We start from the raw sequence: 230,686 nt of genomic DNA on the forward strand, positions 1-230,686 counted from the left end.
CGCTTTATGCGGCGGCATCCTGCGGCGATGCCGGCGGCCTCGTGTTTGACGCTCCCGGGATCGCCCATTTGCTGGACGCGCAGCAGGGCAATTATCCGGGCATCCGCAACATCCTGGCCGCCCATAGTGTGATCTCCGCTTTAGGTACTCACGGAGAAACCGTGCTGTTCGCCAAATCCGCCGGCGAACCGGAGGCGGAAACGGCGCTGCTCGAGCCAGCCGGCCTGCACCTGTACGAGACCGATGCGGCGGGCCGGATTATACTCGGCGAACCGGACGACACGTACGGGCTGCTGTCCAAGCTGAATGTTCTGCTGGAGGATGGGCCGGTTGTGGACGACGTTTCGGGCGCGTTCATCCGGGCGGCCGGGCTGCAGGATACCGGCGCGAAGGATCTGATTCATGCGCTGCTACCGTTGAGCGAACGGACCGGCGCCCAGGGCATCCGCGAGGTGCTGCTGGACATCGCCGCCAGATATGACTGTCATGTGCAGCGGATTTGGCTAGAGTGGAAGCAGGACATGGCCGAAAGCGCGAAAAGGCTTGGCCCGGGCGGACTTTCGGAAGCTTTTGAAGACAGAAGCGAATTCGCCATGCGGGAAGCATCCGCGTTGCTGGAAGAGATGTACCGCGTGACGGAAGCGTTCCTGGTCGTCCTGATCCTGTTCGGTCCGGATCACAGCCGGGTTGCGGATCGGCTTGACGAGCTGCTAGAGACGGTCGCGGGCGGGATGACGGCCCGGCTCAAGCTGCTGTCCAGACAAATGCCGAATGAGCTTGAGGCCTTGATGGACATATCCATGAGCAAAATGTTCGTATGGCCGGACCTTCAGTTCACGTTCAAAGAGGAGGGCCCTTAGAAGACCAATCAGACTGACCTTAAGGAGAGTGGGCGGGCTTGAACAAAACGATGAAAAGGGCGGTGTTTATTCCAATGGCTTTCTTGACGCTACTCAGCCTGTTCGGCTGCCGCGAATCGCGGGATGAAAAGGCTTCGAAACGCATTCTGGAATCCCTGCAGCAAAAATACGGCGAGGAGTTCGTGCTGGACGGCATCGGCGGCGGTTGGGGGACGATGAACAACAATACACTGAAGGCAATCGCCCGGCCGAAAGACGATGCGACGCTGAAAGTTCCGGTGGAGATTACGAAGGACTTTAGCAAAATGTACGACAAGTACCTTAATCAGCGGGTTGCCCGCAATGAGGAGCCTAAGATTGAAGAGCTCGCGAGAACGTACTGGCCGGATGCAAAGGTCGTCATCGCCAACGATACCCGGCTTACCTACCCGAAGGAAAATGATACCTCGATGTCCTACGCGGAGTTTCAGAAGCGGTATCCGATGAACATCCAGCTTGTTTCCATCTATCTTAATGGCGGCGATTATATCGATGCGCAGGGGAATATGGACCAAAATGGCGAAGCAAGCAAATACATGGAATTTGCCAAGGTGCTGACCGAACATCAATATGTCAGCAGTATGGTGACATGGACGTTCCTTACCAAGGACGCCTACGATCGGTTGGACGAAGCTAAAGCATCCGATGATTCCGTCGATAAGTATTTCACCGACGAGGAAGAGGAAAAAGGTAAGGTTAATATCATGACCATGGTCGGATACTCCCTGAACACGGAAGGTCAGGTTGAAGAATCCCGAGGAGAGATCGAATCTTATTTTGACACCTGGAGGGAAAAAAGGCTCAAAAGCCTTAAGCAGCGAGGTGAGTCCTGATGGGCGACCAGCTCACCGAAGTGGAACTGAAGAAGATCTCCCAATTGGTGTACTTGGATATTCTCGATAGCCAAGGCGTCAATACGAAGATCCAGCAGAAATACATTCGTCAAGGCAATAAAATCACCGTCAGCCAGGTAATCGATTATTACACGTCAGGCGAGGGGTTAAAAGAGCTTGAAGAGCGTTACCCGAGCATGTTGAACGGAACCAAAGAATCCGATCAGTGGGTCAAGCTGCTTGAATCGATGGACACTCCCCAGTATCAGAATTGGGAAATCAGTAATGTAGTATCGAAAAATAAACAGAATGAATCCGGGTTCGTGGCTTTTACCATAGATACGAAGAATGGGGCAAGAGTAGCCGCTTTCCGCGGCAGTGAGCCCATTGATGATCCGTACTACCGGAATGACTGGAAGAACAACGGGACGACCGCCTACGAGCTTGAATCGGTACAGCAGCAAGACGTCACGGAATACATGAGGCGTTTCGGTCAAGGCGACTACGATCTGTACCTGACCGGTCACTCTCTCGGCGGGAACCTGGCGCTGTATTCCTCATTCGTTCTTACCAACGAGCAGAGAAGCAGGCTCGTCTCCGCGTCCACCTTCAACGCGCCCGGCTTCAATAAAAGCGTGCTGGACAAATACCGGACGCAGATTGACGAGATGAATGAGAACGGACAGCTCAAAGAGTTCCGCAATAAGCATGACATCGTGCCGGCCCTGTTCATGAATCCTTCGGACGGCATTTATATCGACACCACCTCGAAGGAACTGACGGGGTTCTCGCATCATTCCCTGTTCTCCCTTGCGCAGGAAGATGGGGAGACCTTTCGGCGGTCGGACTCCCAGATGCGCGCCGTTATTCCGAACATTGTGCACCATGTGACGGTCGGGCTTGAGATCGTACCGAATTTCCTTAAGGAAGCGCTGGTTCGCGAAGTATTCAAAATCTGGGATGGCGACATTGAGATTCAGCATATTCTGTTTGCGGCTGCGGCTGTTGCCGCGATTTTCATCGCCGGCCCGGTTACCGTGCTGGTCGGTGCGTTAAAGGTCGTGCTGGCGCTGTATGTCATCGGCTTTATTATCGACAAGGTGATTCCGTGGATCAAGGAAGGGATCGCCAACATCGCCGAGATGGTGGAAACGTTCTTCGACGAAAGCGTTGAATTCATCACCAATCTCGTGTTCCAGGCGGTCGATGCAGCCAAGCTGATCGGCAGTAAGGTGGCCGAGTTCACGCAGCAGGTCAAGGGGGCCGTGACGAAGTTCTTCCAGGATCTGAAGGAAGGCTTCAAGCGTTTTGTCGCCGATACCATCCAGTTCGTCCAGGCGCAGAAGGAACGCTTCCTCCGGATGAAGGACCAGGCCGTCAAGAAGCTCGGAGACATCTTCGATTCCATGAAATCGGCCAACACCCGTAAGAAGGATGAAGTCGTGAACAGTGTCCGCTCGTTAACGGACAGGCTGATCGGCATCAAGTCAAAGATCAAGACCGTGGCCAAAATTGCGGTTTCGGCCGCGGGCGCGGTCCGAGCCGCCCAGATTCAGGCCAATCTGAACCGCATTGAAGCCCTGCACAAGCTGCTGAGGCAGAAGGAAGAGCGGATCTCGGAGCTGGTCAGCCGAATTCTCAGCGTGGCGTCCGGGGTGTCCTCCAGCGTCAGCGGTTCATATCCGGAATCCTACGTCCGCTCGCAAGTCAGAGAGCTTCAAAGAGCGAGCGAGGAGGTCAAGGCCAAGGAACGCCGTGTCTCCGAAACGCTGAAGCAGCAGTCGGACACGGTCAAATATTCCGTGAACACCTACCGCAGCACCGAAGCGAGATTGTCCTCCCTGGCGAGAGCCTAAAACGAGGCATTCAAATACAAGCATACACATGACGAGAGGAGCAATATTTAATGAAGCGATTTAACACCCTACTTGCCGTATTTCTGATCATTACCCTGTTCTCCGCGCCTTTCACGGCGTCGGCGGCAACCCTGCCACTTCGGGTCGTAGTCGACGGCAAGAAGGTATATTTCCCCGACGCCCAGCCGTTCATCGATGCCCAACAGCGCGTTCAGCTGCCTGTCCGGTTCGTCACCGAAGCGCTAGGCGCGAAGGTGCTGTGGGACGGCCCAGCGAAAAAGGCGACGATTATCCTGAACGGCAAGACGATGGTCGTCTATATCGGCAAAACCAGCTATACGGTGGACGGAAAAACGAAGCAGATGGACACCGCCGCTCTGTTCAAGGAGTCCAGAACATTTGTGCCGCTGCGCTTTTTGTATGAAGGTCTCTGCGTGAACGTGAACTGGGACGATTCCGTGAAGACGGTATATATCACCACTGGCGGAAGCGGCGGAACTACAACTGCGCCTTCCACGGGAACAAAGACGGCAGACGTTTACGGATTCAAGGTCAATTATGTCGAGATGGGGCCGAACCTTGAACCGGCTTATGTCAGCGCATCAAGGATGACCGTATACAAGAATGATGAACCGGAGCCCGGCAAGGTTCTCTTCCAGCTTACCATCGTGTTCAGTGATGCCGGTTCAGATCCTGTACAAGGGGCGAAGGAAGCGGAATCTATTTTACGCCAGAAAATTGAAGACAACGTAGTTGATTCGATAATGAAATATGCAAGAACGAAAACGAAAATTAGCGATATTCTGCCTCTTAAGGAGTTTACTTCGAAAAATTATAATTTTATGGTCCTCTCTAGTGAATATGACGATATAGCTATTATGGTTATACCAAAATAATGACACAGACAAAGGGAATGAAAACGATAGTGAGAAGAAAGCTGATCAACTGTTCGCTGCGGTTCGCACTGCCGGCAGTGGCGGCGGGGATGCTGCTGTCGGGTCTGTTCCTTTCGGTAAATGCGGAGGACGGCAGTGCTCCGGACGATTTTCCGCAAACGCCGGCCGAAGCCCGGGAATACATCAACAGAGACATGAGCGAGCTCTACAATAAGCCGAATTATTATCCGCCGGAAACGGGCAAGGGCAAGCTGCGGGAGGATCTGCTGCAGAAGCGGATTGACAGCAGGGAATATACATTTGAAATGGTGTATGGGGCGAGTCATGGAGAGCCGCTGGTTCACAAAGGCAATATGTATCCTTATTCCGGCTATAATCTCAACGGCGATTCTGTATCGGCCGAAGGGGTCCCCTGGTATGCGGGATGGAGCGGCACTAAAATCCAGGACTTTGACATGGTTAAGAAACCTTGGGGCGACCCCAGCGTCATTCGAGCTTATAATCCCAAAAGAAGCAATTTCAATGCCTATTCCGATCCCTCGAACAAATACCTCGCCAGCTCGGGAGGCACTTTTGAACAGGCGATCATTACCGGCCTGAATTTGGAATACGGAGGCAAAACTTACAGCGAGTTCATCTATAACAACATGAACAGCCAGTATAAAGACCGCGTCGTCTATGATTTCAACGCTACGCCGACAAAAGGCGGAAGCTGGGTGGACTATGTGCAGATCATCCAGCCGCCCACCTTCCTCTCCTGGGGCTCCGGGCGGATTTATATCGACAATCCGGGAGGCAACATCACATACCTGGGCATTCCGATCGCGCCGTTCATGCTGCAAGTGGACGACCTGTCCACGGCATTCGAGAACTTTCCTTCCGGCGCGGTCGCAGGAGATTCCGTTACGGTCGGCGTCCGGGTGAACTCCACCTTTGACGGGGAGCGGACGACCGATTTCGCCTGGCAGATCAAGGACAGCAGCGGCAAAACGGTGCCCGCCAACTACAAGGGGCATGCTGAGACGGCTTCGGGCGACCTTACGATCCCGGGCAACAACGAGCGCATGCTGTACGCGTCCTTTATTATGCCGGAGGGCAACGTCAGCGTGAAATTGACCGTGAACACGAAAAAATTCCCCGAAGAGGACATTTACACGAACAACACGGTGAGCCTGACACTGAAAGAGGTTCAGCCGATGCCTGCCGCCAAGGGCGAATACGATCTCGACTACAATGTGCTGTCTAGAAAAATCAGCTTTCCCCTGGCGAAGGAGGCGGCGATCCAGGCTAATCTGATTCTACCGGGCAGCTCACGCTGGAACGGCAATGCGACCGGAGCGCTCGATGTGGATAACGACTCCCCGAATCTGCTGCGAAGCTTCACGGTGCTGAACAATCCGCCGGTCAATGAGGCGGGTTCGACCATTACGCGCAAGCCGACCATCAAGGCCAAGCTCCTGCGTACCGATTTTGGCGACAATCCGCTGGGCGGCGGCTGGCTGAACCTGAGCAACGCCTATATGCCGCGGACGAAGTTGGGTGCCGTCAGCTACAGCGGCGAGGTCAGCAGGGACTATATCCGGACCTACCGGACATGCAAAACGGTAACCGACTCCAACGGTAACCGGGATAGGGAATGCGAGACCCATGAAGAGAACGGCACGACCACGGCTCCGTTCTCTCCGGGTAAGGACACCATTACGGTTAACGCGTTCGTCTACAACGGACGGAAAGACGTGCCCGCTAAGGAATTTGAGGACAGGATCGAAAACAATACGAAGGATGATCTAAGCAAGAAGCTGCTGTGGACCAGTGAGCCGTACAAGATCAAGACGATCCGCTGGATGGCCCATGAGGACGAGAGCGGCAGTCTGTTAGACTGGACCGACGTGAACGGCCAGTACGAGCGCGAGTTCACACAGCAGGCCTCGGGCAAGCTGGTCTGGAAGAGCGAGCAGACGATGGCGAATGCCTACAGCCAGGGCAGAGAGGCCGCAAGACGGATGACCAACAACAAATCCGATTACGACAAGGCCGTGTTCGCCACTGACCGCGAGCTTCAGGGGTATGACTATCCGATCAAGTCGGGCTATTATTTCAATCCGGCCGGGGTCTATACCTTTACGCTGGAGACGGTGACGTTCAAGCCTACCGACGACGATACGAAGGATCACAAGGATCTGGTGGACGCGGTGATAGATTCGTTCCGGTACGAGAGCAACCTGGTCTATATTAACAACAACAAGGAATCGGTTAATCTCCTGAACGAGCCGCTTGGACGGTCGGGGAATACAATTGTCCCCAAACCGGCAGCCCTAAGCGTGAAGAACTCCAAGGGCGTGAATGCCCTGCCGCTTATAGCTGTGGAAGACCGGTCGACGGACAGCTCTCGCTACACGAAAGAAGTGGAGGAAATCTACCACTCGCAGAACCGGAATAATATAGACGAAACGCACGCTTTCTGGAAAAATATCCTGGAAGGGTACTCGCAGTCCAGCACCAAGGGCAGCTTCGACAGCTTCAAGTACCGGGAGTTTGTCAAGGACGGTCAGCATATGTATAAAATTACGGAGACCACGACCGTCAGCATCATCGTAAATCCGAACAACACGCCGCTGTACACCGATGCCCGCATGGCGGACGGCAATTACTATGTCAAAGCCTGGCTCACCGATGTGGAGCTGTCTTCAAGCTCCAACGCCTACCGTAAACTCGGCAAGCTGGTCGGCGTGAAGCCGCTGGATGAAATCCGGGTAACGGTAAAGGGCTCGATGTATGACGATTTGAACAACTGATGCCTTCTCGGTCTTGGACAGTCTGGACACGGCCGCTTCGGCGTTGGCTGCTCCTGAAGCTGTACCGGGGCCGGATTACCGATCGACCGTATGACGTCCATGTTACACCGGAGAAAGTCCATAATTCCGTTCCGTATTTGTCGAGTCAGGATCGCCTATTGGCTTTGAGGTGGAAGCGGCAGCGCTGGGTTCGGGTTATTTGACGACGCCTAGTTGCCGAGGTTTACAGAAGCGAAAGATTTTTGTCATGATTGCTCACCAAAGATTTCATCCCAAGGTTTGTTTCCCAAATGAAAGTTTACCTGCAAGGACGTGTCACTGCATGATCCCATCGGGACCGATAAAGAGGGCAACGAAATCACCCTGATCGATATCCTCGGTTCGGAAACGGACGATGTCATTAAAGAGGTGGATCTCAAGATTGAGAAGAGCAAGATCTACCGCAATCTCGATATCCTGGATGATCGGGAAAAAGAGGTGGTGGTCGGCCGATTCGGCCTCGACACTGGTGGCGAGGAGCGGACACAGCGGGAGATCGCCAAGGAATTGGGCATCTCGCGCAGCTATGTATCTCGGATTGAGAAGCGGGCGCTGATGAAGCTGTATCATGAGTTTTATAAGGCGAAGCGATAACTCATACAAGAAGCAACTTGTCTAATGACAGGCTGCTTCTTTATTTGATCATTGATTTCCTGGCGTTTTCCGGTTGTGTTTTTCATGAATTGTTATTAATGACGCCGTACTTTCCGTGCCAGCCAGTTTCCGAAGGATTGAATGCCCTGAACAAAAATAATTAAAACAATTACCGTAAAGATCATAATCACGGTGTAGAAGCGTTGATAGCCGTATGAGATCGCCAAGTCTCCAATGCCTCCTCCTCCGACCGTCCCGGCCATGGCCGTAGCGCCGATCAGCCCGATTGTAGCCGTCGTCAGCGACAAAATTAACGAACCAAACGCCTCCGGCAGCAGGAAATGCCATATAACCTGAAACGGTGTAGCGCCCATCGCTTCGGCCGCTTCCAATATTCCGGGATTGACTTCGAGCAGCGAATTCTCAACTAATCGTCCGATATAAGGAGCAATGAAAATGATCAATGGGACGATCGCTGCATTTGTTCCGATGGAAGTGTGTACCAAGAAGCGCGTAAACGGTATAATGGCGACCAGTAAAATAATAAACGGCAGAGAGCGGATGGTGTTAATCACCGGATTTAATAGGGAATAGACCGCTTTGTTATCCAGTACGCCGCCGGACCGGGTCACGACCAGTAATATCCCGAGCGGAATTCCGATCAGGGAACCGATCAGCAGGGAAGCGCCTACCATATAAATCGTTTCATATATCGCCTGTAAAAACTGGTCCAGTGTAATCGTTGTAGATATCATAACTCTTCCGATGCCTCCTTCACTGTAACACCGCATTCTTCCAGATAAGAAATCGCCTTATCAATTGCTGACGATTCTCCATTTAACTGAATAATCATACTGCCGAGTGTCGTTCCCTGAATTTCCGACATATTGGCGGATAAAATATTCACATCCACCGGATATTGGCGAATCAAACCATTCAGAATGGGCTGTGAGGCGGCGTGTCCGATAAACTCCAGCTTGAACAGCTGCCGGCCCTCTGCTTCCTGAAGCGTCTCTTTGACACTGTCCGGAACCCTGTTATGAAGGACTGTCCGCACAAAATTGCGTGTTGTCGGGTGTTGGGGATTTCCGAACACTTCCAGCACGGTCCCCTGCTCAATGATCTCGCCTTTCTCCATGACTGCTACACGATTGCAAACCTCCTGGATGACGGCCATTTCGTGCGTAATAATTCGAGGCCAATGCCCGCGCAATGCCGACGCGCTGCTTCTGTCCACCCGACAATTCATTTGGATAGCTGCCGGCTTTATCGCTAAGGCCCACGAAATCAAGCAGTTCGGATACCCGCTGCTGAATTTCTTGCTTGGACTTTTTCAGTAATACTAGCTGTATTGCAACATTATCGAAGACGGTTTTGGACTCAAGCAAATTGAAAAGTTGAAAGATCATGCCGATTTGCTTCTTGACCGCCCGCAATTGATTGATGTTAAGCTCGTCCAGAGACTGGCCGTCAATAATCACCCGGCCTTTCGTAGGCTTTTCCAAATAATTGACCATGCGGATCAGGGTGCTTTTCCCTGCTCCGCTGTATCCGATTACGCCGAAGATGTCGCTTTTCTCCACCTTTAAGCGGACCCCTTTTAGCGCATCAATGCTAATTCCTTTTCGCTGAAAGGTTTTATACATATCTCTCAACTCGATCATAGCTTGTTATTCCTCTCGTTTTCTGTCCTCGAAATGTGTCTTAGGTTCAAAGAAGTTTAACCAGCGCCGCTTCCGCGAGTAAAGAGAAATAGCGGGCCGCGGGAAATAAAGCCGCTTAATTCTCTGTCGTTTTAATTTCCTCATTGGATAATTCCGGCTCTTTGTACAGGGTGCGGCGTACTTCTTTTAAACAAACTTTTCCGATGTTAATGATGCTGTTGGAATGTTAACCTGATTTCCTTCTTATTGTCAACAGGCTTTTTGAAATGAAGTCAAAGGCTCATTATCAGCTGCAAAATGTATTGACGTTGTCCTTTTATGTATGTTACTATCCGAATAATTAATCCAATTAAACATATTGGTATTATTTTTTTTCCAAATGGAAAGGGTCGTGATTTAAAAAGGGAGGCTGGCACAAGAAAGAGAGGTTTGAAGCCCTGCTGTCGGGGGAACTGGCTGATCGCCCTGCTGTTAGCGGGTGGCGGCATATTTTGGACAAGGAACAGAATGCCGATGATATGGCCGAAACGACAGTAGCTTTTACGAAAGAATTTGATTGGGATTGGGTCAAGTGATTCTATTTTTTTAAAAGGGGACAAAACAATGAGAAAATTATTAACGGTAGTATTGGTAGGATTAATTTTGGTGCTGAGCGCTTGCGGAAAGCAAAGTTCGTCCGGCGAAGATAAAAAAGAGATTACCGTCGGTTTTGGCGTAGGTACTTATGAAGAGCAATTCCGCCAGGGCATTCTGCCGATTCTGGAGGAAAAAGGCTACAAGGTGGACATCAAAACGTTCTCGCAGAACATGCAGGTTAATCCGGCTATGAAGGAAGGCTCTATTGACGCCAGCATTTTCCAAAGCACAGCTTATATGGAAGCTATTAATAAGGAACTAAGTGCGGAGATGACAAGACTCGCATTCTCACCCGGTGCGCCGCAAGGTCTGTACTCCGAAAAGCTCAAGTCGCTGGATGAAGTGAAAGACGGTTCGACGGTAGCGGTCCCACAGGACCCGGTTAACCAGGAACGCGCGATTCGGATTTTGGAAGAACTCGGTTGGGTAAAAGTAAAAGCCGATGCGGGTACAACGGATTTCAACCTGAACAGCGTTGAGCCAGGCAGTGTTAATCTTAAAATTGAGGTGCTGGATCCGGCTCAAATACTGGTTTCGTTAAAAGACGTAGATTATGGAGTGGTAAACGGGAACTACATTGCCAACGCCAAAAGAAAAATTACGGAAGCGTTGAAGATTGAAAATACACCGGAACAGCATCGCATTATTGTTTCTATTAATAAAAAAGACGAAAACACCCAATGGGCCAAGGACTTGAAAGCAGCTTACGAATCCAAGGAATTTGAGGATTATATTAATTCCCAAGATAAATATGACGGCTTTATTCTGCCGGAGGCCTGGAAAAACAACTAAAGAGTGGTTGAAATGGCGGGGCAGCGCATTCATTTCATCGGCGGCGGTCAAATGGCCGAAGCGATCATCCGTGCGATTATCAGCAATCAGACCACAGCTGCCGAGCATATCAGCGTGGCCGCTGTATGAACTGAACAACAGCGACTTTGCGGCGGTCTGCAGCGTAGCGTGTTGGCCGCCGTCAAGCGGACTGGCTGCATTCCAGGGCGGTTCACACAAGCTTTGGGGCACACCATCGTAACTCATACAAAGAAGCAGCTTGTCCAATGACAGGCTGCTTCTTTAATGGATTCCATAGGAAATACACCCGTTCCCCGGTCAAGTTCCGGGAAACGGCCGTTTTTAGCTGTCTACTTTACAGGAAATGATCATGCCCAATAACCTTCTCGTATACTTTTAAGTAACGTTCAGCCATCTTTTCTTTCGTAAATCGATCAGCGACATACTGACGAAGCTGTTCAGGATGGACAGATGCATCCCCCATAATCATCTTCGCCATATCCTCCGCGCTTTCACACAAGAATTGCGGAAACCCGGACAGAACTTCTGGAACAGCCCCTCTTGGGAATGCGGCTACAGGCGTTCCGCAGGCCATCGCTTCAATCATCACAAGTCCAAATTGCTCTTCGCAAGCAGTCGGAAATATGAGCCATTTGGCATGCCGCAGTAAATCTTGTTTTGCTTTTCCATGAACTTCACTGACATATTCGATGTTAGGACTGTTATTCATTCGTGGAAGGATCTGATTAAACAGATCTCCGTCCCAGGCGGGGCCTGCTATTATCGTTCTTATACCTGTCATTTCGGCTACATCAATCGCAGTATGCACGCCTTTTTCCCAATCAATCCGTCCTAGAAACAGCACATAATCTTCTTTATGCTTACTATATTTATACTCGTTTAGGTCGATTCCATTGTGTACATAATATCCTTTATGCCGGTTAGGAGACTGTTTAAGCTTCGTACGGCTCACATATACTGGATGCTTTACCGGGACATGAAGCGACCATTCCGTGTGAATCGTTGAGACTATTGGAATGCTTAGGTCTTCCTGTCCAATCAGGAGATCATGCGTATGGTCGTGTATGATATCGGTATTGTCCGGTATCGTATCAAGAACGAAATCCTTGATGCTGTCTGTTTCATACCGGTGTCCATACGGAATAACGACAGCACGGCTTCGGCTCCCTGCGAGAGCATACACATATACCTCATGTCCCATATCCACAAGCGCATCCGATAAATTGTAAACGACCCTTTCGAGACCTCCGCTGCCGGGAAGAGGAATGATGTTCGGAGCCACCTGAACAATGATCACCGTAAATCACCTCTGCTTTAAAATCGTATATGGAAGCTTAAGATTCCCACGGGTCAACCCAAATCAACCCCTCATTCACGATAAATGGCATCAGTTGTTCGATTACAAACATTTGGCTTTTATAGTGCTGCAATAATTGGAGCTTCAATTGCAATATATGAAATGGAAGCGGATCATCCTCTGTTTCGAATACATATAAATGATCCAATTTCATACTATGCAAAATACGGGATAACGACCGGTGCTGTCCATGGCCGTATTCTCCTTGCAGATTATGAGTGACAACTTTATGGAATTGTCCGGAATCCAGCAGGCCTCTTAAAGCGTCTTTTACTTGGTCTTCATCAAACTCTCCATCGTATTCGTCCGGGAAATCCCATATTTCGAACTCGGCACCAACGAAATTCATTGCTTGTTGGAATTCCTGGGAACGGATCTCGTTGCTTTCGTTGGTTAAGCAAACTACTTTCCAGCCTGACTCCTGGAGTAGGGTTCCACCTCCAAATATGCTTTCATCGTCAGGATGAGCGACTACCATTAGCTTATCTGCTGCCGAATCGGATGACATCACTCCACCTCATAGGGGGCATAATGGTCTTTTAAAATGTTTGCATATACGTTCACTAACATGTCTGTAGTACGGGTGAAGTTGAATTGCTCCTTCACCAGATTCCGGTTTACCCAGCCCGTTTCCATCTTCTCTTGAACCGGCATATCCAGCGCCCGCTTTATATCTGCTTTTAACTTCTCTACTGACCAGGGTTCATCGGCATGATGGTCACCGAACCATGTCTCCCATGCGTACCGGTAATTTCCTGGATTAACGAGTCCAACAAAACCCTTCACACCAACAGCGACCACAGGACGACAGCAGGCCAGAGCCTCAAGAGCGGCTCTCCCGGTGCCGATAAAGACATCGCAGATGGAATAATAGGAAGACATATTGAAAGTATTCCCCAGCAAATGTATGAATTTTCCTTTCGCTTCTTTGTGAATTACATCAACCAGCGATTTTATCCCCTCACTATGCCGCCCTTCGCCGGTCACGAGGATGTTTAGGTTAGGGTAGTTTTCGGCCTTTAACTGTCTGCATGCTTCTATGATGTCTCTGCAAATATCCGCTTTTTCCCAAGACAATCTGCCGGCGTACATAATAATGGGCGCGCCCTTAGGAATTCCCAGTTCTTCGCGCAAGTCACTCTGTATAAGGGAGCGGGAATTGAACTGTACGGTATCAATTCCGTTAGGAATCAATTGGACAGGCATTCCTTTGACAGGCAGTTGTTTCACTATGGAAGGGCTCACGCAGACGACCGCCGCGCTGCTTCTGATCAGCTCGATCTCAGCGATTGTAAAAGGAAGCAACATGTGGAGCGTCCATAAACGGGGGATGCACAATTGATCCGCGGCTTTTGCAGCAAAAAAACCGGAAGGGATTTGATGAATATGAACGGCTGTAATTCCTTCCGTATTCATAATTTGTTTTAATTGGGAGATGATTTTCTGCTCATCGGCATCATTGATTATATATTCGTTCGTGACGAAGTTAATCTCATATACGGGACAGCCTAATGCGGCGAATGCATCACACATTTCTCCGCGTTTCCCGGCTACAACGACGTGAATACCGTTTCTAAGCAATTCCCGTACGCATGTCAGAACGTGCGTTTCGGTTCCGCCGATATTAAATTGGTCCAGCACCATTAAAATGCGCAGGTCACTATCTGAATATCGCGGCTGCATGCTGTAATTCGGTTCTTCTTTATTTAACCAGACCACTTGCTTGGGCGGTTGGGCGTTCACGACGTATTGTACAATCGGCTTTTGGGTGTATATGCGTTTCTTAACCGGGCGTTTTTTGCTGCGAATCTCTGCCTTTTTTCTCAATCTGATTCAACTCCTTATTCCGAATAAAATTCACGGGAACGCTGGGACGGATGGGAGCGGTAATAATACAGGGTCTCCCGCAGGTTTTCGATCCGGATGCCATTAGAAACGCACTTGGCAATAAACTCATAATCCTCGGCTCCATTCATGTTCCGGGAAAGTCCTCCCAAGCGATCGAATACACTGCCTCGCAACAAAATGGTCGGATGTGACACGCAATGCTCGCCTATCGCATATCTTCTCGGAATATCCTCACCATAACTTAGCCAATTCGACGGGGTTTGTTTTTGAATGTCGCTTTCTTCAAAAGCCATATAGTTCGTGCCGACCAATCCGGTCTCCGGGTGGTTCATCAGAAACTGGACCTGCTTACGAATCCTTTCGGGATGGGAGTAGTCATCCGCATCGTGAATGGCGATATATTCTCCGCTTGCCATAAACAGCCCCGTTGTCAGAGAACCGGAGAATCCTACATTTCGAGGCAGCTGAAGCAGTGTGAAGCGGGGGAAACGCCGGCGAGACTGCCACAACAAGGTACGATCGGCAGATCCATCCGTCGATGCATCATCCACAATAATGATTTCTATGTTTGGGTAGGTTTGCTCGTATAAATGATCCAGACAGTCCTCAATGTAAGATTCTGCGTTGAAGCACGGGATCACGATGCTTACAAGCTGGTCAATTCGTGCAAGCGACACAGGTCAACCCCTCCATTCCAATAATCATGTCTTTTCACCATATGATCTGAAGAAAACAATGGAAAGGGATAAGCGTATATTTTCTAAAAATTGTATGCGGAAATACGTATCTACCCAATCAAAACTCGGGATTATCAATACAATAACAGCGGCACAACATTAAGGAAGGTGATTTAAAGTGACAGAAAGCAGTGACTACACTGATTATACGGAATATTCATCGTATTCTGAGTACACAGACCACTCGCGCAACAAAATCTGTTTTGCCATATTGGCGCATAATCGCAGAGAAGTTGTCTTCGATTTATTAGACAATATCCGCTGTTACTGTCCTAACAGTTCTGTCGTCTTATATAACGGTGGAGATGACCCGGAATTATGTAAAGGTCTGGGTTATCCGGTATGCCCGACCAGCAGAAAATTAGATTACGGGGTAACCGCAATATATATGCTTGAAGTGATGGAGTGGCTCGAGGACATTGATTATTCTTACGATATACTGATCAATCTGGATTCTGATGTTTTGTTTGCCAGAGAAGGCTTTGAGCAATACATTCTTAATGAAATGAATGACAAGGATTACATGGGCGTCTGTACGAAAATACCGGATGATGATTTTTATTGCTTAGTACAACTTAGGCAGGAAATCGACCAATGGATCCCCCTGTTCGGAAACGAACCTTATAGGGAGTCATTCAACGTAGGGCAGGTATACAGCAGGAAATTAGTCCTTCGTTTTTTACATGATGACCAGTATGAATTGTTAAAAAGTAACCTCCATGGTACAAGGTCCTTCGGAGTAGATGAGATTGTCTATGTTACGATGGTTGAACGGATGGGCTATCCATTGCATGCTTACAAGGAGAATGTTGGCTCAGTCGTTCGTTACCGGCCGTACTTTCCGCTCGATGAGGTGGTCAGTCTTGTGAATTTTCAACCGGAAAGCTCCCTCATTCATCCGGTCCATCGGAAACTTAAGGATGAAGCAAGAAGCTTTATCCGGGAGGCCATGAAACGGAAAATCCAGCTCAGTCCCGATTATCAAGAACGATTTATGGAAGAGTACCTAGGTGAGATGCCTTATCTCATCCGCAGAAGCAGATATAACGGCGGAAAGATAGAGTGGCTGGCCGCCTCGGAAGATGAAGGGCTGCTGTACTGGAGGGAAAACCAAACAGGCAGAACAAAAGATGTCTTGTTTGGACCCTATGCATTCGGAAGCGGAAAGATTGAGGGATTAACAGCGATTGAGGGTAAATTCGGCAATCTTGAAGCGGTATGCCGAAGCGGTAACAAACTCATCCATTATTGGAGAGATGAACATAGCGGTGAATGGTTCAAATCCGAACAGTTTGCGGATGGCGTTAAGGGAATGCCGGCTTTTCTGGAAAGCAGCCATGGTAATTTCGAAGTCGTTGCCCCGCTGAAGAAGGGAGGCCTTGGTCATTGGTGGAGAAACAACGACGATCCCATGCTTCCTTGGTTTGGCCCCAAAGTATTCGGTTCAGAACAGTATGATGAAGTAATCCTGGTTGAGAACAATGAGAAGCAATTGACAGCCATTGCTTGTAAAGATGGCAAGTATCAATACTACGTCAGGGACGACCACAACAGTTGGGAGTGGAATGGACCTTACGAATAAGAGGTTGAGGACCGATGAGCATCCTGGCTGTGCAATACGTTAGACCAATGGATGATGGATGGACACTCCCGCATCTGTTCAAATGCGAGGACGGTCAAACCTATGTTGTCAAATTCATTAATAATCGTTCCGGTGCTGGTATATTGGCCAACGAGCTGATTGCTTATCGTCTCGGGAATTGGCTTGGATTGCCGATTGCACCCTATCGCATTATCCAGATAACACGGGATCTTGTGGATATGTTCCCTGTTTTGAAAAGCATGGATATCCCTGCAGGCCTGCACCTGGGCAGTTTATATTTTGAACAAGGGACGACCTTGCTGGGGGAAGTCAATTTGGCATTATGCAAAAATCTGCATCAAGCAGCCGGGATGATGGTATTTGATCATTGGATCAATAACTGGGACCGGCATGTTGCCGGATCGAATCTATTATATTTACCGGACCAGCGCAAAATTCAAATGATAGACCACTCCGATGCTTTCTTCGGCCCGTATTGGGACCAAGAAGAATTTATGGATGACAGTGATAGAATGGATGTATTCTGGGGTCCTTTATATGAAATGTTTGTTCCCTATATAGACAGCCAAGACCCGTTTGGTCATTATACCTCGTTAGTCGAAAAGGTCAGCGAGAAAGTCGTTATTCAAGCGGTAAAAGGGCTTCCTAAACAGTGGAATATCTCCCGGGAAGATATGACTGGGTTGATTGATTTTTTACTGTGTAGGAGGAGCCTTGTTCGAGGAGCTTTGGAGGAATTAAGGGAATACTTTCCGATCTGGAGGCAGGAAGACGACAGTTAATTCTGGAGGAAACAGGGATGAATCGTTAATAAAATATGATTATATAAAAGGCTTGAAAATATGGTAATTCACTAGAGTTTCAGCCCTTACATTTTCTTGGTCCGAGCATTTAATAGTATCAGGATGATTAAGACATCCTAATATATTATTAAAGGAGTGCTTCTAAAAGATGCAAACGGATCACAGAGCTCAGAAACACGTCACTATAACTACAGGTCCTATTTATGTGCCGCCCATTAACATTATTGTTCCCAACGACAAGCTTATTGTGACTCTTAAAAATCCGACGAACAAAAAGCTTCAAGCGACAGTAAAACTCGGCCTTTGTCCTTCTCCTAACAGCAGTCCTTGTGTACCATGTGCGGGAGGTGGAGGTGGCTGTACCAGTAATTCGGTGCAAACATTCGAGGTAAATGAAACGGATATTCATCTCGGTACGTTCAAGGTTGATCCGATGACATGCCTGCGCATTGAAAAAACGTTCAATAACTATGAATTGTTTGATTCGGTTATCCGGATAACGGCTACCGGCGATTTTGAAATCTGTAAAGACAGCTGCCAGCCCATCTGCGGCCTGCTGGAAATTTCCAGCGTAGTCGGTTTTTCAGGCAGCGCCGGCGGTCCGTTCGTAACAGCGATTCCTGCAGAGATGACTGCCTTGTATCAAGCATATTACGTAAACTCCGGTGTAGTGGGTACAGATGAACAAACCCATGTACGCTACGCCGAGTATGTATTGTGCGATACTCACTGCCCTTGTGATTCAGATTCCGACTCCAGCTCCAGCTCTTCTTCTAGCGACGACGACCACTAATTTAGGTAGCCGGCCTCTTCCGACCCGGAAGAGGCCGTTTCTTCTTGTAAGGACTATTAATGATTTCATATATGTTAATTAACTAGAATATCAGCCGTTGCATTTCCTTGCTCAGAGCATTTGATAGTAGCAGGATGAATTAACACATCCAATATATGATAAAAGGAGTGCTTATAATAATGACAATGGATCATAAGGATCACAAACAAGTCACTATTACTACAGGTCCTGTTTATGTAGCGCCATTTAACGCTCCCTCTTCTTCTGCTATAAACGACAGAATTGTCGTTACTCTGAAAAATCCGACTCACAAAAAGCTGCAAGCGCAAGTGACCCTTGCCCTATGTCCTTCGCCTAACCCACCTGTAGCAGTAGCAGGTGGAACCTGTACTAGTAATTCTGTACAAACATTTGAAGTTCTGGAATCTGAAACTAATCTCGGTTTCTTCAAGGTTGATCCGATGACTTGCCTGCGTATTGAAAAAACGTTTGATAACGATCAACTATTTGATACGGTTATCCGGTTGACGGCAACCGGCGATTTTAAAATCTGTGAAGACAGCTGTGAGCCCATCTGCGGATTGCTGGAAATTTCTAGCGTAGTTGGTTCTTCGGGCACCGGGGATGGCCGAGTCCAATCAGCAATACCTGCAGAGAAAACTGCCTTTTATCAAGGATATGGAGGAGCCCCGGGTGTGGTCCTTACAGATCCGCAAGCAAGTGTACCCTATGCTGAGTGGGTATTGTGCGATACTCACTGCCCTTGTGATTCCGACTCCGATTCGGATTCAAGCTCTTCATCTAGCGACGACGACCACTAATTTAGGTAGCCGGCCACTTCCGACCCGAAAGAGGCTGTTTCTTCTTGTAAGTAAGGCCCTCTGGAGTAACGGACTTCCATTTTAGCATGACGAGGTGATTCTTTATGTTTCACCAGCTGCTGCAAGCCGCTTCAGAACAATATGGGATTGCATTCTGCGAATTTGAAATCCTTCATAAAACGGGCCGGACGCTGGTCCTCGCCTTGAAGTCGCCACAGGGGGATTATGTTCTGAAAAGTATTTTTACCAGCGAACAACGTCTTCAGTTTATTTTGGAAGCCGAACACTTCCTGAGGCAGCAGGGAATTCATATACCGGAGATCTATCCTACTCTCACAGGCACGCCTTATTTTCTATGGGAGGGGGATCGTTATGTCCTGCAAGAAAAATTGCGGGGGGCTCCGTTTCCTCCAACAACAATAGAAGCCGTGACCCGCAGGGCAGCCCTTCTTGGCAAAATGCATTCCTCTTCGCTAGGCTTCCTTTCGGAATATGGACCATACGTTCCTCAGGAAAGGTTGTGGCTTAGTACTTTTCTAAGGGAACTCTCTGCTTTGAAGCATTGGGCAAGCTGGTATCACAACACTAGAGCCTCCAAAAAAAAGATGATCCTGTCTCATATCGATTTTTTTCAGCAAGCAGGTCGGGAGTTGGTTGAACGGCTTGAGCGGCATGCCTTTTTTAAAAGCTGGATCGATGCTCCTCTTCAAAAGCATTTTTTGTGCCACGGCGACTTTCACAGCGACAATGTCCTGACGGTAGGAGCAAGTCTCTATGTTATCGACTTTGAATTCATCCGTTATGACTATCCCTCCAAAGATATAGCCCGTTTTATGCAAGGAATAATGAACCGGCGAAAAGGTTGGGACCCTGTCTGGTTCGATCATCTTCTGAATTCTTATCTCCGGGAAAATCCGCTGAACGATGACCAATTGGACCTAATGTATTTCGACTTAGCTTTTCCTCATAGCTTTTACCGCTTTGTAGATAAAGGCGGATACAGGAATATGTCCTTGGATGATGTGACAGCTTATTTAGAAAGAGAGCATGACAAAACCGTTTATTTCCTGCAGCAAACCAAACGTTAGTCTGAGCAGCAGCTTCCTTCGTATCACGAATGGAGAAGCGGGCGCTGATGAAGCTGTATCATGAGTTCTAAAGGCGAAGCGGAGGGAGAGGAAAGTGCAGCTTGTCATTGGCAGGCTGTTTTTTTCCAGGTATAAGGAATGAAAGGAAACATATCCAGGCTAATGTTAAATTTAATGACATTCTAACAAAAAAACATTGCAAGTACTTGATTGTGAATGTATTATGAATATATAAAAGTTATCGAAAACGTTTTAGATATGTGGGGTGCGTTATTATAGTTAACATAAGAGATATCGCCAAGGCGGCTGGAGTTTCAGTATCGACCGTCTCCAAAGCATTGAACGGATATTCGGATGTAAAGAGCAAGACAAGGGAAATGATCCTCGATGTTGCCAAGGAAATGGATTATTTGCCTAATGTAATGGCCAGGGGGCTTATTACGAAGAAATCGAATACCATTGGAATCTTTTTCGGAGACAGGCAAAACTCGGGGTTCGACAATCCGTTCTTCAGTGAGCTGATCCGTTCGATTAAGGATGTGGCTGGTGCGGAGGGTTACGATATTCTCATCTTCGCCAATCAGAAGCGAACTACATCCAGTTATAAGACCATATGCTACGAGAAAGGTGTCGATGGTGTCATCCTGATTCTCACTGGTGACCAGCGTACGGATGAAAACATCCGGGAGCTGCATGAGAGTCTGCCGACCGTTTATATAGACAGCGTATCCTATCAATTCAACAATGTTAATTTCGTTGAAACGGAAAATGTGAATGCCTCATTCCAGGCGGTGGAACATCTGATTGAACTGGGTCATACGCGAATTTTGAAGATGGCTGGAGACCAGGTCGCCAAGGCGTCGTACGACCGGATTGAAGGTTACAAGCAGGCGCTGAACAAGCATGGGCTTGAAGTCAATAATGATTTGATCCTATATGGGGAGTTCTCCAGGGAAAAAGCCTATCAGTTAACGAAGCGTTTCTTCTCAAAGCCTAGCGGAGTCACAGCCGTATTCTCATCCAGCGATATGATGGCTTTCGGAATCATTGATGCTTTGAAGGATTTGGGGTTCAGGGTTCCTGAAGATATTTCTGTCATAGGCTTTGACGATATAGATGAATCCAAAGACTATCAGCCTCCATTGACAACCGTTCACCAACAGCGTTTTACAATGGGGGAAACTGCCGCAAAAATGCTTCTTCAGCTGATTGATAGCCAAGACGGAATTACCCGGCATGCTACCATTCCAGCCAGACTGGTGATCAGAGAAAGCAGCGGCACGAAACGAGAGGGCTAATGCCTTCCTTTCAAATTTTATCTAAAACGTTTTAGGAAATGGTTGGACCGAATAAGGAGCTTTCTCGCCGAGTTCTCCGCTTTTTATTCGTTTAAATACAAGAGACCAGATGGAGCAGCCAACTAATTTGAGAATCAAAGGGAGTGATGCGGTAAAGAAACCCGATAGCTTTGCCTTTTTTCGGAAAACGTTTTAGAAAAATACACCGGCAAATATGAGGAGGAGAGAATACCATGCAAAAAATGAAAGTATTGGTGCTGGTTTTCGTAATGGCAGTCATGACGATCTTGGCGGGATGTGGAGGCAATAGCTCCGGTTCCGGCGCTTCCCAGAATACGCAGGGGGGAAATAGCGCAGCGGCATCTTCCGCTGAACCGACTTCCACTGAACCGACTGAATTAACCGTCATTAACCAGGACCGCTGGGCTCCTTATGTGGAAAAGGCGGTGAAAATCTGGAACGAACAACATCCTGATAAGCAAGTGAAACTCAATCAGCTTGTCCTCGGCTACCCGCAATTGCGTCAAAAGATTACAACCGCAGCTGCAGCCGGACAAGCTCCCGACTTCTCCCTGATCGACTCGGTATGGGTGGCGGAGTTTGCGGACGCCGGGTACCTTAAACCGCTCAATTCGGTAGATCCCGAATGGGTTGAGAATGATTTTAAGAAAGACTTCTATCCGGTATTCGTCAACGGTGATTCCTATGAAGGAAAGCCTTATGCAATCCGTTCGCAAACGGATATGGCTTTAATCTGGTTCCGCAAGGATTGGTTCAGCCAGGAGGGCATTCAGCCGCCGAAGTCTTTTGAAGAATTGATGTCAGCATCCAAGCATTTTTCCCAGAAGGAAGTTCAGGCCAAATACGGGAACTCTCAAGGCATCGCGTTTCCAGGCGGTCTGAAAGCCGGAGAAACGACGACAAGTCTGTTGATGCCCTTCTTCTGGTCCAGCGGCGCGGATGTGTTCAAGGATGGGAAGGTCGTATTGAACAGCCCGGAGTCGAAGGCAGCGGTTCAATTCCTGGCTGATCTTGTGAGTGAAAAGGCATCGACCAAGGAAGTGATCGCCTATGAATGGGATCGGGCCACGAAATTGCTGGCAACAGGCAAAGTAGCTTTGTCCGTAGGAGGCAGCTATGAATATGCGATGATCAAGAACACGACCGGGTGGAGCGATGCCGAAATGAAAGAAAAGCTTGGTTTCGTGCCTATTCCGGCCGGGGGCAGCGGGAAAGTCGCCACATCTGCCGGCGGGATGGACTATGTCATTTATGAACAGGCCAAGCAGCCGGAACTCGCTATGGAAATTTTGAAAATTGTAACCGGCCCTGAACTGATGAAGGAGTTCGTAGTGGACACGGCACAGAATTCTCCGCGTATTTCGGTAACCGAAGGTCTGGACAAAGAAAAGGACTGGTTCCTCGCTGAAACGGGCAACTTCCTGTATGACGCCAATGTCCGTCCGGTCATTCCGGAATACGCAAAGGTATCGGAACAAATCCAGAAGATGATCGAGAGCACGGTATCCGGCAAAACGCCTGTTGATCAGGCGGTAACGGAAGCGGCAAAGGCGATCAGCGATGTTACAGGGCTTCCTCAGCAATAACTTACAGTAAGGGGATGCTTCCATCCCCTATCCTTTTATAAAGGTGGTGGCATATGTGGGACAATCGCTGATCACAGCGATCCGGGATAACACCGGTTCATCCAGATCCAGATTCAGCAAGAAATGGGCCAAAACTATCCCCTTCTTGCTGATGCTTCCCGCGCTTGCGGTGATGGGACTTTTCGCTCTGTTTCCGGTCATCAACGCTTTTCGGCTCAGTTTATACGACAAGCAGCTTCTGAATCCGGGGGAAACGTTTGTCGGGCTGGATCACTATTCGCAGCTGTTCTCAAACGGAGAATTTATCAATGCCTTGAAAGTCTCCGTCATCTATGTAGCCGGTTCGGTCGCGCTGCAATTTCTCGTGGGGCTTGCGCTGGCTGCCCTGCTCTCTGCCCAAGGCGTCAAGGGTAAGAGGTTTTTCCGGACGGCGTTTATTATTCCTTACACGCTTTCCGAATTGGTTGTTTCGCTAATCTGGCTGCAGATGCTGGATACCGAGTTCGGGATTATCAATTATTTCGCCACTTTGCTTGGCGCAGATCCGCAGAATTGGCTCTTTGACTTCGCGCTTCCCGCCGTTATTGTAGCGAATGTCTGGTGGGGAAGCACCTTCTCTCTGCTGATGCTGGAATCGGCCATGCAGGGTATTCCCAAAGAACTTTATGAAGCGGCGGAAGTGGACGGCTGCACATCCTGGGGCAAATTTGTTCACATCACGCTTCCTTCCATACGCTATGTGTCGCTTTTGAACATGATCATGATTACCTTGTACACTATCAACTCCTTCGGCATTATCTTTGTCCTTACGGCGGGTGGACCGCTCGGAAGTACGGATGTGATCGGAATGTTTATGTGGCGCAGTGCATTCCAATTCATGGACCTCGGGCTCGGCGCAACCATTTCTACCTTGATCTTTGTTGTCAATATTCTGATCACTTTGGTGTATATCCGGTTGTTCGGCTTGAACACGCTGAAGGAAGGAGCGTAAACAGATGACTAACCGAAAGAAATCACTCGGAATCCATATCTTGATGAGCGCCGCGGCTGTCGCCATTGCCTTTCCTGTTCTTTGGATGTTCATCATGTCCGTCAAGCCGGCCGATGAGCTGTACCGGTTTCCTCCCACGATATGGCCGGACAAATGGGAATTCGGGAACTATACCAAAGCGTTTTTTGAAGCGGGTATCGATAATGGATTGATCAACAGCCTGATTCTGGCCGCAGGTACACTGGCCCTAAGCGTCACATTGAGCTTTCCGGCTGCTTACGCACTCGCGAAATACGAATTTAAAGGGAAGACCATTCTTTTGCTGGCCATCCTGGCGACCCAGCTGATCCCCGGTATGGCGGCGATTGTCCCTTTATTCGATATTTTGCAGCGAATGCATCTGGTGAACACTTACAGCGGTTTGATTCTTATTTATACCGCAAGAACGCTGCCGCTGAACATTTGGATTTTGAAAGGCTTTTTCCAGTCCATTCCGAACGAATTAATCGAATCGTCGATGGTGGACGGCAGCTCGAAAATCGCTTCCCTTTATCGCGTCGCACTGCCGCTGGCTCTGCCTGGCATCGGGGCGGCCGCAATGTTTACGTTTATGCAGACCTGGATCGATTTTATCCTGCCGTTAACGATGCTGTTTAATGAGGACAAGTTCCCTTTCAGCGTCATGTTGTATAAATTTGTCGGCGATCCCATTATGGGGACCAATTACGGCGTCCTGTTCGCCGCTGCCGCTCTCGGCACCATACCGACCTTACTGATCTTTGCTCTGCTCCAGCGCTTCTTCGTTCAGGGGCTTACAGCCGGAGGCGTTAAAGGCTAATCATGTGAAATTGTGAAAATGACGGAGGAATGAATATGACGGAGCTGACAATCGCGATTGCACAGATGGACAGCAAAATTATGGACAAGGAATATAATTTGCAAAAAGCGGAAGCCTTATTGGATCAGACGGGAGGCAAAGCGGACGTCATTTGTTACCCGGAGCTTTTTACGACCGGCTACAATTTCGATTTGATCGGAGATGCCTTTTATGAGTTGGCGGAAACGATCCCAGGTCCGACCGTCGAACGGTTGGCGAACAAAGCCCGCACCTATGGAACAGCCATTATCGGAACGATCGTGGAAAAGGACGGGAACCAGGAAGGCGTGCTTTATGATACAACTTTTGTCATCAATGAAAAGGGCGAATATATCGGGAAGTATCGAAAAGCGCATCTGTATCCGACAGAACATCAATATTTCCGCAGCGGTTTGGATTTTCCCATATTTGAGATTTGCGGGGTAAAAACGGGCATTGCTATCTGCTATGATCATGCATTCGGAGAAATGTTCCGGGTGTTGGCCTTGAAAGGAGCCCAGGTTATCTTTATCCCTTCGGTCATCCCGAAAGATTTCGAATACCTGCTGGATTTGCGGACGAGAGCCCGTGCCCAGGACAATCAAATCTTCACGGTAGCCGTTAACCGGGTAGGTTCGGAAGCAGGTATTGTCTATTGCGGAAACAGCAAGATCGTCAATCCCAGGGGCGACGTGATTTGTGAAGCAGGAGATGAGGAAGAAGTAGTGACAGCCACGATCGATCTTTGCGAAATCGCAAGAGAACGGAAGCAGGAGATGAGCTTGCGCAGCAGAAGACCGGAGCTGTACGGAATATTGGCACAGCAAGCATAATTGAATGCGGTAAAATGGAGGAATTCCTTTGTCTATTTCATCCCTTGAGTTCATGCGTTTACCTGACACACAAAACCGCAAGCCTCTGGATGTGGGATGCGGGCAGCTGTCCGCGAGCATCGGAGAGGACGGTTGCATCCGTTCGGTGAATCACGTCCATCCGCGACATGGATTTATCACACTGGAACCGGCAGAACCATTTCCAAACGATAAATGGTATGACAGTGAATATGTTCGTCTATATCGCAGACGTTTAATAGATCAACCGCGCATTTCAGAAGGCACAACCGGATTCGGAATTCTGCCGAAGAGTTCAGATTGGAAGCAAGAGTTTTTTTTGGCCATGAATCATTTCCCGCTGATCCGGTTCCAAAGGAAAACCATTGAAATCAATGCTGTATATATCCCTTTTCATCATAATGGGATGAGCGGCATGATTGAGCAGCTTACAATCACCAATTGCGGCGGCAAACCGGAGTCCGTTCCTTTGGCGATTGGCGGCACATTCAGCCTTCACCGGTGCAGCTACGGACAGTTGACGGAAGGCGGACCGATCCCGATTCCGCCAACGGATCTTGCTTTTGTGGCCGCTAACAACAGCCTGACAATTACCAATCTGAATCTGCCAGCTGAGGCGAGCCTGTATTTCTTTAACGGGGCAGACCCGCTGGAATTGCAGCCGATGGAGAAATTAGCGAACCGCCCGGTAACTTATATACACGAGACAGAATTGATTTTAAACAACGGGGAAAGCCGCGAGCTTACGATGCTTTGCCTGATTTCAGAGGAAGCAGGAGAACCGGCAGTTTTCAGCTTTGACGAAATTCAGGCTTGGAAAAATAGGGCATGGGAAGAGACGCCGAGGCTGACAACGGATGGCCGTTTGGGTGCGGAGAAGCTCATCATTCACAGGAATATCGGCTACATCCTGTCCTGCTGCTCCGTCCCGGTCGATGATGAGTCTGTGTGCATCATTACCGATCATCAGCTTCTGCCTTTGTCGTGGAATCGGGATTCCTATTATATGATGCGGCTGCTGCTTGATTCGGAGCAGCACGCACGCTATCTGTATGAGGGTTCCTACGTTCCCGTATTCAAAAATCAGGTACAGCGAACCGTCAAGGGCCATCTATTGTGGATGTTCGAAAAAGCCGTTCGTCCGAACCGTTATTGGGGCCGCGCCTACCTGACTAACGGATTTTGCAAGGATGATGTATTTCAACTGGATCAGCAGTGCTATCCCCTGCTTCAGCTGTGCGATTATTACGACAGGTTCCGGGATCGCCAAACGATTGTAAGACTAATGCCCAAGATTCACGAAATACTGGATATGATCATGGAATACAAGGATACGGAACGATGGCTATTTCAAACCGGGGAAACGCCGGCGGATGATGAAGTTACATACCCGTATCATTTTTCAAGCCAGGTGTTGGTATGGCATACGCTGAAGTCGCTGGCAAAGCTGAATGAAACCTTTTCTTTTACAAACCTCGAGCTGTTGGAAATTGCCCAGTTGGTTAAACGCGATACCCTGGATTGTTTTGTTGCGCCGCATGGTGGCAGGGAACTGTTTGCTTATCTTTCCGATTTGAAGGGAAGCTTTCAGCTTTACCATGATGCGAACGATCTTCCGACGGTTTATGCTCCTATCTGGGGATTCTGTCATTCGAATGACCCGAGATGGATGAATACGATGGAGTTTGCTTTTTCGAAGGAGAATAAGAGAGGCTTTTACGACGGGGAATATGGCGGACTCGGTTCCGTCCACACCCCTCACCCTTGGCCATTGGGAGACGGGCAGGAGCTTCTGTACAGCTTGCTGATCGGAGACGTCAGGCGTAAGCAACAGGTTCAGCGCAAATTGGCGAGGATCGTCCAGTGGGACGGACTTTTTCCTGAAGCAGTAAACGAGCATACGGGGGATGTTGAATCAAGGCATTGGTTTTCATGGCCGGGTGCATTTATATCTTCCGTATTTGTTCATTCCCTTTGCGAGTGAAGATCCGCTGACAAGGGGACCCGAGTGGCTGCGTTTGCTAGCCCGCTGCATATAGAGCGAAATTCTCATACGCCTGCGCCCGCTCATAAAAGCGCGCAAGGAGTGGATCTCAAGATTGAGAAGCAGCAAGATCTACCGCAATTAAATATGAGAGTACACATACTTCAAGAAACGAACTTACTCTTTTTTCGGTAAGTTCGTTTTTATAAGCTGATTTGAGAACTCTTCTGGAGCAATCGGTTAAAAGGGATAATAAAGTAAATTTGATAAAACTTTCATCTTGTTATTAGTTATAAAACCATGGTATATTACTAATCCGGTCGCAAACAGCGTTGCGGTGAGCAAGCTGGAAGAAACTTTCACTTGCAAGAAGTGATTCAATCATGATATATTCTTATTCCGGGCACAAAACAGTGTCACGGTGAGCAAGCTGGAAGAAACTTTCACTTGCAAGATATGATTTGAATGTGGTATATTATTATTCCGGTCGCTTTTTTACTGAGTAGATCGATATGAATAGTTTGATCTTTGAAAACTGAACAACGAGTGAGTGGGAATTCGCTTCTGGCGAGTTCCAAAAAAGATGGATTTCACAGCGTGCTTCACGCTTTTGAAATGCCATCGTGAGAATGCAAATTCTCGTCAGATGTTTCAAAATGAGCTTATCGCTCTATCGATAAACTTTTCGGATGGTTATTTTCTCGGAGTGATCCGGGTGGTAACCTCGCGAAAAAACCTTATTGGAGAGTTTGATCCTGGCTCAGGACGAACGCTGGCGGCGTGCCTAATACATGCAAGTCGAGCGGAGTCCTTTTGAGAGCTTGCTCTCAAAAGGACTTAGCGGCGGACGGGTGAGTAACACGTAGGCAACCTGCCCCTTGGACTGGGATAACTACCGGAAACGGTAGCTAATACCGGATAAGACCTTCTGGTGCATACCGGAAGGCGGAAAGGCGGAGCAATCTGCTACCAGGGGATGGGCCTGCGGCGCATTAGCTAGTTGGTGGGGTAACGGCTCACCAAGGCGACGATGCGTAGCCGACCTGAGAGGGTGAACGGCCACACTGGGACTGAGACACGGCCCAGACTCCTACGGGAGGCAGCAGTAGGGAATCTTCCGCAATGGGCGAAAGCCTGACGGAGCAACGCCGCGTGAGTGATGAAGGTTTTCGGATCGTAAAGCTCTGTTGCCAGGGAAGAACGTCTTGTAGAGTAACTGCTACAAGAGTGACGGTACCTGAGAAGAAAGCCCCGGCTAACTACGTGCCAGCAGCCGCGGTAATACGTAGGGGGCAAGCGTTGTCCGGAATTATTGGGCGTAAAGCGCGCGCAGGCGGCTGTTTAAGTCTGGTGTTTAAACCATGGGCTCAACCTGTGGTCGCACTGGAAACTGGGCAGCTTGAGTGCAGAAGAGGAAAGTGGAATTCCACGTGTAGCGGTGAAATGCGTAGAGATGTGGAGGAACACCAGTGGCGAAGGCGACTTTCTGGGCTGTAACTGACGCTGAGGCGCGAAAGCGTGGGGAGCAAACAGGATTAGATACCCTGGTAGTCCACGCCGTAAACGATGAGTGCTAGGTGTTAGGGGTTTCGATACCCTTGGTGCCGAAGTTAACACAGTAAGCACTCCGCCTGGGGAGTACGGTCGCAAGACTGAAACTCAAAGGAATTGACGGGGACCCGCACAAGCAGTGGAGTATGTGGTTTAATTCGAAGCAACGCGAAGAACCTTACCAGGTCTTGACATCCCTCTGAATCGTCTAGAGATAGGCGCGGCCTTCGGGACAGAGGAGACAGGTGGTGCATGGTTGTCGTCAGCTCGTGTCGTGAGATGTTGGGTTAAGTCCCGCAACGAGCGCAACCCTTGACTTTAGTTGCCAGCAGGTGAAGCTGGGCACTCTAGAGTGACTGCCGGTGACAAACCGGAGGAAGGTGGGGATGACGTCAAATCATCATGCCCCTTATGACCTGGGCTACACACGTACTACAATGGCCGGTACAACGGGAAGCGAAACCGCGAGGTGGAGCCAATCTTATAAAGCCGGTCTCAGTTCGGATTGCAGGCTGCAACTCGCCTGCATGAAGTCGGAATTGCTAGTAATCGCGGATCAGCATGCCGCGGTGAATACGTTCCCGGGTCTTGTACACACCGCCCGTCACACCACGAGAGTTTACAACACCCGAAGTCGGTGGGGTAACCCGCAAGGGAGCCAGCCGCCGAAGGTGGGGTAGATGATTGGGGTGAAGTCGTAACAAGGTAGCCGTATCGGAAGGTGCGGCTGGATCACCTCCTTTCTATGGAGAATCGTTTCCCGAGCGGAAACATTCAAATCGGAAGCTAAGCTTCCAAAACTCAGGTTTAGGCCTGTTGCTCACTCGTTGCTCAGTTTTGAGAGCTCAAACTCTCAATCTTGATCCTTGAAAACTGGATACCGAAACGAAAATTGCGTTTTAGAACATCTTTTAGCTGAACTTGTGTCAAGCGATTGATCAAGTGAAGTGAATAGTGGTTCATGATTTTCCCTAACGGGAAAACATGTGGTTAAGCTACTAAGAGCACACGGAGGATGCCTAGGCGCCAGGAGCCGATGAAGGACGTGGCGAACAACGAAAATGCCTCGGGGAGCTGTAAGCAAGCGTTGATCCGGGGGTGTCCGAATGGGGAAACCCGGCTGTGGTAATGCACAGTCACTCCTACCTGAATTCATAGGGTAGGTGGAGGCAGACCAGGGGAACTGAAACATCTAAGTACCCTGAGGAAGAGAAAACAAGAGTGATTCCGTCAGTAGCGGCGAGCGAACGCGGAACAGCCTAAACCAGGGAGCTTGCTCCCTGGGGTTGTGGGACGTCTCACATGGAGTTACAAAGGAACAAGATAGGTGAAGAGGTCTGGAAAGGCCCGCGATAGAGGTAAAAGCCCTGTAGCCCAAATTTGGTTCCCTCCGAGACGGATCCCGAGTAGTGCGGGGCACGTGAAACCCCGTATGAATCCGGCAGGACCATCTGCCAAGGCTAAATACTCCCTGGCGACCGATAGTGAAACAGTACCGTGAGGGAAAGGTGAAAAGCACCCCGGAAGGGGAGTGAAATAGTACCTGAAACCGTGTGCTTACAAGAAGTCAGAGCCCGTTATAGGGGTGATGGCGTGCCTTTTGTAGAATGAACCGGCGAGTTACGTTTAACGTGCAAGGTTAAGGCGAGAAGCCGGAGCCGCAGCGAAAGCGAGTCTGAATAGGGCGACTTAAGTACGTGGGCGTAGACCCGAAACCGTGTGATCTACCCCTGTCCAGGGTGAAGGTGCGGTAACACGCACTGGAGGCCCGAACCCACGCACGTTGAAAAGTGCGGGGATGAGGTGGGGGTAGCGGAGAAATTCCAATCGAACTCGGAGATAGCTGGTTCTCCCCGAAATAGCTTTAGGGCTAGCCTCGGTGATTAACAGTACTGGAGGTAGAGCACTGATTGGGTGCGGGGCCCGCAAGGGTTACCAAGCTCAGTCAAACTCCGAATGCCAGCTACTGATGCACCGGGAGTCAGACAGTGAGTGCTAAGATCCATTGTCAAAAGGGAAACAGCCCAGACCATCAGCTAAGGTCCCCAAGTGTGTGTTAAGTGGGAAAGGATGTGGAGTTGCACAGACAACCAGGATGTTGGCTTAGAAGCAGCCACCATTGAAAGAGTGCGTAATAGCTCACTGGTCGAGTGACTCTGCGCCGAAAATGTAACGGGGCTAAACACACCACCGAAGCTATGGCTTGATGCGTATGCATCAGGGGTAGGGGAGCGTTGTATGTGGGTTGAAGGTTGACTGTAAGGACAGCTGGACAGCATACAAGTGAGAATGCCGGTATGAGTAACGAAAAGATCAGTGAGAATCTGATCCGCCGAAAGCCCAAGGTTTCCTGAGGAAGGCTCGTCCGCTCAGGGTAAGTCGGGACCTAAGGCGAGGCCGACAGGCGTAGTCGAAGGACAACAGGTTGATATTCCTGTACCACCGTAATCCGCTATGAGCGATGGGGGGACGCAGGAGGGTAGTGACGCGGACTGATGGATGTCCGTCCAAGCAGCGAGGCTGGTGTATAGGCAAATCCGTACACCATTAAGGCTGGGCTGTGATGGGGAGCGAAAATTACAGTAGCGAAGGTCATGATCTCACACTGCCAAGAAAAGCCTCTAGCCAGGAGAAGGTGCCCGTACCGCAAACCGACACAGGTAGGCGAGAAGAGAATTCTAAGGCGCGCGGAAGAACTCTCGTTAAGGAACTCGGCAAAATGACCCCGTAACTTCGGGAGAAGGGGTGCCTCGGTAGGGTGAATAGCCCGAGGGGGCCGCAGTGAAAAGGCCCAAGCGACTGTTTAGCAAAAACACAGGTCTGTGCGAAGCCGCAAGGCGAAGTATACGGGCTGACGCCTGCCCGGTGCTGGAAGGTTAAGGGGAGCGGTTAGGGGTTAAACCCGAAGCTGTGAACCGAAGCCCCAGTAAACGGCGGCCGTAACTATAACGGTCCTAAGGTAGCGAAATTCCTTGTCAGGTAAATTCTGACCCGCACGAATGGCGTAACGACTTGGGCGCTGTCTCAACGAGAGATCCGGTGAAATTTTAATACCTGTGAAGATGCAGGTTACCCGCGACAAGACGGAAAGACCCCATGGAGCTTTACTGCAGCTTGATATTGAACTTGGGTACGATCTGTACAGGATAGGTGGGAGCCTTAGAAGCCGGAGCGCCAGCTTCGGTGGAGGCGCCGTTGGGATACCACCCTGATCGTATCTAGGTTCTAACCTGGCACCCTAAACGGGTGCGGGGACCGTGTCAGGCGGGCAGTTTGACTGGGGCGGTCGCCTCCTAAAGCGTAACGGAGGCGTCCCAAGGTTCCCTCAGAATGGTTGGAAATCATTCGAAGAGTGCAAAGGCAGAAGGGAGCTTGACTGCGAGACCAACAAGTCGAGCAGGGACGAAAGTCGGGCTTAGTGATCCGGTGGTACCGCATGGAAGGGCCATCGCTCAACGGATAAAAGCTACCCTGGGGATAACAGGCTTATCTCCCCCAAGAGTCCACATCGACGGGGAGGTTTGGCACCTCGATGTCGGCTCATCGCATCCTGGGGCTGAAGTAGGTCCCAAGGGTTGGGCTGTTCGCCCATTAAAGCGGTACGCGAGCTGGGTTCAGAACGTCGTGAGACAGTTCGGTCCCTATCTGTCGTGGGCGTAGGAAATTTGAGAGGAGCTGTCCTTAGTACGAGAGGACCGGGATGGACGTACCGCTGGTGCACCAGTTGTTCCGCCAGGAGCATGGCTGGGTAGCTACGTACGGACGGGATAAGCGCTGAAAGCATCTAAGCGTGAAGCCCCCCTCAAGATGAGATTTCCCAATTAGTAAGACCCCTTGAAGACGACGAGGTAGATAGGTTGGAGGTGGAAGTGCAGCAATGCATGGAGCTGACCAATACTAATCGGTCGAGGGCTTATCCAAATTAAACGCAAGATTCGTTTCGGTTCCAGTTTTCAGGGAGCAAGGCTTCTGTTGAGTGCAGCTCTAGCAGTTGCGGTAAACAGAAGTTGCTATCAGCATTTGGCGATGCTGAAAACCTGATGTATGCATTTGTTCAAGCAAATGCCCGTTTGGTGGCGATGGCGGAGGGGTTCCACGCGTACCCATCCCGAACACGACCGTTAAGCCCTCCAGCGCCGATGGTACTTGGACCGAAGGGTCCTGGGAGAGTAGGAAGCCGCCAAGCACATGAACCACTGCTGAATTTCAGCAGTGGTTTTTTGTGCTTACAGGAGATTTTTGATTTGATTATTTATACTTGCCCAAGCCGTTTTTTGAATTACTGATGCGGCAAGCTCAGTCTCCGCCCCCACCGCCGCCGCAGTCTCCTCCGCCTCCGGCATCTCCGCCAAAGCCGTGTCCTCCGTGGGAATGGCCGCCGAAATCATGCGAGCCTCCGTGATGTCCATGATGCTGGCCTCCGCGATCGCAATCGCCGTGATGGTGATGATTTCGTCCATGGGAATGGGAATCACTGTGGGAGCTGCCGGTCAGGTCGGGGGTTGGATAGCATAAAGAGGGAAGGATCATATTCGGTGTCGTTCCGGGTTTTGCCGGGAGGCTTGCCATGTCCGTCTCTTCGGATAATGCCGCTTACCAGCACAAAAGCCAAAACTACAATAAATATAAGGCCAATGCTCATGAAAGACATTCTCTCCTAACCGTATTGAAATAACTAAATTATACCAGTGATGAAGGGAGATAGAAAGCCTTTGGTAAAAGAACGCGTCCAGCCAATTAAGACGATGCAAGTTCTATGCCGATTTCTGGGGCGGCCGCGTCGACAAGTTCGAATTCTCCAGCGATACCACTGATAGAAGCCCGGAAGAATCGTTGGTTGACGATCGCCTCCGGGCTTTTTGTTATTGGCCTGTATCAAGTGCTGTGGAAGGCAAATAGTGTCGACGGGAAGCGAAGAGGTTTAGGTAGACTGCTACCTTTTTAGTTTATTAATAAATAAAAAAATTCATAAAATGAAAAAATAAAATTGACAAACTCCATAAACCATTATTAAAATGAAACCGATAACTGAAATCTTCTGAATTAACTTTAGTTTTTTATAAAATAAACACGTTAGTTTTCAGAGGATTTTGTTTTTTCAAGTAAATGTAAGCGTTTTATTTATTGTTGAAAGGAGGAAGGATCCGGCATTCATCGTTCATTCATCCCGTCATCATCTTAACCAAGTTAAATTTTAAAGGTTGGAGGGTTATAACTGTGAAGAAAAGAAATAGAAAGTTTATGTCTTCGCTTCTTGCCCTGACGCTGCTGCTGCCTGCGCCAATGATATCGGCTTCGGGAAGAACGGGGAGTCCGGCGGTCACGCTCAAACAAGCCCCACAGACAAGGATGCCGGATTATACGGCGCATTGGGCGAAGCGGGATTTTCAGACTTGGGTAGATAAAGGGTTGATCTCCGGGTACGGAGACGGAACATACAAGCCCGAACAAAAGATAACGAGGGCTGAATGGATGTCCCTGATTAACCGAGCGTTTAACCTGCAACGCGAAGCGGATGCGGAATTCAAGGACGTGTCTGCGGATGACGCTTATTATCACGATATTAGGAAGGCGGTTGCAGCCGGCTATATCTCAGGTTACGACGACCGCACTTTGCGTCCGGGACAGACGGTAAGCCGTCAGGAAGCGGCGGTCATGCTGTTCCGTTTATTCGGGCTTGAATCCGGGGCTTCGGGCGAGATGCCGAAAGATATTGCGGATGTTCCCGCCTGGTGCCGGGATGCCGTGCTTGCTTTGTTAAGCGAAAAGTATTTAAGCGGATATGGGGATGGCAGCTTCAAGGGTAATCGGCAGATTACGAGAGCGGAGGCGCTGCGGATGATCGACGGCCTTGCCGGAGAAATTATCGGCCAAAGCGGAACCCTTGCGGGAATCAATACCCGGAATGCGGTTGTGAGTGCGGCCGGCGTGACTCTTAAGGATAGTGTCATTACAGGAAATCTGTACCTGACCGAAGGCATCGTTGACGGCAATGTTTTGCTGGAGAACGTGAAGGTCGGAGGCAAAATATTCGTAAACGGCGGAGGCGAGCACAGCATTGTGCTGAATGATTCGTCCACCGCCGGGATGATCATCGGCAAAGCGGATGGAAAGCTGCGCATCGCAGCCGCCGGAACGACGTCACTTGGAAATGTGCGCGTCCGCTCGGGAGTCAAGCTGGAAGAAGCCGAAGGGTTGACTGGTGAGGGCTTTACCCAAGTCATCGTGGAGGGAAGTCTCCCTCAAAGCTCGGTCGTTCAGCTCGCGGGCAGCTTTGGTTCGCTTCAGATGAACGCGCTGGGTGAACCGCTATTGCATCTATCAAGCGGCAGCATCGCCAATATGACGCTAGGCGCCAAAGCGACGCTGCGCGTTGATGCGGGCGCGGAAATCGACAATCTGACAGTGGGCTTCAATGGGAAGATCAGTATTCAAGGAAGTGGAAAAGTGACCTTTGACGATAAATACAAACCCTTGGTTCAGTTTGAAAATGCGGCGGCAACCCCTGCAGCCTCGCCGAATCCCGTTTCCGGTTCAGCGGGAACGGCCAGCTCGACGCCTACGGGGGAGGCAACGGCAAGCCCGATGGCAAGCCCGGCTCAAGCTCCGACGCCAACCCCGGCGGAAACTCCCACGGCAACCTCGGCGGAAACTCCCACGGCAACTCCTGATGCCGCACCGGAGACCGATGCGCCGGAGTTCACGAATGTTTCAGTGCATGATCCGTCGATTGTGAAGGATAAAGGCACCTATTATGTGTTCGGCTCCCATATCGAGGCGGCGAAATCGACGGACCTGATAAATTGGACCCGTTTCACGAACGGCTACACGACTCCGGGCAATGTGCTGTTTGACGATTTTCCGGAAACATTGGCAGGTTCCTTTGCTTGGGCAGGGAAGAACGACGCCGACAGCCTGGGCGGTTATTCCGTATGGGCCCCTGACGTCTTCTGGAATAAGGACTATGTGAATGCGGATGGAACGAAGGGAGCTTACATGATGTACTACTGTACCTCTTCCACTTACATCCGTTCCGCAATCGGATTCGCCGTCTCGCAGAATATCGAGGGGCCCTATTCCTATGGCGATACGATCGTCTATTCCGGCTTCACTCTGAACAGCGGCATGGATGCGAACAGCACGGTCGACAAGAAATGGACGAATACGAACATTCCGGCGCTGATTGAAAATGGCACATTTAGCGGCATGAACTCCGGCTGGTTCAACAAGGACGGGTCTTATTTGAACAAGACTTATCCAAATGCAATTGATCCGGCCATATTCTACGACAAGGAAGGCAAGCTGTGGATGGCCTATGGTTCATGGTCCGGCGGCATTTATATTCTGGAAATCGACCCGGCTACGGGTACGCCGAAGTATCCCGGCACAGACAGAACGACTTCCGACGGCCGGCTAGTTGACCGTTATTTTGGAACAAAAATTTCCGGCGGCTACGGCAAGTCGGGCGAAGGCCCGTATATCGTCTACGACGCGAAGACCGGCTACTATTATTTGAATGTTTCCTACGGCTGGCTCGGAGCGGATGGAGGATACGACATCCGATTGTTCCGTTCAGGCAGTCCGGATGGCCCCTATGTGGACGCACTGGGACAAAATGCGGTGTTGGCCGGCAATAACGATCATTCACCGATCGGAATTAAGATGTTCGGCAATTTTCTCTTCAGCAATCTGAATGCGGAAGCCGACTTTCCAATTTACGGATACGTATCGTCCGGGCACAACTCGGTATATTACGATAACGAGACCGGCAAAATGTTCAACGTATTTCATACGCGCTTCCCGTTCCGGGGAGAAGCCCATGAGCTTCGCGTGCATCAAATGTTCATGAACGAAGACGGCTGGCCGGTGGTTGCTCCGCACCGCTATGCCGATGAAAGCATCGCCAAGGTATCCAGGGAAGCTATCATTGGATCTTACCAGTTCGTCAATCATGCCAAGGATATTTCAGGGGATATCAAATCCACGGTGTCTGTAAATCTGCAGCAGGACGGGACAATTACAGGCTCTGTCACCGGAACATGGGAACTGTCCGGCGATTATTATGCGCATCTCCTCATTGATGAGACGATTGACGTCGGCAGCGTACAGACGCTGTATAAGGGCGTTTTCGTCAAGCAGTGGGATTCCACCAGAAAGTCCTTCGTGATGGCGTTCAGCGCCCTGTCCGAACAGGGGGATGTCGTGTGGGGCAGCCGGATCGAGACGCTGGGCGAAGAAGAGATCGCTCTCAATATCGCGAACACAATAACGCTCGGCGATACGAGCAGGGTATACAGGAACCTCAGTCTTCCCACTTCGGGAATACGGGACGCGATTATCACCTGGACTTCCTCCGAACAAGCGGTTGTATCCGCAACAGGGATCGTAATCCGTCCCAAAGCGGGCAGCGGCGATGCCGCCGTTGAACTGACCGCGACTGTGAAGCTGGGCGCCGCGGAGGCGACGAGGAAGTTCAACGTTGTCGTACTGCAAAATAGCGGGAATCCGCTGGAAGACGGACTGAAGGCGGCATACGATTTCGAGAGTAACCTGAGTGAGCAGTCGGAGCGGACCGCCGCCGGAACCGTCACCGGCAGCCTAATTAACACTACGAACGGCAGTATTTCCTATGCCGAGGGCGTAAGCGGCAAATCGGCGGTGTTTGACGGTGAATCCGGCGTTCGTCTTCCGGACGGATTGATTGAAGGCAGCGCCTATACAGTCAGTTTGTGGCTGAACCCGGATCGGCTGAGCCCGCATACGACCGCCTTTTTCGGAGCCAAAACCAATACCAACTGGATCAGCCTGATACCGTACGGAACAAGCTCGCTCGCCAAATCGATGCTCTGGTTTGGCAGCGAAGCATGGCTTAACGCGGACACCGGCATGCAGATCCCGCCTGGCGTTTGGAGCAACTTGACCTTTACGTACGATGCAGGTACGGTGACGCTTTATGTGAACGGCGTTCAGAAATTCACTGGCACCGGCTTTACGAATGTGTTCACCGACGCCAACGGCGTGTTCGGATTGGGGGTTAACTACTGGGATACGCCTTTCAAAGGAAAAATGGACTCTCTGCGGGTCTACGAACGCGCATTGACTGCAGAAGAAGTGGGCTGGCTCGTTAACGGTCTGCCCGATTCAAGCGTAAAGCTAAGCAGCATTAATCTCGGCGTCGCCGAGAAGAAGCTCGCGGTCGGCATCAGCTATTCTCCATCGGCGGCGGTGCTGCCTTCCAATGCCGGGAATACAGAATTGGTGTGGAGTTCCAGTGATTCCGCTGTTGCCTCCGTGGACGAAGCGACGGGCAAAGCGACCGGAATCTCGACGGGTACGGCGAAAATTACGGCAACGGCAGCCGACGGGGGCGGTGCGACGGCAAGCTATATTGTTACCGTTGACAGCGGCGAAATCGCATACTATTCGTTCGACGGAAATTTGAAGGATTCCCTGCTGCAAGCCGGAGACGGGAAGCCGGTCGGCAGCAGCCTGAACGGCACGACAGTAGGAAGCATTACTTACAGTGACGGCATTAAAGGCCAGGCGGCAGTATTCAATGGAAGCTCCGGCATCCGGCTGCCGGACGGCCTGATTGAAGGCAATACCTACTCCGTTTCCATGTGGCTGAATCCATCCGCGCTGACGCAGTATACCACCGCCTTCTTTGGGGCTCAAACATCAAGCAGTTGGATCAGTATGGTGCCGCTCGGCAACGCGAACAAAACCAAGCTGTGGTCCGGCAGCAGTTGGTATGATGCCGAAACGGGGGTAACCGTTCCGATCAACCAGTGGTCCCATGTCGTCTTCACCGTCGATAACGGCAGCGTGAAGGTGTATATCAACGGTGCGGAGAAGTTCTCGGGCAGCGGCTTCCCCGATGTGTTCAAGGACGAAACTGCGGCGTTCGGGCTTGGCGTTAATTACTGGGATACCCCATACAGCGGTAAAATCGATGAACTGAAAATATACAAGAAGGCTCTTTCCGCACAGGAAGTTAGGATCGAATTCAATGCCGGTCAGGCGGATTTAAAATAAGAGCGAGGCTGATCGACAGTTGCGGAAAAATTCAGGACGGCTCCCGGCCATCGCGGCCGGGGCCGTTTTTTTTAATGCTGCTGCTCACCGCAAAAGTGTATCGTTTAGTTTAGACGAAGACTAAGAAAAGGGATGGCTGCCACCGGCCAGCCGATCAAGACAACTGGAGTACGGTTCTCGGCGGTTAGCGATCAGCATCGGAGGCGGTACCGATGGCGGCGGCGGTTTGGCGGCTTTTCGGGAAAATATGGTATGCTTGTACTAAGTCCATACGAAGCCCGGAGGGATGTGTATGATAGAACTGGTCAAAGACGCTCTGGATTACATGAACAATCAACTGGAGAGTATCGAAAAAAGCCTGCTGCTCCTGTCGGATGAGCAAATTTGGACAAAAATTAAGCCCGGTATGAACAGCATCGGCAACTACTGCCTGCATCTTGCGGGCAACGAATATCAGAATTTCGGAACGGCAGTTGGCGGCAGGCCACTGATTCGGGAGCGCTCCAACGAATTTTCCGCGGAGGGCGGTTTTTCCCGGGATGAGCTTGTCGAGAAGCTGAAAGAAGTGAGAAGCCAATCGGAAGCGATTCTCTCTTCTTTGTCGGAAGCGGATTTGAACAGTGAGGTTACCGTTCCTTATGATGTTGGAGACTGGAACCGGATGAAACGCGGGCAGGCTTCCGAAGAAGACGCTAAGGAGGTAAAAAGCATTCGCACTCTGCTCGTGAGGATACCGGCGCATTATGGCTATCATACCGGACAAATCGTTCTGTTGGCCAAAATTTTATCCGGAACGGAGCAGCATATATCGGGAAACTATCATTGAGGAGAGAGGAGCATACCGATGAACAACTTCGTCAATGAAGCGAGCAAAGCCGAAATCAAAAAGGCCAATACCCGCAGCCGGATTGCGCTGCCGGATGGAGCCGCCGTGCCCCGAATTGGTCAGGGAACCTGGAATATCGGCGAAGATGCTTCCCGCCGAGAAGAAGAGGTAGAGGCGCTCAGGTTGGGCGTTGAACTCGGGATGAATCTGATCGACACTGCGGAGATGTATGGGGAAGGGCGCTCCGAAACGGTTGTGGGTGAAGCGATGCAGGGGATACGGGACAAGGTTTTTCTTGTATCCAAGGTATACCCGCATAACGCTGGGCTAAAGCGGATCGCCAAAAGCTGCGAGGATAGCCTCAAGCGTCTGAGGACCGATTGTCTGGATTTGTATCTGCTGCATTGGCGAGGCAGCGTTCCGCTGGAAGAAACGGTCGAGGGCATGGAGCGGCTGGTGGAGCAGGGCAAAATTTCCAGATGGGGCGTATCCAATTTCGATACGGACGATATGGAAGAATTGTTCCGGCTTGCCCGGGGAACGCACTGTGCAACGAATCAGGTGCTGTACCATTTGGGATCACGCGGAATTGAGTTCGAACTGCTCCCCTGGCAGCGTGAACGACAAATGCCGATCATGGCCTATTCGCCACTCGCGCAGGCGGGATCGCTGCGGAAGGGCCTCGTCCAGAATGAAGCGGTCAGAGAAATTGCCGTGGCACACGGCGCTTCTCCCCTGCAGATTCTCCTTGCCTGGTGCATCCGGGAAGGGGACGAGATTGCGATTCCGAAAGCTTCATCCCGGGAACATGTGCTTCAGAACGCAGCGGCGGCATTAATCAGCCTAAGCGCTGAGGAGTTGTGGCTGCTTGATAAGGCGTTTCCCGCACCGGAACGAAAAATGCAGCTGGATATGATTTGATACGGAGGAATGGATAGATGAAACCAAAAGTGCTTGTATACAGCAAACTACCCGAAGAAGTATTGGAATACGTACAGGAGCACTGCGAAACGTCCAGTTTCAATGCCCCGGACAACACGGACGGCTCCCCTTTTACGGAAGCGCTGAAGGAAGCGGAGGGACTGCTCGGGGCGGGACTGAAGGTCGATGCGGCATTTCTGGACCGCGCGCCCCATCTGAAAATCGTGAGCAATATTTCCGTCGGATATGATAATTTGAATATTCCCGAAATCAGCCAACGCGGAATAATGGCGACCAATACACCGGGAGTTCTGAACGATACGGTGGCCGATACCATTTTCGGTCTGCTGGTGGCTACGGCGCGCCGGATGCCGGTTCTGGACCGGTATGTCCGAAACGGACAGTGGAAAGATTCGAGAGAGGATGCCTTATTCGGCATCGATGTTCATCATAAGACGCTCGGCATTATCGGACTTGGCGGTATCGGAGAAAAAATCGTTCAGCGCGCCCGGTTCGGATTCGATATGGATATTATTTACCATAACCGTTCCCGCAACCCCAAGCTGGAGGAACAGTACGGCGCGGTTTACCGCACACTGGACGAGCTGCTGGCCGAGGCGGATTTTGTGTGCCTAATGACGCCGCTGACGCCGGAGACCCGGGGGATGATCGGCGAACGCGAATTTAAGCTCATGAAGAAGACCGCTGTTTTCGTCAACGGATCAAGAGGAGCGACTGTCGATGAAGAAGCGTTGATTGAGGCGCTGCGTAGCGGAACAATCTGGGCGGCAGGTCTTGATGTATACGTGCAGGAGCCGCTTCCAGACAATCATCCGCTTATGTCGCTGGACAATGCCGTTCTGCTGCCGCACATCGGTTCGGCTACACATGAGACCCGGCTGGAAATGGCCTGGACTGCGGCGAGAAACTTGGTGGCTGGGCTTGAAGGCAAGACGCCGCCGAACTTGATTCAGGCATAAATAGTAAAAGAACAGACAAAAAGTGTCCCTATAGTCATTTTGGATGACTGCAGGAACACCCCCTTTTTAGAACAATTATTCGGGAATAAAAAACTGTGGCTAACGAAGACACGGGCTAGACGCGTCCGCGATGCTTGAGGTAATTGACGCCGGTTCGTCTTGATGCCGACTGGACCATCCGGAGAGCCGCGGTCCCCGCGGCTTCCGCAATCCTCTCTTCCTCAACACGCACGAGACGTCCGTCTTTCACGACAATTCGGCCGCCAACGACCGTCATGTCCACGTTCTGGCTGATGCCTGTGACGACCGGCAGGGCCGTATCGTTAAACAAAGCGCCGGCATATTCCAGTCTGCGCGAGTCGATCATGAACAGGTCACCCGCTTTGCCGACCTCCAAAGAGCCGATCGCATCCTCCCACCCAAGCACTCTCGACGATCCGACTGTACCTAGCCATAAGCTTTCTTCAGCCGTGGGACCCGCGCTTCCGGCGGTCAGCTTGTGCAGCAGGTAGGCCTGACGCGCTTCTCCAAGAAGATTGGACGCATCGTTGGACGCCGAACCGTCCACGCCAAGTCCAACGTGAACCCCCGCCTGCAACATGCTTCGCACGGGGAATACTCCCGACGACAGCTTCATGTTGCTGCTCGGACAATGGGCGACGCCGCAGCCGCAAGCGCCCATCCTGTGTATTTCGTCGCCGTTAAAATGGATGCCGTGCGCATACCACACATCGCGGCCGATCCACCCCGTCTTCTCCATGTATTCCAGCGGACGGAGCCCGAGCTTTGCGAGACAAAAGTCTTCCTCATCCTTCGTTTCCGCCAGATGGGTATGCATCCGGACGCCGTAGCTGCGCGCCAAACGGGCGGATTCCCGCAGAAGATCCTCGGATACCGAAAAAGGCGAGCAAGGGGCGACGCCGACGCGAACCATGGCAAATTTGGAGGCGTCATGATAGGTTTCAATGACCCGGCGGGTGTCCCCCAGAATGACGTCCGCCGTCTGCGTCACCTCGTCCGGTGGAAGCCCCCCTTGCGATCTGCCCAGGTTCATGGAGCCCCGCGTCGGGTAAAACCGGATGCCGAGCTCCCCGGCGGCGCGGATTTCTTCATCAATCAACTCACCGCTGACGGCGTCCGGAAAACAATAAAAGTGATCGGAAGCGGTCGTACAGCCGGTCTTGAGCAGTTCGCCCAAACCTACCATGGCACTCAGATATACATCCTCCGGCCGCATATGGCGCCAAATCTCGTACAGCGTCAGCAGCCAGTCGAACAGCTCGCAGTCCTGGGCCCACGGGATGTTCCTCGTGAATGTCTGATATAAATGGTGATGGGTGTTGATCAACCCGGGATAAACGATTTTTCCCGCCGCGTCAATGACGGTGTCGGCATCCTCATAGGGAATATCTGTCCCGATGGCTTTGATTTCCTGGCCTTCGATGAACAGGCTCCCTCCCGGGTGGCAGCGGCGCTGCGCGTCCATGGTGATAATGTTGCGGGCATTCTTGATCAGCAGTGTGCTCATGCTAAACCTCCCCTGTTAATTTGAAATGCAAAAATCCCAACTGCGAGCGCAATATATGAAATATTGCGTTCGTAGTTAGGATTTTACGGACCCCAGTAGAGCCCCCGAACCGATTATCGGGGTTATACGAACTACCTTTGAAGTTGATATTAGTATAAGTAGGCCTCAAATGGATGTCAACTGTCTTTTTGACCGCGGCCCGCCTGCTTTTAAATGTTGTCAACAACGTTCATGCCGAAACCGCATTTTCAATTTGGTGACAAAGAAAGCGCTTAGATTTAAGATATATTCATAGGAAATGAGTTTCCTTCAAGCTTGTTGAAAGGCTTTACATTCTATTAATTCAAGGGGGCAATATACATGGCCACATTGGCAACAAAGCAAGCAGCATCCGCTGGTGTGCGGGTGAGGGTGCAGCAATTCGGCCGCCTCTTAAGCGGTATGGTTATGCCGAACATCGGCGCATTTATTGCTTGGGGCTTGATTACGGCTTTATTCATTCCGACAGGCTGGGCGCCTAACGCGCACCTCGCCAAACTGGTTGGCCCGATCATCACCTACCTGCTGCCGCTTCTGATCGGTTACACGGGCGGGACGATGGTTCACGGCAAGCGCGGCGGCGTTATCGGCGCTGTGGTCACGATGGGCGTTATCATCGGCTCGGACATCCCAATGTTTCTGGGAGCCATGCTTGTGGGTCCGCTGGCCGGCTGGGTGCTGAAATTATTCGACCGCTCGGTCGACGGCAAGATCAAAGCGGGCTTCGAAATGCTCGTCAACAACTTCTCGCTCGGCATCATCGGCGGAGTCCTTTCGCTGGGCGCGTATACCGGGATTGGACCGGTTATTCAAGGCTTAACGAACATCCTGTCCAGCGGCGTTCAATTTCTGGTGAACCACCACCTGCTCCCGCTCGTCAACCTTATCATCGAGCCGGCCAAAGTGCTGTTTCTGAACAATGCGATCAATCACGGCATCCTCAGTCCGATTGCCGTTGAGCAGGCCACCAAGGCGGGTAAATCCATCCTGTTCATGCTCGAATCCAATCCGGGCCCCGGTCTTGGCATTCTGCTGGCGTACTGGCTGGCAGGCAAAGGCTCGGCGAAATCTTCGGCTCCCGGCGCGATTATCATTCATTTCCTTGGCGGTATTCAAGAGATTTACTTCCCATACATTCTGATGAATCCGCGCCTGATTCTGGCGGTTATCGGCGGCGGTGTAACAGGCACCTTCACATTCCAGCTGCTGGGCGCGGGCTTGTCTGCTCCTGCATCCCCGGGCAGTATCTTCGCTTACATCGCAATGACTCCTAAAGGCGGTTACCTGCCGGTGTTCGCAGGGGTCATCGCGGCGGCAGCCGTTTCCTTTGTTCTCGCTACACTGCTCTTGAAAACGGTTAAGCAGAGCGAAGAGGAAATAGACCTTGAAGAAGCATCGGCAAAAATGAGAGACATGAAAACGGCTGGCACAGCCGCTCAAACAGCAGCTGCTTCCACTATAGCAGTTAATGCCCGCAGCAAGAGCGAAGTGCGGAAAATTGTCTTCGCTTGCGACGCAGGCATGGGCTCCAGCGCCATGGGTGCCTCCGTTCTGAGAAAAAAATTGCAAAATGCCGGAGTAAATATAACGGTAGTCAACTCTCCGGTCAGTGAAATTCCGGCCGATGCCGACATTGTCGTCACCCAGAAGACATTGACGGACCGGGCCATCGCAAGCAATCCGAAAGCCGAGCATGTTTCGATCGACAACTTCCTGAAGAGTCCGCGATATGACGAACTGGTTGAACGTTTGAAATAAGGCTTGCCCACTACTAATACCAATTGCGGGAGACGTTGGCTGGCGAAAGCCGGCGTTGTCTCCGTATAAGGCGAGGGTCCCCATGAAAAGTAAGATGACCGCCAGACAGCGCCAGATGATTATGCTTCTTCTGGATAGCAGCGAGGAAATAACGGCTGCGGAAATAGCCGGAAACATTGGTGTCAGCGTGCGAACCGTTCACCGGGAAATGGAGGATACCGAGCATATCCTCCATGATTTCGGACTGGCCCTAAGCCGGAAATCCGGAAAAGGCATTCAGGTGAACGGAGCGGAAAAGGGACTTGAGCAGCTCCGAGTCTTTCTGGAAGAAGAAAAACCGGCGGAGTATTCCGGTGAAGAACGCCAAATATTCGAGCTGTGCTCGCTGCTAGAGACGAATGAGCCTTTGAAGCTGTTCGCCCTGGCGCATACCTTGAAAGTGACAGTAGCCACCGTCAGCAACGATCTGGATGAACTGGAGCCGTGGGTCCGCAAATTCGGACTTCAGCTTGTGCGAAGGAGAGGCTACGGCGTCGAGATCGCCGGCGGCGAAGCCGACAAACGGCGTGCGCTCAGCAGGCTGGCTGCCGAACATCTGGATCAATCGGATCTGGTCAGCCGGGTGCCCCGGACGGGAGGAAGTATTGTCTTCCGGAAGCTGCTCGCCGCCGTTGGCCAGGGCAGATTGCTGACCGTGGAGAGTCTCCTGTGGGATATGGAGTGGAGCTGGACATCCGAACTGACGGAAAATGTCTACATGGAGCTGCTGCTCGGCCTGTCCGTCAGCGTAAGGCGCGGGGAAATCGGTATGGTTATCCGCAGCGCCGAGGATGCGGTCTATTCCCGAAAGTCCGAGCTCCGGAACATTTCCGGCTCGGAGGAGTTCGTTAAACGGCTGGAGGAAGAACTGGGACTGAAGCTCCCGAAAGCGGAGATTGTATATATCTCAGGCTTGCTGGACCGGGCGCAGGAATCTATTTCATCCGCGGAGTTCGTTTACGGGGATATCGGGCTGATGGATACCGTGTACCGTCTGACGGAACAGGTTGTCAAACAGACGGGGATTCCGTTCCAGGGCGACCGCATCTTGAGGGAAGGACTGTTGGAGCATATCGAGTTGGCCATCAGGCGAATCCGTGAAGGAACCCGCATCCGCAATCCGCTGCTGGGACCAATCCGCAAGGACTACCATTATTTGTTCCGGATTATCCGCGAAGCGGTTGAAGAGCTGGGGCTCGAATATGCCGTCCCCGATGAGGAGATCGCCTTTCTGGTCATGCATTTCGGCGCCTCGGCGGAGCGGCTGAATCAATTGAACCTCAAGGTTCGGGCCATTCTCGTCTGCGCAAGCGGCCTCAGTTCTTCCCGGCTGCTGGGGGAGCGCCTGAGAAAGGAAATGCCTCAGCTTGAAATTCGGGGCAATGTTTCCTGGTACGAAGCGGCCCGAATGCCCGGGGAAGATTACGAGCTGATTATTTCGACTATCGATCTTCCACTGGAGAAGGACAAATATATCAAAATAAGCCCGCTCCTGACGGCGGAAGAAATCGACAAGCTGTTACGCTACATCCAGAACACGGCCCAGATGGAAAACAACAGCTCAGCTCTTCCCGAACAGGATCAACCGTCTGACGTAGAAGAAGCCGCGGACCGGATCAAAAGCTACAAAGGGCTGCTTGATGAGATCGAAGGATTGATCGATCGCTTTCGGTGCTGCCCGCTTGAAAATGAAGGGGCGAATCTGCCTGGTACCATCCGGAAAATGCTGGATAAGCTGCACGGCAGGGGCGTGACCGATGCTCCGGAAATCCTTCTGGAGAAACTGCTGGAGCGGGAGCGGATGGCCAGTCAGGTCATACCGGATACCGGCCTTGCGCTGTTCCATACCCGCAGCAGCCATGTGCATCTGTCTTCATTGACCGCGTACCGGCTAAAGCAACCGCTTGTTTTGGATGACAATATCGAGGTCGGAACAGTTCTTCTGATGCTTGCCCCGCGCAAGCTGTCGAAGGAAAGCCTGGAAGTGCTTAGCGAGATAAGCGCCATGCTGCTCGATTCGGAGCTGGTGGGTCTGCTGGAGGAGAGGACGGAGCAGGAAATCAGGACCTATCTGTCCGCCGGGCTTCTGCGTTTTTTCGAAAATAAAATGTGAAAGTGGGAGAAGAAACCTTATGAGCATACTGTCGGAAGATAAAATTGTGATGAACGCTGCCGCCAAAGACAAATACGAAGCGATTGCGATCGCTGGCCATCTGCTGGTTCTAGGGGATCATGTGACGGAGGAATATGTTCCAAAGATGCTGGAACGGGAAGAAGTCGTGTCCACTTACATGGGAGGCGGACTCGCCATCCCCCACGGCACAAAGGATGCGAAGCCGTATATCAAATCCGCGGGATTGTCCGTCGCCCGCTTTCAGGAAGGGGTCGATTTCGGGGGCGACGAGCCGGCGTTTGTTGTAATCGGCATTGCGGCAGCGGGGGACGAACATATGGAGATCCTCACTAACGTGGCTATGATCTTTACCGAAGACGACGCGATTGAACGGGTTATGAATGCCGTAAGTCCAGCCGACATTATCGGGATTTTTGAAGGAGGTGTCACTCAACAATGAAAGCTGTTCATTTTGGAGCGGGCAATATCGGAAGAGGCTTTATCGGGCTGCTGCTGTCGCAATCGGGCTATGAAGTGACCTTTGTGGATGTAAATGAAGAGGTGGTGCGTGAGCTGCAGGAACGCGGCGAATACACCGTTACCCTGGCCAGCGAAGGCCGGGAGACGGTAACGGTAAGCAACGTGAATGCGCTCAGCGGCGCCTTCCAGAGAGAGGAGGTGGCGGCTGCCGTCGCCAATTCGCATCTTATAACAACGGCAGTTGGTGTTTCTGTTCTGAAGCATATTGCGGATGTCATTGCGAAAGGGGTGTCGCAGCGGTTATCGGGCGGTTCATCCGAGCCGCTCCATATCATTGCCTGCGAGAATGCGATCGGCGGCAGCGCGCGGCTTAAAGAGCTGGTCTACGCCAAGCTTGACGAAGAGACCCGGAGCAAGGCCGATACAATGATCGCTTTTCCGAACGCCGCGGTGGACCGGATCGTTCCGCTTCAACAGCATGAGGATATCCTGAAGGTTGTTGTGGAACCTTTTTATGAATGGGTAGTCGATTCTTCGCAAATGATTCCGGGGTACAAAAAAGTGGAAGGTGTTCACTATGTCGATAATCTGGAGCCTTATATCGAGCGCAAGCTGTTCACGGTGAACACCGGACACTGCTCGGCCGCCTATCTTGGCTATCTTCAGGGCTACGAAACGATTCAGCAGGCGATGGAGGACGAAGAACTCACCGCTTTGGTTCGCGAAGTGCTGGAAGAAACCGGAGCCGTATTGGTGCAAAAGCACGGCCTGGACCCGAAGGAGCACAGCAAGTATATCGATAAAAATCTCGAGCGCTTCCGAAATCCGGCGCTGACGGATGAGGTGTCTCGGGTCGGACGTTCTCCGGTCCGCAAGCTTTCCCCAGCCGACCGCCTCGTTTCTCCGGCTATGCAGGCTTATGACCGGAATCTAAGCTTCTCGGCGCTGGCAAGGTCGATGGCGGGGGCTCTGCTCTTCGATGTGGCTGAAGATCCCGAAGCCGCCGAGCTTCAGGCTTCCATAGCCGATGCCGGGCTGGAAGCGACGGTTACCATGTATACGGGCATCCCGGCAGGCCATGAGATTCACGAAGCGGTCCTGAAGCATTACCACGAATTAAGTCCGGCTAACGCATTGAAGCGGCTGGACGAATTAAAACAGGCGTAGCACCGAAAGAAACGGCGGGGTACCCATACGGGTAAAGACGGGCAATTTCACGGTCTTATATATGATAAAATCATTATATGAAAAATTCATAATAAGTTCATATCAACCTGTCACACTACTTTATCACGCTACTTTTCTTACGCCGAATTCCACATGATGCAAGCGGTCGAAAAAAGCCCGCGCAAGACTGCAAAGGTCCGGCGCGGGCTTTCAGTGCTCCGGCATATTTTACGCTGCCGGAAATACCATGCCTTTAGCTCCGTTCAATAATGGTCTGCAGGGTGGTATGGTCCAGTCCCTCCACCAGCTTGATCAGCAGCTCTTTGGCCGCGTCGATATCGTCGGTATGGACGATGGAAGCCGGTGTATGGATATAACGGGAGCAGATGCCAATTACGGCGGAGGGAACGCCGATTCCGCTCAAATGGACCTGACCCGCATCCGTCCCTCCCTGGGAGACAAAATACTGATACTTGATCCGGTGCGTATCCGCCGTGTCCTGCACGTATTCAAGCAGCCCCCGATGGGTGATCATCGTCGGATCGAGGATGCGCAGCAGCGCGCCGTCGCCAATCCGTCCGAACGCCTGACGGTCTCCCGTCATATCCGCGGCTGCGCTTGCATCAAGCCCGAAGAAAATATCCGGCTGAAGCAGGTTGGCCGCCGTCCCAGCCCCCCGGAGGCCTACTTCTTCCTGCACGGTTGCGCCGGCAAAGACGGTGTTCGGCAGCTTCTTGCCGCTGAGCTCCTTAACCAGCTCGATGGCGAGTCCTACGCCGTAACGGTTGTCCCAGGCTTTGGCCAATATTTTTTTCGGATTGGCGAGAGGGGTGAAGGGACAGATCGGAACGATTTGCTGTCCGGGAGCGACGCCGAATTCCATGGCTTCCTCGCGGCTTTCCGCGCCGATATCTATGAACATTTTTTTGATATCACCGGCTTTCGTACGCTCTTCCTGGCTGAGGAGATGAATGGGCGTACTGCCGACAATTCCTGTAATCGTCCCTTTGGGCGTAATGATCTGCAGCCGCTGCGAGGATACGGCGGAAGCCAGCCAGCCGCCGAGCGGCTGGAACCGGATCATTCCGTTATCGGTTATGCCGGTAACCATAAATCCGACTTCGTCAAAATGGCCGGCTACCATTATTTTCGGTCCATTTTCATCGCCGCGAAGAACGCCGAACAGGCTGCCCAGCCGGTCATGGACGAATTCGTCCGTATAAGGCGCCATGGCTTCCTTTACAAGCTTACGCAGCTCGCGTTCGAAGCCGGGAGCGGAAGGGAATTCGGTGAGAACTTTGAACATATCAAGGGTTTCCTGGTTCATCTGGATATCTCTCCTTTTTTATCGTACGTATAGTATGAACTTTCAGCGCCGGGTTGTCCATTGGAAGGAGACATTGTGAAATACGCATTTGATAACGCCTGAAAAGGACACCTGGCGGAAAGACGGGGAATATAATGCTCTCGGGAGTACAGAAGGCGGAAGCCCTGAAAGGAAGCGAAAGAGGGAATGATGAAATCCAGAGCGGAGCGCGAAGCCATCCTCATTTTGGTGTTGTTTGTATTGCTTGTTGTGTTCCTGCTGTATTTTTCCTGAGCCTTGCGTGTCATAAGGAGAAGCCGGACGGCGAACAATAAAGGAAAATCTTCGATGCGAAGACGGATTGTGGTCCAGACTGCCGTATGCAAGCGGACCAGCCTTCGCAATACTACAGGAGGTGCCTTCATTGCCGGCAAAAACCAAACGTTCGGGGGTCAAGCTGCAGCTTGATTCCCTGACACCGCAGGCTTATAAGCAAATGGCTAAAAAGCACGAGCCGTCCAGGCCCGTACTGAAAAACTGCTTTCGCGCTTTCCTGTCAGGCGGGCTTATATGCGTGATCGGACAGGCCATACAGGAAATGTTTATGGCCAACTTCAACATGAATCCCCGGGAGGCGGCCAGCCCGACAGTAGCCGTGCTGATTCTGATCTCCGTCATTCTTACCTGCTTCGGCGTATATGACAAGCTGGCACAGTGGTGCGGCGCCGGAACGGCCGTCCCCGTTACCGGGTTTGCCAACAGCATGTGCTCGGCGGCGCTGGAGTACCGGTCCGAAGGGATTGTGCTGGGCATGGCGACCAACATGTTCAAGCTCGCGGGCTCAGTCATTGTCTTCGGAGTCGTGGCCGCCTTCATTATCGGCATCGTCTACATCTTCTTGGGCCATGGAGGAGGACATATATGAAGCAGCTCGGCAAGCAGACGTGGCAGTTCACATCCCGGCCCGCCATAATCGGCGCTTCGGCGGTGGTGGGACCCGAAGAAGGAGAAGGCCCGCTCGCCTCGGATTTCGACTTCGTATACGACAGCCTGAAGATGGACGAAAGCACCTGGGAAAAGGCGGAACGGCGGCTGTTCGAAAAGGCGGCACGATTGGCGCTGATTAATGCGGGGATCAAGCAGGAGCAATTGGAATTTTTCGTTGGCGGCGATCTGATGAACCAGATTATCAGCGCTTCCTTCGCCGCAAAAAAGCTCGGCACTCCGTACCTCGGCGTGTTCGGCGCCTGTTCCACCTCCATGGAAAGTCTGGCGATCGCGTCAATGATCGTGGACTCCGGTGGAGCGAAATATGCGCTTGCCGGAACTGCCAGCCACAACTGCACGGTGGAGAAGCAATTCCGATATCCTACCGAATACGGTTCGCAGAAACCGCCAACAGCGCAGTATACGGTTACTGGCTCAGGCTGCGCGATTATTGGCCTAAACGACGGAACGCAAACCGGGCCGTTCGTCGCTTCCGCAACCATCGGCAAAGTCATGGATTTTGATATAAAGGACCCTTTTAATATGGGCTCCGCGATGGCGCCCGCGGCCGCGGATACGATCACGGCGCATTTTCGCGATACAGGGCTGTCTCCGGGTTATTACGATTTAATCGTGACCGGCGACCTTGCTTCGGTCGGCTTGCCCATCGCCAAGGAACTGCTCGCCAAGGAAGGCATTCCAATGGAGCAGACCGAATTTTCCGACTGCGGCCTGATGATTTACGACCGGGAAACACAGAAATATGTCATTGCGGGGGGGAGCGGCTGCGGCTGTTCGGCTACTGTCACCTACGGACATATCCTGAAGCGCATGAAAAAAGGACAACTGAAGCGGGTCCTTGTCGTTGCGACAGGAGCGCTTCTCTCCCCGCTGACTTTCCAGCAGGGCGAGAGCATCCCTTGCATAGCGCATGCCGTTGCACTGGAGAGCGGAGGTGAACAAGCATGATTTTTGTTTGGGCGTTTATAGTCGGAGGCCTGATCTGCGTGGTCGGTCAGCTGATGTACGATGTGGTCAAGCTGACTCCGGCGCATACGATGAGCACGCTCGTGGTCGCCGGGGCGATAGCGGACGCGGTCGGAATATACGATCCGCTCGTGAAATTCGCCGGCGCGGGCGCATCGGTGCCGATTACCAGCTTCGGCAACTCGCTGGTGCACGGCGCGCTTATTGAGTTAGAACAGGTTGGCTGGATCGGTGTAGTCACTGGGATATTCAACATTACGAGCGCGGGTATATCCTCGGCGATCGTATTTTCTTTCCTGGCCGCGCTGCTCGTGCGGCCAAAAGGCTGAATGGAACAACCCGCCGGGACATGGCTTCCGGCGGGTTCTTTTTGTAAATATAAGAACGTATAAGCTGTGCGCTTATCATTTGGTCTTATATTTCTACGAGAAACGGTACCTAAAAGCGATACTCGTATCGCTACTTCGGAAGCTTAAGCTCCTAAAGGACGGCGAAGCCGTTTCTTCTTGCCGAAGAAGGATATCTCTCCAGCGTTCCTGGCCGGTTACCGGCGCCGCTGCAGCTTGCTTTTGATCCGCAGCGCTTTGTTAAGATGAACGAAGTTATGCCGTGTCGCAGGCATCAGCATCAAGCCGCCTATCGTTTTGCCGCTCCAGTATTCGGCCAGCCAGTCCGATCTTTCCGTAACCGCGCCTTGCTCCCGAATAGCCATGATCCGCCCCGCATCTACTTTATGTCTGAACTGTCCCGGCTCAAGCGAAGCTATGATCTCTTGCGTTCTCCGCCCGACGGCCCGCCGGTAAGCAAGCAGACCTTCGATTGAAATTTCCGCGCTCAGCTTGGCCATCTCCGCTTCGGTCATTTCGTTGCCGGAATGGGAGAACGGGATATTCAGACTCTGAAGCATCCCGCTCTTATCCAGGACCTGTCCCGTGCCGGCAACAAGCATGTTCATGGTGATATCCTCCACCCTGGCGCTGTGCCACAGATGCCAAATGATGGAATTCCGCGTGTCGGGGGATTTTACCGGATAATGCCTCAGTTCTTCTTCCCGGGTCCCCTTAAGAATCAGTTCTCCATAATCCGCAGAACCGTCCGCATCCCCGTAGCCCTCATACAGCAGGGCATGCTGCCTCAGCAGCAGTACGACCGCTTCCTTATGCTCCCGGGGGATAAGAATCATGGCTGTCAACCGTTTGTGATCCTCATTCCATGTCTTGCGCTGTTCCGCGTTCATACCGGACCCCCAACCTTGAATGAAATATTGTCAATGGAATGATTCTTTGAATTTTTTGGGAATCCTGCTTAATAGAGCGAAATATTTGCGGTGGGGCAGGCTTATTACTGTGCAAATAAAAAATACGTATATATGTACGCGTTTTCTTCGTTTCGGGAGCCCTGTCGAATGTACTTTGCCCCTCTTAATCATGTAAAATAGTAAGCATACCGTTTATCCTGACATAGGAGGTTTACTATATATGCCCGTACGCCAAGAATCGATGCATACCGTAAATGCTGTCCGCGCCAATTTGGAATCCTGTATTCTCGGAAAAACGTTTGAAATAGAGCTGCTGCTGACGGCACTGCTAGCAGGCGGCCATGTCCTGATCGAGGATGTGCCGGGAACGGGCAAAACCCAGCTGATCCGCGCGCTTGCAAGATCCATTTCCGGCGACTACCGGCGGATTCAGTGCAATCCCGACATTCTGCCGAGCGATATTACCGGGGTCTCGGTGTATCATCCCAGGGACGAGATGTTCCACTTCCGTCCGGGGCCGGTAATGACCAATATTTTGCTCGCCGACGAAATTAACCGGGCTACCACGAAGACGCAGTCCGCGCTGCTTGAGGTTATGGAGGAGCGCAATGTGACGGTGGACGGCGAGACCTACGAGCTTCCGCATCCGTTCATGCTGTGCGCCACGCAGAACCCGATTGATTTCGAAGGCACCTACACGCTGCCGGAAGCGCAGCTCGACCGCTTCATGCTGCGGATCAGCCTTGGCTACCCCGATGCGGCCACGGAGAGAAACCTGCTTCTGACCCACCAGGAGGGCCAGCCCGTGGACAGGCTCCAGCCGGTTGCGGGAATGGAGCAGATCGCCTCGATCCAACAGGAAATCCGCGAAGTCTATATCAGCGAGCCGGTTCTCGGCTATCTGCTCGACATCGTCCGCGGAACGAGAGGGCATCCGCTGGTTATGCTCGGGGCAAGCCCCCGCGCCGCGCTGTCTTTTATGATGGCATGCAAAGCCTATGCCTTTCTGCAGCAGCGCGATTATGTGCTGCCGGATGATGTGAAGTCGCTGACGCCTTATACGCTCGGCCACCGCATTCTGCTCCGTCCCGAATCCCGATTGGATAGCGTCAGCTCGGATACTCTGCTCGCCAATCTTCTGCAGAGCATTCAGGTGCCTGTTACGATGAGGCAATAGTATGAGACGCTATTTGTCCGCAGCCGCCGTGAGGCTCCCGGCGAAGCTGGCCGGCATCTTCGCGGTTTGGTGTGTTACTCTGTTGTATGTGCTGTTTCAAGGCGGCAAAACGTCGTTTATGCTGTTCACTATGGTTTCGGTGCTGCTGGCGTATTTGCTCGCCGGCGGTTTTGCCGGAGTGCGCAGAGCGCGGGGCGCCCGTACCCTGTCCGGAGATGGAGACAAGCTGGATGTGCTGCATGCGGGCGGGCATCTGCGGGTCAAGCTTGAAATCGCGCTTCCGGGCTTTTTGCCCCTGCCCTTTATCATTGTCCGCGAAATGCTCAAAAGGCATAACGGAGAGTCGTGGGTCTTCGAGGAGAGCGTTGTTCCGAACTTCAGGGGGCGGGGAGAGCTCAAATTCCAGACGCCTCCTTTGGAACGGGGCCGTTATACTTTTTCCGATACGGAGGTTGCCAGCGAGGATATTTTCGGGCTGGTCGAGCACAGAGGAACCTTTCTGGCTCAGGGACAGTTCAGGGTGCTTCCGCGCATCGTCCATATCCCCAGATGGATGCTGTATGAGCGGAATTCCCGTCTTTCCGGACCCCAGGCTTCGCTGTCCCCGTCCCGCCGGGAGACGACGCAAATCAACGGCGTCCGCGATTACGTCTACGGCGACCGCATGAGCCGGATTCACTGGAATGCGACAGCCAAGACGGGAGCATGGAAATCCAAAGAGTTTGAACATGAATCCTTGCCCAAAACGATGCTTATTCTCGACGGAACCTCATCCGCTTATTCCTCATCCGCGCAATTTGAGCTTGCCGTGTCTACGGTGGCTTCGCTTCTCGGCTACGGGATCCGGGAACGGATCGGCATCGGAATGTGCTGCCTCGACAGGAACACCAAAGTGTTCGCTCCCGCCGAAAGCGGGACGGAGAGGCAGAAGATGGTTCAATACCTCATCGATATCAACGGCGAGGGGAAAGGGCCGCTTGTTCCGAGACTGGAAAAGAGCAGCCGGATGTTTCCCAAAGGCGCCTATTTCGTATTGATCAGCCCGCAGACCGGCGAGAATGTGCTGAGAACGCTGCGCTGGGCCGAGGGCATGGGAATGACTCCCTGCCATATTCAAGTCCAGAATCCGCCCGGTATGCGCCGCGGCGACTGGCAGGATGAGCTGCAATCCCACGGCGTCATCGGGTACAAGGTGAGCGCGCTTCATGAGCTGCCGGGCGCGCTGGGAGGGAACTGAGGATGAAGAACTGGTGGAACCTTCTGAAATCGTCATGGCATCATTCCTTAAGTCTGCTTTGGATATTAATCATAGCGCTTCAGTGGCTTTCCTTTACTGATCCGATCTGGCTGCAGCAGACCAGCGCCGCAGTGCTGATCTCGCTAACGATAGCGGCGGGTATTGAAATTCTGCTTCCGTTTTCCGTCTTCTACCGGATTTTGCTTGAAGCGGCCGCTGTTCTGTACACCGTATACCGGACCGTTCAATATTACGGCCTTTTCATCCCTTATCCTTCGGATTCGCTCGGCGAACGGCTGCCCGGAATATTTTCGCAGATGACGCCGTATCTCTGGTTCGCGCTGGTTGCCTGGGCCCTTATGCTGTCGGCCTCTCTCCTGGTGACGACCAAGAGCCGCATTCTGCTGTTTATCGGGATGAACATCGCCGCTTTCGCTGCGCTGGATTCGTTCACGCCTTCGGTGCTGTGGCAGGAAGTTGCATGGACGGTGTTCGCCGGGCTGGGCTGGCTTGTCAGCAATCATTTGAAGAGCTTTCAGCGGCGCTATCCAAGAAGCTGGAAGTATCTGCTCGATTATCCGCTGAAAATAGCGGTCAATATCGCCGTTATTTTTGCGCTGGTCATTCTTACCGGCGTCAATGCGCCGACGGTTAAGCCTACGCTGACAGATCCTTATACAGCCTGGAGGGAGTGGAACGGCTCCGGTCCGCCGCAAAACAAAAGCGCCGCAAAGGCCGGAACCGGAACAAGCGGCACGGGGGCGGCAGGAACGGCTTCCGGCTACAGTCTCAATGATTCCAATCTCGGAGGCGGCTTCGCCTTCGATTACTCTCCGGTGATGTCGGTCACTTCGGATTCGCGCATTTATATGCGCGGAGAGACAAGAAGCGTCTACTCCGGCAGAGGCTGGAGCGACAATATCCGCAGCAGGCAAAACGGCCTGGAGCCGGCGGAGGCGGGACAGACCCTGGAGAACGATTATGCCGCTGCCACCGAGACCCAGGAGCTGCAATATACCGTCCGAATGCTGGGCAACAACCGGTATCCGGTGCTGTTCGGCGCCTATTCCATTTCCAAGATCGAATCGATTGACGGGGAAAAAGAGGCGCAGGGCATATTGTGGCGAAGCCGGGACGGAGAACTGGTCATCAACGGGTCAAGCTCTTCCGCGTACCCCAAAACGTATGTACTGACTTCCGAGCTGCCCGTCGTTCCGGTCGAAGAGCTGAGCTCCAAGACGTTCTCAGAGCTTTACGGCGGAAAGGATATTTCGAACCAGTTTCTGCAGCTTCCGGACAATTTCCCTGAAAATGTGCGGAGGCTGGCTGAGGAAGTTACGGCAACTGCGCAGACTCCGTATGAAAAGACGCTGCTTCTGCAACAATACTTACAACAAACGTTTCCTTATACGAATGAACCCGACCTTTCCCGCAAAAAAAGCAGGGATTTTGTGGAAAGCTTTCTGTTTGAAATCAAAGAGGGCTACTGCGATTATTATTCCACCGCTCTCGTGACCATGGCCCGTTCGCTGAATATTCCGGCCCGCTGGGTCAAAGGCTATGCGCCCGGCGAGCAGGCCCAGCTTCCCGATAGCCTTGCGCTGCGGAATGGGCAGACTGTTAACAATAACTACACGATCACCAATGCAGACGCCCATTCTTGGGCCGAGGTATACTTCGGGGACTACGGGTGGATTCCGGTGGAGGCGACACCCGGCTTCAATGCTCCAATGCTGACGCAAAGCGAGTCCGATCCGGAGCCGGAGGCTTCCGAGCCTCCCGGCGGGAACACGCAGGATCCAGAGCAGGCTGCCGGTCAGGACGCTAATGAGAACAGCTTGTCCGCAAGAACGTGGACTGTTGCCGCAGCAGCTGTCATCGTTGCGGGTTGGACGGCGTACCTGATGTGGAATCACCGGTTCAATCTTCGCTTCCTGCTGCAGCGAATGCGCAGCGGACGGCCGCTGACTCCGGCCGAGAAGATCGTGGCCGAGACGGAGCGCTGGGTTGCGTTTATGCGCCGAAAAGGCTTTGCCAGAGAGAAGCATGAGACGTTGAGGGAATCGGTCTTCCGCTGGAGCGGCGAGCGTCCCGGAGCTTCGGCTGCGCTTGTGGCACTGCTCGGCTGGTTCGAGAAGGCGAAGTACAGCCCGGAAGTAATTGAAGACAAAGATTGGCAGTCGGTGTATACTGAAGCTTTGCGGCTGCGTAAAAATCTGATGCGGGCGAATTGAGTGCAGGCGGTGTGGATTTCCCCGTCCAACAGTCATTTCCGAAGCGTAAAGATTATGATATAGTTTGTCGTATGAAATCGAGGTGAACGTATGTTTGAAATGCTTGTCCCCAGACTGCGGGTGAATACGGTGTTCGATATTGATCTCGAGGATCTGTATTCGAAGGGTTACCGGGGCATCATTACCGATCTGGACAACACGCTGGTGGGCGCCAAGGCGCCACTGGCCACGCCGGAGCTGCTGAAGTGGTTCGAGAAGGTGAAGCAGCTCGGCTTTAAGCTGGTGATCGTATCCAACAATAATATGGACCGCGTTTCGCGGTTTGCGACGCCGCTGAACATCGAATTCGTCCATGGAGCGCGCAAGCCGACCAACGCGCCCTTCCGCAAGGCTATGAAGCTGATGGACCTTGCGCCGGAAAGCACGATCGTGGTCGGCGACCAAATGCTGACGGATGTATATGGAGGCAACCGACTGGGGCTGTATACCGTCCTGGTTCTGCCGATTTCTCCGGAGGACGAGGGAATTGGCACACGCATCAACCGCCGTGTGGAACGGATCGCGCTGACCAGATTGCGCAAACAAGGATTGTGGCATGAGGAGGAACAACACGAATGAACGAACAGATCGAACCGCAGCGTCCCGTCAGCTGCAGCGGCTGCGGTGTTAAACTGCAGACGGACAACCGGGACCGGCCCGGATACCTGCCGGAGGCGGCTTATGACCGGGAGCCCGTCGTTTGCCAGCGGTGCTTCCGCATCAAAAATTATAACGAGGTCTCCTCAGTTTCAGTGGATCAGGACGAATTTCTTCGCCTGCTCTCCGGCATCGGAGAGAAGAACGCGCTTGTCGTCCACATCGTCGATCTGTTCGACTTTGAGGGCAGTCTGATTTCGGGACTGCAGCGGTTCGTCGGCAGCAATCCGGTCATTCTGGCCGTGAACAAATGCGATTTGCTGCCAAAGGTGACCAACTGGAACAAGCTGCGCAACTGGGTCCAGCAGCGCAGCAAGGAGCTTGGACTGAAGACGGAGGAAATCGTGCTATGCAGCGCCAAGCGCGGACAAGGCTTCGACCGGCTGCTGGCTTCGGTGTCTTCGCTGCGCGGCCGCCGCGACGTATTTGTTGTGGGCGCGACCAACGTAGGCAAGTCCACGCTGATCAACCGGCTCATCTCAGACTATAGCGATCTGGAGCAGGAGTTGACGACGTCCCGGTATCCCGGAACGACGCTTGACAGCGTCAAGATTCCTCTTGACGACGGTCATCACATCATCGACACACCGGGGATCGTCTATCCTTGGCGCTATAGCGAGCTGGTTGAGCGGCGGGATTTGGATGCGGTTATGCCCGCGAAGCCGCTAAAACCGGCGGTGTACCAATTAAACGCGGGACAGACGCTCTTTTTCGGCGGGTTGGGCCGGTTTGATTTCGTGCAGGGCGAGCATCAATCGTTCACCTGCTTCATCAGCGGCAGCTTGAATATTCACCGCACCAAGCTGGAGCGGGCTGACGATCTGTACCGGGATCACCGCGGCGAAATGCTGTCCCCCCCGGCAAAAGACGATGTCGATAAACTTCCCTCCTGGCAGCGGCATGAATTCAGAATTGCCAGAGGAAGCCGCAGCGATGTATTTATTTCCGGTCTTGGCTGGATAAAAATGAACGGAACCGAAGGCGCGGTTGTGGCTGTCCATGTCCCGCGGGGCGTGAAAGTGCTGGTTCGCCCTTCGCTGATTTAATTGAAGGAGGACGCTCATGACAGTTACAGCTGCCGCCTGGCCTTCGCCAAGCGGAAATATTCTATTAGGGGTTATAGGCTCGCCCATTTCACATTCCAAATCGCCGGTTATGCATACGGCAGGCTTGAACGCGCTTGGAATTCAAGGGGCCTATGTGCCTTTACATGTAGCTCAAGGTAAAGTGGGAGAGACGATCCAGGCGATCCGTACGCTGAATTTCCGGGGCATAAACGTGACTCTTCCGCACAAATTGGCGGTCATCGAACACCTCGACAGAGTGGACCGAGCTGCGGAAGCCATCGGCGCCGTAAATACCATTGTTAACGACAACGGCATTTTGACCGGTTACAATACGGATGGAATAGGGTATGTGCGTTCTCTGAAATCGGAGGCGGTCTCCGAGCTTTCCGGAAAGAGAATTATGATTATCGGCGCGGGCGGCGCGTCAAGAGGCATTGTCGACGCGCTGCTTCAGGAAAGCCCTTCAGCGGTGATTATAGTGAACCGCGACGAGGAGAAGGCCAAAAGGCTTGCGGAAGACTGGAAGAGCCGCGGCGATATCAAAGGCATTGGATTGGACCAGATCGGGCGATACATCGGCGGTACGGACATATTGATTAACACGACTTCGGTAGGGATGCATCCCCATACCGGCGATATGCCGATAGATCCGGATATCATTCCGGAGGGAATCGTCGTCAGCGATCTGATCTACAACCCGCTTCATACCCGTCTGCTGCTGGAAAGCCGCAGCAGACGGGGCTGCACCATTCACGGAGGCGTGGGCATGTTCATCTATCAGGGAGCTTACGCTCTGGAATATTGGACGGGAATGCCCGCTCCGGTCGATGTGATGCGCGAGGCGCTGATGAACAGTCTCGGTGTCTGACAAAGCGACATGAAGCAAATAAAATAATGGATTTTCGGGTAATAATAGTTGATAAATAAGGAGTATGCATACATGATGTTAACCGGCAAACAAAAGCGCTATCTTCGCTCGCTTGCCCATCACCTCGATCCAGTGTTTCAGGTCGGGAAGGGCGGCGTTAACGAGCATCTGATCCGTCATATCGAGGAGGCGATTGAAAAGCGCGAGCTGATGAAAATCAGCGTGCTGAACAACTGCGCCGAGGATCCGAAGGAGATAGGCACCGAGCTTGCGGAGCAGTCCGGCTCCGAGCTTGTACAGGTCATTGGAAAGACGATCATTCTGTACAAGGAATCGCGTGACAACAAAACGATCGAACTGCCTCGCTGAAGTCGGGCGTCTGAATAAGCGGGTGTGACGCAACCGCATTCTTTGAAATATCAGAAAGTATAAGCTTCGCGCTTATCCTTAACCTGATATTTTTACGAGAAACGGATGCCTTCCTCTTCCAGAGGACGGCGAAGCCGTTTCTTCTTGGCTGGCAGTCTTGTTGAGAAGGCCGCCGCAAGGAGCTATTTTGCAGGGAGGTGGGGGCGTGAAGGTCGGCATTATGGGCGGAACCTTCGATCCCATTCATATCGGCCATATGCTGGCTGCGGAGACGGCCAGGGATGCCTTCGGGCTGGAACAGGTATGGTTTATGCCTTCGCATATCCCGCCGCATAAGCATGCTGCAGGCGTTTCCGGCCGAGAAAGGCTAGAACTAGTGCGCGAGGCGATCAAGAACGACGAATCTTTCCGCATCCTCGATTGGGAGATTGTGCGCGGAGGAGTATCGTATACGATCGAAACGGTGCGGCAGCTGCAGGAGCGTTATCCGTCCGAGGATTTTTACTTTATTATCGGCGCGGATATGGTGCGGTATTTGCCTAAATGGAGGGAAATCGACGAACTGGCCCGCCGGCTTTTCTTCATCGGAGTGGGCAGGCCGGGGGTTCCCCTTGACCTTGAGCTGCTCCCCGTTCATATCGCCGAGAGGGTGCTGCTGGCGGACATGCCGATGGTCGATATCTCTTCCACGATGATCCGGGAGCGGGCCTCAGGCGGGAAATCGATCCGGTATATGGTGCCGGAAGCGGTATACGACTACGTGCAAAGGGGGAATTTGTATGGAGTACAGCCGCGAAGCGTTGATTAAATCGGTATCCACGCAGATGCCGGAGAAACGTTGGAAGCATACGCTGGGCGTTATGGAAACGGCGGTAAAGCTGGCCAAAAAGTATGGCGGAGATCCGGAGCGCGCCGAGCTGGCGGCGACTTTGCATGATGTGGCGAAATATTGGCCGGTCGAACGGCAGCGCGGGATTATTGAGCAAAACCATCTTTCGCCGGAACTGCTGTCCTATGACAAGCAGCTGTGGCATGCGGAGGTGGGGGCCTTCGTCGCGGAGACGGAGTATGGCATCAAGGATGCGGAAGTGCTTGACGCCATCCGCTATCATACCTCAGGCCGGGAAGGCATGACCCTGATGGACAAAATCGTCTGTCTGGCCGATTACATTGAGCCCGGCCGCGATTTTCCCGGTGTTGACCGTATCCGCAAGCTGGCGAAATCCAGTCTGGAGGCGGGGCTTGTCGCTGGATTCGATTCCACGATCAGTCTGCTGCTGGAGAAACGGAAGATTGTGTTTCCGCTTACGGTAATGGCAAGAAACGATCTAGTAAGAGTATTGGAGGAAAATGAATGACCATACAATCCCAAGAACTGCTGCGGCTCGCGCTGAACGCAGTCGAAGATAAAAAAGCGATGAACGTCGTTGCCCTCGATTTGCGGGGCATTTCGCTGATCAGCGATTTTTTCATTATTTGTCACGGTAATTCTGACACCCAGGTTCAAGCTATCGCTACCGAGGTTCGCAAGGTTGCCCAGGAAGCTGGAGCCTTGATCCGGGGAATCGAAGGAATGGATTCCGCGCGCTGGGTGCTGATGGATTTGGGCGATGTAGTCGTCCATATCTTCCACCGGGACGAGCGCGAATATTATAATATCGAGCGTTTGTGGTCCGACGCGAAGGTAGTGGAACACGTATGAGCCTGATCGCCGGAACGATCATGACGCTGGAAGTGGCGCGGGAAGTTTCTCCCTACGGTTATTTTTTGAACGCGGGCGACCAGGATGTGCTGCTGCATTACACGGAGCTTACGGAGAAAATTAAGCCGGGCGACCACATCGAAGTATTCCTGTTCTTCGATACTGAAGACCGCCTCGCGGCGACGATGAAGAAACCGTATCTTACGCTTGGAGAGCTGGCCTTGCTGGAAGTGGCGGACGTTCACCCCCGGCTGGGATGCTTCTTGGAAATGGGGCTTGGCCGCCAACTGCTTCTGCCCATCCGCGAGCTCCCTGAACTGAAGGAGCTGCATCCCCAGGTAGGCGACCGTGTATTCGTCATTATGGAGCATGACAAGCAGGGGCGGCTGCGGGCCAAGCTTGCGGGCGAACAGGAGCTTGCTCCGCTGACATTCCCGGCGCCTACGAGCTGGAAGGGCCAGTGGATGAAGGCCCGGGTGTACAAGCCGCTTCAAATGGGCACTTTCGTCATTGTGGACGGAGGCGTTCTGGGCTTTGGCGCCATCGGTATGATCCATTCCTCCGAACGGCCTAGGCTGCTTCGCTTAGGTGAGGAGTTTGAAGCCCGGGTGGCGCACATCCGGGAGGACGGGCGAATCAATCTGTCCATGGCCCAGCGCAAGGAAGTGGGAATGGATATCGACTCCGAGAAGATTCTGGAGTTCCTGAAGAACCGCCCGGGCGGAGGAATGCCCTATTCGGATGCGACGCCGCCGGATATCATCAAACAGCGTTTCGGAATCAGCAAGGCGGCGTTCAAGCGCGCGCTCGGCAAGCTGATGAAGGAAGGTCTCATCACCCAGAAGGAGAGCTGGACGTATCTGGTACAGGCAGAGAAGGCCGATCCGGCTTCCGGTAAACAGGGCGGCGAAAGCCGCGGAAACTCTGCCGAATAAGACGGCAATGGAAAGAGCGGTGTGGTGAGTGTCCTCCTATGGAAAATTTGCTTATGTCTACGATGAACTGATGGCCGATATGCCGTATCCGCAGTGGCTAGCTTTTGCCGAGACCGCCTGGGAGCGGCTCGGAAAGCCGAAGACCGTGGCCGAGCTGGGCTGCGGCACCGGCAGCCTCACGATTCCGCTGGCCGAGGCGGGATATCATATGACGGGAATTGACCTTTCATCGGATATGCTTGCCGTGGCGCGGCAGAAGATGGAGGAACTCCCCCGCGGCCGCCGGTTTATACGGGAGGGAAGCGTGCAGTGGATCAGACAGGACATGAGGGAATGGGAGCTTCCGGAACCGGTGGACTCCGTGATTTCCTTTTGCGATAGTCTGAATTATGTATTGGAAGAGAACGGGATCGCGTCGGTCTTCAAACGCACTTACGATGGATTGAAGCCGGGCGGCAGCTTTCTGTTCGATGTGCATCATCCAAACACGCTGATCAGCTATGCGGAGGAGCAGCCTTTTGTGATGGAGGAGTCTTCCGTAGCGTACATTTGGACCTGTGAGCTGGATGCGCCGAGGCGGGAGATTGAGCATCATTTATCCATCTTCGTGAGCGAAGAGCCGGGGAGCGACCGGTATCGCCGGTTTGAGGAAGTGCATATTCAGCGGGCGTATGATCCGGAGTGGATGGCGGAAGAGCTGCGGAGAGCCGGCTTCAGCCAGGTGCGGATGTATGCCGATTTTAAATGGATTTCTGCCGGAAATGATGCGCAGCGGCTGTTCTATGTGGCTGTGAAGTGAACGTTCCGGACAATTTCACAGTAGTTATCAATAGCGGTTCTTTTCCCGTTCGGGAGAGGAGCCGCTTTTTGTCGTTGGTTAAGGAATCGGCCTCACCGTCCTGGAAGGAGCAATCGGAGTCTGCCGAGGATATAGCGAATCTCAAAAATCAAACCTTCGCGCATTTGAAACACTCCTTCTCGTTGGGTTTGGCAGACGAAGTTAGTGTGCGCTCGCAGCGGCAAAACTATGCGAATATATGAAAACCCGCGAAGCTAGGCTTGGTTTGGCTAAGAGAATTTTATCTCAAATAAAATATAAAAGATTTTACTATAAATAAATTTTAATATCATGTCGAAGATATAATTAACATACCTTGAGGAGCAGCGTTATGAGTATATTAATTGTCGATGATTCCAATTTTAATCTCCTTTATATCAGGAATGTGTTAGTTGGAGCAGGCTACAACAATATTCAGACTGTAAGCTCTGCTCATGAAGCTTTTAAGATACTTGGAATTGCAGATGGAAACGTCCCTCGCCGGCCGGCGCCTGTGGCCCTCATACTGCTGGATATTGAGATGCCCGAAATGGATGGGATTGCGGCATGCAAAATCATTAAAGAACATCCTATTTACTCGGATTTACCCGTTATTTTTTTGACAGGCAAGCGCGGTCACTTAAAGGAAGCCTTCAATGCTGGCGGGACAGACTTTATTGAAAGAGGTCGACCCGAGTACGAGCTTCTGGCAAGGGTGAAATCCGCCCTTCATTTAAAAAGGGAAACCGACATTCGTAAGAATAGAGAGAACCGGCTGCGCAAGGAACTTCAATTGGCTAAGCATTTGCAAAAAAGCGTCCTGAGCTCTCCGATTGATGACCGGAATCTTCAGATTAACGCAAAATATATCCAGTCTGAAGAAGTATCGGGCGATATGTTCTTTTGGACGCGGATCGATGATCAGAAATATGGCGTGCTATTGATGGATGTGTCCGGTCACGGCCTATCCTCGGCGCTGATCAGCATGTCCGTACGCTCGCTGCTGGAAGAAGTTATTGTACGTCTGGTAGAACCGAGTTTGGTTTGCGAAGAATTGAACAAGCTGCTGCTCAATTTGTTCAAAAACAGCAAGCATACGGTATACTTCACCGCTATTTACCTATTAATCGATTACCACGCCAACCTCATTGAGTACTTTAATGCAGGTCATCCTCCGGGGGTGATATTCACGAACGAGGGAGAACCCTTTCATCTTGAGGTTACTACAATCCCGATTGGCATTAAAAAGGAAATAAACAGTGCAAAAAAGTCTTGGCTGATTCAAAAGCCGTCCAAGGTCCTGCTGTATACGGACGGATTGGTCGAAATCCCCGGCTCGTCCATCAAACAAGGAATTCTGCAGCTGGAGGAGCATGCAATGGCTGTACAAAATCTGCCGAATGCACGATTTTTGGATGAGATTGAGGGCTTTGTGACCCATAACAGGGATGATGTCTGCATCATTTCCGTTCATTTGAAATCAAGGGAACCATAACAGCTCATGTCATTGGCTTTGTACAATTAACTGAAAAAGGCAAACCCATTCGAAAGATGGGGACGCAAAGCCACGGGCCTAAAGTGAACAAGATGGCAGCCGGGTTCCCGAAAGGATAATTTACAAGATAAGACTATCCTTTTCGGATAGTCTTTTTTCTTTCGTTGGCACGGTTTGCGGGATAGCAGGCATGCGCAGAAAGGTGGGGGCAATATGGAGCGGAGTATCCTTTCAAAAGGAAGAACGGTCTCGGAAGCGGTCAAGCTTGCCTTGGATTTGCTCGGCGCTTCCAAAGAACAAGTGAATTTAGAAATTATCGAGCAAGGGTCCAAAGGATTGCTGGGAATCAAGTCCAAGCCTGCTGTCGTACGGGCCGTCCTTGCATCGCCATCGCCTCCCGCGAGAGAACCGGAAGATATCATTAACGGGCTGCTTCTAAGCATCGGGGTGGATGAGCAGCCAATCCGTCTTGGTCAGGCTTCACCTGTTCAGGATAAACCCGGCCCTGCTTCAAATATCGGAAAGGTCTGGGTGGAAGACGGACAGATCAAGGCGCTTGCGGCGCCTGATAATTATCCGCTGATCAGTCCCCTCAAGCACGTGAAAATAATGAAAAATGGAATTCCGGTTGAAAAAACCGTGCTTGTAACGGAACACGATCATATTACCGCCGAACTGATAGACGAGCTGATCGAACCCGTCTTCAAGATTACAGCAGATGATCCGTTTATGGAGGTGACCATTCAGGTCCAACCCGGCTACCGGTTGCTTCGGAGCTTGCGGGATTCCGAGCCCAGCAGCCATGCTATTCTGGAGTTGGAAGAATTAGCAATCCCCCATCCCATTGAGACTGGCGAGGTGCTGAAGCTGTTGAGGGAGATGGGAGTAGTTCAAGGAATTAATCATGAAAAAATAATGGATGCATGCAATACGTCAATTCCCGGCTCATACCTCATTGCGGAAGGGCAGTGGCCCATAGAAGGAAAAGATGGAAGCTTTGAAATGACGTTTGATACCAGCGCCAGATTCGTTAAGCCGAAGCGGCGGAAGGATGGGACTGTCGACTACCGGGAGATTAAAGAGTTTCCGACAGTTAACGAGGGGCAAGTGCTCGGTTATGTCATGCCGCCGGTTCCCGGTGTGCCGGGGATCAATGTCAAAGGTGAACCGGTACCGCCTTCTCCGATCCATGAAGTAATACCGGTTGAGGGTCGGGGTACCGTTTGGACCGACAATGGTTCGCAGGTGGTCGCCATAATGTCCGGCATGCCCCAGGTTCACCAGCAGGGCACCCGAATCCGCGTGTCGATCCTCCCTTTATTGATGCATGCGGGGGATGTGAACATGGAGACCGGAAATATTCATTTCCAGGGAAATGTCGAAATTACCGGTTCGGTTCAGGACAATATGAAGGTCGAAACCAGCGGCAGTGTTGTTGTCCATGGCAACGTGAATATGGCGAATATTAACGCATCGCAATCGCTTATTGTGCATGCGAACCTGATTTCCGGCAAGATCACGATTGGAAAGGGAAACCTGCTGAACGCGGAAATGGAGCCGCTGCTGAAGGAGATTGCTGATAAAATCGGTTTTTTGAAGGTTGCTGTCGATCAAATCAGCCATGCGGCTGCATTTAAAATGACGGATTTCAAGACTTCCGGCTTCCGTCATTTATTGAATGTTCTGTTAAAGGGAAAGTTCAAAGTGCTGAATAACGTGCTGGTCCAATTAGCTGAGAAGATTGACTCGAACAAGGCGCATCTGGAGGAGGACTGGATCAATTATTCCCAAGAGCTCAAGAGCGGTTTTTTGAATCCATTAAGCAGCCAATTCCGGGGACTTGAGGATCTGGAGCGATTTAGGCAAAAAACGGAGTACCTGCATTCCGTCGTGGAAGCTCCTTCGGAGAACAATGTATTTGCCAAATTCAATTACTCCCACAGCAGCCACATCTACTGCGGCGGAGATCTCAGCGTAAGTAAAGGCTGTTATAACAGTATGGTTTATTGCCAGGGCTTTATGGAGATTTTCGGGTTTCTCAGGGGTGGCGTTTACTTTGCCAACAAAGGATTGATCGTTAACGAAGCCGGAACACCGGGAAGCATCGGAACCAAGCTTCACGTCCCTGAAGGCTCGTCCATCAAAATCCGCAAAGCCTTCGAAGGAACCGTAGTCCAAATCGGCAAGAGGTCTATTCAACTCACCGAAGAAAGCGAGCATCTCCATGCAAGACTTGATCATGATGGGAATTTGATTCTGAAATAGGGGTGATTACATGTTCTCATATCAAATGATAACGGACAAAGAAAAAGCTCTCGTAATATGTAAGGGAGATATCGACATTGATGCGAGTGAAATTATTGAGGAGGATATTCAGCCGGCCGTATCGGGACATGAATCGGTGATCTTCGATTTTGAGAAAATCTACTTTGTGGATTCGTCCGGCATCGGACTGATGATCAAGCTTGTAAACGATCTGCAAAAGGAAGGGCGGAAAGTTCGGATCGAACGGATCAGACCGGAAGTAATGGAGGTATTCGAACTCCTTCAAATGGACGAAATCCTGGGTAAGGAAACTTTTGAGTAAACGAGGTTGAAGCTGCATCCCGGTTTTTCGGGAAATTAATATAAAGGTATATTTTCAATGGATATGCCAAACGGCTTAGTGGGAGGGGTTACGGCATGAAAAAACGTGTTCTTCGCATCATGTACGGTGCGGCTGTCATTGCGGCATTGGCTTTGGCGGCTGTCTTTTAAATATTACGGCTCTGTCTTTTAATGGGGGAAAGATGCCCGTATCGTCAACGGCTCTGCGGCTGGCGGGACTGGATCATCTGGGTGATTACAGCTTGTCTTCCCGTCACCGGAGTATGGATGAAAGCCATTTGCAATGGATTGGAGACTGGATACCGTTTATTACACCAGTGGGCACGAATTATGTGCTGAGTCCGGGGGATGTGATCGTAGGCATCGGTCTGATCGCATTGTTGATTGGTATTTCTAAATGGAGAGAACACCTAAAATGAGAGAGAAAAACGGATTTACACTGCTGCTCTATACCGCAGGCCTGCTGGGCTTCATCTATATCATTCTGAATACGGACCATATTCATATAGCTGATTCCATTCCTGTTGTTCTGCTCATCATCTTAATGGATTTATTTCCGGTCAAGATGCTGAGCGGGGATGACTTCAGCGGGGGGATTATAGGCTTCATGATCCTGCTGCTCGGATTCGGAGTGGAAACAGCGTTAATGGGGATTTATTTAAGCACTGCAATTTACTTCTTGAAGTCCTCGCGGTGGAAGGCGAGCAATATTCCATTTTTCCGTTTTATTTCTACCGTAGGCATGTACGCGTTGTGCATGACGATTACATATATTTCAATCCGTTATCTTGGAAATGCTTCAGTGTATATTAAATCCGCTTTGGGAGCCTTGATTTTTGAAACTTTGAATATCCTGTTAATTGCCGGCATTTACAAGACGGTGTCGGGTACGAACTTTCTGGAGAATGTGCATTTTAAGATAAAAGAAACGGTAACTCCCGTATTGCTCTGTACGGTTATCGTTCCGTACTTTTTGATCCATATCTCTGAGAACCAGATTGTTTACGAGACGGTCTATACGTCATTTTTCCTCATTTTCATTATTCTTTTCTCCCGCGGCTTTCTGCGGGAAGCCAAGCTGAGGAAGAGTTCGTCGGAGGAGTTTATCCGTCTTTGTGAGTTCAGGCAATCCAGGCCTTCGCATGGGCACGGTTCAAGGCTGGGGATCATTGCGGAGTATGTACTCAGCAAAAAAGGCTATACCGGGAGAAATAAAAGCGAACTGCTGATGTCGGCGATTCTTCATGATATCGGTAAAGTTCTTGTCTCTTCCCATGTATTGAACAAGCGAGGTGCGCTGTCTTTATCCGAGGAGAAGGAATACCAGTCCCATAGCGAAAAAGGCGCCGAAATCATTCTCAATATTACCGGAAACAAAGAGGTCGCGGACTGGATCAGGTATCATCATGAACGCTATGACGGCAAGGGCTATCCAAGCGGCTTGAAGGGCGGCGAAATCCCCCTCGGCTCAAGAATAATCGCGCTGTGCAATGAGCTTGATCATTTAATGCTGCAATACACGAATGATGAACATGTGTTTCAGAAAGTTCGGGAATTATCCGGAAAGGCGCTTGATCCGATACTGGTCAACGTTCTTGACGCAGCCGCGATCAGAAGCATCCGCAGTCAGTTCGTTTATCATGAAGTACATGAGGAATCCGGGAATGAAGCGGAGTACAGCGGCAGCGCCGGGGAAGCGTTTATCGGGAACACGAATTTGTTCAAGTATTTTGCCGAGGAACAACGGCTCAGCGGCGCGCCGACAATGGATTTGGCCCATCAAATTGCACACCTTGCAGAGCATTCGCTTCAAACCGGCCATACCTTTCATGAAGTCCTTCAAGAGAACGGCAAAACATACGAGACTCATTTCTATCCCGAGCAGAGCCAGGTTTCAATCGTGATGACCGATATTACGGCTGCCATACGGTACCGGGATATGCTACATGAGAATATGATGCGGTCGTATAAAGACGTCATCGAAACCCTCTCGAATAACAAAGTGAATATTTGCTTAACCAAAGAGGAAGTCAACGACCAATTGGGGACCTTTATTGCTTCTATGGATGTGAACAATAAAGCGGATGTGGGATTAAGCCGCTCCTTTGTTGCCGGTTACTATACGGACCAGCAGGATGCCAAAAGATTAATGCATATTAAGCTGGCGGTTTCCGAGGGAGTTACCAATCTCATCAAGCATGCCGTCGGCGGGGAAATATCTTTGTACGATAAGCAGGGGACTTTACAAATTTTCATTACGGACCGGGGATCGGGGATTCCTTTGCACGAGCTGCCGAAAACGGTGCTAATACCGGGCTACAGCAGCAAGCGTTCACTTGGCAAAGGCTTTGCGCTTATCCATGCTTCCACAGATCATATATCCCTTCATACGAACGGCAAGGGCACCTCACTGCTGCTTGAATTCAACCGGATTTTCAGCGGAAGCGGAGCTGCAGCAAGCGGGCAGGATAACCAGTTAACCATATCTTCCCCCAACCAGGCGGCATTCAACTTATAATGTAGGCCTTTCCCCGAATCGGCATCCGAGCCCAATCCAGCCGCTTCCTCCCAAAACCAACGCTCCTAGACGGACGAATATCCCGTTTTCAGGAGCGTTGCCCCTATAAAAAGAGTTCGAAGTTGACGTTATTCCGTTGCAGCTTCGCTAGTACCGCGTTTAATCTCTTTGACCTCGTGGACATCGTACAGCACGCGGGCGAGAAGATCCTGACTGTAATTGCCAAAATGCTTGCCGTATATTGTCAGCCCGCGCTTATTGGCCGGCTTGTCGGTAACGGCGATGCGGAAGGTCAGCTCGCTTTTGTAATCGAGCTTGATGTCGTCCAGAGTGACATCCGAAATGCGGCAGCCGTCGATAAAGCTTCCTTCATTGTTGATGCGGATCAGCTTCAGCATCCCGTATTGATTCAAATGAGGAGGCCACCAATCGGGGTTGAATGTGCCCCGCATATCGCCGAAATCGCCCGGACTGGTCCAGAAGCCGAGTTCGACGCCGTTGAGGTAAAAATAAATGTCCGAAGGATAATTATCGGAATAGCCGGGGGCTTCCGATCCAAGCTCGAGCGAGAATTGAATCTCGCGGAAGCTCTGGTTGGCTTTCAAATAGTTCGGAATCCGGTATTCCAGAAAGCCATCGGCTATCCAGACGATCTCCGAATGAATCCGCTGCGGATCGGCGAAATAACGGGGCTCGTCAAAATCTCCGATAATACTGTCTTTGGTCGCCAGACCGCAGGTTGGAACGGCCGCATAGTTGCTATAGTGCCCCACCTGAATCTCCACCTCATACAGATTGTCGACATCCTTGCTACGGAGATCGACCATCAGCCGGTCCTTGTTCAAATAACAAACCTTTTGGATGCCATGCTTGCCGACCGAGGTATTGATTTCAATTAAACCGCTTTCTTCCAGCTTTTTAATGTGCATGGTGATTGCGCCGTTGCTCAGATTCAGCCGTTTGGCGATTTCATTTAGGTTCAGTTCCTGATTGGAGGCAAGCATCCCTATAATTTGGATTCGTATTTCGGAGCTCAGCGCTTTGAAGATATCAATGCCGCTCATTAAATCTTTAATGTAGATCATATTAGCTACCTTCTTCCAGTGGCTTTGTACCAATTTTAAATAATTATAAACTAATTTGAGATTGAAGGAAATATTATATTCATATTGAATTAAAGCAAAATTTGCAATAACCTAAAAAAAATATTGAATTTGGACCTATCCCGCCGTTTTTTTATTTACTTTTAGGTAAATATAAAACGTTTTATATTTATTTGTTTACACTCAATCTTATATGTGTTATTTTATAACTGTAAGCGAATACATTCAAATGTTTTTTAACCAATTCATAATAATACAAAATGGAAGGTGATCATTTTGTCGTCGGACGTACCAAAAGCTGCGCTAATCGTGGATAAGTCATTTGTCATTGCCGAGGTCGACAAGCGTATTTACGGATCGTTTATAGAGCATTTAGGCCGTGCGGTGTATGGCGGGATTTACGAGCCGGGTCATGCCTCTGCGGATGAACGTGGCTTTAGAAATGACGTTAAGTCTCTGGTTGAAGTACTTGATGTGCCGATAATCCGTTATCCGGGCGGAAATTTCGTATCCGGTTACAATTGGGAGGATGGCGTAGGACCTGTCGAACAGCGGCCGAAACGTCTGGAGCTGGCCTGGAGAACGATTGAGCTTAACGAGGTCGGTACAAATGAATTCATGGACTGGGCGAGGGAAGTAGGCTCGGAAGTCATGATGGCTGTCAATCTCGGGACGCGCGGAGTCGATGCTGCGCGCAATCTGCTGGAATACTGCAATCACCCTGGGGGAACATACTGGAGCGATCTCCGCCGCAAGCACGGTTACGAGAAGCCACATAAAATCAAGACCTGGTGTCTCGGCAACGAGATGGACGGTCCTTGGCAAATTGGGCAAAAGACGGCGGCCGAATACGGCAGATTGGCCTACGAGACGGCAAAAGCGATGCGGCTGGTCGATCCGGACATCGAATTGGTCTCCTGCGGAAGCTCAAGCTCGGCGATGCAGACCTTCCCGGAATGGGAAGCGGTTTCGCTGGAACATACGTACGATGTCGCCGATTATGTATCGCTGCACCAATACTACGGCAACCGGGACAATGACTCGGCGAATTTCCTCGCCCGCACGATGGATCTGGAACATTTTATCCATACCGTAACTTCGACCTGTGATTACATAAAAGCCAAGAAGCGGAGCAAGAAGACCATGTACCTCAGTGTGGACGAATGGAACGTCTGGTACCATTCCAATGATTCGGACGCCAAGCTTGAGCCTTGGACAATCGGACCGCCGCAGCTTGAGGACATTTACAACTTCGAGGATGCCCTGCTTGTCGGCGGAATGCTGATCACCTTCCTGAAGCACGCGGATCGGGTGAAAATGGCTTGTCTTGCCCAGCTTGTCAACGTTATCGCCCCGATTATGACCGAAAAAGGCGGCGTTTCTTGGAAACAGACGATTTTCTATCCGTATCTGCACGCTTCCAAGTACGGCCGCGGCGTATCGCTCCAGCCGATTGTGAAATCGCCGAAATACGACGCGCAGGATTATACCGATGTTCCTTATCTGGACAGTGCCATTGTATATAACGAGGAAGCCGAAGAATTGACGATATTCGCGATCAACCGGCATTTGGAAGACGAGCTTGATTTAACCTGCGATATCCGGGGATTTGAGGGCTACTCCCTTACAGAGCATATCGTGCTTCATCACGATGATTTGAAAGCGGTTAACAGTGCGGCTGGCGAGCGGGTCTTACCCAGAAGAGCCAAAGGAACGGAGTACCGGGACGGGTTCGTGACAACGCGGCTGCAAAAGGCATCTTGGAATGTTATCCGGCTTCGGAAGTCGTAAAACGGCAGCTTTGATCGGTAGTCAGAACTGTATAACGGAGCGGAATCCGATACGTTGCGGTTCTTTCTATAAATGCATTAATCGATATTCCTTGGGAGGGGTTAAAGTGTCAAAGAAAAAGGGTTGGGTTACACTGGTTTCTCTTATGCTGCTGCTATCCACAATTCTTACGGCATGCGGCGGCAATTCCGCCGACTCGGGAAGCTCCGGAAATACCGGCTCTGCGGATTCCGCGTCATCGACGGATTCCGGGGGCAGCAAAGAAAAGATTGAGATTTCCATATCCACCTGGGGTGCTTCCGATGAAGTAGCCGTATTCAAAGAAGTGTTGAAAGGCTTTGAGGCTGCTAATCCTAATGTCAAGGTAAAGCTGCTCCATATCCCCAATGATTACTCCACCAAGATGAATACGATGATTTCCGGCGGCACGGCACCCGATGTCCTGTTCGTATCCGACGGCGATTTTCCCCGCTGGGTCAAGCAGGGGGCATTTCTTAACATTAATGACAGAGTTACGGGCAGTGAAAAAATCAAATTGGATGATATGTGGGAAACTGGGCTGAACCGCTATAAATTCGATGGAACCAAAACCGGTTCGGGAGACTTCTACGCTCTCCCCAAAGACGTCGGTCCGACCGTTATGTTCTATAACAAAGATCTTTTCGATAAATACGGCGTTCCGTACCCCAGCGCAGACAAGCCGATGAACTGGAATGAATCGCTTGCGCTGTGGCAGAAGCTGACCATCGATACTAATAATGACGGCAAGACGGATATTTACGGTTCCGGCCCGATTTGGTGGGAAGGCTACGTCTGGTCCAACGGAGGCAAAATTCTGAGCGACGACCGCAAGGAATTTGTACTGAACCAGCCGGAAGGCGCCGAAGCTTTGCAGTTTATTTACGATCTGACGAATAAATACAAAGTCGTACCTGATGCCCGTGTGCTGCAATCGATGAACGACGGCCAAATGTTCGAAGCCGGCAAGCTTGCGACCATTACGGCTGGACGCTGGATGGTTCCGACCTACCGCAAGCTCAAATTCAATTGGGACGTAGCTCCGATTCCGGCCAGCAAGGAGCAATATCAATGGAATACCGGCTGGTCGGGCTCGGTCGGATTCGGCATCAACGCCAAGACGAAGCATCCGGACGAAGCGTTTAAACTGATTGAGTGGTTCTCCGGCATCGACGGACAAACCAAAATGACGGAGCTCGGCTTTCAAATTCCAAACTTCAAATCGATGTCCAACACCGACGTATTCCTGCAAAAGGGACAGAAACCGGAACATGCCGAAGTGTTTATCAATGCGGCTAAGGGTGAAGGTCCCGGAATTTGGACCTATCTCCCGAACGGCAAATGGAGCGACACGATGAATCAAGCACTCGGAACGTTCTGGAAAGGAAAAGAGACCGCACAGGAATTTCTTGATAAATTGAAACCTCAGGTCGATGCCGCCTTGAAACAGGGGAACCCGGAGCTGTTCAAGTAATCAAGTCATCGGAGTATTGCGGCTGATCCAGGAAAAGTGAATACTACAGAACCGCACTGCGCGATACCCATGCAGTGCGGATTCTCGGAGGGATCTCGAAATGAGCAACTTTACATCCACTAACCCGGCAAAAGCGATACAGCTTCGGCCGGCCAAAAATAAATTCAAAAAACAAATGCTATGGGGATATCTCTTTATCGCCCCGCCCTTTATCGGTTTAGCCATTTTTTTACTATATCCGCTGCTTTCTTCGTTCTATATAAGCTTCACCAGCTATAATTTCAGCAGCTCGCCGGAGTTTATCGGACTGGATAATTACAAGCGGATGCTTTTTAACGACGAACTGGTTTGGAAAACGCTGGGGAATACATTCTATGCGGCGCTGGGCGTTCCAATCGGCATGGCGGTTTCCCTGCTTATCGCTATTTTGCTGAATCAAAAAATTAAAGGCAGAAACTTTTTCCGCCTGATGTTCTTTCTTCCCACCATTTGTTCCGTCGTTGCCATCACCTTGATGTGGCAGTGGATTTTCAACTCCGATTACGGCCTTCTGAACTATTTCCTGAGCCTGTTTCATATTCAGGGCCCCGCCTGGCTGACGGATGAACACTGGTCCATGCCCGCAATGATCATTCAAGGGGTATGGGGCGGTCTCGGCGTTAACATCATTCTGTATCTATCGGCGCTGGGCAACGTTCCGACGTAGCTGTATGAAGCCGCCACGGTGGACGGGGCGGGCAGTTGGATCAAGTTCCGCCATATTACGCTGCCGGGCATATCGCCGATCACCTTTTTCATATTGGTCACTTCGCTGATCGGGGCTCTCCAGGACTTCACTCGGTTCATTATTATGACCGCCGGCGGACCGAACTATTCTACGACCACGATTGTCTATTACCTGTATACGACCGCATTCCAATACAACGATATGGGCTTCGCTTCTGCAATTGCCTGGTTTGTAGGCTTCATCATTATGATAATTACCTTGATCAACTTTTTGGCTTCCAAGAAATGGGTTCATTACAACTAGGGTGAAAGGAGGATAACCATGAGCAGTCTTAGTGCAGGCAATCAAAATTATTCAACCGGCCGGAGATTCACTCTGAAAAGCGTGCTCGGAAAAGCGGCTTCCTATATTTTGCTGACTATCGGCGGACTTATTATGGCTCTGCCGTTCTTATGGATGCTGTCCACTTCCTTGAAGGATGAAGGCTCGATTTTCTCGATTCCGCCGCAATGGATTCCGAGTCCGGTAATGTGGGAGAACTATCGTCTTCTGTTTGAAAAAGTGAATATGGGCCGCGGCTTCCTTAATACGATGATGATCATCGTTCCAACAATAGCCATCGGGTTATTCGTGTCGGCTCTGTCCGCCTACGGTTTTGCCAAACTGAAATTTTTGGGCCGTGATAAGTTGTTTACTGTTCTGCTTGCGACTGTAGTCATCCCGGGGACGGTAACGATGATTCCCGCTTTTATCATGTTCAAGAACTTCGGCTGGGTGGACAGCTGGAAGCCGCTGATGATTCCGGGCATGTTCGGCGCTCCAATAGTCATCTTCTTTCTGCGGCAATTTTTTATGACCATTCCGGATGAACTGGAAGAAGCCGCGCGTATCGATGGAATGAATCCGTTCGGCATTTTTCTCAAAATCATGGTCCCCCTGGGTAAACCTGCCATTATGACTCAGGCCGTACTCTCGTTCAATGGATCCTATAACGATTATCTCGGACCTTTGATTTATTTGAATTCCCCGGAGAAATGGACGCTCCAACTGGAATTGGCTTCGCTTACTTCTTATTATGCCTCGGAATGGACCTATATTATGGCCGGCTCGGTTCTGGCGCTGCTGCCCACCCTGCTGATGTTTGCCTTCCTGCAAAGATATTTTATCGAGGGGATCGCGCTGACGGGCATTAAGGGCTGAGTGATCAAAAATAAAAAAACGAATGAGGAGAGAAACTGCGATGAAATCAAATGTAATAATCAACGCCGATATTTCCAAAGGGAAAATCAATAAAAATATATACGGCCAGTTCGCGGAACATCTGGGCCGCTGTATCTACGAAGGGCTGTGGGTCGGACAGGACTCGCCCATCGAGAATACGGAAGGCATACGCAATGATGTGATCGCGGCGCTGAAAAAGTTGAGTATACCGGTGCTCCGCTGGCCGGGAGGCTGCTTTGCGGATGAATACCACTGGAAAGACGGTATCGGTCCGAAGGAAACGAGAAAAAGAATGGTCAATACGCACTGGGGCGGTGTGGTGGAGAATAACCACTTCGGGACGCATGAATTTTTCAAGCTGTGCGAAATGCTGGATGCAGAACCGTATATTTGCGGGAACGTGGGCAGCGGAACCGTTCAGGAAATGTCGGAGTGGGTTGAGTACATGACATTTGGCGGCGAATCGCCGATGGCCAATTTACGCCAGGCGAATGGAAAAGAGGAGCCCTGGAAGCTGAAATACTTTGGAGTGGGCAATGAGAACTGGGGCTGCGGAGGCAATATGAGGCCGGAGTATTACGCCGATCTTTACCGCCGTTACCAGACTTATGTCCGAAACTATGGGGATAACCGGATCTTCAGAATCGCCGGCGGCGCAAATGTGGATGATTACCGCTGGACAGAGGCGCTGATGCGGGAGGCGGGCCATCTGATGGACGGACTGAGCCTGCATTATTATACTATTCCCGGCAAATGGGAAGACAAACGGCACGCGCTTGGCTTCGACGAAGCGGAATGGTTTGAGACGATGCAGAAATCGCTTTATATGGACGTACTGATTACCCGCCATTCCGCCATTATGGACCGCTATGATCCGGACAAGCGCGTAGGTTTGATTATAGATGAATGGGGCACCTGGTTCCTGGCCGAGCCTGGAACTAATCCCGGCTTCCTGTATCAGCAGAATACGATCCGCGACGCGCTTGTGGCTGCGCTTCATCTTCACATCTTCCACAGCCATAACGACCGGGTCCAAATGACTAATATCGCCCAAATGGTCAACGTGCTTCAGGCGATGATCCTGACGGAAGGCTCGAAAATGGTCCTGACCCCGACGTACCACGTATTTGAGATGTTCAAAATCCATCAGGATGCCGAGGCGCTTTCCGTTGAAACGGCCAGCGGCAGCTATGAGTGGGATGGCGTGTCCATTCCGCAGGTTAGCGTATCCGCCTCTAAGGCGCCAAGCGGAGATATCCATATTAGTCTCTGCAATACGGATCCGAATAATGAAGCGAAGATCACAACGCAGATTAGAGGAATCGAAAGCAGGGGCGAGGCCGAAGGCGTTATTCTTGCCGCTGCAAATATGCAGGCGCATAACACGTTCGAAGATCCCGAACGGGTCAAGCCGGAAGCCTTTCACGGCTTCAAGAAAGAAGGCGGAGTTCTGGAAATTACACTGCCCCCGATGTCTGTAGCCGTCATCAAACTGTAACCGGCATCGCTTTCCGGCTTGCCCCTCATGCTTCGGCTGGGCCCGTCTTCAGTCTGAAGCACGGCTCATTCCACGGGAAGATGCGTTAATTAGTGATACAAAGGAGATACCCTATATGACAAATACAGAATTTAGCAATCCGCTGATCGAACAGCGCGCCGATCCTTGGATCTACAAACACAGCGACGGCTATTATTACTTTACCGCTTCGGTTCCGGAGTACGACCGGATCGAAATCCGCCGGGCGCGCACCATCGAAGGACTGGCGTCGGCGAAGCCGGCAGTCGCATGGCGCAAGTACAAGGACGGGCCGTGTAGCGCAAATATCTGGGCCCCGGAAATTCATTATACGGACGGCAAATGGTATATTTACTTCGCCGCCGCCCGTACTACGGAGACCACTGATGGATTGTTCGATCACAGGATGTATGTGCTGGAGAACGATTTCGCGAATCCGCTGGAAGGAAACTGGACCGAAAAGGGCCAGATCAAGACGGCCTGGGAATCCTTCGCGCTCGATGCGACAACGTTCGAGCATGCCGGCAAGCTGTACTATGTGTGGGCGCAAAAGGACCCGGACATTCCCGGAAACTCCAACCTGTACATCTCGGAAATGGCCGATCCATGGACGCTAAGAGGCAGGCAGACCATGATCGCTAAGCCGGAGCATGCTTGGGAAATGATCGGCTTCAGCGTAAACGAGGGCCCGGCGGTCTTGAAACGGGGGGGCCGCATCTTCATCAGCTTTTCTGCCAGTGCGACCGATTTCAATTACTGCATGGGGCTAATATGGGCGGACGAGAACGCCGATCTGTTGGACGCTTCGTCATGGACGAAGCTGCCGCAGCCCGTCTTTCAGACGAACGAGGAAACGGCGCTGTACGGACCGGGGCATAACAGCTTTACTGTAGGTGAGAGCGGAGAGGATGTGCTGATCTACCATGCGCGGAGCTACAAGGAAATTCAGGGAGATCCGCTGTACGATCCGAACCGGCATACCCGTGCGCAGGTATTCGGCTGGAACGAAGACGGTATGCCTAATTTTGGGGTGCAGATCCCGGAGGGCGGCATCAAGCGGTAAGTCCACGTTCTCTCAAGGGCTTTAAGAGGCGGCCGTTTGACTTGCCGGATGGCTTAAGGGGAACAACAAAAGAGGCTGTCCCGAGTGTCATCATGGATGACTGGGGGACAGCCTCGTGGTTATTTCTAAGATTCGGCTTTCGCCGCCAAATGCATCAATTAATCTTGAAGGGAGGGATGCAGGCTCTCCTGCTTGCTGCTATGCTTGTTCTCCCACATCGCTTCGATTTCTTCGAGTGATTTGCCTTTCGTCTCCGGAATGACGCCCCAAGTGAAGAGGAAGGTAAACAGGGAGGTTGCACCGAAAATCCAGAACGTTGCACCAGGTCCCGCGGAAGCAAGCAGCGGCGGGAAGGACTGAGACACCGCGAAGTCGGCTCCCCAAAGTGCCATCGTGGCGACCGCTGTGGCCAGGCCGCGTATCCGGCTTGGGAATATTTCGGAAAGAATCACCCAAACCACCGCTCCGAGCGAAATGGCGAAGGAGGCGACATAAACGAGAATGCAGATCAGTACGATCGGACCGTCCGTTTGACCGGTATGGAAGGCGAAGCCAATGATCGTCAAACTGATTGTCATAAAGAACGAACCGGCCAGCAGCAGCACCTTGCGTCCGAGCTTATCTACAAGCCACAGGGACAGTGCGGTAAAGATCAGATTGACAAGCCCGACCATAATGGTCTGGGTGAGGGAGCCGCTCGTTCCAGCTCCGGTCTGGCGGAATATTTCCGGCGCGTAATACATAACCGCGTTGATTCCCGTAACTTGCTGGAGCATAGCGACGACAATGCCTACAATAAGAACGGTGCGCAAAGCCGGAGTGAATCTCCGTCCAGACGAGGCAATCGACGCTTCCTCATCCTGTTTGAAGGTCTGCTTGATGTCCAGAACTTCTTTCTTAGCCAGCTCTTCCCCGTGAATCTTCAGCAGAATGGGCAGAGCCTCTGCGGCTCGGCCTTTCTTGATCAGCCATCTTGGGCTTTCCGGAACAAGAAACAGCAGAACCAGGAACAGCAGTCCCGGCACAATGCCGGCTCCGAACATAATGCGCCAGCCGGTGGAAACGTCCCATGCATCGTTGCCGAGGCTAGATACGCCAAAAGCCAGGAAAGAACCGATGAGGATGCCCGATACCACCGCCATTTGGGTCATGGCGACCAGTCGTCCACGGTATTTGGCGGGCGCGATTTCCGCATTATAGAGCGGGCAGAGCGTTGATGTAATCCCGATGCCAACGCCCTCGATCATGCGGGCCAGGATGAAAATCTCCAGGTTCGGCGAAATAGCGGAAACGAAAATTCCGGCGGTATACAATACCGCAGCCGCAAGCAGCACCTTTTTTCGGCCGAACCGTTCACCCAACATTCCGGAGACTGCCGCTCCGGCCATACAGCCGATAATCAGGCAGGATACCGTCCAGCCGAGCATGAAGTCGCCCAGCCCAAACCGGGCGCGCAGGAACCCGTTTGCTCCCGACATGACCGCCGTATCGAATCCGAACAAAAATCCGCCAAGAGCTGCTACCATGGATACAAGCAGAACAAATTTAATGCTGCTCTCCGCTTCTTTTGCCGGATTGTTCAATAGAGTACTCATATATTTACCCCTCTCCAAGCCATTTCGTAATTATTGAATCACAAGACGTTATAAGACTAATTGCTTAACCTCTGTTTCATTGCGGTATGAAAGCGGATGCCTCTTTATGGAGGGCGGCGCTGTTCATAATTGAATTATAGCATTGCCCAAAACTGCGCGGCTGATCAATCCCCTGCACGATTTTGTCCTCTTTTGCGCATTTCTTTAAGGTGGAGCGGGAAAGGCCGAAGAGAATGTCGAACCTAGCATTATGTTGTCATCTGCACACAAAAAAGTCCACACCTGACGGCATGGACTTGAGCTTAATGGTTCTGGTCGCGGTATTCGCTTGGAGTGATTCCGGTTACCTTTTTGAATACCCGGCTGAAGTAGTTCGGATCTTTGTAGCCTGCGAGAAAGCAGATTTCTTTAAGGCTGAAATCTCCGGCCGCAATCAGTTCCTTGGCTTTGCCGATTCTGAGGCCGGTTAAATAATCGATAAAGGTCTCGCCCGTGAGCTGCTTAAAGATTTTGCTGAAATAAAAAGAATTCAGATGGACGTGATCGGCAACCTCTTCCAGCGAGAGTTCCTCCGTGAACCTTGCGCCGATGTAGCCTTTCGCCTTGTCCAGCACGCTCATCGTCTGCTGCTCCCGCTCCTCCCTTATACGCTGGAGAGCCGCAACGACATAGGAGCGCTGGCCTGCCCGGTCAATTGCCGCCGGGTTCCCGCCGTTATGATCGAGCTGCTCTTTCTTCAAATCGCCGAAGCGGCATACCCCGCCGCTGCGCTCGACGAGAGTGGAAGCGAACACGGCTTCAAAATAGGATTCATGAAGGCCTTCGGCGCCTTCGCGGATCGTGCCGATCCCGACCGCTGCGGAAAGTCCGAGATGCTGCTCTGCGTGGGAGCGCAGCTTCTCTCCGTATTGAAGCGCCTCCTCACCGAATTCCGCTTCCTGCATGCCCGGAGGTATTCGCAGGAATATCGCGATATGGCTGTCGATGAGGGAACTCGAAATGGAGCTGCCAAAGGTTCTGACAAGACTGTGGATGATGCTGTACGCCCGCTGCCTGCCGATATTCGCATCGTCGTTGAATGCGACGACAAGCCCAAATCCCCGGTCAAGGGGGAATTCCAGCCATTCGGAGAGCTGCAGGCTGTCTTCATCAGCGGCTTTGTTCATCATCAGGAGAAGAGCGAGCTCATTCTCGGCAAGCGGCATAAGCTGCGACATCCGGTCGCGTATTTCCAGCTCTTCCTCGCGTTTGGCCTTTTCCTGATCCAGTTCTTCCACCAGTCTTCGCAGCAGGGATACCAGTTCCTCCCGCTTAGCCGGCTTTACGATATATTCCTTGACCCCCAGCGATATGGCTTCCTTGGCATAGGCAAAATAATCATAGGCGGTCACCAGCACCAGCTTGGCGTCCGGCATCCTCGTTTTGATCTCCCTGAGGGCCTCCAGACCCTGAATGCCGGGCATATTGACATCCATAAAAATAATATGGGGCCGCTGTTCCTCGGCAAGTCCGATGGCCGTCCTTCCGTTCTCGGCGTGAATGATCCGGAACGTTCCCGGCATCGCCCGCCGGATAATCCACTCCAGCCCCTCGCGCTCAAGCGCCTCGTCATCTGTTATCATCAGCCGATACACTGTTTATCCCGCTCCTTCTCGCCGGAATTGTTAGCATTACGGTGGTTCCTTTTCCCGGCTGGCTGGAGATTTGCACTAAATCTTCCCGCTCATAGACGAGCTCCAGCCTTCTGAACACATTTCGGATGCCGAGACCGGTGGAGCGTGCCCCGGGCTTCGCCTGTGCCACCGTCTCCGGCCCGAGAGCCCCGGGCGCATGTGCCGCAGGTGAACGGCTCAGCAGGGCTGTCCGTATATCCTCGGTCATTCCCTTGCCGTTATCAGATATAATAATTTTCGTTTCCGCCGGATCTTCGCGAACGATAAGAGAGATCACGGCTCCGCTCTCCATATGAGCGATACCGTGGACGAACGCATTCTCGATTATAGGCTGAATAGTCAGGGAGGGCACCCGGACATCAAGGGCCTTGTCTTCTATATCGAGGCGGAATTCCACTCGGTCGCGGAACCGGGCCTGCTGCAGCCTGATATATTCCTTCACATGTTCCAGCTCGCTGCGCAGCGGCACTTGACGATCCAGATTCTGCAGATTGTAGCGCAGAAAGCTCGACATCGAGACAATCAGATCACTGGTCTGTTCCGCCTCCTCCAGCAGAGCAAGCTTCGAAAGAGCGTTAAGCGTATTGTATAAAAAGTGAGGATTGATCTGACTCTGCAGCGCCCGCAGCTCCAGAGTCTTCACCAGTTGCTCCTTCTCGGCAATCTGCCTGTCCTTTTCAATCGACTCCTTGAGACCCGCCAGCATTTTGACGAAGGCGGTGGAAAGGGCCGCAAGCTCATCCTTGCTTTCTGAAGGAAGAACGGTATCCAGGTTCCCCTTGGATACCGATTCTGCCGAACGGACCAGAGCGCTGACAGGAACCGTAATGCTGCGGGAAATCCAGAGCGCAACCACGATGCTGAGCGTCGTGATCAGAGCGAATACGGCAATGCCCAGCTTGTAAAGATGCGCATTGTCCGCCTGAATGCTCCGATACACGGGCCGGTAATAGTCCAGTTCGTCTTCAACGAGCCGCTGGCCTTCGCTCCGGATAAAGGAGGCGGTCTTTTCGGCTTCAAGGTAGTGCGCGAACGCTTCCGACGCCTTGCCGTTCTCGGCTGCGGCGAGCGACTGCTGCTCAAGCGACAGCAAAGTTTGAATCATATTCCCGTACCCGGTCAATAAAGAGGCCAGAGGAGGGGCGGCGCCCGTATCCATCAGGGAGGAATGAAGCTCCGATATGAGGGTGAGCTTCCCGGCCGCCGCCGTTTTCGTGTCCTCTTCGGGGTGAAGCAGATATGCATACACCGCCTTCAGGCTGTCCTCGGATGCAGCGGCGGTCTCTTTGTATTTGAGAACCCTGCCCATAATCAGGTCGTAGCTTTCCTGAACGATCGTTCCGCTCTGAAACAAGAAATAAGTCACCAGATTCATCAGCAGAACGAGCAGGGGGATAAAGATCAGCAGCTTGCTGCGTATACTCATGGCGCACTCTCCCCTGAGGATTCAGTTATGCCGCTGCCGCCCAGCGGAGAAATGGATGTAAAGCGGACATCCGGCACGGTTTTCTCGCGGAAATAATCATTCAGCAGGGTCACGGCCTGGGCTCCCATTTCCAGCGGCTGCTGGACAAGGGTCATCTCGATCAGTCCTTTGCGCACGGCTTCCCTGGTTTCCGCCAGATCGTCGAAAGCGAACAGCAGCAGCCCTTTTTTCCCCAGCCGCTGAGCCGCGTCCATGGCGCCGAGCCCGTCCAGGGAACTGAATCCCACGACAGCCTTCATCTCGGGATGGGCCGAAAGGAGGCTTCGGGTCTGCTCCGAGGCCTGAAGCCGCGAAATATCGGAAGACCGGACATCCGCAATCTTCAGTTCCGGATATTCCTGGACAACGCTGCGCAGACCCTCCAAGCGGAGCCGCTGGCTGTCGGCCCGGGCCGTTCCGACAAGTACGCCGATCGTACCTTTGCCGCCTGTGGCTTCGCCCACCAGCCGGCCCATCTCTTTACCGGCCGCCAAGTTATCCGTACCGACGTAGAACAGCCTGTGGCTTCCCGGTTCATCGGCGTCGACAGTAACGACGGGAATGCCGAAGGACTCCGCCCGGTCGATCAGATTCCGAGAAGCGCTCTCTCCGCTGCCCTGCACGATAATGGCATCGGGCCGCGCAGCAATCGCCCGCTCCAACAGCGACAGCTGCTCCTCCGGATTAATCCGGACGGGCCCGGTGTATTCGAGATTCATATCGAATTTTCCAGCCGCCTGCCGCGCCCCCTGCTCGATGGAGCGCCAGAAAGGGTTGTCGAGCTCCTGGGAAATAAAGATGACCCGCCGCGAAGAGGCCGACTGGGCCTGCCCCGGCAGCAGCGAGTCTACCTGCCGCTGCAGCCGGTTCGTCGAAAGAATGAATTGGGCGAGCGTATATAAAAATCCGCATAGTAATATCAACAGGGCGATACTCCACTTCCGTTTAAGCATCCAAGATCTCCTTATACACAAGTTGTAATCCCATTCAGGTTAACCCTTATTATACCGAAGACTATGCCGGCTCCCAAATGAAAAATTACGCAGGCGATCCGGATTCAAATGCAGAACGGCCCGCAGCAGAGACCTCTTATATCTAAGAGTCCCGCTGCGGGCCGTTATTTCAATCTATATAAGAACTTTGGATCAAGGAATATATTGCTGAACGATAGAAGTCACTTTGCCGTCCTCAACCGTGATGTGGTAAGGGAACTGGCTCAAGTCGACCACATCTGCGTTGCCGAATTTCTTCAGAAATGTATCCCGGTCGACGGCTTCATTCCAGTGGATATCCAAATCTTCGGGATTTCCGGTATGGTCGAAAATTTGCATCTTAATGCTAACATTGTCCGCCAGCGGATACCCGGTCAGCGTATCGCTGTCATTCACAATATAATAACCATCCGGCGCTCCGCCCAGTTCCGCGGCGGCTTCCGGTTCCCGCTCCGCAAAGAGGCGGTCGGCGTCGGCTCCTTCGTACCAGTTAATTTCATCCGCTGTCAGGATCACCTGATTTCCATCCTGCTCAAGCGAATGAATATACACAGTCAATTGCTGCGCCGGTCCGCTGCTTTCGGCAACTGCCCGGGTTCCGGCTGTGCTTGACGTATGGATGAGGGAAAAAAACAGCAGTACGATAAAAGGCACTACAGCAGTCTTTTTCAATAACATGATAAATCTCCCCCCTTGACTCTATAAAGCACAGTATAAGGCTATTTACCCACTGTGTTCTTTCTCAAACGATTCTATTTATACAATTAACGGATTAGACGAAAAAAGGTTGCAGAAACCCTGCGGCAACTTCGGCGTTTTGGAAAAAGAGAATATTATTCCTTGTTGAAGCGCTGATGATCTTTCCTTTTGTGCGGCACCGCCCCACACGCGTCGGGATCTTCTTCTGAATGGCTTCATCGGTGGATTGATGCTCAATTCGGTCGTTCTCTGGTGCCTGCTGTGCGCCGAATCACCGGCCGTTTTTCCGAAAAAAATCTTTGCCCTTTGGGGCTGCGCTGCCTTATCATCAATATCGGAGCAAATTAAACGTAAAGGTACGGGAGACGGCATGAAACTATATCTGGAAATTCCGGAGCTCGACAAGCATTTTCCTTTCCGCAGCTTTGTGACCAAGGGGGACCGGCTGTGCTACCCGCACTGGCACAAAGAAATTGAAATCATTTATGTGGTTAAAGGGAGTGTGGATCTTGGCATCAACGATGTTCCGATCCATCTGAGTCAGGGAGAAATCCAGTTCGTGGACAGCGGGGACGTTCATTACTTTCTGGCTTCCCCGGACAGCGAGCGGGTGGTCATCCAGTTTGATTTAAGCTTTTTTCAGGAAGTTTCGGTTCATGACGCCAAGGAACATTCGCTGCGCGACGCCTTTGACACCATGGAGCATTCAGGTCGGAAGTGGCCAGGGGAGGTGGCGGACAAAATGCGGGTGCTTATCGAGAGCATTCACGAGGAGAACAAGGGAAGGGCGGACGGGTACGCATACCTGATCAAAGCCCGGCTGTTTGAGATACTGACCTTGATCTTCCGCGAGGTTCCAAAGAGCGGCAAGCACCGCCAACCGAAAATATCGGAGGAATCGGCCACTAAATCCAGGGAAACGCTGGAGAAGCTGGAGCGGATTTTTAACTATGTCGAGAATCATTACCGCGAAGCGATCAGTTTAAAGGAAGTCGCACAGTATATGGGCTTCAGCCCTTATTATTTTACCAAGCTGTTTAAACGAAATACGGGCATGACCTTTGTGTCCTTTCTGAATGAATACCGGCTGAACAAGGCCAAATGGATGCTGCTGAACGGAGACGCGCCGATTACGGAGGTTGCCGAGGCTTCGGGCTTCGGGAGCGTGAAGACATTCCACCATTTTTTCAAGGAAGCAACGGGCATTTCTCCGCTGAAATTCCGCAGGACAATATACGGGAATAATTCGGCTAGAATGTAGGAAGAAAGGGCCTTCCCCAAGTTGTATGATAGGTGATGTAAACGATTAACTCGTACGCGTTCAACGTTGAAAGTATGATTCACAGCACTCGCTGCCGATAAAAACACCGCTGTTAATACATAGTTAAAGAGTTGCAGGCGTACTTGAGGACAGGAGAGAGAAAAGGCATGGTCAAAGTAACCGTATGGAATGAATACCGCCATGAGCGGAACGATAGCAAAATCGCCGCCGTATACCCGGAGGGCATTCACAACCAGATCGCAGGCTTTCTGAAAAAAGAGGGCATGGACGTTGCAACGGCAACCCTGGATGAACCGGAGCACGGGCTTACGGAGGAAGTGTTGAATAATACCGATGTTCTCGTCTGGTGGGGCCATATCGCCCATAAAGAAGTAAGCGACGAGATCGTGAACCGAGTCCATCGGCGGGTTCTTCAGGGCATGGGGCTTGTCGTACTGCACTCCGGACATATGTCGAAGATTTTCATGAAGCTGATGGGTACCAGCTGCGATCTGAAATGGCGGGATGTCGGGGAGAAGGAACGCCTGTGGGTCATGAACCCGAGCCATCCGATCGCGGAAGGCATCGGTGAATATATCGAGCTTGAGCAAGAGGAAATGTACGGGACTCACTTTGATGTGCCTGCGCCGGAGGAATTGATCTTTGTCGGCTGGTTTGAAGGCGGAAACGTATTTCCTAGCGGCTGCACCTACCGGCGCGGGAACGGCAAAATCTTCTACTTTCAGCCGGGACATGAAGCGTATCCGACCTACTACCATCCGGAAATCCAGAGGGTCATCGTCAATGGCGTGCAGTGGGCCGAGCCGACAAAGCGAGCTTATCCGGTCTACGGCAATTCCAAGGAATTGGAGACGATTAAACGGGAAGTGCTGCTTTAGAGCTAGAGGAATGGAAGGAGCCGGCCGGGGATATTCCCTTGGACCGGCTTTTTTGTGCGCTGTGTGGGCAGCGTGCGCTCCATGCGGCTCTGTCCATTCCATATGCTCTGTGCGCTCCATGCGGCTCTGTCCATTCCATATGCTCTGTGCGCTCCATGCGGCTCTGTCTGTTCCATACGCTCTGTACGCTCCATGCGACTCTGTCCGTTTCCATATGCTCTGTGCGCTCCATGCGACTCTGTCTGTTCCATACGCTCTGTGCGCTCCATGCGACTCTGTCTGTTCCATACGCTCTGTGCGCTCCGTCCCCTCCTTGCGATTATGGCGCATGAACCGCTTTAGGGCGGTGCAGGAATAAGGCGGAAGATGGTATACTTACTTAAGCATTGAATTGAATCTACTATTTTGAAGAAAACAGGCAGGTGTGTTTCATTGACTCTTAAAGCTTCAAACTCCAAATGGCGTGCGGACAAGCTGTCTAGTCTCGGCTCCTCGATCTTTCAGGAAGTTGCAGGCTGGAAAAACGAAGCGGCCGCAGCGGGCATTGATATAATGGATCTCGGCATCGGCAGCCCGGACCGCGGACCGACAATTGAAATCCGGCGGGCGCTCAGCGAAGCCGTCTTGAAGGAGGACGGCTACTCGTACCCTTCCTCGGAGGGCGGGCTTGCCTTCCGCCGGAAAGCCTCGGACTGGATGCGTTACCGGTTCGGAGTCGAAGTCGACCCCGAGACCGAGATGCTGACGCTGATGGGCTCCCAGGACGGGCTGGCGCATCTGGCGCTGGCGGTATGCAATCCCGGCGATTTGGCGATTGTGCCGGACCCGGGATATCCTATTTATTCCGGAGCGCTGGCCATCGCCGGAGTAACGCCGTGGCCGCTTCCGCTGAAGGCGAAGAACGGCTTTCTGCCCGATCTCGGAGCAATCCCGGAAGACGTGCTGGAGCGCGCGTCTTTTATTCTGCTTAACTTTCCCGGCAATCCGGTTTCGGTTCGGGCGGATGAGGCTTTTTTCGAGAAGCTGGTCGCATTGGCCCGAAAATGGAACCTGCTTGTCGTGCACGATCTCGCCTATTCCGAAATGGGCTTTGACGGTTACCGGCCGATCAGCATTCTGCAGGTGCCCGGCGCGCGGGAGACAGCAGTCGAATTTCATTCCTTCTCCAAAAGCTTCAACATGGCCGGCTGCCGCATCGGCTTTCTAGCCGGGAACTCCGAAGCCGTAGGCGCTTTGCGGAGCCTAAAGGGCAACATCGACTACGGCGTCTTCGAGCCCGTGCAGGAAGCGGCCATCGCCGCGCTGGAGCAGGCGATGGGCTCAGACGCCGGCGAGGGCGTCGGGCCGCTGTACGAGCGGCGGCGCGATGCCTTCATCGGTGCGCTGCGCGATGAAGGCTGGCACGTGCCGAAGCCTGCGGCGACGATGTTCGTCTGGGCGCCGCTGCCCGGTAGGGCGGCTGCGGCCGGCTTCGACTCGCGCCGCTTCGCCCGCGAGCTGCTGCTGGAGACGGGCGTCGCCGTCATCCCTGGCGACGCCTTCGGCGCGGAAGGGCGGGGCTTCGTCCGCATCGCGCTTGTGCAGGAGGCGGAGCGCCTCGCCGAGGCGGCCCGGCGGATCGGGCGGTTTCTCCGCGCCAAAGGGCTGGCGGAGTAGGGGCTGTGCACGCCACGGGTCGGTCGGCGCGAGTCTGGGAGCGGATTGGATGGAGGCAGGCGCTGACCGATCTGGTTAGCGCCCCGACGCGTGGGAGGGGCGATAGCGCTGACTCAGCCGGCTCCCGAAATGACCAGGTGGAATCTCTATAGAAGCTAGAAACTATGAACGGGAATTTCTCCCTCATATTTTCCCAATAAGGCTTGAATCAGATGGATGAACCGGAAACCTTCCATCTTATTCGGCCTGTTTCTGGGAAAATGATCTTAATCGATCTAATGTGGGGGAGAAATTCCCGCTTATTTATGTATTGGGTCCCTTATTAGCAAATAAAGGGGAGAAATTCCGGTTTAGCGGCAACGAGCGCCGCGCCGGGGCTCGGGCTCCCCGGGCTCCAGCCCCGCCGCCGCGTCCGTAGGCCGCAGGGGCTGAGCGCCCCGCTGCCGCTCCCGCCCGCTCCCGCCCGCTCCCGCCCGCTCCCGCTTCTGCACCGCGCCGCTCACCGCCTCGCCTCTACGCTGCCCCGCGCCCCGCTGGCCGTCGCGCTCTGCTCGAACGCTAACGCTGCGCGCTCTCTCGCTGCCCCGCTGGCCGTCGCGCCCTGCTCGAACGCTGCGCGCTCTCACTGTCGCACCGGCCCACACTCGGCTTCCTACCGCCTCGCCTCGCTTCCCCGCGTCTCGCGTTCTTGCGTGCCCACGCTCTTGCGCGCCCCGCTGGCGGTCGCGCCCTGCTCGAACGCTGCGCTGTCGCACCAGCCCACACTTGGCTTTCTACCGCCTCGCCTCGCTTCCCCGCGTCTCGCGCTCCTGCGCGCCCCGTGGGCCGTCGCGCCCTGCTCAAACGCTGCGCGCTCTCGCTGTCGCACCGGCCCACACTCGGCTTCCTACCGCCTCGCCTCGCTGCGCCTCGCCTCGCTGCGCCTCGCCTCGCTGCGCCTCGCCTCGCTGCGCCTCGCCTCGCTGCGCCTCGCCTCGCTGCGCCTCGCCTCGCTGCGCCTCGCCTCGCTGCGCCTCGCCTCGCTGCCGCGCTCTTGCGCGCCCACGCTCTCCCGCGCCGCCCCTGCCGCTCCTTACAGCGGCAGATCGCGCCGCTTGAACAGAACAATGCCCAGGCCGAATGAGAGAAGGCCGACGGCCAGCAGCACAAGGGAGATTCGGCCCCATTCCGCTTGACCCGCGACGATCTCGCTGGGGCGGTACAGGGTGAAGAGCGTCAGGGACTTCATCCAGCTCAGCTTGTCGCTGATTTTGGCGACCAGGTCGATGGTGAAGAAGCCGAAAGCGATAAGGCCGGAAATGCCGAGCGCCTTTTTCTCGTCATTGGACAGGCAGGACACCAGAAAGGTCAGGCCACCGATCGCGAAAAACAGCATGAAGGCGACGAGGTTCAGTTGCAGAAACCGTTCGCCGTTAAAAGGGTAGGAGTCGCCAAGAAACCAGGCTTCTCCTAAAAAGCCCGCCAGCGTTGTTACGCCCACAATGACGATCAGGGACATAATCAACACAAGCGCCTGGGTCGTTGACACTTTGGCGCGGGTGGTTGGAGTGGACAGCAGGTAGGCCATCGAGCCTTGGTCAACCATGCCGGCCATCAGCCGGGTCGACATCTGCACGCAGACAATGGACAGGATCAGCACCAGTATGAGGCCGTAATATTCGCCCGATATGAACGCTTCCGCACTGGCGAAGCCGCTGTTCAGGCCGAACGCGTTGTTCACGCCCTCCGGCATGGACTTTACAATATCGTTCAGCGCCTGCGTGTTTTTCGCGATGCCCGGGTACAGCCAGATGATCAACAGGATATAAAAAGCGGAGCCGAAGGCGTAGTTCATCATGCCTTTGGCATTCACTTTAATCATTTGTTTAAATAATGGGAAATTCATGGCTGTTGTTCCTCCCGGTCATAATAATCCATAAAAATATCCTCCAGGTTCTGGGTGAATACATCCATGCTGCGGATTCGGTATTTCGCCGCTTCCTCAATGAATGAATTATAATTGCCCCGGATGGCGACCCGAACGCGGAAATCGTCATAGTTCTCGACGGGCAGACCGGAGGTGCGGAACCGGAGCGCGTCCTCCTTGTTCTCGAAGACGACGTCGAACAGCTTCCGCTGCATCGACTGCAATTCGTGAATATTTTTCACGGCGACGAGGTTGCCGTCCTTAATGATAGCAGCCCGGTCGCAGGTCCGCTCGATTTCGGGAAAGCTGTGCGACGACATCAGGAAGGTTGTGCCCCGCTGCTTTTCTTCCAGCACCAATTCAATGAATACCTTCTGCATCAGCGGGTCCAGACCGGATGTGGGCTCATCGAGAATAATCACCTTCGGGCTGTGCATGAACGCGGCGACAATGCCGACCTTCTGCTTCATCCCCTTTGACATTTTGCGGATCGGCGTTAGCGCGTCAAACTGAAGGCGCCGGATCAGCTCACCGCGCTTTCCTTTGTCCTTCAAGCCCTGCATATCCGCCATAAAATCAAGGAAGGCGATTCCCGTCATCCCGTCGACGAAGGCGATTTCCCCCGGCAGATAGCCAACATGCTTTTGCACCGTTCCCTGCGCTTTCCACACATCAAGCCCGCATATGGCCGCGTGTCCCCGGTCGGGCTTCATAAAGCCCATAAGATGCCGGATGGTCGTCGATTTGCCGGCTCCGTTCGGTCCGAGAAAGCCGAACACCTCTCCTTTGTTTACCGTAAAAGAAATATCGCGTATCCCTTTTCCGTTTGAAAATGTTTTGGTCAACCCTTGGACAGTAAGCATACTGCCACCTCCGACGTAAAATGATGAAATATTTTTAGTGATATATTTCATGTGTTATAATAGTCCCGACAGACGCTGACGTCAATAGATTTATGAAATTATTTATATAATATATTTCATTAATTACATTTCTATATCCGATATTGCCAGGTTAGGGTGGAAAGACAGATGACTAAAATCAACGGTTTTGAGAAAAGAGCGGCCAAGATCAGGCGGAAAATCATGAAGACGACGATGGAAATGCTGAAAACGTGGGAGCCCAAGCGGATGCGGATCGCGGATATCGCCAAAGCGGCGGGCGTCTCGCAGGTCACGATCTATAATTATTTTGGCAGCAAGGAGAAATTGCTGGAACAATCCTTTAAAGACTATATCGATCAGTCAATCGACGGCTTCGAAAAATTCATGCAGGAAAAGCCTTCGGTCAAGGATTTCGTGAAATATTCGATTGACCAGGAAAAGGCGCAGTATTCCGTTTTGTCACCGTCACAGATCAAAGAACTTATGGTCGACGATCAGGAAATGTTCGGCTACATTCAGGAGCGTTACGAGAAGACGGTGCTTCCACTGATCGTCAGACTGGTGGAGGAGGGGAAATCAAGGAATGAAATATCGCCGAAGATTTCGTCAAATTCCGTCCTGATATTCATGAATATGTATATGCAGAGCGTCGGAGATTTGCTGGAAGTCGCGCGCAAGCAGGATAATATGGATGTTTTTATTGAGGAAATGACACATTTGTTCTTTTACGGTCTCTGCGGCCGGGAGGATTGAAGCCGGAGACGGGGCGTGGTTTGTCCAGCGGCTGCGGCCCATTGTAAAATAAGCTCAGCACTATGCAAACGGCTTCAGACTAAATCCGGCAAAAAAGGACGGGATGAAGGATGGAATTTCGCATAGAAAAAGACACGTTCGGCGAGCTGCGGGTGCCTGAGGACAAGTATTGGGGCGCCCAGACTCAGCGCAGTCTGCAAAATTTCAGAATCGGCGGCGAGAAAATGCCACTTGAAGTGATTTACGCTCTGGCGCTCATTAAAAAGGCGGCGGCGAAGGTGAACGCAGGACTCAGCCTGTTGCCGGAAGCCAAGGCGGATGCCATTGTCCGCGCGGCCGATGAAATCATGCAGGGGACGTATGATGAGCATTTTCCGCTTGTCGTTTGGCAGACGGGAAGCGGAACGCAGACCAATATGAATGTCAATGAAGTGATATCCTACAGAGGCAGCGAGCTTCTGCGGTCTGACGGATCGGAAGCGGTCATCCATCCGAATGATGATGTGAACAAAGGACAGAGCTCCAACGACACCTTTCCTTCAGCGATGCATATCGCCGCCTTTTTGGCGGTAGAACATAAAGTGCTTCCGGCGCTGAACCGGCTCAAGATCACGCTGGAACAGAAAGCAGACGAATACCATTCGTTGATCAAAATCGGACGCACGCACCTTCAGGATGCGACGCCGCTGACACTGGGGCAGGAAATAAGCGCCTGGGCCGCGATGCTGGAAAAAGGCGAACGATTTATTTCGGACAGCGCCCGGTCTCTGTTCGAGCTGGCGATCGGAGGGACGGCTGTCGGAACCGGCCTTAACGCCCACCCTGAATTTGGGGCCAGGGTCGCCAGGGAAATTGCCGAGGAGCTTTCCTTCCCCTTTGTTTCGGCTGATAATAAATTTCACGCCCTGACGAGCCATGACCAGATTGTTCATGTTCACGGAGCGCTGAAGGCGCTGGCCGCCGATCTCATGAAGATTGCGAATGATGTCCGCTTTCTCGCCAGCGGTCCCCGCAGCGGCATCGGCGAGCTGCTTATCCCGGAGAACGAGCCGGGTAGCTCGATTATGCCGGGCAAGGTGAACCCGACGCAGAGCGAGGCGATGACTATGGTCGTCTGCCAGGTGCTGGGCAATGACGTGACGATCGGGATGGCGGCCAGCCAGGGCAATTTTCAGCTTAATGTATTCAAGCCGGTCATTATTCACAGCTTCTTGCAGTCCTGCCGCCTGCTGGCGGACGCCATACAGTCATTTGAGGAGAATTGCGCCCGGGGCATTAAGGCGAACGAGCCGGTCATTCAGCGCAATTTGCATAACTCTCTGATGCTGGTGACGGCTCTAAATCCGCATATCGGCTACGAGAAGGCGGCGCAAATCGCCAAGCTAGCGCATAAGGAAGGCCTTACGCTGAAGGAGGCCGCGCTGAAGCTGAAGCTGCTGACGGAAGAGGAATTTGACCGGATGGTGAAACCGGAGAACATGGTCTGACTTAAAGCGTAAATCATGCAAAATAGTTCATGAACACAAAGCCGGTCCACTTTGAGGTAAAAGGGGGCCGGCTTTTCCATTGCGGTTCGAGATGCTATGCGGGGCAAGCCGAATCCGGCGTGGCTTGGCTGTATTCTGAATTAGGTTGTTTGCCGCACGCTATATTGAGATAGTTACTCTTGTTTACTAAACAAACTATGAGACTTTAGTTATATTGGATATCTGGTTTAGGCATTTTAGAGCATGTTACATATATTTATGGGAATATTCGAAAAAAGTATTGCAATGAAAGCGTTATCTTGTTAAGATGAAGTGCTGATATTAGTAAACATTAACTAAACAAACGGTTCGCTACGGGAGGATGAACAATGACGACGATTCGCGATATTGCGCGCAGCGCCAATGTATCCATTGCGACGGTATCCAGAGTACTGAACGACGATTTGTCGCTATCCGTTACGGAAGAGACGCGGCGGAGAGTCTTCTGCACAGCCCGGCAGATGAACTACGATTTTTCCAAGCGCAGAAAAAAACCGGCTTCAGATGTACTGGAACCGCAGCAAGCCAAAGTCGGGCTTCTCGTTTGGTATCCGCCGGAGATTGAGAACGAAGACCCTTTTTACCTGTATATCCGGCAAGGAGCCGAAAAGCAGCTGACAGAGCTCGGCATTAAAGTGATCCGGAGTTTCCGCTTAAACGGTCAGTCTCCAAAGCAGGCGATGGACGATCTGGACGGAATGATTGTCATCGGCAGTATCCTGCCGGAGGTCATCGAGCGCATGTATCCCCGGAAGGATCGGACCGTCTATATCAACTATTCGCCGGATGAAGAACAGTACGACTCGGTCGTATTCGATTTTCAGCGGGCGACGGAAAAGGCGATGGATCATTTTTTACGAAAGGGTTATGAGCGGATCGGCTTTATCGGCGCCAAGGATTATGTTCACGGCCTGAACAAGGAGAAATTCAACAAGCCCGAGCTGCGGCTCCTGAACTACGAGCGGATATGCAGGGAGCACGGGATATACAATCCGGACGACGTCTACTTGGGAGATTGGACGATGGCCGAGGGCTACAAGATGATGCAGACCGCCATCGCAAAGGGCGACTTGCCCCGGGCGTTCTTCATCGCCAGCGATCCGCTTGCCATCGGTGCAATGAAAGCGCTGTTAGAATCCGGAATCTCCATCCCCGGCGAGGTGGCGCTGATCGGCTTTGACGATATTGAAATGGCTTCTTACGTCAATGTCCCGCTGACTACGGTCAAGATCCACACCGAGCAGATGGGGCGGACGGGAGTCAGCCTGCTGATGGAAAGGCTCAGTGGAAGAAGCATCCCGGTCAAGACGGTGGTCCCCGCGCGGTTTGTGGTAAGGCAGAGCTGCGGAGGACCTGAAGCAAGCCAGACTTAACAGTCTGGAATATGAAAGGGGTGATGCCGAAATAGACTCGTTAATACGCGGCGTTAGTGCAAGCGGGGCAGGATAACAGAAAGATAAATCACGTAAAAACGGAAAACGCAAAAAAAGAAAAGCACAAAAAAAGAAAAACACAAAAAGAGACTCCGATAAAGGAGTCCAAAAGAAAAAGTCACAATCGAAGTATACTGGACGGCGAATCACCCGTCAAACTGTCGCAAAGCTCTTACATTCATTAGAACAAGGAGGCTTACATTCATTATGAGAAAAGTGAGAGCGATTTCAATAACCTTGGTGCTGATGTTGATGATTTTAGCCGGCTGTTCCTCCAGCGGAAACGGCGGGAATGCATCCGGCAATTCCAGAGGCTCTTCAGGCGGCGATGTGACGCTGACGATCTACACGACAACCAACGATACGGCGGCTCAGGATACGATGAAGTCCATTACGGACGCCTATACCGCCGAGCATCCGAACGTGAAGTTCGAGTGGCAGTTCCCCGCCAACGATTACGAGAATATTCTCAAAATGAAAATGGCGGGCAACGACATGCCGGATATTTTTGATACCCACGGCTGGTCGAAGGTGCGCTACAACAACTTTGTGGCAGACCTAAGGGATCAGGAATGGGTTCCCAATCTGTCTGAATCGATGAAGCCGATCGTTACCGACGATCAAGGCAAGGTCTACGCGCTCCCGCTGAACGCGGCGAAAGACGGCATTACGTATAACAAAGGAATTCTCGATCAATACGGCATTGAGGTGCCGCAGACGCTGGATGAACTGATTGCGGCCGGTGAAAAAATCAAAAAAGAGAGCAATGGTGAAGTCACTCCATTCTTCTTCTCATCCACGGACCCCGCCTCGCTCGCCCAATACTTCGATATGATGGCAACGCCGCTGCTGGTCAGCGCGGAGAAGAACCATGCGCAGGAACTGCTGGACGGCACCTTTGACTGGAATAACTGGACGCTGCTTCCGGCCAAATTCAAGGAAATGTACGACAAGGGCCTGATGAACGAGGATGTATTCACCATCCGCACGAGCGACCGTCCGCAGCTGTTCGCCGAAGGCAAAGTCGCGTTCAGCTTCAGCGCTCCTACCTTTATTCCCGATGCGCTGGCGATCAATCCCGACCTGAAGGTGGGCATTATGCCGCTCCCATCGATCGTGCCGGGCGACACGCCGACCTTCTCCGGCGGCGAACGGTATACGATGGCGGCCTGGAAGGACGGCAAGAATCTGGATATCGCCAAGGATGTCATCAATTTCTTCGGCAAGCCCGAGAACCTGAAGAAAATTGCGGAAGTGACCGGCACCCCGTCGGCGATGAGCAACATTACCCCGGATCTTGGCATCTACACCGAATACTATGAAAAATATAAAGACACCCGGGTATTCCCGTATTTCGACCGCGTGTACCTGCCGAGCGGCATGTGGGACGTCATGCAGACGACTTCCGCCGAAATTCTCAGCGAAACGATGACGCCGGAAGAATCCTCCCAGTTCTACAAGCAAGAAGTGGAGCGTCTCAAGAGCCAGCAGAAGTAGGCGTTAATGCTTAAACGTTAATCCCTTTTATTAACTTCGGCACATTTGGGCGCCGCGAGGCGCCCTTCAATCGATAGGGAAAGGGTGATGAATGATGGGTATGAGCCGCAAGTCTCTGGACGGGCCGAATCCGGCCGCGACGGCGCAGGGACAGACCGAGGTTTCCCGCAATCTCTACCGGAAGGGAGCAGGGTTTATGCGCATGAGCCGCAATTCTCCCGGATGGCTGAATCTCATGTATGTCCCCGTGCTGCTGCTGTTCTCTCTGTTTATCTACTATCCGTTTATCCAGGGCATCCGCGTATCCTTCACGAACTGGGACGGCTTCAACGCCAACTACAGCTGGATCGGGCTGGACAATTACGTCCGGATGCTTCATGACAAAAATATCGGAACGGTCATCCGCAATACGCTGATCTACGGCGCCGGCAGTACCTTTTTCCAGAATGCCATCGGTCTGATGTACGCTCTTCTGCTGAATCAGAGCATCCGTACCCGGGGACTTACCCGGACGATCGTTTATCTTCCCGCGATTGTCAGCCCCCTGATCATGGGCTATATCTGGTACTTCTTCTTCCAATACCGCGGCGGCGCCCTGAACGACATCGTTCTGCTGTTCGCCGACAAGCCGATCAACCTGCTGGCCAACCCGAATGCCAATGTCTGGATCATCATGGCGGTCAACACGTTCCAGTTCGTCGGCGTGGCGATGATTATTTTTCTGGCTGGCCTTCAATCGATCTCCAAGGATTATTATGAAGCCTCCTCCATCGATGGGGCGGGACCCGTCAGCAAGTTCTTCAATGTGACGCTTCCGCTGCTCGCTCCATCCATCACGATCAACATCGTGCTCAATCTGATCGGCGGGCTGAAGCTGTTCGACGTCATTATCGCGTTGACGAAGGGCGGACCTGGATATGCGTCCCAATCACTGTCGACTCTCATGTACAAAACGTACTTTGGCGCGCAGGATGCGGGATACGCGGCTGCGCTGGGCAACCTGATGTTCCTGATGATCGCCATCATCAGCGTTGCGGCTCTGCTGTTCCTTCGCCGAAAGGAGATTCAGTCATGAAGACCAAAAAAGGAATTACCTATGCGGTATCCATCGCCATTACGCTGCTGCACATTCTGCCATTCTATCTGCTGCTGACCACCTCGTTAAAGCCGATTACCGACCTCAGCTCCAAATGGCGCCTGCCGACGAAGATCGACTGGAGCAACTTCACGAAAGCGTGGGAAGGAGCCGATCTGGGAAGGGCTTTTATCAACAACTTCGTTATCACCGCTTTCGCGCTGCTGATCGTCATCCTGCTGGGTTCCTGCGCGGCCTATCCGCTGTCCCGCTTTCAGACGAAGCTGAACAAATCGGTTTATACGGTCATTATCGCGACACTGATCGTGCCTCCGCTGACCATTTTGGTGCCGCTGTATCAGTTCTATATCGATATTAACGGCATGAACACCTATTGGGGCGTTATTCTGCTGCATGTGACGTTCAGTCTGCCGATGGCGGTCTTTCTGTACACCGGCTTTATCGGGACCATCCCGAGAGAGCTTGATGAAGCGGCGATGATCGACGGGCTCAGCCGGTTCAGACTCTTTTTCACCATTATTCTGCCGCTGCTTAAGCCGATTATGGCCACTGTGCTGATCATGACGGGCATACATGTGTGGAACGACTATCAGTTCTCGGTGTTTTTCCTGCAAAAAGTGGATATGCGCACCATCACCGTCGCGCTGGCTTCGTTCTTTGGCCCGAACACCAACCGCATAAACTGGGTTGCCGCAGGCTCGCTGCTGGCCGCACTGCCCGCGACGCTTCTGTATCTGTTCATGCAGCGCTGGTTCATTTCCGGTCTCGCTTCGGGAGCGGTGAAGGGATAGGGGAGATCACAAGGAAAAATGATGCCCGAAGTGACCCCAAAGAACCCCCACAAAGTGGAGCGTAAGCTTCGAAGCGTACTCAGGTACTTTGCGGGGACCCCGAAGAACCCCCCACAAAGTGGAGCATGGAGCATAGGCTTCGAGGTGACTCAGGTACTTTGCGGGGACCCCGAAGAACCCCCACAAAGTGGAGCATAGGCTCCGAGGTTACTCAGGTACTTTGCGGGGACCCCGAAAATTAAACGGTAAATATTTAGAGGGAGGCTGTACTGTGTCCATTTATTATGACGAAACGCTGAGAGTCTTTCATTTGCAGACCCCTGGGTCAAGCTATGTACTGCAAATTATTCAGGACGGCCATCTGTCGCACAGGTACTGGGGTGCGAGGGTGGAAGCGTTTGGCGACAGCAATCCGGCGGTCTATATGGACCGCCCGCTGTCGGCCAATCCGTATCCGCACAGCAAAGGGAGCGGATTCTCCCTGGATACGCAGCCCCGGGAATATCCGGGCTACGGCACCTCGGATTTCCGGGAGCCGGCCTTTCAATTCGAATGCGAGGACGGTTCGACCGTCGTTGATCTGAGATATTATGGTCACCGGATATTTCCGGGCAAGCCAGTGCTCGAAGGACTGCCGGCGACCTATGCCGAGAGTGATGACGAAGCGGAGACGCTGGAACTGGAGCTGAGGGATGGTCTTACCGGTCTGCGGGCGCTGCTCCACTATACGGTTTTCGGGCAGCATGACGCCATCGCGCGCTCGGCCCGGTTCATCAACGAGGGCGGGGGCAGGCTGAAGCTGCTGCGGGCCATAAGCGCGAGCGTGGACTTTGGTGACGCGGATTTCCGCATGCTTCAGCTGTCGGGCGGCTGGTCCAATGAGCGAAATGTGCTTGTAAGACCGCTGTGCAAAGGCTTGCAGTCCGTTGAAAGCAAACGGGGGGCCAGCAGCGCGCAGCATAATCCGTTCCTGGCGCTCCTTCGGGACGGAGCGGGAGAGCATTCAGGCGAAGTGTACGGATTCAGCCTTGTATACAGTGGCAATTTTTTCGCCGGAGCGGAGGTCGATCAGTACGACACGACCCGGGTCGTGATCGGAATCAACCCGTTCGAGTTCTCCTGGCTGCTGGAGCCAGGAGAGAGTTTCCAGACCCCGGAAGCGGTCATGGTCTATTCGAACACCGGCCTTGACGGAATGTCCGGCGCCTACCACCGGCTGTACCGGTCGCGCCTTGCCAGAGGCAAGTTCAGGGACAAGGAACGGCCGGTGCTGATCAACAACTGGGAAGCGACTTATTTCGATTTCAACGCGGATAAAATTGAACAGATCGCCGTCAAGGCGGCGGAGCTGGGGATAGAGCTGCTCGTGCTGGACGACGGCTGGTTCGGCCACCGGGACGATGATACAAGCTCGCTCGGTGACTGGTTCATTCACGAAGAAAAGCTGCCGAAGGGTCTGGGGGATTTGGCTGAAAGGGTAAAGGCGCAAGGGCTGGAGTTCGGCCTCTGGTTCGAGCCGGAAATGGTCAATCCCGACAGCGAGCTGTACCGGAACCATCCCGATTGGGCGATCCACAGCGCCGGACGCCCTTCCTCCACAAGCCGTAACCAGCTCGTCCTGGATTTCTCGCGCGAGGAAGTCTGCGCCGCAATTGTGGAAATGTTGTCAAGCGTGCTGCGCAGCGCCCCCATTTCCTATGTGAAATGGGATATGAACCGCAACATGACCGAGATTGGCTCCGCCGCGCTGCCGCCGGAGCGCCAGCGGGAAACGGCGCACCGCTACATGCTCGGCCTGTACCGGATGCTGGAGGAGCTGACGAAGGCGTTCCCGGATGTGCTGTTCGAGAGCTGCTCGAGCGGAGGCGGCCGCTTCGATCCCGGCATGCTCCATTACATGCCGCAGACCTGGACTAGCGACAATACCGACGCGGTCAGCCGGCTTAAGATCCAGTACGGCACGAGCCTCGTCTATCCGGCAAGCAGCATGGGAGCACATGTATCCTCCGTGCCCAATCATCAGACGGCACGGATCACGCCGCTTGAAATAAGGGGCCATGCCGCTCTCTCCGGCGTCTTCGGATATGAGCTGGACCTGACGGCTCTTTCGCCGGAAGAGGAGGCGCTCATGAAAGAGCAGGTCGCGCTGTACAAGCAGATTCGGCGGACCGTTCAGTTCGGAGAGTTTCACCGCCTGCTCAGTCCATTTGAAGGAAACGAAGCCGCATGGATCTTCGTCTCCGAAGACGGCGCGGAAGCGGCGGCCTTCTACTACAAAGTTCTGGCCCGTCCGAATTCCGGCCTTCGCACACTGCGGCTTCGCGGATTGGACCCTTCCGTCCGCTACCGGGTGTACGGCGCGGAGCCGGCGGCTTCCGGAGCCATGGCGGATTGGACCTGCGGAACGGCAGACAGCGGCGGGTCAGGAGAGGCAAGCGGCAGTGAAGAAGGTGAGTCCGGCGGGGCCGCCGGTCGCGGAGAAGGCGGGACCGCACGGCATGGCGGTGAGGCGGCCGCGGGAAAAGACGCTGCAAGAATATTCGGCGGCGACGAGCTGATGAACATCGGGCTGCGGGTTCCCGCAAAGCTGCTGAAAGGCGATTTCCAGAGCCATATTTGGCGGCTGGAGAGAGTGGAATAAGCTTGAGCATTCATCTGCGGACCGTTTATCGGCCCAGGCTCCATATCTAGGATGTGGAAAGAGTCGTGTAACTTAGTTCCATTGTTGACCGGCTCCATATCTAGCTGGAGGAAAGAGTGGAATAGCGTACGCGGTACGGATCACTGCGGCAAGGGGGGAGTCCCACAGACGCTGTGGCAAAAGCGGTTTAACCTGATTGCGCAATTCTGCCCAGCGGCGGCCTAGGGAGGATAAACACTTAGCCAAGCGCCTGTGCAAGATTGTTCATGTGGGGCAGCGGTTAGGAGTAGAGTAGTCCCGGTAAGCGCTCGTATCCCTAATTGAGCCCGCCAATCTCAAGCGGCACATGTCTGAACGGGAAAATGTCCCTGTTATTTTCGGGAAAAAGGACATTCGAGGCCAATAAGCGGGAAAAGCTCCAGCTTATTGGCCGCTTCGTATTGATTTAAGGCTAAAACTCAAAATTATGAGGGAGAAATTCCCTCTCAGACTCCATATTGACCGTTTTTTAAGAAATAAGAGGGAGGAATTCCGTTTTAATCCTTCTGTGGCCCAGAGTCTTGCCTACAACCAGCCGAAGTATGAATCGAAATAAAGCCAGCCCGTCTTCATTAACCCGGAGATGGGCTGGCTTTTTAGCTGTTTTCTGCCTTGAAATGTAAAAAGAGCTGCACCGCGCAGAGGTCCTCTTTTACATTAACGGGAGATGATAGAGAATCTGTCATAGAACGCTGCTGTGAAGCTAGAATAAAGACAATTGCCGATAGTTTTATAGACTTTTATTTACGAATGGGTTAAATAACTATGAATTTTTTATTAAATTTACTCGAAACAAGAGGGATTTTACCCTTTTGTGTGAGAAATTTTACATAAATTATACACAGGCTTGATATTTCTGATCTGGATTTGGTTAATTTTGTGTGATACAATATCGCCGGAAGTAGACCAATTAATAGGAGGATTAATAGATTATGGGGAAGAAACGATGGAACAAGCCTCTCGTTTCCGTACTGGCGACTGCCGTACTCTCTGCGCAGGTGCTTGGCGGAATATTCACGGGTTCGCTGTGGGGTGCTAACAAGGCAGAGGCTGCCGCTTCCGGGGGCTCTTTGCTGCCTAAAATTGACCTGCGGTTAATGAGCACGACGGACGTACACACGAATGTATACGGCTGGGATTATTTCAAGAATGCCCCATCTACTTCGGTCGGACTCGCGCGGACGGCTACCTTGATCAAGGCGGCGAAACTTGAGCAACCGAACAACCTGCTGCTAGACAACGGGGACCTGATCCAGGGAACGCCGCTCGGTACATATGAGGCGAAGATTGAGCCGGTGACTCAGGCGGTCTACGATTCCAAGCCCCACCCGATGATTGCGGCGCTGAATGCCCTGGAATACGATGCGGCGACCTTCGGCAATCATGAGTTCAACTATGGTCTGGAATTCCTGGATCGGACGATAAACGGCAGTTCCACCGATAGTGTAAAAACAAAAGCTAATTTTCCTTATATCAATGCGAATATTTATGTAGACGATCATGATAATGATCCGAGCAATGACGTTAACAAGTTTACCCCATATATTATCATTCCTAAAACAGTGACAGACAGCGACGGAAATCCTCACACCATTAATGTGGGTCTCCTTGGTCTCGTAACTCCGCAAATCATGGACTGGGACAAAGCCAATCTGGAAGGGAAAGTCATTACCAAGGACATTGCCGAAACCGCGACGAAATTCATCCCTGAAATGAGATCGACAAGCAATCGTCAAGGTATTGCCGCTGACGTCGTCGTTGTCATGGCTCATACCGGTTTCGATGCTACCGCTGCAGGCGCGGGCGCCGAGAACGACATCAGCGAGCTGAGTCAGGTTAAAGGCATTGATGCCATCACCTTCTCACATACCCATAAAGTATTCCCGACGAACGGTAATAACACTTCGCTGGACGCTTCCTTCAAAGATCCGGCAACCAAGCAGCCTTACAGTTATATTGACAATGTGAACGGCCATATTCACGACGTTCCGGCTGTGCAGGCTGGTTACGGCGGCGGCTTCCTCGGCATTATCGATCTCTCGATCACTCAAGAGAACGGGAAGTGGGTGGTGGACAAGGCGGCTTCCAAAGCTTTGACCCGTTCGGCAGATAAAATTGCCGAGGATCCCGCCATTTTGGCTACGGTTGGGGCCGATCATCAGGCTACTATCGCTTACACCAATACAACGCTCGGCACGACAACGGCTCCGATGAACAGCTATTTTGCCCTGGTACAGGATGATCCGACCGTTCAAATCGTGACCTATGCCCAAAAACAGTATGTGGAAAAAGAAATCGCCACCAATCCAGCCCTGGTCCAATATAAAGACCTGCCGATTCTCAGCGTGGGCGCTCCTTTCAAGGCGGGACGCAACGGCCCTGGCGAATATACGAGCATCGACGCCGGTCCGCTGACGATCCGCAGCGCGAGCGATCTGTATCTGTACGACAACACGCTGAAAGCGATCAAGGTCAAAGGCTCGGTCGTCAAAGAATGGCTGGAAATGAGCGCAGGCGCGTTCAACCGGATCAAACCGGGCATTTCCACACCGCAGTCCCTGCTGAATCCGGCGTTTGCCGTGTACAACTTCGACGTGATTGACGGAATCAAGTACAAAATCGACGTAACCAAGAATGCAAAATACAAACCGGACGGCACGATTAATGACCTATCTTCGAGCCGTGTAACGGAAGTGACTTACAACAATGCGCCGCTTGATCCGAATATGGATTTCATCGTGGTTACGAACAACTACCGCGCAAGCGGAGGAGGCAACTTCCCGGGTGTCAAAGGTTCCACGATGATCATGGACACTCAAACCGAGAACCGTCAGGTCCTGATGGATTCTATCAAAGATGCGGGTACGATTGACCCGACAGCTGATAACAACTGGTCTCTGGCACCGATCAAGGGCAATGTCAATGTGACCTTCACTTCCTCGCCTGACGCGAAGAATGTTCTTCCTGGAAACATCAAGGATACAGGGGTATCCGATGCCAAGGGATTTGAGGTCTACAACCTGAGCATTAAAGAAACGGTTCCCGCTCCTACCCAGGACGTTGAAGTTCACTTGATCGGCATCAACGATTTCCACGGTCAGCTTGACACTACATCCGTGGTCAGCGGAAAGAATGTAGGGACGGCAGCGGTCCTCGCGACTTACCTGAACCAGACCCGAGCAAAATATGTGAATTCTCTGCTCTTCCATAACGGGGACTCCGTCGGCGCGTCGGCTCCGGTATCCTCGCTTGAGCGCGACGAACCGACCCACGAATGGATGAATCTGATGAAATTCGATGTCGGCACCCTGGGCAACCATGAGTTTGACCAAGGCGTCGCGGCACTGAAGTCGCAAATCTTTGGCGGCGTTGATCCGAAGAATAATAAAGTCGTTCATGCCGGTGCGGATTTCGACTATATCAATGCCAATGCAGTAGACAGCAAGACGAACACACCGATTATCAATCCTTACGTCATCAAAGAAATCGGCGGCGTAAAGATCGGCTTTATCGGTGTGGTGACCAAGGCAACTCCAAGCAAGGTTTCTCCTGAAGGCACAGCGGGCGTCCGCTTCCTGTCTCCAGAAGAAGAAGTCCAGGCTATCGGGAAGTACGCAGCCGAGATTCAAAGCCAAGGCGTCCAAACGATCGTTGTGCTGGCGCATGACCCTGCTTCCACCAAGGGCGATGTCACAACGGGCGAAGCCGCCGATCTGGCTAACGCTCTTCCAGCCAACTCGCCGGTTGACGTTATCGTTGCCGGAGACAACCATGCACTGGCTAACGGGGTTGTCAACGGCAAACTGATTGTCCAGGCTTATTCTTACGGTACGGCGTTTGAGGACATCAAGCTTGTAATCGACCATACCTCAGGCGATGTCAAGACGAAGTCGGCCGTTGTGACCACCACCTTCCAAGATGGTGTAACCCCTGATCCGGCAACCGCTACTCTTGTTAACAAGTACCTTAATCTGCATCCGGAGCTGACCAAGCCGGTAGGCACGACGGACGGCACGATTACCCGCACCGACGCTTACAATAATGAGTCTGCTCTTGGCAACCTGATTGCAGACGCTATGATTAGCGCAGATTTCGGCGACGGCAAAGGACCGGCGGACTTCGCGTTCATGAATCCGGGCGGTATCCGGGCGGATCTTCCGAAAGGCAACGTCTCGTTCGGCGATCTGGCCAAAATCCAGCCGTTCGGCAACACGCTAGTGAAGCTGACGCTCACCGGTGCGCAAATCAAGACTCTGCTGCAGCAGCAATGGGGCGTGAAAGCCGACGGAACGGCCGACACCAAAACGCTGCAAATTTCCGGCCTGAAGTATACGGCAAATATGTATCTGCCGGTAGCCAACCGCGTTGCCAGTCTCACCAAGGCTGACGGCACATCGATTAAACCGGATCAAACGTATACTGCGGTTGTGAATAACTTTATGGCGGCAGGCGGAGACAACTACAAAGTTCTGACCCAAGCCAGCGCCTCCGTCGCCGGGCCGATCGACCTCGACGTGTTCTATGATTACATCGTGAAGACCTTCAAGGGCGGAATGATCACATCCAAAATTGAAGGACGCATCACCAACAAACTGAGCCCGGCAGTGGTTTCTTTACCAGGGTCATTGCCAACAGCTGCGCCTAGCCCGTCTGCATCTCCAAGCGGGGCGCCTTCGGCTACGCCGGCACCGAGCGCTACACCGGCTCCTGCCGCATCTTCGGCACCTGTGTTCAAGGATGTGGAGAAAGTCGCATGGGCGAAGGAAGCCATCAGCTCCCTGGCGGCCAAAGGCATCATTAAAGGCGTGGACGGAAGCAATTTTGCACCGGCCAAAAATGTTACCCGCGCGGAATTTGTCACGATGCTTGTGCGCGCTCTGAATCTGGATAATACCGGAGCGAGCAGTGCATTCAAGGACGTCAAGCAGGGCGTCTGGTATTCGGATTCCATCGCCGCAGCGGTTCAGGCGGGCATTGTGAAAGGTTCCGGAAGCGGCAAATTCGAACCGGGACGTGAAATTACCCGTGAAGAAATGGCGATTATGATCGTTAACGCTCTTAAAGGACAGCTTCAGCCGGTGGACAAGAATGCGGCGCTGCAGAAGTTTGCCGACAAGTCCAAAATTGCGCCTTACGCGCAGGAAGCCGTCGCGCAGCTGACTGAGCTTGGAATTGTGAACGGTGTGAATGCCGAGAAATTCGCACCGAAGGGCATAGCCAACCGCGCTCAGGCGGCGGTTATTATCTACCGTATGCTGGAGAAGAAAGCCTCCTAATCTTCCGGCAGCCAAAAAAGGCGTTCCGTCAACCGTCTTCGGACGGCTGCGGAGCGCCTTTTTGATAACATGTTGGAGTCATTCGTGATAATCCTTGCTGGCGGACCAAAATGACGACGCTCTGGCTGCATGACAAAACCTCCTTTTCCACGTTTGAAATGGAAAAGGAGGTTTTTGTCATTGGATGGATCAAAATGATACAGCAGGGATTCGCCGCTTAGATTGGTCGGCCCGGCTTCGCCGCGGTCGTTGCGCCATGGACGAAACCGCCCGAGGCGGACAGCCGGCGATGCGCTTCGGCGGCGCTTACGCCGGCCAGCAGCATGACGATGGCGGTTTTGACCTGGCCTTCCGATTCCCGGTAGGCTTCTTCGATTTCGGCGGCGGACGCTTCCGTGGCAAGGGCGATTATCCGTTTGGCGCGATGGACAAGCTTCTTATTGGAAGGATTCAAATCAACCATCAGATTGCGGTACACCTTCCCGATCCGGATCATGGCGGTGGTGGTCAGCATATTGAGGATCAGCTTCTGCGCAGTCCCGGATTTCATCCGGGTAGAGCCCATGACGACCTCGGGTCCGACGACGGCTTCGATCACCGGGAAGCCCGTTTGCGACATGGGCGTTCCGTGGTTGTTGCAAATGCCGAACACGGCGGCGCCAAGTTCCCCGGCCCGCTTCATTGCTCCGAGAACGTAAGGCGTGCGGCCGCTGGCTGCAATGCCGATGACAACGTCCCCGGCGTTGACGCCGGCGGCTTCCAGATCGGCGGCGCCAAGCTCCTCGCTGTCCTCCGCGCCTTCGACGGGGTCTTTGACGGCTTGGAAGCCGCCGGCAATCAACCCCTGAACCATATCCGGGTCCGTCCCGTAGGTCGGCGGACATTCGGAGGCGTCGAGAATGCCGATTCGCCCGCTGGTTCCCGCGCCGACGTAGAACAAGCGTCCGCCGGAGCGGAAGGCTTCTACGATTCGGTCAGCCGCCGCGGCGATTTGCGGGATCAGCTCCGTGATCACTCCGGCGACCAGCCGGTCTTCATCATTAATCAATGCCATAATTTCAGCTGAATTCAACTGATCGATGGCGCTTGTCTTGTCGTTGGGCTGTTCTGTAATTAAGCCATCAAGAATGGAATCCATCAGGGTTATTTCCTCCTGTCATTGTTGTTCTCTGTATCCGGACCGCCGAACCATTTGCGGGCGAGAAGCGCCGCGCCGACCGAGGGCGGCGGCGCCGAAGTTCCGTCCACAAAATCAAGCGATGGAAATCGGTCCAGAAGCTTGCCGCGGAGCGTTCGCCCAAACAAGGGCGAATGGCCGAAGATGGAGCCGGTCAGTACGACCCGGCTCCCGAGCTTCGCTGGAAGCCGCTTCAGCAGCGCGGCGGCCGTATCCGTTAGCGCTTCGGCTTCCTCTGTGACGATCTGAATAGCGCATGCGTCTCCGCCGGAAGAGGCTTTCAGACATGCCTTGGCAAAGCCGGCGATATCCGCTTTACCCCGCTCTGGTTGATAAATGTAGCTCTTCAAATCGGTAATGCGGGCGAAGCCGTATTCTTCAAGGATGATATCGGTTATTAAGGTCGGCGGCTGAACGCCGTCGAAGCTGCGCATCACCGCTTTGAGCGCGCGCAGGCCGATACTGTAGCCGCTGCCTTCGTCGCCCAAATGATGTCCCCAGCCGCCTGTGCGCCAGTGTGAGCCGTCTGGGGCACAGGCGTAGCAGATCGAGCCGGTGCCGGATATGATTTGAACACCGAACTCCTGCCCCAACGCGGCCATGAGCGAAATTTGCCCTTCGGAAGCGACCGCGACCGGAATATCGCCGGACTCATCGGCTAAGGTCCGGCTAACAGCCGAGCTTATGAGGAAACGTTCCTCAGATGTATCGATACCTGACATTCCGAGGCAGATACCTTCGAGCTGAATATCCTTATGCGGCAGAGAAGACAGCAGTCCGCGAATGGTCTTGTCCAATTCCATCACCGCTTTGTCAAAGGTTGCGCCATGTGGATTGGAGGGACCGCCGGCAAAACGCACGAGGACGGAACCTTGCGAATCTACCGCGGCGGCATCGGTTTTGGTTCCTCCTCCATCAAGACCGAGGTATACCTTCATCGCCAGATCACCACTTTGATTTTTGTCATTATTATAGGTGAACTTGAACAGGATGTAAAACAAAATTTCACGAATAAAAAATATATTGAAATTTTGTTTTACTACACATATAATAGTCTCAATCCAGAATCACGGAGATATGTTAACTCAATTCGTCATGTAATATGACATGTATCACTGAGGGGTCATCACATCTTAAAAGAAATTCAGTGCGAAAGGGAGGTGTTTATGAGTGATGAATGGCGGTCTGATTCGTTTACGGGAAATGCTGGAGTCGCTTAATCCGTCGGAAAGCAAAATTGCTTCTTACATCCTTCAGCATCCCGATGAAATCATTCATCTTTCGGTTGCCGAGCTGGCGCTGAAGAGCGGCTCCAGTCAGGCGGCGATCGTCCGGCTGTGCAAGAGCATCGGCTTCAAAGGCTACCAGGAGCTCAAGATCAAAGTCGCCGGCGATCTCCATACACGGGACCCTGTCATTGCCGGCTATCAGGAGATCCGTCCGAATGACACAGTGTCCGCTATTATGCAGAACGTATCGAATAACAATATTCAGTCGATACGGGATACGCTGACGATTTTGGACCCCGCCATGGTGGAGCTTGCGGTTGAGGCGCTGGACAGGGCGAGACGGATTTACTTTTTTGGCGTGGGAGCGTCGAATTTGATCGCCATGGACGCCCAGCAGAAATTTTTGCGGATTAACAAGACGAGCCTTTCCTTTGCCGATCCCCACGTCCAGCTGACAAGCGCGATAACGGCTGATTCCGGCGATACGGCGGTATGCATTTCGTACTCGGGAGAGACGAAGGAGGTCATCCGGGCCGCGTCCCTGTTCAAGGAACAGGGAGGGACGGTGATCAGCATCGCCAAATACGGCAATTCCACGCTGAGCCGCCAAGCCGACATCCCGCTCTGCACCTCTTCCACGGAAAATGAAATCCGCAGCGGCGCGATGGCTTCCCGGATTACGCAGCTTAATCTGATCGACATCCTGTATCTCGCGGTCGCCAGCCGTAATTATGAGCAGTCCGTTATTTATTTGGAGAAGAGCCGTCAGAGCATCAAGCGGCTTTAACCCGAATCAAGAGCTATGCCTGATTGCAGGTCCACAAAAAAATGTTCTATTATAAATGCTTTATAAAAAGGAGATGGAGATTGATGAAAAAGAGTCTCATGCTGTGTATGATTTTGGTCCTTGTTCTAATGACCGCCTGCGGAAATTCGGACAAAGGAGCCACTTCCGCCAATTCTCCGGAAGCCAAGGATACCGTAACAGTCTGGACATATCCGGTTCACGGCACCTATGAAGATGAACTGAAGGGCTTGGTGTCGGCTTTTGAAACGGAGCATCCGAACATTACGGTCAAGACCGAAATGCTGTCCTGGGCCGAAGGCCCGCAGAAGTTCGACGTGGCGCTGAACGCGGGCAGCCCGCCGGACTTGTACTTCCACAGCGTGGACGGAACGTATGTGAACACAGGCCTGGCGCTTGATCTCGATCCCTACATGACGGATGACATCAAGAATGATTATTTGCCGGGCACGCTGGAGCTTGCCCAAATTGGCGGCAAACAGTACGGGCTTCCGCTGTATCAGTTTGAGTGGGGCTGGGGCGGCAACAAGCGCATTCTCGAAGAAGCGGGGGTAGACTGGAAGAGCATTCAGCAAAACGGCTGGACCTGGTCCCAGTTTACCGAAACGGCCGCAAAGCTGACCAAGAAGCTGGCTAACGGCTCCACACAGTACGGACTGGTGACGGACGGCACATCCCTTGATTTCATTGAAATGCTGACCCGTAACAACGGCATGCCGGACGTTCTGAATGAGAAGGGCGAATTCCAGTGGGGCGACGACCGGATCAAGGATACGCTTAGCTTTATCAAAAATCTGATCGACAAGGGATACATGCCGAAGGAAACCGCGGCGATTGCCCCGGCGAAGCGCTCGGACATGTTCTATGCCGGCCAGGCCGCCATTATTTCCAAGGCGATTCCTTACTATGATGTGATGATCAAGAACCGCAACAAAGATATTGACGCAGGCAAAGTGACCGGTGAAAAAATCGATTTTGTTCTGCTGCCCGTACCGCATGGTGACAATGCGCCGGCCAAAACGACCATGGGCGCCGAAGGCTACATCGCCTTCAAACAGAAGAATGACAAGGGCGAGCAGCACGCCAAGAACACATTTACGGTGATGGAATACCTCAGCAACGCCAAGGCCGGCAATGCCTCCAACGAATTGGTGCTTCCTTTCGTACGCAAATCCCAGGCGGATATGTACGCGGGCAAGGAACTGGGCACGGCTGACACGATTGCGGCTTCGAAAAAAATGGCGGAGAACATTCAGATTCCCGTTACCCTCAGCCTCGATACCGCTAAAGCGGCTAAAATGAAGCAGTTCAAGGAGCAGGTCGTGACGCCGAATATTCAAGCTCTGTACTCGGGAGAAAAGACTCCGGAGGCGATCACGGAAGACTTTAAAGGCAAAGCGGGCCAAATGCTAGGGCAGTAAATTATGTGCAAAGGGGACGGCATCGTCCCCTTTGCGTTCAGCTTAAGCGTTAGGAGGACATTTCATGCAGACGACAATTGCTCCCAAACGGCGGAGCGCCGCCGGGAGGTTTTGGCGGGAATACGGATGGGCTTATCTGTTCATCCTTGCGCCGGTGCTGCTATTTCTCATTTTTACGCTCTATCCGGTCATTTCGGCCCTGGTCATGAGCTTTCAGCAATACAATATTATGCAATCGACCTGGGTTGGCCTGGATAACTACGAGCGTCTGTTCAAGGATGATACGTTCTGGAAGTCCATATGGAATACGGTGGTGTTTACGGTCTGCACGGTTCCGGTCAACATCGTCATCACGTTCGTGCTTGCTCATTTCATCTATCAGATGAAGACGAAATGGCAGACGTTTTTTAAGGCCACCATGTATTTGCCTGCCGTTGCCTCCGGTGTGACCATTTCCATTGTGTGGCTCGCCATTTTTGATCCGACGGATGTGGGGCTGCTGAACCGATTTCTCGGTTTGTTCGGACTTGACCCGGTCATTTGGCTCGGCCAATCGAAGACAGCCCTGTTCTCGCTGATTCTGATGAACTGGCTCGGCTCTCACGGCGCGGGCATTATTCTCTACCTCGCCTCGATGGGCGGGATTCCAAAATCGCTGTACGAGGCGGCGGATATCGATCATGCCAGCGGCTGGACCCAGTTCAAGGCGATCACCTGGCCGCTGCTCAAGCCGACAACCCTGTATCTGCTCGTAACGGGAGTGATCACTTCCTTTCAGGTATTTATCTCGGTCTACATGATGACGCAGGGCGGCCCCAACTTTGCGACGACGACCATCGCTTATCTGATCTACCAGACGGCGTTCAAATTCTACGAATTCGGACTGGCTTCGGCGCAATCGTTCGTGCTGGCGTTTCTGATTATCCTGGTCTCTGTCATTCAGTTCAAATATTTCTCGAGTGACGTCGAGTATTAGGATGAAAGGAGCGGAAGAGAATTGAAATCGAAATCAAAACTGTTTCTGGCCGTGGCCGCCGCCTGTCTGGTAGCCTGGGCATTTGTCACCATTATTCCTCTATATTGGATGATTGTCGGTTCGGTGCAGGATTCGGCATCGTCGGCCAGCTTTCGGCCGGAAATGATTCCCGGAGCCTTATCGATTGCGCCGTACGAGCGCTTCTTTGCCAAAACAGCCGCCTGGCGCTGGCTGGCGAACTCGCTCCTTATCTCCACCGTCTTGACCATAACGAATGTGTTCTTCGCTTCATTGGCGGGATACGCGTTCTCGAAATTGAAATTTCCGGGCAGCAAGGCGGTCTTCTGGCTTTTGCTCAGCACGATGATGATACCGGCACAGGTGACGCTGATTCCGCTGTATGTCCTGGTGGTCAATGTCTTCAATCTCGGCGACAGCTATACGGCGATCATACTGCCGACCGCAGTTACCGCAGGCAACATCTTTCTGATGAAGCAGTACATGTCGTCGCTTCCGACCTCGCTCATTCACGCGGCGCGGATCGACGCCTGCTCCGAATTCGGGATTTTCTGGAAGGTTATTCTTCCTCTCGCGAAGCCGGGACTTGCGGTGCTGGCGATCTTTACCTTTGTCGCTTCCTGGAACGAGTTCTTCTGGCCGTTCCTGATCACCAACTCGGCCGAGATGCGGACGATTCAGGTGGGGCTGGCGTCCTTTGTATTTGCGGAATCGACCGACTTCGGCGCTATTATGGCCGGGGCGACGGTCGGCGCGCTGCCGATGCTGATTCTGTTCTTCTCATTGCAGCGGTATTTCCTGCAGGGCATTACGATCGGCGCCGTGAAAGGCTGAGGCAGCCAAGAAAGCCATAAGCGACTGACAACAGTGTGCCCAAAAGAGCCGATGAACGCCGGGGAGGCGCCTTGGCATCGCGGCACAAACTTTGCTTAAGTGAGGCTATAAAAGGGGGAAGAAGCATGGCACTCGTCGAATTTCGCCAGGTGCGCAAGCAGTTTATCGACCAGAACAAGAAGTCCTTCACAGCGGTAGAGGGATCGGATTTTGTAATTCAGGATAAGGAGTTTGTCGTCTTCGTCGGTCCTTCGGGCTGCGGTAAAACGACTTCGCTGCGGATGATCGCGGGTCTTGAGAAGCAGACAAGCGGCGATATCATCATCGGCGACCGCATCGTCAACGACCTGCATCCGAAGGACCGCGACATCGCGATGGTGTTTCAGGATTATGCGCTGTATCCGCATATGACGATCCGCGAAAATCTGTCCTTCGGGCTGCGCAATCTCAAGAAGCCGAAAGAGTATATTGAACAAAAGGTGCGTGAAGCTTCAAACATACTCGGGCTGGATCATATGCTGGACCGCAAGCCGCGGGAGCTTTCCGGCGGGCAGCGCCAGCGCGTGGCCGTGGGCCGCGCCATCGTACGCGATCCGCAGGTGTTTCTGTTCGACGAGCCGCTGTCCAATCTGGACGCGAAGCTGCGCGTACAAATGCGGGTGGAGCTTAGCGAGCTGCATAAGCGTCTTGGAGCGACAATTGTGTACGTCACACATGACCAGGTTGAAGCCATGACGCTGGGTGAGCGCATCGTCGTCATGAACCAGGGAGTCATTCAGCAGATCGCTTCGCCGGCGGAATTGTATGCCAATCCGAAGAATATGTTCGTCGCCGGCTTTATCGGCTCTCCGGCCATGAACTTTATCGATGCCCGCGTCGAGCGGGACCGCATAATCGTGGACGGCGGATCGTTTGGACTGCCGGAAGATGTCGCGGCGCGCTTGTCGGCTTATTCGGGCAAAGAGATTGTGCTTGGCATCCGTCCGGAGGATATTTACGGGGATGATTTCGCGCCGGGGGTTTCCACGGAGCATCGGCTTCAGGCCCGTATTCAGGTCGTCGAGCATCTGGGCTCGGAGAACCTCGTCTATTTTCATGTGGGCAACCGGCTGGTGACGGCGAAGGTGCATCCCGAAACCCAGGGCTATAACGGACTTAGCAAAGAATTTATTCTCGATCTGAGAAAATGCCATTATTTCGATCCGGCGACACAGGAACGGATAACCGGCAAATAAGCGGTAGCGTCAATTCTGTCTTAAGCAAAGGGGTGCACGCGCAATGAAAAAACTGAACGAGGTACTGATCGGCACCGGAACGGAAATCTACAGAGAGATCATCCCACTTACGCTGCTTGGTCTGACGGGATCGGCCGTACTGGTTCCGGCGATTCTGTTTCTTCCGGCAACGCTGACGCTTCTGCTGCTTCCTCTCATCTACATGCCTTTGATATTCGGCTCGTTCTATGCCTATCACCGCAAAACGGAAGGGAAAAAGCTATCTGTCCGCTCGATGCTGGGCGGCGCAGCGAAGGGCTTCGCGCCTTCTTTCCTGCTCGGCCTGCTGCTTGCCCTGCTGGGCCTGATTTTGTGGTCGACCTGGTGGTATTACGGTGGACGCGGCAGTTTGGCGGGCCGGGCGGTTGCCATTTTTCAGACTTATTTCGTGGCGATGGCACTCATTTCCCAGTTCTATACGCTGCAATTGGTTATTCAGCGGGAAATGGGTATCTTCAAGGCGATGGGCGAGAGCGTGAAGCTGTTCTTCCGGCATCCTGCATATACGATCGGGGCGTTCTTTCAAGCGGTGTGCGTCGGCGTAATGCTGGCCGTAACCGTCGTAGGCTTTTTCGCTCTCTTCAACGGCATGCTGGCGGTCTATTCCCATAAGGCCGTCCACAATGTTCTTAACCCGGAGGAGGCGGACGAAGCGGAGGAAGGGCAAGCGACCGGAAATGCCGTCTATGCGGGTAGGGAACGGTTATGAATAAAGCCGAAGGGGGAATGATCATGAACCTTGGCGGCGAAAAGATAGCTGTGGAACCGGGCCGCGAAGGGAGCGCTCCGCTTCTGACGGAGGCCGCTCCTCGCGGGAGAGCCTGGGGACGAAAGGATGAGCCCCGCCCCTGCGTTCGCACCGGCGCCGACCGGCTTGCCACCGGTCTCGGCCATCCGCTGCTGGATGGACGGCGTCTCGGCCTTGTCACGAATCCGACGGGAATCACGGCGGATTTCCGCTCTACCGCGAGCGTCTGCGCGGAACTGCCGTCTTCCCGGTTGACGGCGCTGTTCGCCTGCGAGCATGGCATACGCGGCCAGCATCAGGCGGGCATACGGTTTGAGGACGAATGGGACGAACGATTCGGCGTTCCGGTGTACAGTCTGTACGGCAGGCACACCCGGCCGCAGAGCTACATGCTGGACAATGTCGATACGGTGGTGTTCGACGTTCAGGATGTTGGGATACGGTTCTACACCTACCTGTCCACTCTGCTGTATGTCATGGAAGCTTGCGCGGCGAACGGCAAAAGTCTGCTCGTGCTGGACCGGCCAAACCCGCTCGGCGGTCTCGTCTGCGAAGGCGGACTGCTGAAGCGAGGATACGAGTCGATGGTGGGCGCCTGGACCCTGCCGATTCGTACGGGCATGACAATTGGAGAACTGGCGCTGATGGCTAGCGACAAGAAAGGGCTTGGCTGCGACCTCGCGGTCATCCCGATGGAGCGCTGGGAACGCCGCATGGAATATGGCGGCACCGGCCTGCCGTGGATGCTTCCATCGCCAAATATGCCGGACGTCGATACCGTCAGGGTATACGGGGGAACGTGCTTTTTCGAAGGGACGAATCTGTCCGAAGGGCGGGGAACGACGCGGCCGTTCGAGTGGATCGGGGCGCCTTGGCTGGACGGTGAAGGTTTCGCGGAAGCGGTGAACCGCCATGAACTGCCGGGCGTTTATGCCCATCCGGTGTATATGACGCCGTCTTTTTCCAAGCATCAAGGAAATCTGTGCGGCGGCGTGCGTCTGTTCGTAACGGACCCGGACCGCTTTCAATCCGCTCTGACCGGACTTGTTCTGCTGCATGAAGCGAAATCGCTGTACCCGGAGCATTTTGAATGGCTAGCGCCGCCGAAGGCGGGCTCGCGGCATTTTATCGATTTATTGACCGGCGGGGACGAAGTCCGGAACGCCATCGGGCGAAGGGACGGCCTTGTCCGGATTACGGAAACCTGGCTTAAAGAAAGCGAGGAATGGAAGGAGATGCGTCGGCCCTATCTTTTATATTCGTAAAAGGGCGACCCCCGCAAGTTTCAGTTACGAAAGGAGAAGTGACAGCATGGAGCGGCAGAATGAGGAAATGCTCATAACAGCGAAAGGAGCGGTGGACAAGGGCATCGCCTCCGGTGCGCCCGGTAACGGAGCGCCGGGGAACCCGCTGCCTTGCGGAGCGAACGCACCGGACGGCGAAACAGCGGAGATCGTGGAAGACCAGCTCGCCGGAATGAGCCTCAGAGATAAAATCGGCCAGATGTTAATCTGCGGCTTCTACGGGACCTCCATGGATGGAGATCTTCGGCGTCTGATCGCCGATTATAAAATCGGCGGCGTCATTTATTTCGCCCGCAATGTGGAATCGCCGGCTCAGATCGCCCGGCTTACCGAAGAATTGCAGGACGCCGCTGCGAAGAGCGGCACGCCGCCGCTCTGGATTTCCATCGACCAGGAAGGCGGAATGGTCGCGAGGATTACCGAAGGCGTCGCGCTGATGCCGGGCGGAATGGCCATTGCCGCCGCCGGGTCGGAGGAGGACGCCTATTTGGCCGCTTACGCCAGCGGCCAAGAGCTTGCCGCGATGGGGATTAACTTGAATTACGCCCCGGTGCTGGACGTGAACAACAATCCGGGCAATCCGGTAATCGGCGTGCGATCCTTCGGCGAATCGCCGGAGAAGGTCGCGCGGTTCGGCGCGCAGACGCTCCGCGGCTTTCAGGATGCCGGTGTCGCGGCGACGGCCAAGCATTTTCCCGGGCATGGCGACACCGATGTGGATTCCCATCTCGACCTGCCCACCGTGCCGCATGACCGGAAGCGCATGGAAGCAGTGGAGCTGAAGCCATTCAGGGAAGCGGTACAGGCGGGCGTGGACGCTATTATGTCTGCGCATATTTATTTTCCCGCGCTGGAGAGCGGGAAGTTGCCAGTGACCCTCTCGAAGGCGGCGCTTACCGGGCTGCTTCGCGAGGAGCTAGGGTTCGAAGGCATCATTACGACCGACTGCATGGAAATGAACGCCATTGCCGAGCATTTCGGCACGGCCCCGGCTTCCGTCATGGCGGTCGAGGCCGGCGCGGACCTTGTTCTGGTCAGCCATCGCCTCGACCGCCAACTCGGCGCCATTGGAGCCATCGAGCTGGCGGTGAACGAAGGGAGACTGAGCACGGAGCGCATCGACGAATCGGTGCGCCGTCTGCTTGCTATGAAGCTGCGGCGCGGCGTGCTTGGCGTTCGGCTGTCATCAGAGGACGCCCTGAATGCCGGGCTGCCGCCAGTGAGCGATCCTGACAAATCCGCTGCCGTCACGCTGCCGGTTAAAAATGATTCCGACCTGGGTTTTCCCGACATGACCGATCCGGCAGCGGACGTCCCGCATACGGCGGATTTGACTCTCCTGAACAGTGCGGAGCACCGGGAGATTGCCCGGCGAATCAGCGAAGCGAGTGTGACGCTCGTGCGGCACAGCTTACCAATGCTTCCGCTCGGCGGGGAGCGCACGCTCGTCGTCACCATCGCGCCGGGGGCGGTTACCCAGGCCGACGAATCGGTGGCGGTAGGCCCTGGGCTGGGTTCCGCTCTGAAGCGGCACGGCCTGGATTGCCGCGAGATTGTCGTCCCTCCAGCCGAAATCGCCGGGCGCCTCGATTCGCTGGTCCGCGAAGCGGCGTCCGGGGGATATGGGCATCTCGTTGTCGGCACGTACAACGCGCAGTTCGACGCTGCTCAAATCTCGCTGGTGAAATCCCTGCTCGCGCTGGGGAAACCGCTGGCTGTGGCCGCGCTGCGCAATCCCTATGATCTGCTGGCATTTCCGGAAGTGCAGGTGTACGCGGCAGCCTACGAGTCCCGTCCGCTTGCGCTGGACAGCATGGCGAAGGCGCTTCTGGGCCTCACTCCGTTCCGGGGACGCCTGCCCGTATCGCTTGGAGAGCTGCATCCGGCCGGGTGGGGACTTGTGTTATGATCGGGCCTCTGTGGAACAAGCAGAGGGCAACTGTCCTCGGACTGATGTCCGGTACTTCGCTTGACGGCATCGACGCGGCCATTGTGTCCATCGAAGGCGCCGGGCTTGAGGCCAAAGCGAAGCTGCTGCATTACTACAGCGTCCCATATGACGAAGCGCTGCGCGAGCGGATGAAGGAGCTGTGCACAACCGAGCGCTCCTCGGTGGACCTCGTATGCGGCATGAACGTCTACCTTGCCGAGAAATTCGCCGAGGCATCCATAGCGGCTGTTCGCAATGCGGGGATGGACATGGAAGACATCGATCTGATCAGCTCGCACGGCCAGACGGTCTGGCATATACCCGAAGGAGACAGCGTTGATCCTTATAAGGTCCGCTCCACACTGCAATTGGGCGACTTATCCGTGCTCGCCAAGCGGACCGGCCGCCCGGTCGTCGGCGATTTCCGCCCGGCGGACATGGCGGTCGGCGGCCAGGGCGCGCCGCTCGCCCCGTACGGGGACCTGATCCTGTTCCGTCATCCGTCAAAGGGGCGGCTGCTGCAAAATATCGGGGGCATCGGTAACTGCACCGCCCTGCCGGCCTTCGCCGGACCCGAAGACGTATTCGCGTTCGACACGGGTCCCGGCAATATGGTGATTGACCAGGCCGTGTATCTGTTGTCGAACGGCAAATTGACCTATGACGAAGGCGGCTCCTGGGCCGCGCAGGGCCATGCCGACGAAGCGCTGATTGCCGAGATGCTGGAGCATCCGTATTTCGCTGCGGAGCCGCCGAAATCGACGGGCCGAGAGCTGTTCGGCAAGGCGTATGCCGCCGAATTCGTCTCCCGGGCCGCGGCGCGGGGGCTGGACGGAAGCGATATTGTCGCGACGGCGACCGCCTTCACAGCCCGGACGATTGCGGAAGGCTGCAAGCGCTTTGTCTTTCCCCGCTGTTCCATAGCCGAGATCATCGTCAGCGGCGGCGGTGCGCACAACCGTACGCTGCTGAATATGCTGCGGCAGCTGCTGCCAGGGCAGGACGTTCTTACTTCGGGCGAACTGGGCGTCAGCGACGATGCGAAGGAAGCGGTCATTTTCGCGCTGCTGGGCAATGATTTCATGCACGGCATCAGCAACCATCTGCCTTCCGCCACAGGCGCGAGCCGCTCAACGGTGCTGGGCAAGCTGGCTTTTCCTTGAAGAAGATGATGGATCGTCTGCATTTGTAAATACAACAAATTGCAAAATGAAAGTTGACAAATTAAGATTCAGAGGGTAATATACAAAACATCATGATAACCGAGTAAACATATTGGAATTAAATAACCTGTCGCTTAATGTTGACCGGAACTCCGGAGACGTCTTTCCATAAATCTATGGAAAACGTCTCTTTTTTTGTCCAAAGATACGAGACAAGGAGGAGTCAATTGAATGAACAGACCCAACATTTTGATGATTACGACAGATCACCAGCTGAGAATGCGGTTGAATGAAAGGAGGTGAGATGATGGGAACAGTCACGAAAATGGAGCTTCCCAAAGAACGCTACGGCCTCCGTATGAACCACCGCACGCGCAAGCAGTTGTGGTGCTGGGCCTTTATCGCTCCGCAGCTGACGCTGCTGCTGCTGTTTACGGCCTATCCGATCGTAATGAGTTATATTTATGCTTTTTTCGATTGGAACGGATATGGGTCACCTAAAGATTATGTGGGATTGGGCAATTTCGTTGAGACGCTGACAGACCCCATTTTCTGGAACGCATTTCGGAACAGCCTGTTATTTATGGTCAGCGTAGTTGTTATTCAGGTTCCGCTGGCGCTTCTGGCAGCGCTGCTGCTGAACGCGGGCTGGCTGAAAGGAAAGGTGCTCTACCGTACGATTTACTTCCTGCCGGTCGTGACCACGACAGCTGTCGTCGGCCTGGTCATGCGTTTCATATTCGGCGCGTACAAAGGAGTCGTAAATGAGGTGCTGATCAAGCTGGGTCTGCTGTCCGCACCGGTGGACTGGCTTGGCTCGATTGATACGGCGTTCATGGTTGTCGTTCTGGTCGGCATTTGGAAAAGCTTTGGCATGAAGCTCGTGTACTGGCTCGCCGGCATTCAATCGCTGCCCAAAGAGGTGATCGAATCGGCCAAAATCGATGGGGCTTCAGCGTTTCAATTGCTGCGGCATATTACGGTTCCTTTAATCATGCCGGTGGGCAGCGTCATCCTGCTTATGTCTGCGGTGAACGCGCTGCATGTCTTCGATTTGGTCAAGTCGATGACGGACGGGGGACCAGCCTTCAGAACGGATATGGTCGACGTGTACATTTACCGTTATGCCTTTTCGGGGAACGGCGAGGCGCGCGTCGGATTTGCATCAGCCGCAGGGGTACTGTACGGCCTTGTTGTAATGCTTATCTCGCTCGCGTTTGGGCTGCTGGTCAAATGGACCGGCGGCAGGAGCAAGACCAGGTTGTAAGGAGGCGGCAGAAATGAGTTTCGGCAAAAAAAGAAAGTCCGCAGGGATTACGGTTGTTCATATTTTGCTGATCACGCTCGGCATCGTCTGGATTTATCCGTTTATCTGGATGATCATGTCTTCGTTTAAAACAAACAGCGAATATATCGTTTCCGGGATAAACCTGCTCCCTGAGAAATTCCAATTTGAAAACTATGCAAGAGCGTGGAAAACGGCGCAATTTTCCGTCTATTTCTGGAATACCGTCACCATCACGGTTTCGGTCGTGGCAATAGTTCTGGCCGTCTGCTCTCTCACGGGGTACGCCATCGGGCGCTATCGTTTCACAGGACGAATCGCATTAATATCCGTTATTACTGCGTTGATGTTCATGCCCAAAGGCTACACGATCATTCCTGTCTATACGCTCGTGAATAAGCTTGGGCTGAACAACTCGCTGCTTGGAGTAATCCTGGCGGAAGTTGGAGGGGCTCACACGCTGTTCATTCTACTGTTTGCGGCATATTTCAGGGGCCTTCCGAAGGAGTTGTCGGAGTCGGCGGAGGTGGACGGCAGCGGGTTTGTCCGGACTTTCGTGCAAATTATGCTTCCCCTGTCCAAACCGATCCTCGCGACGACGGCGATTATGCAGTTCATGTGGACGTGGAACGCGTTTCTCATGCCGCTCATCTTCACGCTTAACAAACCGGAGCTGCGCACGCTTGGTGTCGGAATGTATCAATTCGTCGGCGAGAATACGATGGATTGGACCGGGATGGCGGCAGCGGCCAGCATCTCGCTGGTGCCAATTCTGGCGGTATTTATTGTGCTGCAGAGATATTTCATTGAAGGTGTATCCGGAGCAATCAAAGGATAGGCCGATTATACTTGGAGGTTTTGAGATGAGAAGATCAATATTTCGCATGGCTATTCTGGCCTTAACAACGGCGGCGCTGCTCGCAGGCTGCTCAGGCAAAACGTCTTCGGGGGCAAATAACGCCACCCAAGACCAGCCCCAAGAAACGGTTGTCACTTTATGGGGGGCAAGCGACTTTCTGAAGGGCCCGAAAAGTCCGGGACAGCAAATGATTGCAGAGTTCAATGAGACAAACAAAGGAAAGATCAAGGTAGAAGCCCGGTATATGCCTTGGGCAGAGTACAATACGGCCATTCAAGCGGCAGCCACATCCAACAGCTTGCCGGATATATTCCAAACGCCGCAAAACACGGATATTCGCACCCTGGTCGCCAACGGATGGGCGGGGCCTTTTGACGGATTGGTATCCGAAGCTTGGAAGAAGCAGTTTACAGCGGGCGCTTTTGTAGAAGGCGTGAATGTAATCGAAGGCAAAACGTACAGTTGGCCGCTAACCGGCCCGCAGCTGGGTTCCATTCTGTATTACAACAAGGATGTGCTCAAAAATGCGGGACTTGATCCCGAATCCCCGCCTAAGACGTGGGATGAGCTGCGCACGATGGCCAAAACGGTAACGGCCAGTGGTAAAGGCGACGTATTCGGCATCGTGTTCGGGGGCGGAGAAACAGGCGCAGCTTCGGGCGCAGCCAAAATAGTCGACGCTCTGGCCGCGGGAATATCTCCGCAAGCTGTAGGCGGCTTTAATTACAGCACCGGAAAATACGATTATGAATCGAAGGCGACGATAGATTCGTTCAATTTCCTAAACGGGCTTAAGACAGACGGCAGCATTCTGCCTTCCTCTTACACGATGAAGGCGACGGAAGCGAGCGCACTGTTCGGGGAAGGGAAAGCGGCATTCCTGATCGATGGCCGGGCGCGGATGTGGATTGTGAAGCGTGATACACCGAAAGCTAATTTCGGATTGGCGCAGGTGCCGACTCCAAGCGGACAGAAACCGGTTTATTACTACGTTGCAGCCGATCCGTCGGGATTTATGATTTCAGCGAAATCGCAGCATGCCAAGGAGGCCGGGGAATTTATCGAGAAAGCCTTTGCGGCGCCTTTATTTTATGAAAAATATTTGAAGAGCGGCGTGGCGCTTAGTCCGATTGCGAGCATCAACAACAACCAATCGCTGTACCCTTATCCGGAATTCAATACGTTTATTCAGCTACATAAAGATTTGTTGAAGCTAAGACCGGATTATGCAATCCGCAATCCGCAGACGGCAAAGGTGATCGTGGAGCTGGGCTCCTTGCAGCAGCCAAAAGTCAAGCCGGGCTACAGCGATATTTTGCAATCGGTGCTGACGGGTGCGGAGAAGGATTTGCAGCCGCTGCTAAAGGATTATGATGAAAAATTGAACAAGGGGCTGGACGACGCGGTGGACAAAGTGAAGGCATCAGGCGTGCAGGTGAGCCGGGAGGACTTTAGCTTCCCTAATTGGCAGCCGGATCAAGATTACACCCCGGATGATTATCAGCAGTTGAAAAAATAAACACAAGAAATGGAGATGCGCAAATTGTGAGCCGCAAGCCCAATATTCTGCTTATTACGAGTGATCAACAGCACTGGAACACGATAGGAGCATTCAATCCCGAAATTTCAACGCCCAATCTGGACCGATTGGCCGAAGAGGGAACGGTGTTTACCCGGACGTACTGTCCGAACCCGACCTGCACGCCGACGCGAAGCTCTCTAATTACCGGGCAGTACCCGAGCCAGCACGGGGCATGGACCCTCGGAACCAAGCTTTCCGAGAACGCGCATACGGTTGGCGAGGATTTCCTTGAGGCGGGCTATGAAACCGCGCTGGTCGGGAAGGCGCATTTCCAGCCTCTCGCATCGACGGAGCAATATCCGTCCATTGAAGCGTATCCGATTTTGCAGGATCTGGAGTATTGGAGACAGTTCGATGAGACGTACTACGGATTCCGGCATGTCGAGCTCGCGCGGAATCATGTGAACGAAGCCCATGCCGGGCAGCATTATGCCATTTGGCTCGAAGAGAAAGGCTGCACCAACTGGCGCGATTACTTTGTGCCGCCGACCGGCACCATGGACGTAGAGCATAAGCACAACTGGCCGATTCCGGAGGAATATCATTACGACGCCTGGATCGCCGAGCGTACGAATGCCCTGCTTGAGCAGTACCGGCAGGAGGAGAAGCCGTTCTTCCTCTGGGCGAGCTTCTTCGATCCGCATCCGCCGTATCTGGCGCCGGCGCCCTGGGATACGCTGTACGATCCGGAGAAGCTTACGCTTCCGGCGATTCAGGCAGGAGAGCATGAGGCGAATCCGCCTCATTTCCGGTTGACTCAGGAGGAGAAGCCGAACTTCTCCGCTTACAAGGAATCAGGTTTCGGGGTTCACGGCTTTCATTCCCACCGGCATGAGGGAGAGGAGCTGCGCAAGGATATCGCCGTTTATTACGGGATGATCAGCCTGATGGATAAATACATCGGGACTATCCTTGATAAACTGGACGAGCTCGGTTTGGCGGAAGATACGCTGGTCGTGTTCACCTCCGATCACGGGCATTTATTCGGACAGCACGGTCTAATCGCCAAGGGCGCGTTTCATTATGAAGATTTGCTGCGGGTGCCGATGATCGTCCGTTATCCGGGGCGGGTGCCTGCCGGGAAGGTGTCCGGCTCCCTGCAATCGCTCGTCGATTATGCGCCCACGCTGCTAAGCTTGGCGGGACTTCCGATTCCGTCATCGATGACGGGAGTGGATCAAAGCGAGGTATGGAATGGGACAAGAGAGTCAGTAAGGGATCATATCTTGTGCGAGAACCATCACGAACCGACAACCGTTCATTTGAAATCGTACGTGAATGAACGTTACAAGCTTACCGTCTACTACAATCATACATACGGCGAGCTGTTTGACCTAAAGGACGATCCGCAGGAGTTGAGGAACCTGTGGGACGATCCGGCGTATGCGGCCCTGAAAGCCGAGCTGCTTCTCCGGTATGCCTGGGCCGAGCTCGGTAAAGAGCCGATACCGATGCCGAGAATAGCGGGAGCATAAGGGGTGAAATGATGAATGTTAACCATACGGAAGAGACACCGGGAGAGAACACGCTGCTGCGGTTGACACCCCGTCCTCCCCTGGGCTGGAACAGCTTTGATTGCTACGGCTGCGCCGCGCCCGAGGACGCGCTGCTGGAGAATGCCGAGGCCATGGCCAGGCTTTTGAAACCAGGGGGCTATGAGTATTTTGTGGTAGATAACGGTTGGTTTGCCGAGTATGAGATTCCCGCGGGCAAACGGTATCCGGCTGTAAAGCATGCGGATGATGTCAATCTCGACGCGTACGGGAGACTTCAGCCGTCGAAATGTTATTTCCCCCATGGAATCAAAGGGCTGATCGACCGCGTTCACGGCCTGGGCCTGAAATTCGGCATTCATATCATGCGGGGCATTCCGCGCAAAGCGGTCGCTAATGACCTTCCCGTTCTCGGCACGCCTTACCGGGCTTCCGACATCGCGGAGATTAGCGATACTTGCGAGTGGTGCCATTACAATTACGGAGTGAACATGGATCATCCGGGAGCTCAGGCTTTCTATGATTCGTTCATTCAAATGTTGGCCAAGTGGGAAGTCGATTTCATCAAAGCCGATGACATCACCGGGCACCCCCGGGAAATCGAAGCGATCGTCAAGGCGATCCGCTCCTCGGGAAGGGACATTGTTCTCAGCTTATCTCCCGGAGGGCAGACAACGCCGGAATTTATGGATGTCTACCAGCAGGCCAATATGCTGCGGACTACTCGGGACATATGGGATAACCGGGACGACCTGGATAAAGCTTTTGACGTCTGGCATGCGTACAGCGAGTTTCGCAAAGAGGGCTTTTGGCTCGATCTCGACATGATTCCGTTCGGGCATCTGCAGCTGTGGAATCCAAGAACCGAAGCGAAGGCGTATGCAGAAACCCGGACCAGCCAAGAGCTGAGCGGCAAAGGGCATGAGCGAATGAGCGGACTGTCCGTGAATCAGAAATACACCTTTATTACAATCAGGGCGCTGGCGGCGTCCCCGCTGTTTATGGGCGGCGACCTGCCAAGCTCGGACGAGTTCTCCATTGATTTGATAACGAATGAAGGCATGCTCGAGTGCAACCAAAACGGGATCTCGGGGTCCAGAGTCTATGCCGAAAGTGGAATCGAGGTTTGGAAAACCCCTCACCGTACGGCCGCGGGCGAAGGCTGGATCGGTGTTTTTAACCGGAATAGGGAGACCAAGCGGGTACAGTTAACATTCGGACAGCTTTCCCTAGACGATTCGGTTCCGGCTGAGCTTCAATCGATTTGGCCCGAACCCGCATATGAACATTTCGAAGGCGGCCTGACCTCGGAAATTGAAGGTGATGGTGTGTTGTTTCTTCATTATAAAAGCAGGAGCTGATTCTTATGGCAAAAAGATCGTCACAGCCGAACGTCATCGTTTTTTTCACCGACCAGCAGCGCTGGGATACGACCGGGGTTCACGGAAATCCGCTTGGTCTAACGCCAAATTTTGACCGGATGGCCACTCGCGGAACGCATTTATATCATTCGTTTACGTGCCAGCCGGTATGCGGCCCGGCACGTTCGGTGTTCCAGTCGGGCTTATATCCGACGACAACCGGGTGCTACCGCAACAAAATTCCGCTCCCCGAGGACACCCGGACGCTTGCGCATTATTTCCGCGAAGCGGGCTACAAGACCGGATATATCGGCAAATGGCATCTTGCCGATGAGAATCCGGTGACGGAGCCGAAACGTGGCGGCTATGAGTATTGGCTGGCGGCCAACGCCTTGGAAATGACGTCCGACGCCTATGATGCGGTTGTCTTCAATAACGACAACGAACGGGTGAAACTGCCCGGCTACCGTGTCGACGCCCTGACGGATGCGGCGATCCGTTTCATCGATGAGGAGCAGGATCGTCCGTTCTTTCTGTTCCTGTCTTTCCTGGAGCCGCATCATCAAAATCACCGGGATGACTATCCATCACCTGATGTGTATCAGGAATCCTACACCGGAAGGTGGACGCCGCCGGATTTGGCTGCGCTCGGCGGGACTGCCGCACAGCATTTGGGCGGTTATTATGGAATGGTGAAGCGGCTCGACGAAGCGCTCGGCAGGGTGTTTGACACGGTTAAAAGCCTGGGGCTTGAGGATGACACCATCATTTTGTTCACCTCTGATCACGCCTGTCATTTCAAAACCCGTAACAGCGAGTATAAACGTTCATGCCATGAAAGCTCGATTCGTGTGCCGACCGCGGTGATTGGTCCGGGCTTCGACAGCCGGGGGCAAATCCGCGAGCTTGTCAGTCTGATTGATCTTCCGTCCACATTGCTGGATGCGGCGGGTATTCCTGTCCCCGATTCGATGCAGGGGCGGTCCATACTGCCTTTGCTGCGCCGGGAAACCGCCGACTGGCCGGACGATGTCTATGTTCAGATCAGCGAAGCGCAGGTCGGACGTGCAATCCGGACGTCACGTTGGAAATACTCCGTTTCTTCACCGGATTCGGTGCTTGATGCTGCGTCCTCCGATACGTATATTGAGGAATACTTGTACGACCTTCAGGCGGACCCGTATGAGCTGACTAATCTCATTGGCTCCGAATCGCATCAGCGTGTCGCTTCCGCTCTAAGGGAACGGCTGCTTCGGCGGATGGTTCAAGCGGGTGAACCTCCGGCGCATATTGTAACGGCGGAGAGCAAGCCAAGCGGGCAGCGGCGGGTATCGGAAGCCGAAATTCATTCGTAGGCAAAAGGAGCGGAAGCATGAACAATTCAATCCTTCTTATTTCAGATGAACATAACCCGTTTTACTCTTCCGTGTACGGACATCCGGTTATTCATACGCCGAATATGGAGCGGCTGGCGGATAGAGGTACGGTTTACGAGAGCGCGTATTGCCCATCGCCCCTCTGCAGCCCGAGCCGCAGCGCCTTCTTCTCAGGCAAAAGGGTACATGAGTTACAGAACTATAGTAATTGTAATCTCGGCGTACCCGCAGGCGCTCCCGCTTACGGCGATGTGCTAAGGCAGCAGGGCGTATACAGCGCCTACTTCGGCAAAACGGATGTGTACGACCGGGGAGATCGGCTGGGTTTCTCGGAAATTCATTACAGCAAGGACCGTAATCAGCCGGGGGATGTGAATTTCCGGCGGCGGCCGCTCTCGATTCGAGAAGGTGCGGCTGAACGGGCGAGCGGCTTCGGAGTGCGAGAGAACGCTTTTGACGATGATCTGAAGGTGATGGATGCGGCATTGCGCTGGTTGAAGGAAGTAGCGCCTTCCATTCCTGAGCCATGGAGCCTTACGATCAATTTGCTGAACCCGCATTTCCCGCAGTGGAACACACAAGCCTATTGGGATCTGTACCCGGAGGCTGCTGACCTTCCCCTTTACGGAAAGGAAGAGGAAAGGGCCAACCATCCCTATGCGAGAGATTTGCGTAATCATTTCGAGGCGGATTTATTTACGGAAGAGCAAATACGCGGACTCAGACGGGGATATGCCGGAAACGTAGCTTTTGTGGATGATCAGCTTGGCCGGCTCCTTGATACGGTAGAAGACGGCGGTCTCACGAACACTACCCAAATCGTTTACACATCGGATCATGGAGAAATGCTGGGCAAGTTCGGCATGTGGTGGAAATGCTCGTTGTACGAGGATTCGGTTCGGATTCCTTGTATAGCGGCAGGACCCGGTTATGAGAAAGGCCGCCGGGTACAAACGCCTGTGGATTTGCATGATGTGCAGGCGTCTTTGTTTCACGCTGCCGGCGTAAAGCGGCCGGAGAGCTGGGTAGGGGAGCCTCTGCAAACGATAGCCGAGTATAATGAGGAACGTGTCGTATTCTCTGAATACCATGGTCATGGCACCCGTTCGGGCGCCTATATGATTCGTAAAGGGGATTGGAAGCTCATTTTCTATACAGAGGCACCGCATCAATTGTTCGATTTGAGCGCTGACCCGGACGAACGGCATAATGTATATGCTAACCATCCGGAAAAGGCTGAGGAGCTGGAAGCTGAACTGCGGCGCATTTGCTCACCGGAGGCTGAGGACGATAAGGCGCACGGATTTCAAGCGAAACAGTTGGAGCTGCTGGCGGTCATGAACGGAAAGAGTTAGTTCCTTGGCAAAGATGGGGGATTTATGAAAGAATACGGACACGAGTTTGCCGAATACCTGTACCACACACCGTCTGAATATGAAAAGAACGGGGGATTGTGGGTCATTCGGACGGGAAAAAATAAAGCGAAACCTAACTACCAGGTCGGACCCAAAGTGATTGAGTGTTACTCCGTGCATGCCGTAATCAAGGGGTGTGTTGCATTTACACATGGGGATGAGACCGTTTATTTACGAAAAGGCGCGCTCTTTTGTCTGTACCCCGGCCTCCGTTACAGCTACCGGCTTGGTGAGGATGAGGAGAACCTGCGCATGTATTGGCTGGCTTTTCAAGGGAATCAGGCGGAGCCTTTGCTTGAACGTATCGGGTTCAGCAGGGAGAAGCCCTATGTGACCGAACGCTGGATGCCGGAACATGAGCAGGCAATGACTCACATTCAAGATTTGGTCAGAGATCATGCTGGTTATGACGAAATACTGCTGCAGTCGAAACTTTATCAGCTGTTTGAATCGTTATCCCGCAAGGCGGGTGAGCGTGTGTTTCATCACGGGACTACCGATTGGCTGGAAAAATGCATTCAATATATGGACACCCATTACATGGAAGGTGTTACGGTAACCGATGTCGTCGAGGTTGCGGGTGTACACCGCTCTCATGTTTATCAGGAGTGCAGCAATGTGCTTGGCCTCAGCCCGATGCAATATTTAATCCGACTGCGGATGAAGAAAAGTGCCGAATTGCTGAAAGACCGCGGACTGAATATAACGGATATTGCGTTATCCGTCGGCTATCCGGATTTATATTCTTTTTCCCGCGCATTCAGCAAGTATTATGGGATGTCGCCCACGCAATATCAAAAGAGGTCGACAAATTGATATCCTGTCGCTCTGCCGGAAACTTGCAAATTTCCACTCCAAAGAGATTTTAAAAGAGGCGCAGCGGGGAAACACTAGCTCAACAAAATGCGAAATGAACGTTGACAAATCAGGATTCAGGGGGTAACATTCAAAACATCATGATAACCTAGTAAACATATTGGAATATTTTACGGAAATCAGTTGTATGTTGACCGGAACTCCGGAGACGTTTTTCCATGTATCCATGGATAACGCCTCTTTTTTATCTCAGCAGACAGGTACGGGGATTAGCACGGTTTAAGCCGGAGCTTGAAGGGAAGAAACAGGGAGGGCCCATGAAAAATTACGGAAACGAATATGCCGAATTTCTATACCATACACCTTCCGAATATGAAAAAAACGGAGGACTGTGGATCATCCGGACCGGCAAGAATGAAGCAAAGCCTAACTACCAGGTCGGGCCTAAAGTGATTGAATGTTACTCGGTGCATGCCGTCATCAGCGGCTGCGTGGCGTTCACGCACGGAAATGAAACCGTATATTTGCAAAAAGGCGCTCTCTTCTGCCTGTATCCCGGGCTCCGGTACAGCTACCAGATTGCTGAAGCCGAGGATAACCTGCGCATGTACTGGCTGGCTGTTCAAGGAAATCAGGCTGAGATATTGATTGAACGGATCGGATTCAGCCGGGAGAAGCCTTATGTAACCAACCGCTGGACGCCGGATCATGAGCAGGTGATCAACCGGATTCAAAGCATGGTCAGGGATAAGAAAAATTATGACGAAGTGCTGCTGCAGTCGAGGCTGTATCAGCTGTTCGAATCTTTATCGCATAAGGCGGGCGCCCGCGTCGTGCATCACGGGACCGAACATTGGCTGGAGAGATGTATTCAATACATGGATACCCACTACATGGAAGGGATCACGGTGACCGATGTCGTGGATGTGGCGGGAGTGCACCGCTCCTATGTGTATCAGGAGTGCATCAGCCTGCTTGGACTGAGCCCGATGCGGTATCTGATCAAGCTCCGGATGAAGAGAAGCGCCGAGCTGCTGCAAAATCAAGGGCTTGCGATTACAGACATCGCCTTGTCCGTCGGATACCCGGATTTATTCTCGTTCTCCCGGGCGTTTAGCAAATATTACGGGAAGTCGCCGACCCAATACCAGAGGGGATTCGTTGGCAGCACATCGACAAAACGCCATATTTCATCTACAAAATGATAAATGAAACCGATCTGCATTGCAGGGGACGGAGATTGAATCGAGAGACTTTTTCCAGGGGGATTTCCTTGGAGGGTCTCTTTTTTTGCTTTCGTTTGATCAAACTTTACCAATATGTGCAATTCATCGGGGATCTGGTGCTTCTTCTGTATTCTGATCGACAATATGCCAAATGATAGTCGACAAATTGATATTCAATAGTGACAGGATAGCAGGTATAATTTCCATATTAATTAAATCCTATTGGACTAATAGGGATTAAGGTCAACGATAGTTTTTTCTAGAACCGAAGGGGGACAAACGGATTGAAAAGCATACTCTTGACCAAATCGGGATTAACCCGAAACAAGGCGGGCCCGTTCCTTTCCTCGAAGCTGCGTCCAGTGAGCCATTCCAGAATATGGCGGCGGATTGTGAAGCACAAGTACTATTACCTGCTGCTTTTTCCCGGAATCCTGTACTTTCTGGTCTTCAGCTATATTCCCATGGGAGGCGTGCTGATTGCATTTCAGGATTATAAGCTGGCCAAGGGTATAACCGGGAGCGCCTGGGCAGGGTTGAAATGGTTCGACATGCTCTTTTCTTCTCCGGATTTCTGGACCGCGCTGGGCAATACGCTGCTGATCAGCTTTTACAAGCTTGTCTTTAATTTTCCCGCGCCGATTATACTCGCGCTCATGATCAATGAGATCGTGAACTCCAAATTCAAACGAACAATACAGACGATCATTTATTTTCCCCATTTCATATCATGGGTTGTGCTTGGGGGCATTATGTTCACGGTTCTATCCCCTTCCACCGGAGTCCTTAACGCGTTGGGCGTGACGACATCGCCTCTGATGGACCCCCGTTCTTTTCGCGGCCTGCTCGTCTTATCGGAAATCTGGAAGAACATCGGCTGGGGAACGATCATATACCTCGCGGCCATTTCCGGCATTAACCCGGAGCTGTACGATGCGGCCAAAGTGGACGGGGCGTCACGGTACCGTTTGATCCGGCACATTACGATCCCTTCCATTTCGGGTACGATCGTCATTCTGTTGATTTTGCGCACCGGGCATATTTTATCCGCGGGCTTCGACCAGGTCTTCGTCCTGTATCACCCGCTCGTGTACGAGGTGGCGGACATTCTCGATACGTACGTATACCGTGTCGGGTTGACCAGCGGGAGATTTTCCTTGGCCACAGCGGCCGGGCTGTTCCAGTCCGTTGTCGGTTTGGTGCTGCTGCTAATCACGAATGCCGCGGCCAAGCGGATTGGAGGGCGGGGGATATGGTAGAAAGGAGGGGAAACGCATGAAGAAAAGAAAATTCGATCTTTTTGCGGGGATTAACGGAACGTTCCTCATCCTGCTTGCGCTGCTGACCTTTTACCCGCTCTGGCATGAAATCTCCTTGTCCCTGAGTTCCTCGGAGCAGGCTTCCCGGGGAGGGCTGTTCCTCTGGCCCCGGAATCTGACGTTCGGCGCTTACGGGATCGTGCTTCGGTCCGAACAATTATGGTTGGCCTACAGGAACAGTGCTGTCATTACTTTGGCCAGTACAATCCTGAGCGTCTTCTTTACGGCAACAACCGCGTATCCATTGGTCAAGAGCAATCTGCCGGGCAGACGGTTATTCACCGGTCTTATCCTGTTTACCATGCTGTTCAGCGGCGGGATCATTCCCCATTATCTGCTCGTGAAGCAGCTCGGGTTGATCAATACCTTGTGGGCCATGATTATTCCCGGCATGATTTCCGCTTTTAATGTAATCATTATGCTGAACTTCTTCCGCAGTCTTCCGGAGGAAATCGAGGAGTCGGCGACGATGGACGGAGCGAATCCGATCCGGATTCTGTTCACGATTATTTTCCCCTTATCGGCGCCCGTGCTGGCAACCGTTGCCTTATGGGAGGCCGTAGGCCAATGGAATAATTTCTTTCAGGCCTTTCTCTACTTGAATGATAAGTCGCTCTATACGCTGCCGGTGCTGCTTCGGGAAATTATCGACGGGCAGCAGGCGGAATCGCTGACGGGCAAGCTGGTGGAAACCTCGCAGGAATCCGTAATCGGCTCAACTATTGTCGTGTCGCTGATTCCCATTTTGCTGGTGTATCCGTTCTTGCAGAAATACTTTACCAAGGGCGTCCTGCTGGGATCGGTCAAATCTTAAATAAAAGGAGATCACTATGATGAAAAAGATTTGGAAAAAAGGAGCGGCTTCTGCCGCAGCGGCAAGCCTTATTTTGGGGGTGCTGGGATGCTCGCAGCAGCCGGCCGCGCAACCGGCCGCAGCAGCGGCTAGTCAGCAAGCCGACACTCCGGTAACCTATAACTTCTTTATGAATGTGGGAGCGCCGGAATATCCCCAGGACGGGGGAGAGGCCCGCAAGCTGATCACCGAAGCCGCAGCCAAGGCCGGCATCAAGGGCTTTGATTATAATGTATCGCTGAACAGCGGCAAAGACTTTTTTACCAAGCTGAACTTGGAGGCCGCTTCAGGCGAGCTGCCGGATTACTTCGATGTGGACATTCCGACGCTGACGAAATTCGTTGACGAGGGCCTGGTTCTGCCCCTGGACGACTATATCAAGAACTCCCCGAGCATTACGAGCCTGGTTCCCAAGGAGGCTTGGGATGCCGTCACCTTCAACGGAAAAATCTACGGAATTCCTTCGGGAAGCCGTCCCGAACCCTTTAACCAGCCGAGCTCGACAGGGGTGCTCTACCGCGCCGATTGGCTGAAAAACCTGGGCCTGAAGGTTCCAACTACCCTTGAGGAATATCACCAGGTGCTGACGGCCTTTACGAAAAACGATCCGGACAAGAACGGGAAAAACGACACGTACGGCCTGGGAGGCAAGAAGGACAGCATCTTTGAGGGAGTGTTCGGCGCCTTCGGCGTTTTTCCGGAATTCTGGTATGAACGGGACGGCCAGCTGAAACAGGGCTATGTGCTCCCGGAGACCAAGCAGGCTTTGGCTGTTCTGCAGCAGTGGTATAAGGAAGGGCTGATTGATCCGGAGTTTGCGGTGGCTGACCCCAAACAGCTTGATTCCAAGGTCATCAACGGGAAGGTCGGTGTGTACGAGGGCCCGGCATTCGCTATTTTCGCAAAAAATAAAATAACCAAGTCCCTGAAAGAAGTCACTCCTGGTGGTTCCTTCGGCTTTACGGCGCCCCCTGTAGGTCCTAACGGAGATTCGGGATTGCCCGAAACGCCTCCGGCGAGCAGCATCGCCGCCGTCTCCGCCAAAGTGGAGCAGCCGGACAAGCTGTTCGCTTATCTGAACTGGTCCGTAACGGACGGAGATAACGGCGGTTACCTGCTCCGGGAGGGCGTAGAAGGCAAACATTACACCTTTGATAAAGAGAAGAACGACCTTCAGGATCTTGTGGGAGCGGCGGAGAAGTACAAGGACGGGTTCTCCAATCCGATTAAATTCATTGCCGTGACCGACCGACGCTGGGCCCCTGATTATGTACGGAAGGCGTTGGAAGATTCCGCTAAATTTGCTCGTCCCAACGCTCTGTGGAAGAGCGTTCAGGCGGAACTGGACTATCCGGATTTGAAGGATAAGCTGTGGCCGGAATATTACACGAAGATCGTAACCGGAGTTTGGCCGGTGGACAAATGGGATGAATTCGTGAAGAAGTATTATGAGCAGGGCGGCAAGGAGATTGAAGAACAGGGGAATGAAGCCTGGAAAACGTTGAAAAAGTAAGATTGTTGCAGAAATCCGGACAGCAAATTTTCACTCGGAAGATATAGATGGGAAAGCCAGAGGAGACTTCTATGGATTTGGATCAAGAGTTATATAAAGACAGCGCAGCTCTTCTGGATGGGGGCGTCCTGCTCTCTCCGGAAGAGCAAGCTGACGGCAAAGGGATGCTTCTTACGCAGTGGTGGTTCAAACCCGCAGACCGGGAGGAGGAATGGTCGCCGATCAAGGTGCCCTCCTTCTGGGATCTTCCCGAGCAGTACGACCATTCCCGAAACTGGAAGCAGGTGCATGAGGCATGGTACGCAGCCGCCTTTACGTTGGCGGATCGGGACAACGTAAAGAGATATGAACTGCATTTTCGGGGGGTATCGCAGCTTTGCCGTGTTTATGTGAACGGACGGTTTGTCGGTGAGCACGGGGGCCGTTACACCCCGTTCTTCTTTGATATTACGGATGTCTTGGAGGATGAAGGACGGCAGATCGTGCATGTCTTCGTTCAGGACGGCACCGCCGCTTACGATCCGGAAACGGATGCGCTCTTGTATCAGGTCGGCGTAATGCCGGTCAAAGACAAAATTCCCGACCCGATGCTGCCCGATCATCCGTATTTTGGCGGGATCTGGCAGCTGGTTTATATCCGGGCGAAGCATCCGGCGCATATAACCGCCTGCAAGGTCGAAACGTCCTGGCGAAAGCGCGAGGTCACCGTCCGGCTTCACACGAGTCAGGCCTTGACAGAGACATCAAGATTGGAGATCCTCATCCGCCATTATAATGGAAACCCTGAGCGCCGCACTGAAGAAGAAGCCGTGAAGAGGCTGGTTGTGGACCTTTCCGTGGTCAGCACCGAACCGGGGGCGGAGCTTATTGTGAGATCGCCGTGGGAGGATGCGGAGTACTGGAGTCCGGGGCATCCCCATCTCTATGTGCTGGAGGTGCTGCTGTATGAGGGCGATCTGCTGGCGGACCGGCACCGGGAACGGTTTGGGTTTCGCGAGTTTTGGATCGACGGCGGCGATTTCTATCTGAACGGTGTGAAAACGCGGCTGTTCGGGGATTCCTTCAACATGGGGATTCAAATGCTCGGCAGCTTCTCCAGGCGGGATTATTTAGAGCTGTTCTACAGTACAATCAAGCAGGAATTGAACGTCAACTGCATTCGGGTTCATGGATTAATCGGCCCGGAAATCATGTTCGAGGTTGCCGATGAAATCGGGCTGCTGATGATTGACCAATCGGGCATTTGGAGTGCGGGCGGCGCTCATTACAACAGGGGCGGCGAACGATTGCTTGGTCATCTGGAGACGGAATTCGAGGAATGGGTAAAGCGCGACTGGAATCACCCCAGCGTCATTATATGGGATGTGGAGAACGAACAGGTTCGCAGCCAGCATCAATTCATGCCGTGGGTCCGAAAGCTGGACGACCTCGTATTGCGGCATGATGCCACCCGGCCGGTTCAGCACAGCGGGGCGGGTTCGATGGCGGGTCACAGCGACATCTATCATATTCACCATCATGAAACCTATACGGCTTTGTGCGAAGCCTGGAGCAAAGTCAGGGACAAGCCGCTCGTGCTGGGCGAATGGTGGAGCGGGGGGAAGGCCGGGCTGCTGCGGAGCATGACGGGGGTGGACTCTCTTGATTATTCCGAGTATTCCGAGAGAATGGGGAAGTTTTATCACGAGCGGATTATGGAATGGCGGAGCTTCGGGGTATCCGGCGTGATGCCGTATCACTGGCTGATGGACGCGTTCCTGCCGATCTTCCCTTACCGTCATCGGCTGTTTCTGAAGAACTCGGGAGAGATGGAGCCCGCGCCGGATTTCGCTTCCCCCTACGGAGATGATCCCAATGTCCCCAAGGAACTGGTGAATCCGGGCTGGGATCCGGACCGTTGGAGTTACCGACTCAATGAACCGATCGCCAAGGGATTCGGGGAAGCTTTTGCACCCATCGCCGCTATGTTCTTGGAGAAGTGGTCCCACGTATGGAGTGGAGAATGGGTTGAGCACACGGTGCTGGTCATGAATGATTCGGAGGAACCCGCGGCGATTGAAGCCGAGGTTGCGGTCCGGTCTGGCCGAAGCAGAAGGATCGTTCAGCGGGTCATACTGGAGCTGGCTCCCGGTGAGCACCGGAGATTCAGTGTCACTTTTGAGGTCCCGGCGGTCAATGACGTTCAATCGCTGGAATGGGAAGCGGCTCTGGCGCTGGGCGGCAAGCAAATCTATACCTGCCGAAAAAGAGTCTGGGCTTATCCGGCCAGAACGCTGCCGGAATTAAACGCCCGCCTGGGACTGATGGGAGAAACGCAGGAATTGACCGCGGAGAAGCTTCGGGCTTCGCTTGTCCGCTCCATGGAGGATTTGCAGGAAGTGGATATTTTGCTTCTGGGGCCGGGCGCATCCGACGATTTGACTGCGGAGGAAGGCGAGATCCTGAACGGCTGGATTAGCCGGGGAGGGAAGCTGCTCGTTCTGGACCAATCGAGGCCCAACTGCTGGTTCCCCCTTCCTTTGGGCTTCACTTCCGTTTTGACGGGGCTGCCGCTGGCCTTCCGGGGAATCGGCAAGCAGCCGGAGCCGGACCGGTCCAACTATGCCAGCCGTTACGCGGCGGTGTATGCCAAGGGCCATCCGGTCTTCCGGCATGTGGAGGGCGCCGCAGTCTCCCATTGGCGGAACGGGGACGGCCGGGTGGTCGACGACACCCTGCTGAAGCCCTTCGCCAACAAGGATGCCGGCACGGCCAACCTGAGGGTTCTGGCCGGGGGGAACCGGCAGGACTATGCCTCGGTCCTGGAATGCGCTTGGGGGGAAGGCCATGTCATCTTCTCCCAATTGAAAATCGCGGATAATTTGACGATTGATCCGCAGGCGACATGGCTGCTGTACGACATGCTGGCCTATCTTGCGGCCAGCCCGGAGCGCCCCTTCCGGGAGAAGGTGGTGGTGCTCGGCGCCTCGACCGGGGAGCTTCTCCGGCAGCAGGGGGCTGCCGCCGTCATTTTGGATGAAACGGAGGACCTGGCTCGATTGATCCGCGAGGGCCATTTCAGCCGGCTGGTGATCGGCCCGGAGACGGAATGGACTCCACGGCTAGAGGAGGCGGTTTCCAGCTTGTCCGGAACTTCGTGCGAGGTGCTGCTACTGGAAAGAAAGCCCGGAGCTGTCACCGTGTTTGGGAACGAATTTAAGGTGCTGGAGGATACTGGGGATTACAATGGGCTTCACTTCCGCACCGGTCATTCTCTGGTATGGGGACTGAACGGGATGGACTGCGAAGCGGCCCGGGGACCTTTTGTCCGCTATCCCCTTGAAGTGCACCGGAGGGAAATCATTCAGCATCCGCTGAAGGGAGAGCCCTTCTGGCCGGTGGCCGATGTGGTCACCAAGAGCAAAGGGAACTGGTTCATCCATCTCCCAGTTGCCGTTCATGGCTATGCCGCCGTGCAGCTGTCGATCGGGAAATGCACCTTGACCGTCTGCCAGCTTCCGTTAACCGAAGGGTCGGCATACGCCCGCTATATGCTGAGAACGCTGCTGACCAATTTGGGAGTGAAACTGGAAGAAAGCAGGGAGAATCTTCATCCCGCGATTCGCGCGCAAAGGGCCGAGGATATCCGCATCGACGGCCATTTGGAGGAATGGGTGTGCGAGGTCGGCGATCCGAATCTCACGAAGTGGAAGCGCAGCGAGCCCATTGTCCTCGACAGCCGCTCCGTTTCTTTCGGTGCAGTGAAGGACAACAGCGATTGCAGCGGGATTTTCTATGTGATGCATGACGACCGGGAGCTGTTCATAGCCGCCCATGTTCTGGACGATTCCCTATGCGTTTGGAAGGGCGAGGATGCGGACGCGATTCAAGGCGACGGGTTCGAGCTTATCCTGGGCGGGGTGCATCTGCAGGCTTATCTCACGGACGGGCAAACCTTGTCTGTCCGCAGACGGAAAGCCGGAGACGACAAATGGTCATGGGTTCCTGGAGCGCGAAGCGCGTGGAAGCGGATGGGGTATAAAGATTTTCATTTCAATCCCGACATCGACTGGATCAAGGGCGGTTCGGCGTCCATCCCGCTAAGCGGCTATGCGTTCGAATTGGCGGTGCCTCTTGAGCTGTTCGGCTGGAAGGAAGGTTATCCCGAGCAGGCTGAATTTCAACTGCTGCTCAGGGACGTTGACGATGCTGAAGAAGGAGTGAAGGCGGAGCTGTCGTTTCCGTGGTCGCGGGGGACACAGCATTCGGCGGCACAGTTGATTTTTGCGGAATAAGGAACATTCATAGCGAGGAGGCCAACCGATGACTGAACCGACAGATATGCCAGATCACCCGGATAGGCCGCTGCTGCCGAACATCATCCTGTTCATCCCGGACCAGTGGCGAGGCAAGGATACCGGCTGCCTCGGCAATCCCGTTATCCATACCCCCCACACGGACGAATTGGCGAAAGAAGGGGCAGCCTTTGCCAATTGCTATGCGCAGAGCACGGTGTGTACGCCGAGCCGCTGCTCGTTTATGACCGGATGGTATCCGCATGTAAGAGGCCATCGGACGATGCATCACATGCTTTCGCCGGACGAACCATTTTTACTGAAGCAGTTGAAGGAGCAAGGCTATTACGTCTGGTGGGGCGGGAAGAACGACGTCGTTCGTGTGGAGGAAGAAGAGAGCGTATGCTCTTTTCGATTCCGTACAGACCATTCGGCGGTAGAGGACTTGAAGACTCCCGCGGTGAATCCCGGCCACCGGCTGTTTTATTCGCATTACCGCGGAAAAACAGGAGATCGCCCGGTCAGGATTGAGGACGACGCGCTGGTCGATGGAGCGGTTCGCTTCTTGGAGAACGCCCCTCCCCAGCCCTTCTGCCTATGTCTGACGCTGCATAACCCGCATGTTCCGTTCCAGGTGGACGAACCTTACTACTCCATGTACGACCGCGGCGGGCTTCCGCCGATCATCCCCCGACCGGAGGACGGGGCCAAATCCCGGCATATGCCGCTCATTCGGGAGCGTATGAATCTTAATGCGCTCGGCGAAGACGATATGCGGGAAATACTCGCCGTGTACTACGGTATGATTACCCGGACGGATGCCGCGCTGGGACGGCTGATGGCCGCGCTGAAAGCAAGCGGGCATTGGGACGACTCGGCGGTGTTCGTATTCAGCGACCACGGCGAGTATGCCGGCGATTACCATATGGTGGAGAAATCGCAAAACGGCTTTGAGGACGACTTGACCAAAGTCCCGCTTATCGTCAAATATCCATCCTGGATTCCGGTTGCGGAGCGGAAGCAGCCGGTAGACGAACTGGTTGAATTGATCGACGTGTATGCGACGGTGGCTGAGCTGGCCCGGCTGAAGCAGCGGCATACCCACTTCGGGCGATCGCTTGTGCCGGTCAGCACCGGGCGGGCCGAGAGCCACCGGACGGAGGTGTTTTGCGAAGGAGGGGCGCTTGCCTTCGAGCCCCATACACATGAGCCGCCGGTCAGCCGGGAGAGAGTATATTGGCCGCGGCTCAGCGCGCAGTACGATGACCGGGAATCGCACGGCAAAGGCGTCATGGTGCGGACGAAGGAATGGAAGTTCGTGAAACGGTTGTACGAGGGCGATGAGCTGTATGATCTTACCGCTGATCCGGACGAGCTGCGCAATTTGGCCGGCGATCCCCATTATGCGACGATACGCAATGATATGTTGAACCGGATCGCGCTATGGTATATGGAAACGGCCGACGCCGTTCCTTATGAGCCTGTAATGCACAAGCTGGAAGGGAGGCTGTAACGGATGACGCAGACCAAACGGCCGAATTTGATTATTTTTATTGCCGATTCGTGGCGGGGCAAGGATGTCGGTTACCTCGGAAACAAGGTGATCCGAACGCCCCATGCCGATGCGCTGGCCCGCGAAGGCGTCGCCTTCTCCAACTGCTTTGTGCAAAATACGGTTTGCACGCCGAGCCGCTGTTCGTTCATGAGCGGGCGGTATCCGCATGTCAAAGGGCACCGGGTGCAGGAGCATAAGCTGGTGATCGCCGATGACGATCCGGTCATCCTGAAGGAGCTAAAGGATCAGGGTTATTATATTTGGTGCAACGCCGTCCCTCCGGTGAAATCCGGCGATATTCACGAATGGTGCTCGGAATTGTACACCCCGGAGCCGGGCAGCTATGAATCGAATTCCGGTCCCGTTATGGATGCGGGCGACCCGCTGTACTACTCGTTCTACCGCGGCAAGGCAGGGGATAAGGAAATGTTTACCCGCGACGACGCGATTGTGCAGGGCGCCATCGACTTTTTGGCAAGCGGGCCGCCGGAGCCCTTCTGCTTGTTCATTACTGTAGCGTCGCCCCATCCGCCGTTTCGGGTGGAAGAACCGTATTTCTCCATGTACGACCGCGACAAGCTTCCGCCGATCATTGCCAAGCCCGAGCCCGGCACGAAGTCGGCCTTCCTGGACAGAGTGCGGGAGCGGATGGGGCTTGAGCGGCTCAGCGAAGACGAGCTCAAGGAAATTTTGGCCGTTTATTACGGCATGATCACGAAGACGGATGCTTCGCTGGGCCGTCTGACCGAAGCCGTCAAGCAAAGCGGACATTGGGACGACTCGGCAGTGTTCGTCTTCAGCGACCATGGGGAATATGCCGGCGATTACTGCATGGTGGAGAAGTCGCAGAATGACTTTGAAGACTCTCTAAGCAGAGTTCCGCTGATCATTAAATATCCGTCATGGATTCCGGTGCCGAAGCGGGAGCAGCCGGTCGATGCGCTGGTAGAGCTGCTTGACTTTTACGCTACGGTATCGGAGCTTGCCGGGCTGCCGGAACGGCATACGACGTTCAGCCGCTCGCTCGTCCCGGTCAGCACCGGCAAGGCGGAGGGGCATCGCCAGCAGGTATTCTGCGAAGGAGGGGGGCTCGTTTACGAGCCGCATACCCACGAGCCGAACGGCCTGCGGCCGGGCGCGCTGTACTGGCCGAGGGTTGGCGTGCAGAACGATTATCCGGAATATCACGGCAAGGTCGTTATGGTCCGAACCAAGGAATTCAAGTATATCAAACGACTCTATGAGCGCGATGAGCTGTACGATCTGGAGAATGATCCGGACGAGCTGCACAATTTGATCGAGGATGAATCGTATGCGGATGTGCGGCAGGATATGCTGGAGCGGCTGGTTCATTGGTATATGGAAACGGCCGATGCGGTGCCATACAGGCTGGACCCGCGAAGAGCCGGGGAGAAGCTGCCCGTATACGCGAACGAAAAGAGACGAGGAGAATCATGAAAGCAAAGCCCAATATCATCTATATCTATGCCGATGACCTTGGGAGAGGAATGCTGAGCTGTTATGGGCAAAAGCACTTTGAAACCCCTAATATCGACAGATTGGCCGGGGAAGGGATACGTTTTACCCATGCTTACGGCTGTTCTTTTTGCGCTCCTGCCAGAGCCAGTCTGATCTGTGGAGTCCACGATGTTCACGCCGGCCGATGGACCTTCACCAAAGCGGGCGTCTACAAGGAATTGGATAAAGGCATGATGACGCTCGAGCAAGTGTATGAATTGATTCACAACACCGGAATCCAGAGCGGGCCGGACGATGTCTATCTTCCGCAAATTCTCAAACAGGCCGGATATGCCACCGGACAAATCGGCAAGCTGGAGTGGGGGTTCGCAACGACCGGCTACGAGATCGCGAAGCATGGCTGGGATTATCATTTCGGCGATTATGACCATCAAAGATGCCACGGCTATTATCCGACCTTTCTTTTTGAGAACGGACAGAAGGTGGACATCGAGGGGAATACGCTGATCGACTGCGGCGCTAGACGAAGCGCTTTTGAAGACGGTGAAAGAATCGATATGACGGGCAGACGGATTTACTCCCAGGATTTATACGATCAAAAGCTGCTCGAATATATCCGGCAGCACCGGGATGTCCCGTTCTTTCTGTACCATCCGTCGCAGCTTCCCCACGGGCCGGTATTTTATCCGGATATTCACCCGTCGGTGGCGGATAATCCCGAGCTTACGGATATTGAAAAAGAGTTCGCGTCCATGGTGCTGCGGCTCGACCGGACAGTCGGATTAATCTTAGATGAATTGGACGCCCTGAACCTTGCGGAGGACACCATTGTAATCTTCAGTTCAGATAACGGCCATACGCTGGCGTATTCGCAGCCCGGAAGAACTTCGGGACAAGAGCTGCTCAGCGGCAGGCCCATCGACAATATTCAGACCAAATTTCACTCGGATACATGCGGTGACGTGTTTGACGGCAATGACGGCATGGCCGGACTGAAGCTGACAAGCTGGGAAGGGGGAGTGAGAATTCCCTATCTGATCCGCTGGCCCGGTACCATCCAGCCTCACAGCGTCACGGACCGCTTGATCGCGAACTATGACCTGATGCCGACTCTGGCTGAACTGGCCGGTGCAGAGATGCCGGGGAATAAAGACGGTGTTTCCTTTGCCTCGCTTATTAACAATGAAGCCGGCGCCTTCGCAGGACATGAATATGTGGTTTATGCCAGTTATTTGGGACCTGCGATTGTCACGGGGGACGGATGGAAGCTGCGGTGCGTCGTCCATACGGATAAATATAAGCTCGGCCCGTTCGGCGCTTTTATCAACCAGATCGACGATGCGGTGGAATACCAGCTTTATCACATTAAGGAGGATTACCGCGAGGACAACAATGTGGCAGAACAATATCCGCAAAAGGTTCTGGAGCTTAGACAGAAGCTTGTCAAGGAATGCGACGGCAATCTGTTGAACGGAACGCCGCAGGCGCACTTTGCTTTTTACGGCAATTATGAACCCATTTAGGAGGAGAACCAATGAATATTAAAAAGGTTATTCCCGGCATGCTGAGTCTTGCGCTGGCATCCGCTCTTGTCCTCGCCCCATCCCAGACCGACAAGGCTGATGCGGCTGTCGTCAATTATTCGCTTACCCTGTCCGACACCAATGTAGGCACCACTCCGAGATTTTTGGGGGAGAATGTGACAGCGATTGGCGGTCTGACCGATTCGGAAAAAGAGTGGATTAAGAACAGCGGCGCCAACACGGCCCGGATCTGGTTTAATGATTTTGATTTTGAGCCTGCCAACGACAATGGTCCTTATGGAAACGGAGTCAGCAATCTGACCAGCTTTAACGCAGCGAAAAATGCGGTCATAAGTAACCCGGCGAACAATACGTACATCAATTGGAATGCTTTTGATACGGCTTTTGATGATAGTCATACAGGGATAGACAACGTTCTGGGCTTCTTTCAGGCCAACGGCATTACGCCGCTTGCTGTTTTGCGCACGGATGTTGAAAGCAACGACCCCGATGGCATCTGGCTGCCTTCTACTCTAACTGGTTGGCAGGATTACTGGGAATGGTGGGAATACTGCTTCGCGATCTCCTACCATCTTTATCATGATTATGGCTTCTCGGAATTTGAAATCGGCAATGAAGTGAATTTGGATAACCGGTATACTCCGCAGGAGTATGCGATATTGCTGCAATACGCCAATGATGCGATTCAATCGGCTGTGCATGCCGTCAACCCGACCGCTACGCCAGGCGTTTCACTCAGCGCGTTCGGAGCCAATGTGTATTTGAATCCCACGGTGGGATCGTATTTATCCGATGTACTGAATGCGAACGGCACAGGAATCGATTCTTTGGCCGCAGACAACTATTCAAATTACGTCAGCTACCACAACTATCAGAATCCGGACAAATTCAATAACGGCGGCTCAAATCCCGATCCGGTCTATACGATTACCGGCATCCAGGATGCAATCGCAAATAATAACCCGGACGGTAAATATGAGAATTTAATGATCACCGAAGGCAATTTGAAAGTTGGAGACGTCAACCCGGATGATTATAACAACAACGCGCTGCTGGCTAAACTGGTCATCCAATTAGTAAACAGAGGTAAAAGCGAGGCGGCAGGTTCCAGTTATCTCCGTGGCTTCTGGAAGTTCCGGTTTACAAGCTCTACCGTTACCTCCACCTTCCCGGATAATGGCTCCACGGTAACAACGCCGGCTTCCACACCGGAAATTGATCATGCGCATCAGTATTATTTTACCTATAACTTGATCACCAAAGCGCTGAAGGCCCGGAAAGAGGTAGTGTCGGCAACAACCACGCTGCCGCAAGATCAGGTTATCGTAACGAAGGATGATGATTATTATTACATTTTAAATACCAACACGAGCACAACGGATTCGCAAAAAATTACCGTGAATACCTCCGGGATCGGCATAACGAATGCTCCGGTGTACATTATGGGCAGCAGTCCCGTTAACCAGGGAAAGAAGTGGGAGAACCAGATTACGAACGGAGTACTGACGCTGAATGTGAATGCCAACGCCGTTGTGCTTGTTCGTATTCCGAGAAACTATGTGGCCAAGACCATCTCTTCAATCAGCATTTCGCCATCGTCATCGATTACGGTCAATCCGTACGGAGCCAGAAATTTCACCGCCACAGCACACTATACGGATGCAACAACGGCGGATATTACGGACCGGGTGGCCTGGGCTTCCTCGAATAACGCCAATGTCAAAATGCTGGATACGGGATTGGCCTACGGCCTGACGAGCGGTACGCAAGCTACAATTACCAGCAGCTATCAAGGGGTTACCTCAAATGCAGTGACGTTCAGTGTGAACTAGGACCCTAATTCCGAATCATGTTATGGGAGGAGTCAGCCAAAATGAGATTAATGAAGGTATCGGTTATCGCACTCGTTATCGTTACCGCAATATTCGGGTCAAGTTCCGCGGAGGCGGCCAGTGTCTCCTTCGAGACGCCCGGAACCTTGATTGGCAGCTTTAATACGGATCTGATCCATGAGTCGTCGGGACTTGCAGCCAGCCGTCAAAATGCCAATGTCCTCTATACGCATAATGATTCCGGAGATATTGCCAGATTCTTTGCAGTCAACACTAGCGGCAATCTGCTGGGTATTTATCAATTGGATGGCGCGACTGCAACAGATTGGGAGGATATGGCCGTAGGGCCGGGGCCCGTAGCCGGCGTGAATTACGTCTATTTAGGGGATATCGGGGACAATTCGTCCAACCGCAACGGCACGACAAGACCGAATGTTGCGATTTATCGCACACCTGAACCAACGGTCAGCAACCCGCCAACCCCTCCAGATCCAACGGCTGTTACCACTCAGCACATCAGTTCGGCCAACTGGGAAAAAATCATTCTGCAATACCCCGGCGGGCCGACAAACAGTGAAGCGCTAATGGTTGATCCGGTGACAGGAGATTTGTTCCTGGTCATGAAAGAGCATACGGACGGAGACCCCGCTCTGAAAAACCGGGTGTGCAAGGCGAGCAAGGCAAGCCTAGACGCTTACGCGGATACAGGGAATGTATTGACCATGACGCAGGTTGCGCTGGTTACTCCCCGTCTCAACTCCGTGCGGACCGTCGGACCGACAGCCGCCGATATTTCGCCCGATGGCAGCCTGATTCTTATTAAAAATCTGGAAGAAGCATTTATCTGGCAGAGAAGCCCGGGAGAAAGCGTCGAGTCGGTACTGGCGGGCAATGAGGTTGCCCCAATTTATGTCCCCGTTGCGGTAGGGCAGACGCTGTCAGTTGGCAACGGAGAGGCGGCAACGTTTGCGGCGGACGGGAGCAAATTTTATACCGTGACCGAAGGCGGCAATCATTTTGGCTATTTTAATAAAAGCGTCTCATCCTCAAGCGACCTTATCATAACGCATACGGACACACCCCCGACAATTGACGGCTCATGGACAAGCGTGGATAACTGGGGAGATGCGGCGGCATACCAGACGAATAACGTGATCAACGGAACGGTAACGAACGATACGGATTTAAGCAGCAATAACCGGATTCTATGGGATTCCGCGAACCTGTATCTTTGGCTGAACGTAACGGATGATGCGAAGACCTATGATTCGGGCACAACCACCTCAGCGGATGACAGCATCGAGATTTATATCGATGGTGACAACAGCAAATCCGCTACATACGGACCGGATGATTTCCGTTACGTGTTCCGCTGGAACGACCCGGCAGTCTATGAGAAAATACACGGCGCCACCACAGGCGTTGCCTTCGCAACGAGCAACAACGCTTCCGGATATAAGGTGGAAGTGAAGATTCCGTGGTCCACTTTGGGTGTCAGCTCGCCGGCAGCCGGTAAACAGCTCGGGTTCGAAATCCAAATCAACGACGATGACGATGGAGGTGCGCGTGACGGCAAAAAAGCCTTCTACGGCACCGATGACACGGCCTGGCAGAATCCAAGCAAATTTGGGACTGCCGAGCTTCAATAAGATCTTTTTAAAATGAGGAGTTAGAATGAAAAGGGAGATTGCCCGAGCATATGAATGACACGAGACCCAATATCATTTTTATCATGAGCGATGACCATGCCGCCCACGCCATGAGCTGCTACGACAGCAGAATCAATCAGACGCCGAATCTTGACCGGATTGCTAATGAAGGAACCCGGTTCGATAATTGCTTTTGCACCAATTCGATTTGTGCTCCAAGCCGCGCTACCATTCTGACGGGACTCTACAACCATATTAACGGTGTTAAAACATTGCGGGACAGCCTGGACAACCGGATAACGACCTTTCCATCATTGCTTCAGAAGGCGGGCTATCAGACGTCCATTATCGGCAAATGGCATTTGGGCCACGGGCCCGAGAACGATCCGGCGGGATTCGATCATTGGAGTATTTTTCCCGGTCAGGGGAGCTACTTCGATCCGACATTTATTGAAAACGGCGTGGAGAAAAAAGTAAGCGGGTATGTGACCGACGTGGTGACGGATTTATCCATCGATTGGATGAACGGACGCGACAGGGAGAAGCCGTTCCTGCTGCTGTGCCATCATAAGGCGCCGCACCGCCACTGGCTGGTGGATGAGAAGCATGCCCATCTCTATGAGGATACCGATATTCCGGAGCCGCCGACTTTTGACGATGATTATTCGAACCGGTCCAGGGCGGCAGCTGCAGCCAGGATGACCATTGAGAGGGACATGAATGAGAAAGATTACAAAGCCCCGCTGCCTGCCGGTTTAACGGAGAGAGAGCTCAAAAGCTGGAAGTATCAGCGTTATATCAAAGACTACTTGCGGTGTATCGCTTCCATTGACGATAACGTTGGCCGGATTCTAGATTATCTCGATGAGGAGGGGCTAACGGACAACACGATAGTCATTTACACCTCGGATCAGGGATTTTTCCTCGGCGACCATGGCTGGTACGATAAGCGGTTTATGTACGAGGAGTCCCTGCGTATGCCGTTTATCGTGCGGTATCCGAAGGAAATCAAACCGGGAAGCACAGTAACGCAAATTGCGGTGAACGTTGACTTTGCGCCAACCCTGCTAGAATATGCCGGCGTCCCTGTTCCTGAAGAGATGCAGGGTTACAGCCTGCGTCCTTTGCTCAGTGGAGAAACGCCCGGAAACTGGCGCACGGCCATGTACTACCGTTATTGGATGCATCTGGCCCAGCATAATGTATGCGCCCATTACGGGATCCGCACGGACCGGTACAAACTCATTTATTACTATGGCGAGGCATTGGGCGCAACTGGAGCCATTGATGAATCCTGGACGCCGGAATGGGAATTGTTCGATTTGGAGTCCGATCCGATGGAATTAAACAATGTGCACGCCAATCCGGCTTACTCGGAGGTCGTCAAGCAATTACACGAGCATCTGGATAGCCTGCGCAGAGAAATCCGGGATTTGGACTAGCCGCCCGCGAATTTATGGTGGCCCATATCGCAACGATGAGATAAAGTATCTACAAGAGACGATTTAAGTGACGAGGAGGGTGAATAATAATGGGCTGCGGTATCGCAACACTGGAACATCGGCATGTAGGCGTGATGTGGAAGACGGTTTCGGAGGACTGCAACCTGGCCTGCGATTACTGCTATTACAGTACATGCGGCGGCAAGCCGGGACCGAAGATCAACCGGATTGATTCCGCCATTCTGGAGAAATTCATTAAGGAATATATGGCCCGTTCGCGGGGAGCAGCTTCTTTTGCTTGGCAAGGAGGCGAGCCACTGCTGGCGGGCCTGGAGTTCTTCGAGGAGGTCGTGTCGCTTCAGGCCCGCTACGCGCCGAAGGGGACAAGCATCGGCAATTCCATTCAGACGAACGGTACGCTGATTAACGACCGCTGGGCGGCATTTTTTAAAAAATACAATTTTCTGGTCGGCGTCAGCCTGGACGGTCCTGAAGCTATTCATGATGCGCGGCGGGTGGACTCGCGCGGGCAGGGCAGCTTTCACCGGGTAATGAAGGGAATTGAGCATTTACGGCGGCATAACGTGGATTTCAACATCTTGTCCGTGATTCACAAAGGCAATGTGGGACAAGCGGCAGAGATCATGGCTTTCTTTGAACAGGAAGGCTTCAGCTACGTCCAGTTCATTCCTTGCATGGATTTCCGGTCGCAGGAGCCGGACAAGCCGGGTGTTTACGATATTACGCCTGCGGAATACGGCCGATTTTTGCGTGAAGCCTTCGATTATTGGTATAACGAAGGAAATCCGCGGATTTCCGTGCGTTTTTTTGACAACATGCTGGCCGGTTATACGAACCGGGAGGCGGAGCTGTGCATTCATCGGGCCGAGTGCCCGACGACGCTCATTCTAGAACAGAATGGGGACGCCTATCCGTGCGACTTTTTTATTTCTCCGGAATGGAAAATCGGCAATGTGGCGACACATTCCATTGAAGACCTTCTGAAGCATCCGTTGTACGATCGTTTTCTCGGGATGAAGCCTGCGCTCCCCGAGGGCTGCCGAAGCTGTGAATGGAAAAGTCTCTGTCATGGCGGTTGCCCGCGCAACCGGGAATGGGGAGCGGAGCTTGAAGCTAAGGGCAGAGATTATTTTTGCGCCAGCTATAAGGAGATTTATTCGTACGCGGACGAACGGATGAAGCAGCTTGGAGACAGCGTCAGAAGCAACCTGTTCCGCCAGAACGTGCAGTATCACTTAAAAGGAAAGCTCCCGGGCCGCAACGATTCTTGCGCCTGCGGCAGCGGCAAGAAATATAAGCAGTGCTGCTTGGGACTGGTGACGCCAATTTAAACTCGGCAGGTGTTTATACAAAGTCCGTACAATATCGCTATTGCAACATACTCTTTAAACAAAAAATCGCGGCCCTGGAGGCCTCGATTTTTTGTTGTTTTATATAGTTTTCCATATTTTATTCACAGCAGTGCACACTTAATTCAAGAAGTAATACTTCATTATTAATAAGGAGAATTCAAAATGGATGGTTTTACTAAAAAGGAATGGATCGATTATTTAAATAAGCTTCAAGATAATGAAAGAAAAAAGATGGCTTCATCAGGGTTAAACAACTGGACACTATTGGTTGCGGTAAGTGGTATTTCATACCCTTTAGTTAAACAGTTTCTAAATATTGATTTTTTTAATCGCTTTACACTATTAGGGTTTGTGATATCACTTAATATTTTGATTTCATTATTTGATGTTATTAATGTTGAGTTTAGGTTTCGTAAAGTATCCCATTATAGAAAAGCGAACAGTAGTGATTTGGGCAAACTAATTAAACATATAACTAATGTGTTTGAAACATTTGCTATTTTTATATCTATTATTTTTAATTTGGTGGCTTTGTTTGAATACCCGGAATTTACTATAGTGTTTGTTGTTTTTCTTTTTAGATATTGCCAAAATCTTATTAATACTCTTTTTGGTGATAGAATTGTTAAATATATCGAGAAGAATAAGGGAAGTCAAATACAGAATAAAGATGGCTATCCGACATTTATACATCGTATTATGCTGTATGGGTTCTTCATAATTAGTTTTATTCCTTTAAAATATACGAAATCAATAAATCATTCAGAGGTAATATCTCAAGCATTCATTAATGGTCTATTTTTGCTTGTTGTTCTGGTACTTCTATTTTTGTTATTGAAAATTTGCATTAAGAAACTCAAAATAGCTTGGCTCGAGGAAATGGAAAAACAGGTTGTTTTTGATAAAATTGAACTGGGAGATATAAAGCAAACTCTTGAATCTGGGTATTTTAGTATTGTTTCAATAGAGGATATTTTTTAAGTTGGGGCGTAGATTTTCAAGAGTATTCCTATGCATTAAGGATATCACCTTCAACCGGTTCATCGGCGGTATGGACCACGACTGGAACGATCCGTCGGTGCTTCTCGCAATCGGATGCGCCGGAGAAGATTATTATATCGTTGAAGAGGCCTATGCCCAGCACGTGAACGTACTGGTTGTTAGCGACAGCGGAGAACTTGAAGATTGTCTGGTCAAGCGCTACATAGAAATGGACGCCAAATACCATTTCGAAACGATATGGGCGGACCCATCAGAACCGGAACGTAAATAAGATCTTCCAGTCAAAGAGGCGGATAACGCTATAGGGCAAGGTATTCGCGAGGGATCGACGCTTTACAAGGGGAAAGCCGGAACAGGGAAGCCGAATCTTTTCGTCAACCGTGAATGCAAGAACGAAATCAAGGAAACGGAGAATTACAAATGGAAAGAGCGGGATGGACAACAGCAGGAAGAACCCGAGGACAAGAATAACCATACTCAAGACTCAAAACTCAAAACGTTATGCTCTTTATAATGAACGAAACGTAGATACGGGTTATTCTTTTGGTTAAGAAGGTAAATATTCCTTTGTGTCGAATTAGGAAGACTGGAGGGATATTATGGATAATGGAGATAAGAAATGCTTTATAGTCACACCTATTGGTAATGATAATTCCGATATTAGAAGAGCCGCCGAGGGAGTTATAGATGCAGTAATTATGCCGACTCTAATAGACCTTGGATTTTTAGAGTCTAACATTACAGTTGCTCATCGAATGCCCCAGCCTGGATCAATCAATAAGCAAGTGATTCAGAGAGTGCTATATGACGATCTAGTAATTACCAACCTAACCGGATTAAACCCGAATGTAATGTATGAATTAGCCATTAGACATGCAGCCAGAAAACCTGTTGTACAAATATGTGAAGAAGGAACAAAACTACCATTTGATATCGTTGAGGAACGAACGATATTTTATACAGATGATATGATGGGAGTTACTCAACTTCAAATCAAATTGAAACAAACAGTTTTGGAAGCAATAAAAGACGAAGTGCCCGACAATCCGTTGTATAGAGTTATTGAGGGTGCAATAATCCAAAAATCAGAAATCAGTAGTGTAGAAGAATATATTTTAAGAAGGTTGGATGGAATCGAACAAGCAATTGTATTAAACACATCAAATACACACGCTCCAAACTTAAATAAATTAAACAATTCTAAAACAATGCGGAACCAAAAAGTATTTTACTTTAAATTTGCAGGCAACGAGATTACTACAGATACAATTGAAACGATTCTTAAGAGGGCTATATTAAATTCAAACAGATATGCTGAATTAATAAGAGTAAGCGAGGTTGTAGTACCTGATGAAATCTCTGAAGGCAAGCGAGTGTTCATAATTTACATATACGATCCTACTGGCGAGACATCAACAAAATTTATTCAACAATCTTTATTAGAGTTCGTGACTGGGTTTGAAGTAATGGAAACAGCTTGAGTTAATTCCGTAGTAACTTCACAACAAACCCATGCTATATTGTAAATAGAAGAATATGAACGAAAAAGAAGGTCGGGAAACTTTTCCTAACCTTCTTTTAATTTATATAGAGTATTTTCTATATATTAGTTCAATCGTTTCTCTGTAGCTCATGCCTTTAAAATAACACTCCAAATATTTGTTGTATTTTTCACGATCATGTAAACAGCAGTATACAAGCCAATTATCCAACAAACTGAGATACCTAACCATTTAACTCACTCCTCTGGTGACTTCAATTATATTGTTTCCATTATCGAAAGAAATTAACAGAAATGAGGTGAAAAATTGGGCGTAAGACAAAGGATCATTCCTTGGTTGGAAGTAGGACGGACAAAAAACGAGCCTGATCGGCAGAACGAACCATTCTCACAGTCGTTTGGTTGGTGGACCAGAAGCGGAAGTAAACAGTCTGTTCCTAAGAGAACACCGGCAAATCTTCGAACGCTGAGTGAATCTTCAGTATCTCGTCGGGCAATAAACCTTATTAAGGATGGCATTACAAAGTTAAACTGGTCCGTGGCGGCCGTTGACGAAAACGACAACGAGAAATACCGCGATATCTGCAAAATCATTGAGTGGTCACTGCATAAGCTGAACCCCGGCGACTCCTTTCGTTCGTGGCTTGAGCAGATTATCGAGGATATGCTGGTCGCCAGCGCAGGCAGCTCTGAGATTCTGAAAGCAGGCGATCCACTGCGTCCGTTTCGAATGTATCCTGTCGATACTTTCTCAATAGAGCTTTATCCGCAATGGGATGGAAAACCAGTTTCCCTCAGTTCCTCTGCTAAAGCCAACGGGTGTATCCGTTAATTAGGTTTCAGGATATAATATTGAACAAAGGAGCTGATGAACATGTACCTCGAATTAAAGGATAAAAGCGGGAAAGTGTACCGTTCCTTTATAAATGACAAACAAAAGCCTGTCATTATTATTAATGGCACAGAGTATGAAGTATCGGGATTGATTCCTTCTCAAGAAAGCTCGGATGCTCTTACAGCATCTCAAATTGCCGAGCTTGATACTGACCCGGTCATCGAAGAAATGATCAAGCAGTCCAAACATGAGATAAAGCGCGGTTTAACATTTTCCTCAAAACAAATGATTGATATGATAAAAAACGGAGAACTTTAAATGGAAGTAGTCTGGAGTAACCGCGCGGCTAAAAGTTTTTCCAAGATAGAAAGTATTCATTTTTCACAAGAGGAGACGACAGCATATAAATTAAAGCTATTACAACGAATTGAAGATAAAGTGCTTCGTTCAGGAAAGCAGTTCCCTTCCAGAACTTATGAGAATACCTATTACATTCGTATTGATAGCTATATTGTTTCCTACGAGCCGTCTTCTGATGGCTCTAAATACATAATAACTGCGTTTAAGCATGGCAGACAAAACGATAAATATTAAAATGCTTGACGAAGTAAATCTTAAAAGTCTTAGCCCCGAGCCAAGGCCGTAGCTTCGCATTTATGTTTTTTCTTTTTCACGGGGGTCTGTCCACCCAGCCCCCGCCTCCCGCGTGCTTATTGAAGCACCAGTTCACCAAAAAACCCGCTTTGATGGTAATCCGGCGAGGCTGAAGCGACCCGGTTCCAGCACCCGTAATGAGGAATTGGCGTTTCGTCTCCACATTTATAGAAGTTGCCCCGGAAGGCCCGGCCGGACTCTGCTCTGAAACCGTGAAACCGGGTTTGCAGCCAGTCAAAAGGAATGGAGAACGCCAGCTCCCAATACGTGTCCCCGCTGTGTTTATCAACTTGGTTAACCGCTGTTTCGATTTGAAAAATCGCCGGAGAATCCGAAAGGGTAATCCGGTCCTCCCGTCCTTCACCTATCTGCAAGAGAATAGTCCCGGCAGCATTAAACTCGAAGTTAAGATAACGGGGGTCTGAACCGGGAAGAGGCTGTATGAAAAATTCGACGCAGCTGTCTGTGTAGACCGGATCATTCTGCTCGTGATACCTGACAAGCGGGTCCTTTTCAAAAGTCTTGAAACGGATGTGCAGCCGCTCGGTTGTGTAATACAGCCGGACCTCGACCTTGGGGGTATACCCGTTGTCAAGCCAAAGATACCGGTCAACGTCAAGCGGGGAAATATCCTTCCATTCTGTTGAACCTGAATTCCTGGCAATTGTGTACAATCGTGTTTCGTTCATGGCAGGCGCCTCCTTTTGGTGGATAACAGAGTAAAGTGCGAAAATGGGCCTCATATAGCCTCATCCAGTTAGCCTCACAAAATCCGGGAAAGCTTGCGGTACGCTCGGGGGGAAATACCCTCCTGGGCCGAAAAGGTTCTGCTGAAATAGTGGATATCCGGATAACCGACCCGCTCCCCAACCTTCTCAATAGGCCAATCTGTTTCCCTGAGCAGCTTGCGCGCTTCCCGTTGCCGGATGGAACGGAGATACTCGCCCGGAGGCATGCCGGCAATCTGACGAAACAATTTGGAAAAATGGTCCTCGTGCAGGTTCATCAATGCGGCCATCGACCGGTTGGTCCAGCCTGCGGCGGGCGCGGCTTCGATATCTTCCATCAGCGTCCGAATCCGTTCACCGTGCACGGATGCTTTAGCCAGACGGCGCGAGCTTTGCGTGCGCAGCAGGGAAGTCAGAATGCCAAGCATCAATCCCCGGCAGACCAGCTCATAACCGGGCGGGCGCATCGTAAACTCCTGCACGAGCTGTTCCATGGCATGGACGCACTCGGGAGGCGGCGAATACACCGGATCTTCGGATAAGGGTAAAAAGGGTGCAGCTACCGCTTCCACAGCGAATTTTTCAGGAATCACTTCCTCTTCATTGACCACCATATCTTCTTCGCACAAAATACGGGATTCGCCGAAAAAATCAAAATGGATGCCGAGCAGCTTCGCGGGAGTCGTTGAGATCGAATTCTGATGATAGACGCCGGGAGCAAGAAAAATTAGCTGGCCGGGCGTCAGGGAATGAAGCGTTCCATTCATCCTTGTCGTCAGTTCCCCTTGGCGGACATACAGCAGCTCGAAATCATACAGCCTTCTTTCGGGAAAGCTGCAGGGCTGGAGGTTTTGAAACTGGGCGTAATGGATGCCTGGCGACCACTCACGGTATGGCGTTTCTCTTTTCAGGAAATGCTCTCTTCCATGCATTGTTAGACCTCCCAAAGTAAATGGGGAAAACAAAATATTTAGACCGGAATAATGCAAAAAATATCTTTTTCCCCTAAATAAATTAAATTTTAAATCTAATATACTATAAATAAGATAAGGGAAAAAGCTGAAAAAAGTCTGATTTCTATAAAACGGAAAATAACAAAAGAAGCTGAGGGTGATCAAAGTGAAAAAAGGGATTAACATTTGGTCGTTCCGTGAAGGAACGCCTATCGCGGAATGTGTTCGTTTGGCTAAAGCGGCAGGATTTGACGGAATAGAATTATCGCTGAATGAGTCCGGTGAAATGGGGATGCAAACGAGCGAGAAGGAAGCGCGCGCACTTCGGGAGTCGATCGGCGAGGCGGGTCTGGAGATTGCGGGACTGGCTACGGGACTGTATTGGTCCTACGCGATGACCAGTGAATCGGAATCCAACCGGACCAAGGCGATGGATGTGTGCAAGAAGCAACTGGAGCTGGCGGCTGTTCTTGGAGCCGATACGATCCTGGTCATTCCGGGTGCGGTCGGCGTGGATTTCATCCCGGGCTGCGAGGTTGTCGATTATGACAAAGCTTACGACAGAGCGCTGGAGGCAATCGGAAAGCTGGCGCCGGAAGCCGAGCAATTGGGCGTTTCCATCGGCATCGAGAATGTATGGAATAAATTTCTGCTGTCCCCGCTTGAAATGCGCGGCTTCATTGACGCGATCGGCTCCCGCTTCGTAGGCTCGTACCTGGATGTGGGGAATATCGTTCATTCCGGCTATCCGGAGCAGTGGGTGCGGATTCTGGGCGACCGGATCAAGAAGGTGCATTTCAAAGATTACCGCCGGGAAGCGGGAGGCCTGCACGGGTTTGTGGACCTGCTCGCCGGGGATGTGGATTATCCCGCTGTCGTGAACGCCCTTCGGGAGATCGGATACGACGATTATGTCACAGGCGAGATGATTCCTGCTTACAAGCATTATACGGAGCAAATTATCTTCAATACTTCCGCGTCCATGGATGCTATTTTGGGGCGTTCGAGTTATTAAATCTAAGCGGGAGTGTGAGAAATGCTTAAAGTAGGACTGGTAGGATTCGGTTTCATGGGCCGGATGAACTTTGATCATTACGTCAAGCTGAATGAAGACGGCTATCCGATCACTCTGACGGCGGTCTGCGACCCGCGGATTGAAGAATTGAAGGGCCAAAAGGCAAACGGAAATATGAACACGGCCCGTGAAGTATACGACTTGTCCGCCTATCATCTATATCGAGATTTGGAAGACATGCTGGCAAACGAGGAACTGGATGCCGTCAGCCTGGCGGTCCCTACGTATCTGCATGCCGAAATGGCTTGTTCGCTGATGGAACGGGGCTATCATGTATTCTGTGAGAAGCCGATGGCCCGGCATTCGGCGGAGGCGCTGAAGATGGCGGAAACGGCGGTGCGGACCGGGAAGAAGCTGATGGTGGGCCATTGTCTCCGGTTCTGGCCGGCTTACGAATATTTGAAGGAAAAGATAGAGAGCGGAGAATTCGGCCAAGTTACAGCGGGCTATTTCTACCGGGGCTCCGGCGCGCCGAAGGGCTGGCTGGTGAATGATGAGCTGAGCGGCGGCTGCATGATGGATATGCATGTCCACGACACCGATATGATTCAACATCTGTTCGGGAAGCCGGACAAGGTTTCGGCGCTCGGGCGGAATGTCCTGCCGGGGAGCGGGTACGATATCGTTTCCTCTCATTATCACTATAAGGATGGAAAGGTAATCAACGCGCAGGCAGATTGGACGCTGGAGGGGGATTTTGGCTTTTATATGGGCTACCGGGTCAATTTCGAACGGGGCAATATCGTATTTGACGGCAGTACGGTCAAAGTGAATCCGAACAGTCAGCCCGGCTTTAAGGCATATCTCTCTCCGCATACGGGCTATTATCGGGAGTTGGTTTATTTCTTGGATGCGGTTCTTCAAGATAAGCCCGTTAGCGTTTGCGCGCCGGAAAGTACGGCCCAGTCCATCGAAATTATTGAGGCTGAAATGGAATCCGCCCGGCATGAAGGGGCATGGGTTACACTTTTTTGAACGATATCAATTAGCGGGGTGATTTCTGGCATGTTGAAAATAGGATTGATCGGTTTCGGATTTATGGGCCGGATGCACTTTGACAATTATGTCCGGTTAATGGAGGAAGGCTGCCCTGTTACGCTCACCGCGATCTGCGATCCGCGGATCGAAGAGCTGAAAGACGGCAAAGCGGGCGGGAATATGACCACGGCCCGTGAAGTGTATGATTTGTCCGCTTACAATCTCTACACAGATCTGGAGGAAATGCTGGCGAACGAGCAGCTCGATGTCATCGATATTGCGGCTCCCACGTATCTGCATGCCGAAATGGCCTGTTCGCTGCTGGAGCGCGGCATCCATGTATTCTGCGAGAAGCCGATGGCGAGGCATTCGGTGGACGCCTGGAAGATGGTCGAAACAGCTAAACGCAACGGGAGGAAGCTCATGATTGGGCAATGCCTCCGTTTTTGGCCGGGCTATGAATACTTGAAGGATGTTGTAGACAGCGGCAAGTTCGGCCAGACGACGGAAGGCTATTTCTACCGGGGCTCCGGAGCCCCGAAGGAATGGTTCCTCGATGAAAAGCTCAGCGGCGGCTGCATTATGGACATGCATATTCACGACACGGATATGATCAACTATCTGTTCGGCAAGCCGGAGAAAGTATCGACTCTTGGGCGCAATGTGCTCCCGGGAAGCGGATACGATATCGCCTCCACCCATTATTATTATAAAGATGGAAAAGTCATCAATGCCCAGGTGGACTGGACGCTGAAGGGGGATTTCGGTTTTTACATGGGGTATCGTGTCAATTTCGAACGGGGCAATGTGGTGTTTGACGGAAGCCGGGTCAAGGTGAATCCGAATGACGGACCGGGCTTTACCCCGGAGATTTCCCCGGATGCCGGCTATTACCGTGAGTTGGATTATTTCCTGGATGCGGTCATCCATGACAAGCCCGTTGCCGTGTGTACACCTGAAAGCGCGGCGGAATCCCTTGAACTCGTGGAAGCGGAGATCGAATCGGCAGATGCCCAAGGGGAATGGGTGAAGCTCGTCTAAATAAGATGAGAGCCGCACCGATCAATGCTGTGCATTAAAGAACCGGGTTTTGCTGCGGGCAAAGCCCGGTTCTTTTTCCAAAAGTCAATGTTTGTAACTTATTATTCATCATGCTATCATTTTCAGGTAGAATAAGTGCAAATATTGGTTTGAAGGGGAAGGCCTAATGAAGAAGATCAAAAAAGTTCAGACACACGAAATGGTTTCGAAAGAAATCAAAGATTATATTCAGCAAAACAATTTGAAGAAAGGAGACAAGCTGCCTTCCGTAGAGCAAATTATGGAAAATCTTGGCGTCGGCCGTTCTTCCATCCGCGAGGCGATCCGCTATTTGGAGGCTTTGGATATTATTGAAGTCCTTAACGGCAAAGGGATATTCGTCAAAGAACCGTCCTTGTATCAATTATCGACCAAATTTACGGTAGAGGATGAGAAATCCGCGCTTCTTCAGCTATGCGATGTCCGCAGAGGCTTGGAGGGAATTGCGGTGGAGCTGGCGGCGACACGGGCCACTAGGGAGCATTTGGACGAGATGTGGTATTATTACGAGCTGATCGGCAAGACGACCGGAGCGGAAAGCTCTATCGCGGATATGAAGTTCCACCAGGCGATTTACCGGGCTTCGGGCAACGTCATTCTGCAGGAAATCATCGGATCGATCTGGAATACGTTTGTCGAGTTTTGGCGGGCGCCGTTTGGCAACAAGGACTTTTTCTATGACAGTTACCCGTTCCACAAATCCGTCGTTGAAGCGATCGAGGAGAAGGATGCGCAGAAGGCGAGAGAAGAATTCAATAAAATGATGGACGTCATGGTGAGAGCAATCACGGAAGTTGAGTAAACTTACCTGACATAAGGATTGACATGGACGGATGAGGGATGTTAAGATTCATTAAGAATTTAACTGAATTATTGTTCTTTCAATGCAAAATCAGTAGTAGATTGAATGTTGATGGCACGTAACTTGACATAACGGGAAGGTCTTGGAAAGCAGAATTAGGTTTTTCAGGCTCTTACCTGTCAGACAGGTTCACAGCATTACTAGCAGCCAGATATTTCCTCCAGCTGATCCCCTGAAGAGAGGGTGAGCAGGAGCCTGCGCCTCAACCTGTATGACAGCATGACAGTATGGCAACTTGGCTGCAGCATGAATGAGAATTATGAAGGGACTATGGACCTTTTATAATAATATTTTTCTGAATGAGGGGGATTTTTGTGAGAATCGGTAAAAAATTGTTCGCATCAACTTTATTGCTCGTAACGGCACTCAGCTCGTTAACCGCATGCGGGAGCGGGACAAGCAGCGAAGGAGCTGCGGGAAGCGGCTCTTCCGAACAAGTAAAGATCCGAATGATCGAAAGCTTGACCAGCCCGGCCCGGACGGAAGTCCTCAAGCAAATGGTCAGCAAATTTGAAGAGGCTAATCCGGGGATTGATGTCGAGCTGATCTCCCCGCCGCTGGACAGCGCCGATACCAAAATTGCACAAATGCTGTCTTCCAAAGCGGATGTCGATGTACTGGAAGTCAGAGATTCCACCGTCAAGCAATTCGTAACGAACAACTGGATTGCCGACTTGTCGGCCTACACGTCCAAGTGGTCCGGTTACGGCACGCTGAACACCAGCGCACAGATGTCCGCCAATTATATAGAGAACAAGCCTTATTACATTCCTTACGGCCTGTATGAAAAAATATTGTTCTACCGCACCGACTGGTTCAAGGAAAAAGGACTGGAAGCGCCCAAGACATGGGAAGACCTGTACGAAGCGGCTAAAGCGATCACCGATCCGTCCAAGAACCGTTACGGCTACTCCTTCCGGGGCGGAAAAGGCGCCGACAGCTATATTGTCGATATGATCCGTGACTACAACGGAACGAACACCAATCCCGAAGACGCCATGTTCCTGAAGAACGGCAACACGATATTCAGTACGCCGGAAGCCAAGCAGGCTCTGGAGAACCACCTGAATATTTATAAAGACGGCGCACCGAAAGATTCGGTGAACTGGGGATTCGCGGAAATGGTCGAAGGGTTTGAAGCGGGAATTACCGGCATGCTGATTCAAGATCCGGATGTCATCGACGTCGTCAAGCAAAAAATGGGCGAAGGCACCTGGAGCACGGCGGCTATCCCGGCAGGTCCTTCCGGCGTTACCCACTTTAAAGTCGGCGCTGCCGGATGGGGAATGGCAGCCCATTCCGAGCATAAAGACGAAGCTTGGAAATTGATCGAGTTCATGTCCAGCCCAGAAGAGAATGAATTTTTCACCCAAAAAATCGGTCTGATTCCCGTGCATACAACCGCCTCGGAGAACGACTTCTACAAGACCGGCTACTACAAGCCATACATGGATATGAACGCAGATACCGCCCATTATATTCCGGTCAAGCCTGAAACGGATTATAAAGGCTTCGGAGAATGGCGCTCGATCATCCAGCAGGATACCCAGGCGATCATTTTCGGCAAACTGTCCGTGGACGACGCGCTTAAGAAATGGGACGCTTACTGGCTCGACCAGAAGAAACAAGGCTAGTAAATATTAATTCAAACATATGGGTACGGTGCTGCCGCCCATATGTTTGTTTTCAGAGGAGGTTCCTGTCCTGATGAACAATACTAGCGTCCGTAAACCTCGCCTAAACCGCACCACCGCTTTTATCCTGTTCTGTCTGCTGCCCGCGCTTATTCCGGTGGTTGTGCTTACGTATTTTCCGATTTTCAAGGGCATCATTATGGCGTTTCAAAATTACTCGCTTTTTAATTTGAACGACATCCGGTTTATCGGCTTTGACAATTTCAAAACGGTTTTGCAGGACCCGAACCTGCCGACCATTATGCAAAATACGGTGCTTTGGGTGTTTATATCCCTGATCTTGCAGTTCGCCATCGGATTCGTTCTGTCGCTCCTGCTGTATCAGAAATTCCCGGGCAGAGGCGTTTATCAAGGTCTGATTTATTATTCCTGGGCGATGTCGGGATTTCTGATCGGGATTATCTGGCGCTGGATGTTCAACGGCCAAATCGGCGTCATCAATGATATGCTGCTCAAAATGGGGCTGATCTCGGAGCGCATCGGATTTTTGTCCGACCCGAAATGGGCCATGTTCTCGGTTATTGTGGCGAATATTTGGTACGGGGTTGCTTTTTTCGCCATCATGCTTACAGCCGCCATGCAATCTATTCCCGAAGAGCTGTTTGAGGCTGCCGATATGGACGGCGCGAACGGACTTCAAAAGATGCTGCATGTCATTATTCCCTACATTCTGCCGACGATCATTACGACCACGGCTTTGCGGGTCATCTGGATATTCAATTTCCCGGATATCATCTATGCGATGACGAACGGCGGACCGGCCAATTCGACGCATATTCTGTCCACGTTCATGCTTGATAAAATTGTCTTCGGCGGGGATTACGGCTTGGCCGGCGCCATCGGGGTCATCTCGATCGTACTGCTGCTGCTGTACACCCTATTCTATCTTTTTGCTACGAAAGCGAGTAAGGCGGGTGATTTTTAAATGAAACGGAAGGTTATAAGCAGAGTTAAATTAAGTTCCAAAGTGATCATTCTCGGGATCTGGCTGTTATTCATGGTCTTTCCTTTATATTGGATGATTCTTACTTCGCTGAAGCCCAAGAACGATATTTTCAAGTTTCCGCTGGAGTATTTGCCGGAGAGGATTTCGTTTGAGAACTACGCCAACATCTTCGCGATTTCCAAATTTCATGTGTATATCGGCAACAGCCTGCTCGTTTCGCTCTTGTCGGCGCTTATCGTCATTATTATTTCCATATTGAGCAGCTATGTGCTGGCGCGCTTTACGTTCCGGGGCAGCCGGCAGATTATGAGCGGTTTCTTCCTTACGCAAATGATTCCGATGTTCATCGGATTTGGTCCTCTTTATAGCATCATGTCCCAATTGAACCTGCTTAACAAACAGGGCTCGCTTGTCCTGATGTATTCCGTGCTTCTTATCCCGTTCTGTACGCTGATGTTAAAAGGGTTCTTTCAGCGGATTCCTTCAAGCCTGGAGGAAGCGGCGATGATTGACGGATGCTCCCGGCTGGGCGGATTAATCCGCATTATCCTTCCGGTGATGAAGCCGGGGATATCGGCGACGTTTATTTTTGCTTTTGTTCAGAACTGGAACGAGCTGTTCCTGGCCATTATGTTCATCGACAGGGAAGAGGCCAAGACGATCCCCGTGGCGATGAATTCCTTCATTACCAAGTTTGATATCGATTGGGGAGCCATGTCGGCGGCGACGGTTCTGTCCGTCATTCCTACTATGATCCTGTTTGCCCTTTGTCAGCGATTGATTGTGCAAGGCCTGACGGACGGCGCTGTGAAAGGTTAGGGAATAGGACACTACATCAGAAAGGATATGACTAGTGATGACGGAAATAGAAAAAATAACAGTCAGCCGGAAACACGACCCGCAGACGGTTGTCGTTCATGACAAACACGACGAGCGCCATCAGGGCTCCGTAACGGTGCCGCAATACCAGACAAGCCTGTTCAGCTTTGCCACCCATGCGGAATTCGACCATGCGGCGGCGGAGGAACCGGACCGGCCGATGTATTCGAGGGGCAATAATCCGACCGTCCAGCAGCTGGAGCAGCGGCTCGCGCAGCTTCAAGGCGGCGAGAAAGCCCGCTGCTTCGCCTCAGGCATGGCGGCCATCTCGACAGCCATTCTGGCTGCAGTTCGCACGGGGGATCATATCGTATGCGTCAGCCAGGTTTACGGTCCGACCCGCAAGCTGCTGGAGAATTTTTTGACCAAATTCGGAGTGGAATTCACTTTTGTGGACGGGACTTCCCGGGAAGCTCTCTGGTCAGCCGTGCGCGGCAACACGAAATTATTTTACCTGGAAAGCCCGACCAGCCTGCTGTTTCAGCTTCAGGACTTGAAGGCTTGCGCGGAGCTGGCGAAGAGCATCGGCGCGTTGACCTACATAGACAATACTTGGGCGACGCCTTGTTTTCAAAATCCGTTCTCGCTGGGTGTCAATCTTGTCCTGCATTCCACAAGCAAGTTTATCGGCGGGCATAGCGATGCCATCGGCGGTGTCGCCATCGGCTCGAAGGAGCTGATCGGCCGGATCAACGAAAGCGAGTATTTGCTGCTCGGCGGAGTCATGACTCCCCATACCGCTTCGCTGACCATGCGCGGTCTGCGCACGCTGCCGCTTCGCATGGAGCGGTTCGAGAAGAACGGTCTGCTGGTCGCTGAAGCTATGGAACAGCTCCCGCATGTCCTTAAAGTCCATCATCCCGGCCTGCTTTCACATCCGCAATATGAGCTGGGCAAGGAGCAGATGTCCGGGTACAGCAGCCTGTTTGCGTTTGAGACGGACCTGACGGTCGAAGTGATCAAGCGTTGGGCGGATCATCTGGAATATTTCCGGATCGGCGTGAGCTGGGGCGGATACGAAAGTCTGGTGACCGTTCCAACCCTGCCGGAAGGCTATGAATCGGCAGCCGGACCGGTTGTCCGGTTATATATCGGCCTGGAAGATCCGGAGCTGCTGATCGAGGATATCAAGCAGGCTTTCGAGAAGGTGACCTGATCTACATAGCCTTCTAACATGTGTCTTGGAAAAATGAAGTATTTTTAGTTTGTAGAGGACGCAGCCCAAGCGAAGAGCGGGAGCGTCCTTTAATATTTGTTGAACGGGCAGGTTTATTAAACAATTGAAGATTTACGTCTATCTAGCCAGAATATGACTAGTACAGCATCAGAATTAAAATAGTTAACTTTTGGTAGATATGATATAGTCGAGAGAAAAAGAGGTATCGACTATGAAACTACGTGCATATGCGGTTTGCTTGACCCCGGATCAGCAGAAAGAATTACAAGGGGTGTGCTCAAAAGGGAAAGTGGCCGCACGCTCACTCCGGCGAGCACAAATTCTGTTGTGGGCGGACGAGAACCGGGTGGGCGGCAAGCTTTCGGACACCACCATTGCGGAGCAATTACACATCCACACCAACACGGTATATCTGGTCCGTAAGACCTTTTCGGAAAAGGGATTACAGGCTGCTGTCGAACGAAAAAAGAGACTGACACCGCCAAATCCTCCAAAGGTTACCGGCGAACTGGAGGCGAAAATCATCGCGCTCAGTTGCAGTACTCCGCCCGCTGGAAGAAGTCGGTGGACCCTTCGACTTTTAGCAGACAAGACCGTTGAACTGGGTTACATTGACAGCATTTCGTACGACACGGTGGACCGCATTTTAAAAAAACGAACTCAAGCCCCATCTTCGTAAGTGTTGGTGCATTCCACCGAAGCAGAATGCAGCGTTTGTGGCAGCCATGGAAGATGTATTAGAGGTCTACCATTTACCCTACGACAGCGAATGTCCCGTGATTTGCATGGATGAGAAACCGTTCCAACTGCTGGATGACGCTCGAAAACCGATCCCGATGAAGCCCGCCAAGCCGCTGCGTGAAGACTCCGAATACGTACGTCATGGGACCTGCAGTATCTTTATCTTCACTGAACCGCTTGTGGGCTGGAGACACGTCAGCGTTCGTCCTCGCCGCACAAAAATGGAATGGGCGGAGCAAGTTCGAGAACTGTTAGACGTACATTACCCGAGTGCACCCAAAATTCGTTTAGTGATGGATAATTTAAACACGCATTCGATCGCCTCGTTGTATGAAGCCTTTGAACCGGAAACCGCCTTGCGTCTAGCCAAACGGCTCGAAATTCATTACACCCCCAAACATGGCAGTTGGCTGAACATTGCTGAAATTGAGCTGAGCGTAATGACGCGCCAATGTTTAGCAAGACGAATTCCGTCAATAGAAGAATTAGCAAGCGAACTGACCGAATGGGAATCTGCTCGTAACGCTTCTCAAAGAGGTATAGATTGGCAATTCACTACCAAAGATGCACGGATAAAACTTAAAAGGCTTTACCCACAATTTAAAGACTGATGCTGTACTAGTAGGAGAGAAAATAACTCCTTATCTAATTATGAGTTTAATCTGGAAAAAGATAAGTCTACGTAGACCGTCAAGCAATCGTTTGACATACGTCAGAAAAATCTGTATTAATTGTCCACTCTAAACGTCTAACCCATTCGTTTTGAACTTCTACAGGAGCATTACTTACCCTCATAAGAATATTCCATACTTTATATATACAACATGCTTTTAATTGTTCTGACGAAATGGAAAATGGATAATGGGATATGTATTCATTTATAAATGCTGTATTCAGTAAATGTGCTTTTTCAGAGTAATGAAGCTTTGTAAACCAACATACCCAAGCTATATCATTCATAGGATTTCCCCATTCAGCCCATTCCCAGTCTAAAATATTCACATTATTTTCTGGTTCAAACAGGACATTATGTGACCCATAATCACCATGAGTCAATACCCATTGTTCCTCGTTCGACTCAGCCCTACATAATATCTCCTTTGACTGCTTAGTTAGTTCAACTGGTACGTATTCCAAATCTAAATCCGCATCCTTTAACATAGCAATATTACTTTTTCTTATCCCTTTGCCATTTCCATTAAAGTGGTTTGTATGTATTTAAAGTGCCAATAATTTACCAATACCCTTATATAATATCGTTCCTCTCTCCCAATCTTCCGAATCAAGGATAGACTGTGTACCTCTGTCAATAGAGTAGACACAAAGAATCGAGAAAATTATGCAGCGAATCGGTACATACGTTCGTACTCATTGGGCGTAGAGTACCCAATTGCTGAATGGATTCTCTTTCCATTGTAAAAACAAGTAATGTATTCAAAAATGCGTTTCTTGGCTTCCTTGCGTGTTTTGAATTTTTCCAAGTAGACGAGTTCTTTCTTGAGCACACTGTGGAACGATTCGATGCACGCATTATCGTAACAGTTCCCTTTACGGCTCATACTGCCTTTCATCTTATAGGTGCGCAGTCGCGCTTGGTAGTCATGGGAAGCGTACTGACTGCCACGATCCGAATGATGCAGCACCTCACCACGAGGCCGCTGCTGGCTGTAGGCACGATCCAGCGCCGTTAACACCAGTTCTTTCGTCATTCGCTGATCCATGTGGAAGCCAACGATTTTACGACTGTACAGGTCCATGATGCTCGCCAAATACAGCCAACCCTCATCGGTCGGGATATACGTAATATCAGCCACCCAGGCCTTGTTTGGAGCTGCCGGATTAAACTCGCGGTTCAGCACGTTCTCTTGGACGGGCAGGTTGTGCTTCGAATTTGTTGTGGCCTTGTATTTCTTCACCGTGCGAGAGCGTAAACCCAGCTCCTTCATGATCCGAGCGACCGTTTTCTCGGATACACGTATGCCCTGCTTATGAAGTTCTTTTGCTACTTTGGGGCTTCCATATAATCGACGCGATTCCAGAAAGATACGACGGATCCGCCGCTCCAACTTGCGACGTCGTTTTTCACGTTTGCTGGCTTTTCGCTTGGTCCATTTGTAATAGCCGCTTCGGGATACATCAAAGGTTTTGCACATCTTCGAGACTCGGCACTTGAAGCGATGATCGTGGATGAAGGCATAGATCAGCGCCGGTCTTTGGCGAAGTAGTGCATCGCCTTTTTTAAGATGTCGTTCTCCTCTTCCAGATCACGAATGCGTTTCTGAAGGTCTCTCATTGCCTTATCGTCGGCTTTCAGTTGTCCACTGCCTGGAAAGGCTTGTGCACCGTCTTGCTTATATTCCGCCATCCAACGATACAGGGTGTTGTCGCTTATCCCCAGTTCGCGGGCGACCTGCGCCACCGCCTTTCCTTCTTCCTGGATCATCTGAATCGTTTGCAGTTTAAATTCTTTATCGTATTTTTTCGTCATGTTAGCACCTCGAATTTGGATAGGTTCATTTTACCCGATTCTCGGTTCCCCATGTCTACTTTTTAGTCTAGCAACACTGTCCATGAATACCATTCTTATAGTCCATTAATACAATTCTCACATTAGAAATGTCCAATAAATCATGAATGATGGGTGTAACTCCCGACCCCTGTAAAAGATTCAAACAATTAACCTCATTCATTGTATCTTCATTAGTTAAATGGACAATTTTAGCCACTAATAATGGATTAGTACCCTCGACAAGAAATGTAAGATTAGTGTATCCGCCTGTAAGACGAATCAAATTTACTTTTCCAAATCTTGCTTTTAATTTTTCCGTTATTTCTTCTATCATAACTTTATATCGTCTCACTTTCTCTGTGTTAATCGAAACCATATACCCACTCTTCTTGTATTGCCATATACTGGAACATCCCTCTATATCGTTATCGTTTCAAAAATAACATATAGTCGGTCGAAGGATGTGCCTACGGCATATCTGAAATCAACAAACATGAAACAGATGTAAAACACCCCCGACCCTTAACACCTCAGATCGCTTATAATCCATTCTAACGACTTATAGGCTTGCAAACCACTAATGAAGGACAAACACCGAAGCCCACACACTCCCGCTTTTGTCATCCTCACCATGTCAAAAACTATAGTTTTTGACAAAGTTTTTTGGAGTTTAATTTTTTGAGTTAGAAATCAATTCGACTCATAAATAGAAGGAATATTTTACATCCTATAGAATAAGAAAAAGGGGGTTATCTTTAAATATCATTGCTGTCGTCAAAAAGACCACAGCACTTCTAGCCAGCGACAAGATGAAATATTTTGCGATACAAAATGTTTGGAAATTGGAAATCATACGCATAATTGGAATGCAACTATATGCTGACAGAAAACTTGTTGACTAACTTTGACTGTTTTCTAAATGGAGGAATTAATCGATGGATAAGCAGGAGCTTGAACGTAGACGTAAATCGTTGGAAGAACAAATAGTTGATACAAGACAAGAAATTAGAACCGATAGAATGGATATGTCTTTCGGCGAAATTATGAGTATGTATGAGAATGATGAGATTATTATTAATCCTGAGTTTCAAAGAGCTTTCCGCTGGGATGAAGAAAGACAGACGAAGTTTATAGAATCACTTCTGGTAGGTATTCCGATTCCTTCTATTTTTGTTGCAGAAAATGAAAACAATATTTGGGAACTAGTTGATGGGCTACAAAGACTATCAACCATTTTCGCCTTCTTTGGTATTCTTAAGGATGAAAAGAAGAACAATTTAACCTTGACCGAGGGAAGTTTACTGAAGGAATTAGAAGGATTCGATGTTGATACGATACCAATTAAATATAAACTTCTACTAAAACGTGCAGTCTGTCGTGTAGAGGTAATTCGTTTCGATAGCCAATTTGATATGAGATATGAACTATTTAACCGCCTGAATACAGGTGGTGCAGAATTAAGTGAACAAGAAATTCGAAATTGTATTTTCCGAGGATATGACAATACATTTAATGCCTTTATTAATAAACTTGGAAGTGATAATAACTTCCAAAGGAATTTGAATATCAGAGAAGAACAAGCAGAACGAATGTACTATCAAGAACTTGTGCTAAGATTCTTCACCCTTAAGAATGCAGGAGCTAAATTTGAGGGCGATAGCAATATACAACAACACATGAGCAAATATATGTTAGAAATGAGCAAGAATCCTAATTTGTTTGATTTCAAGAGTGAAGAAAAACTCTTTAAAAGAGTTGTTAAATTATTAAATCAACTTGGCGATCAAATATTCAAACTTGAAAGAGTAAACTTCTCAACCAGTATGTATGATTCAATTTTAATTAATTTTGCTAATAATATTGACTATATTGAAACGTTGGCTGTCGAGGAAGTAACCCAAAAAATAGAACAATTAAAGAGTAATGAAGATTTTAGGAAAAATACTAGATCGGCTAGTAGTGGTAGGGGCAGGGTAAGTGCAAAAATTGAATTAGCAAAAAGATTCTTCACTCCAACGGAGGAGTGAAATAACATGCAACCAGAAGAACTAAATCAACTACGGTTTGAGAATTTAACCAAAGAACTAGAACATGAACGTGATTGGAGAGTTAAGGAGTTTGCATTAATAAAGAAACAATATCTGAGATACAAAAGAGAAGAATTTAAAAAAATATTTGCAAAAATGATAATCCCTCTATTGTATGCCCATTGGGAAGGCTATTGTGTCTCCTCATTTAAGTTGGTTTTGAAGTTCATAAATGAACAGAAACTAAGTTACATACAAATTACAAACAATTTATTTACCTATGCTCACCATAATACTTATAACTATTTAAAAGGTAAGCACAGCTTTGAGCAACGTTGTAAATTTTCTAAGAACTTTATGCAGTTAATAAATCAGCATGAAATATCAGTACAGACAAAAATAGATACAAAAGCTAATTTAAAATTTGAGGTGTTGCAAGAGGTTTGTAGTTTTATTGGAATGTCATTTGAAAAGTTTATAGAGCATAAAGATGATCTCGACAAATTAGTTAGTATAAGAAACGCAATAGCACATGGAGAAAATGGTTTTAGCTTTGATATAGATGAAATCACCAAAAATATTGTACTTGTAACTAACCTAATGGACTTATTACTAATCGAATCATTAAGCTACATTCAGGAGAAAAAGTACCTGAAAATGGAAAACACCTAGTTACTTAAAAAATCAAGAAAGTACCACTCCAGATTTTGCGGAGTGGTATTATTGTTTAAATATATACGTAAATCACATGGTTGAAGCGTGTTTTGTGCTTAGATTTACAACGGTGAGCCGTATCATAAATGAGAGGTCAAACCATTCAACTCCCTCATTATATTTTAGTTTTCTCACTCAGGCTCATAAATTCGTAGGATTGCGCCTTTAGCTAAGTGTCGGATAAGAAGGAAACAGAGGATTCGGTAGCTCGGAACAACTGAAAGGGCATGGAGAAATAAAGGCGAGGGATTATCACCCAATTTGTTCCATATCCAGCACGTCTCCATGTCGCCCCTAGCGATTTTCACTCCTATGTCTCAACGGGTCACGAGCCCTTTCATTCCTTCGTCACATCTAACTAAGGGGTGGAGATCGGTTTTTCCAACGGAACGGGTTCGAGCCCTTTAGCATAATGCCTCCGATTCTCCGTGCTTCTTGTCAATCCTGCGAATGCATCAACTGGTGAAATAACGCCGTTAAGCTGCTTGCGGACACACTTTAGCTGGGTTGTAAGCCTCGCTGCTCTTAGCTAGACTTACAAGCATACGTGCCACGTTACCACATAATTTCATAATGGATTTCATTTTCTTTAGCTTTTCCACATTGACATTGTGGTGGTGTAAGGCTCTAATATCTGGATTAGTCATAACCATGCACATGGTCTGAGGTAAAGGCAACGCCGGAGGGGCGGCCTCGCTTACTGAGGGCCTTCTTTCCACGCCATTTCCCGGAGCTGGCTTTAGCCAGATTTAGACCTGCATGGCGAAGCAAGGCATTTCCGTGCGCAAAACCGCTTAGATCACCGGCTTCCCCTAACACACCCGCCAAACTCGTAGCATTTACTCCTCGAATGGAAAGCATCTTCTTGGCAGTAGAGGAAGGGGTCTTTTCTCCAATTATTGATAAAGCAAAAAGCCGACAATTTGTCGGCTAAAGAGGAGAAGTTTATAGCGCCTGAATGTTTCAACTGAACTTCGCCCAAATGAGCTACCGAACCATTTCACCGGAGCATTCTCCTTGAAAGCCGTGCTTGCGGTCATAAACGACTTTTCCCCGGCTTAGGGTCATTTGCACGGCGCATTTCAATGTATGCCCAATATAAAGGCTGTGCGGATGCTTGGACAGCAGGTCTTCTTGTTCAACAGTTCGTTCCAGATTCATATCTAATAGGACCAAATCGGCGTCAAAACCGGCAGATATAGCCCCTTTATGAGGATATAACCCAAACCGCTTTGCCGGATTCGTGGGAAGGTATCTGGCGATCTGTGGGAGCGGAATATTTCGGTTCAGATGAGCTTCGGTCACCATGGCCTCCAATGAGAACTGCCCTCCGGAAATCCCGCCCCAAACTTCAAACATATTATCCGGATGATCAAATTTCATAAAGGAAGGACAAGGAGAGTGATCCGGGGTAATCATATCGATCTTTCCATTCCGGAGCTGCTCCCATAATTGTTCCTTGGCTTGATCGTTTTGGAGCGGCGGGGCGCATTTGGCGGAAGGACCAATCCGTTCAAAATCATCTTCTGTGAACAAGAGGTAATGCGGGCAGGTTTCGAGCGTCACGTCCAATCCGCTTTGCTTCGCGCGTTCGATCATTTCCACGGTCCCCGGATGGCTGATATTGACAAAATGCAGCGGACAACCCGTCTCTTCAGCATACAGCAAGGCGCGGCTGACCGCTTCCCTCTCGGCAAGAGGGGGGCGGGATTCCACATAATCGCGAACCGTTACTTGACCGTTTGAACATTTTTCCCGGGTTAGTTCTTGGGTGATTGCCTCGCTCTCCGCATGAAGCGCCAGAACCTTTAAATCCGATGCATTTTTCTGTAGTTCATCGGCGTGGTTCCGGCGATTTGCTTGAAGATCCGGTTAAAATGGGCCGGATTGTCGAAGCCGACAGAGGATGAAATCTCGATGATTTTGCCGTCGGTCTCCCTGAGAAGCCGCTGCGCTTCGGTAATCCGTTTCAAATTAACATACTCGATGAGGCTGAATCCGGTGACCTTTCGGAACTTGCGGCTAAGATAGTAGGGACTGATATAGAACCTTTCGGAAAGCTCGGCCAAGCGAAGGGGCTCCCGATAATTTTGATTGATAAAGTGAACAATTTCAGAGATTTTCTTGTGCAGTGGATGATTGGACTCCGTGCTCGCGGCCGCATTTCGGTGGGTATGCCTTGCGGCGAACAGCAGCAGCTCAATCACAAGCAGCCGAATATAGCATTCCCATCCGGACTGCTTTCGCGCAAGCTCATGGGCAAGTTTACCGAACAAGCTTTGAATGAATGCCTGCTCGGGCGGTTTTAGACGAAGCAGATGGGTATCCTGATGAAAAATCCCAAGCACTTCCGGTCCGACCACAAGCTGCCCCCCTCCCCCCGTTAAAAAAGCTTCGCTGAAATTAATGAGTATCCGTTCATGCCCGGGCATTCCAAGGTCGGATGTCTTATGAACCTCATTTTTGTTGATGAACACCAGATCTCCCGCATCTACATCATAGGTCCTGTCCCTGATAAAATAATTTCGCTCCCCGGCGACCAGGTAGTAGATTTCATAGGTATCGTGATAATGGTCGTTCATTCCGAACGGCTGGGGCCGGTTAATATGCTCAAAAAGAAACTCTCCGTCTTCCTCGCTGAAGGTTAACAACATATGTTCAGTCGGTTCAGTCGCCATAAACAACACCCGCTTTATCTGCGCTTTGATTTGGCTTTATTTTAGCATGCCCCCATATGTGAGGACAATATAAGATGCATAATCGAAAAATCAGGCAAGATATGCGGCGATATTGCGCTGATATTGCGTTACGATACAAGCGAGGGTTATGAAAATCCTGAAGTGAAATAAGCACGGAAAAAGGAGCTGTTATGATATGAGCGCTGTTAGAATGCCGAACCCCCAAAATTTAAAGATCGCTTACATTGGCGGAGGTTCCCGTGGATGGGCCTGGGGGCTCATGAGCGATCTGGCTATGGCTGAGGAACTTGCCGGGGTGGTCAGACTTTACGATATCGACCGGGAGGCTGCGGAGAAAAATGCCGTGATCGGCAACGGGCTGATGAAGAGAACGGATGTCAAGGGCAAGTGGTCGTATGAGGCTGTTCCCACGCTGGAGCAGGCGCTTGATGGAGCGGATTTTGTCATTATTTCTATCCTTCCCGGAACGTTCGAGGAGATGGCTTCGGATGTGCATTTGCCCGAGGAATACGGCATTTATCAATCGGTAGGCGATACGGTCGGCCCCGGCGGGGCGGTTCGCGCGCTGAGAACGATCCCCATGTTCGTTGAATTTGCCGAGGCCATTCGCCGTTATGCCCCGGAGGCATGGGTCATCAATTACACCAACCCAATGACGCTTTGCACCCGGACGCTGTATGAGGTATTCCCGGAAATCAAGGCTTTCGGCTGCTGCCATGAGGTGTTTGGCACGCAGAAGCTGCTTGCGCAAATGCTGGAGGAGGTGGAGGGGGACGCTCGAATTCAGCGCTCCGATATTAAGGTGAATGTACTTGGAATTAATCATTTTACCTGGCTGGATCAGGCTTCCTATCAGGACAAGGATCTGCTGCCGTTGTACCGCCGGTTCGTGGAGCGCCATTACGATGAAGGGTTTGAGGGCTCGGAGAAGGGGCATTGGCTCAACAACCATTTTGCTTCGGCGCAGCGGGTGAAGTTCGATCTGTTCCGGAGATATAACCTGATTGCGGCGGCGGGAGACCGTCATTTGGCCGAATTTATGCCGCATTCCTGGTATCTGGAATCGCCGGAGAAGGTTCAGGAATGGAAATTCAGCCTGACATCGGTGGATTGGCGCAAGCGCAATCAGAAAGAGCTGATTTTGAAGAGCAATCGTCTGGCGAATGGAGAGGAGGACTTTGTCATTAACCCGACCGGGGAAGAGGGAGTGGAGATGATTAAGGCGCTGCTTGGGCTGGGAGAGCTAGTCACCAATGTGAACCTGCCCAACCTTGGACAACTGGATGGAATCCCCTGTAATGCTCCCCATTGTCAAGACACGAATTGAGAGAAAATAAGTTAACTCCTCTCTGGTTTGAAATGGTAGGGTTTAAGAAGCTTTTCGGGTCAACGATTGCGAATATACAGTATCTGGTGAAACCTCGTTCAGCGCTTGGTGTGGACGTTCAGCGTTATAGAATTTCACGTAATTCGTAATGCCTTTCCGCAATTCACGGGGTGTTTCAAACTCATTTAAAAAGATGCACTCGTACTTTAGAGACCTGAAATATCGTTCCGTTCGGCTGTTGTCCGTCGCGCGGCCTTTGCCGTCCATCGAGACTTTTACATTCTCTTTTTCAAGCAGTTCCAAGTAAGAGGCATTGGTAAAATGAGAGCCTTGGTCGCTGTTCATAATCTCCGGCTTACAGTGCCGGAAAGCGCGTTTCAGGCAGGTCAAAACAAAGCCTTTCTCCAGTGTGCTGGATAGCTCATAGTCGATCACTTTGCGGCTGTACCAGTCAATAATATTGAACAGGTACATGAATCCTTTGCCCATACGGATGTACGTAATGTCGATTCCCCAGACCTGATTGGGGCGATCAATGGTAAGCCCGCGAAGCAGGTAAGGTCGGCAGTACTTGGCATGCAGACGCTTGCTGAGGTTCGGCTTCGGATACACCGCCTCTAAGCCCATTAGCTGCATCAGGCGGCGTATACGCTTCCGATTCACAGAATAGCCTTGATTCTTCAGGGACCTTGTCATCCGGCGATAACCAAAGTAAGGGTGCTTCATGTAGATCTCATCGATCCGATGCATGATCTGTACGTTCTCCTCACTTGGCTGCTTCTCGCTCACAGGCCGATACACGCTCGTCCGGTTCACAGAGAGCAGTGTGGCTTGCCGTTTTATGTTGATCTTCGGATGATCTCGTTCGACCATGGCCTTACGCTCGGCTAAGGGTTCATTTGAGGCCAGATTTTTTTTTGAGCCAGTCGACTTCAACGGTAAGTTGTCCGACCAGCTTTTCCAGGCGTTCCTGCTTGCTTTCATACTCCTTTCTCATCTTGTCCGCTTCACTCGTCCCTTTCTCGAACACCATGGACGCCCGGCTCAGAAACTCGGCTTTCCACCGGCTAATCATCACGGGACTCATTTCATATTTGGCGGCAATCTCGTTCACGGTCTGCTCTTCCTGCAAGACCTCCAGCACAACCTTCGTTTTAAACTCTGGGGTGTATCGGTTCCGTTTTTCCATGGCTTTATTATAACTTATTTATCACGCTCCTGTGTCTCAACCTACGGGAGCATTATACCCCGTCATGCCGTTGTGGAGACGAACGCAATATTCGGCTTCAACCGGGTCCAGCCGATTGTTTCCGGGCAGCTTCCTTCAGATGTGCACAATCTGGTTGCGCGGCATGTGCTTAACCAGGAATCACTGCTGCAAGCGGCGCTTAATAAAGACACGGAAGCGGTGTTCCACGCCTTCGTTAGTGATCCCCAGGTCAATCATCTGCCTCCTGAGAAGGCTAAGCAATTGTTCATTCGGATGCTGGAGAACACGCAGGAATATCTTCCGGGCTGGGCGGTGGAATTTTGAGGACTTTTATGGATGAACGGTTTTTGCTGGGAAATGAAACGGCGTTCCGGCTCTACACGGATTATGCGCAAGATATGCCCATCATCGACTATCACAGCCATTTAAATCCGCAGGAGATTTGGGAGGACAAACGCTTTGGCAATATTGCCGAGGTGTGGCTTAACGGAGACCATTATAAATGGCGCGCGATGCGCGCCAATGGTGTGGAGGAGCGGCTTATTACCGGCCGGCAGGATGTCACCGATTTTGAGCGTTTTGCGGCCTGGTGCGCTACAGTTCCAGCACTGCCGGGAAATCCGCTGTACCACTGGTCGCATCTGGAGCTCAGACGGATTTTCGGGATAACGGAAGAGATCAATGAAGGTTCCGCCGCGGCCATTTGGGAGAAGGCCAATGCGAAGCTCCAGTCGGAAGAGCTCACTGTGCGAGCAATAATCCGGGGCGCCAGGGTGGAGACGATCTGTACGACCGACGATCCGGCAGACTCGCTTGAATATCATCTCAAGCTGGGTAAGGAAGCAGACCTCGGGTTCCGGGTGCTGCCGACATTCCGGCCGGACCGCGCGCTTGAACTTGCCCGGACTGCCTTCGTTCCCTGGCTGCGCAGGCTGAGTGAAGCCAGCGGGTATTCCATCCTCACCTATCCGCAATTGCTGCAAGCGCTTGAAGAGCGGATTCTGTTCTTTCATCAAGCCGGCGGGCGAATCTCTGACCATGCGCTGGATTATGTTCCGTACGCCGAGGCGACCCTGGAAGAGGCTTCGACTATTTTTGCCAAGGCCGTCAGCGGAAGCAGTGTCTCCCTTGAAGAAGAACAAAAGTACAAAACGTTCACGCTGCTGTTCCTGGGAAAAATATATAAAAGGCAGGGATGGGTTGTACAATACCATATTAATGCCCATCGCAATAACAATTCTCTTATGGAAGGGCGGCTTGGCCCGGATACCGGCTACGACTCCATACATGACCACCGGCTGGCGTACCCGCTTGTCAGACTGCTGGATGCGCTGGACAATAACGATGCCCTTCCCAAAACGATCCTGTATTCGCTTAATGCGAAAGACAATGACGTATTGGCTTCCATCGCAGGCAGTTTTCAAGGGGAGGGGATTCCCGGCAAAATCCAGCTTGGTTCGGCATGGTGGTTCAACGATACGAAAAGCGGGATGCGCGCTCAACTGGAATCGCTTGGGAATATCGGCGTTCTGGGACGGTTCGTCGGCATGCTGACGGATTCGCGCAGCTTCCTGTCCTTTCCGAGACATGAGTATTTCCGCCGTGTACTCTGCTCTTTGATCGGTGAATGGGTGGAGCAGGGCGAGCTTCCGGATAACCGGTCATGGCTGGGCGATACGATTCGCAACATCAGCTATTGGAATGCCCAACATTATTTCGGCTTCGGCGGGAAAGAGTGAGCGCGATGAACTTAGCAAATAATATCCCGCTATTAAGCCGGCAGCTTATTGCCGGAGAGCCGGAGCCGGCTGTAAACGAGGAATCATTCGTGCCGGGAGAGCAGTCCGTGAACGAGGAACTGTCCGTGCCCGGAGACCCGCCTGACGGCAGGGAACGTCTGCAGCGTGATCCGGTTACGATTCTGCAGATTGGCGAAGGGAACTTCCTGCGCGGATTTTTTGACTGGATGCTGCAAACGGTCCGCCGAAAAGGGTTGTACAGCGGGACTGTGGCTGTGACGCAGCCGAGGCCGGGCGGGAGAGCCAAGCTGGAAAGCCTGAAGCGGCAGGATGGCTTGTACACATTGGTATCACGCGGCTTGGAAAAGGGGCAGCCGGTTGAAAGCCGGGAGGTGATTTCCGTTTTTTCCAGCATCATTGATCCTTATGAAGAGTGGAATCGCTTTCTTGAGCTGGCGGAAAATCCAGATCTGCGGTTTGTCGTCTCCAACACAACTGAGGCAGGCATTACCTACCGAGAGGAAAAGTGGGTAGAAGGCGAGGCGGTGGTTTCCTTTCCCGGCAAAATGGCGCTGTTTCTGCTCAGACGCTATACGTCCTTCGGCGGAGCCCCGGACAAGGGCCTGATCTTCTTGCCCTGCGAGCTGCTGAGCAATAACGGCGACGAGCTGCGCCGGTGCATCCTTCGTTATTGCGAGGCATGGGGCCTTCCTTCCGCTCTGAAAGAGTGGATTACGCGCAGCAATTGCTTCCTGAACACGCTTGTTGACCGCATTGTATCGGGCTACCCCAAGGACGAAGCCGCGGCATGGACCGCCCGGCTGGGCTATCAAGATGAGCTGCTGACGGTTGCCGAGCCTTACTATTCCTGGATTATCGAGACGGACGGCCTGGTGGAGGACATCATTCCTTTTCAGAAAGCGGGCCTGCATGTGCGGTATGTAGAGGACCTTCAGTCTTATCGGCTGCGCAAGGTACGGATGCTGAACGGGGCGCATACGCTTATGGCGCCGCTTGGAATTTTGCACGGCGTTCAATATGTCAGAGAGGCGTTCGAGCACGACCAGTTCGGCCCTCTCGTTCGCCATGCGCTGGAGGAGGAGATCCTTCCATCCCTGTCCATGGATCGGGAGGAGTTGATGGAATATGCCGGCAGCCTGTACGAGCGATTCCGCAATCCGTATATCGCGCACCGGCTCTCCGATATTGCCATGAACACCATCAGTAAATTCAGAGAGCGGCTTCTCCCCTCCCTTCTGTATTACTCTGAACACGGGCGGGAAGTGCCGCCGCTGTTGACGCGCTCCTTTGCCGCCCTGCTGCGCTACTACAAGATCAGGAAGTCGGCGGATGGTTACGAGGGGACGGATTTGAACGGAGTCGCCTATCTTGTTCAGGATGAAGCGGCGGTTCTGGACAGCATGCACCAGGTATGGAAAAAGGCCGATGACCGGACCGCTTCTGCCAAAGAGAAGAACTTTGCTGCCGAGACGAACTTTGCCACCGATGCGAATTCTGCCATTGAGATGGCCTCTGCCCTGCTGGGGATGAAGGGGCTGTGGGGGACGGATTTATCGACAATCACGGGCCTCTCGGAGGCCATTGCCGCACATTGGCGTGAAATGGAGATGACCGGCTATGAATGAATGGATTCAATTGCATAAGGACGATCATGTAGTCGTTGCCCTGAGGGATTTCAAACAGGGCGAAGCTGTTGATTTCTCTGCGCTCTCGGATTCCCCGGATTTGCCGCAGGTACAGCCGGTCAAGCTGCTGGATGATGTTCCGAAATATCATAAAATCCTGATCAAACCGGTAAGCCGGGGAGCGGAGATTCGAAAATACGGCTGCTCCATCGGGCGGGCGAAATCCGACCTTCAGGTAGGCAGCTGGGTTCATGTCCATAATCTGGAGAGCGGATTGCAGGAGGTGCAGGAGTATGTATACAGCCCTGCGCCGAAAACGGTAGCCGGCAATGAGCTTCCCGCCTCAGTCCCGGTATTCCAGGGGTACGTGAGAGAAAACGGCGATGTCGGCATCCGCAACGAGATATGGATCATCAATACGGTAGGCTGCATCAACAAGACCTGTGAATTGCTCGCCAAAAAAGCAAGCGCGCTCCATCAGGACAAGGTGGACGCCATCGCTCATTTTCCTCATCCGTTCGGCTGCTCGCAGCTGGGTGAAGATCTGCATTCCTTGCAAAGGGTGCTGGCTTCGCTGATTCAGCATCCCAATGCGGCGGGTGTTCTGGTAGTGGGCCTGGGCTGCGAAAACAACCAGATTGAGCTGATCCGGCAGGAACTGGGCGATTATTGCGCTTCCCGCGTACGCTTTATGAAGACCCAGGAGGCCGAGGATGAGATTCAGACGGGACTTGAGCTGATTGAGGAACTGGTTGCTTACGCGCAGCAGTTCAGACGGCAGCCTGTGCCGGTCTCGAAGCTTACGCTGGGGCTGAAATGCGGGGGCTCGGACGGGTTGTCGGGAATCACGGCCAATCCGCTTGTTGGCAGAGTGGCCGACCGGTTGAATGAGTGGGGAGGGTCGGCCCTATTAACGGAAGTGCCGGAAATGTTCGGCGCGGAATCGCTTCTTATGAACCGGGCTGCGGACAGCCGCACGTTCGAGCAGACCGTCTCGCTGATTAATGACTTCAAGCAATATTTCATAAGGCACGGGCAGCATATTTATGAGAATCCTTCACCCGGCAACAAGGCGGGAGGCTTGACTACGCTGGAGGAAAAATCACTCGGCTGCACTCAAAAGGGCGGACATGCGGAGATCGTCGATGTCATCGCTTACGGCAACCGTGTACGCAAGCCGGGTCTTTCTCTGCTGCAAGCTCCCGGTAACGATCTGGTGTCCGTCACGGCTCTTGCAGCCGCGGGCGCTCAGCTGGTCCTGTTCACGACAGGCAGAGGCACGCCTTTCGGCGGGCCTGTACCGACAGTGAAGATTGCTTCGAACAGTGATTTGGCCGACCGCAAGAGAACCTGGATCGATTTCAATGCCGGCAGGCTGGTAGAAGGCGCATCCATAGAGCAGGTCGGCGAGGAGCTTTGGCAGAACATTCTAAAGCTCGCCTCCGGCGAAGACAGAACCAACAATGAAAAGCATGGGTACCGCGAAATCGCGCTGTTCAAGGATGGCGTCATTTTGTAATCGGGATGCGGGGCAAAATAATTTCGATGCAGGTTCCGAGACCGTGCTTGCTCCTGATCTTCAGGCTATAACTGTAGCCGTACAGAAGCCGGAGCCGCTTATTGGTATTGAACAAGCCGATATGCCCGGTCTGCTCCACATCGGAGAGCAGTAGGGTCTGGAGCTGCTTCAGCCTATCCGGGGCAATGCCTGCTCCGTTATCAATGACGGATATTCTCAGCTTGTCCGCCTTCTGCACAATTTTTACTTTGGTCAGGCCGGGTCCGTCCTTCGCCTGTATCCCGTGATACAGACTGTTCTCGATCAAGGGCTGAAGCAGCAGCTTCATCGTATGGAGCGGCCTGATCTCCTCGTCATACTCAAAGAAGCAGTCAAATTTGTTCCGGTATCTCTTCTTCTGGATCTCCACATAATTTACGGTATTGGCCAGTTCCTCCATCCAGGTGACCGTCGTTGAAGGATTGCTAAGCGAGTAGGAGAGCATGTCGGACAGGTTCTCGATCATCTCGCTGGCTTTGTTCGGCTTGCCTGTCAGGCCCACGGCTTCCCAGTAGATAGAGTTGAGCGTGTTATACAGGAAATGGGGGTTCATCTGAGACTGCAGGGCAAGCAGTTCCATGACCTGAAGGCGATATTTTTTCTCGGAAAGCTGGGTTTGGATGTAACGGTGCTCAATAAAATGTTTAATCATATCTTGCATAATATACGAATACTCGTCCTTCACCTTTCCCGGCGGCCTTAATAGCGTGACATCCTTGTCCGCCGAATTGATCAGCGAGGAAATCATCAGCAGTTGGCGGTAGTTTCGGCGCGTCAGAATAAGAGTCAGAATCAGCCCGCAGACAAAGGAAAGGCAGGAAAAAGCAATGGTGTAGACCAGAATGCGGGATGAAGGCGCATAGAGCGTATCATGAGGAATAATGGAAACATATTTCCAGTTATACAATTTCGATTCGATCTTGGTTACATTGACTTTTCCCGCCGAAGAATTCATGTCAAAGAACGACGAGGGATTGGCGGAAAGCTGTCTGATTTCGTCGTCATTCAGGCTTTGCTGCACATTGTTGGCAAACAGAACGCGGTTGTGTTCATCCAGAATAAACATCATCTGTCCTTTATGGGTCGTGCTCGTGTTCAAAATGTTCTCGATATACTTGGGCCGCACATTGAGCATGATCGCTATTTTGTGCGGGACAATCACGTTATAGAACGTTGCCGATTCAGCCTGTCCGGTCTCGGAGGGCGTTACGTTCTTTCTTGTCATCCATTTTCCCGGAGGACCGTTATAGCTCATGAATTCGTCAAACCAGGCCGTGTCGTTGAATTTATTCAAACTTGAGAGGCCTTGCTCGGAAGAAACATAGCGGCCAAAGCCGTTGTCGGCATAAAAATAAATGGATTGAATGTAAGGCTTGGAGCTGGCCAGCGCGTTCATATAGCCGAAAATAATCTGGTACGCGGATGAGCTCTCGTAGGTGAAGGCGGGCGCCCGGAGTACCGAAGACAGCTCATTGAATACCTTGGCATCCTGATACAAGGCGAGATCCAGCGTATTCAATTCATCGAGAATCATTTCCAGCTGCCGCTGCGACTGAATAAGCAGGAACTTGCTGTTCTTGTTAATGTCCGCATTAATATAGTGTTCCGTGTTGAAGTACGACAACGTTCCCAGAATAAGCAGAGGCAGGAGCAGAGGAATCAGGAAGGTGGCCAGATGCTTGATAAAGTATTTTTCGGTCATTGTTCATTGGTGCCGTTTCGGATCTCGCTTGGCGTCTTTCCATAGAATTGCTTAAAGGTGCGGGTGAAGTTCTTGGCGCTGCTGTATCCGACCATTTCGCTGATTTCGTACGTTTTGTAGCAGGCGCTGTCCTGAAGGAGCTTCAAGGCCGCCTCCATCTTTACTTGAATGAGGTAATCGGAGAAGGTCTGGTTTGTTTTTTGCTTGAACACAAAGCTTAAATAATTGGCATTCAAATGGACGTTCCTTGCCGCTTCATCGAGAGTGGCGTTCTTGTAATTCTCCCGGACATAGGATTTGATCCTGCCGATCATCATTCCCTTGTCACTGCTTTCCGCTGGTTCGCTTTCATTCCCGGACACCCGGCGCTCATTCCGTTCCGCCTGCATCTCCGCGTTGACCTTGCCGAAGACATCGGCCAGCACTTGGTACTTTGCCGGTTTCAATACATAGTTAAGCACTTTGTATTTTAAGGCTTCCTGCGCATATTCAAATTCCCGGTAGCTGCTCAAGAACACGATTTTTACTTTCTTGTTGCGGTTATATACAGCCTCGGCCAGCTCAATTCCCGACATGACCGGCATCTTGATATCCGTCAATACAATATCTACGCTTCCGTTGTTTTCAATAAAGTCAAGGGCCTCTTTGCCGTTGCTTGCTTGGCCGATGATCTGAAATCCGGTGTCGTTCCAGGGGAAATAACTGCTTAACGCCTCGCGGCTGTCTGTTTCATCATCTACAAGCAGCAGGTTAAACATCATATCACCTCAGCCTATGTTAATGATTACGCTTTCTTTTCTATTATATCAGATTAGGAAGCGCAATTGGCATGTCCGGTCCGGTATTCCTCAATGTATGGAATATTGATACCTAAACCAAAGATTTGATACCCGGGGCTAAAAAGGGCGAGGCTAATGATACTTAAAGCGAAGATCAGCGTCCTTACCAAGCTAAGTAAACTGCCGTATAATTTTCCCTGTAAAAGCGCTTTCAATAAAAGATGAGGAGCGGTCAACGATGAAAAAAACAAAAGTCCTGAAATGCCTGCTTATCGCCTTATTTGTTCTACCCGCGCTAATTAGCGGATGCGCCTCCGGCAATGATTCGGGCAGCGCCGGCGCTGATGACGGAAAGAATGTAACCCTGCGCTTCAGCTGGTGGGGTGGAGAGGATCGCCACAAGGCTACACTGGCAGCCATCGAAGCTTATAAAAAGATAGCGCCAAACGTGACCATCGAGGCCGAATATCAGGGCTTTGACGGCTATCAGCAGAAGATTAAGACGCAGCTTGCCAGCAACACAGCGGCTGATATTATCCAGCTTGATCTGCCGTGGATGCGTGAGCTGACAAGCAAAAGCGACCTTTTTCTGGATTTAGGCAGTCAGCCCGGCCTTTCCCTGGACGGCTTCGAGAAGACACTGCTCGAGAACTTCGGCACCTATAACGGTAAAGTTCAGGCATTGCCCACCGGCGTTAACGCCTACTGTCTGATTATCAACAAGAGCCTTATGGATAAGCTTGGCATCCCGAGCGATATCAAGTGGGATTGGGACACGATCTATGAAGAAGGCAAGAAGCTGCATGAGAAGGACAGCTCCAAATATTTATTGCTTGCGGACCATGGCATTCTGGCCATAGATTTCACGAACATGTTAAAGCAGCGTACGGGAAAAGAATGGATCGATGATCATTACACATTGGGCTTTACGCAGGAAGAGGCGGCGGAAGCGCTGGCCTGGATTGATAAAGCGTTGAAAGCCGGCGTGTACCAGCCGCTCGGAGAGAGCGACCTGTTCTTCGGAAAGGGAGAGCAGAATCCCAAATGGATTAATCAGGAGATCCCGATGACTTTTGCCATGAGCAGCCTCTACATTACCCAAACGTCGGTGCTACCGCAGGGAACCGAGACGATAACGGCGCTTCCGGTCATTGCTAAAGACGCCAAGGATACGTCCGTGCTTGTGCGCCCGTCGCAGCTTCTTGCCATAAGCAAGTCAACGAAGCATCCCGAGGAAGCCGCCAAGTTTATGAACTGGTTTCTGAACGATCCCGAAGCGGCGCTCATTCTGGGCGATGTCCGCTCCATTCCGGCATCCAAGCCGTCCCAGGAAGCTGCTGTTAAGGCCGGGAAGATCAATGCCGAAATATCGAATGCGGTTGAACTGGGCCTGGCGAACGCCGGAATTGTGGACAATGAAATTGCTACGAACTCGGAGATTGACGCTATCCTGCAAGAGATTATTGAGAAGGTCAGCTATGGCAAGGCAAGCCCCGAGGACGCTTCGAAAGAACTGATCGAGAAGCTGAACGCCAAGCTTAAGGAGCTGCAAGGAAGAAATTAGGATTGGAGCAGGTAACCATGAATAAATTGAGAAGCAACCATAAGTATATCGGATTGCTCTATATTTCTCCCTGGATCTTGGGGCTGCTTATTTTTCAAGTATATCCCTTTATCGCCTCATTCTATTATTCATTCACCGATTACAATATGATGAGCAAGCCGCACTTCGTTGGATTAAGCAATTATATCCAGATCTTCACTCAGGATGACGGGTTTACGAAGTCCTTAAAAGTAACGCTGCTGTACGTTATACTCGCTGTTCCGGTAAAGCTGGCCTTTGCCTTGTTCGTAGCGGTGATTCTCAGTTCGAAATTGCGCAGCATCAACCTCTTTCGGACGGTCTATTATTTGCCGTCGATCTTGGGCGGCAGCGTCGCCATCTCCGTCCTGTGGCGCTTTCTGTTTATGAAAGAAGGCGTCGTCAACAGCATGTTGGGCTATTTTCACCTCCCGCCTGTAGATTGGCTCGGCAGCCCGAATATCGCCATTTACACACTTGGGCTATTGTCCGTATGGCAATTCGGTTCCTCCATGGTACTCTTTCTGGCCGGCATTCAGCAGATTCCAAATGATCTTTATGAAGCCGGCTCCATTGACGGAGCCTCCAGATGGCGCATGTTCTACAGAATAACCGTACCCTTGTTGACGCCAATCGTACTGTTCAATCTGGTCATGCAGATGGTTAACGCCTTTCAGGAGTTCACGGGGGCATTCGTGATTACGAATGGGGGGCCAATGAAATCGACGTACTTGTATGCCCTGAAGCTGTATGAAGAAGCCTTTACCTACTTCAGAATGGGCTACGCCTCCGCCTTATCGTGGATTCTATTCGTTATCATTATGGTTGTAACCGCTATTATTTTTAAAACGTCAACTAAATGGGTTTATTATGAGGATGGAGGGAGATCGAAGTGACACGTAGTACCAACTCTATCTTGAGATACCTGCTGCTGATCGCCCTTGGCCTGGTGATGATGTACCCCTTGCTCTGGCTGTTCGCCTCATCCTTCAAAACGAATGCCGCCATCTTCGGCTCCAGCCGATTGCTGCCGGACACCTTCGTGTGGAATGCTTACACTGAAGGGTGGAAAGGAACCGGGCAGTATGGATTTCAGGATTTCTTCATCAATACGCTATTCCTGGTCATTCCCACCGTCGTGCTGACGATTCTTTCAAGCGTTATTGTCGCCTACGGGTTTGCAAGATTCTCGTTCCCGCTCAAGACATTTCTCTTCTCTGTTATGATCGCTACCTTGATGCTGCCCCACGCCTCGATCATGATTCCGCGGTATATCCTGTTCCGGAAGCTGGGCTGGCTGGATACGTATTGGCCGTTTATCATACCTTCCGCCTTTGCCACATCGGCATTTTTCGTCTACCTGATGATTCAGTTCCTGAGGGGACTGCCGCGCGATCTGGACGAATCGGCTATTATCGACGGCTGCAATTCCTTTACCGTACTGACCCGGGTTCTCCTGCCCTTGTGCAAGCCGGCTATTTTCTCCGTGGGCATTTTCCAATTCATCTGGACCTGGAACGACTTCTTCAACTCGATCATCTACATCAGCAGTGTCAAAAAATTCACCGTTTCCCTGGGGCTTCGCCTGTCGCTCGACGCTTCCTCGGCCGTCTCCTGGAACCAGGTTCTGGCTATGTCGGTGGTCAGCATTGTGCCTTGTGTCCTGATCTTCTTCTTCGCCCAAAAATATTTTGTGGAGGGCATATCGACTACGGGCATTAAAGGGTGACGGGGCGCTGGTTGGAGGTTCACTATTGATATGTATGTCGAGACGGAAAGGGTTTGAACCCGCGACCTCCTGCCCCGAAGTATGGGGCGGGGGTCTTTGCTGTTAGTGGATAGCGGAATCCAAGAAGGACGGCAACAGACTTCCCTGGCAGCAGGCGCCCGGCGTGTAGCCGGGAAATGCCTGTTGGGCGCTGAGGTATTTCCTGCTGACTCAGCCTATGCGGCTTACCTGAACTCCTGCGGATGCCGGTTGCGCAGCTCCGCAACGGCGTGTCCCCGTCCGGTTTGCACCAGCCGCTCGGCATAGCTCTTCAGATGTCCTTTTGCATGATACGGGCCGCCTTCTTTCATCACCGTCCAGAGGGGATCGGTGTCGAACGGCATGGACCGCATCATGTTCTCGTGCCAATCATGCAATAGATATGTTCCCTCCCGGCAGAGGTCGGGACGGGCCCCGGCCAGATTGCGGAGCTCGTGCGGATCTTGATTGAGATCGAACAACATTTCACGGTCGAACAAATGATAGCCGTCATGATAAGTGCGGATATACAGCCAGTCGCCGAACCGGACACTCCGCTGGCAGACATGGGCGCACTGGGAGACGACGAGGTAGTCGCGGCCGCTCTCTTCTCCGGCCAGAAGCGCGGGCGCGTAGCTCTGCCCGTCCCAGCTCGGAGCGGGCTTTAGGCCAAGCAGATCTGCGATCGTGGGCGGAAGATCCAGATGGTAATGCAGCCCTCTATTCACATGGCCTTTAAGGGCGCCGGGCCACCGGACGATCATCGGGATGCGGCAGGTGCCTTGATCGGCTGTGCCGTGTTCGCCGTATATGCCGAGTTCTCCCATATTCTCACCGTGGTCGGCTGTAATAATGATCGCCACTTCATCCATAATTCCCTGCTGCTCCAGATTCCGGAAAATGGCTCCGATATGTCCGTCCATATAGCGGATTCCGCAGTCGTACCCGTCGATCATCCGCCGTAATCCGGCGTAGTCGGCAATTTCGCCCGGATATCGCGGATACTTATCCAAGGTGCGGTTGTCATACATATTAATCTCGCTCGCACTGTGCGGGCCCACTTTGTTCCGGTGCTCCTCAAGTACATCATCCGTCAGCCAGGCCGGAAGCGGTTCTTCGGCGAACGGATTGCCGAAGCTGGCGGGTGCGCGGTATGGCGTATGCGGGTCCCAGTAGTTCACATACAGCATCCAGTCGTCCTGTCCGGCGTTGCGGTCCAGCCAGTCAAGAACGGCCGGAGTTACCTCCTCGGCCGATTCCATCCCGCAGCGGCCCGTATTATAAATTTCATTAAATCCGGCGTAGAACGGCCAGGCCGTATGCCTTTCCCCAAATGGACTGATTAGCGCCGTTCTCAGCCCCGCCTCCCGGAAAATCGAGGGGAAACTCTCGGAACCGAGCCGGCTGCGAAACTCCCGATCCACTCCTTCATGACGCAAATCGGCCGCCGTGCCGCCGTGGCCGACAACGCCGTTATGTATTCCGAACGTACCGGTCATGAGCGCGGTCCGCGAGGGAAGACACGGTGCGTCAGTAGTATAATAATTAGTGAAAATTACGCCTTCAGCCGCAATGCTATCGATATTGGGAGAGGTATTGCGATGATAGCCGTAGCAACCCAGATGGCTGGGCGTTGTCGAATCAAGATCAAGCAGCAGTACTTTCAATCCGTCCATCTCCTTATGATATAAATTTTGCTTGTGCGCGGTCAGCCTTTGATCGAACCGGCCATCCCGTCGACGAAATAACGCTGCAGAAACAGGAACAATAGAATGATCGGAGCAAGCGCAATCGTGCCTCCGGCAGCGAGGCCGGTCCAATCGACGATGTTCTCCCCGCGCAGCGCGTACATGCCTACGGCAAGCGTACGCAGTGCGGGATTGCTCAGCGTAAGCACCAGCGGGAGCAGAAATGAGTTCCATGTCCAGATAAACTGCATGATGGTTACACTCCCCATAATCGGCTTTGAAAGCGGGAGGATTACTCGGATAAATGTGCGGAAAAAGCCGCAGCCGTCAATGATCGAAGCCTCCTCCAGCTCTTTGGGCACCTGCCGGAAAAAGCTGGCAAACAACAGCACGAACAGCACATGCCCGCCGCCTGCTTCGGCTAATATGATTCCGAGCCGTGAGTCAAGCAGACCGAGGCTTTTGATCAACTGAAAAATCGGAATGATCGAAAACTCCAGCGGCACGAATATACTTAATCCGAATATCAGCAATAACCAGCGCCTGCCGGGAAACGCATACCTGCCGAGTGCATAACCGCAGGTCGCCGTAATCGCAAGCACAATGACGATCACCACAGCCGTGACGATGAATGTATTTAGAAAATACTGATTGAAGTTTCCGGCATTCCAGGCCCGGGTGAAATTGGAAAGGTTGAAATGTGCCGGAATAAGCGAGAGACTATCGGCGAAAAATTCTTCCGTATCTTTGAACGAAGCCGAAAGCATGCAAAGAAACGGATATATCCAGACGAACCCAATGAGAATCAATATAATATGCACGGATATGGCGCCTATTCTGCTCATTACGAGTTATCTCCTCCCCATGTCCGCAGCATCGCCTTGCGTATCAAGCCCTGTAACACGGCAAGAATTACAATCGTAAAGGCGAAGAATATTCCTGCGGCGGACGCATAACCCATACTGGGGACTCCCATTTCACTTGAAAACGCATAGCGGTAAATATAGGTTGACACGACATCGGTCGCGAAAAAGGGTCCGCCGTCCGTCATCGTTTTAATGAGGTCGAATACCTTAAGCGCCCCGGCCGTGTTAAGGAGCAGAATAACCAGGGCAATCGGCATAATCAGCGGCAGTGTAATATGATAGAAAGTACGGAAGTGTCCGGCCCCGTCACTCCGGGCAGCTTCATACAGCTCCCGGGGGATGCTCTGAAGACCGGCCAGCCAGTAAATCATGTTCATCCCTAAATTCTTCCAGATATAAGTGACAATGACCGCATACATCGCAGTGCGTCCATCGCTTAACCAATTCACTCCGCTTCCAGGCAGGTTCAGCTTCGCCAACGCATAATTCAGCGGGCCGTCCGCTCCCCAGATAAATATCATGATCATGCCGACTATCGACGTTGTGGCGATAACCGGAATGAAGAACAACGTTCTGTACAGTTTGGCGAAACGCAGCAGCGGATTGTTCAGCATAACTGCGAGGACAAGCGACAAGACGAGCAGCGGAGGAACAGCCTGAAGCATAAACATAAAGCTGTTCCTGTACGCTTTCCAAAAATATGGGTCCGCAATCAGCCGCGTATAATTATCCAGCTTGACAAATGTTGCGTTCGAGCTGATACCCGACCAGTCCAGCATGGAATAGTACCAGTTAATAACGATCGGCCAGCCTTGAAACAGCAGATAAAATATCAGGTTCGGTGCGACGAACAGCCAGCACCATAAGGCTGTGCGGTTTCTCTTGGCCTTTGTTCCGCTCACGGCGCGTTGATTGATGGCGCCAGCCATTGCCTTTTCCATCTATTCCCTCCTAAACAAAGATTGCCCGGCCTTAGTTGCTTATTTCAGCGCCGCGTAGTCTTCGGGCAAATAATCCGCCATCGGCTTCCAATTCGGAAACACGAAGTCGTCTTCGTCTAACTGAACACCCGCCTTCTTGGCATTGTCTATCGCGGTTGTCCAGGCCTTGCCGACCTGTTCTGAGTATTGTCCAAGCTGTCCGGTGTAATCCGTTACCGCGCCGGCTACCGTACCGGCCAGGAGTTCCCCAAGATCAGGGTGAACATCCTTATAATATTCAAATACTCCGGGCGATTTCGGATTGCGTATGGCCGGGTTGGGAACGGTGCGGCCATATTCATGAGCCAGTTCGTAATAGGCCTTTAGCTGCGGAACCGTGGCGTATTGCTCGTTAATGCCTTTAATCAGCGAGAAGGCATCGCCCGAAGACACGCGGGCTTTCTGGAAATAATCTCCCGTGTACAGCTCCTTAAGATACAGCGCTGCGGCCTCGGGATTCTTGGAATCCGCGGATATTCCCATCCAGGGCAGGCTGCCTGCCAGCTCAATCGATCCCTTGCGCCCGGTATCGGGAACGGGAGGCGCCATTACGCCATAATCGAGATTCGGATTATCCTTGTTCCATACTCCGATGCTCCAGGCACCCTGCACGATAAATCCTGCTTGTCCTTGGCCAAACAAAGCCCTTGCTTCCGGAGCCGAAATGCTCATAGTCTGAGGATGAAAGCTTTTGTCGTCCGCGAGCCCTTTAAAGAGAGAGTAAACCCCGGTTACGGGTTCGGAATTATATGTTGTCAGGCCATCCGCCAGATTGATGGGGGAGGTTGAATTCAGACCGGCGCCAGCCAGAGAGGACCAGTCGCGCACAATCATCAACCAGCGGCCCGTCTGCTTGCCGCCCTCAACTATGCCGTAATACTTGCCCTGGCCGTTCTCCGTGATCTTCTTGGCGGCTGCCCGAAACTCCGTGTAGGTCCGGGGCAGATTCGTCTCATCGTAGCCCGCTTCCTTCAGCAGCGTTTTGTTGTAGAATACAAGACTGGAGGGGAGAGACGCTGTTTCGGGAATTGCGTACAGCTGTCCGTCAAATGAAGTGATGCCATTTTGAAACGTACCGTCAGCGAATTGGTTCAGGAAGTCTTCGCCGAGATACGGATTCAGCGGCTGAAACCAGCCTTCGGCCACCGCCGTCGCCAGTTTGACGTTTGACGGAATCGGGAACAGGTCCGGCGCTCTGCCCGATTGGATTGCCGTCAGAATCGTATTTTTGAACTGGTCCACTGTCAATTGGGTATACTCAATTTTGATATTCGGATATTTCGCCATAAACTGCTTGTGAAACTCCTCGCGGATCGTCTTCACACTGTCGCTCCAGTCCATAACTCTCAGCGTAATAGGTGAGTCAGCAGTACTGCCCGAATTATTTTTTGCTATGTTGGCTTCCCCGGCTTTAGCCTCTTTGCCCGCACCGTTGCTGCCGTTTGTTGATGTGCAAGCCGACAGCGGCAGCACAAACAGTACAACAAGCAATAAGACGAGCAAACGCATAAACACTTTCAAAGTAAATCCCCCTTTTACTATCGGATAATAAGTATTACCTGATCCATTATAGGAGGAGTTATGAAAAAGAGTCCACGTACGTTGTTACAGACATTTGTACGATTCTATTATCTTTTTCTCTATTGTGACAGGAATCCCTTATAATAAAAGGCAATATTGTTCTCTGAATGTGTATGTTATTACAGTAATGTTTGAGTATTAATTGTGGGGGGATAACCTATGCTGGTGCTGCATTCCGTACATTTTGATAAAGAGATTCCCCATTGGCGTACACTTATGGAAGAAATCCGGATAAACGTGCTTGTCCTTGTAACCCTGGGAAAGGTGAAATATACCGTGAATGGTCAGCCTATTATTGCGGAACGCGGGGATTTGCTCGTATTGCCCAAAGGCGTCCGTCGTGCGGGGGAAAATGACGAAAGCGGCCTGCATCAAAAATATACGATTCTATTTCATTGCGGCGCCGATGTCGCCGAAGCTATTCCTTTTCTTTCCCTGAACAGTCCCACGCTCTTCAAACCGCGCAATTTTGAAACCGTCAGAAGGAAGTTCGAGCAGCTATTTCTGGAAAGCCGCGAAGCAAAAAGCTACAGTTCATTTATCTCTCTCGGTGTGCTTCAAGAGGTGCTCGGTATGCTGGCCCGTGAATTTGAGCAGCCGGAGGTTTCACCCATGAAGCTGAAATACGCCCAGAAAATCCAGCAGTACTTGCTGGAACACTACCGGGAGCAGGTACAGATTCATGAACTAGCAAGTCTAATCCGGCGTTCACCGAATTATACGATTTCCATCTACCGCGAGGTGACGGGACAATCTCCCATCCGATACTTACACCAGCTTCGGATCATCGAAGCCTGCAATCTGCTGTTGAACTCTGATATGAGTATATCCAGCATTTCCAGTTATCTAGGTTATTACGATACCTCCTATTTTTTTCGTATATTCAAGAAACAGACTTCATATTCTCCTTCCGAGTTCGCCGTGAACGGCCGTTTGATGGAGCAATCGGGAGGGTTTGTGTAGAGTGGGGCCATAGGCATCCTGGGCAGCGTGCCGACCGGCGTATAGCCGGCAATGCCTGTTGGGGCGTGCCGACTCTAGCCAAATCCATTAGGCCGCCGAGCGAACGCATTAAATTCATTTAGGCGGGGAGAAGCGATCACCAGAAATCAGCGGATTCTGGAGAAAGAGATCCAGCTCAGCAGATTGACCCGTGACTTTTTACCTTTGTCCTTAACCATACCGTAAAACTGTCCTAGAAATTGCTCCCACTTGCCGCCGATCTCCTTGCTGGAAGCTTCATTTTGCGTCACGGTATGTATGCTTTGATTGATGGCTTCCTCCAAATGCGTCAGCGCTTCCCGAAGATGATGATCAATCGTTTGATTTTGCATGTAGTGTGTCTCCAGTCTCTTCGGATGAAGGTGATTCGGTGGAGATTTCCTTATCGAGCTGTTTTCTCATTCGTTCGAATTGGGCTTCGGCGACAATGTCTTCGATTTCATCGCGAGCGATCTGCAGGGCGTATTGGATACGGCCTGTCAAACCTGTTGCACCTTGAGTCCCGGTTTCTGCCAGCGGCTTCAAGGTGTTTTTCACAATCGGCCAAAGCGTTGAGGCGGCAAAAGCGAGCGCAGTGCCCACGATAAGTTTGTCTGGATTTCTTTCCAGCATGTTCGGTAACCTCCTTAAGTTCATATGAAAAGCCTATCCCGCAGCTAAGCCGCGGAATAGGAGAGGGCTGCCGTGCCCGTTGTCTCGTCCTTCCTTTCGAGTAAGGACAGAATCGGCTTGGAGAGCCAAGAAATCGAGCCGGCGACGAGCAGGATTGGTCCCCAGAGATGCAGAGGGATTGGCGCAGTATGGAAAAACTGGTTGAGCGGAGGCACATACAGCGCGCCCAGCAGGGCGAGCCAGGAGATGCTCAATGCGCCGACCAGGAAGCGGTCCTTGCTCCAATCTCCCACCGTCTGCTCGGAGCCTTCCTGGCGCCAGGAGAACGTTTGGATCAGCTGGCCTGCCACCAGCGTCGCGAAAGCGACGCTTTGCGCCACAGCCACGGGTTGCCCGGAGGCCAGCGCCAGACTAAACAGGCCAAGCGATCCGGCGCCAAGCAGGGCTCCGCGGGTGATTACCTTGCGATACAGCGGCTTGTCCACAATCGCCGTCCGTTTCGTCTGCTTGGCTTTATTGCCTGGGTTGACGGCCAGAATCATGGCCGGCAGCGCATCCGTCAGCATATTCATGAGCAAAATTTGTATGGGCACGAGCGGAATCGGCATGCCGGCGACAACCGCAACGCTCGTGACGAGAATTTCCGCAAGATTGCCGGTGAGCAGACAGCCCAGCGCCTTGCGAATATTGCCGATAATTGTTCGGCCCTCCTTGACCCCATCTACGATGGAGCCGAAGTGGTCTTCTTTCAGCACGATATCGGCGGTCGCTTTGCTGACCTCCGTTCCTGCTCGCCCCATCGCGATCCCGACGTCAGCCCGCTTGATCGCGGGACTGTCATTCACTCCATCCCCAATCATGGCGACGATATGCCCTTTTTTCCGCAGCATGCCAACGATGCGCAGCTTATGCTCCGGCGTCATTCGGGCAAAGATGGACACCTGGTCGACAGACTGCTCGAGTTCTTCGTCGCTCATCCGGTCAAGTTCATGGCCTGTCAGTACTTGACCTGGCCGGTTGCTGTCAGTAATTCCGATTTGCCCGGCGATGGTAATCGCCGTGATCGGATGATCCCCGGTAATCATCACTGGCTTCACGCCGAGGGAAATCGCCTCTTCGATGCTATTCCGTACATCGGCCTTCGGCGGGTCGATCATGCCGGCCATGCCGACGTAGATCATATCCCGCTCGTCGAGGTCGGCCTGCTGCTCATGCTCATCCGCTTGCAGCGGGCGGTACGCAAAGCCGAGCACACGCAGAGCGCCGGAAGCGAGCCGTTCGCTTTGCTTCAGAATGTCCGCTTGCAGCTGCACGGTGAAAGGGTGCACTTCACCGTTCTGCTGGTACTTGCCGCAGCGGCGGAGAATCGATTCTACAGAGCCCTTGGAAAAAATATAACAAGCATGCCCGGACGAAGTGTCCTTGCACACCACGCTCATTTTTCCCGTGCCGGAGTCAAAAGGCACCTCTACGCCGCGATGCCAATGGGCCAACTCCTCCGGATTGAACCCGCCTTTATAGGCCATCGTCAGCAGCGCTCCCTCGGTCGGATCGCCCTGCATCGACCATTGGTCCCCTTGCTTCAACAATTTGCTGTTATTGCACAAGCAGGCAATCTGCAGGATTCGCCGCAGCTCCGGCTGGGTGACGGAACTTTCATACGCCGTGAAATCCTGCAAGCCGGAGCCGTTGTCTGCCCGGCGCTTCTCCCGGAAACCGCCCTCCGGAGCGTATCCGTTGCCGGATACCTCCCAGTCGCGGCCGACGGCGGTGATTTGCTTGACCGTCATTTCATTTTTCGTGAGCGTGCCGGTTTTGTCCGTACAGATGATGGTCGCATGGCCCAGTGTTTCCAAAGCCGACAGCTTGCGTACGAGCGCATTTTTCTTGGACATGCGGTAAATGCCCGCACTCAGCGCGATCGTAATGGTAACCGGAAGCCCCTCGGGAATCGCCGAGGCAATCAACGTGATTGAGGTGCTCACCAACTGAGTAAACGGAACGCCCCGGAGAAGCCCGGAAGCAAATACGATACTTCCGGCGATAAATGCCCATTTGATAAACTTTTTACTGATGGATGTAACCTTTTCCTGGAGCGGCGTAGTCGTCTTCTCATTCGTTTTGAGCAGTGACATCAGGTGGCCGAATTCCGTATTCATGCCGGTTTGGACGACAACACCCAAGGCTTTCCCCCGGGAAATATCGGTGCCCATATACAGCATGCAGCTTCGCTCCGGCAGCGGGCAATCGCCTTCAGCCTCGGTCTCCTTCTTTGCGACGGGGACTGACTCGCCGGTTAACGCCGATTCGTTGACCTCCAGATTCCATGCGCGAATCAGACGAATATCGGCAGGCACCCGGTCGCCCGGTTCGAGGCATACGATGTCGCCCGGCACAAGGTCGGCGGCGCTTATGTTCTGTTCCGCACCGTCACGGATAACCTTGCTGGCCGGGGGCTGGAACTGATTCAGGCTTTCAACAATCCGCTCGGCTTTTCGCTCCTGAAACGTGCCGATTGCCGCGTTCGCGAGCAGTACGGCGCCCATGGCGAGACCGTCGAACAGTCCGCCCGTGAACAGGGCGAGCGCCGAGGTGCCCAGTAAGATCAGCGTCGTAAATTCTTTAAACTGGCCAGCATAGGAGACGATCCAGGGGGTGTGCTCCTTTTCGGCCAGCCGATTCATTCCGTGCCGGCCTCGCGACTCGCTCACTTGAGCCGCCGTCAAGCCGTGCTGGACGTTAACCTGAAGCTGCTGCGTGACAGATTCCCAGGGCAAACCGTGCCAAATGGCAGCTTCTGAAGTCGCGGCAACCTCGTTTCGGGCCCGGTCGTCACAGGCTGGGTCAGCGGGAAATAGCTGCTGAGCCAGCTTTTGAGAGCGGGAAAGAAAGATCAGCGAGAGGGCGTCGCTGGCCAAATTGGCAATCGGAGCGCTAAGCACGCCAAAGGCGGCAAGAAGCGATCCGAATACATTCCATTTCTTCGTAAATTGGAGGTGCTCATTTATTGTACTCTCTATCTTTTGAGCGGATTGTTTGGTGTCCAGTACCTGTTCCAACTGATCGAACGTGACTCCGGGGACGCCGGCTTCCATTAAATAGCGGCCATACTCACCGGGAGCCTCGCTTATGAGGAGTACGCGGTTTCCCCGTTCATACAGCCTGGCGAGGCGCTCGGCCGCTTCGCTGACAGGAGTGTCCAGCCAATCCGTCTGCAGTCCGAGCCGGGCCAAAGCATCCCGGCCCATACCGGAGCTATCCTCCAGTACGGCAACCTGAATGCCCTGCTGTCCCGCTCGCGAGAGCAGTTCCCTCCGCCCGGTATCGAGCTGCTGTCCCCGATAGACCAGCCCTTGGCTAATCCAATTCCCGCCGATTTGCTTCGCCAGGTACAGCACCTCGCAGCTTTTGCTTTCAATCCGTTTCGCTTCAAGGTAATACCGCTCGAAAGATACCCCGTGCCGTTTGCAGTAAGCGAGATTGCCGATGCAATAAGCCGTATTGCTGATGAGGCCGCGAATTCCGTCCTCCTCTTCAGCGACGCGGAAGGCTGAGCGTAACGTCCGGCAGGATAGTTTTGCCTTTCGCTGAACTTCTTCTTTCCACGGATGGTCGGTTTTTTTCATCAAACCTGCGGCTAGACAAATGAGCTTGTCCGTATCTTCCTCATGTGATATACATTCCGTCTCCTGAATATTCGTCTGCATAAGCTGGGAGGTGCTTTCAAGAAGCAGCGTGCCGGTTTGGGTTAAATGGGCAAACGACGCTCCTTGAGGAAGACTTTGCTGCGTTTCCTTTGAGTATAGCTCCGCCTGCTGCCACGCCGTCTTCACCGGAACCGTCGCCGGCCGCGGATTGGCGGCAAGCAAGACCGCAATGGCCCGCAGAGGGCTGCGGGTGAACAGCCAGGTGGCAGCCGCGGCAGCCGTACCTAAGCGGCCGGCACGCTCGCTGTAGGTTTGAATTTCGGGAGACAGCGGCTGGGCATCCGCATCGGCCACACCAATACGGCTCCTTTTCCAATTCACATACTGAAGTATGCTTAAAGCGCCCAATACGACGAGATTTTCCCGGACCAGCGCAAGTCCCAGCGCAGCGGTGCCAAGAATCAAATCGGGATTTAGCTTGCCCTGCTCGGACAGACGAGCGAAGCCCCTGCGCAGGAAAGGGTATCCGGTGACGGCTGCGACCAGTCCGGACATGTAGAAGGGAACCGGGCTCGCCGCCAATGCCGACTTGCCGAATATCAATTGCTTCGTTCCAAGCACTAGCAATCCGCCCACTGCAATCGCAAGCGGAAGGGGGACGCCCGGCGGCGAAGCGGAACGCGGATCTACCGGGGCCGATATTTTCCTCGGCGTTTCAGGTACAGTCCTCACATCCTGTAAGGAATTCGCCTGTTCTGAAGGTTGCAGGGCAAGGTCTGGCGTTTCCAAAGAGACGGCCGCTTCGGCGCGCGCCTCCAGTTCGGAGGCTTCTTGTACAGGCGTATCCTGGCTTGCTTGGGCTCTTGTTTCTTCCTGCACAAGACCGGTGTATTTGTTCTCCAGGAGTTCCAATTGATGCAGCAGCCGATGCTTGGAAGTTTGCTGTTCGTCATATACAACGAGAATTCGGCCGGTGATCGCGGATGCTTCGGCTCTAGTGACACCTGCCAGGAGCGCCAGTTCTTGACGCAGAGACAGTTCTGTTTGCTTGCTGTGCAGCAGACTCGCAAATTCCAGGCGAATACGCCCCGGCAAAAAGCGGATAAACCGGCAGTGATGAGCGGTAGTCGACATGAAATTGCTCCTTTTAAAGGGAAATACTCCAGTTTATTTAAGCACGAAGTAGTATTCGCAAATTGAACAAGGTTATACACCGGAATTATTGGACGGGATGCATAAAACTCTGGGCATTAAGGGATAATCTAATCAGCTTAAACCAATCCATTTATTGGAGGACTCTCATGATCAAATCACGTATGGGATTAATATTGGGCGCGGCGGCTTTATTGTTGGCATTGTCGCCGGAGGCTAGAACAACCGTAAGAAGATGGGCCGTCAGAGGAACGGAAACTGTGCTCGATTTAACCGAAATGGCGAAGGATGCTGGGGCCGTGGCACAGAGCAAACTGCAGTCTTTAACCGCCCGTGACGGAGAAAAAAATTAACAGACGCCGGACTGATAACTGAACCGCAAATAGGGCACAATCTCATAAGGCCGCAAGATGCGGTTATATAGAAGAATGGAGGGCTTTCCTATGTTCCAAGGCGGATCACTTTGGGCAGGCCTTCTTGCCGGAGGCATGTCGCAGGTTCAGGACACCAAGAGCTTGCAGCAAGGGCAACTGGGCAAGAAGGAGTATACGGCGCACACGGTGGAGAATGTAACCGGAGCGGTCGGCGTAATGGCCGGAGTGGAGTACGGAGCGGTGCTCGGCAGTACGGTGTTGCCCGGTGTAGGTACCGTCGTTGGGGCGGTGCTTGGCGGCGTACTGGGTGACCGGGTCGGCCGGGTTGTAGGCAATCAGGCAGGCAATATGATCAGCCGGAACCCGCTGGTTCAGAAGGTGGCAGATCCGGTTGAAGAGGCGATTAAGTGACAAGAAAGGCGGGGTGTGACCCCGCCTTTCTTTTTTGTTATACCGTTTGAAGGTAGGAGACGTTGTCAAGACTGGTTAGCACTGAAGCAGAGAAGAGGTGCCTGCATGTCCGAGCAAATTAAACAATTACTTGAAACCGCATTGCATAATCTGAAAGGCATCAACGACGCAGAGTCCGTCATCGGAAAACCGATCCAGACGCCGGATGGCACCGTCGTAATCCCCATTTGCCGAGCAAGCCTTGGGTTTGTGACCGGGGGTACGGAATTTTCAAGCTCGGTCTCTTCGGTGCTGCCGTTTGGCGGAGGGATAGGCGGAGGCATGTCCTTGACTCCCGTCGCGTTTCTCATTATCGGCCCTTCCGGAGTCCAGACGGTATCGCTTGAATCCCCGAAAGATATATACAGCCGCATTATTGATCTGAGTCCGCAGCTGCTTGAAAAGTTGAAAGATTTGTTAGACCGGTAACCGGCCAGCGGCTGCCTTACAGTAATCCGGATAACAGATATGTTGTATCGCTAATTGGGGCATCATACATAATCACGCTGGGTGTGTTCTCCTTGGGATCATGAACCAAAAGCGCAGAAGCTCGATTAAGCTTCTGCGTTTTTTCTTTTACTGAGGATGGTGACTTCAGCAGCGCCGACAATCCCATTTTTGGCATTGTAACCCACATCTTATTATGGATTTATTGCATAACTATGTTAATTGGACATTAAATTTTATATAAATTGAAATATAAGGTAAATTATCATTGACAAGAAATCCCAACCCAAGGTACATACATATATAAGATCAATAATACCAAGATTATCTTTCTCTTTAGCCTGATCTTTCATGAATGAATTGCTGAGGGTGCACCTGGTGTTGACTTAAGCGAGTCTAACTATTTAAGGGGGGATAGCTTAATGAGCAAAATGTATGTTGATTCATCAAAGGAAAGCGGAATAACCAAGCAAAGGATTTTTCATACGGTTTCCAGTGTAACGGGCCACAGGGTTGAAGATATCGAAGCGGAAATGTTTCTGGAAGACGATCTGGGACTGGATTCCATTAAGATGATTTCACTGATGAATGAAATGATTAAGCTGATCCCGGAGGACCAACTGGATGATTTTCATACCGCCTATCCGGTGGGTTCATTGCTGGCAATATCCACTGTCCGCGAATTGTTAGGAATTTTTGAGGAGTGGGAAGCCACCCAAAGAAATGCTTTGGAATCTCCTGAAATTGCGGTTACTGCCGATGCATCTGCCACAGCCGGAGAAGTTGACGAACAGTTGAAAGTGGATGTCTGCCAATTGATATCCGAAATCACCGGCCATAACCCCCGGGATTTGTATGTGGACATGGATCTGGAAAGTGATTTGGGTCTGGATTCCATCAAAATGATTTCGCTCATGAACAGTTTGCTCAAACTCATTCCTGCGGACCAGGCAGACGACTTTACCTGCAAATATTCCTTTGCTTCACTGCTCACCTTGCAGACGATAGGGGATATTGTAGAGTTGTTTGCCGATTGGCGGATGAGTGTTGGCACTGCCCCCCAACCGCTCATAAACACAGATACTCCTGTTTTGACGCAAATTTCTGAAAATCACCCCGAATTTCTTGAAATCTTACATACCCAGTATTTATTTTTGGTCACGTATTTGTCCGTAGCCAACCTCTCGATCAGTACGGGAGTGAAGGTCAGGGGCGAACTGAACTTGGAAAGTCTGAGGGAGTCCTGGAGAGAGCTTATTTACCGCCATCCCATCCTCCGCAGCGTGTTTACCATTGATCAGGGAACAAGCAGTCTGAAGGGTTACCGCCTGAAACTGCTCAAGGATATCACCCCGCCGGAAATTTCCGTTGAGGATATCCGGCATCTGGACCAAAAGGCTCAGCAGCAAGCCATCTCCCGGAAATTTGAAGACTCGCTGAATCGTAAATTTAATATTACACAGTGGCCGCTGCACTCCTTCTCCGTAATACGTACCGCCGCTGATGAGTACGAGCTTATACTGGACATCAATCATCTCATTTCGGACGGTCTGGGCAACCAGCAGATCGTGAAGGAATTGCTGGAGATTTATGGCGCGAGATCACAAAAGAGAACTGCCCGGTTAGGACCTGCCCTGCTTGCCAAAGAGTATAACGATATCGTGATAAAGCTTAATCAGTGGGAAGCACCGGAGGAAGTTCAAGCCCTGGACGATTATGTACGGCAGCAGGGCAGGGGAACCTATTTTTTCAACCCCTATAAATCCGCCGGCAAACTTACACCTGAACGTACTAAAGAGGCCGTAATCCATACCCGGAAATATTGGATCGATGAGCAGACAACGTCTCTCCTGATCAAGCGCACCAAAGCATGGCGCACCTCCTTGTTCGTTCTTCTGGTCAGTGCGTATTTAAAGACGATCAAGCAGCAGGGGGAAGAGCAGAACCGAATCATACTCAATCTGCCGACAAGCGGAAAGCTGTACCCCAATCAAGATGCAACGGACGTACTCGGAGCGTTTGCGCAGAATCTGGCCCTCACCTTTGCTTGCGAGGATGCAGACGAAGGTTGGGGATCGCTGATCGGCAGAACGAAAGAAGTCATCAACAGTAAGTTATCCTCAGGAATGGACCGGGCGCAGACCTCCAGAGCCGCACACTACGCCAAAGACTCGATCCGCCTGCAAAATGGCAGCATGCCCGATGCGGCAGCTTCCATGATCCGCTCAACTTTGAAATCTAACCTTTACCTCTCCTTCGTAGGAAATACATCCATTGATAAGAAATACGGGCATTATGAAGTTCATGATTATGAAGCTTATACGGGAACCAATCCCGGAACGATTGACAATCTGGTTGAAATCTTCCAAGGCAGACTCATGATTACATCGAACTATGACAGCACCTTTTTTGACGACGGGTACATCGACAAGCATATGAGCAGATTTATCGAAAATATTAACCGGCTCGCTGCTTTTGAAGTGAAGACCGCCGAACCTCTCTCCGTGGCGCAGGAAGCGAACGCTGCCCGGGAAGCTGGAGAAACGGAAGAGAAATTGCGGGCAATCGTTGAAGAAATCAGCACAAGGAAACTTGGGGCCGAGGATATGTCCCGGGATTTGGAAGCCGAACTGGGTCTGGATTCCCTGCAGCGTATCCGGCTTATCGCGAGGCTGGGCGGCGCATTTAGGAATATCGATAAGGCGGCTTTGTTCGAATGCAGGACGCTGAATGAGATGATTTCCAAAATAACAGGCAGAGGCACTCGGCCGTCTGCGGACGGCAAAACGGCGGAAACGGGCATTCCTTATAAGAAAATCTCCGAACAATGCAAACTCACGCCGGATGCCGTCGCTGTCCTGGACGGAGCAAGAAGCGTCACTTATCGTGAGCTGGATGAATTATCCAACCGATTGGCGCACTATCTTCGCTCACAGGGGGTGAAATCCCAGACGCTGGTCGGGATCATGACGCTTCCCGGTCATCTTATGCTGATCGGAATTTTAGGAATCCTCAAGGCGGGGGCCGCCTATATTCCTCTTGATCCGGTGTATCCGCCTGAACGGATTAAGTATATTACCCGGCATGCTCAGCTTCAATTCCTGTTGACGGAACAGCTGCTGAAAGAGCAGGCGAACCTCATCGTTCAGGAGAGCCCGTCTATCAAGACATTAATTGTTCTGGATGAAGATGTTGAAAAGAACAAACCGCAAGTCCATCTAGATTCGGCGCAATGGCGGAATTACTCCGATCGCGATCTTGAAGTCGACAGTTCGCCCCATGATGTTATGGTGGTTCTATATACGTCGGGATCAACCGGAAATCCGAAAGGAGTCATACTCAATCACCGAGGCTATATGAACCGGCTGGAATGGCATCAAGAGACTTTCCTGCTGCAGCCCGGTGAACGGGTGGCGCAAAAGACTTCCTGCTGCTTCGATATCTCGGTTTGGGAGCTGCTGTGGCCGTTGATGTATGGAGGGACCGTATGCCCGGCCAAGCAGGAGGTAGTCAAGAATCCATGGAGCCTGGCCCGGTGGATGGTCGACACCCGCATCAATGTCATGCACTTTGTACCTTCATTGTTCGGTGAATTTGTAAATTCGCTTGAGGACGAGGGATATGCGTTTCCTGAGCTGCGCTGGCTCATTTTCAGCGGAGAAGGTCTTCCGCTCTCTCCTGTTCAAAAGTGGATGGACCGGTACGGGAAGTCGACCGGGATCGCCAATCTCTATGGCCCCACCGAGGCTTCCATCGATGTCACTTGCCACATCGTTTCGGACAGACCGGGGGCGAACGGTGAGTTTAGCATTCCTATTGGAAAGCCTATCAACGGCGTGTTTATTAAAAATCTGGATGAGCAAATGCGTGAAGTGCCCGAGGGTGAGATTGGCGAGCTATGGATTGGCGGCATCCAACTGGCGAAAGGTTATTTGCATGATCCGGAGAAGACCCGTGCAGCTTTCCATCCTAATCCGTTCCCGGAAATTCCGGGGAAATTCATTTACCGTACAGGGGATTTAACAGTGAAACGGGCGGACGGCAGCTACGAATATCATGGGCGCATCGATAATCAGGTGAAGCTTCGCGGCTTCCGGGTAGAATTGGGTGAGATTGAGGCGGTCTTGGATGCCCATGGCAATATCGACGAGGCAGCCGTCATTGTAATCGAACCCGCTCCCGGACAGCAAACGCTGCTGGCCTGCCTATCCGGCCGGATGACCGATGAAAAAGAAATCAAGGATTTCATTGGCCGGAAGCTTCCCTACTACATGATTCCACATCGTTTGGAGTGGCTGCCGCGGCTGCCGAAGAATCCGAACGGCAAGCTGGACCGTAAAGCGCTGCGAGACCGGTTCGGCGGATCAGGATATCCGGCAGAATCATTGGAGCAACCGCATATCACAGAGGTCAAAGAGGTCAAAGTGGAGGACACACTTCCACTCGCGCCGGCTCAAAGCTGGCTGATGAATTATTTTGAATCCCCGTATTGCTGGGCGGGCTATACCCGATTTGTATACAATCAGCCGCTGGATTTGCAGCGGTTCAAGAAAGCCGCCGCTTTATTGAACGGGCGTCATGATGTGCTGAGAAGCGTCTTGGTGCAGAAAGACTCCGGATGGGAGCAGCGTTTCCTTTCTGAAGAAATGGACAGCAATGTGGATTTCTACGACGGAACCCATCTGGAGGAAGCTCAAAGAAACGAAGCGATTCAAGCAACCCTGACAGAAGCGATAAAGGGATTACAGGTTGATCAGTGGCCTTTATGGAGAATTGTCGTGGTTCAGATTTCGGAGTCGTCGTACGATATTGCGGCGGTTGGCCATCATTTGATTTCGGATGTGATTACCAATCAGCTGTTGGTCCGGGAAATTTGGCAGATTTATACCGGGCTCGGGTCGGAAGAGCAAAAAGTACAGCTTTCGAAGCCCAAATTGTATGCCGATTTCATACGGGCTGTGCAGGAAGAAAGAAGAATCCATGCCAAAACCTATGTGGATTACTGGTCTTCACAGTTTCCGCCGGAGTCCGTATGCAAGCTTCCCACCGATTTTATCAAAGGGCCAAACGATGAGCAGTCCGCAAGGATCATACGCTTTGAATTTGACAAAGAAAACACTTCATCGATATTAGGTAAGGCCAAAAAGCACTTTGGCAGCAATGTATATCCGATTTTGCTGGCTCCACTTTACCGGATGATGAGCAACCTCTTTCAGCGCTCCAAAATCATTGTCAGTCACCGGGTGCATGGGAGAGAGCTGGGCGGCGAGCAGAGCTTTATGCAGACGCCGGGCAATTTTGCCGTCAATTTTCCAATGGGCATTCTTGTGGAGGAGAACAGCGGTTGGCAGGATCTTGTCCGCAGCATTCGTCAGAGTTTAGAGGATGTTCCACTTGGCGGGGTGAGCTATGATCTCGTCTCCGAGAATTTGCCGATCTACATGTACCCGGATGTCAAATTGACTCCGATCAGGGCCAATTATCTAGGGAACCGGGATATGCCGAAGCTGCCGGGCTTTGAATTCTCGAAGGAAGGGCTGGATCGCAGGTTTGCGCTGCCGCTGCAAAAAAGAATATCGGTCATTGAATTCTTTTTCTCCATCGAGGAGGGCAAGCTGGTGGTCGAGATCGAGTATTCGTCCAATCTTCATGCTGCCGAAACGATCAATCGTCTGGCGGAGCATTACACCGAAAATATGCAAAAGCTGCTCTCGTCGATTGAATTGCCGGCACCGCATTTTAGCCTGAGAGAAGGACAGCTTTCCAATAAAGTGGCTATTGTTACCGGCGGCAGTAAAGGAATCGGACGGAGCATCGCTGAGTCGTTGGCCCGGGAGGGAGCCGATATTGTTCTAATATCCAGATCGGCCCGGCAGCTTCAAGAGACGGCCGAAGAGATACGCAAATTAGGCGCGGAGGTCCTGGCGATATCGGCGGATGTCAGTGATGTTTCAAGTGTTTATAAGGCCGTAGATCAAACAATGGAACGCTTCGGACATATTGATATTCTTGTCAACAGCGCAGGAATCACAGGAATGGCCGCGACGGCGGATATGAGCCCCGAGGTGTGGAACACGATTATTCAAGTGAATTTGTTGGGGACGTATCACTTTTGCTATGCGGTAATACCGCATCTGATGAAACAGAAGCAAGGCAAGATCATCAATATCGGCTCCGACTCCTCCTTTATCGGCTACCCGATGATGAGCGCCTATGCGGCATCCAAGCATGGAGTTCTGGGACTGACCCGGTCTTTGTCAGAAGAACTGAAAAATAGCAATATTCAGGTAAACGCACTATGCCCGGCGCTCGTGGATACCGATATGGCGCCCGCAGCGTTTAGGGGAAGAGCCATCCCTCCATCGGGAGTTGCGGAATCGGCGGTATTCCTGGCTTCGTCCCGTTCGGATTATATTACCGGCGAAGCTCTGCAAATCTATGGCAAGCAGGATATGAACTGGTTCGGAGCACAGCAGATGCAAATGCTGCAGGCTGTCATGCGCAAGCGACCATAATCGTAAAAGGGGCCTAAGCGAAAATGGAGCAACGATCGGGCAAACTTCATGAACTCTTTGGCGGGGGCAAAGGGATCATTTTCAGCATTGCCCTGCTGGTGGGGACTTCCATGGGTGTCATCAACCCGCTTTCTACCACCCATATGACAACCAACCATGGTGATGAAATTTGGATCGGCATTATTTCTTCCTCTTATTTTTTCTTTATGGCGCTTGGTTCCGTTTTTGTGGACCGAACGATGAGAGGAAGCAATGTGAAAAGGGTCATAACGACAGGTCTGCTGCTAACCGCAGTTTGCGCATCGATTTTCCCTTTTTTCACCATCAACGGAATTTGGCTGGGCCTTATGTCTGTGATGGGGATTGGCATTAGCTGCAATATGGTGGGGATGCAGACGGCGCTGCACAATCTTTCTAGTGTGAAGAGTCTGGGGATGATCAACGGCATTTACAGCTTGTGCTTTGCCTTGGGGCTGATTGTCAGCGCGGCTCTGGCGCCGCAGGTGTACGGCTATGCAGCATGGCTGCCGTTTGCTTTCAGCGGTCTGTGCCTGATGCTCGCAGCAGGAATAATTCATTTTAAGCTGACGGATGTATTGGTCATTCCCGGGCGCGCGAGGGACAAGGTCATTTCCAAAATTACGCCGGCGCTCTTCGGCGCCTTCGTGTACGGGTTCAGCGAAACGATTGTCGTTTCTTTATATCCCCTCTATTTAATAAGGGAGCATGTCGCGGTCTCCCGGACAGGATATGCCTTAAGTATTTTTGTGATCGGCAGCATTATCGGCCTGCTTCCATTAACCTATCTGGCCGACCGGATGGGGCGGAGGAAGTGCCTGGCTTTATGTGTTCTTTTTTCCACTTTGGCTGTGATCGGCATCGTGTCCGTTTCGGATTTAACTCTTAAAATGCTGTTTTCCTTCGCCGCCGGGTTTATGATCGGACCGCTGTATCCTCTCTCTATGGCTCTTGCGGTTCAAGATTTATCGGAAAGCGAGCGTTCCTCGGGAAATGCGTGGTTCACTACCTTTTACGGCTTTGGTTCGGCGGCGGGGCCGTTCTTCTCCTCTGTCGTTATGGACGTGTGGGGGCACCGGCATATTTTTACGGCAAGTCTGCTGCTGTTTGGCTTGTTTCTGACCCATATGTTTGTGACAAGAAAAGGTTCAAAAGTACGATTAGCCAAGGAGGAAATGTTGTGAGCAGATTCAAAAGGAAGAGTAAAGAGAACCTTTCCATTCTCAAAGGGAAAAGCATAACCGGCAAATTTGCCGAGCTCGGGAATCTGGCGAATGCCCTCGTTCAAGTGACGGGCAACCCGGACAGAGGCATCACTTTTATCCAAAATGATAACTCGGAGTTCTTCCTTTCGTATCAGGCTCTGCTGGACGGAGCTACCCGCCGTCTCGGAGGCCTGCAGGAACAAGGGTTTAAGCCGGGCCAGTATGCGCTGATTTTGCTGGAAGACAGCAAGGAGTTCATTCTTACTTTCTGGGCATGCATCCTTGGTGGCGTTATCCCTGTTCCGGCATCCTACCCGGCTTCCTCCAAAGTAATCAATACCTCGCTCAGCAAGCTGCTGGCAATATGGGAGGTTCTGGAGCGTCCCCGGATTCTGTCCGACCGCAGTCTGCTCGAGGCCCGTGCAGAAATGGAAACCACACTCGGCATCGGCGGACTTGAGATTCTTGAAGCTCACAGCCTGGATCAGGCGCAGCAGGACGGAGTTCTTATGCTGGCTGATGCCCATTCGCCCGCGCTGATCCAGTTTAGCTCCGGCAGCACGAATATACCCAAGGGAACGATCCTGACCCATGACAACCTGTTAACAAATTTAGAAGCCATTATATCCAGCATGGGGATGACGGATGAAGACCGTTCCCTCGGCTGGATGCCGTACCACCACGATATGGGGCTGATCGGCTTCCACCTCTCCACTTTGGTTTGCGGAATTAAACAGTTCAATATGACGCCCATGAAATTCGTCAAGCGGCCGACTCTGTGGCTCGATATGATCGATAAGCACCGGATCACCTTCTCCGGCTGCCCCAATTTCGGACTCCGTCTCGTTTATAGCAGGGTGAAGGAAGAGCAGCTGGGCTCATGGGACCTAAGCTCGCTAAGATTGCTCTTTAACGGCGCCGAGCCCATTTCGGTCAAGACGATGCGGAAATTCATGGACAAGTTTGCGAAAAGCGGATTCAACAAAAATGCGATGTTTCCGGTCTACGGGATGGCTGAGGCCTGCCTGGCCGTAAGCTTTCCCATCCTGGGCGAAGAGCCTCAGGTACACTCGCTGAACCGCGAATTGCTGGCGGGGGAATCCCGCGCCGAGGCTATTGACGAGAACGACAAGCGGGCCACTTTAATGGCCGATGAAGGCTATCCTGTTAACGGCATGGAAATTCGGATTGTGGAGGAGGAGACCAGCGCAGTCGTTCCAGAGGGAACGGTGGGTGAAATTCAGATTCGCGGGCGGAATGTCACTTCCGGCTACATCAACAACCCTGAGGTTACGGCCAAGTCTTTTCAGGACGGCTGGTTAAAGACCGGCGATACCGGCTTTATTTTGAACGGGCGTTTAACGGTCAGCGGACGAATCAAGGACATTATCTTCGTCAATGGACAGAACTTTTTCGCCCATGATATTGAAGCGGTTATCGAAGAACTGGACGAAGTCGAACCCGGGAAAATTGCCGTTTGCGGTTGGCATGATGAGGAAGAGGGAAAAGAAAAGGTGGGGCTGTTCTCTACCCTGCGGCTGCAGGAGAAGGATGTGGAGCCGGTCTATTCACGAATCCTCCGCCACATCAACGAGACGATAGGGATTCCTGTCGACTATGTCTCATTCATCCGCTCCATTCCCAAGACGACCAGCGGCAAAGTGCAGCGATTCCAGCTCGTCGGATCATTCAAGAAGGGTGAATTTAAGGACAAGACGTATCCGGGCTCTTATTTTGCCGCTGAAGCTAAGCCGTTGGAACCGGAGAGAACGCCGGGCGGTGAAGCCGCTTCCGCTTCCGGGGCATTTGCGGAGAAAATCCGGAACATATGGGCATCTGTTCTTCATAAACCGGTGGAAACTATTCCGTACGATGAGCCCTTCCTGTCACTGGGAGGGACTTCGCTGAAGGCGATGCAAATTCTTGGGGCGCTTGAGGATGAGCTGTCCATGGAGCTGACACATGATCTGTTAATCAAATGCCGCACCGTGCGTGAAATGGACGAGTACCTTGCCGCCTGGGTTAACTCCAACGGCAGACCGTCCGAAGAACGAAAGGAACCGTCCGTTTCAAATGGAGTGAAGTCCGGCGGCGGGGATATTGCCGTGATCGCGATGGCCTGCCGCTTCCCGGGAGCTTCCAGCCCGGAGGAGTTCTGGAACAACCTGGCGCAGGGAGTGCAGTCTATCGGCGAAGTGCCCGGCAGCCATTGGAATATTGACGATTATTACAGTCCCACTCCGGAATTCGGCAAGACCTACTGCCGTACCGGGGGCTTTCTTGACAATCCCTACGGCTTCGACGCCGGCTTGTTTGGCATCTCCGAAGAAGAAGCGGCGGTGATGGACCCGCAGCAGCGGATGGTCCTGGAACTGACATACGAGCTGATCGAACGGGCGGGGTATTCCCGGCAGCAAATGAGCGGGAAGAAGGTTGGACTCTTTGTCGGTGCGGGAGGAAATTCCTATTTCGAATACCATCTGAATACGTTGAACCGGATGAAGCTGCAGAGCTTCGACAGCTTCGCCGTGCTTAGCAGCGAACAGCAGGAGCGGATCCTGGAAGAGTGGCGGTGGAAGCTGGGTTACACTGGCGATCATTCCAATCTGCTGGTCGATAATATCGTCAATATGATTCCGGCGCGGACCTCCCAGGAATTCAATTTCAAAGGTCCGAGCATGGCGGTGGATACGGCCTGCTCATCATCGCTGGTCACGCTGCATCTTGCCGCCGATTCCATTCGCCGAGGGGAATGCGAGTCCGCGATCGCCGGAGGAGTTTCTCTCCTGCTGACGCCTACTTCGTATCAATATTTCAGCAATGCAGGCGCTTTGTCTCCAAGCGGGCGCAGCAGCGTCTTTGATGCCGATGCGGACGGATTCGTGCCGGGAGAAGGCGGCGGGCTCGTGATGCTGAAGTCCCTTGAACAAGCGCAAAGAGACGGAGATTCCGTCCTGGCGGTTCTGAGGGCGAGTGAAATCAACAATGACGGCCATTCCATCGGTGTAATGGCCCCAAACCCTGACGGGCAGAGGGAGTTGATCGAGTCCCTCTATGTGCGCAGCGGGCTGAATCCGGCGGATATTCAGTATGTGGAGGCCCATGGAACGGGTACGAAGATCGGCGACCCAAGCGAAGTCAGAGCGCTGGATAAAGCGTTCAAGAGCTGGGGGCTTGCAAGGCAGTCGATTGCCATTGGTTCGGTAAAATCCAATATCGGACACCTTTTGGGCGCGGCGGGAATCGCCAGCTTTATCAAAATCGTCATGGCCTTGCGGAACAAAACGATGCCGCCGCAGATGAATGTCGTTAAGCCGAATCCAATGCTGAAATTTGAGCAGACTCCCTTCTATCTGCTCTCGGAAGCCAGCGAATGGAAAGTAGCGGATGGAGCGGCCAGACGTGCGGCCATTAACTCTTTCGGCTTTGGCGGGACCAACAGCCATATGGTTGTAGAAGAGGCGCCGCAGGGCCACACGATAAGCGGGGAAGCGTATCCGGAGCGGCCGAAGCATGTCATCGGGCTGTCGGCTCATACGTCTTCCGCGCTGGAGCAGAAGAAAGCGGATCTTGCGGCCTTTCTCGAACAATCCGGGGAGTATTCACTCGCCGAGATTTGCTATACGGAAAATGTTGCGCGTACGGCGCTGCCGCACCGTTTCCATGCTGTAGCGGATTCGGCCCAGGACCTTATCGGCAAATTGAAACTCAGTTCACCGGAATCCACCCCAGCCTTTATTTCGCCGAAGATTGCGTTGATGTTTACCGGACAAGGTTCGCAATACGCGGGGATGGGCAGAGCTTTATACGACCAACTTCCCGCTTTCCGTAAAATTGTGGACGATTGCTCCGAAGCCTTTTATCCGTATCTGCAGTTGAAGCTGACCGATTTACTCTACGGTGCGGAGGCCGATAACCAAGTTCTTGCACAGACAAACATCACCCAACCGGCCGTCTTCACGATGGACTATGCCTTTGGCAGGCTGCTGCTGGATTCCGGCATCCGGCCCGCTTACCTTCTCGGTCACAGCATCGGCGAATGGGCTGCCGCTTGTCTCGCGGGCGTCGTTAACCTTGCGGATGCGGCAAGATTGGTAGCCGTAAGAGGCAAATTAATGAGCGAGCTGCCGGCGGCGGGAGCCATGGCCGCCGTATTTACTTCAAGCAGCAAGCTTGATGCCTTGATGCAATCCTTTGAAGGTTCCTTGTGGGTCGCCGGATACAACGTCACGCATCAGGTTGTGTCCGGAACGGCGGAGGCGGTGGAAGCATTTGTGACCGCGCTGCAGACGCAAGGAATCGGAGCTAAGAGACTCAACGTTTCCCAAGCCTTTCACACGCCGCTGATGCAGCCGATGCTGGAAGCGTTCAAGAAAGAACTGGAAGCCACGGTGTTCCACGCTCCGCAGATTCCGGTCATTTCCAATGTGACTGCTGAAGTCATTCAGGAGCCGCCCACGGCGCAGTATTGGATGCAGCATATTCTGGATGCCGTGAAGTTTGAGCAAAGCATAACTTACGCGATTGACCAGGAGGTTACGGTTCTGGTCGAATGCGGCCCGGACGCTATTCTTGCCGGGATGGCCGGAGGCTTGCAGTACGCAAGCAAACCGCAGGCCCTCCATACCCTTAGCCGTAAGAAGGATAATTGGGAGACCTGGCTCGGCATGCTTGGTCAATTATTTTCTCTTGGAGTGAACATCAATTGGACCGCGGTAGAGCCCGATCATGCCTATCGCAAAGCGGCTCTGCCGGTCTATCCCTTTGAGCGTAAAACGTTCAAGCCAGACTTTGGAACTGGGTCGGATTCGGCTTATGCCGTGAATGGCAGCGGTTTGTTCCATGAATGGCAGTGGAAGCCTGAGGCTCTTGTTGACAACACCCTTATAAATGAGGGGGCTGTGCTCGTATGGAACGGCAACCTTGAGATTGGCGGGGAACTGGAGCGCTCATTGGACGCTGAACGAAATCCGGTCTTCTATGTAGCCTCCGGCGATAAGTTCCACTACGATGGTAAGCGCAGCTTTACTATACGGCCGGACCATGCGGAGGATTATACGGATTTACTGGAACAGATGCCAGGCAAGCTATCGGCTGTTATTCATTTATCCCATTATCTGCAGGAAGAGCTTCAGACTGAAAATCTGCTGAATGACATCAGCATGAATGAAAACTTCTACAGTCTGCTTCACTTTGGACAAGCCATGGTCCGCCATGGGCTGAGCCAGGGGCATCTTGTAATTGTTACGGATAAAGCTTATAAACTGCCGGAAGATGCAGGCGGGGGCAACCCGAATCAGGCGGCAGCCGCCACACTGAGCCAGGTCATCGATTCTGAAAATGACGGAATCCAGGTTACAGTGATCGATATGAACAAGGAAGAATATCCATCAGACCGGGATTTTGCCAAAGCATTGAAGATTGCAATGAAGCAGAAGGCCGATGAGGAGTCGATCACGGTCATACGTGGCGGAGTGCGTTATGTCCGCACCTTGGAGAAAATGCCCGTGCCGGCAGTCGGAAAAAGCGTTGAACTTCACGATGGGGAAACGTACCTGATCACCGGAGGAACTGGGCTCGTGGGAGGCCAAATTGCTCTGGCGCTTGCGCGGCAAGCACGGATAAATGTGGTTCTTACGGGCAGAAAACAGCTTCCGCCCGATCATCTTCTCCTGCCGAAACTGGAAGAGCTGGGCGCTCAGGTTATGTATGCGGCCGCAGATGTTACGGATCAGGCCCAAATGGAGGATCTGCTGCGCAAGATTCACGCCGCCTACGGCCCCCTGCATGGAGTAATTCATGCCGCAGGGCAACTGGAGTACACGCCTCATAAGCTTTTAAACCGAAGTGTAAGCGATATTGACAACGTCCTGGCTCCCAAATGGAAGGGGACCATTATTACGGATCTCGTAACCCGTTCGGAGCCGCTGCGATTCTTCGCGTCCCTGTCTTCCGTTTCGGCCACCCGCAAAGCATGGGCCTCGGGTCTTGGAGACTATGCAGCCGCCAACGCATTCTTAAATGGCTACAGCTCCTACCGGACAAAGGGGCAGGCGCCGGGGCGTTCCTTGTCGATCAACTTCTCGCTCTGGTCAGATACGGGGGCGGGAACGGAGTTTGGAGATCTTCTTCAGCTGACGCTTAGAGCACAAGGGATGAAGCCGCTTGTTCATTCCGCCGCCGCCGATGCTTTCCTGAGAGCCTTGGGAACCGACCGGCCTGATGTCATTCATATACTGGACCTGGTAAAGAGCGATGAGAAGAAGGAGCGCTCCACCGCGCTAAAAGCAGAGCAGCAGCCCGCCGCTGTCGATTCTGGCGCCCGTTCGCCGGTTTATCGTACTGCGAAAGAAGTGCGGGATATTGTGTACCGGACGATTGCCGAGCAGCTTCAAGTTCCTGTCCGCCATCTGGAGGCGGGCAAGAACTTCATGGAACTTGGGCTCGATTCGCTTGGGGCGGTCCAGGTTGTTTCCAAGCTCGGCGGCATATTTAATACCGAACTGTACCCGACGCTTATTTTTGAATATCAGACACCGGAAGAATTGTCCGCACATATCGAAGAGCTGCTAACAGCGGACCCAGTGAAAATGACTGCTCACGAAGAGAATAAGAAACCTGAAGAAAGCAGGAAGGATGAAAAACTGCAGGATATCGCCATTATTGGGATCGGTCTGCGCATACCTGGAGCAAACAATCAGGAGGAGTATTGGGAGCTGCTGCATAACGGCAGAAGCGCCATCCGCCCCGTTGCTCCCGGAAGATGGTCTAATCATGAGCATGTGAACACCGATGCAAATGTGCTTCATACGACCTACATGAGCCGGGGGGGCTTTATCGATGCTCCTTACGACTTTGATCCGTTGTTCTTTGGAATGTCGCCGAAAGAAGCGGAGGCTACCGATCCCCAGCAGAGGATCTTTCTGCAGATTGCCTGGGAGGCCTTGCAGCAAGCGGGGTATGGAGGGAAATACCGCACCCGCAAAATCGGCGTGTTCGCAGGCTGCGAGCAGAACACCTACATGGAGCATTTCGCCAATTACCGTTCCTATATGCTGATTAAAAACCGTCTGGCGGACAGCCCCGCCTTCAACCGGATGAACCCTGAAGAACGGCAAGAAATTCTCGCCGGTATTTCCGGGGTGCTGGAGCCGGCCCGCCTCGTTCCGGATACGGTCGCCGGAAATGGCCTGAATGAGGTGGCGGCGCGGGTAAGCCACTGCTTGAATTTGACGGGGCCGAGTCTGATCGTAAATTCCGCCTGCTCCTCTTCCCTGGTAGCCATTCACATGGCCTGCGAAAGTCTGCGCACCGGGGAGTCGGAAATGGCCATTGCGGGCGGCGTGAACCTGAATTTAAGCCCGACGCCGTTCGTCTCCCTCAGCCGGGTGACCGCGCTGTCGCCGACCGGGGTCTGCTATCCGTTTGACGAAAGAGCAAACGGAATGGTCCTGGGTGAAGGGGCGGGAGCCATACTGCTGAAGCCGCTTGAAGCCGCGCTGAGAGACGGCGATTGCATCCACGCGGTGATCAAAGGCTCGGCCATTAACAACGACGGCCGCTCCCAGGGAATTACGGCGCCAAGGCCGCAAGGCCAAGCCGAAGTTATCAGAGAAGCGTTCCGGCGGTCGGGAATTCATCCCGAAACCATTTCTTATGTCGAAACGCACGGCACAGCCACGCCGCTTGGCGACCCCATTGAAGTTGAGGGGATGACCCAGGCGTTCAGCACCTTTACGAACAAGACGCAGTTTTGCGGAATTGGTTCGGTCAAATCGTCCGTTGGGCACATGCTTTCAGCCGCCGGGGTAACCAGTCTGATTAAGGTGGCCCTTGCGCTCAAACATCAAACCCTGCCGCATACGCTGAATTATGACCAGCCGAATCCGAATATTGATTTTGAGCATTCCCCGTTCTATGTGGTCGATAAATATCCAAGACCCTGGAAGGCGGAAGGAAGCGCTCCGCTCAGGGCAAGCGTCAATGCCTTCGGATTCGGAGGAACCAACGCCCATGTTATTTTGGAACAAGCGCCGCAAATTTCGGATACGCCTTCCCCGGCGGACAACGGGCCGCATCTGCTGCTGCTTACGGGCAGAAATGAACAAGGCATCAGAGCAGTTGCCGGAAACCTCAGAGCGCATCTGGAGAAGCAAGCGGAGGTTAGCGTAGCTTCAGTATGCTGCACAATGAATCTTTCACAGAAAGAAATGTCCGTCAAAGCTGCGGCCGTCATTAAATCCAAAGAGCATTTGACCAGCATTCTTTCTGCGGTTGAAAATGGCGAGTCTTTTGCGGAAATTAGCAGAGGGCGTTCTAATCCAAGCCGAACTGCAGCGGTCCATCTCATGCTGGACGGTAAAATAACCGTGAGCGGCAGCGAACTGGATGTGCTCTGCTCGCGGTTCCCAGGCTTTGACTCTGCCTACCGGCAGGCGAAACAAGAAATAAAGGATGGCGGGGAGAAGCTTGAGTCTTTTGCTCTTCACTATGCGGCTTCAAAACTGCTGCTCGATTTAGGGATTCGTCCCGCCGGAATCTTTGCCGAGGGAACAGGCATACTCGCGGCACTCGTTCTCACAGGCCAAGTTTCGCTGCGGCAAGCCGCATTATTCATTCAGGACGAAAGCGGGGAGCCCGTTTATACAACAACCGATGCCCAAGAATTTTTAAAATGCCCGGTGGTAACTCCTTCAGGCGTAATCTACCGCAGCCACAACCGCGAGCTCTGGCCTTTCGTCAAGAACGCTACCCGGGATAAATTAGAGGAACAAGATTTTACGGAAGCCTTGGGTGCGGGCGAAGCGCTGCTTTATTACGGAAGCGATCTTCGCTCTGTTAATCTGCCGGTCAGTCACCAAGAAACATTCCAGACCATAAGCCTCTCCCTGGATTTGGACGCCGTGGAGAACCTTTTGCAGGGTATGGGCAAGCTGTATGTTCTTGGAGTTCCATTTGATCCGTCAGGACTTTTTAATCCCCATGAGAAAAAGGTTCTCTTGCCGACCTATCCGTTCGCTAATGAGACCTATAAGGTTTCATATGAACAAGAGGAAGAACCGGCCATTAAGACAGGGCTTCGAAAAATAGAGGTATAAATGGAGAGAGGCATGAGCAAGGGCTACAAAATTACGAAGATCACTATCCTATCTGTCGTTGTTCTGCTCGCCGTGCTGGCCGTGACCTTGTTCACAGCCAGCGGTGCGCAGAAGAAGGCCAAGTATCTCGATCCTTGGAAACGGGATTATTTCGAACAGTTTGAGGACCCGCGATTGCAGGTCATAGCTCATGGATTATTGGCCGCGAACAGCCACAACCTTCAGCCATGGAAGATCCGCCTGGATCAACAGAACCCGCTGCTATTGTACCTTTACACCGACAACGAACGGCTCGCGCTGGAATCGGACTCTTTAGCCCGGCAAACGTTGGTTTCACAAGGCACCTTTTTGGAATATATGCGAGTAGCCGGCGAGCAGTTGGGGTATCCAGCCGAGATCGTCCTGTTTCCGGATGGGGAGTACGATGAACAACATTTAAGCGAGAGTATGGAACGGAAGCCGGTGGCGAAGATTACGCTGTCCAAGGCGAGCCCGCAAAATAATCCGCTCTATGAATTCATGTTCTTGCCGGATACGAACAGAATGGCCTATCAGCCGGATGAAATAACGTCCGCTCAAATCCGAAAGCTGAACAAAACCAACACGGATCAAGACTTGATCTTATCTATCCTGAACGATAAAGCGGATATCGAAAAGTTCGGAGCCTACGGTGTGGAGGGCACGGAGATCGAAACCGGTCTGCGGCGGATGAACGACGAGTCGGCCCGGATTTTCCGTTCCAATGAATATCAGAAAAATAAATACCGTTATGGATTTTCATTTGAAGGGCAGGGAACGACGGGATGGAAAAAGCATCTGCTGCAAGGGTTAATCACGATCATTCCATTTCTTAACAATGAGGAAGCATCGACCAAGCTCGCAGTCGAAGCGGCCCAAACCGCAGCCGGCCATACTCCTTCGTATGCCTTGATCCTTAGCAAGGATAACAGCCGGACCAGCCAGGTTAAGGCGGGAATGTTGTACAGCAGGCTCATACTTACCGCGCATGAGGAAGGACTCGTGATGCAGCCGCTCAGCCAAGTATTGCAGGAATATCCTGAAATGCATGAGGCTTACGGCAAAATTCACCGGGAATATGCAGCGGCGGGTGAAACGATCCAGTTCCTGATCCGTTTAGGCAGACCGACACAAGATACACCGCTCAGCATGAGGCGGGAGGCAGTGGATTTGATTTCGGAATAAGAAAGCATGCGGTTTAGATCGATAAACGCGGCAGTGAGCAGGGGGATCGACACTCCTCTGTTCACTGTTCATTTTTTATGTTCATTGAAGGAGTGGATTGTAATCAATGGTTGAGGTTTATGCGCTGCCGGTACCGCATGAGGATTGTTATCAAAAATATTTAGGATTATGCGATTATGTGTCATTCGAGAAAAGTGCACGCATCAAGCGCATGGCAAGCAAAAAAGATGCATTGCGGATTCTTTGGGCCGATTTGCTCATCCGCGTTCTGATTATGGACAAATACAAGCTGAAAAACAGAGAGATTTCGTTTATTTACAATCCCAACGGCAAGCCTATTTTTGAAATGGATCCAAGTTTTGCATTCAATGTATCTCACTCCGGAAACTGGATTGTTGCTGCCGTTGCGGAAAAAGGACAATGGATCGGGGTTGATATTGAAGAAATCCGGCCGATTGAACTCGACATTGCCGAACGTTTTTTCGCGCCAGCGGAGTACTGCCATTTGATTACGGAGAACAAGTCCCGTCAACTGGACTATTTCTATGATTTATGGACACTTAAAGAAAGCTATCTCAAAGCTACCGGCGCCGGACTGACGCTGCCTCTTGGTTCATTTGCGATCCATAAGGACAGGGAATCCGATACCATTTCCATTTCCCAGACACACTCCGCGCATGCGTTCTTTTTTCGGCAATACGAGGTTGATCCTTCGTACAAGCTGTCCGTGTGCTCCACGGAGGAATACTTTGCAGATGCTGTTAAAAGGGTTGAGTGTTCTGAGGTTTATGAACGGATAGCCGGAATGCCTGTGCAAAGCACTATTTTGTAATATTTATCTCATATCCCGTGAAATTTCGATTATTCGTATTCAAACCTTTGTTTTTCCTGCAAAAGCAGTTTCGTGATCGTTCTGCCCAGGATGTGTCCTGCTGTTTTAGGAGCCACAATTCCTGGCAGACCCAGTGCCAATAACGCCTTAATTCCATGCTCCTCGGCAAAGTGAAAGTCTGTTCCACCCGGACGGGAAGCCAGATCGATAATAAGAGTTTCCTTTGAAATACAGGCAATGATGTCCTGAGTGATAACCAATGAAGGAATAGTGTTGAAGATAATATGGACGTCATTCACCTGACTTTTTAAATCCGTTGTATAGAAGGCGTTGAAGCCCATTTCCCAGGCTCTTGCATAAACTTCAGGCTTGTTGACTCCTGCTTTTACACCGGCTCCCAGCCCCTTGAGCGTTCTTGCTAGTGTCATCCCGATTCTACCCAGGCCCAATACCATGCAGGTGGAGCCGTGAATCGTAATATCCGTATGCTGGATTGCCAACATCACAGCACCTTCGGCCGTAGGAATAGAATTGTAGATGGCTACGTCATCGCGTTCAAATAGCTCTATTAATTCTAAACCAAGAATCTTGCATAAGTCTCTAAGATAACGATTGGCTATGCCAGTAAATACTTTGGCATGTTTGGGAATCGAGGCCAACAGATCTTCGGTTAGAATCAGCTCCTCTGACGAGAATACAGACTCTGTTTTTCCATATTCATCGGTTCCGGATACGGGGAGAATCACTGCGTCCGCTTGGCTTAAAGATTCGACGCTTAGACTAGTTTTAACAGTTCCGTCCAGTGGCAACAGATTATCAAAGCCAATGATTCGAACGTCTGCTCTCAGCTCAAGAAGCACTCGAATCACTTCCAGCTGGCGGTTATCTCCGCCAATCAGAACAACCTTTTTACCGATTAACGACTCCACATACTCAGTCCTCTCAGCTACTTTTCCTAAGAGATTCGACATCAGAATTTTGTTTTCCTTTACCTTTCCGTTGTTATCCCCATTTGCCGAACTAGTTAAACGATTACACTTTATGTAAATTATACTTGCCGGTTTCTCTGTCCTTATGGTAGTATCGATAGAAATAATTGGAAAAGACAGCTGGAGAACCGGGGTTCGAGGCTGCCGAACCAAGCGAAGATCAGGCGCTGCGAATATACTGCTCGGCGTCCCATCATAGAGTTAAAAGACCTCAGGCAAGTTCGGTGCCAGGGTCTTTTTTTAAAATATTAGAATTTATAAGCTGGGCGCTTATCATTTTTAAGCTGCCAAAAGGACGGCGAAGCCGTTTCTTCTTATTTAAAGAGTAAACTCGGGGAGGAAATGTCAATGTCGGCCATACGTGTGCAGGGCCTAAGTAAGGTGTTCAATGTCAAGGAAAAGCGGCAGGGGCTTCGCGGCAGTATGCAGTCTTTGTTCCGGCCTGTATACAAGGAGAAAGTAGCGGTGAGGCCAATTGATTTTGCGGTCGAGGAGGGAGAGATCCTGGCCTTTATGGGACCTAACGGTGCAGGAAAATCAACAACGATTAAAATGCTGACCGGTATTCTCCATCCGACATCAGGCCATGCAGAGGTGCTGGGTCTGTGCCCCTGGAAGGAACGCGGCAGGCTGGGCTTCGTGGTCGGGTCCGTCTTCGGGCAGAAGTCGCAGCTCTGGTATCATCTTCCGCCTGTGGACTCTTTCGAGCTGCTCGGGGCCGTCTACGAGCTCCCGAAAATGGACTTTCTGCGTCGCAGAGACGATTTGGCCGAACGCTTTGAGATTGGACCTTATATGAACACTCCCGTGCGCAGGCTGTCTCTTGGCGAAAGAATGCGCTGTGAGATTGTGGCGGCGCTGCTCCACAGCCCAAGAGTGGTATTCCTCGACGAGCCCACCATCGGACTGGATATTGTCGTCAAGCAGAAGATTCGCGACCTGATTGTAGAGATGAACAGGGAGGAAGGAACCACGTTGTTCCTCACCTCTCATGACGCGGGCGATATTGAGCAGTTGTGCAAAAGGGCTATCGTCATCAACCATGGCGATATTATTCTCGATCAGGAGGTATCCCGGATGAAGCGGGATTACCTCACCTACAAGACCATCGACCTACGGCTGAAGGAGAAGCCCGACTCTATGGAGCTCCCCGGCGTGCAGATCCTGAAGCAGCAAGGGAATGGGCTGAAGCTTAACATTGACACCGCTGTGATTAACATCGAAGAGGTTCTCGGGTACATCGTCGCTCACTATCGGGTAGAGGATGTAACCATTGAAGATCCTCCTATGGAGGAGATTATCGCCAAGATATACGAGCGCACCGGCGGCGCGCTCGGCTCCTTCGCCGGGCATCCCGCAGGCGCGGAAAAGGAAGCTGCTCGGGCAGCCGCCTTTCACCGCGGCAACGCTTCAGGAGGTTCCCTATGAATGTATCGGTCAAGCTGCGCAAATATCGGGCCGTTAGCCGCATAACGGTCAAAAATCAGCTCATGTATGTTATGGATTTGCTGGTAAGGACGCTGTTTCTGCTCATCATTCTCTATATCTTCATTCAGTTGTGGACCGCCACTTATGCCGGTACAGGGGAGAAGGTTATCGGAGGCTACCGCTTCGAGGAACTGATCTGGTATCTTATTTTTTCCGAATCTCTCGTGACGGCTATGCCGAAGCTTCATATTACAGTGGAGGACGAGGTGAAGACGGGAGGCATCGGGTACCTGCTGTGCAGACCGGTGAACTACATCCTCTACCGGTACGCGGAGTTTGCCGGGGAATTTGCCGTAAGGCTTGTCGTCAACCTGTTGGTGGGAGGCGCCCTGGGCCTGGCGCTTTTTGGCGTCCCGGGCTTCGGATGGGGTTGGCTCGGCTTTGTGCCGGTGGCTGCCGCGGCGGTAACGCTGAATTTTATGATCCGGATGATGCTGGCGCTGTGCGCTTTTTGGGTGGAGGAAATTCAAGGCTTGGTTTTCGTATATGACAAGCTGCTGTTTACAGTGGGAGGGATGCTGCTTCCCTTGGAACTGTTTGCAGAGCCGTTCCGGAGCATCTGCCGCTGGCTGCCTTTTCAGACCATGATCTATTTTCCGGTCAAGACGGCCGTTCAATTTGAAGCCGGGAGAATGCTCCAGATGCTGGGAATCCAGGTTGTCTGGGGGCTGGTGTTCGGTCTGCTGCTCAGCCTGGTGTTCAGGAGAGGGGTGAACAAGCTTAATGTTAACGGCGGTTAAACGAAAATACGGCTTTGTCTTTACAGCGTGGAAGCTGAATCTGGCCGGCGCCATGGAGTTTCGCCTCAGCTTCTTCCATGACGGCTGGGATGATGGCCTTAAGCAACATGGTGTTCCTGTTCTTCTGGGCCATGTACTTTCAGCGGTTTCCCCTGATCAACGGATGGACCTTGAGCGATGTGATGATGGTCTGGGCCGTCAGCACGGCCGGCTTTGGCATATCCAATATGCTGTTCGGCAATACGCTGCGCATCGCTTTTATCGTGGCGAACGGCGAGTTGGATTTGTATCTGGCTCAGCCCAAGCCGGTGCTTCTGAATGTTCTGGTCAACCGGATGTCGCTAACGGCGGTAGGGGATTTTGTATTCGGGCTGGTGATCTATGCCTGGTTCGGGCAGCATACCCCGCTGGGGCTGTTAAAATACGTCGCTGCGGTGCTGCTGGCCGCTATGATCTTCACCTTTTTTAACCTGCTGATCCAGTCCCTTGCCTTCTATATCGGAAATGCGGAAGGAATCGGGTATCAGATGTTTATAGGCTTCATATCGTTCAGTACCTACCCTACGGATATTTTCAAAAGCTGGGGGAAGATCCTGCTGTTTACCATTTTACCAGCAGGATTCATCAGCTATCTGCCGGTTGGTTTATTGCGGGAGTTCAACTGGGGCTTTATGGTCGGGCTGCTGGCTGCGGTAACTGTGCTGGGGATAGGCGCGTTGACGTCGTTCCACCGGGGGCTCGCCCGGTATAGTTCCGGCAACCGGATGGGGCTGCGGGGATAAAGCGGGTATCGGCAGGCAGGTGAGTTGTATAGAGGACACCAATTTTGATATTTATGATCTTTTTAGTGACAACAAAAAAGCCCTTGATCTATCAAGGGTTTGGTCATTTTTAGATGGTCGAGACGACAGGATTTGAACCTGCGACCTCTTGCTCCCGAAGCAAGCGCTCTACCAAGCTGAGCCACGTCTCGTTAACGGATTTATCGGTGATGTTGCGCCCGAACAATTAGAGATTATACGCCTGATTGCGATTCCTGTAAAGGAGTGTTTTTGGAAAAAAAGAGTTGAAAATATGAACATCTTCCGCAGTAGGTTTACTGGCCGTCAGTCTGTATAATGTCCATATGAGAATTTTTAACAGGGCGGTATCATCCGCCGTTTAAGGGGGAGTTAACATGGAACTGGGGTTGAAAGGAAAAAAGGCAATTGTGACCGGCGGAAGCAAAGGAATCGGCCTGGCCACGGCCATCGTTCTGGCGAGCGAAGGCGCTGAGGTGGCGATCGTCGCCCGTACGCTGGAGCCGCTTCAGGCAGCCGCGCGTCGTATATATGAAGAGACGGGAACGGAGCCGCTGGTCATTCAGGCCGATATCTCGTCGGAGGAGGGCGCCCGGCGAGCGGTCGAGACGGCTGGAGCGCATTTTGGAGGCGTCGATATTCTGATCAACAATGCCGGAACCTCTGCCGCCAAGCCGTTCGAGGAAGTGGACGCCGAGTCCTGGGACGCCGACCTTGACCTGAAGCTGCTGGGCGCTGTCCACTGCGCGCGGGCGGCGATCCCGTATATGCGCGGGGCGGGCGGCGGCGCGATCGTTAATGTCACAGCGGTAAAAGGCAAGGCTCCGTCCGCAGCTTCCCTGCCAACGTCGGTTAGCCGCGCCGCAGGGCTCGCGCTGACCAAAGCGATGAGCAAGGATTTGGCCGGAGCAGGCATTCGCGTCAACGCGGTATGCATCGGCCTTATCCGAAGCGACCAAATCGAGCGGAAGTGGAAACAGGCCGCGCCGGATTTGAGCTGGGAGGAATTCTCGGCCGCTCCCAGCCACGGCATTCCGCTGGGAAGAATCGGGGAAGCCGTAGAAGCGGCCAATGTGATCGCGTTCCTGGTATCCGATGCGGCATCCTATGTAACCGGAACGTCCGTCAATATCGACGGGGGCTCTTCAGCGGTGCTGTAACCGGGATTGGATAAAGCATGCAGATTGACAGGAACGAGGGCCATGGATATACTTGAAATGTTAAAATGCGTTAACCTCATAGCTATGAATACGCAGATGAAATGAAGTACGCCGGAAACAAGGCTTCACCAGAGAACGGATTCCCTTGCGGGTAACGCAAGCGGCTGCGAGAATCCGGAAGACGGGCCGGCGGAAAGCTGATTTCGGAGTGCGGGTACAAGCCCGCCGGATGGTCCCGTTAACGGCCGTAACAAGGCGATCGCTCGACTGCAGCGTGTCTGAAGCATCTTACAAGATGCCGGGACGCTAATGGGCGATAACCAGGGTGGTACCGCGATATTAATCGTCCCTGAATTTATTCAGGGGCGTTTTTATTTTCCTTTTCAAAATCTCGGTAAGGACAAGCGGAATGCTTATCCTTGACCTGATATTTATGTTTCCTCTTAAACTTCAATCGACGGGAGCTGTATTTAGATGAAAGCTAGTGAAATCCGTTCCAAATGGCTGGAGTTTTTTGCGGGAAAAGGCCATAAAATCGAGCCCAGTGCGTCTCTTGTTCCCCACAACGACCCATCGCTTTTGTGGATTAACGCAGGGATGGCGCCGCTTAAAGCTTATTTTGACGGCCGGGTGAAGCCGGAGAATCCGCGCCTCACCAACTCGCAGAAGTGTATCCGCACGAACGACATCGAGAACGTCGGCAAGACGCGCCGGCACCATACATTTTTTGAAATGCTGGGCAACTTCTCCATCGGCGACTACTTTAAGGAAGAAGCGATTACCTGGGCCTGGGAGTTTCTGACGGGCAAGGAGTGGATCGGCTTCGATCCGGACCGTTTGGCGGTTACCGTCTATCCCGAGGATGAAGAAGCGTTCAAGTTCTGGAATGAAAAAATCGGACTGCCCGCAGAGCGCATCATCAAGCTCGAGGACAACTTCTGGGATATCGGCGAAGGGCCGTGCGGGCCCTGCACGGAAATCTTCTACGACCGCGGCGAAGCCTACGGCAGTGACATGTCGGACCCGGAAATGTACCCGGGCGGCGAGAATGAACGCTACCTGGAAGTATGGAATCTGGTGTTCTCGCAGTTCAACCATAACAAGGACGGCAGCTACACGCCGCTTCCGAACAAGAACATCGATACCGGCGCGGGTCTGGAGCGTTTCGCCTCGATCCTTCAGGACGTGGATTCGAACTTCGACACCGATTTGTTCCAGCCGCTTATTCAGTCAACGGCCAAGCTTGCCGGCGTGAATTACAAGGACAACCTGGAGCAGGATATCGCGCTGAAAGTTATTGCCGACCATATCCGTACCGTGACTTTCGCGGTCGGCGACGGCGTGCTCCCTTCCAATGAAGGACGCGGGTATATTATCCGCCGCCTGCTTCGCCGCGCGGTGCGCTACGGGAAGACGCTGGGCCTCGATCGGCCGTTCATGTACGAGCTGACAAGCGTTGTGGGCGAGATTATGGGCGTTTATTATCCGACTGTGGTTGAGAACCGTGAATATATCGCCAAAATCATCCGTACGGAAGAAGAACGCTTCCATGAAACGCTGTCCGACGGACTGGCGATTCTGGGTGAAATCAGCGACCGGGCGAAAGCGAACGGCGTGGATGTGATCAGCGGAGCGGACGCGTTCAAGCTGTATGACACGTACGGCTTCCCGTTCGACCTGACGGAAGACTACGCCGCCGAGCAGGGGCTGAAGGTCGACCGCGAAGGGTTCGATGCGGCGATGCAGGAGCAGCGCGACCGGGCGAGAGCGGCCCGCCACGACAGCGGCAGCATGAAGGTACAGGGAGGTGCGCTGTCCGAACTGACGATTAAAAGTGAATTTGTTGGATATAATGACCTCGTAACCGAATCGAAAATCGCAGCAATTCTGGTTGGCGACGAGTTAGTGGATACCGCCGGCGAGGGCGCGGAAGCGCAGGTTATTCTGGAGTCGACTCCGTTCTACGCCGAAAGCGGCGGTCAAGTAAGCGACCATGGCGTGCTGACGGGCGGTGCGGTTACAGCCAAGGTGAACGGGCTCTTCAAGGCGCCGCGCGGCCAGCATGTCCATCTCGTGACCGTGGAATCCGGTGAGCTGAGAGTAGGCGATACGGTCCGCGCCGAAGTGGACCGGGCGGAACGCGAGGATGTTGTGAAGAATCACACGGCAACCCACCTGCTGCACAAAGCGCTGAAGGAAGTGCTTGGCGGCCACGTTAACCAGGCGGGTTCGCTTGTGGAAGGGCAGCGCCTGCGGTTCGACTTCTCGCATTTCGGCGCGATTACGCCGGAAGAGCTGACCGAAATCGAGCATAAGGTCAACGAGCAGATCTGGCGCGGACTGGATGTCGTAATCGAGAACAAACCGATCGACGAAGCCAAAGCGATGGGAGCGATGGCGCTTTTCGGCGAGAAATACGGCGATATCGTCCGTGTGGTGCAGGTCGGCGACTACAGCCTTGAGCTGTGCGGCGGCTGTCATGTAGGCAACACGTCGCAGATCGGCATTTTCAAGCTGGTCAGCGAGAGCGGCATCGGCTCCGGCGTGCGCCGGATCGAAGCGGTGACCGGCCGTTACGCTTACCAGCACACGGAGAGCCAGCTCGACGTGCTGAAGCAGGCCGCTGCGCTGCTGAAATCCTCGCTTCCGGATGTGCCGAAGCGCATCGAGGGCTTGAGCGGCCAAGTTCGCGAGCTTACGCGCGAAAATGAGTCGCTGCAGTCCAAGCTCAGCGCAGCGGCAGCGGCCGAACTGACGGGCAGCGTGAAGACAGTCGGCAGCGGCGTTCAGGTGCTGACGGCTGCCGTGCAGGCGGGCAGCATGGACGCGCTGCGGTCGATGGCCGACGAGCTGAAGGCAAAGCTCCCGACGGCAGTCATCGCGCTGGGCGCCGCCATGGACGACAAGGTGAACTTTGTCGTCGCGGTACCGCAGTCGCTGGTGAAGCAGGGCTACCATGCCGGCAAGCTGGTCAAGGAAGTCGCCGCGGTATGCGGCGGAGGCGGAGGCGGCCGTCCGGATATGGCGCAGGCAGGCGGCAAGGACGCCTCCAAGCTGGCCGCCGCGCTGGCAAAGGCGGAAGAACTGGTAGCCGCTCAGGGCTAGAGAGCGGCTGGACCGTCCTTCGCCGCATCCTGCAGGGAGCGGCGAAAGGACAAACTTGAGCGTGCCTAAACCGTGTCGGAGCAGCACGCGGGGTTCCCAGAACAGGCGGCCTGGAGACTTGCAGGCGAATGGTTCGCCCTTTCGCCGGAGACGTCGGGCCTGCGGGATGACGGGGCTCACGGCCCCGCAGGACAAGTTTTGCGCTTTTTCATGTCTTCTGCTCACATCCCATTGTTATTATTGCGGGGTTTGAAGGCGAAATCCCAAAAAAACGCTATATTACGGCAGGATTTTCTTGTTTGGCCGTGAATATGTTATTATGGGGACAGATATAAATCAGTAATACAGCAACTTTGCGAGTGCCGCTTTAAAATCGGCTGCGCAGGAGGAAGGTGTCACAGATGGACTCCATGGACAAAACGGTCAAATTCAATGTGAAGGGCGACGAAAAAGAGGCATCTCCCCGCGAGATCCTGCTTACCGTTCACAACGCCCTGTTGGAGAAGGATTATAATCCGATCAACCAGATTGTAGGTTATCTTCTTTCCGGTGATCCGGCTTATATTCCGCGCCACAACAATGCGAGAAGTTTGGTCCGGAGGAAAGAACGTGACGAGCTGATTGAAGAGCTGGTCCGGTTCTACCTTGCCAATCAGCCGGCGGATAAGGTCAAATGAGGAAGCTTGGTCTGGATTACGGGGATCGCCGGATCGGCGCAGCCGTAAGCGATGCTTTTGGATGGACCGCTCAGGGACTGGAAACCATCGAACGCCGCCGGGACGGAAGCGAACTGGAGCGAATTCGTCACCTGATCGAGGAGTACGAAGTATCCGAGGTTGTGGTCGGCCTGCCCAAGAATATGAACGGCACAGTGGGTCCTCGCGGCGAGATTTGCATTGAATTTGCAAATGTGCTGCGGGAGACGCTGAATTTGCCCGTACACCTTTGGGATGAGCGCCTGACGACGGTATCCGCGGAGCGGGTGCTGATTGAAGGCGATGTCAGCCGTAAGAAGCGCAAAGGAATTGTGGATAAAATGGCCGCGGTTCTGATTTTGCAAAATTATTTGGATGCTAACAGTAAAAGGTGAGGGGTGCGCACACATGGCAAACGAGCAGATCGGCATGGATGAGGAACCGGAAATTATTTATATTCCCGATGACGAAGGCAACGAAGAGGAATTCGAGGTTATCATGAAGTTTGAGGTTGACGGCTCCGATTCCAAATATATGATGGTGGTTCCGCTCGATTCCGAGGACGAAGAAGCCGACGAGGTATACGCATTCCGCTATGAAGAAGACGGAGACGATCTGCAGCTGTTCATGATCGAGGATGACGAGGAGTGGGCGATTGTCGAAGAGACCTTCAACACTCTGGTCGACGAGCTGGACGGGGGAGCGGAGAATGACTGAGTTTTCTGCCGGCCAGGTCATATGGACCTCCAGGCTGAAGGACGCCTATGGAGAGACCGTTGAACTGGAAGACGAGAACGGCAAAGCTTCCGTATACGAGATCATCGCCGAATTTGAAGTGCAAGGCCGCGGATATGCGGTGCTGAAAGAGTCGGATAAGGACGGAGAACAGGAAATCCTGCGGGTGCTCGTTTCCCCGGATGGCCTGCCGGAGCTTGAAAGTATTGAAGACGACGACGAATGGGAAGATGTCTCGGAGCTTTACGACGAGCTGACTTTTCCAGACGACGAAGTGTAAGCATATACGGCTTGCCGCTTTCGGTCCTCGGGCCGGCTGCCGCAGCCACATGCAGGGGAGGGCGGAGCATTCCGCGCTCCTTTTGCATGATTATTTTTTAAAATATCTATTGAATTTAAATGAATACAATTTTATATTTATAGTCGGAAAGCGAGGAGAACGATTGAAATCCGCCATCCGCAATCTGTTGATTGTCCTGCTGCTGTTGATCATTGCGGCGGGAGGAGGAGTCTGGTACGTATGGAACGGTATGAAGCCGGTGGAGCCGTCAGGCCCTGCCGTAAACTTTACTGTACAAAAGGGAATGGGCAGCTCGGAAATCGCCGACCTGTTAGAGAAAAACGGCATTATCCGCAGCGCTTTTTTATTTAAAGGCTATTTGAAGTGGACGAACGAAGGCTCGCAGTTCAAGGCGGGAACCTACAGCGCCGCGCCCGGCGCAACGTATGACAATCTGATTGTCCGGCTCAACGGGGGAGACGTAGTGAAGAAGGAAACGGTCGTCTTTACCATCCCGGAAGGGTACACGGCGGAGCAGATTGCGGACAGGCTGGCTCAAGCGTGGGGCAAGGAAGCTTCCGTCTTTTTGTCGCTGATGGACAAAGGGGAGGGCCTTAAGGAGACGGAGATTCTAGGCGTCCCGCAGGATCAGGATTTGCGTCACCGGCTGGAGGGCTATCTGTTTCCGGAGACGTATGAGCTGGTGAAGGAGAGCACACCCCAGCAAGTTGTCGAGAAATTGATGGAGGAGCTGCAAAAGAAGCTGGACGGCATTCCCGAGTGGCAGACCCGGCTTAAAGACCGCGGAATGACTCTGCATGAATTGCTGACCGTCGCTTCGCTTGTGGAGCGTGAAGTCGTTGTGGACAGCGAGCGTCCGCTTGTAGCTGGCGTTATATACAATCGGCTGAAGAAGGGACAAAAGCTGGAGATTGACGCCACCGTCCAGTATTTGCTGGGCCGCCAGAAAGAACGATTGCTGTATAAAGACCTTGAAGTCAAGAGTCCATACAATACGTATCGCAATACGGGCCTGCCGCCGGGACCGATCTGCAACCCCGGACTGGCCTCCATTAAAGCGGCCCTTGAGCCGAAGGCTTCGGATTATTATTTCTATGTAACGAAAAAGGATGGAACTCACGCCCATTTGTTCGCCAAGACGTACAAGGAACATTTATCCAATATCAAAATAAGCCAAGAA

The 230,686-nt window shown here is 52.1% G+C and carries 175 protein-coding genes, 1 tRNA gene, 3 rRNA genes, 3 pseudogenes and 2 riboswitches (2 of these 184 only partly in view); of the genes and pseudogenes, 141 read left to right on the top strand and 41 right to left on the bottom strand.

Annotation, left to right across the window (positions count from 1 at the left end; all coding sequences use genetic code 11):
* From PUR_RS08015 to PUR_RS08040, 6 genes and pseudogenes are all read left to right on the top strand, one after another.
* Positions 1-860, top strand: the 3' portion of a protein-coding gene (locus PUR_RS08015) for a hypothetical protein (RefSeq protein WP_179034791.1). Its footprint begins 385 nt before the window's first position; only the last 860 of its 1,245 coding nucleotides appear in the window; the start codon falls outside the window, past its left edge; it ends in the stop codon at positions 858-860.
* Positions 861-898: 38 nt separating this feature from the next.
* Positions 899-1,732, top strand: a complete 834-nt coding sequence (locus tag PUR_RS08020) for a hypothetical protein (RefSeq protein ID WP_179034792.1) — start codon at positions 899-901, stop codon at positions 1,730-1,732.
* Entirely contained in the window at positions 1,732-3,588 is a 1,857-nt protein-coding gene (locus PUR_RS08025) for an Mbeg1-like protein (protein ID WP_179034793.1), read from the top strand. Before PUR_RS08020 ends, PUR_RS08025 begins: the two co-directional genes overlap by 1 nt.
* A 50-nt stretch (positions 3,589-3,638) precedes the next feature.
* Positions 3,639-4,484, top strand: coding sequence for a copper amine oxidase N-terminal domain-containing protein (locus PUR_RS08030; RefSeq protein ID WP_179034794.1), 846 nt, complete (start codon positions 3,639-3,641; stop codon positions 4,482-4,484).
* A 29-nt stretch (positions 4,485-4,513) separates the two neighbouring features.
* Complete coding sequence (locus PUR_RS08035; RefSeq protein ID WP_232101760.1) at positions 4,514-7,279, top strand: hypothetical protein; 2,766 nt, start codon at positions 4,514-4,516, stop codon at positions 7,277-7,279.
* Between the two features lie 294 nt (positions 7,280-7,573).
* A pseudogene (locus tag PUR_RS08040) lies at positions 7,574-7,912 on the top strand (sigma-70 family RNA polymerase sigma factor); the annotation flags it as partial.
* A gap of 95 nt (positions 7,913-8,007) precedes the next feature.
* On the opposite strand, the gene PUR_RS08045 reads toward PUR_RS08040, so the two are convergent.
* Together PUR_RS08045 and PUR_RS08050 are read right to left on the bottom strand one after the other, a co-directional pair.
* On the bottom strand, positions 8,008-8,667 hold the full coding sequence (locus PUR_RS08045) for a methionine ABC transporter permease (RefSeq protein ID WP_179034797.1): 660 nt from the start codon (positions 8,665-8,667) through the stop codon (positions 8,008-8,010).
* Positions 8,664-9,576, bottom strand: a pseudogene (locus tag PUR_RS08050) (methionine ABC transporter ATP-binding protein). The gene PUR_RS08045 and the pseudogene PUR_RS08050 overlap by 4 nt, the downstream one beginning before the upstream one ends.
* 552 nt (positions 9,577-10,128) lie before the next feature.
* On the opposite strand from PUR_RS08050, the gene PUR_RS08055 reads away from it, so the two are divergent.
* Together PUR_RS08055 and PUR_RS08060 are read left to right on the top strand one after the other, a co-directional pair.
* Positions 10,129-11,004: a MetQ/NlpA family ABC transporter substrate-binding protein gene (locus PUR_RS08055; protein WP_332107938.1), complete on the top strand. Its 876-nt coding sequence runs from the start codon at positions 10,129-10,131 to the stop codon at positions 11,002-11,004.
* 12 nt (positions 11,005-11,016) lie between these two features.
* The gene (locus tag PUR_RS08060) at positions 11,017-11,133 is read left to right on the top strand and encodes an NAD(P)-binding domain-containing protein (RefSeq protein WP_179034798.1); all 117 of its coding nucleotides are present in this window, start codon (positions 11,017-11,019) and stop codon (positions 11,131-11,133) included.
* A 226-nt stretch (positions 11,134-11,359) separates the two neighbouring features.
* Here PUR_RS08060 and PUR_RS08065 read toward each other — a convergent pair whose 3' ends face one another.
* From PUR_RS08065 to PUR_RS08080, 4 genes are read right to left on the bottom strand one after another with little or no spacing between them, the layout of a single operon-like run.
* Positions 11,360-12,322, bottom strand: a complete 963-nt coding sequence (locus tag PUR_RS08065) for a glycosyltransferase (protein WP_179034799.1) — start codon at positions 12,320-12,322, stop codon at positions 11,360-11,362.
* A gap of 37 nt (positions 12,323-12,359) precedes the next feature.
* On the bottom strand, positions 12,360-12,890 hold the full coding sequence (locus PUR_RS08070; RefSeq protein WP_179034800.1) for a PIG-L family deacetylase: 531 nt from the start codon (positions 12,888-12,890) through the stop codon (positions 12,360-12,362).
* Positions 12,890-14,209 (bottom strand): glycosyltransferase, encoded by a 1,320-nt coding sequence (locus PUR_RS08075; protein ID WP_232101761.1) that lies wholly within the window; start codon positions 14,207-14,209, stop codon positions 12,890-12,892. The genes PUR_RS08070 and PUR_RS08075 overlap by 1 nt, the downstream gene beginning before the upstream one ends.
* Before the next feature lie 14 nt (positions 14,210-14,223).
* Entirely contained in the window at positions 14,224-14,907 is a 684-nt protein-coding gene (locus PUR_RS08080) for a glycosyltransferase family 2 protein (RefSeq protein WP_179034802.1), read from the bottom strand.
* A gap of 178 nt (positions 14,908-15,085) precedes the next feature.
* Between PUR_RS08080 and PUR_RS08085 the strand changes: the two genes are divergently transcribed.
* From PUR_RS08085 to rrf, 14 genes are all read left to right on the top strand, one after another.
* Positions 15,086-16,549 (top strand): hypothetical protein, encoded by a 1,464-nt coding sequence (locus PUR_RS08085; RefSeq protein ID WP_179034803.1) that lies wholly within the window; start codon positions 15,086-15,088, stop codon positions 16,547-16,549.
* Positions 16,550-16,563: 14 nt separating this feature from the next.
* The gene (locus PUR_RS08090; RefSeq protein WP_179034804.1) at positions 16,564-17,352 is read left to right on the top strand and encodes a HipA family kinase; all 789 of its coding nucleotides are present in this window, start codon (positions 16,564-16,566) and stop codon (positions 17,350-17,352) included.
* 169 nt (positions 17,353-17,521) lie between these two features.
* Positions 17,522-18,166, top strand: coding sequence for a hypothetical protein (locus tag PUR_RS08095; RefSeq protein ID WP_179034805.1), 645 nt, complete (start codon positions 17,522-17,524; stop codon positions 18,164-18,166).
* Between the two features lie 179 nt (positions 18,167-18,345).
* Positions 18,346-18,987 carry a hypothetical protein gene (locus PUR_RS08100; protein WP_179034806.1) on the top strand — a complete coding sequence of 214 codons (642 nt, stop codon included), beginning with the start codon at positions 18,346-18,348 and terminating at the stop codon, positions 18,985-18,987.
* Positions 18,988-19,091: 104 nt separating this feature from the next.
* On the top strand, positions 19,092-20,075 hold the full coding sequence (locus PUR_RS08105; protein WP_179034807.1) for a CotS family spore coat protein: 984 nt from the start codon (positions 19,092-19,094) through the stop codon (positions 20,073-20,075).
* Positions 20,076-20,335: 260 nt separating this feature from the next.
* On the top strand, positions 20,336-21,373 hold the full coding sequence (locus PUR_RS08110; protein WP_179034808.1) for a LacI family DNA-binding transcriptional regulator: 1,038 nt from the start codon (positions 20,336-20,338) through the stop codon (positions 21,371-21,373).
* 233 nt (positions 21,374-21,606) lie between these two features.
* A complete protein-coding gene (locus PUR_RS08115) occupies positions 21,607-22,980 on the top strand; it encodes an extracellular solute-binding protein (RefSeq protein ID WP_179034809.1) in 1,374 nt (457 codons plus the stop codon).
* A 55-nt stretch (positions 22,981-23,035) separates the two neighbouring features.
* A complete protein-coding gene (locus PUR_RS08120; RefSeq protein WP_179034810.1) occupies positions 23,036-23,971 on the top strand; it encodes a carbohydrate ABC transporter permease in 936 nt (311 codons plus the stop codon).
* Positions 23,972-23,975: 4 nt separating this feature from the next.
* Positions 23,976-24,809, top strand: a complete 834-nt coding sequence (locus PUR_RS08125; RefSeq protein WP_179034811.1) for a carbohydrate ABC transporter permease — start codon at positions 23,976-23,978, stop codon at positions 24,807-24,809.
* A gap of 35 nt (positions 24,810-24,844) precedes the next feature.
* A complete protein-coding gene (locus tag PUR_RS08130) occupies positions 24,845-25,660 on the top strand; it encodes a carbon-nitrogen hydrolase family protein (protein WP_179034812.1) in 816 nt (271 codons plus the stop codon).
* 28 nt (positions 25,661-25,688) lie between these two features.
* The gene (locus PUR_RS08135) at positions 25,689-27,662 is read left to right on the top strand and encodes a glycoside hydrolase family 125 protein (protein ID WP_179034813.1); all 1,974 of its coding nucleotides are present in this window, start codon (positions 25,689-25,691) and stop codon (positions 27,660-27,662) included.
* Between the two features lie 737 nt (positions 27,663-28,399).
* Positions 28,400-29,956: ribosomal RNA gene (locus PUR_RS08140) — 16S ribosomal RNA — on the top strand.
* Positions 29,957-30,201: 245 nt separating this feature from the next.
* Positions 30,202-33,134, top strand: a 23S ribosomal RNA gene (locus tag PUR_RS08145).
* A gap of 148 nt (positions 33,135-33,282) precedes the next feature.
* Positions 33,283-33,399: ribosomal RNA gene (gene rrf, locus PUR_RS08150) — 5S ribosomal RNA — on the top strand.
* Together the 16S, 23S and 5S rRNA genes form the textbook arrangement of a ribosomal RNA operon.
* A gap of 40 nt (positions 33,400-33,439) precedes the next feature.
* Here rrf and PUR_RS08155 read toward each other — a convergent pair.
* Together PUR_RS08155 and PUR_RS08160 are read right to left on the bottom strand one after the other, a co-directional pair.
* The gene (locus PUR_RS08155; protein WP_232101763.1) at positions 33,440-33,688 is read right to left on the bottom strand and encodes a hypothetical protein; all 249 of its coding nucleotides are present in this window, start codon (positions 33,686-33,688) and stop codon (positions 33,440-33,442) included.
* Positions 33,685-33,855: a hypothetical protein gene (locus PUR_RS08160; protein WP_179034815.1), complete on the bottom strand. Its 171-nt coding sequence runs from the start codon at positions 33,853-33,855 to the stop codon at positions 33,685-33,687. Before PUR_RS08160 ends, PUR_RS08155 begins: the two co-directional genes overlap by 4 nt.
* A gap of 575 nt (positions 33,856-34,430) precedes the next feature.
* Here PUR_RS08160 and PUR_RS08165 point away from each other — a divergent pair.
* The 4 genes from PUR_RS08165 (at position 34,431) to PUR_RS08180 (ending at position 41,975) form a co-directional block, all read left to right on the top strand.
* Positions 34,431-39,248: a LamG-like jellyroll fold domain-containing protein gene (locus PUR_RS08165; RefSeq protein WP_179034816.1), complete on the top strand. Its 4,818-nt coding sequence runs from the start codon at positions 34,431-34,433 to the stop codon at positions 39,246-39,248.
* A gap of 292 nt (positions 39,249-39,540) precedes the next feature.
* The gene (locus PUR_RS08170; protein WP_179034817.1) at positions 39,541-40,074 is read left to right on the top strand and encodes a DinB family protein; all 534 of its coding nucleotides are present in this window, start codon (positions 39,541-39,543) and stop codon (positions 40,072-40,074) included.
* 18 nt (positions 40,075-40,092) lie between these two features.
* Positions 40,093-40,995, top strand: a complete 903-nt coding sequence (locus PUR_RS08175; protein WP_179034818.1) for an aldo/keto reductase — start codon at positions 40,093-40,095, stop codon at positions 40,993-40,995.
* Positions 40,996-41,012: 17 nt separating this feature from the next.
* Positions 41,013-41,975 carry a 2-hydroxyacid dehydrogenase gene (locus tag PUR_RS08180; protein WP_179034819.1) on the top strand — a complete coding sequence of 321 codons (963 nt, stop codon included), beginning with the start codon at positions 41,013-41,015 and terminating at the stop codon, positions 41,973-41,975.
* 115 nt (positions 41,976-42,090) lie between these two features.
* Here the strand turns inward: PUR_RS08180 and PUR_RS08185 are convergent, their stop codons facing one another.
* On the bottom strand, positions 42,091-43,503 hold the full coding sequence (locus PUR_RS08185; protein WP_179034820.1) for an 8-oxoguanine deaminase: 1,413 nt from the start codon (positions 43,501-43,503) through the stop codon (positions 42,091-42,093).
* 52 nt (positions 43,504-43,555) lie between these two features.
* A riboswitch (purine riboswitch) is annotated at positions 43,556-43,653 on the bottom strand.
* A 210-nt stretch (positions 43,654-43,863) separates the two neighbouring features.
* Between PUR_RS08185 and PUR_RS08190 the strand changes: the two genes are divergently transcribed.
* The 4 genes from PUR_RS08190 (at position 43,864) to PUR_RS08205 (ending at position 49,099) form a co-directional block, all read left to right on the top strand.
* Complete coding sequence (locus PUR_RS08190) at positions 43,864-45,300, top strand: PTS mannitol transporter subunit IIBC (protein ID WP_179034821.1); 1,437 nt, start codon at positions 43,864-43,866, stop codon at positions 45,298-45,300.
* 82 nt (positions 45,301-45,382) lie between these two features.
* Positions 45,383-47,452, top strand: a complete 2,070-nt coding sequence (locus tag PUR_RS08195; protein ID WP_179034822.1) for a BglG family transcription antiterminator — start codon at positions 45,383-45,385, stop codon at positions 47,450-47,452.
* 19 nt (positions 47,453-47,471) lie between these two features.
* A complete protein-coding gene (locus PUR_RS08200) occupies positions 47,472-47,912 on the top strand; it encodes a PTS mannitol transporter subunit IIA (RefSeq protein ID WP_179034823.1) in 441 nt (146 codons plus the stop codon).
* Complete coding sequence (locus PUR_RS08205; RefSeq protein ID WP_179034824.1) at positions 47,909-49,099, top strand: mannitol-1-phosphate 5-dehydrogenase; 1,191 nt, start codon at positions 47,909-47,911, stop codon at positions 49,097-49,099. The genes PUR_RS08200 and PUR_RS08205 overlap by 4 nt, the downstream gene beginning before the upstream one ends.
* Positions 49,100-49,352: 253 nt before the next feature.
* Here PUR_RS08205 and PUR_RS08210 read toward each other — a convergent pair whose 3' ends face one another.
* Complete coding sequence (locus PUR_RS08210; protein WP_179034825.1) at positions 49,353-50,426, bottom strand: M42 family metallopeptidase; 1,074 nt, start codon at positions 50,424-50,426, stop codon at positions 49,353-49,355.
* 403 nt (positions 50,427-50,829) lie between these two features.
* Between PUR_RS08210 and spoVAC the strand changes: the two genes are divergently transcribed.
* Genes spoVAC through spoVAE form a run of 3 tightly spaced genes read left to right on the top strand, consistent with a single transcriptional unit; the run spans position 50,830 to position 52,708 of the window.
* Positions 50,830-51,330 carry a stage V sporulation protein AC gene (spoVAC, locus tag PUR_RS08215; RefSeq protein WP_232101764.1) on the top strand — a complete coding sequence of 167 codons (501 nt, stop codon included), beginning with the start codon at positions 50,830-50,832 and terminating at the stop codon, positions 51,328-51,330.
* Positions 51,327-52,361, top strand: a complete 1,035-nt coding sequence (gene spoVAD, locus PUR_RS08220) for a stage V sporulation protein AD (protein WP_179034826.1) — start codon at positions 51,327-51,329, stop codon at positions 52,359-52,361. Before spoVAC ends, spoVAD begins: the two co-directional genes overlap by 4 nt.
* Positions 52,358-52,708, top strand: coding sequence for a stage V sporulation protein AE (spoVAE, locus tag PUR_RS08225; RefSeq protein WP_179034827.1), 351 nt, complete (start codon positions 52,358-52,360; stop codon positions 52,706-52,708). Before spoVAD ends, spoVAE begins: the two co-directional genes overlap by 4 nt.
* A 215-nt stretch (positions 52,709-52,923) precedes the next feature.
* Here spoVAE and PUR_RS08230 read toward each other — a convergent pair whose 3' ends face one another.
* A complete protein-coding gene (locus tag PUR_RS08230) occupies positions 52,924-53,616 on the bottom strand; it encodes a DinB family protein (protein ID WP_179034828.1) in 693 nt (230 codons plus the stop codon).
* A gap of 241 nt (positions 53,617-53,857) precedes the next feature.
* On the opposite strand from PUR_RS08230, the gene PUR_RS08235 reads away from it, so the two are divergent.
* The 17 genes from PUR_RS08235 to PUR_RS08315 all read left to right on the top strand — a co-directional run bounded on the left by PUR_RS08235 (position 53,858) and on the right by PUR_RS08315 (position 71,359).
* The gene (locus PUR_RS08235) at positions 53,858-54,814 is read left to right on the top strand and encodes an AAA family ATPase (RefSeq protein ID WP_179034829.1); all 957 of its coding nucleotides are present in this window, start codon (positions 53,858-53,860) and stop codon (positions 54,812-54,814) included.
* A 1-nt stretch (position 54,815) separates the two neighbouring features.
* Positions 54,816-56,051 carry a DUF58 domain-containing protein gene (locus PUR_RS08240; RefSeq protein WP_179034830.1) on the top strand — a complete coding sequence of 412 codons (1,236 nt, stop codon included), beginning with the start codon at positions 54,816-54,818 and terminating at the stop codon, positions 56,049-56,051.
* A gap of 2 nt (positions 56,052-56,053) precedes the next feature.
* Positions 56,054-58,285: a transglutaminase TgpA family protein gene (locus PUR_RS08245; protein ID WP_179034831.1), complete on the top strand. Its 2,232-nt coding sequence runs from the start codon at positions 56,054-56,056 to the stop codon at positions 58,283-58,285.
* A gap of 90 nt (positions 58,286-58,375) precedes the next feature.
* Positions 58,376-58,903: a YqeG family HAD IIIA-type phosphatase gene (locus tag PUR_RS08250; protein WP_179034832.1), complete on the top strand. Its 528-nt coding sequence runs from the start codon at positions 58,376-58,378 to the stop codon at positions 58,901-58,903.
* A complete protein-coding gene (gene yqeH, locus PUR_RS08255) occupies positions 58,900-60,027 on the top strand; it encodes a ribosome biogenesis GTPase YqeH (protein WP_179034833.1) in 1,128 nt (375 codons plus the stop codon). The genes PUR_RS08250 and yqeH overlap by 4 nt, the downstream gene beginning before the upstream one ends.
* 16 nt (positions 60,028-60,043) lie before the next feature.
* Positions 60,044-60,916 (top strand): shikimate dehydrogenase, encoded by an 873-nt coding sequence (locus tag PUR_RS08260; RefSeq protein WP_179034834.1) that lies wholly within the window; start codon positions 60,044-60,046, stop codon positions 60,914-60,916.
* A 75-nt stretch (positions 60,917-60,991) separates the two neighbouring features.
* Entirely contained in the window at positions 60,992-61,285 is a 294-nt protein-coding gene (gene yhbY / locus PUR_RS08265) for a ribosome assembly RNA-binding protein YhbY (RefSeq protein WP_179037806.1), read from the top strand.
* A gap of 205 nt (positions 61,286-61,490) precedes the next feature.
* A complete protein-coding gene (locus tag PUR_RS08270) occupies positions 61,491-62,093 on the top strand; it encodes a nicotinate-nucleotide adenylyltransferase (protein WP_179034835.1) in 603 nt (200 codons plus the stop codon).
* Entirely contained in the window at positions 62,065-62,643 is a 579-nt protein-coding gene (gene yqeK, locus PUR_RS08275; protein WP_179034836.1) for a bis(5'-nucleosyl)-tetraphosphatase (symmetrical) YqeK, read from the top strand. Before PUR_RS08270 ends, yqeK begins: the two co-directional genes overlap by 29 nt.
* Positions 62,640-62,987 (top strand): ribosome silencing factor, encoded by a 348-nt coding sequence (gene rsfS / locus PUR_RS08280; protein WP_124694844.1) that lies wholly within the window; start codon positions 62,640-62,642, stop codon positions 62,985-62,987. The genes yqeK and rsfS overlap by 4 nt, the downstream gene beginning before the upstream one ends.
* Positions 62,984-63,922 carry a CvfB family protein gene (locus PUR_RS08285; protein ID WP_179034837.1) on the top strand — a complete coding sequence of 313 codons (939 nt, stop codon included), beginning with the start codon at positions 62,984-62,986 and terminating at the stop codon, positions 63,920-63,922. Before rsfS ends, PUR_RS08285 begins: the two co-directional genes overlap by 4 nt.
* Before the next feature lie 28 nt (positions 63,923-63,950).
* A complete protein-coding gene (locus tag PUR_RS08290; protein ID WP_179034838.1) occupies positions 63,951-64,721 on the top strand; it encodes a class I SAM-dependent DNA methyltransferase in 771 nt (256 codons plus the stop codon).
* A gap of 370 nt (positions 64,722-65,091) precedes the next feature.
* Positions 65,092-66,234 (top strand): fused response regulator/phosphatase, encoded by a 1,143-nt coding sequence (locus PUR_RS08295; protein WP_179034839.1) that lies wholly within the window; start codon positions 65,092-65,094, stop codon positions 66,232-66,234.
* A 28-nt stretch (positions 66,235-66,262) separates the two neighbouring features.
* A riboswitch (cyclic di-GMP riboswitch) is annotated at positions 66,263-66,346 on the top strand.
* A gap of 101 nt (positions 66,347-66,447) precedes the next feature.
* Positions 66,448-68,499: a FapA family protein gene (locus tag PUR_RS08300; protein ID WP_179034840.1), complete on the top strand. Its 2,052-nt coding sequence runs from the start codon at positions 66,448-66,450 to the stop codon at positions 68,497-68,499.
* 10 nt (positions 68,500-68,509) lie between these two features.
* Positions 68,510-68,821 carry an STAS domain-containing protein gene (locus PUR_RS08305; RefSeq protein WP_179034841.1) on the top strand — a complete coding sequence of 104 codons (312 nt, stop codon included), beginning with the start codon at positions 68,510-68,512 and terminating at the stop codon, positions 68,819-68,821.
* A gap of 145 nt (positions 68,822-68,966) precedes the next feature.
* A complete protein-coding gene (locus tag PUR_RS08310) occupies positions 68,967-69,260 on the top strand; it encodes a DUF5317 family protein (protein ID WP_179037807.1) in 294 nt (97 codons plus the stop codon).
* Positions 69,257-71,359, top strand: a complete 2,103-nt coding sequence (locus PUR_RS08315) for an HD domain-containing phosphohydrolase (protein WP_179034842.1) — start codon at positions 69,257-69,259, stop codon at positions 71,357-71,359. The genes PUR_RS08310 and PUR_RS08315 overlap by 4 nt, the downstream gene beginning before the upstream one ends.
* 128 nt (positions 71,360-71,487) lie before the next feature.
* Here PUR_RS08315 and PUR_RS08320 read toward each other — a convergent pair whose 3' ends face one another.
* Complete coding sequence (locus PUR_RS08320) at positions 71,488-72,444, bottom strand: ArsR/SmtB family transcription factor (RefSeq protein ID WP_179034843.1); 957 nt, start codon at positions 72,442-72,444, stop codon at positions 71,488-71,490.
* 294 nt (positions 72,445-72,738) lie between these two features.
* Here PUR_RS08320 and arfA point away from each other — a divergent pair, with 294 nt between their 5' ends.
* The 7 genes from arfA to PUR_RS08350 all read left to right on the top strand — a co-directional run bounded on the left by arfA (position 72,739) and on the right by PUR_RS08350 (position 80,272).
* Positions 72,739-74,253 carry an arabinosylfuranosidase ArfA gene (arfA, locus tag PUR_RS08325; RefSeq protein ID WP_179034844.1) on the top strand — a complete coding sequence of 505 codons (1,515 nt, stop codon included), beginning with the start codon at positions 72,739-72,741 and terminating at the stop codon, positions 74,251-74,253.
* 106 nt (positions 74,254-74,359) lie between these two features.
* Positions 74,360-75,745: an ABC transporter substrate-binding protein gene (locus PUR_RS08330; RefSeq protein ID WP_232101766.1), complete on the top strand. Its 1,386-nt coding sequence runs from the start codon at positions 74,360-74,362 to the stop codon at positions 75,743-75,745.
* A 100-nt stretch (positions 75,746-75,845) separates the two neighbouring features.
* Entirely contained in the window at positions 75,846-76,451 is a 606-nt protein-coding gene (locus PUR_RS08335) for a carbohydrate ABC transporter permease (protein WP_232101767.1), read from the top strand.
* Positions 76,452-76,775, top strand: coding sequence for a carbohydrate ABC transporter permease (locus tag PUR_RS26005; RefSeq protein ID WP_269474723.1), 324 nt, complete (start codon positions 76,452-76,454; stop codon positions 76,773-76,775). It abuts the gene before it with no gap.
* Between the two features lie 18 nt (positions 76,776-76,793).
* On the top strand, positions 76,794-77,672 hold the full coding sequence (locus PUR_RS08340) for a carbohydrate ABC transporter permease (RefSeq protein ID WP_179034845.1): 879 nt from the start codon (positions 76,794-76,796) through the stop codon (positions 77,670-77,672).
* Between the two features lie 40 nt (positions 77,673-77,712).
* A complete protein-coding gene (locus tag PUR_RS08345; protein WP_179034846.1) occupies positions 77,713-79,191 on the top strand; it encodes an alpha-N-arabinofuranosidase in 1,479 nt (492 codons plus the stop codon).
* A 115-nt stretch (positions 79,192-79,306) separates the two neighbouring features.
* Positions 79,307-80,272 carry a glycoside hydrolase family 43 protein gene (locus tag PUR_RS08350; protein ID WP_179034847.1) on the top strand — a complete coding sequence of 322 codons (966 nt, stop codon included), beginning with the start codon at positions 79,307-79,309 and terminating at the stop codon, positions 80,270-80,272.
* Positions 80,273-80,430: 158 nt separating this feature from the next.
* Here PUR_RS08350 and PUR_RS08355 read toward each other — a convergent pair whose 3' ends face one another.
* The 5 genes from PUR_RS08355 to PUR_RS08375 form a co-directional block, all read right to left on the bottom strand.
* Complete coding sequence (locus PUR_RS08355) at positions 80,431-81,867, bottom strand: sugar porter family MFS transporter (protein WP_179034848.1); 1,437 nt, start codon at positions 81,865-81,867, stop codon at positions 80,431-80,433.
* Between the two features lie 302 nt (positions 81,868-82,169).
* On the bottom strand, positions 82,170-83,501 hold the full coding sequence (locus tag PUR_RS08360; protein WP_179034849.1) for an AraC family transcriptional regulator: 1,332 nt from the start codon (positions 83,499-83,501) through the stop codon (positions 82,170-82,172).
* Complete coding sequence (locus PUR_RS08365) at positions 83,476-84,966, bottom strand: sensor histidine kinase (protein WP_179034850.1); 1,491 nt, start codon at positions 84,964-84,966, stop codon at positions 83,476-83,478. The genes PUR_RS08360 and PUR_RS08365 overlap by 26 nt, the downstream gene beginning before the upstream one ends.
* Entirely contained in the window at positions 84,963-85,958 is a 996-nt protein-coding gene (locus tag PUR_RS08370) for a sugar-binding protein (RefSeq protein ID WP_179034851.1), read from the bottom strand. The genes PUR_RS08365 and PUR_RS08370 overlap by 4 nt, the downstream gene beginning before the upstream one ends.
* Before the next feature lie 192 nt (positions 85,959-86,150).
* Positions 86,151-86,675, bottom strand: a complete 525-nt coding sequence (locus PUR_RS08375; protein ID WP_179034852.1) for a hypothetical protein — start codon at positions 86,673-86,675, stop codon at positions 86,151-86,153.
* Positions 86,676-87,066: 391 nt separating this feature from the next.
* On the opposite strand from PUR_RS08375, the gene PUR_RS08380 reads away from it, so the two are divergent.
* The 3 genes from PUR_RS08380 to PUR_RS08390 all read left to right on the top strand — a co-directional run bounded on the left by PUR_RS08380 (position 87,067) and on the right by PUR_RS08390 (position 90,512).
* Positions 87,067-87,957: an AraC family transcriptional regulator gene (locus PUR_RS08380; protein WP_179034853.1), complete on the top strand. Its 891-nt coding sequence runs from the start codon at positions 87,067-87,069 to the stop codon at positions 87,955-87,957.
* A 167-nt stretch (positions 87,958-88,124) separates the two neighbouring features.
* On the top strand, positions 88,125-88,856 hold the full coding sequence (locus tag PUR_RS08385) for a ThuA domain-containing protein (RefSeq protein WP_179034854.1): 732 nt from the start codon (positions 88,125-88,127) through the stop codon (positions 88,854-88,856).
* Between the two features lie 432 nt (positions 88,857-89,288).
* Complete coding sequence (locus tag PUR_RS08390) at positions 89,289-90,512, top strand: aminotransferase class I/II-fold pyridoxal phosphate-dependent enzyme (protein WP_179034855.1); 1,224 nt, start codon at positions 89,289-89,291, stop codon at positions 90,510-90,512.
* A gap of 1,072 nt (positions 90,513-91,584) precedes the next feature.
* Here the strand turns inward: PUR_RS08390 and PUR_RS08395 are convergent.
* Together PUR_RS08395 and PUR_RS08400 are read right to left on the bottom strand one after the other, a co-directional pair.
* On the bottom strand, positions 91,585-92,397 hold the full coding sequence (locus tag PUR_RS08395) for an ABC transporter permease subunit (protein ID WP_179034856.1): 813 nt from the start codon (positions 92,395-92,397) through the stop codon (positions 91,585-91,587).
* Positions 92,394-93,281, bottom strand: a complete 888-nt coding sequence (locus PUR_RS08400) for an ABC transporter ATP-binding protein (protein WP_179034857.1) — start codon at positions 93,279-93,281, stop codon at positions 92,394-92,396. Before PUR_RS08400 ends, PUR_RS08395 begins: the two co-directional genes overlap by 4 nt.
* Before the next feature lie 168 nt (positions 93,282-93,449).
* Between PUR_RS08400 and PUR_RS08405 the strand changes: the two genes are divergently transcribed.
* The 8 genes from PUR_RS08405 (at position 93,450) to PUR_RS08440 (ending at position 108,354) form a co-directional block, all read left to right on the top strand.
* Positions 93,450-94,055: a TetR/AcrR family transcriptional regulator gene (locus tag PUR_RS08405; RefSeq protein WP_232101769.1), complete on the top strand. Its 606-nt coding sequence runs from the start codon at positions 93,450-93,452 to the stop codon at positions 94,053-94,055.
* Positions 94,056-94,165: 110 nt separating this feature from the next.
* The gene (gene fumC, locus PUR_RS08410) at positions 94,166-95,542 is read left to right on the top strand and encodes a class II fumarate hydratase (protein WP_179034858.1); all 1,377 of its coding nucleotides are present in this window, start codon (positions 94,166-94,168) and stop codon (positions 95,540-95,542) included.
* Positions 95,543-95,910: 368 nt separating this feature from the next.
* Positions 95,911-96,954 carry a LacI family DNA-binding transcriptional regulator gene (locus tag PUR_RS08415; protein ID WP_179034859.1) on the top strand — a complete coding sequence of 348 codons (1,044 nt, stop codon included), beginning with the start codon at positions 95,911-95,913 and terminating at the stop codon, positions 96,952-96,954.
* 267 nt (positions 96,955-97,221) lie between these two features.
* Positions 97,222-98,511 (top strand): ABC transporter substrate-binding protein, encoded by a 1,290-nt coding sequence (locus PUR_RS08420; RefSeq protein WP_179034860.1) that lies wholly within the window; start codon positions 97,222-97,224, stop codon positions 98,509-98,511.
* A gap of 196 nt (positions 98,512-98,707) precedes the next feature.
* Positions 98,708-99,586, top strand: a complete 879-nt coding sequence (locus PUR_RS08425) for a carbohydrate ABC transporter permease (protein ID WP_179037810.1) — start codon at positions 98,708-98,710, stop codon at positions 99,584-99,586.
* Positions 99,583-100,398 (top strand): carbohydrate ABC transporter permease, encoded by an 816-nt coding sequence (locus PUR_RS08430; protein ID WP_179034861.1) that lies wholly within the window; start codon positions 99,583-99,585, stop codon positions 100,396-100,398. Before PUR_RS08425 ends, PUR_RS08430 begins: the two co-directional genes overlap by 4 nt.
* Positions 100,399-100,669: 271 nt before the next feature.
* Positions 100,670-103,039, top strand: coding sequence for an alpha-galactosidase (locus tag PUR_RS08435; RefSeq protein ID WP_179034862.1), 2,370 nt, complete (start codon positions 100,670-100,672; stop codon positions 103,037-103,039).
* Between the two features lie 971 nt (positions 103,040-104,010).
* Positions 104,011-108,354: a bifunctional 2',3'-cyclic-nucleotide 2'-phosphodiesterase/3'-nucleotidase gene (locus tag PUR_RS08440; protein ID WP_179034863.1), complete on the top strand. Its 4,344-nt coding sequence runs from the start codon at positions 104,011-104,013 to the stop codon at positions 108,352-108,354.
* 217 nt (positions 108,355-108,571) lie between these two features.
* On the opposite strand, the gene murQ is transcribed toward PUR_RS08440, so the two are convergent.
* Positions 108,572-109,492 carry an N-acetylmuramic acid 6-phosphate etherase gene (murQ, locus tag PUR_RS08445; protein WP_179034864.1) on the bottom strand — a complete coding sequence of 307 codons (921 nt, stop codon included), beginning with the start codon at positions 109,490-109,492 and terminating at the stop codon, positions 108,572-108,574.
* A 5-nt stretch (positions 109,493-109,497) separates the two neighbouring features.
* Positions 109,498-110,469, bottom strand: coding sequence for an N-acetylglucosamine kinase (locus PUR_RS08450; RefSeq protein WP_232101770.1), 972 nt, complete (start codon positions 110,467-110,469; stop codon positions 109,498-109,500).
* A gap of 235 nt (positions 110,470-110,704) precedes the next feature.
* On the opposite strand from PUR_RS08450, the gene PUR_RS08455 reads away from it, so the two are divergent.
* The 35 genes from PUR_RS08455 (at position 110,705) to PUR_RS08625 (ending at position 155,411) form a co-directional block, all read left to right on the top strand.
* Positions 110,705-111,547 (top strand): MurR/RpiR family transcriptional regulator, encoded by an 843-nt coding sequence (locus PUR_RS08455; protein WP_124694885.1) that lies wholly within the window; start codon positions 110,705-110,707, stop codon positions 111,545-111,547.
* A gap of 83 nt (positions 111,548-111,630) precedes the next feature.
* Positions 111,631-112,986 carry an ABC transporter substrate-binding protein gene (locus tag PUR_RS08460; RefSeq protein ID WP_179034866.1) on the top strand — a complete coding sequence of 452 codons (1,356 nt, stop codon included), beginning with the start codon at positions 111,631-111,633 and terminating at the stop codon, positions 112,984-112,986.
* 64 nt (positions 112,987-113,050) lie between these two features.
* Positions 113,051-113,962, top strand: a complete 912-nt coding sequence (locus PUR_RS08465) for a carbohydrate ABC transporter permease (protein WP_179034867.1) — start codon at positions 113,051-113,053, stop codon at positions 113,960-113,962.
* Positions 113,963-113,983: 21 nt separating this feature from the next.
* Positions 113,984-114,814 (top strand): carbohydrate ABC transporter permease, encoded by an 831-nt coding sequence (locus PUR_RS08470; protein ID WP_179034868.1) that lies wholly within the window; start codon positions 113,984-113,986, stop codon positions 114,812-114,814.
* Positions 114,815-114,939: 125 nt separating this feature from the next.
* Positions 114,940-116,049: an ABC transporter ATP-binding protein gene (locus tag PUR_RS08475; RefSeq protein WP_179034869.1), complete on the top strand. Its 1,110-nt coding sequence runs from the start codon at positions 114,940-114,942 to the stop codon at positions 116,047-116,049.
* Between the two features lie 43 nt (positions 116,050-116,092).
* Positions 116,093-116,797, top strand: a complete 705-nt coding sequence (locus PUR_RS08480) for a hypothetical protein (protein WP_179034870.1) — start codon at positions 116,093-116,095, stop codon at positions 116,795-116,797.
* Between the two features lie 23 nt (positions 116,798-116,820).
* Positions 116,821-118,101 (top strand): DUF1343 domain-containing protein, encoded by a 1,281-nt coding sequence (locus PUR_RS08485; RefSeq protein ID WP_179037811.1) that lies wholly within the window; start codon positions 116,821-116,823, stop codon positions 118,099-118,101.
* Between the two features lie 46 nt (positions 118,102-118,147).
* The gene (gene nagZ, locus PUR_RS08490; RefSeq protein WP_232101771.1) at positions 118,148-120,049 is read left to right on the top strand and encodes a beta-N-acetylhexosaminidase; all 1,902 of its coding nucleotides are present in this window, start codon (positions 118,148-118,150) and stop codon (positions 120,047-120,049) included.
* Positions 120,046-121,233 (top strand): anhydro-N-acetylmuramic acid kinase, encoded by a 1,188-nt coding sequence (locus PUR_RS08495; protein ID WP_179034871.1) that lies wholly within the window; start codon positions 120,046-120,048, stop codon positions 121,231-121,233. Before nagZ ends, PUR_RS08495 begins: the two co-directional genes overlap by 4 nt.
* A gap of 304 nt (positions 121,234-121,537) precedes the next feature.
* On the top strand, positions 121,538-122,500 hold the full coding sequence (locus PUR_RS08500) for a carbohydrate ABC transporter permease (RefSeq protein ID WP_179034872.1): 963 nt from the start codon (positions 121,538-121,540) through the stop codon (positions 122,498-122,500).
* Positions 122,501-122,513: 13 nt separating this feature from the next.
* A complete protein-coding gene (locus PUR_RS08505; protein ID WP_179034873.1) occupies positions 122,514-123,356 on the top strand; it encodes a carbohydrate ABC transporter permease in 843 nt (280 codons plus the stop codon).
* 25 nt (positions 123,357-123,381) lie between these two features.
* A complete protein-coding gene (locus tag PUR_RS08510; protein ID WP_179034874.1) occupies positions 123,382-124,896 on the top strand; it encodes an ABC transporter substrate-binding protein in 1,515 nt (504 codons plus the stop codon).
* A gap of 26 nt (positions 124,897-124,922) precedes the next feature.
* Positions 124,923-126,434, top strand: a complete 1,512-nt coding sequence (locus tag PUR_RS08515) for a sulfatase family protein (protein ID WP_179034875.1) — start codon at positions 124,923-124,925, stop codon at positions 126,432-126,434.
* Between the two features lie 8 nt (positions 126,435-126,442).
* A complete protein-coding gene (locus tag PUR_RS08520; RefSeq protein ID WP_179034876.1) occupies positions 126,443-127,813 on the top strand; it encodes a glycoside hydrolase family 27 protein in 1,371 nt (456 codons plus the stop codon).
* Positions 127,814-127,818: 5 nt separating this feature from the next.
* Positions 127,819-129,168, top strand: coding sequence for a sulfatase family protein (locus PUR_RS08525; RefSeq protein ID WP_179034877.1), 1,350 nt, complete (start codon positions 127,819-127,821; stop codon positions 129,166-129,168).
* Between the two features lie 17 nt (positions 129,169-129,185).
* Positions 129,186-130,544, top strand: coding sequence for a sulfatase family protein (locus PUR_RS08530; RefSeq protein ID WP_179034878.1), 1,359 nt, complete (start codon positions 129,186-129,188; stop codon positions 130,542-130,544).
* A 24-nt stretch (positions 130,545-130,568) separates the two neighbouring features.
* Positions 130,569-131,420: a helix-turn-helix transcriptional regulator gene (locus tag PUR_RS08535; RefSeq protein WP_179034879.1), complete on the top strand. Its 852-nt coding sequence runs from the start codon at positions 130,569-130,571 to the stop codon at positions 131,418-131,420.
* A gap of 317 nt (positions 131,421-131,737) precedes the next feature.
* Positions 131,738-132,625, top strand: a complete 888-nt coding sequence (locus PUR_RS08540; protein ID WP_179034880.1) for an AraC family transcriptional regulator — start codon at positions 131,738-131,740, stop codon at positions 132,623-132,625.
* 305 nt (positions 132,626-132,930) lie between these two features.
* On the top strand, positions 132,931-133,905 hold the full coding sequence (locus tag PUR_RS08545; RefSeq protein WP_232101772.1) for an ABC transporter permease: 975 nt from the start codon (positions 132,931-132,933) through the stop codon (positions 133,903-133,905).
* A 16-nt stretch (positions 133,906-133,921) separates the two neighbouring features.
* Entirely contained in the window at positions 133,922-134,779 is an 858-nt protein-coding gene (locus tag PUR_RS08550; RefSeq protein WP_179034881.1) for a carbohydrate ABC transporter permease, read from the top strand.
* 16 nt (positions 134,780-134,795) lie between these two features.
* Positions 134,796-136,331, top strand: a complete 1,536-nt coding sequence (locus PUR_RS08555; RefSeq protein WP_232101773.1) for a type 2 periplasmic-binding domain-containing protein — start codon at positions 134,796-134,798, stop codon at positions 136,329-136,331.
* Between the two features lie 71 nt (positions 136,332-136,402).
* On the top strand, positions 136,403-140,605 hold the full coding sequence (locus PUR_RS08560) for a glycoside hydrolase family 2 TIM barrel-domain containing protein (RefSeq protein WP_179034883.1): 4,203 nt from the start codon (positions 136,403-136,405) through the stop codon (positions 140,603-140,605).
* Positions 140,606-140,633: 28 nt separating this feature from the next.
* On the top strand, positions 140,634-142,118 hold the full coding sequence (locus tag PUR_RS08565; protein ID WP_179034884.1) for a sulfatase family protein: 1,485 nt from the start codon (positions 140,634-140,636) through the stop codon (positions 142,116-142,118).
* A gap of 3 nt (positions 142,119-142,121) precedes the next feature.
* Positions 142,122-143,618 carry a sulfatase family protein gene (locus PUR_RS08570; RefSeq protein WP_179034885.1) on the top strand — a complete coding sequence of 499 codons (1,497 nt, stop codon included), beginning with the start codon at positions 142,122-142,124 and terminating at the stop codon, positions 143,616-143,618.
* On the top strand, positions 143,615-145,162 hold the full coding sequence (locus PUR_RS08575) for a sulfatase-like hydrolase/transferase (protein ID WP_179034886.1): 1,548 nt from the start codon (positions 143,615-143,617) through the stop codon (positions 145,160-145,162). Before PUR_RS08570 ends, PUR_RS08575 begins: the two co-directional genes overlap by 4 nt.
* A gap of 11 nt (positions 145,163-145,173) precedes the next feature.
* Complete coding sequence (locus tag PUR_RS08580; RefSeq protein WP_179034887.1) at positions 145,174-147,015, top strand: glycoside hydrolase family protein; 1,842 nt, start codon at positions 145,174-145,176, stop codon at positions 147,013-147,015.
* Positions 147,016-147,056: 41 nt separating this feature from the next.
* A complete protein-coding gene (locus tag PUR_RS08585) occupies positions 147,057-148,664 on the top strand; it encodes a sugar-binding protein (protein WP_179034888.1) in 1,608 nt (535 codons plus the stop codon).
* Between the two features lie 50 nt (positions 148,665-148,714).
* Positions 148,715-150,106, top strand: a complete 1,392-nt coding sequence (locus tag PUR_RS08590) for a sulfatase family protein (RefSeq protein WP_179034889.1) — start codon at positions 148,715-148,717, stop codon at positions 150,104-150,106.
* 89 nt (positions 150,107-150,195) lie between these two features.
* The gene (locus tag PUR_RS08595) at positions 150,196-151,458 is read left to right on the top strand and encodes an anaerobic sulfatase maturase (protein WP_232101774.1); all 1,263 of its coding nucleotides are present in this window, start codon (positions 150,196-150,198) and stop codon (positions 151,456-151,458) included.
* Between the two features lie 183 nt (positions 151,459-151,641).
* Positions 151,642-152,460: a hypothetical protein gene (locus tag PUR_RS08600; RefSeq protein WP_179034890.1), complete on the top strand. Its 819-nt coding sequence runs from the start codon at positions 151,642-151,644 to the stop codon at positions 152,458-152,460.
* A 1-nt stretch (position 152,461) separates the two neighbouring features.
* Positions 152,462-152,752, top strand: a complete 291-nt coding sequence (locus PUR_RS08605; protein ID WP_179034891.1) for a hypothetical protein — start codon at positions 152,462-152,464, stop codon at positions 152,750-152,752.
* Positions 152,753-153,080: 328 nt separating this feature from the next.
* Positions 153,081-153,962 carry a hypothetical protein gene (locus tag PUR_RS08610; protein WP_179034892.1) on the top strand — a complete coding sequence of 294 codons (882 nt, stop codon included), beginning with the start codon at positions 153,081-153,083 and terminating at the stop codon, positions 153,960-153,962.
* Between the two features lie 327 nt (positions 153,963-154,289).
* The gene (locus tag PUR_RS08615; RefSeq protein WP_232101775.1) at positions 154,290-154,814 is read left to right on the top strand and encodes a phage portal protein; all 525 of its coding nucleotides are present in this window, start codon (positions 154,290-154,292) and stop codon (positions 154,812-154,814) included.
* A 42-nt stretch (positions 154,815-154,856) separates the two neighbouring features.
* Positions 154,857-155,135: a hypothetical protein gene (locus tag PUR_RS08620; protein WP_179034893.1), complete on the top strand. Its 279-nt coding sequence runs from the start codon at positions 154,857-154,859 to the stop codon at positions 155,133-155,135.
* Complete coding sequence (locus PUR_RS08625) at positions 155,136-155,411, top strand: type II toxin-antitoxin system RelE/ParE family toxin (protein WP_179034894.1); 276 nt, start codon at positions 155,136-155,138, stop codon at positions 155,409-155,411.
* A gap of 116 nt (positions 155,412-155,527) precedes the next feature.
* Here PUR_RS08625 and PUR_RS08630 read toward each other — a convergent pair whose 3' ends face one another.
* The gene (locus PUR_RS08630; protein WP_179034895.1) at positions 155,528-156,160 is read right to left on the bottom strand and encodes a carbohydrate-binding family 9-like protein; all 633 of its coding nucleotides are present in this window, start codon (positions 156,158-156,160) and stop codon (positions 155,528-155,530) included.
* 74 nt (positions 156,161-156,234) lie between these two features.
* A complete protein-coding gene (locus PUR_RS08635) occupies positions 156,235-157,131 on the bottom strand; it encodes an AraC family transcriptional regulator (protein WP_179034896.1) in 897 nt (298 codons plus the stop codon).
* A gap of 187 nt (positions 157,132-157,318) precedes the next feature.
* Between PUR_RS08635 and PUR_RS08640 the strand changes: the two genes are divergently transcribed.
* The 9 genes from PUR_RS08640 to PUR_RS08680 all read left to right on the top strand — a co-directional run bounded on the left by PUR_RS08640 (position 157,319) and on the right by PUR_RS08680 (position 167,195).
* Positions 157,319-158,167 carry a sugar phosphate isomerase/epimerase family protein gene (locus PUR_RS08640; RefSeq protein WP_179037815.1) on the top strand — a complete coding sequence of 283 codons (849 nt, stop codon included), beginning with the start codon at positions 157,319-157,321 and terminating at the stop codon, positions 158,165-158,167.
* Positions 158,168-158,188: 21 nt separating this feature from the next.
* Entirely contained in the window at positions 158,189-159,202 is a 1,014-nt protein-coding gene (locus PUR_RS08645; protein WP_179034897.1) for a Gfo/Idh/MocA family protein, read from the top strand.
* A gap of 30 nt (positions 159,203-159,232) precedes the next feature.
* Positions 159,233-160,246 (top strand): Gfo/Idh/MocA family protein, encoded by a 1,014-nt coding sequence (locus tag PUR_RS08650; RefSeq protein ID WP_179034898.1) that lies wholly within the window; start codon positions 159,233-159,235, stop codon positions 160,244-160,246.
* A gap of 166 nt (positions 160,247-160,412) precedes the next feature.
* Positions 160,413-161,087 (top strand): FadR/GntR family transcriptional regulator, encoded by a 675-nt coding sequence (locus PUR_RS08655; protein WP_179034899.1) that lies wholly within the window; start codon positions 160,413-160,415, stop codon positions 161,085-161,087.
* Positions 161,088-161,461: 374 nt separating this feature from the next.
* The gene (locus tag PUR_RS08660) at positions 161,462-162,781 is read left to right on the top strand and encodes an ABC transporter substrate-binding protein (protein WP_232101776.1); all 1,320 of its coding nucleotides are present in this window, start codon (positions 161,462-161,464) and stop codon (positions 162,779-162,781) included.
* Between the two features lie 73 nt (positions 162,782-162,854).
* Positions 162,855-163,766, top strand: a complete 912-nt coding sequence (locus tag PUR_RS08665) for a carbohydrate ABC transporter permease (protein ID WP_179034901.1) — start codon at positions 162,855-162,857, stop codon at positions 163,764-163,766.
* A complete protein-coding gene (locus tag PUR_RS08670; RefSeq protein ID WP_179034902.1) occupies positions 163,767-164,606 on the top strand; it encodes a carbohydrate ABC transporter permease in 840 nt (279 codons plus the stop codon).
* A 37-nt stretch (positions 164,607-164,643) separates the two neighbouring features.
* Positions 164,644-165,822, top strand: coding sequence for a trans-sulfuration enzyme family protein (locus PUR_RS08675; protein WP_179034903.1), 1,179 nt, complete (start codon positions 164,644-164,646; stop codon positions 165,820-165,822).
* 232 nt (positions 165,823-166,054) lie between these two features.
* A protein-coding gene (locus PUR_RS08680; protein ID WP_179033643.1) for an IS630 family transposase occupies positions 166,055-167,195 on the top strand; the annotation gives its coding sequence in 2 pieces (ribosomal slippage) (positions 166,055-166,494 and positions 166,493-167,195; 1,143 coding nt in all).
* Positions 167,196-167,274: 79 nt separating this feature from the next.
* On the opposite strand, the gene PUR_RS08685 is transcribed toward PUR_RS08680, so the two are convergent.
* The 3 genes from PUR_RS08685 to PUR_RS08695 all read right to left on the bottom strand — a co-directional run bounded on the left by PUR_RS08685 (position 167,275) and on the right by PUR_RS08695 (position 169,469).
* The gene (locus PUR_RS08685) at positions 167,275-167,745 is read right to left on the bottom strand and encodes a phosphotransferase family protein (protein ID WP_179034904.1); all 471 of its coding nucleotides are present in this window, start codon (positions 167,743-167,745) and stop codon (positions 167,275-167,277) included.
* Positions 167,746-167,921: 176 nt separating this feature from the next.
* Positions 167,922-169,072, bottom strand: a protein-coding gene (locus tag PUR_RS08690) for an IS3 family transposase (RefSeq protein ID WP_197970096.1) whose coding sequence is annotated in 2 segments (ribosomal slippage) — positions 167,922-168,817 and positions 168,817-169,072 — 1,152 coding nt in all. Because the reading frame shifts where the segments join, the coding sequence is not laid out codon by codon here.
* A gap of 67 nt (positions 169,073-169,139) precedes the next feature.
* Positions 169,140-169,469 (bottom strand): aminoglycoside phosphotransferase family protein, encoded by a 330-nt coding sequence (locus PUR_RS08695; RefSeq protein WP_179034905.1) that lies wholly within the window; start codon positions 169,467-169,469, stop codon positions 169,140-169,142.
* A 559-nt stretch (positions 169,470-170,028) separates the two neighbouring features.
* On the opposite strand from PUR_RS08695, the gene PUR_RS08700 reads away from it, so the two are divergent.
* Both PUR_RS08700 and PUR_RS08705 read left to right on the top strand, forming a co-directional pair.
* Positions 170,029-171,120 carry a DUF262 domain-containing protein gene (locus tag PUR_RS08700; protein WP_179034906.1) on the top strand — a complete coding sequence of 364 codons (1,092 nt, stop codon included), beginning with the start codon at positions 170,029-170,031 and terminating at the stop codon, positions 171,118-171,120.
* Between the two features lie 6 nt (positions 171,121-171,126).
* Positions 171,127-171,792 carry an MAE_28990/MAE_18760 family HEPN-like nuclease gene (locus PUR_RS08705; RefSeq protein ID WP_179034907.1) on the top strand — a complete coding sequence of 222 codons (666 nt, stop codon included), beginning with the start codon at positions 171,127-171,129 and terminating at the stop codon, positions 171,790-171,792.
* Between the two features lie 518 nt (positions 171,793-172,310).
* Here the strand turns inward: PUR_RS08705 and PUR_RS26505 are convergent.
* The 3 genes and pseudogenes from PUR_RS26505 to PUR_RS08720 form a co-directional block, all read right to left on the bottom strand.
* Positions 172,311-172,704 (bottom strand): annotated as a pseudogene (locus tag PUR_RS26505) (transposase); the annotation flags it as partial.
* Between the two features lie 117 nt (positions 172,705-172,821).
* Positions 172,822-173,637 carry an amidohydrolase family protein gene (locus tag PUR_RS08715; protein WP_179037816.1) on the bottom strand — a complete coding sequence of 272 codons (816 nt, stop codon included), beginning with the start codon at positions 173,635-173,637 and terminating at the stop codon, positions 172,822-172,824.
* A 5-nt stretch (positions 173,638-173,642) separates the two neighbouring features.
* Positions 173,643-174,512 carry an AraC family transcriptional regulator gene (locus tag PUR_RS08720; RefSeq protein ID WP_179034908.1) on the bottom strand — a complete coding sequence of 290 codons (870 nt, stop codon included), beginning with the start codon at positions 174,510-174,512 and terminating at the stop codon, positions 173,643-173,645.
* A gap of 196 nt (positions 174,513-174,708) precedes the next feature.
* Here PUR_RS08720 and PUR_RS08725 point away from each other — a divergent pair, with 196 nt between their 5' ends.
* A complete protein-coding gene (locus PUR_RS08725) occupies positions 174,709-175,860 on the top strand; it encodes a family 4 glycosyl hydrolase (RefSeq protein ID WP_269474709.1) in 1,152 nt (383 codons plus the stop codon).
* 42 nt (positions 175,861-175,902) lie between these two features.
* On the opposite strand, the gene PUR_RS08730 is transcribed toward PUR_RS08725, so the two are convergent.
* Positions 175,903-177,049, bottom strand: a protein-coding gene (locus PUR_RS08730) for an IS3 family transposase (RefSeq protein WP_442953713.1) whose coding sequence is annotated in 2 segments (ribosomal slippage) — positions 175,903-176,779 and positions 176,778-177,049 — 1,149 coding nt in all. Because the reading frame shifts where the segments join, the coding sequence is not laid out codon by codon here.
* A 54-nt stretch (positions 177,050-177,103) separates the two neighbouring features.
* Between PUR_RS08730 and PUR_RS08735 the strand changes: the two genes are divergently transcribed.
* From PUR_RS08735 to PUR_RS08750, 4 genes are read left to right on the top strand one after another with little or no spacing between them, the layout of a single operon-like run.
* Complete coding sequence (locus tag PUR_RS08735; protein ID WP_269474724.1) at positions 177,104-177,394, top strand: family 4 glycosyl hydrolase; 291 nt, start codon at positions 177,104-177,106, stop codon at positions 177,392-177,394.
* The gene (uxaC, locus tag PUR_RS08740) at positions 177,391-178,809 is read left to right on the top strand and encodes a glucuronate isomerase (protein WP_179034911.1); all 1,419 of its coding nucleotides are present in this window, start codon (positions 177,391-177,393) and stop codon (positions 178,807-178,809) included. The genes PUR_RS08735 and uxaC overlap by 4 nt, the downstream gene beginning before the upstream one ends.
* Positions 178,810-178,814: 5 nt before the next feature.
* On the top strand, positions 178,815-180,455 hold the full coding sequence (locus tag PUR_RS08745) for a tagaturonate reductase (RefSeq protein WP_179034912.1): 1,641 nt from the start codon (positions 178,815-178,817) through the stop codon (positions 180,453-180,455).
* A complete protein-coding gene (locus PUR_RS08750; protein WP_179034913.1) occupies positions 180,448-181,974 on the top strand; it encodes a UxaA family hydrolase in 1,527 nt (508 codons plus the stop codon). Before PUR_RS08745 ends, PUR_RS08750 begins: the two co-directional genes overlap by 8 nt.
* Here the strand turns inward: PUR_RS08750 and PUR_RS08755 are convergent.
* Positions 181,964-183,715 (bottom strand): cache domain-containing sensor histidine kinase, encoded by a 1,752-nt coding sequence (locus tag PUR_RS08755; protein WP_179034914.1) that lies wholly within the window; start codon positions 183,713-183,715, stop codon positions 181,964-181,966. The genes PUR_RS08750 and PUR_RS08755 overlap by 11 nt on opposite strands.
* Positions 183,712-184,476, bottom strand: a complete 765-nt coding sequence (locus PUR_RS08760; RefSeq protein ID WP_232101778.1) for a response regulator transcription factor — start codon at positions 184,474-184,476, stop codon at positions 183,712-183,714. Before PUR_RS08760 ends, PUR_RS08755 begins: the two co-directional genes overlap by 4 nt.
* A gap of 256 nt (positions 184,477-184,732) precedes the next feature.
* Between PUR_RS08760 and PUR_RS08765 the strand changes: the two genes are divergently transcribed.
* Genes PUR_RS08765 through PUR_RS08775 form a run of 3 tightly spaced genes read left to right on the top strand, consistent with a single transcriptional unit; the run spans position 184,733 to position 187,805 of the window.
* Positions 184,733-186,058 carry an ABC transporter substrate-binding protein gene (locus PUR_RS08765; protein WP_179034915.1) on the top strand — a complete coding sequence of 442 codons (1,326 nt, stop codon included), beginning with the start codon at positions 184,733-184,735 and terminating at the stop codon, positions 186,056-186,058.
* A 17-nt stretch (positions 186,059-186,075) separates the two neighbouring features.
* A complete protein-coding gene (locus PUR_RS08770; protein WP_179034916.1) occupies positions 186,076-186,972 on the top strand; it encodes a carbohydrate ABC transporter permease in 897 nt (298 codons plus the stop codon).
* Positions 186,969-187,805: a carbohydrate ABC transporter permease gene (locus PUR_RS08775; protein ID WP_332107939.1), complete on the top strand. Its 837-nt coding sequence runs from the start codon at positions 186,969-186,971 to the stop codon at positions 187,803-187,805. The genes PUR_RS08770 and PUR_RS08775 overlap by 4 nt, the downstream gene beginning before the upstream one ends.
* A 224-nt stretch (positions 187,806-188,029) precedes the next feature.
* Here the strand turns inward: PUR_RS08775 and PUR_RS08780 are convergent, their stop codons facing one another.
* From PUR_RS08780 to PUR_RS08795, 4 genes are read right to left on the bottom strand one after another with little or no spacing between them, the layout of a single operon-like run.
* Positions 188,030-189,490 carry a sulfatase family protein gene (locus PUR_RS08780; protein WP_179037820.1) on the bottom strand — a complete coding sequence of 487 codons (1,461 nt, stop codon included), beginning with the start codon at positions 189,488-189,490 and terminating at the stop codon, positions 188,030-188,032.
* A 41-nt stretch (positions 189,491-189,531) separates the two neighbouring features.
* A complete protein-coding gene (locus tag PUR_RS08785; RefSeq protein WP_179034917.1) occupies positions 189,532-190,356 on the bottom strand; it encodes a carbohydrate ABC transporter permease in 825 nt (274 codons plus the stop codon).
* Positions 190,356-191,318, bottom strand: coding sequence for a carbohydrate ABC transporter permease (locus PUR_RS08790; RefSeq protein WP_197970133.1), 963 nt, complete (start codon positions 191,316-191,318; stop codon positions 190,356-190,358). Before PUR_RS08790 ends, PUR_RS08785 begins: the two co-directional genes overlap by 1 nt.
* Positions 191,319-191,357: 39 nt before the next feature.
* Positions 191,358-192,872 (bottom strand): ABC transporter substrate-binding protein, encoded by a 1,515-nt coding sequence (locus PUR_RS08795; protein WP_232101861.1) that lies wholly within the window; start codon positions 192,870-192,872, stop codon positions 191,358-191,360.
* 225 nt (positions 192,873-193,097) lie between these two features.
* On the opposite strand from PUR_RS08795, the gene PUR_RS08800 reads away from it, so the two are divergent.
* Positions 193,098-193,901: an AraC family transcriptional regulator gene (locus PUR_RS08800; RefSeq protein ID WP_179034919.1), complete on the top strand. Its 804-nt coding sequence runs from the start codon at positions 193,098-193,100 to the stop codon at positions 193,899-193,901.
* Positions 193,902-194,047: 146 nt separating this feature from the next.
* On the opposite strand, the gene PUR_RS08805 is transcribed toward PUR_RS08800, so the two are convergent.
* Genes PUR_RS08805 through PUR_RS08815 form a run of 3 tightly spaced genes read right to left on the bottom strand, consistent with a single transcriptional unit; the run spans position 194,048 to position 199,333 of the window.
* Positions 194,048-194,272 (bottom strand): hypothetical protein, encoded by a 225-nt coding sequence (locus tag PUR_RS08805; protein WP_179034920.1) that lies wholly within the window; start codon positions 194,270-194,272, stop codon positions 194,048-194,050.
* Positions 194,253-194,552 carry a DUF5132 domain-containing protein gene (locus PUR_RS08810; RefSeq protein WP_179034921.1) on the bottom strand — a complete coding sequence of 100 codons (300 nt, stop codon included), beginning with the start codon at positions 194,550-194,552 and terminating at the stop codon, positions 194,253-194,255. Before PUR_RS08810 ends, PUR_RS08805 begins: the two co-directional genes overlap by 20 nt.
* Positions 194,553-194,596: 44 nt before the next feature.
* Positions 194,597-199,333 (bottom strand): cation-translocating P-type ATPase, encoded by a 4,737-nt coding sequence (locus PUR_RS08815; protein WP_179034922.1) that lies wholly within the window; start codon positions 199,331-199,333, stop codon positions 194,597-194,599.
* Between the two features lie 167 nt (positions 199,334-199,500).
* On the opposite strand from PUR_RS08815, the gene PUR_RS08820 reads away from it, so the two are divergent.
* The 8 genes from PUR_RS08820 (at position 199,501) to PUR_RS08855 (ending at position 219,493) form a co-directional block, all read left to right on the top strand.
* Positions 199,501-199,704 carry a hypothetical protein gene (locus PUR_RS08820; RefSeq protein ID WP_179034923.1) on the top strand — a complete coding sequence of 68 codons (204 nt, stop codon included), beginning with the start codon at positions 199,501-199,503 and terminating at the stop codon, positions 199,702-199,704.
* A 90-nt stretch (positions 199,705-199,794) separates the two neighbouring features.
* Positions 199,795-200,136, top strand: a complete 342-nt coding sequence (locus PUR_RS08825; RefSeq protein ID WP_179034924.1) for a glycine zipper domain-containing protein — start codon at positions 199,795-199,797, stop codon at positions 200,134-200,136.
* A gap of 105 nt (positions 200,137-200,241) precedes the next feature.
* Positions 200,242-200,604 (top strand): spore germination protein GerW family protein, encoded by a 363-nt coding sequence (locus PUR_RS08830; protein WP_179034925.1) that lies wholly within the window; start codon positions 200,242-200,244, stop codon positions 200,602-200,604.
* A 440-nt stretch (positions 200,605-201,044) separates the two neighbouring features.
* Positions 201,045-207,137, top strand: coding sequence for a non-ribosomal peptide synthetase (locus tag PUR_RS08835; protein ID WP_232101779.1), 6,093 nt, complete (start codon positions 201,045-201,047; stop codon positions 207,135-207,137).
* Positions 207,138-207,160: 23 nt separating this feature from the next.
* On the top strand, positions 207,161-208,339 hold the full coding sequence (locus tag PUR_RS08840; RefSeq protein WP_179034926.1) for an MFS transporter: 1,179 nt from the start codon (positions 207,161-207,163) through the stop codon (positions 208,337-208,339).
* Complete coding sequence (locus tag PUR_RS08845; protein ID WP_232101780.1) at positions 208,336-217,458, top strand: type I polyketide synthase; 9,123 nt, start codon at positions 208,336-208,338, stop codon at positions 217,456-217,458. Before PUR_RS08840 ends, PUR_RS08845 begins: the two co-directional genes overlap by 4 nt.
* Positions 217,459-217,470: 12 nt before the next feature.
* On the top strand, positions 217,471-218,661 hold the full coding sequence (locus tag PUR_RS08850; protein WP_179037824.1) for an Acg family FMN-binding oxidoreductase: 1,191 nt from the start codon (positions 217,471-217,473) through the stop codon (positions 218,659-218,661).
* A 106-nt stretch (positions 218,662-218,767) separates the two neighbouring features.
* Positions 218,768-219,493 carry a 4'-phosphopantetheinyl transferase family protein gene (locus PUR_RS08855; RefSeq protein ID WP_179034927.1) on the top strand — a complete coding sequence of 242 codons (726 nt, stop codon included), beginning with the start codon at positions 218,768-218,770 and terminating at the stop codon, positions 219,491-219,493.
* A gap of 29 nt (positions 219,494-219,522) precedes the next feature.
* Here PUR_RS08855 and dpsA read toward each other — a convergent pair whose 3' ends face one another.
* Positions 219,523-220,422: a dipicolinate synthase subunit DpsA gene (gene dpsA, locus PUR_RS08860; protein WP_232101781.1), complete on the bottom strand. Its 900-nt coding sequence runs from the start codon at positions 220,420-220,422 to the stop codon at positions 219,523-219,525.
* Between the two features lie 408 nt (positions 220,423-220,830).
* Here dpsA and PUR_RS08865 point away from each other — a divergent pair, with 408 nt between their 5' ends.
* From PUR_RS08865 to PUR_RS08875, 3 genes are all read left to right on the top strand, one after another.
* Positions 220,831-221,910, top strand: a complete 1,080-nt coding sequence (locus PUR_RS08865; RefSeq protein ID WP_179034929.1) for an ABC transporter ATP-binding protein — start codon at positions 220,831-220,833, stop codon at positions 221,908-221,910.
* Positions 221,907-222,710: an ABC transporter permease gene (locus tag PUR_RS08870; RefSeq protein WP_179034930.1), complete on the top strand. Its 804-nt coding sequence runs from the start codon at positions 221,907-221,909 to the stop codon at positions 222,708-222,710. Before PUR_RS08865 ends, PUR_RS08870 begins: the two co-directional genes overlap by 4 nt.
* Before the next feature lie 89 nt (positions 222,711-222,799).
* The gene (locus tag PUR_RS08875) at positions 222,800-223,492 is read left to right on the top strand and encodes an ABC-2 family transporter protein (protein ID WP_232101782.1); all 693 of its coding nucleotides are present in this window, start codon (positions 222,800-222,802) and stop codon (positions 223,490-223,492) included.
* 114 nt (positions 223,493-223,606) lie between these two features.
* On the opposite strand, the gene PUR_RS08880 is transcribed toward PUR_RS08875, so the two are convergent.
* Positions 223,607-223,683 (bottom strand) — tRNA-Pro (locus tag PUR_RS08880).
* Positions 223,684-223,887: 204 nt separating this feature from the next.
* Here PUR_RS08880 and PUR_RS08885 point away from each other — a divergent pair.
* The 7 genes from PUR_RS08885 to mltG form a co-directional block, all read left to right on the top strand.
* Complete coding sequence (locus PUR_RS08885) at positions 223,888-224,670, top strand: SDR family NAD(P)-dependent oxidoreductase (RefSeq protein WP_179034931.1); 783 nt, start codon at positions 223,888-223,890, stop codon at positions 224,668-224,670.
* 474 nt (positions 224,671-225,144) lie between these two features.
* On the top strand, positions 225,145-227,775 hold the full coding sequence (gene alaS / locus PUR_RS08890; protein ID WP_179034932.1) for an alanine--tRNA ligase: 2,631 nt from the start codon (positions 225,145-225,147) through the stop codon (positions 227,773-227,775).
* Positions 227,776-228,176: 401 nt separating this feature from the next.
* Positions 228,177-228,452, top strand: coding sequence for an IreB family regulatory phosphoprotein (locus tag PUR_RS08895; protein ID WP_124694781.1), 276 nt, complete (start codon positions 228,177-228,179; stop codon positions 228,450-228,452).
* On the top strand, positions 228,449-228,865 hold the full coding sequence (ruvX, locus tag PUR_RS08900; protein WP_179034933.1) for a Holliday junction resolvase RuvX: 417 nt from the start codon (positions 228,449-228,451) through the stop codon (positions 228,863-228,865). Before PUR_RS08895 ends, ruvX begins: the two co-directional genes overlap by 4 nt.
* A 13-nt stretch (positions 228,866-228,878) precedes the next feature.
* Entirely contained in the window at positions 228,879-229,187 is a 309-nt protein-coding gene (locus tag PUR_RS08905; RefSeq protein WP_124694779.1) for a DUF1292 domain-containing protein, read from the top strand.
* Complete coding sequence (locus PUR_RS08910; protein WP_179034934.1) at positions 229,180-229,485, top strand: DUF1292 domain-containing protein; 306 nt, start codon at positions 229,180-229,182, stop codon at positions 229,483-229,485. The genes PUR_RS08905 and PUR_RS08910 overlap by 8 nt, the downstream gene beginning before the upstream one ends.
* A gap of 163 nt (positions 229,486-229,648) precedes the next feature.
* On the top strand, positions 229,649-230,686 hold the 5' portion of the coding sequence (mltG, locus tag PUR_RS08915) for an endolytic transglycosylase MltG (RefSeq protein ID WP_232101783.1). The gene runs 24 nt beyond the window's last position; only the first 1,038 of its 1,062 coding nucleotides appear in the window; its start codon is at positions 229,649-229,651; the stop codon falls past the right edge of the window.

Origin of the sequence: Paenibacillus sp. URB8-2 (genome assembly GCF_013393385.1) — a bacterium.
Lineage (GTDB): Bacteria > Bacillota > Bacilli > Paenibacillales > Paenibacillaceae > Paenibacillus_AQ.

Coding starts and splice junctions, on each gene's coding strand:
- PUR_RS08025 (WP_179034793.1), top strand. CDS start 1,732: ATGGGCGACCAGCTCACCGAAGTGGAACTGAAGAAGATCTCCCAATTG.
- PUR_RS08030 (WP_179034794.1), top strand. CDS start 3,639: ATGAAGCGATTTAACACCCTACTTGCCGTATTTCTGATCATTACCCTG.
- PUR_RS08045 (WP_179034797.1), bottom strand. CDS start 8,667: ATGATATCTACAACGATTACACTGGACCAGTTTTTACAGGCGATATAT.
- PUR_RS08060 (WP_179034798.1), top strand. CDS start 11,017: ATGGCGGGGCAGCGCATTCATTTCATCGGCGGCGGTCAAATGGCCGAA.
- PUR_RS08070 (WP_179034800.1), bottom strand. CDS start 12,890: ATGTCATCCGATTCGGCAGCAGATAAGCTAATGGTAGTCGCTCATCCT.
- PUR_RS08090 (WP_179034804.1), top strand. CDS start 16,564: ATGAGCATCCTGGCTGTGCAATACGTTAGACCAATGGATGATGGATGG.
- PUR_RS08095 (WP_179034805.1), top strand. CDS start 17,522: ATGCAAACGGATCACAGAGCTCAGAAACACGTCACTATAACTACAGGT.
- PUR_RS08100 (WP_179034806.1), top strand. CDS start 18,346: ATGACAATGGATCATAAGGATCACAAACAAGTCACTATTACTACAGGT.
- PUR_RS08105 (WP_179034807.1), top strand. CDS start 19,092: ATGTTTCACCAGCTGCTGCAAGCCGCTTCAGAACAATATGGGATTGCA.
- PUR_RS08115 (WP_179034809.1), top strand. CDS start 21,607: ATGCAAAAAATGAAAGTATTGGTGCTGGTTTTCGTAATGGCAGTCATG.
- PUR_RS08125 (WP_179034811.1), top strand. CDS start 23,976: ATGACTAACCGAAAGAAATCACTCGGAATCCATATCTTGATGAGCGCC.
- PUR_RS08130 (WP_179034812.1), top strand. CDS start 24,845: ATGACGGAGCTGACAATCGCGATTGCACAGATGGACAGCAAAATTATG.
- PUR_RS08160 (WP_179034815.1), bottom strand. CDS start 33,855: ATGAGCATTGGCCTTATATTTATTGTAGTTTTGGCTTTTGTGCTGGTA.
- PUR_RS08170 (WP_179034817.1), top strand. CDS start 39,541: ATGATAGAACTGGTCAAAGACGCTCTGGATTACATGAACAATCAACTG.
- PUR_RS08175 (WP_179034818.1), top strand. CDS start 40,093: ATGAACAACTTCGTCAATGAAGCGAGCAAAGCCGAAATCAAAAAGGCC.
- PUR_RS08180 (WP_179034819.1), top strand. CDS start 41,013: ATGAAACCAAAAGTGCTTGTATACAGCAAACTACCCGAAGAAGTATTG.
- PUR_RS08185 (WP_179034820.1), bottom strand. CDS start 43,503: ATGAGCACACTGCTGATCAAGAATGCCCGCAACATTATCACCATGGAC.
- PUR_RS08190 (WP_179034821.1), top strand. CDS start 43,864: ATGGCCACATTGGCAACAAAGCAAGCAGCATCCGCTGGTGTGCGGGTG.
- PUR_RS08195 (WP_179034822.1), top strand. CDS start 45,383: ATGAAAAGTAAGATGACCGCCAGACAGCGCCAGATGATTATGCTTCTT.
- PUR_RS08200 (WP_179034823.1), top strand. CDS start 47,472: ATGAGCATACTGTCGGAAGATAAAATTGTGATGAACGCTGCCGCCAAA.
- PUR_RS08205 (WP_179034824.1), top strand. CDS start 47,909: ATGAAAGCTGTTCATTTTGGAGCGGGCAATATCGGAAGAGGCTTTATC.
- PUR_RS08210 (WP_179034825.1), bottom strand. CDS start 50,426: ATGAACCAGGAAACCCTTGATATGTTCAAAGTTCTCACCGAATTCCCT.
- spoVAD (WP_179034826.1), top strand. CDS start 51,327: ATGAAGCAGCTCGGCAAGCAGACGTGGCAGTTCACATCCCGGCCCGCC.
- spoVAE (WP_179034827.1), top strand. CDS start 52,358: ATGATTTTTGTTTGGGCGTTTATAGTCGGAGGCCTGATCTGCGTGGTC.
- PUR_RS08230 (WP_179034828.1), bottom strand. CDS start 53,616: ATGAACGCGGAACAGCGCAAGACATGGAATGAGGATCACAAACGGTTG.
- PUR_RS08235 (WP_179034829.1), top strand. CDS start 53,858: ATGCCCGTACGCCAAGAATCGATGCATACCGTAAATGCTGTCCGCGCC.
- PUR_RS08240 (WP_179034830.1), top strand. CDS start 54,816: ATGAGACGCTATTTGTCCGCAGCCGCCGTGAGGCTCCCGGCGAAGCTG.
- PUR_RS08245 (WP_179034831.1), top strand. CDS start 56,054: ATGAAGAACTGGTGGAACCTTCTGAAATCGTCATGGCATCATTCCTTA.
- PUR_RS08250 (WP_179034832.1), top strand. CDS start 58,376: ATGTTTGAAATGCTTGTCCCCAGACTGCGGGTGAATACGGTGTTCGAT.
- yqeH (WP_179034833.1), top strand. CDS start 58,900: ATGAACGAACAGATCGAACCGCAGCGTCCCGTCAGCTGCAGCGGCTGC.
- PUR_RS08260 (WP_179034834.1), top strand. CDS start 60,044: ATGACAGTTACAGCTGCCGCCTGGCCTTCGCCAAGCGGAAATATTCTA.
- yhbY (WP_179037806.1), top strand. CDS start 60,992: ATGTTAACCGGCAAACAAAAGCGCTATCTTCGCTCGCTTGCCCATCAC.
- yqeK (WP_179034836.1), top strand. CDS start 62,065: ATGGAGTACAGCCGCGAAGCGTTGATTAAATCGGTATCCACGCAGATG.
- rsfS (WP_124694844.1), top strand. CDS start 62,640: ATGACCATACAATCCCAAGAACTGCTGCGGCTCGCGCTGAACGCAGTC.
- PUR_RS08285 (WP_179034837.1), top strand. CDS start 62,984: ATGAGCCTGATCGCCGGAACGATCATGACGCTGGAAGTGGCGCGGGAA.
- PUR_RS08295 (WP_179034839.1), top strand. CDS start 65,092: ATGAGTATATTAATTGTCGATGATTCCAATTTTAATCTCCTTTATATC.
- PUR_RS08300 (WP_179034840.1), top strand. CDS start 66,448: ATGGAGCGGAGTATCCTTTCAAAAGGAAGAACGGTCTCGGAAGCGGTC.
- PUR_RS08305 (WP_179034841.1), top strand. CDS start 68,510: ATGTTCTCATATCAAATGATAACGGACAAAGAAAAAGCTCTCGTAATA.
- PUR_RS08315 (WP_179034842.1), top strand. CDS start 69,257: ATGAGAGAGAAAAACGGATTTACACTGCTGCTCTATACCGCAGGCCTG.
- PUR_RS08320 (WP_179034843.1), bottom strand. CDS start 72,444: ATGATCTACATTAAAGATTTAATGAGCGGCATTGATATCTTCAAAGCG.
- PUR_RS08335 (WP_232101767.1), top strand. CDS start 75,846: ATGAGCAACTTTACATCCACTAACCCGGCAAAAGCGATACAGCTTCGG.
- PUR_RS08340 (WP_179034845.1), top strand. CDS start 76,794: ATGAGCAGTCTTAGTGCAGGCAATCAAAATTATTCAACCGGCCGGAGA.
- PUR_RS08345 (WP_179034846.1), top strand. CDS start 77,713: ATGAAATCAAATGTAATAATCAACGCCGATATTTCCAAAGGGAAAATC.
- PUR_RS08350 (WP_179034847.1), top strand. CDS start 79,307: ATGACAAATACAGAATTTAGCAATCCGCTGATCGAACAGCGCGCCGAT.
- PUR_RS08355 (WP_179034848.1), bottom strand. CDS start 81,867: ATGAGTACTCTATTGAACAATCCGGCAAAAGAAGCGGAGAGCAGCATT.
- PUR_RS08365 (WP_179034850.1), bottom strand. CDS start 84,966: ATGAGTATACGCAGCAAGCTGCTGATCTTTATCCCCCTGCTCGTTCTG.
- PUR_RS08370 (WP_179034851.1), bottom strand. CDS start 85,958: ATGCTTAAACGGAAGTGGAGTATCGCCCTGTTGATATTACTATGCGGA.
- PUR_RS08375 (WP_179034852.1), bottom strand. CDS start 86,675: ATGTTATTGAAAAAGACTGCTGTAGTGCCTTTTATCGTACTGCTGTTT.
- PUR_RS08380 (WP_179034853.1), top strand. CDS start 87,067: ATGAAACTATATCTGGAAATTCCGGAGCTCGACAAGCATTTTCCTTTC.
- PUR_RS08385 (WP_179034854.1), top strand. CDS start 88,125: ATGGTCAAAGTAACCGTATGGAATGAATACCGCCATGAGCGGAACGAT.
- PUR_RS08395 (WP_179034856.1), bottom strand. CDS start 92,397: ATGAATTTCCCATTATTTAAACAAATGATTAAAGTGAATGCCAAAGGC.
- PUR_RS08400 (WP_179034857.1), bottom strand. CDS start 93,281: ATGCTTACTGTCCAAGGGTTGACCAAAACATTTTCAAACGGAAAAGGG.
- PUR_RS08405 (WP_232101769.1), top strand. CDS start 93,450: ATGACTAAAATCAACGGTTTTGAGAAAAGAGCGGCCAAGATCAGGCGG.
- fumC (WP_179034858.1), top strand. CDS start 94,166: ATGGAATTTCGCATAGAAAAAGACACGTTCGGCGAGCTGCGGGTGCCT.
- PUR_RS08415 (WP_179034859.1), top strand. CDS start 95,911: ATGACGACGATTCGCGATATTGCGCGCAGCGCCAATGTATCCATTGCG.
- PUR_RS08420 (WP_179034860.1), top strand. CDS start 97,222: ATGAGAAAAGTGAGAGCGATTTCAATAACCTTGGTGCTGATGTTGATG.
- PUR_RS08425 (WP_179037810.1), top strand. CDS start 98,708: ATGCGCATGAGCCGCAATTCTCCCGGATGGCTGAATCTCATGTATGTC.
- PUR_RS08430 (WP_179034861.1), top strand. CDS start 99,583: ATGAAGACCAAAAAAGGAATTACCTATGCGGTATCCATCGCCATTACG.
- PUR_RS08440 (WP_179034863.1), top strand. CDS start 104,011: ATGGGGAAGAAACGATGGAACAAGCCTCTCGTTTCCGTACTGGCGACT.
- murQ (WP_179034864.1), bottom strand. CDS start 109,492: ATGGATTCCATTCTTGATGGCTTAATTACAGAACAGCCCAACGACAAG.
- PUR_RS08450 (WP_232101770.1), bottom strand. CDS start 110,469: ATGAAGGTATACCTCGGTCTTGATGGAGGAGGAACCAAAACCGATGCC.
- PUR_RS08455 (WP_124694885.1), top strand. CDS start 110,705: ATGAATGGCGGTCTGATTCGTTTACGGGAAATGCTGGAGTCGCTTAAT.
- PUR_RS08460 (WP_179034866.1), top strand. CDS start 111,631: ATGAAAAAGAGTCTCATGCTGTGTATGATTTTGGTCCTTGTTCTAATG.
- PUR_RS08465 (WP_179034867.1), top strand. CDS start 113,051: ATGCAGACGACAATTGCTCCCAAACGGCGGAGCGCCGCCGGGAGGTTT.
- PUR_RS08475 (WP_179034869.1), top strand. CDS start 114,940: ATGGCACTCGTCGAATTTCGCCAGGTGCGCAAGCAGTTTATCGACCAG.
- PUR_RS08480 (WP_179034870.1), top strand. CDS start 116,093: ATGAAAAAACTGAACGAGGTACTGATCGGCACCGGAACGGAAATCTAC.
- PUR_RS08485 (WP_179037811.1), top strand. CDS start 116,821: ATGAACCTTGGCGGCGAAAAGATAGCTGTGGAACCGGGCCGCGAAGGG.
- nagZ (WP_232101771.1), top strand. CDS start 118,148: ATGGAGCGGCAGAATGAGGAAATGCTCATAACAGCGAAAGGAGCGGTG.
- PUR_RS08495 (WP_179034871.1), top strand. CDS start 120,046: ATGATCGGGCCTCTGTGGAACAAGCAGAGGGCAACTGTCCTCGGACTG.
- PUR_RS08500 (WP_179034872.1), top strand. CDS start 121,538: ATGATGGGAACAGTCACGAAAATGGAGCTTCCCAAAGAACGCTACGGC.
- PUR_RS08505 (WP_179034873.1), top strand. CDS start 122,514: ATGAGTTTCGGCAAAAAAAGAAAGTCCGCAGGGATTACGGTTGTTCAT.
- PUR_RS08510 (WP_179034874.1), top strand. CDS start 123,382: ATGAGAAGATCAATATTTCGCATGGCTATTCTGGCCTTAACAACGGCG.
- PUR_RS08520 (WP_179034876.1), top strand. CDS start 126,443: ATGATGAATGTTAACCATACGGAAGAGACACCGGGAGAGAACACGCTG.
- PUR_RS08525 (WP_179034877.1), top strand. CDS start 127,819: ATGGCAAAAAGATCGTCACAGCCGAACGTCATCGTTTTTTTCACCGAC.
- PUR_RS08530 (WP_179034878.1), top strand. CDS start 129,186: ATGAACAATTCAATCCTTCTTATTTCAGATGAACATAACCCGTTTTAC.
- PUR_RS08535 (WP_179034879.1), top strand. CDS start 130,569: ATGAAAGAATACGGACACGAGTTTGCCGAATACCTGTACCACACACCG.
- PUR_RS08540 (WP_179034880.1), top strand. CDS start 131,738: ATGAAAAATTACGGAAACGAATATGCCGAATTTCTATACCATACACCT.
- PUR_RS08550 (WP_179034881.1), top strand. CDS start 133,922: ATGAAGAAAAGAAAATTCGATCTTTTTGCGGGGATTAACGGAACGTTC.
- PUR_RS08555 (WP_232101773.1), top strand. CDS start 134,796: ATGATGAAAAAGATTTGGAAAAAAGGAGCGGCTTCTGCCGCAGCGGCA.
- PUR_RS08560 (WP_179034883.1), top strand. CDS start 136,403: ATGGATTTGGATCAAGAGTTATATAAAGACAGCGCAGCTCTTCTGGAT.
- PUR_RS08565 (WP_179034884.1), top strand. CDS start 140,634: ATGACTGAACCGACAGATATGCCAGATCACCCGGATAGGCCGCTGCTG.
- PUR_RS08570 (WP_179034885.1), top strand. CDS start 142,122: ATGACGCAGACCAAACGGCCGAATTTGATTATTTTTATTGCCGATTCG.
- PUR_RS08575 (WP_179034886.1), top strand. CDS start 143,615: ATGAAAGCAAAGCCCAATATCATCTATATCTATGCCGATGACCTTGGG.
- PUR_RS08580 (WP_179034887.1), top strand. CDS start 145,174: ATGAATATTAAAAAGGTTATTCCCGGCATGCTGAGTCTTGCGCTGGCA.
- PUR_RS08585 (WP_179034888.1), top strand. CDS start 147,057: ATGAGATTAATGAAGGTATCGGTTATCGCACTCGTTATCGTTACCGCA.
- PUR_RS08590 (WP_179034889.1), top strand. CDS start 148,715: ATGAATGACACGAGACCCAATATCATTTTTATCATGAGCGATGACCAT.
- PUR_RS08595 (WP_232101774.1), top strand. CDS start 150,196: ATGGGCTGCGGTATCGCAACACTGGAACATCGGCATGTAGGCGTGATG.
- PUR_RS08600 (WP_179034890.1), top strand. CDS start 151,642: ATGGATGGTTTTACTAAAAAGGAATGGATCGATTATTTAAATAAGCTT.
- PUR_RS08610 (WP_179034892.1), top strand. CDS start 153,081: ATGGATAATGGAGATAAGAAATGCTTTATAGTCACACCTATTGGTAAT.
- PUR_RS08620 (WP_179034893.1), top strand. CDS start 154,857: ATGTACCTCGAATTAAAGGATAAAAGCGGGAAAGTGTACCGTTCCTTT.
- PUR_RS08625 (WP_179034894.1), top strand. CDS start 155,136: ATGGAAGTAGTCTGGAGTAACCGCGCGGCTAAAAGTTTTTCCAAGATA.
- PUR_RS08630 (WP_179034895.1), bottom strand. CDS start 156,160: ATGAACGAAACACGATTGTACACAATTGCCAGGAATTCAGGTTCAACA.
- PUR_RS08635 (WP_179034896.1), bottom strand. CDS start 157,131: ATGCATGGAAGAGAGCATTTCCTGAAAAGAGAAACGCCATACCGTGAG.
- PUR_RS08645 (WP_179034897.1), top strand. CDS start 158,189: ATGCTTAAAGTAGGACTGGTAGGATTCGGTTTCATGGGCCGGATGAAC.
- PUR_RS08650 (WP_179034898.1), top strand. CDS start 159,233: ATGTTGAAAATAGGATTGATCGGTTTCGGATTTATGGGCCGGATGCAC.
- PUR_RS08655 (WP_179034899.1), top strand. CDS start 160,413: ATGAAGAAGATCAAAAAAGTTCAGACACACGAAATGGTTTCGAAAGAA.
- PUR_RS08665 (WP_179034901.1), top strand. CDS start 162,855: ATGAACAATACTAGCGTCCGTAAACCTCGCCTAAACCGCACCACCGCT.
- PUR_RS08670 (WP_179034902.1), top strand. CDS start 163,767: ATGAAACGGAAGGTTATAAGCAGAGTTAAATTAAGTTCCAAAGTGATC.
- PUR_RS08675 (WP_179034903.1), top strand. CDS start 164,644: ATGACGGAAATAGAAAAAATAACAGTCAGCCGGAAACACGACCCGCAG.
- PUR_RS08685 (WP_179034904.1), bottom strand. CDS start 167,745: ATGTTAAAGGATGCGGATTTAGATTTGGAATACGTACCAGTTGAACTA.
- PUR_RS08695 (WP_179034905.1), bottom strand. CDS start 169,469: ATGGTTTCGATTAACACAGAGAAAGTGAGACGATATAAAGTTATGATA.
- PUR_RS08700 (WP_179034906.1), top strand. CDS start 170,029: ATGGATAAGCAGGAGCTTGAACGTAGACGTAAATCGTTGGAAGAACAA.
- PUR_RS08705 (WP_179034907.1), top strand. CDS start 171,127: ATGCAACCAGAAGAACTAAATCAACTACGGTTTGAGAATTTAACCAAA.
- PUR_RS08720 (WP_179034908.1), bottom strand. CDS start 174,512: ATGGCGACTGAACCGACTGAACATATGTTGTTAACCTTCAGCGAGGAA.
- PUR_RS08725 (WP_269474709.1), top strand. CDS start 174,709: ATGAGCGCTGTTAGAATGCCGAACCCCCAAAATTTAAAGATCGCTTAC.
- PUR_RS08745 (WP_179034912.1), top strand. CDS start 178,815: ATGAACTTAGCAAATAATATCCCGCTATTAAGCCGGCAGCTTATTGCC.
- PUR_RS08750 (WP_179034913.1), top strand. CDS start 180,448: ATGAATGAATGGATTCAATTGCATAAGGACGATCATGTAGTCGTTGCC.
- PUR_RS08755 (WP_179034914.1), bottom strand. CDS start 183,715: ATGACCGAAAAATACTTTATCAAGCATCTGGCCACCTTCCTGATTCCT.
- PUR_RS08760 (WP_232101778.1), bottom strand. CDS start 184,476: ATGATGTTTAACCTGCTGCTTGTAGATGATGAAACAGACAGCCGCGAG.
- PUR_RS08765 (WP_179034915.1), top strand. CDS start 184,733: ATGAAAAAAACAAAAGTCCTGAAATGCCTGCTTATCGCCTTATTTGTT.
- PUR_RS08770 (WP_179034916.1), top strand. CDS start 186,076: ATGAATAAATTGAGAAGCAACCATAAGTATATCGGATTGCTCTATATT.
- PUR_RS08785 (WP_179034917.1), bottom strand. CDS start 190,356: ATGAGCAGAATAGGCGCCATATCCGTGCATATTATATTGATTCTCATT.
- PUR_RS08790 (WP_197970133.1), bottom strand. CDS start 191,318: ATGGAAAAGGCAATGGCTGGCGCCATCAATCAACGCGCCGTGAGCGGA.
- PUR_RS08800 (WP_179034919.1), top strand. CDS start 193,098: ATGCTGGTGCTGCATTCCGTACATTTTGATAAAGAGATTCCCCATTGG.
- PUR_RS08805 (WP_179034920.1), bottom strand. CDS start 194,272: ATGCAAAATCAAACGATTGATCATCATCTTCGGGAAGCGCTGACGCAT.
- PUR_RS08810 (WP_179034921.1), bottom strand. CDS start 194,552: ATGCTGGAAAGAAATCCAGACAAACTTATCGTGGGCACTGCGCTCGCT.
- PUR_RS08815 (WP_179034922.1), bottom strand. CDS start 199,333: ATGTCGACTACCGCTCATCACTGCCGGTTTATCCGCTTTTTGCCGGGG.
- PUR_RS08820 (WP_179034923.1), top strand. CDS start 199,501: ATGATCAAATCACGTATGGGATTAATATTGGGCGCGGCGGCTTTATTG.
- PUR_RS08825 (WP_179034924.1), top strand. CDS start 199,795: ATGTTCCAAGGCGGATCACTTTGGGCAGGCCTTCTTGCCGGAGGCATG.
- PUR_RS08830 (WP_179034925.1), top strand. CDS start 200,242: ATGTCCGAGCAAATTAAACAATTACTTGAAACCGCATTGCATAATCTG.
- PUR_RS08835 (WP_232101779.1), top strand. CDS start 201,045: ATGAGCAAAATGTATGTTGATTCATCAAAGGAAAGCGGAATAACCAAG.
- PUR_RS08840 (WP_179034926.1), top strand. CDS start 207,161: ATGGAGCAACGATCGGGCAAACTTCATGAACTCTTTGGCGGGGGCAAA.
- PUR_RS08850 (WP_179037824.1), top strand. CDS start 217,471: ATGAGCAAGGGCTACAAAATTACGAAGATCACTATCCTATCTGTCGTT.
- PUR_RS08855 (WP_179034927.1), top strand. CDS start 218,768: ATGGTTGAGGTTTATGCGCTGCCGGTACCGCATGAGGATTGTTATCAA.
- PUR_RS08865 (WP_179034929.1), top strand. CDS start 220,831: ATGTCGGCCATACGTGTGCAGGGCCTAAGTAAGGTGTTCAATGTCAAG.
- PUR_RS08870 (WP_179034930.1), top strand. CDS start 221,907: ATGAATGTATCGGTCAAGCTGCGCAAATATCGGGCCGTTAGCCGCATA.
- PUR_RS08875 (WP_232101782.1), top strand. CDS start 222,800: ATGATGGCCTTAAGCAACATGGTGTTCCTGTTCTTCTGGGCCATGTAC.
- PUR_RS08885 (WP_179034931.1), top strand. CDS start 223,888: ATGGAACTGGGGTTGAAAGGAAAAAAGGCAATTGTGACCGGCGGAAGC.
- alaS (WP_179034932.1), top strand. CDS start 225,145: ATGAAAGCTAGTGAAATCCGTTCCAAATGGCTGGAGTTTTTTGCGGGA.
- PUR_RS08895 (WP_124694781.1), top strand. CDS start 228,177: ATGGACTCCATGGACAAAACGGTCAAATTCAATGTGAAGGGCGACGAA.
- ruvX (WP_179034933.1), top strand. CDS start 228,449: ATGAGGAAGCTTGGTCTGGATTACGGGGATCGCCGGATCGGCGCAGCC.
- PUR_RS08905 (WP_124694779.1), top strand. CDS start 228,879: ATGGCAAACGAGCAGATCGGCATGGATGAGGAACCGGAAATTATTTAT.
- PUR_RS08910 (WP_179034934.1), top strand. CDS start 229,180: ATGACTGAGTTTTCTGCCGGCCAGGTCATATGGACCTCCAGGCTGAAG.